At 55.7% G+C, this 227,098-nt stretch carries 217 protein-coding genes and 2 riboswitches (1 of these 219 cut by a window edge); of the genes, 57 read left to right on the top strand and 160 right to left on the bottom strand.

Features of this window, described 5'->3' with window-relative positions:
- On the top strand, positions 1–1,086 hold the 3' portion of the coding sequence (locus QZX60_RS01090; protein WP_295360444.1) for an OPT family oligopeptide transporter. 852 nt of this gene lie to the left of the window's left edge; 1,086 of the gene's 1,938 nt are visible here — the last part of the coding sequence; its start codon lies off the left edge, out of view; the stop codon is at positions 1,084–1,086.
- Positions 1,087–1,089: 3 nt separating this feature from the next.
- Complete coding sequence (locus QZX60_RS01085; protein WP_295360442.1) at positions 1,090–1,473, top strand: PqqD family protein; 384 nt, start codon at positions 1,090–1,092, stop codon at positions 1,471–1,473.
- A gap of 55 nt (positions 1,474–1,528) precedes the next feature.
- On the opposite strand, the gene QZX60_RS01080 is transcribed toward QZX60_RS01085, so the two are convergent.
- The 6 genes from QZX60_RS01080 to QZX60_RS01055 form a co-directional block, all read right to left on the bottom strand.
- Positions 1,529–2,332, bottom strand: a complete 804-nt coding sequence (locus QZX60_RS01080; RefSeq protein WP_295360440.1) for a class II glutamine amidotransferase — start codon at positions 2,330–2,332, stop codon at positions 1,529–1,531.
- A gap of 130 nt (positions 2,333–2,462) precedes the next feature.
- Positions 2,463–3,185 (bottom strand): glutamate synthase, encoded by a 723-nt coding sequence (locus QZX60_RS01075; RefSeq protein ID WP_295360439.1) that lies wholly within the window; start codon positions 3,183–3,185, stop codon positions 2,463–2,465.
- 15 nt (positions 3,186–3,200) lie between these two features.
- A complete protein-coding gene (locus QZX60_RS01070) occupies positions 3,201–4,436 on the bottom strand; it encodes an NAD(P)/FAD-dependent oxidoreductase (protein WP_295360437.1) in 1,236 nt (411 codons plus the stop codon).
- Between the two features lie 4 nt (positions 4,437–4,440).
- Positions 4,441–4,887, bottom strand: a complete 447-nt coding sequence (locus tag QZX60_RS01065; protein WP_295360435.1) for a 4Fe-4S dicluster domain-containing protein — start codon at positions 4,885–4,887, stop codon at positions 4,441–4,443.
- Between the two features lie 16 nt (positions 4,888–4,903).
- Positions 4,904–6,409, bottom strand: coding sequence for a glutamate synthase-related protein (locus QZX60_RS01060; protein WP_295360432.1), 1,506 nt, complete (start codon positions 6,407–6,409; stop codon positions 4,904–4,906).
- The gene (locus QZX60_RS01055; protein WP_295360431.1) at positions 6,409–7,512 is read right to left on the bottom strand and encodes a glutamine amidotransferase family protein; all 1,104 of its coding nucleotides are present in this window, start codon (positions 7,510–7,512) and stop codon (positions 6,409–6,411) included. The genes QZX60_RS01060 and QZX60_RS01055 overlap by 1 nt, the downstream gene beginning before the upstream one ends.
- 490 nt (positions 7,513–8,002) lie before the next feature.
- Here QZX60_RS01055 and QZX60_RS01050 point away from each other — a divergent pair, with 490 nt between their 5' ends.
- On the top strand, positions 8,003–10,126 hold the full coding sequence (locus QZX60_RS01050) for a glutamine synthetase III (protein ID WP_295360429.1): 2,124 nt from the start codon (positions 8,003–8,005) through the stop codon (positions 10,124–10,126).
- A 212-nt stretch (positions 10,127–10,338) separates the two neighbouring features.
- On the opposite strand, the gene QZX60_RS01045 is transcribed toward QZX60_RS01050, so the two are convergent.
- The 17 genes from QZX60_RS01045 to QZX60_RS00965 all read right to left on the bottom strand — a co-directional run bounded on the left by QZX60_RS01045 (position 10,339) and on the right by QZX60_RS00965 (position 26,804).
- A complete protein-coding gene (locus QZX60_RS01045; RefSeq protein ID WP_295360427.1) occupies positions 10,339–10,764 on the bottom strand; it encodes a M67 family metallopeptidase in 426 nt (141 codons plus the stop codon).
- Between the two features lie 24 nt (positions 10,765–10,788).
- Entirely contained in the window at positions 10,789–11,610 is an 822-nt protein-coding gene (locus QZX60_RS01040) for a HesA/MoeB/ThiF family protein (protein ID WP_295360425.1), read from the bottom strand.
- Complete coding sequence (gene thiS, locus QZX60_RS01035) at positions 11,610–11,816, bottom strand: sulfur carrier protein ThiS (RefSeq protein WP_295360423.1); 207 nt, start codon at positions 11,814–11,816, stop codon at positions 11,610–11,612. The genes QZX60_RS01040 and thiS overlap by 1 nt, the downstream gene beginning before the upstream one ends.
- A gap of 18 nt (positions 11,817–11,834) precedes the next feature.
- Positions 11,835–12,095, bottom strand: a complete 261-nt coding sequence (locus QZX60_RS01030; RefSeq protein ID WP_295360421.1) for a sulfurtransferase TusA family protein — start codon at positions 12,093–12,095, stop codon at positions 11,835–11,837.
- A 21-nt stretch (positions 12,096–12,116) separates the two neighbouring features.
- A complete protein-coding gene (locus tag QZX60_RS01025; protein WP_295360418.1) occupies positions 12,117–12,986 on the bottom strand; it encodes a 4Fe-4S binding protein in 870 nt (289 codons plus the stop codon).
- 88 nt (positions 12,987–13,074) lie between these two features.
- Positions 13,075–14,325, bottom strand: coding sequence for an O-acetylhomoserine aminocarboxypropyltransferase/cysteine synthase family protein (locus QZX60_RS01020; protein ID WP_295360416.1), 1,251 nt, complete (start codon positions 14,323–14,325; stop codon positions 13,075–13,077).
- A 235-nt stretch (positions 14,326–14,560) separates the two neighbouring features.
- On the bottom strand, positions 14,561–15,580 hold the full coding sequence (ilvC, locus tag QZX60_RS01015) for a ketol-acid reductoisomerase (RefSeq protein WP_295360414.1): 1,020 nt from the start codon (positions 15,578–15,580) through the stop codon (positions 14,561–14,563).
- Between the two features lie 209 nt (positions 15,581–15,789).
- On the bottom strand, positions 15,790–17,154 hold the full coding sequence (locus tag QZX60_RS01010) for an NCS2 family permease (protein WP_295360411.1): 1,365 nt from the start codon (positions 17,152–17,154) through the stop codon (positions 15,790–15,792).
- An 88-nt stretch (positions 17,155–17,242) separates the two neighbouring features.
- The gene (locus QZX60_RS01005) at positions 17,243–18,811 is read right to left on the bottom strand and encodes a sodium:alanine symporter family protein (protein ID WP_295360408.1); all 1,569 of its coding nucleotides are present in this window, start codon (positions 18,809–18,811) and stop codon (positions 17,243–17,245) included.
- Between the two features lie 272 nt (positions 18,812–19,083).
- Positions 19,084–19,551 (bottom strand): IS200/IS605 family transposase, encoded by a 468-nt coding sequence (gene tnpA, locus QZX60_RS01000; RefSeq protein ID WP_295360406.1) that lies wholly within the window; start codon positions 19,549–19,551, stop codon positions 19,084–19,086.
- Between the two features lie 230 nt (positions 19,552–19,781).
- Entirely contained in the window at positions 19,782–20,615 is an 834-nt protein-coding gene (locus tag QZX60_RS00995; protein WP_295360403.1) for an ABC transporter permease, read from the bottom strand.
- Between the two features lie 23 nt (positions 20,616–20,638).
- The gene (locus tag QZX60_RS00990) at positions 20,639–21,520 is read right to left on the bottom strand and encodes an ABC transporter permease (RefSeq protein ID WP_295360400.1); all 882 of its coding nucleotides are present in this window, start codon (positions 21,518–21,520) and stop codon (positions 20,639–20,641) included.
- Positions 21,495–22,643, bottom strand: a complete 1,149-nt coding sequence (locus QZX60_RS00985) for an ABC transporter ATP-binding protein (protein WP_295360398.1) — start codon at positions 22,641–22,643, stop codon at positions 21,495–21,497. Before QZX60_RS00985 ends, QZX60_RS00990 begins: the two co-directional genes overlap by 26 nt.
- A 13-nt stretch (positions 22,644–22,656) precedes the next feature.
- Positions 22,657–22,998 (bottom strand): P-II family nitrogen regulator, encoded by a 342-nt coding sequence (locus QZX60_RS00980; RefSeq protein ID WP_295360397.1) that lies wholly within the window; start codon positions 22,996–22,998, stop codon positions 22,657–22,659.
- Between the two features lie 29 nt (positions 22,999–23,027).
- Positions 23,028–24,113, bottom strand: coding sequence for a PotD/PotF family extracellular solute-binding protein (locus QZX60_RS00975; RefSeq protein ID WP_295360395.1), 1,086 nt, complete (start codon positions 24,111–24,113; stop codon positions 23,028–23,030).
- Positions 24,110–25,618: a Na+/H+ antiporter NhaC family protein gene (locus tag QZX60_RS00970; protein WP_295360392.1), complete on the bottom strand. Its 1,509-nt coding sequence runs from the start codon at positions 25,616–25,618 to the stop codon at positions 24,110–24,112. Before QZX60_RS00970 ends, QZX60_RS00975 begins: the two co-directional genes overlap by 4 nt.
- Before the next feature lie 31 nt (positions 25,619–25,649).
- Positions 25,650–26,804 carry an iron-containing alcohol dehydrogenase gene (locus QZX60_RS00965; RefSeq protein WP_295360390.1) on the bottom strand — a complete coding sequence of 385 codons (1,155 nt, stop codon included), beginning with the start codon at positions 26,802–26,804 and terminating at the stop codon, positions 25,650–25,652.
- Between the two features lie 175 nt (positions 26,805–26,979).
- On the opposite strand from QZX60_RS00965, the gene QZX60_RS00960 reads away from it, so the two are divergent.
- A complete protein-coding gene (locus tag QZX60_RS00960) occupies positions 26,980–27,795 on the top strand; it encodes a MerR family transcriptional regulator (RefSeq protein ID WP_295360387.1) in 816 nt (271 codons plus the stop codon).
- Between the two features lie 21 nt (positions 27,796–27,816).
- Here the strand turns inward: QZX60_RS00960 and QZX60_RS00955 are convergent, their stop codons facing one another.
- The 8 genes from QZX60_RS00955 to QZX60_RS00920 form a co-directional block, all read right to left on the bottom strand.
- A complete protein-coding gene (locus QZX60_RS00955) occupies positions 27,817–28,953 on the bottom strand; it encodes an FAD-binding oxidoreductase (RefSeq protein WP_295360384.1) in 1,137 nt (378 codons plus the stop codon).
- Entirely contained in the window at positions 28,950–29,279 is a 330-nt protein-coding gene (locus QZX60_RS00950; RefSeq protein ID WP_295360381.1) for a (2Fe-2S)-binding protein, read from the bottom strand. Before QZX60_RS00950 ends, QZX60_RS00955 begins: the two co-directional genes overlap by 4 nt.
- 12 nt (positions 29,280–29,291) lie before the next feature.
- Entirely contained in the window at positions 29,292–30,866 is a 1,575-nt protein-coding gene (locus QZX60_RS00945; protein ID WP_295360502.1) for an FAD-dependent oxidoreductase, read from the bottom strand.
- A 7-nt stretch (positions 30,867–30,873) separates the two neighbouring features.
- Positions 30,874–31,191: a (2Fe-2S)-binding protein gene (locus tag QZX60_RS00940; RefSeq protein ID WP_295360378.1), complete on the bottom strand. Its 318-nt coding sequence runs from the start codon at positions 31,189–31,191 to the stop codon at positions 30,874–30,876.
- Positions 31,192–31,214: 23 nt separating this feature from the next.
- Positions 31,215–32,372: a tyramine oxidase subunit B gene (locus tag QZX60_RS00935; protein ID WP_295360375.1), complete on the bottom strand. Its 1,158-nt coding sequence runs from the start codon at positions 32,370–32,372 to the stop codon at positions 31,215–31,217.
- A gap of 225 nt (positions 32,373–32,597) precedes the next feature.
- Positions 32,598–33,443: a 3-hydroxyacyl-CoA dehydrogenase family protein gene (locus QZX60_RS00930; protein ID WP_295360372.1), complete on the bottom strand. Its 846-nt coding sequence runs from the start codon at positions 33,441–33,443 to the stop codon at positions 32,598–32,600.
- Between the two features lie 83 nt (positions 33,444–33,526).
- Positions 33,527–34,303: an enoyl-CoA hydratase-related protein gene (locus QZX60_RS00925; RefSeq protein WP_295360371.1), complete on the bottom strand. Its 777-nt coding sequence runs from the start codon at positions 34,301–34,303 to the stop codon at positions 33,527–33,529.
- A gap of 39 nt (positions 34,304–34,342) precedes the next feature.
- The gene (locus QZX60_RS00920) at positions 34,343–35,527 is read right to left on the bottom strand and encodes an acetyl-CoA C-acetyltransferase (protein ID WP_295360369.1); all 1,185 of its coding nucleotides are present in this window, start codon (positions 35,525–35,527) and stop codon (positions 34,343–34,345) included.
- Between the two features lie 454 nt (positions 35,528–35,981).
- Here QZX60_RS00920 and accB point away from each other — a divergent pair, with 454 nt between their 5' ends.
- The 12 genes from accB (at position 35,982) to QZX60_RS00860 (ending at position 46,370) form a co-directional block, all read left to right on the top strand.
- Positions 35,982–36,461, top strand: a complete 480-nt coding sequence (gene accB / locus QZX60_RS00915; protein ID WP_295360366.1) for an acetyl-CoA carboxylase biotin carboxyl carrier protein — start codon at positions 35,982–35,984, stop codon at positions 36,459–36,461.
- Positions 36,462–36,465: 4 nt separating this feature from the next.
- The gene (gene accC, locus QZX60_RS00910) at positions 36,466–37,893 is read left to right on the top strand and encodes an acetyl-CoA carboxylase biotin carboxylase subunit (protein WP_295360363.1); all 1,428 of its coding nucleotides are present in this window, start codon (positions 36,466–36,468) and stop codon (positions 37,891–37,893) included.
- Entirely contained in the window at positions 37,890–38,762 is an 873-nt protein-coding gene (gene accD / locus QZX60_RS00905) for an acetyl-CoA carboxylase, carboxyltransferase subunit beta (RefSeq protein ID WP_295360360.1), read from the top strand. Before accC ends, accD begins: the two co-directional genes overlap by 4 nt.
- A gap of 36 nt (positions 38,763–38,798) precedes the next feature.
- Positions 38,799–39,770 (top strand): acetyl-CoA carboxylase carboxyltransferase subunit alpha, encoded by a 972-nt coding sequence (locus QZX60_RS00900; protein WP_295360357.1) that lies wholly within the window; start codon positions 38,799–38,801, stop codon positions 39,768–39,770.
- 29 nt (positions 39,771–39,799) lie between these two features.
- The gene (locus QZX60_RS00895; RefSeq protein WP_295360354.1) at positions 39,800–40,759 is read left to right on the top strand and encodes a beta-ketoacyl-ACP synthase III; all 960 of its coding nucleotides are present in this window, start codon (positions 39,800–39,802) and stop codon (positions 40,757–40,759) included.
- A 16-nt stretch (positions 40,760–40,775) separates the two neighbouring features.
- A complete protein-coding gene (locus tag QZX60_RS00890; RefSeq protein ID WP_295360352.1) occupies positions 40,776–41,714 on the top strand; it encodes a nitronate monooxygenase in 939 nt (312 codons plus the stop codon).
- Between the two features lie 15 nt (positions 41,715–41,729).
- On the top strand, positions 41,730–42,656 hold the full coding sequence (gene fabD / locus QZX60_RS00885) for an ACP S-malonyltransferase (protein ID WP_295360349.1): 927 nt from the start codon (positions 41,730–41,732) through the stop codon (positions 42,654–42,656).
- Between the two features lie 9 nt (positions 42,657–42,665).
- Positions 42,666–43,424 carry a 3-oxoacyl-[acyl-carrier-protein] reductase gene (gene fabG / locus QZX60_RS00880; protein WP_295360347.1) on the top strand — a complete coding sequence of 253 codons (759 nt, stop codon included), beginning with the start codon at positions 42,666–42,668 and terminating at the stop codon, positions 43,422–43,424.
- 18 nt (positions 43,425–43,442) lie between these two features.
- The gene (fabF, locus tag QZX60_RS00875) at positions 43,443–44,690 is read left to right on the top strand and encodes a beta-ketoacyl-ACP synthase II (RefSeq protein ID WP_295360346.1); all 1,248 of its coding nucleotides are present in this window, start codon (positions 43,443–43,445) and stop codon (positions 44,688–44,690) included.
- Position 44,691: 1 nt separating this feature from the next.
- Positions 44,692–45,159, top strand: a complete 468-nt coding sequence (gene fabZ / locus QZX60_RS00870; RefSeq protein WP_295360344.1) for a 3-hydroxyacyl-ACP dehydratase FabZ — start codon at positions 44,692–44,694, stop codon at positions 45,157–45,159.
- Positions 45,160–45,171: 12 nt separating this feature from the next.
- Entirely contained in the window at positions 45,172–45,603 is a 432-nt protein-coding gene (locus QZX60_RS00865) for a MarR family winged helix-turn-helix transcriptional regulator (protein ID WP_295360342.1), read from the top strand.
- 200 nt (positions 45,604–45,803) lie between these two features.
- Positions 45,804–46,370, top strand: a complete 567-nt coding sequence (locus QZX60_RS00860; protein ID WP_295360339.1) for a hypothetical protein — start codon at positions 45,804–45,806, stop codon at positions 46,368–46,370.
- A gap of 69 nt (positions 46,371–46,439) precedes the next feature.
- On the opposite strand, the gene deoC is transcribed toward QZX60_RS00860, so the two are convergent.
- Genes deoC through QZX60_RS00820 form a run of 8 tightly spaced genes read right to left on the bottom strand, consistent with a single transcriptional unit; the run spans position 46,440 to position 55,136 of the window.
- Entirely contained in the window at positions 46,440–47,087 is a 648-nt protein-coding gene (gene deoC, locus QZX60_RS00855) for a deoxyribose-phosphate aldolase (RefSeq protein ID WP_295360336.1), read from the bottom strand.
- A gap of 42 nt (positions 47,088–47,129) precedes the next feature.
- Positions 47,130–48,698 (bottom strand): FGGY-family carbohydrate kinase, encoded by a 1,569-nt coding sequence (locus QZX60_RS00850; protein ID WP_295360333.1) that lies wholly within the window; start codon positions 48,696–48,698, stop codon positions 47,130–47,132.
- Between the two features lie 21 nt (positions 48,699–48,719).
- Positions 48,720–49,088: a DUF1667 domain-containing protein gene (locus QZX60_RS00845; RefSeq protein ID WP_295360500.1), complete on the bottom strand. Its 369-nt coding sequence runs from the start codon at positions 49,086–49,088 to the stop codon at positions 48,720–48,722.
- Positions 49,088–50,350: an NAD(P)/FAD-dependent oxidoreductase gene (locus tag QZX60_RS00840; protein WP_295360498.1), complete on the bottom strand. Its 1,263-nt coding sequence runs from the start codon at positions 50,348–50,350 to the stop codon at positions 49,088–49,090. The genes QZX60_RS00845 and QZX60_RS00840 overlap by 1 nt, the downstream gene beginning before the upstream one ends.
- The gene (locus QZX60_RS00835; RefSeq protein ID WP_295360331.1) at positions 50,350–51,810 is read right to left on the bottom strand and encodes an NAD(P)/FAD-dependent oxidoreductase; all 1,461 of its coding nucleotides are present in this window, start codon (positions 51,808–51,810) and stop codon (positions 50,350–50,352) included. Before QZX60_RS00835 ends, QZX60_RS00840 begins: the two co-directional genes overlap by 1 nt.
- Before the next feature lie 27 nt (positions 51,811–51,837).
- Positions 51,838–53,031: a hypothetical protein gene (locus QZX60_RS00830; protein WP_295360328.1), complete on the bottom strand. Its 1,194-nt coding sequence runs from the start codon at positions 53,029–53,031 to the stop codon at positions 51,838–51,840.
- 9 nt (positions 53,032–53,040) lie between these two features.
- On the bottom strand, positions 53,041–54,084 hold the full coding sequence (locus QZX60_RS00825) for an alcohol dehydrogenase catalytic domain-containing protein (RefSeq protein ID WP_295360325.1): 1,044 nt from the start codon (positions 54,082–54,084) through the stop codon (positions 53,041–53,043).
- On the bottom strand, positions 54,081–55,136 hold the full coding sequence (locus tag QZX60_RS00820; RefSeq protein WP_295360322.1) for a galactitol-1-phosphate 5-dehydrogenase: 1,056 nt from the start codon (positions 55,134–55,136) through the stop codon (positions 54,081–54,083). Before QZX60_RS00820 ends, QZX60_RS00825 begins: the two co-directional genes overlap by 4 nt.
- Before the next feature lie 191 nt (positions 55,137–55,327).
- Between QZX60_RS00820 and QZX60_RS00815 the strand changes: the two genes are divergently transcribed.
- Positions 55,328–56,173, top strand: a complete 846-nt coding sequence (locus QZX60_RS00815; protein ID WP_295360319.1) for a MurR/RpiR family transcriptional regulator — start codon at positions 55,328–55,330, stop codon at positions 56,171–56,173.
- Positions 56,174–56,292: 119 nt separating this feature from the next.
- On the opposite strand, the gene QZX60_RS00810 is transcribed toward QZX60_RS00815, so the two are convergent.
- The 11 genes from QZX60_RS00810 to dnaX form a co-directional block, all read right to left on the bottom strand.
- Complete coding sequence (locus tag QZX60_RS00810; protein ID WP_295360317.1) at positions 56,293–57,126, bottom strand: HAD family hydrolase; 834 nt, start codon at positions 57,124–57,126, stop codon at positions 56,293–56,295.
- The gene (ppx, locus tag QZX60_RS00805) at positions 57,123–58,661 is read right to left on the bottom strand and encodes an exopolyphosphatase (protein WP_295360314.1); all 1,539 of its coding nucleotides are present in this window, start codon (positions 58,659–58,661) and stop codon (positions 57,123–57,125) included. The genes QZX60_RS00810 and ppx overlap by 4 nt, the downstream gene beginning before the upstream one ends.
- Positions 58,662–58,679: 18 nt before the next feature.
- The gene (locus QZX60_RS00800) at positions 58,680–59,591 is read right to left on the bottom strand and encodes a CPBP family intramembrane glutamic endopeptidase (protein ID WP_295360310.1); all 912 of its coding nucleotides are present in this window, start codon (positions 59,589–59,591) and stop codon (positions 58,680–58,682) included.
- 55 nt (positions 59,592–59,646) lie between these two features.
- Positions 59,647–61,776, bottom strand: a complete 2,130-nt coding sequence (gene fusA, locus QZX60_RS00795) for an elongation factor G (protein WP_295360307.1) — start codon at positions 61,774–61,776, stop codon at positions 59,647–59,649.
- 191 nt (positions 61,777–61,967) lie between these two features.
- A complete protein-coding gene (locus QZX60_RS00790) occupies positions 61,968–62,306 on the bottom strand; it encodes a DUF948 domain-containing protein (protein ID WP_295360304.1) in 339 nt (112 codons plus the stop codon).
- Positions 62,303–62,689 (bottom strand): YtxH domain-containing protein, encoded by a 387-nt coding sequence (locus tag QZX60_RS00785; RefSeq protein ID WP_295360302.1) that lies wholly within the window; start codon positions 62,687–62,689, stop codon positions 62,303–62,305. Before QZX60_RS00785 ends, QZX60_RS00790 begins: the two co-directional genes overlap by 4 nt.
- Positions 62,690–62,776: 87 nt before the next feature.
- Positions 62,777–63,046 carry an HPr family phosphocarrier protein gene (locus tag QZX60_RS00780; protein WP_295360299.1) on the bottom strand — a complete coding sequence of 90 codons (270 nt, stop codon included), beginning with the start codon at positions 63,044–63,046 and terminating at the stop codon, positions 62,777–62,779.
- A gap of 29 nt (positions 63,047–63,075) precedes the next feature.
- Positions 63,076–64,812 (bottom strand): phosphoenolpyruvate--protein phosphotransferase, encoded by a 1,737-nt coding sequence (gene ptsP, locus QZX60_RS00775; protein WP_295360297.1) that lies wholly within the window; start codon positions 64,810–64,812, stop codon positions 63,076–63,078.
- 33 nt (positions 64,813–64,845) lie between these two features.
- Entirely contained in the window at positions 64,846–65,445 is a 600-nt protein-coding gene (gene recR / locus QZX60_RS00770) for a recombination mediator RecR (RefSeq protein WP_295360294.1), read from the bottom strand.
- The gene (locus tag QZX60_RS00765; protein ID WP_295360496.1) at positions 65,446–65,787 is read right to left on the bottom strand and encodes a YbaB/EbfC family nucleoid-associated protein; all 342 of its coding nucleotides are present in this window, start codon (positions 65,785–65,787) and stop codon (positions 65,446–65,448) included.
- A gap of 85 nt (positions 65,788–65,872) precedes the next feature.
- Positions 65,873–67,537, bottom strand: coding sequence for a DNA polymerase III subunit gamma/tau (dnaX, locus tag QZX60_RS00760; RefSeq protein ID WP_295360291.1), 1,665 nt, complete (start codon positions 67,535–67,537; stop codon positions 65,873–65,875).
- 163 nt (positions 67,538–67,700) lie between these two features.
- On the opposite strand from dnaX, the gene QZX60_RS00755 reads away from it, so the two are divergent.
- A complete protein-coding gene (locus QZX60_RS00755; RefSeq protein WP_295360288.1) occupies positions 67,701–68,597 on the top strand; it encodes a DMT family transporter in 897 nt (298 codons plus the stop codon).
- Positions 68,598–68,615: 18 nt separating this feature from the next.
- On the opposite strand, the gene QZX60_RS00750 is transcribed toward QZX60_RS00755, so the two are convergent.
- On the bottom strand, positions 68,616–69,161 hold the full coding sequence (locus QZX60_RS00750) for a flavin reductase family protein (protein ID WP_295360286.1): 546 nt from the start codon (positions 69,159–69,161) through the stop codon (positions 68,616–68,618).
- Between the two features lie 190 nt (positions 69,162–69,351).
- Between QZX60_RS00750 and QZX60_RS00745 the strand changes: the two genes are divergently transcribed.
- From QZX60_RS00745 to QZX60_RS00730, 4 genes are read left to right on the top strand one after another with little or no spacing between them, the layout of a single operon-like run.
- Complete coding sequence (locus QZX60_RS00745) at positions 69,352–69,774, top strand: helix-turn-helix transcriptional regulator (RefSeq protein WP_295360284.1); 423 nt, start codon at positions 69,352–69,354, stop codon at positions 69,772–69,774.
- Entirely contained in the window at positions 69,767–70,294 is a 528-nt protein-coding gene (locus QZX60_RS00740; RefSeq protein ID WP_295360281.1) for an ImmA/IrrE family metallo-endopeptidase, read from the top strand. The genes QZX60_RS00745 and QZX60_RS00740 overlap by 8 nt, the downstream gene beginning before the upstream one ends.
- A 38-nt stretch (positions 70,295–70,332) precedes the next feature.
- On the top strand, positions 70,333–71,706 hold the full coding sequence (locus QZX60_RS00735; protein ID WP_295360279.1) for a DNA methylase: 1,374 nt from the start codon (positions 70,333–70,335) through the stop codon (positions 71,704–71,706).
- The gene (locus QZX60_RS00730) at positions 71,703–72,143 is read left to right on the top strand and encodes a hypothetical protein (protein WP_295360277.1); all 441 of its coding nucleotides are present in this window, start codon (positions 71,703–71,705) and stop codon (positions 72,141–72,143) included. Before QZX60_RS00735 ends, QZX60_RS00730 begins: the two co-directional genes overlap by 4 nt.
- A gap of 9 nt (positions 72,144–72,152) precedes the next feature.
- On the opposite strand, the gene QZX60_RS00725 is transcribed toward QZX60_RS00730, so the two are convergent.
- Positions 72,153–72,545: a zinc ribbon domain-containing protein gene (locus QZX60_RS00725; protein ID WP_295360274.1), complete on the bottom strand. Its 393-nt coding sequence runs from the start codon at positions 72,543–72,545 to the stop codon at positions 72,153–72,155.
- Between the two features lie 158 nt (positions 72,546–72,703).
- On the opposite strand from QZX60_RS00725, the gene gpmA reads away from it, so the two are divergent.
- Positions 72,704–73,450, top strand: coding sequence for a 2,3-diphosphoglycerate-dependent phosphoglycerate mutase (gene gpmA / locus QZX60_RS00720; protein WP_363174698.1), 747 nt, complete (start codon positions 72,704–72,706; stop codon positions 73,448–73,450).
- A gap of 49 nt (positions 73,451–73,499) precedes the next feature.
- On the opposite strand, the gene QZX60_RS00715 is transcribed toward gpmA, so the two are convergent.
- From QZX60_RS00715 to QZX60_RS00695, 5 genes are all read right to left on the bottom strand, one after another.
- Positions 73,500–74,846 (bottom strand): Na+/H+ antiporter NhaC family protein, encoded by a 1,347-nt coding sequence (locus QZX60_RS00715; protein WP_295360269.1) that lies wholly within the window; start codon positions 74,844–74,846, stop codon positions 73,500–73,502.
- Complete coding sequence (locus QZX60_RS00710) at positions 74,843–75,931, bottom strand: FAD:protein FMN transferase (protein WP_295360266.1); 1,089 nt, start codon at positions 75,929–75,931, stop codon at positions 74,843–74,845. Before QZX60_RS00710 ends, QZX60_RS00715 begins: the two co-directional genes overlap by 4 nt.
- A gap of 109 nt (positions 75,932–76,040) precedes the next feature.
- On the bottom strand, positions 76,041–76,520 hold the full coding sequence (locus tag QZX60_RS00705; RefSeq protein ID WP_295360263.1) for a DUF1810 domain-containing protein: 480 nt from the start codon (positions 76,518–76,520) through the stop codon (positions 76,041–76,043).
- Between the two features lie 28 nt (positions 76,521–76,548).
- Complete coding sequence (locus QZX60_RS00700) at positions 76,549–77,970, bottom strand: Cna B-type domain-containing protein (protein WP_295360260.1); 1,422 nt, start codon at positions 77,968–77,970, stop codon at positions 76,549–76,551.
- A gap of 111 nt (positions 77,971–78,081) precedes the next feature.
- Complete coding sequence (locus QZX60_RS00695; protein WP_295360257.1) at positions 78,082–78,657, bottom strand: DJ-1 family glyoxalase III; 576 nt, start codon at positions 78,655–78,657, stop codon at positions 78,082–78,084.
- A gap of 142 nt (positions 78,658–78,799) precedes the next feature.
- Between QZX60_RS00695 and QZX60_RS00690 the strand changes: the two genes are divergently transcribed.
- Positions 78,800–79,285 carry a ferritin gene (locus QZX60_RS00690; protein ID WP_295360254.1) on the top strand — a complete coding sequence of 162 codons (486 nt, stop codon included), beginning with the start codon at positions 78,800–78,802 and terminating at the stop codon, positions 79,283–79,285.
- Between the two features lie 259 nt (positions 79,286–79,544).
- Positions 79,545–80,135, top strand: a complete 591-nt coding sequence (locus QZX60_RS00685) for a TetR/AcrR family transcriptional regulator (protein WP_295360251.1) — start codon at positions 79,545–79,547, stop codon at positions 80,133–80,135.
- Positions 80,136–80,213: 78 nt separating this feature from the next.
- Here the strand turns inward: QZX60_RS00685 and QZX60_RS00680 are convergent, their stop codons facing one another.
- Together QZX60_RS00680 and glgB are read right to left on the bottom strand one after the other, a co-directional pair.
- A complete protein-coding gene (locus QZX60_RS00680) occupies positions 80,214–83,855 on the bottom strand; it encodes a Spy0128 family protein (RefSeq protein WP_295360249.1) in 3,642 nt (1,213 codons plus the stop codon).
- A gap of 235 nt (positions 83,856–84,090) precedes the next feature.
- Positions 84,091–85,881, bottom strand: a complete 1,791-nt coding sequence (gene glgB, locus QZX60_RS00675; RefSeq protein ID WP_295360246.1) for a 1,4-alpha-glucan branching protein GlgB — start codon at positions 85,879–85,881, stop codon at positions 84,091–84,093.
- A 201-nt stretch (positions 85,882–86,082) separates the two neighbouring features.
- Between glgB and amrA the strand changes: the two genes are divergently transcribed.
- The gene (gene amrA / locus QZX60_RS00670) at positions 86,083–87,402 is read left to right on the top strand and encodes an AmmeMemoRadiSam system protein A (RefSeq protein ID WP_295360243.1); all 1,320 of its coding nucleotides are present in this window, start codon (positions 86,083–86,085) and stop codon (positions 87,400–87,402) included.
- Positions 87,399–88,229, top strand: a complete 831-nt coding sequence (amrS, locus tag QZX60_RS00665; protein WP_295360240.1) for an AmmeMemoRadiSam system radical SAM enzyme — start codon at positions 87,399–87,401, stop codon at positions 88,227–88,229. The genes amrA and amrS overlap by 4 nt, the downstream gene beginning before the upstream one ends.
- Before the next feature lie 65 nt (positions 88,230–88,294).
- Here amrS and QZX60_RS00660 read toward each other — a convergent pair whose 3' ends face one another.
- The 4 genes from QZX60_RS00660 to QZX60_RS00645 all read right to left on the bottom strand — a co-directional run bounded on the left by QZX60_RS00660 (position 88,295) and on the right by QZX60_RS00645 (position 90,704).
- Positions 88,295–88,948 carry a CBS domain-containing protein gene (locus QZX60_RS00660; RefSeq protein WP_295360237.1) on the bottom strand — a complete coding sequence of 218 codons (654 nt, stop codon included), beginning with the start codon at positions 88,946–88,948 and terminating at the stop codon, positions 88,295–88,297.
- Positions 88,949–89,160: 212 nt separating this feature from the next.
- Complete coding sequence (locus tag QZX60_RS00655) at positions 89,161–89,796, bottom strand: MBL fold metallo-hydrolase (RefSeq protein WP_295360234.1); 636 nt, start codon at positions 89,794–89,796, stop codon at positions 89,161–89,163.
- A gap of 3 nt (positions 89,797–89,799) precedes the next feature.
- Positions 89,800–90,054 (bottom strand): TIGR03905 family TSCPD domain-containing protein, encoded by a 255-nt coding sequence (locus QZX60_RS00650; RefSeq protein ID WP_295360231.1) that lies wholly within the window; start codon positions 90,052–90,054, stop codon positions 89,800–89,802.
- A 71-nt stretch (positions 90,055–90,125) separates the two neighbouring features.
- Complete coding sequence (locus QZX60_RS00645; RefSeq protein ID WP_295360229.1) at positions 90,126–90,704, bottom strand: TetR/AcrR family transcriptional regulator; 579 nt, start codon at positions 90,702–90,704, stop codon at positions 90,126–90,128.
- A gap of 155 nt (positions 90,705–90,859) precedes the next feature.
- On the opposite strand from QZX60_RS00645, the gene QZX60_RS00640 reads away from it, so the two are divergent.
- Positions 90,860–92,725, top strand: a complete 1,866-nt coding sequence (locus QZX60_RS00640; RefSeq protein WP_295360226.1) for a cation-translocating P-type ATPase — start codon at positions 90,860–90,862, stop codon at positions 92,723–92,725.
- 72 nt (positions 92,726–92,797) lie between these two features.
- Here QZX60_RS00640 and QZX60_RS00635 read toward each other — a convergent pair whose 3' ends face one another.
- The 40 genes from QZX60_RS00635 to QZX60_RS00435 all read right to left on the bottom strand — a co-directional run bounded on the left by QZX60_RS00635 (position 92,798) and on the right by QZX60_RS00435 (position 128,802).
- A complete protein-coding gene (locus tag QZX60_RS00635; RefSeq protein WP_295360224.1) occupies positions 92,798–93,151 on the bottom strand; it encodes a DUF1858 domain-containing protein in 354 nt (117 codons plus the stop codon).
- Between the two features lie 27 nt (positions 93,152–93,178).
- Entirely contained in the window at positions 93,179–94,135 is a 957-nt protein-coding gene (locus QZX60_RS00630) for a diacylglycerol kinase family protein (protein WP_295360222.1), read from the bottom strand.
- A gap of 109 nt (positions 94,136–94,244) precedes the next feature.
- Positions 94,245–95,456 (bottom strand): iron-containing alcohol dehydrogenase, encoded by a 1,212-nt coding sequence (locus QZX60_RS00625; RefSeq protein WP_295360220.1) that lies wholly within the window; start codon positions 95,454–95,456, stop codon positions 94,245–94,247.
- Between the two features lie 39 nt (positions 95,457–95,495).
- Positions 95,496–96,518 (bottom strand): Spx/MgsR family RNA polymerase-binding regulatory protein, encoded by a 1,023-nt coding sequence (locus QZX60_RS09285; RefSeq protein ID WP_363174661.1) that lies wholly within the window; start codon positions 96,516–96,518, stop codon positions 95,496–95,498.
- Between the two features lie 146 nt (positions 96,519–96,664).
- The gene (locus QZX60_RS00610; RefSeq protein WP_295360217.1) at positions 96,665–98,077 is read right to left on the bottom strand and encodes an FAD-binding oxidoreductase; all 1,413 of its coding nucleotides are present in this window, start codon (positions 98,075–98,077) and stop codon (positions 96,665–96,667) included.
- Positions 98,078–98,251: 174 nt separating this feature from the next.
- Positions 98,252–98,848: a bifunctional adenosylcobinamide kinase/adenosylcobinamide-phosphate guanylyltransferase gene (gene cobU / locus QZX60_RS00605; protein ID WP_295360214.1), complete on the bottom strand. Its 597-nt coding sequence runs from the start codon at positions 98,846–98,848 to the stop codon at positions 98,252–98,254.
- A 10-nt stretch (positions 98,849–98,858) separates the two neighbouring features.
- Positions 98,859–99,920 (bottom strand): threonine-phosphate decarboxylase CobD, encoded by a 1,062-nt coding sequence (gene cobD / locus QZX60_RS00600; RefSeq protein WP_295360211.1) that lies wholly within the window; start codon positions 99,918–99,920, stop codon positions 98,859–98,861.
- A 32-nt stretch (positions 99,921–99,952) separates the two neighbouring features.
- Positions 99,953–100,975, bottom strand: a complete 1,023-nt coding sequence (gene cbiB / locus QZX60_RS00595; RefSeq protein WP_295360208.1) for an adenosylcobinamide-phosphate synthase CbiB — start codon at positions 100,973–100,975, stop codon at positions 99,953–99,955.
- Positions 100,975–102,465 (bottom strand): cobyric acid synthase, encoded by a 1,491-nt coding sequence (locus tag QZX60_RS00590; RefSeq protein WP_295360205.1) that lies wholly within the window; start codon positions 102,463–102,465, stop codon positions 100,975–100,977. The genes cbiB and QZX60_RS00590 overlap by 1 nt, the downstream gene beginning before the upstream one ends.
- Before the next feature lie 56 nt (positions 102,466–102,521).
- On the bottom strand, positions 102,522–103,268 hold the full coding sequence (cobK, locus tag QZX60_RS00585; protein WP_295360202.1) for a precorrin-6A reductase: 747 nt from the start codon (positions 103,266–103,268) through the stop codon (positions 102,522–102,524).
- Positions 103,265–104,014, bottom strand: a complete 750-nt coding sequence (cobJ, locus tag QZX60_RS00580) for a precorrin-3B C(17)-methyltransferase (protein WP_295360200.1) — start codon at positions 104,012–104,014, stop codon at positions 103,265–103,267. The genes cobK and cobJ overlap by 4 nt, the downstream gene beginning before the upstream one ends.
- Before the next feature lie 13 nt (positions 104,015–104,027).
- The gene (locus QZX60_RS00575) at positions 104,028–105,083 is read right to left on the bottom strand and encodes a cobalt-precorrin 5A hydrolase (RefSeq protein WP_295360197.1); all 1,056 of its coding nucleotides are present in this window, start codon (positions 105,081–105,083) and stop codon (positions 104,028–104,030) included.
- Positions 105,084–105,089: 6 nt separating this feature from the next.
- Complete coding sequence (gene cobM, locus QZX60_RS00570; protein ID WP_295360195.1) at positions 105,090–105,854, bottom strand: precorrin-4 C(11)-methyltransferase; 765 nt, start codon at positions 105,852–105,854, stop codon at positions 105,090–105,092.
- A complete protein-coding gene (locus QZX60_RS00565; protein WP_295360192.1) occupies positions 105,851–106,645 on the bottom strand; it encodes a sirohydrochlorin cobaltochelatase in 795 nt (264 codons plus the stop codon). Before QZX60_RS00565 ends, cobM begins: the two co-directional genes overlap by 4 nt.
- 12 nt (positions 106,646–106,657) lie before the next feature.
- Positions 106,658–107,956 (bottom strand): glutamate-1-semialdehyde 2,1-aminomutase, encoded by a 1,299-nt coding sequence (gene hemL, locus QZX60_RS00560; RefSeq protein ID WP_295360189.1) that lies wholly within the window; start codon positions 107,954–107,956, stop codon positions 106,658–106,660.
- A gap of 13 nt (positions 107,957–107,969) precedes the next feature.
- On the bottom strand, positions 107,970–108,944 hold the full coding sequence (gene hemB / locus QZX60_RS00555; protein WP_295360186.1) for a porphobilinogen synthase: 975 nt from the start codon (positions 108,942–108,944) through the stop codon (positions 107,970–107,972).
- Between the two features lie 58 nt (positions 108,945–109,002).
- Positions 109,003–110,532 carry a uroporphyrinogen-III C-methyltransferase gene (cobA, locus tag QZX60_RS00550; RefSeq protein WP_295360183.1) on the bottom strand — a complete coding sequence of 510 codons (1,530 nt, stop codon included), beginning with the start codon at positions 110,530–110,532 and terminating at the stop codon, positions 109,003–109,005.
- On the bottom strand, positions 110,529–111,446 hold the full coding sequence (hemC, locus tag QZX60_RS00545) for a hydroxymethylbilane synthase (protein WP_295360180.1): 918 nt from the start codon (positions 111,444–111,446) through the stop codon (positions 110,529–110,531). The genes cobA and hemC overlap by 4 nt, the downstream gene beginning before the upstream one ends.
- Position 111,447: 1 nt before the next feature.
- Complete coding sequence (locus tag QZX60_RS00540) at positions 111,448–112,029, bottom strand: bifunctional precorrin-2 dehydrogenase/sirohydrochlorin ferrochelatase (protein WP_295360177.1); 582 nt, start codon at positions 112,027–112,029, stop codon at positions 111,448–111,450.
- 11 nt (positions 112,030–112,040) lie between these two features.
- Positions 112,041–113,288: a glutamyl-tRNA reductase gene (hemA, locus tag QZX60_RS00535; RefSeq protein ID WP_295360174.1), complete on the bottom strand. Its 1,248-nt coding sequence runs from the start codon at positions 113,286–113,288 to the stop codon at positions 112,041–112,043.
- A gap of 9 nt (positions 113,289–113,297) precedes the next feature.
- Positions 113,298–114,056 carry a 1-acyl-sn-glycerol-3-phosphate acyltransferase gene (locus tag QZX60_RS00530; protein ID WP_295360171.1) on the bottom strand — a complete coding sequence of 253 codons (759 nt, stop codon included), beginning with the start codon at positions 114,054–114,056 and terminating at the stop codon, positions 113,298–113,300.
- A 40-nt stretch (positions 114,057–114,096) separates the two neighbouring features.
- A complete protein-coding gene (gene cbiT / locus QZX60_RS00525) occupies positions 114,097–114,678 on the bottom strand; it encodes a precorrin-6Y C5,15-methyltransferase (decarboxylating) subunit CbiT (protein ID WP_295360169.1) in 582 nt (193 codons plus the stop codon).
- On the bottom strand, positions 114,671–115,318 hold the full coding sequence (gene cbiE, locus QZX60_RS00520; RefSeq protein ID WP_295360166.1) for a precorrin-6y C5,15-methyltransferase (decarboxylating) subunit CbiE: 648 nt from the start codon (positions 115,316–115,318) through the stop codon (positions 114,671–114,673). The genes cbiT and cbiE overlap by 8 nt, the downstream gene beginning before the upstream one ends.
- The gene (cbiD, locus tag QZX60_RS00515) at positions 115,315–116,463 is read right to left on the bottom strand and encodes a cobalt-precorrin-5B (C(1))-methyltransferase CbiD (protein WP_295360163.1); all 1,149 of its coding nucleotides are present in this window, start codon (positions 116,461–116,463) and stop codon (positions 115,315–115,317) included. Before cbiD ends, cbiE begins: the two co-directional genes overlap by 4 nt.
- Positions 116,460–117,179 carry a precorrin-2 C(20)-methyltransferase gene (gene cobI, locus QZX60_RS00510; RefSeq protein WP_295360161.1) on the bottom strand — a complete coding sequence of 240 codons (720 nt, stop codon included), beginning with the start codon at positions 117,177–117,179 and terminating at the stop codon, positions 116,460–116,462. The genes cbiD and cobI overlap by 4 nt, the downstream gene beginning before the upstream one ends.
- Before the next feature lie 5 nt (positions 117,180–117,184).
- Positions 117,185–117,826, bottom strand: coding sequence for a precorrin-8X methylmutase (locus QZX60_RS00505; RefSeq protein WP_295360158.1), 642 nt, complete (start codon positions 117,824–117,826; stop codon positions 117,185–117,187).
- A gap of 50 nt (positions 117,827–117,876) precedes the next feature.
- Entirely contained in the window at positions 117,877–118,758 is an 882-nt protein-coding gene (locus tag QZX60_RS00500) for a GHMP kinase (protein WP_295360155.1), read from the bottom strand.
- Positions 118,755–120,134: a cobyrinate a,c-diamide synthase gene (locus tag QZX60_RS00495; RefSeq protein ID WP_295360153.1), complete on the bottom strand. Its 1,380-nt coding sequence runs from the start codon at positions 120,132–120,134 to the stop codon at positions 118,755–118,757. Before QZX60_RS00495 ends, QZX60_RS00500 begins: the two co-directional genes overlap by 4 nt.
- Positions 120,135–120,320: 186 nt before the next feature.
- Positions 120,321–121,172, bottom strand: coding sequence for an energy-coupling factor ABC transporter ATP-binding protein (locus QZX60_RS00490; RefSeq protein WP_295360150.1), 852 nt, complete (start codon positions 121,170–121,172; stop codon positions 120,321–120,323).
- Positions 121,165–122,103 (bottom strand): cobalt ECF transporter T component CbiQ, encoded by a 939-nt coding sequence (cbiQ, locus tag QZX60_RS00485; protein ID WP_295360147.1) that lies wholly within the window; start codon positions 122,101–122,103, stop codon positions 121,165–121,167. Before cbiQ ends, QZX60_RS00490 begins: the two co-directional genes overlap by 8 nt.
- An 87-nt stretch (positions 122,104–122,190) precedes the next feature.
- Positions 122,191–122,517, bottom strand: coding sequence for an energy-coupling factor ABC transporter substrate-binding protein (locus tag QZX60_RS00480; protein ID WP_295360144.1), 327 nt, complete (start codon positions 122,515–122,517; stop codon positions 122,191–122,193).
- Between the two features lie 17 nt (positions 122,518–122,534).
- Complete coding sequence (locus tag QZX60_RS00475; RefSeq protein WP_363174651.1) at positions 122,535–123,287, bottom strand: energy-coupling factor ABC transporter permease; 753 nt, start codon at positions 123,285–123,287, stop codon at positions 122,535–122,537.
- A 464-nt stretch (positions 123,288–123,751) separates the two neighbouring features.
- Complete coding sequence (locus tag QZX60_RS00470) at positions 123,752–124,633, bottom strand: GH25 family lysozyme (RefSeq protein WP_295360142.1); 882 nt, start codon at positions 124,631–124,633, stop codon at positions 123,752–123,754.
- Between the two features lie 148 nt (positions 124,634–124,781).
- A complete protein-coding gene (locus tag QZX60_RS00465) occupies positions 124,782–125,027 on the bottom strand; it encodes a holin (protein WP_295360140.1) in 246 nt (81 codons plus the stop codon).
- Positions 125,008–125,427 carry a hypothetical protein gene (locus tag QZX60_RS00460; RefSeq protein ID WP_295360137.1) on the bottom strand — a complete coding sequence of 140 codons (420 nt, stop codon included), beginning with the start codon at positions 125,425–125,427 and terminating at the stop codon, positions 125,008–125,010. Before QZX60_RS00460 ends, QZX60_RS00465 begins: the two co-directional genes overlap by 20 nt.
- A 4-nt stretch (positions 125,428–125,431) precedes the next feature.
- The gene (locus QZX60_RS00455; RefSeq protein WP_295360134.1) at positions 125,432–125,656 is read right to left on the bottom strand and encodes a DUF2922 family protein; all 225 of its coding nucleotides are present in this window, start codon (positions 125,654–125,656) and stop codon (positions 125,432–125,434) included.
- Positions 125,657–125,725: 69 nt separating this feature from the next.
- Positions 125,726–125,947, bottom strand: coding sequence for a hypothetical protein (locus QZX60_RS00450; RefSeq protein WP_295360131.1), 222 nt, complete (start codon positions 125,945–125,947; stop codon positions 125,726–125,728).
- A 157-nt stretch (positions 125,948–126,104) separates the two neighbouring features.
- Complete coding sequence (locus QZX60_RS00445; RefSeq protein WP_295360129.1) at positions 126,105–126,725, bottom strand: sigma-70 family RNA polymerase sigma factor; 621 nt, start codon at positions 126,723–126,725, stop codon at positions 126,105–126,107.
- 18 nt (positions 126,726–126,743) lie between these two features.
- Positions 126,744–127,619, bottom strand: coding sequence for a DUF4373 domain-containing protein (locus QZX60_RS00440; protein WP_295360126.1), 876 nt, complete (start codon positions 127,617–127,619; stop codon positions 126,744–126,746).
- Positions 127,620–127,866: 247 nt separating this feature from the next.
- Positions 127,867–128,802, bottom strand: coding sequence for an SDR family oxidoreductase (locus QZX60_RS00435; RefSeq protein ID WP_295360123.1), 936 nt, complete (start codon positions 128,800–128,802; stop codon positions 127,867–127,869).
- Between the two features lie 385 nt (positions 128,803–129,187).
- Here QZX60_RS00435 and QZX60_RS00430 point away from each other — a divergent pair, with 385 nt between their 5' ends.
- Complete coding sequence (locus tag QZX60_RS00430) at positions 129,188–130,072, top strand: arsenic efflux protein (protein WP_295360121.1); 885 nt, start codon at positions 129,188–129,190, stop codon at positions 130,070–130,072.
- An 807-nt stretch (positions 130,073–130,879) separates the two neighbouring features.
- On the opposite strand, the gene QZX60_RS00425 is transcribed toward QZX60_RS00430, so the two are convergent.
- Positions 130,880–131,863, bottom strand: coding sequence for an IS30 family transposase (locus QZX60_RS00425; protein WP_295360118.1), 984 nt, complete (start codon positions 131,861–131,863; stop codon positions 130,880–130,882).
- Positions 131,864–132,017: 154 nt separating this feature from the next.
- Positions 132,018–133,790, bottom strand: a complete 1,773-nt coding sequence (thrS, locus tag QZX60_RS00420) for a threonine--tRNA ligase (RefSeq protein WP_295360115.1) — start codon at positions 133,788–133,790, stop codon at positions 132,018–132,020.
- Between the two features lie 520 nt (positions 133,791–134,310).
- Between thrS and QZX60_RS00415 the strand changes: the two genes are divergently transcribed.
- Complete coding sequence (locus QZX60_RS00415) at positions 134,311–135,516, top strand: glycoside hydrolase family 3 protein (protein ID WP_295360112.1); 1,206 nt, start codon at positions 134,311–134,313, stop codon at positions 135,514–135,516.
- Positions 135,517–135,601: 85 nt separating this feature from the next.
- On the opposite strand, the gene QZX60_RS00410 is transcribed toward QZX60_RS00415, so the two are convergent.
- The 9 genes from QZX60_RS00410 to allB (QZX60_RS00370) all read right to left on the bottom strand — a co-directional run bounded on the left by QZX60_RS00410 (position 135,602) and on the right by allB (QZX60_RS00370) (position 144,595).
- Positions 135,602–136,285 carry a tol-pal system YbgF family protein gene (locus tag QZX60_RS00410; RefSeq protein WP_295360107.1) on the bottom strand — a complete coding sequence of 228 codons (684 nt, stop codon included), beginning with the start codon at positions 136,283–136,285 and terminating at the stop codon, positions 135,602–135,604.
- A 19-nt stretch (positions 136,286–136,304) separates the two neighbouring features.
- Entirely contained in the window at positions 136,305–137,069 is a 765-nt protein-coding gene (locus QZX60_RS00405) for a tol-pal system YbgF family protein (protein WP_295360105.1), read from the bottom strand.
- Between the two features lie 212 nt (positions 137,070–137,281).
- On the bottom strand, positions 137,282–137,446 hold the full coding sequence (locus QZX60_RS00400; RefSeq protein WP_295360102.1) for a hypothetical protein: 165 nt from the start codon (positions 137,444–137,446) through the stop codon (positions 137,282–137,284).
- Positions 137,447–137,473: 27 nt separating this feature from the next.
- A complete protein-coding gene (locus QZX60_RS00395; RefSeq protein WP_295360101.1) occupies positions 137,474–137,617 on the bottom strand; it encodes a hypothetical protein in 144 nt (47 codons plus the stop codon).
- A 120-nt stretch (positions 137,618–137,737) separates the two neighbouring features.
- On the bottom strand, positions 137,738–138,703 hold the full coding sequence (locus QZX60_RS00390; RefSeq protein WP_295360099.1) for a Fic family protein: 966 nt from the start codon (positions 138,701–138,703) through the stop codon (positions 137,738–137,740).
- A 219-nt stretch (positions 138,704–138,922) separates the two neighbouring features.
- The gene (locus QZX60_RS00385) at positions 138,923–140,308 is read right to left on the bottom strand and encodes an NCS1 family transporter (protein ID WP_295360097.1); all 1,386 of its coding nucleotides are present in this window, start codon (positions 140,306–140,308) and stop codon (positions 138,923–138,925) included.
- Between the two features lie 24 nt (positions 140,309–140,332).
- Positions 140,333–141,736, bottom strand: coding sequence for an allantoinase AllB (gene allB / locus QZX60_RS00380; protein ID WP_295360095.1), 1,404 nt, complete (start codon positions 141,734–141,736; stop codon positions 140,333–140,335).
- 40 nt (positions 141,737–141,776) lie between these two features.
- A complete protein-coding gene (locus tag QZX60_RS00375; RefSeq protein WP_295360092.1) occupies positions 141,777–143,177 on the bottom strand; it encodes an NCS1 family transporter in 1,401 nt (466 codons plus the stop codon).
- Between the two features lie 44 nt (positions 143,178–143,221).
- Positions 143,222–144,595 (bottom strand): allantoinase AllB, encoded by a 1,374-nt coding sequence (allB, locus tag QZX60_RS00370; protein WP_295360089.1) that lies wholly within the window; start codon positions 144,593–144,595, stop codon positions 143,222–143,224.
- A 424-nt stretch (positions 144,596–145,019) separates the two neighbouring features.
- On the opposite strand from allB (QZX60_RS00370), the gene QZX60_RS00365 reads away from it, so the two are divergent.
- Entirely contained in the window at positions 145,020–145,931 is a 912-nt protein-coding gene (locus tag QZX60_RS00365; RefSeq protein WP_295360087.1) for a DUF2877 domain-containing protein, read from the top strand.
- A gap of 70 nt (positions 145,932–146,001) precedes the next feature.
- Positions 146,002–146,532 (top strand): nitroreductase family protein, encoded by a 531-nt coding sequence (locus QZX60_RS00360; RefSeq protein WP_295360084.1) that lies wholly within the window; start codon positions 146,002–146,004, stop codon positions 146,530–146,532.
- 29 nt (positions 146,533–146,561) lie between these two features.
- Here QZX60_RS00360 and QZX60_RS00355 read toward each other — a convergent pair whose 3' ends face one another.
- The 9 genes from QZX60_RS00355 to nrdD form a co-directional block, all read right to left on the bottom strand.
- The gene (locus QZX60_RS00355) at positions 146,562–146,996 is read right to left on the bottom strand and encodes a DUF2442 domain-containing protein (RefSeq protein ID WP_295360082.1); all 435 of its coding nucleotides are present in this window, start codon (positions 146,994–146,996) and stop codon (positions 146,562–146,564) included.
- A 9-nt stretch (positions 146,997–147,005) separates the two neighbouring features.
- On the bottom strand, positions 147,006–147,263 hold the full coding sequence (locus tag QZX60_RS00350) for a DUF4160 domain-containing protein (RefSeq protein ID WP_295360079.1): 258 nt from the start codon (positions 147,261–147,263) through the stop codon (positions 147,006–147,008).
- A gap of 125 nt (positions 147,264–147,388) precedes the next feature.
- Positions 147,389–148,336: an electron transfer flavoprotein subunit alpha/FixB family protein gene (locus QZX60_RS00345; RefSeq protein ID WP_295360077.1), complete on the bottom strand. Its 948-nt coding sequence runs from the start codon at positions 148,334–148,336 to the stop codon at positions 147,389–147,391.
- Entirely contained in the window at positions 148,329–149,129 is an 801-nt protein-coding gene (locus QZX60_RS00340) for an electron transfer flavoprotein subunit beta/FixA family protein (RefSeq protein WP_295360074.1), read from the bottom strand. The genes QZX60_RS00345 and QZX60_RS00340 overlap by 8 nt, the downstream gene beginning before the upstream one ends.
- Position 149,130: 1 nt before the next feature.
- Entirely contained in the window at positions 149,131–150,306 is a 1,176-nt protein-coding gene (locus QZX60_RS00335) for an FAD-binding oxidoreductase (protein ID WP_295360071.1), read from the bottom strand.
- A gap of 27 nt (positions 150,307–150,333) precedes the next feature.
- On the bottom strand, positions 150,334–151,581 hold the full coding sequence (locus tag QZX60_RS00330) for a M20 family metallo-hydrolase (RefSeq protein ID WP_295360069.1): 1,248 nt from the start codon (positions 151,579–151,581) through the stop codon (positions 150,334–150,336).
- A gap of 223 nt (positions 151,582–151,804) precedes the next feature.
- Positions 151,805–152,755 (bottom strand): 2-hydroxyacid dehydrogenase, encoded by a 951-nt coding sequence (locus QZX60_RS00325; RefSeq protein WP_295360066.1) that lies wholly within the window; start codon positions 152,753–152,755, stop codon positions 151,805–151,807.
- Between the two features lie 134 nt (positions 152,756–152,889).
- Entirely contained in the window at positions 152,890–153,423 is a 534-nt protein-coding gene (gene nrdG / locus QZX60_RS00320) for an anaerobic ribonucleoside-triphosphate reductase activating protein (RefSeq protein WP_363174640.1), read from the bottom strand.
- Complete coding sequence (nrdD, locus tag QZX60_RS00315; RefSeq protein WP_363174696.1) at positions 153,423–155,597, bottom strand: anaerobic ribonucleoside-triphosphate reductase; 2,175 nt, start codon at positions 155,595–155,597, stop codon at positions 153,423–153,425. The genes nrdG and nrdD overlap by 1 nt, the downstream gene beginning before the upstream one ends.
- 392 nt (positions 155,598–155,989) lie before the next feature.
- Between nrdD and QZX60_RS00310 the strand changes: the two genes are divergently transcribed.
- Positions 155,990–157,348 carry a PocR ligand-binding domain-containing protein gene (locus QZX60_RS00310; RefSeq protein WP_295360060.1) on the top strand — a complete coding sequence of 453 codons (1,359 nt, stop codon included), beginning with the start codon at positions 155,990–155,992 and terminating at the stop codon, positions 157,346–157,348.
- Between the two features lie 28 nt (positions 157,349–157,376).
- Entirely contained in the window at positions 157,377–158,441 is a 1,065-nt protein-coding gene (locus QZX60_RS00305; protein WP_295360058.1) for a response regulator, read from the top strand.
- 52 nt (positions 158,442–158,493) lie between these two features.
- On the opposite strand, the gene QZX60_RS00300 is transcribed toward QZX60_RS00305, so the two are convergent.
- Genes QZX60_RS00300 through QZX60_RS00290 form a run of 3 tightly spaced genes read right to left on the bottom strand, consistent with a single transcriptional unit; the run spans position 158,494 to position 161,500 of the window.
- Entirely contained in the window at positions 158,494–159,471 is a 978-nt protein-coding gene (locus QZX60_RS00300) for an acyl-CoA dehydratase activase (protein ID WP_295360055.1), read from the bottom strand.
- Positions 159,468–160,553 carry a 2-hydroxyacyl-CoA dehydratase gene (locus QZX60_RS00295; protein ID WP_295360052.1) on the bottom strand — a complete coding sequence of 362 codons (1,086 nt, stop codon included), beginning with the start codon at positions 160,551–160,553 and terminating at the stop codon, positions 159,468–159,470. The genes QZX60_RS00300 and QZX60_RS00295 overlap by 4 nt, the downstream gene beginning before the upstream one ends.
- Complete coding sequence (locus QZX60_RS00290; RefSeq protein ID WP_295360050.1) at positions 160,550–161,500, bottom strand: acyl-CoA dehydratase activase-related protein; 951 nt, start codon at positions 161,498–161,500, stop codon at positions 160,550–160,552. Before QZX60_RS00290 ends, QZX60_RS00295 begins: the two co-directional genes overlap by 4 nt.
- A gap of 366 nt (positions 161,501–161,866) precedes the next feature.
- Positions 161,867–161,966: riboswitch (THF riboswitch) on the top strand.
- Between the two features lie 53 nt (positions 161,967–162,019).
- Here QZX60_RS00290 and QZX60_RS00285 point away from each other — a divergent pair.
- Positions 162,020–162,535, top strand: a complete 516-nt coding sequence (locus QZX60_RS00285) for a folate family ECF transporter S component (protein WP_295360047.1) — start codon at positions 162,020–162,022, stop codon at positions 162,533–162,535.
- A gap of 68 nt (positions 162,536–162,603) precedes the next feature.
- Positions 162,604–163,191, top strand: a complete 588-nt coding sequence (locus tag QZX60_RS00280) for an NUDIX hydrolase (protein WP_295360045.1) — start codon at positions 162,604–162,606, stop codon at positions 163,189–163,191.
- A 71-nt stretch (positions 163,192–163,262) separates the two neighbouring features.
- On the opposite strand, the gene ileS is transcribed toward QZX60_RS00280, so the two are convergent.
- Entirely contained in the window at positions 163,263–166,391 is a 3,129-nt protein-coding gene (gene ileS / locus QZX60_RS00275) for an isoleucine--tRNA ligase (RefSeq protein ID WP_295360042.1), read from the bottom strand.
- A gap of 321 nt (positions 166,392–166,712) precedes the next feature.
- Complete coding sequence (locus QZX60_RS00270; protein ID WP_295360039.1) at positions 166,713–168,113, bottom strand: MATE family efflux transporter; 1,401 nt, start codon at positions 168,111–168,113, stop codon at positions 166,713–166,715.
- Positions 168,114–168,197: 84 nt separating this feature from the next.
- Between QZX60_RS00270 and trmB the strand changes: the two genes are divergently transcribed.
- Positions 168,198–168,890 carry a tRNA (guanosine(46)-N7)-methyltransferase TrmB gene (gene trmB, locus QZX60_RS00265; protein WP_295360036.1) on the top strand — a complete coding sequence of 231 codons (693 nt, stop codon included), beginning with the start codon at positions 168,198–168,200 and terminating at the stop codon, positions 168,888–168,890.
- Here the strand turns inward: trmB and alr are convergent.
- Genes alr through ispF form a run of 3 tightly spaced genes read right to left on the bottom strand, consistent with a single transcriptional unit; the run spans position 168,887 to position 171,401 of the window.
- Positions 168,887–170,155, bottom strand: a complete 1,269-nt coding sequence (alr, locus tag QZX60_RS00260; RefSeq protein ID WP_295360033.1) for an alanine racemase — start codon at positions 170,153–170,155, stop codon at positions 168,887–168,889. The genes trmB and alr overlap by 4 nt on opposite strands.
- A gap of 20 nt (positions 170,156–170,175) precedes the next feature.
- Positions 170,176–170,901 carry a 5'-methylthioadenosine/adenosylhomocysteine nucleosidase gene (locus QZX60_RS00255; RefSeq protein WP_295360031.1) on the bottom strand — a complete coding sequence of 242 codons (726 nt, stop codon included), beginning with the start codon at positions 170,899–170,901 and terminating at the stop codon, positions 170,176–170,178.
- A complete protein-coding gene (gene ispF, locus QZX60_RS00250) occupies positions 170,898–171,401 on the bottom strand; it encodes a 2-C-methyl-D-erythritol 2,4-cyclodiphosphate synthase (RefSeq protein ID WP_295360029.1) in 504 nt (167 codons plus the stop codon). The genes QZX60_RS00255 and ispF overlap by 4 nt, the downstream gene beginning before the upstream one ends.
- Positions 171,402–171,732: 331 nt before the next feature.
- Here ispF and QZX60_RS00245 point away from each other — a divergent pair, with 331 nt between their 5' ends.
- Both QZX60_RS00245 and QZX60_RS00240 read left to right on the top strand, forming a co-directional pair.
- On the top strand, positions 171,733–172,533 hold the full coding sequence (locus QZX60_RS00245) for an electron transfer flavoprotein subunit beta/FixA family protein (RefSeq protein ID WP_295360026.1): 801 nt from the start codon (positions 171,733–171,735) through the stop codon (positions 172,531–172,533).
- A gap of 20 nt (positions 172,534–172,553) precedes the next feature.
- Entirely contained in the window at positions 172,554–173,567 is a 1,014-nt protein-coding gene (locus QZX60_RS00240; protein WP_295360023.1) for an electron transfer flavoprotein subunit alpha/FixB family protein, read from the top strand.
- A 385-nt stretch (positions 173,568–173,952) separates the two neighbouring features.
- Here the strand turns inward: QZX60_RS00240 and QZX60_RS00235 are convergent, their stop codons facing one another.
- Positions 173,953–174,882, bottom strand: coding sequence for a prephenate dehydrogenase/arogenate dehydrogenase family protein (locus QZX60_RS00235; protein WP_295360020.1), 930 nt, complete (start codon positions 174,880–174,882; stop codon positions 173,953–173,955).
- Between the two features lie 59 nt (positions 174,883–174,941).
- Positions 174,942–176,231 carry a deoxyguanosinetriphosphate triphosphohydrolase family protein gene (locus QZX60_RS00230; RefSeq protein WP_295360018.1) on the bottom strand — a complete coding sequence of 430 codons (1,290 nt, stop codon included), beginning with the start codon at positions 176,229–176,231 and terminating at the stop codon, positions 174,942–174,944.
- Between the two features lie 194 nt (positions 176,232–176,425).
- On the opposite strand from QZX60_RS00230, the gene fba reads away from it, so the two are divergent.
- From fba to QZX60_RS00210, 4 genes are all read left to right on the top strand, one after another.
- Positions 176,426–177,289, top strand: a complete 864-nt coding sequence (gene fba, locus QZX60_RS00225; RefSeq protein WP_295360015.1) for a class II fructose-1,6-bisphosphate aldolase — start codon at positions 176,426–176,428, stop codon at positions 177,287–177,289.
- 118 nt (positions 177,290–177,407) lie between these two features.
- The gene (locus QZX60_RS00220; RefSeq protein ID WP_295360012.1) at positions 177,408–178,487 is read left to right on the top strand and encodes an efflux RND transporter periplasmic adaptor subunit; all 1,080 of its coding nucleotides are present in this window, start codon (positions 177,408–177,410) and stop codon (positions 178,485–178,487) included.
- A 9-nt stretch (positions 178,488–178,496) separates the two neighbouring features.
- Positions 178,497–179,234 carry an ABC transporter ATP-binding protein gene (locus tag QZX60_RS00215; protein WP_295360009.1) on the top strand — a complete coding sequence of 246 codons (738 nt, stop codon included), beginning with the start codon at positions 178,497–178,499 and terminating at the stop codon, positions 179,232–179,234.
- Positions 179,231–180,466, top strand: coding sequence for an ABC transporter permease (locus QZX60_RS00210; protein ID WP_295360006.1), 1,236 nt, complete (start codon positions 179,231–179,233; stop codon positions 180,464–180,466). The genes QZX60_RS00215 and QZX60_RS00210 overlap by 4 nt, the downstream gene beginning before the upstream one ends.
- Positions 180,467–180,559: 93 nt before the next feature.
- On the opposite strand, the gene QZX60_RS00205 is transcribed toward QZX60_RS00210, so the two are convergent.
- Entirely contained in the window at positions 180,560–183,082 is a 2,523-nt protein-coding gene (locus QZX60_RS00205; protein WP_295360003.1) for a hypothetical protein, read from the bottom strand.
- A 404-nt stretch (positions 183,083–183,486) separates the two neighbouring features.
- Between QZX60_RS00205 and QZX60_RS00200 the strand changes: the two genes are divergently transcribed.
- Positions 183,487–184,305: a tRNA1(Val) (adenine(37)-N6)-methyltransferase gene (locus QZX60_RS00200; RefSeq protein ID WP_295360000.1), complete on the top strand. Its 819-nt coding sequence runs from the start codon at positions 183,487–183,489 to the stop codon at positions 184,303–184,305.
- On the opposite strand, the gene QZX60_RS00195 is transcribed toward QZX60_RS00200, so the two are convergent.
- Both QZX60_RS00195 and QZX60_RS00190 read right to left on the bottom strand, forming a co-directional pair.
- On the bottom strand, positions 184,302–186,380 hold the full coding sequence (locus QZX60_RS00195) for a DEAD/DEAH box helicase (protein WP_295359998.1): 2,079 nt from the start codon (positions 186,378–186,380) through the stop codon (positions 184,302–184,304). The two genes, QZX60_RS00200 and QZX60_RS00195, sit on opposite strands and share 4 nt — an antisense overlap.
- Positions 186,381–186,464: 84 nt before the next feature.
- Positions 186,465–187,889 carry a radical SAM protein gene (locus QZX60_RS00190; protein ID WP_295359996.1) on the bottom strand — a complete coding sequence of 475 codons (1,425 nt, stop codon included), beginning with the start codon at positions 187,887–187,889 and terminating at the stop codon, positions 186,465–186,467.
- 435 nt (positions 187,890–188,324) lie between these two features.
- On the opposite strand from QZX60_RS00190, the gene QZX60_RS00185 reads away from it, so the two are divergent.
- On the top strand, positions 188,325–188,597 hold the full coding sequence (locus QZX60_RS00185; protein WP_295359994.1) for a barstar family protein: 273 nt from the start codon (positions 188,325–188,327) through the stop codon (positions 188,595–188,597).
- Positions 188,598–188,793: 196 nt separating this feature from the next.
- Here QZX60_RS00185 and htpG read toward each other — a convergent pair whose 3' ends face one another.
- Positions 188,794–190,743: a molecular chaperone HtpG gene (htpG, locus tag QZX60_RS00180; protein ID WP_295359992.1), complete on the bottom strand. Its 1,950-nt coding sequence runs from the start codon at positions 190,741–190,743 to the stop codon at positions 188,794–188,796.
- Between the two features lie 265 nt (positions 190,744–191,008).
- Between htpG and QZX60_RS00175 the strand changes: the two genes are divergently transcribed.
- Entirely contained in the window at positions 191,009–191,302 is a 294-nt protein-coding gene (locus QZX60_RS00175; protein WP_295359989.1) for a type II toxin-antitoxin system RelB/DinJ family antitoxin, read from the top strand.
- 66 nt (positions 191,303–191,368) lie between these two features.
- Here the strand turns inward: QZX60_RS00175 and QZX60_RS00170 are convergent, their stop codons facing one another.
- The 8 genes from QZX60_RS00170 to allE all read right to left on the bottom strand — a co-directional run bounded on the left by QZX60_RS00170 (position 191,369) and on the right by allE (position 201,663).
- Positions 191,369–192,367 carry a FadR/GntR family transcriptional regulator gene (locus QZX60_RS00170; RefSeq protein WP_295359986.1) on the bottom strand — a complete coding sequence of 333 codons (999 nt, stop codon included), beginning with the start codon at positions 192,365–192,367 and terminating at the stop codon, positions 191,369–191,371.
- An 83-nt stretch (positions 192,368–192,450) separates the two neighbouring features.
- On the bottom strand, positions 192,451–193,701 hold the full coding sequence (locus QZX60_RS00165) for a M20 family metallo-hydrolase (RefSeq protein ID WP_295359984.1): 1,251 nt from the start codon (positions 193,699–193,701) through the stop codon (positions 192,451–192,453).
- Positions 193,702–193,704: 3 nt separating this feature from the next.
- Entirely contained in the window at positions 193,705–193,944 is a 240-nt protein-coding gene (locus QZX60_RS00160; RefSeq protein ID WP_295359982.1) for a hypothetical protein, read from the bottom strand.
- A gap of 12 nt (positions 193,945–193,956) precedes the next feature.
- Positions 193,957–195,567, bottom strand: coding sequence for an L-lactate permease (locus QZX60_RS00155; RefSeq protein ID WP_295359980.1), 1,611 nt, complete (start codon positions 195,565–195,567; stop codon positions 193,957–193,959).
- Positions 195,568–195,646: 79 nt separating this feature from the next.
- Positions 195,647–196,576 (bottom strand): carbamate kinase, encoded by a 930-nt coding sequence (gene arcC / locus QZX60_RS00150; RefSeq protein ID WP_295359978.1) that lies wholly within the window; start codon positions 196,574–196,576, stop codon positions 195,647–195,649.
- 87 nt (positions 196,577–196,663) lie between these two features.
- Positions 196,664–199,678, bottom strand: coding sequence for a DUF1116 domain-containing protein (gene fdrA, locus QZX60_RS00145; protein ID WP_295359976.1), 3,015 nt, complete (start codon positions 199,676–199,678; stop codon positions 196,664–196,666).
- A gap of 34 nt (positions 199,679–199,712) precedes the next feature.
- On the bottom strand, positions 199,713–200,765 hold the full coding sequence (allD, locus tag QZX60_RS00140) for an ureidoglycolate dehydrogenase (RefSeq protein WP_295359973.1): 1,053 nt from the start codon (positions 200,763–200,765) through the stop codon (positions 199,713–199,715).
- Positions 200,766–200,874: 109 nt separating this feature from the next.
- Positions 200,875–201,663 carry a (S)-ureidoglycine aminohydrolase gene (gene allE / locus QZX60_RS00135; protein WP_295359972.1) on the bottom strand — a complete coding sequence of 263 codons (789 nt, stop codon included), beginning with the start codon at positions 201,661–201,663 and terminating at the stop codon, positions 200,875–200,877.
- Positions 201,664–201,993: 330 nt separating this feature from the next.
- On the opposite strand from allE, the gene QZX60_RS00130 reads away from it, so the two are divergent.
- The gene (locus tag QZX60_RS00130; protein ID WP_295359970.1) at positions 201,994–202,842 is read left to right on the top strand and encodes an alpha/beta hydrolase; all 849 of its coding nucleotides are present in this window, start codon (positions 201,994–201,996) and stop codon (positions 202,840–202,842) included.
- A 56-nt stretch (positions 202,843–202,898) separates the two neighbouring features.
- Here QZX60_RS00130 and QZX60_RS00125 read toward each other — a convergent pair whose 3' ends face one another.
- Positions 202,899–203,480 carry a TetR/AcrR family transcriptional regulator gene (locus tag QZX60_RS00125; protein WP_295359968.1) on the bottom strand — a complete coding sequence of 194 codons (582 nt, stop codon included), beginning with the start codon at positions 203,478–203,480 and terminating at the stop codon, positions 202,899–202,901.
- A 171-nt stretch (positions 203,481–203,651) separates the two neighbouring features.
- Between QZX60_RS00125 and QZX60_RS00120 the strand changes: the two genes are divergently transcribed.
- Both QZX60_RS00120 and QZX60_RS00115 read left to right on the top strand, forming a co-directional pair.
- Positions 203,652–205,409, top strand: coding sequence for an ABC transporter ATP-binding protein (locus QZX60_RS00120; protein WP_295359967.1), 1,758 nt, complete (start codon positions 203,652–203,654; stop codon positions 205,407–205,409).
- Positions 205,406–207,229, top strand: a complete 1,824-nt coding sequence (locus QZX60_RS00115; RefSeq protein WP_295359965.1) for an ABC transporter ATP-binding protein — start codon at positions 205,406–205,408, stop codon at positions 207,227–207,229. Before QZX60_RS00120 ends, QZX60_RS00115 begins: the two co-directional genes overlap by 4 nt.
- 99 nt (positions 207,230–207,328) lie before the next feature.
- Here the strand turns inward: QZX60_RS00115 and QZX60_RS00110 are convergent, their stop codons facing one another.
- From QZX60_RS00110 to QZX60_RS00100, 3 genes are all read right to left on the bottom strand, one after another.
- A complete protein-coding gene (locus QZX60_RS00110) occupies positions 207,329–207,946 on the bottom strand; it encodes a glycerol-3-phosphate acyltransferase (protein WP_295359963.1) in 618 nt (205 codons plus the stop codon).
- Positions 207,943–208,773, bottom strand: coding sequence for an ATP-dependent sacrificial sulfur transferase LarE (gene larE / locus QZX60_RS00105; RefSeq protein WP_295359961.1), 831 nt, complete (start codon positions 208,771–208,773; stop codon positions 207,943–207,945). Before larE ends, QZX60_RS00110 begins: the two co-directional genes overlap by 4 nt.
- Before the next feature lie 105 nt (positions 208,774–208,878).
- Positions 208,879–209,100, bottom strand: a complete 222-nt coding sequence (locus QZX60_RS00100) for a hypothetical protein (protein WP_295360508.1) — start codon at positions 209,098–209,100, stop codon at positions 208,879–208,881.
- On the opposite strand from QZX60_RS00100, the gene QZX60_RS00095 reads away from it, so the two are divergent.
- Entirely contained in the window at positions 209,006–209,734 is a 729-nt protein-coding gene (locus QZX60_RS00095; RefSeq protein ID WP_295360488.1) for a biotin--[acetyl-CoA-carboxylase] ligase, read from the top strand. The genes QZX60_RS00100 and QZX60_RS00095 overlap by 95 nt on opposite strands.
- On the opposite strand, the gene QZX60_RS00090 is transcribed toward QZX60_RS00095, so the two are convergent.
- Entirely contained in the window at positions 209,731–211,131 is a 1,401-nt protein-coding gene (locus QZX60_RS00090; protein ID WP_295359959.1) for a PLP-dependent aminotransferase family protein, read from the bottom strand. The genes QZX60_RS00095 and QZX60_RS00090 overlap by 4 nt on opposite strands.
- A gap of 127 nt (positions 211,132–211,258) precedes the next feature.
- Between QZX60_RS00090 and QZX60_RS00085 the strand changes: the two genes are divergently transcribed.
- Positions 211,259–212,107, top strand: a complete 849-nt coding sequence (locus QZX60_RS00085) for a pyridoxamine kinase (RefSeq protein ID WP_295359957.1) — start codon at positions 211,259–211,261, stop codon at positions 212,105–212,107.
- A 60-nt stretch (positions 212,108–212,167) separates the two neighbouring features.
- On the opposite strand, the gene cytX is transcribed toward QZX60_RS00085, so the two are convergent.
- Positions 212,168–213,346, bottom strand: coding sequence for a putative hydroxymethylpyrimidine transporter CytX (cytX, locus tag QZX60_RS00080; RefSeq protein ID WP_295359955.1), 1,179 nt, complete (start codon positions 213,344–213,346; stop codon positions 212,168–212,170).
- Positions 213,343–214,149 carry a bifunctional hydroxymethylpyrimidine kinase/phosphomethylpyrimidine kinase gene (gene thiD, locus QZX60_RS00075; RefSeq protein ID WP_295359953.1) on the bottom strand — a complete coding sequence of 269 codons (807 nt, stop codon included), beginning with the start codon at positions 214,147–214,149 and terminating at the stop codon, positions 213,343–213,345. The genes cytX and thiD overlap by 4 nt, the downstream gene beginning before the upstream one ends.
- Before the next feature lie 102 nt (positions 214,150–214,251).
- A riboswitch (TPP riboswitch) is annotated at positions 214,252–214,358 on the bottom strand.
- 105 nt (positions 214,359–214,463) lie between these two features.
- Here thiD and pgeF point away from each other — a divergent pair.
- Both pgeF and QZX60_RS00065 read left to right on the top strand, forming a co-directional pair.
- Entirely contained in the window at positions 214,464–215,342 is an 879-nt protein-coding gene (gene pgeF, locus QZX60_RS00070) for a peptidoglycan editing factor PgeF (RefSeq protein ID WP_295359951.1), read from the top strand.
- 108 nt (positions 215,343–215,450) lie between these two features.
- On the top strand, positions 215,451–216,191 hold the full coding sequence (locus QZX60_RS00065) for a DUF975 family protein (RefSeq protein WP_295359948.1): 741 nt from the start codon (positions 215,451–215,453) through the stop codon (positions 216,189–216,191).
- Positions 216,192–216,260: 69 nt separating this feature from the next.
- Here the strand turns inward: QZX60_RS00065 and QZX60_RS00060 are convergent, their stop codons facing one another.
- The 7 genes from QZX60_RS00060 to QZX60_RS00030 all read right to left on the bottom strand — a co-directional run bounded on the left by QZX60_RS00060 (position 216,261) and on the right by QZX60_RS00030 (position 223,326).
- Entirely contained in the window at positions 216,261–217,166 is a 906-nt protein-coding gene (locus QZX60_RS00060; RefSeq protein ID WP_295359946.1) for a putative ABC transporter permease, read from the bottom strand.
- Positions 217,167–217,174: 8 nt separating this feature from the next.
- Positions 217,175–218,389 (bottom strand): MalY/PatB family protein, encoded by a 1,215-nt coding sequence (locus QZX60_RS00055; RefSeq protein WP_295359944.1) that lies wholly within the window; start codon positions 218,387–218,389, stop codon positions 217,175–217,177.
- Positions 218,390–218,568: 179 nt separating this feature from the next.
- The gene (gene eno, locus QZX60_RS00050) at positions 218,569–219,867 is read right to left on the bottom strand and encodes a phosphopyruvate hydratase (protein WP_295359942.1); all 1,299 of its coding nucleotides are present in this window, start codon (positions 219,865–219,867) and stop codon (positions 218,569–218,571) included.
- 77 nt (positions 219,868–219,944) lie between these two features.
- A complete protein-coding gene (locus QZX60_RS00045; RefSeq protein ID WP_295359940.1) occupies positions 219,945–220,760 on the bottom strand; it encodes a DUF389 domain-containing protein in 816 nt (271 codons plus the stop codon).
- Between the two features lie 138 nt (positions 220,761–220,898).
- Complete coding sequence (locus tag QZX60_RS00040) at positions 220,899–222,242, bottom strand: MATE family efflux transporter (RefSeq protein ID WP_295359938.1); 1,344 nt, start codon at positions 222,240–222,242, stop codon at positions 220,899–220,901.
- 8 nt (positions 222,243–222,250) lie between these two features.
- Positions 222,251–222,676, bottom strand: a complete 426-nt coding sequence (locus QZX60_RS00035; RefSeq protein ID WP_295359936.1) for a MarR family winged helix-turn-helix transcriptional regulator — start codon at positions 222,674–222,676, stop codon at positions 222,251–222,253.
- A gap of 131 nt (positions 222,677–222,807) precedes the next feature.
- Entirely contained in the window at positions 222,808–223,326 is a 519-nt protein-coding gene (locus QZX60_RS00030; protein ID WP_295359934.1) for a nitroreductase family protein, read from the bottom strand.
- A gap of 132 nt (positions 223,327–223,458) precedes the next feature.
- On the opposite strand from QZX60_RS00030, the gene QZX60_RS00025 reads away from it, so the two are divergent.
- From QZX60_RS00025 to QZX60_RS00015, 3 genes are all read left to right on the top strand, one after another.
- Positions 223,459–223,935 (top strand): hypothetical protein, encoded by a 477-nt coding sequence (locus QZX60_RS00025; protein WP_295359933.1) that lies wholly within the window; start codon positions 223,459–223,461, stop codon positions 223,933–223,935.
- A gap of 150 nt (positions 223,936–224,085) precedes the next feature.
- The gene (locus QZX60_RS00020; protein ID WP_295359931.1) at positions 224,086–225,207 is read left to right on the top strand and encodes a CapA family protein; all 1,122 of its coding nucleotides are present in this window, start codon (positions 224,086–224,088) and stop codon (positions 225,205–225,207) included.
- Positions 225,208–225,756: 549 nt separating this feature from the next.
- Positions 225,757–226,116, top strand: a complete 360-nt coding sequence (locus QZX60_RS00015; protein ID WP_295359930.1) for a DUF1304 domain-containing protein — start codon at positions 225,757–225,759, stop codon at positions 226,114–226,116.
- A gap of 158 nt (positions 226,117–226,274) precedes the next feature.
- Here the strand turns inward: QZX60_RS00015 and QZX60_RS00010 are convergent, their stop codons facing one another.
- On the bottom strand, positions 226,275–226,535 hold the full coding sequence (locus QZX60_RS00010; protein ID WP_295359929.1) for a hypothetical protein: 261 nt from the start codon (positions 226,533–226,535) through the stop codon (positions 226,275–226,277).
- Between the two features lie 48 nt (positions 226,536–226,583).
- On the opposite strand from QZX60_RS00010, the gene QZX60_RS00005 reads away from it, so the two are divergent.
- On the top strand, positions 226,584–226,985 hold the full coding sequence (locus QZX60_RS00005) for a CapA family protein (RefSeq protein WP_363174693.1): 402 nt from the start codon (positions 226,584–226,586) through the stop codon (positions 226,983–226,985).
- Positions 226,986–227,098: the final 113 nt, after the last annotated feature.

Genomic DNA, 227,098 nt, shown 5'->3' with positions numbered 1-227,098 from the left:
ATCGGCGCCGGCGCCCTGGCTGCCGGCGGGGTCATCTCCCTGATTAAAGCCCTGCCGATGATCGTCACCACCTTCAGAGATTCGATGAAAGACCTCGCTCAGGGTCAGGGTTCCAGCATGCTGCGGACCAACCAGAACCTGAGCATGAAGACGGTTATCACCTGGATCATCATCCTCATCGTCCTGACCGCGGTGCTGCCCCAGATTCCCGTGAGCATCGGCGGCGCGGTCCTCATCGTCGTCTTCGGCTTCTTCTTCGCCGCCGTCTCTTCCCGCATGGTCGGGATCGTCGGCTCGTCCAACAACCCGGTTTCCGGGATGGCCATCGCGACCCTGTTGTTTTCAACCATTATCTTAAAAGCGACCGGCACCACCGGCGCAGCGGGCATGAAGGCGGCCATCGCCATCGGCACCGTCATCTGCGTCATCGCGGCCATCGCTGGAGATACTTCTCAGGATTTGAAGACCGGCTATCTCGTCGGCGCTACGCCGAAGAAACAGCAGATCGGCGAAATCATCGGTGTCATCGTCTCGGCCATCGCCATCGGCGGCGTCCTCTATCTGCTAAACGCGGCCTGGGGCTTCGGCACCAAAGAACTCGCGGCGCCGCAGGCCGTGCTCATGAAAATGATCATCGAAGGGGTCATGGGCGGCCAACTGCCTTGGGGTCTCGTGATCTCCGGCGCGGCCTTTGCGGTTGTCGTCGAAATTCTCGGCATTCCGGTGCTGCCTTTCGCTATCGGGATGTACCTGCCGGTGCAGCTCAACGCGTGCATCATGGTCGGCGGACTGGTGCGCCTCTTCTTCGACCGCAAAAAATACAAGGATGAAGAAGACAAGAAAACCACCATCAACCGCGGCATCCTGTACTGCTCTGGCATGATCGCTGGGGAAGGCATCGTGGGCATCCTCCTGGCCGTGCTCGCGGTTCTCGGCGTTGCCGACAAGATCGATTTGTCCGGGGTTCTGAACTTAAGTCCGGCGGCCGGCTTTGCCGGTTCCCTGATCTTCTTCGCAGCCATGATCGCGCTGACCGTGAAGTTCACCAAGGGCAAAAAAGATGCAGCGCCTGAAAGGGCAGAATAAAAATTGAAAAAACGACCAAAACAAAAGCTCAGCCGGGATGAAATCATTCGTACCTACAAAGTTTACATCCCGGTGGTCACAGAAAAAATTGTGAAAACAGAAATGGCTGACGACGGCAAAGTCACCCTCTTTGTCGAAAACAAAGGGGTGATGAACCGCATTTTTCAGAAAATTGCCCACAAGCCGAAATATTCGCAGATTCACCTCGACGAAATGGGCAGCTTCATATGGCCCTTGTGCGACGGCAAGACGAACATCAAGACCATCGCCAAGAAAGTCCGCGCCCGGTTCGGGAAAAAGGCCGAGCCTCTGTACGACCGGCTGCTGAAGTTTTTTGAAATCGTCGAAAGCTACGAATTCATGCGCTTTATGAAACCCGCAGACTAAAAAACAGGCTGATAGATTGAACTATCAGCCTGTTTTTTGATGATGAATATAAAAATTAAAGAAACGAAAAATCCATTTCCGGATGGGTCGGTTCCAGCATGATCCGGTAATAATCGCTGTGGAACATGATGTGATGATTGACCCCTTCCCGGGTAAATTTCCCGTCGTTAAAGGCCAAAAGCCGGGTCTTCGGCACTTCCTTCCAATCCCCTTCGAGATAAGGATTGGTCGCGAATAAAAGGGCTTCGTCGCCGGGGGTCGTGTCCTCGAGGTAGTACAGCATCGCCGGCGCGTTGTTGGCGTGGACGTAAAACTGTTCCCCGTCGTAGAGAAAAAGGTTCAGCTTGTTGCGGTCCGCCATCGAGGCGAGCATGCTTTGAATCACATCGAAGCGTTCGTCCTTGTTCAGCGGATGACCAACCCGGCGCGTCTTTTCGTCGATCAAATCCATTAAATAGAGCAGCAGCCGTTCAGAGTCCGTTTCCCCTTCCTGCTGCTTGTAGTAGCGGATTAACGCCGCGCTGTTAAAGACCGTGCCGTTGTGAATCAGCGTCCATTCCCGGCCGGTGCCGTCGTAGGCCACAAAGGGGTGGCAGTTGTTGACATTGATGCTGCCGACGGTGGCCAGACGGATATGTCCGAGGACGCGCTTGCGCGGAATGCCCTCACCGATTAAACGGGGCAGGACGATCGAATCGACCGCACGTTCAGGACCCTTGTGCATACACATCCGGCCCTCGTCGTCGTATTCAGCCAGACCCCAGCCGTTGGGCTGGTCGACGCTTCTGGCGTAAAAACGGGTCAATGCATCGGTTAAATCTTTGGGCTTTTTGGAAGAAAATGCAAACAATTCGCACATGCCCCATCACTCCTTTCTCAAAATTACTTATTGCTTTGGTATTGTTTTCTATTATAACCGAACTGCGCCGTGGGAAAAGCCTTTTATTAAAAAAATCCCGGAAATTCCGGGATTATAAATCACCGCCCCATCAATAGGACGTGTACAGGCTCTTGTACGGATTGTCCGCATTCGGGAAGATATGGTAATAGGGCTTATCCCGCAGGATATCTTCCTTGATGTCGAAATATTCGCAGAACTGGTCAATCAGCGGCTGAATGGCCGCCATGTCCTTGGAGTTGCAGAGCTCGATGGAGACCTGGGGCGGCAAGAATTCCGGCTTCACTGCGCTTCTGATGTACATGTTGCCGCCGTGCATCCCTGTGCCGCAGTAATTGCCGATCGGCGAGCTGTCCTGGCTGCCGATGCCCAGCACCAAAATGGTCCCACCAGCCTGGTATTCGCCGAGGAAGGAGCCGACGCACCCGCCGACGACAATGACCGGCTGTTTATCCTTGTAGGCCTTCATGTGAATGCCGACGCGATAGCCCGCATCACCTTTGACGTAAATACTGCCGCCGCGCATCGCGTAGCCCAGCGTGTCGCCGGCTTTACCGTGAATGACGATGTGGCCATCGTTCATCGTGTCGCCAACCGCGTCCTGGGCGTTGCCAAAGACTTCGATGTCGATGTTGTCGAGGTACGCGCCCATCGCGTTGCCCGGCGTGCCGTACACCGTCATCTTTTTGTCCTTGACGCCGGTGCCGATATAGCGCTGCCCGAGCACGTTCTTCACCGTGACGTCGTGGGCCTGGGTGTGCTTGATTTCCTCATTCAGCTGTTTGTAGTATTTGTTCGTTGCATCTATGATCATCGTTAACCTCGCTTATCAGTGTGCCTGAGCCAAATCCGCTTTTCTCACGGACACATCAAAGGCCGCGAGCTTCGGCGCTTTAGCGAGGCTGTCCCAATCAACTGTCGACAGTCTGGTCTGCTGTCGAATCAAGTCGGTGTAAATCCCCGCGCGCTGGCATTCGCCTAAAATCATGTAGCCCTTGAGGGTATCCCCCGCAATATAAAACTTGCGGATGCCGTCCGGCGTCTTGACAATCTGGGGCTGGCCTTCGGTACTGCCCGCTGTGAGCATGTAAAAGCCCTTGACGCCCATCGAGTTAATCGGGAAGGCCTTGTCAAAGACCGCTTCGCCTCCGGCCATATTGATGCCGGCGGTTTCGCCCTGCATGAACGCGTTGGGCAGAATCGCGATGTTGCGGTTCACGTCGGCGCTGATGTCGTGGCTCTGGGTGCAGTCGCCGGCCGCGTAAATGTCGGCGGCGGATGTCAGCTGGCTTGTATTGGTCAGAATACCTCGTTCGCATGCGATGCCGGCCGCTTCAGCCAGCGCCTGATTCGGGCGGGTCCCGACGGCAAAGATCAAGATGTCGTAGGGCAGCTTCGCGCCGTCGCTCAGCGTGACGCTCATGCTGTTAACGCTCTTGATGCTGGTTTCAAGCCGCAGTTCCATGCCGAGATCGGTCAGATGCTGCTGCATAACCTGGGCGACCTCCGCGTCGAGCACCGACGGCATGACCCGGTCAGCCAGGTCGACGATGGTCAGGCTCGCGACCTGATCGATTAACGCTTCGGCAGCCTTCAGCCCGATGAGCCCGCCGCCCATGATGACGACTTTGGCGTCCGGCTTCAGGGCCTTCTTCACGCCCTGGGCATCGTCAAAGGTTGTAAAGGTAAAGGCGTTCTTGGCCTTTTCTTTGCCTTCGATCGGCGGCACAAAGGGATTGGAACCGGTCGCGATCAAAAGCTGTTCGTAGGTGATGGTTTTGCCGTCGTCCGTCGTCACCGAGTGCGCCGTCGGATCGATGACCGTCACCTTGGTGCCGAGCATTGTGTCGACGCCGTATTGTCTGTAGAAATCGGGATTGCGGTAAACCATGTGTTCCCGATCCACCCGGCCTTCAAGCCAGTAGGAAATCAACGGTCTCGAATAGGTTGAGTAGGGTTCGTCGGCCACCAGGACAATTTTGCTCCGCTTATCGACCTTGCGGATTCCCTGGACGCCGCCGATCGCCGCGGCGGAATTCCCGATAATCAAGTATTTCGTCTTCATGTTCTCAGCCCCTTTCTTCGTAAACAATGGCTCTGTTCGGGCAGCCGGCAACGCAGGCCGGTTCGCCGCAGCTATTTTCCAGACACAATTCGCATTTCAGCATCGTGTGGTTGTGAGACAGCACCAGACAGCCGTAGGGGCACATCGCGATACAGGTCCGGCAGCCGATGCACTGGTCCTGATCGATTTTGACGACACCGTCTTCGACAGACAGGGCGCCGGTAATGCAGCCCTTGACGCAGTAGGGTTCTTCGCAGTGACGGCAGTTCACCGCGAAATGGATGGGTTCGCCGTTCAGCTCGCCGTCTTCTACGCGGATGCGGGACAGCGGTTTCTGTTCCCGATGATAGGCTTTGATCATGCTCGATTCGCCGGAGTTGGCGAAGCCGCAGTTGAATTCACACAAATGGCAGCCGAGGCACCATTCTTCATTGACATAAACTCGTTTCAATGTTGCTCCCCCTTTTTTATTCTCCAGCGTGCTTGATGCCGAGGATTTCCAATTCTTTTTCCGTCATGCCGACGCCGCGGAGCATCAGGCGGTTGCCTCTCAGGGCTTCGATGGAGTTGATCCCCATGCCGCCCATCATTTCTTTAATTTCGTTGTTCCAGGCTGTGAGCAGGTTGATCAGGTGTTCGGTCCCGATATCCGGGTTCAAGCGGCGGCAGAGGTCTTCTCTCTGTGTCGCGATGCCCCAGTTGCACAGACCTCTTGAGCACTGTCTGCACAGGTGGCAGCCCAGCGCGATCAGCGCAGCTGTCCCGATGTAGCAGGCGTCGGCGCCGAGGGCGATGGCCTTGACCACGTCAGCGGACGAGCGGATACTCCCGCCGACGACAATCGAAATGTCGTTTCTGATTTTTTCGTCGCGCAGCCGCTGGTCGACTGATGCCAGAGCCAGCTCGATTGGAATCCCGACGTTGTCGCGGATGCGGGTCGGCGCAGCGCCAGTCCCGCCGCGGAAGCCGTCAATCGCGATGATGTCTGCGCCGGAGCGGGCGATCCCGGAGGCGATGGCCGCCACGTTGTGGACCGCGGCGATCTTGACGATGACTGGTTTTTCGTAATTCGTCGCTTCCTTGAGCGAGTAGACCAGCTGACGCAGGTCTTCAATTGAATAAATATCGTGGTGCGGTGCCGGTGAAATCGCGTCAGAGCCTTCCGGAATCATTCGGGTTTCCGCAACCTTCGGCCCAATTTTGCGTCCCGGCAGGTGGCCGCCGATCCCCGGCTTGGCCCCCTGGCCCATTTTAATTTCGATGGCGCAGCCGGCCTTCAGGTAATCTTCGTGGACACCGAAACGGCCAGACGCGACCTGAACGATCGTGTTCGGTCCGTAGGGGTACAAAGATTTGTTGAGCCCGCCTTCACCGGTGTTGTAGCAGGTGCCGCAGGCTGTGGCTGCCCGGGCCAATGATTTGTGCGCGTTTTCGGAAATGGCTCCGAAGGACATGGCCGAGAACATGACCGGCACTTCCAGCTCGATTTGCGGCGGCAGCTTGGAAATCAGCTCGCCGTGGGAATCGAACTCGAGATCGTGAGGTTTCTTGCCGAGGAAAACCTTCGTTTCCATCGGTTCGCGCAGCGGGTCGATGGACGGGTTCGTAACCTGGCTGGCGTTGAGAAGAATCCGGTCCCAATAGGACGGGTAATCCTTCGGATTGCCCATACTCGACAGCAGGGCGCCGCCGGTGGTCGCCTGACGGTAAATTTCTTCGATGGTATTCTGATGCCAATTTTCGTTCGGGCGGAAAGTGTTTTCCGTTTTTACAATTTTGAGAGCACGCGTCGGACACATGGTGACGCAGCGCTGGCAGTCGACACATTTGGATTCGTCCGCCCGCATGATGTCGTCTTCTTCGTCGTAAAAGTGCACCTGTTCTGAGCACTGTCGTTCGCAGACGCGGCATTTGATGCACCGATCGAAATTGCGGTGCACTTCAAATTCCGGATATAAGTATTGAATTCCCATTACATTGCCTCCTTGCTCGCGTGAACAATGATCGGTTCGCCGCCCCGCGGCGCCCAAATGCCGTCGATATCCGGGCAGATGCGGCGGATTGCCGCTTCTTCACTGGCGATATAAACGATGTCGTCCTTTTCTCCAGCCACCATTGAACGCAGCTTCAGGCGGTCATTGAGGGCCATCAGGCCGTGATCGAATCCGCAGATGATCGAGAACGGCCCGGTAATCAAAAGACTCGAGTAAGTGTTTCTGAGCAGCTTCATTTTCCGCGCTTCTTTTTCGCTCATATGATCGATTTCTTCCCAGAACGGTGCGGCAATGATTTTCGCGATGTCTTCGTAATCAAATCCTTTCTTCCGCTTCAGGTAGTCGATGATGTAGGTGATGACTTCCGTATCGGTGAGCAGGTTGCATTTGTAGTCGAACATTTCGATGTAGCGGCGGTTCGCGTCGTAGGACGAAATTTCCCCGTTGTGAACGATGGAGTGATCGAGCAGCGCAAAGGGATGGCAGCCGCCCCACCAGCCCGGGGTGTTCGTCGGATAACGGCCGTGAGCCGTCCAGCAGTAGCCGTCGTAATCTTCCAGCTTGTAGAAATCCCCGATGTCTTCCGGGAAGCCGACGCCCTTGAAAATGCCCATGTTCTTCCCGGAAGAGAAGATGTACGCGCCGTCAATGTACGTGTTGACGTAGAAGACGGTTTCGACGATGAATTTCTTTTCGTCGATTTCCCCTTCATCCTCCTGAATCCGGTTGAACAGCGGATTGACAAAGTAGCGCCAGATGAGCGGTGCGTCGACGACGTTGCGGTTCGGGCGGACCGGGATTCGGCTCATGTTGACCACGTCGAAGTAGCGGTCGAGATAACGTTCTGTTTCCTGACGCGCCTTCAAATCGTCGTAAAAGACGTGAAACGCGTAGGAATCCGCGTAATCCGGATAGATGCCGTAGCCGGCAAATCCGCCGCCCAATCCATTGGACCGATCGTGCATAACGGCAATGGAATCAACGATCGTCTGGCCGTTGATGCTCTGGCGGCCTGTCCGGTCAATGATACCGGAAATCGCACAACCCGACGGGATTCGTATTTCTCCTTCTTTCTTTAACATCCTATTCTCCTTCTTAATCGTCACATAAAAAGGGCGTCCACGAACAAGCCATCTCAATGGGGAAAACCCATTGAAAATGACCTGTGTAGAACGCCCTTGCTCTCATGTATACAATATTATAGTATCCCTATTAAATCACATTCCACTTTAAAATACAAGGCGTTTTTATAAATTTAACAAGAAAGGCAGTGGGTTGTCACGTTTTATCGGTTCTCTTCTATAATATATACCTCAATATCAAGCCGCTATACACCCCCCGTCCCGCGCAGGGCTGCGTGTCTGCCGATCTGTCTCCGTTGTTTGACGGCTTTTCCACTCGTTTCCCTTTGTAATTTTATTAAAAATCACATTGACAAAAAATAGGGATTCGTGTATCATGTATATATAAAATTTATAACAAACACAGACAAGGGCGTCTGAAAATAGCGATGCTATTTTCGATGCCCCTTTTTTGTATCTGGTTGTTTAGTTGTTTAATAAGGAGGATATCATGTCTGAAATGTTAGAAAAGAAAGATCAGAAAGACAGCGTCGTCGATCTGTTCGGTTCCAAGGTTTTTAACGTCGCAGTCATGCGCAAGCGCTTGCCGAAGCATATCTACAAAAGCGTCATGCGGACGATTAAATACGACGAACCCCTCGGCCGTGAAGATGCCGAAGTCGTCGCCAACGCGATGAAAGACTGGGCTATGGAACTGGGTGCCACCCACTTCACCCACTGGTTCCAGCCGATGACCGGTGCAACCGCTGAAAAACACGACGCTTTTATCAGCCCGACCGGCGAAGGCAGCGTCATCATGGAATTTTCCGGCAAGGAACTCGTCAAGGGCGAACCTGACGCCTCATCCTTCCCGTCCGGCGGTCTGCGCGCAACCTTTGAAGCCCGCGGCTACACTGCATGGGACCCGACTTCATTCGCTTTCGTCAAGGGCACAACCCTTTACATCCCGACATCCTTCATCTCCTATTCCGGAGAAATTCTGGACAAAAAGACCCCACTGCTGAGATCCATGAAAGTCCTGTCCACCGAAGCCATCCGTGTGCTGAAGCTCTTCGGCACAGCCGATGACGTGCACAAGGTCACCTCTTCTGTCGGGGCAGAACAGGAATATTTCCTGGTCGACAAAGACATGTATGCCAAGAGAAAGGACTTGATCCTGACTGGCCGTACCCTGTTCGGTGCGATGGCACCTAAAGGGCAGGAAATGGAAGATCATTACTTTGGACGCATCCGCGGCCGTGTCCGCCACTTCATGCGCGACGTCGACAAAGAATTGTGGTCACTGGGTGTGCCAAGCAAGACCCGCCACAACGAAGTCGCCCCGTGCCAGCACGAATTAGCGCCGGTGTTCTCATCCGCGAACCAGGCAACCGATAACAACCACCTGATCATGGAAACATTAAGACGCATCGCCCCCAAATACGATCTCCACTGCCTCATCCATGAAAAACCGTTTGAAGGCATCAACGGTTCTGGTAAACACGATAACTGGTCCATCGCCACCGATACCGGCGTCAACCTCCTCGACCCGGGCGACGATCCAGCCAACAACCTCCAGTTCCTGACCTTCCTCATTGCCGTCATCGAAGCGGTCGACCGTTATCCGGAACTGCTGAGATCCACTGTCGCTTCTGCCGGCAACGACCACCGTTTAGGTGCCAACGAAGCGCCGCCAGCAATCATCTCCATCTTTGTCGGCGACCAGCTGGCCGATGTGCTCAACGAACTCCTCACTGGCAAATCCAGCGGACAGGCGAAGGAACGCACGATGGACCTCGGTATCAACGCGACACCGACCTTCACCACAGACGCGACCGACCGCAACCGTACCTCTCCATTTGCTTTCACCGGCAACAAGTTCGAATTCCGTATGCTGGGCTCCAACCAGTCCATCGCCGGCCCGAACATCGCGCTGAACACCATCGTCGCAGAAGTGCTGCGTGAATACGCTGACGCCCTCGAAGGCAGCGACAACTTCGAAGCGGACTGCCGCGAATTCCTGAAAGGCCGTCTGGAAGCGCACAAACGCGTCATCTTCAACGGCAACAACTACACAGATGAATGGGTCGAAGAAGCCGAAAAACGCGGCCTCCCGAACCTGAGAACGACACCGGAAGCCTTTGCAGAATACTGCATGCCGAAGAATGTCGAAGTCATGTCCAAGAACAACATCTACACCGACGAAGAAATGAAAGCCCGTCAGGAAATCCACTTGGAAGAATACTCCAAGACGATCAATATCGAAGCGAAAACCATGCTCTCCATGGCCCGCCACGAAATCCTGCCGGCTGTCATGGACTGCGAAAAGGATTTGACCACCGTGCTTTCACAGAAAGCCGCTGTTGGTATTGAAACCAAAGATTCCGTCGAAGCGGTCATGGTCGAAAAGATTGCCGCTCTGGCTAAAGACCTCCTCGCTGAAACCGACGCGCTCGACGTCGTCACAGAAAAGGCTGCGGCCATCGAAGACGCTCAGGAACAGGCCAACAGCTACTGCGCAGACGTCATCGGCGCGATGAACACCCTGCGCGCCACCGCAGACGAACTCGAAACGATCGTCGGCAAGGAATACTGGCCGTATCCGATCTACGAAGATCTGCTGTTCTACGTCTAAAGCACACGTCATTTAACTAACCCCAACAAAACAGTCTATTTTATCCATTCTCCTATTTAACCTATAAGTCATAGACAACGTACAAAAGACCGGCGAACGCTGCCGGTCTTTTTTATTGTTTTGTATGTTTTTGCGTGAATAGATCGCAAAATAAAAAAGCCCTGATCGTAATCAGAGCTTAATTGCTTTATTATTTATATGAACACACGTCTTTATTCGACGATCAGCGTCTCTCTATCGGCCTGGTCGCCTTCGACGTGAAAGCTGTGCAGCACCGGCTGATCGGCGTCCATCAATGAGAGAATCAGGTAGCTGGCCTTGGAGTCGTAGGCCAGACGCTTGTCCTCGTCTGAAGGACGAGACGGCGTTTCCGGATGAGAATGCCAGTTGCCGAGGGGCACTTCCCCTGCCGCGCGCATCTGCTTGACTGCCGCCAGCTGATCCTTTGGGGCCATCGAAAAATGCTCGTTGGTGTGGTCGATGTTTTCGACGTTGTAGACGTGCGTGACGGTCTTCACTTTGCCGTCGATGGTGCCGCCCAAAAGGCCGCAGGCTTCTTCGGGCAGACAAGCCTTTGCGTGAGCGGTCATCGCTTCAAACTGCGCTTTCGTGAGCTTGATCGTGTATTGTTCAGCCATATCGTCATCTCCCTCTATACGCCGTTAATTCAGCGGATTCTTCGGGTCGAAATCGCAGGCCGCCTGTTCGTAATCGATGGGCTTTGTGATCGTCGGATGATCGGAGCACACCGCACAGTCCGGATCCCGCGGCAGCTTAACCTTTCTGAATTTATTCGTCAACGCGTCGTAGGTGAGCAGAGAGCCTGTGAGCAGTTCGCCCGCCCCGGTTAAGTACTTCACCGCTTCCATCGCCTGAAGGCTGCCGATGACGCCGACCATTGCGCCGATGACGCCGGCTTCGCGGCAGGTTGGCACTGCGCCCTTTGGTGGCGGATCTTTGAAGACACAGCGGTAACACGGCCCTTCCCCGGGCACGTAGGTCATCAGCTGGCCCTGGAAACGGATAACCCCGGCGTGGCAGAAGGCCGTCTTCGTCAGCACGCAGGCGTCGTTGATCAAAAATTTCGCCGGGAAATTGTCCGTTCCGTCGATGACGAAATCGTAATCCTTCACGATGTCCATCACGTTGCCGGAGTACAGATATTCGTGATAGGTTTTGACTTCAACGTCCGGGTTAATGGCCCGCATCGTTTCCGCGGCGGATTCAACCTTGGGCTTGCCGACGTCGGCTGTGGTGTGGATGATCTGGCGCTGCAGATTAGACAAATCGACGTTGTCCGCGTCGACGATGCCAATTTTGCCGACCCCTGCCGCCGCCAGGTACACGGCAACCGGTGAGCCGAGACCGCCGGCGCCGACGATGAGCACGGAGCCGTTCATCAGCCGCTTCTGGCCCTTGACACCGATCTCCTTCAAAATAATGTGGCGCGAATAGCGCTCAAGCTGATCGTTTGTAAATGCCATTAACGTCCGCCTCCCATAAAGTACAGAAATTCGACGTTGTCCCCGTCAGCGAGGGTCTTTTCGGCGAAATCGCCGGAATTGATGAAATCGTCGTTGACCGTCACGGTGACGTACTGGGGATTTTCGACGTCCCGTTCTTCGATGAGTTCGGCGACTGTGATGCCGTCCTTAACCGTTGCTGCTTCGCCTGATACTGTGATTTTCATGTTGTTTCTCCTTTTGTCTTACGCGTCGTCTTCACCGCGGCGCACGATCAAATCGTAGGTGCCGTCTTCATTGTCGATGAGCTTTAATATCTGATGGCCTTCTTCTTTAATGCTTCTCGGCACGTTCTGAACCGGTTCGCCGTCGTTCATGTGAATGGCGATGAGTTCCCCGGGATCCAGCTCTTCGAGAGCCACCTTAGCTTTTACAAAAGTCACCGGACAAACTACGTCGGTGATGTCCGCGCGGTTTTCAATCTGATTGATATCGATGTCTGCCATGTCTGCCTCCAAATCTTGTGCTTAAGCTTCTGCGCCGGCGACCGCGTCTGCCAGAATCTGCTGGAGTTCGTCGGTACCGAGGCGTTCGAGGGTTCTGCCGAAGCGTTCGCCCTTGTTCGAATGGGTGTCAAAATAATCGATGGTCGCGTCCGCTACCCGCATCAGCGTCGCTTCGTCCTTAATTAACGGCGTCAGCTCTTTGCCGCTGATGATGTGGTTGCCAAAAGTCCCGCCGATAAAGACGCGGAACGCGCTCTTGCCTTCCCAGGCGCCGGTCGGGCAGGACTTGACGCATCGGCCGCAGTGGCTGCATTTGTCCGCGTCGAAAATCAACTTGCCGTCTTCAAAGGTAATGGCCTCTTCTCGGCAGACCTTCGCACAGACGCCGCAGTCGATACATTGGTTTTCGTCGTAGCTGACGTCGTAGGCGCCCTTGACGCCGAAGTCATTTTCTTCCATCTTCAGGCAGTTGTTAATACAGCCCGTAACGCCGAACTTGAATTTACACGGCAGTTCTCTGCCGAAATAACGGGCGTCGAGCTTCTGGGCGATGTCCAGCGCGTCGATACAGCCGGAGGGGCAGCAGCGCCCGCCCTGGCAGGCGGTCACCGTGCGCACGCGGGGGCCGCATACCCCAGGTTCGACACCGCCTTCAGCCAAAGCTGCCTTGACCGCGTCGATGTCTTCAAGCTTGATAAACGGGATTTCAATCCCCTGGCGGGCCGTCAAATGCACGTACCCGTGTCCGTATTGATCCGCAACCTTTTTGATCGCGACCAGCTGTTCCGTCGTAATCGTTCCGCCGACACAGCGAAGTCTCAGCGAAAAGGTGCTTTTCTGTTTCTGCCGCATAAATCCACCGGCCTTCAAGGCCGCATAATCTACTGCCATTTTATTCTCCTTCTTTGTGTGCTGATGATACAAAATTACCATTATCACAATGATAGTGCTTTTTGTCTCATCCGTCTTTTCCAAAACGTTATTTTAACGTGTCCAGTGCCTGTTTAAAATCCTCGATGATGTCGTCAGCCTCTTCTAAGCCGACGGACACGCGGACCGTATCCTCGAAAACGCCCGCCGCCTCTTGGGTGGCTGTGTCAGAGTGGATGAAAATCGTCGAGGCCGGATGCAGGACCAAGGTCTTCGTATCGCCGATATTCGGCAGATTGAGGGCCAGTTTCAGGTGATCGATCAAATCGAAGGCCCGCGCTTTAGAGCCAACGCGGATCGTCAGGATGCCTCCCGCCTGACCGCCTGCAAATTGGGCGGTTCGGCTGTGCCACGGGCTTGACGCAAGTCCCGGATAATTGACTGCCTGCACCGCTTCGCTGGTTTCGAGAAAAGCCGCCAGCGCCTTAGCATTGCTGCAGATCTGCTTCATCCTGAGAGGCAGCGTTTCAAGGCCGCTTAAATTCAGCCAAGCGTGCACCGGGGCGAGACAAGCACCGATATTCTGCCAGGTGCTGTTTCTCAGCTTCGCGGTGAAAGCCGCGGGGCCGAACCTTTTACAGGGCAGCACCTCGTCGAATTTCCCCGATTTTCTCCAGGGGAACCGGCCGCCGTCGACAATGACGCCGGAAATGGCGGTGCCGTTGCCGTTGATGTATTTCGACGACGAATGGATCACGATGTCCGCCCCGAAGGCGATGGGCCGCATCAGCGAAGGTGTCACCGCCGTCGCGTCGACGATCAGCGGAATGTCTGCCTCGTGGGCCGTTTCCGCCAGCGCCGCGACGTCTACGACCTCGAGCTTCGGATTGGAGATGATTTCCGTAAAGACGAATCGCGTGGTGGCGTCGATCGCCGCCGCGACGTTCTCCGCCGAAAAATCCTCGACGAGCCGCGTCGTAATTCCAAAGGCTTCCAGCTCTTTCAGCCAGTTCAGTGTGCCGCCGTAAAGCCCGGCCGGCGCGACAATGCTGTCGCCGCTTTTCAGCAAGGTCAAAAAACAGCAGGCGATGGCTGCAGAGCCAGACGCGCAGGCTGTGGCCGACAAACCGCCTTCCAGTCTGGCTATTTGGTTTTCAAAGGCGTTGACTGTTGGGTTGCCCACGCGGCTGTAGGCGTAGCCGGGCTTTTGATTTTTGAAGATCTGTTCCAGCTCTGCCGCCGTCGAATGGGAAAACGCGGAGGTTTGGTAAACCGGCATCATGGACGCGCCCATCATATCTGTCTGGTTTCTCGGGTGCACATACGCCGTCAACGATGGGGTTGTTTGTTCATTTTTCATACCGGCCACTCCTTTTCTGATCAAAATCATTTATTACTTATTTAATTACTATTTTTAATATGTATTGATTGTAAGCTTTTCTGCGGTTTCTGTCAATTCTAGCGGTTCTAGTATTTCTTAATGTGTCATTATAAAAAAAATTTATAACCAGCCTCACCGCAAATCCGCGCAATAAAAAACCTCTGCCGATTGAAAAATTCAAATCGACAGAGGTGATTTCGACTGAAAGGATCAATTAGTTGTTGATCAGTTTGTCGTCGTCGCTCCAGCTGTAGAGTTTGCGGATTTCTTCGCCAACCTTTTCTGAAGGATGATTCAATGCTTTCTTACGCATTGCCTGGAAGTGAACCTGGTTGCCAGCGCTCATTTCAAGCAGGAAGTCTTTCGCGAAGGTGCCGTCCTGGATGTCTTTCAGGATGTCGCGCATCGCCTGTCTGGTCTGTTCGGTGACGATCTTCGGACCAGAAATGTAGTCGCCGTATTCAGCGGTGTTGGAAATGGAGTAGCGCATGCCCTTGAAGCCTGACTGATAGATCAAGTCGACGATCAGTTTCATTTCGTGAATGGCTTCGAAGTAAGCATTTCTCGGGTCGTAGCCAGCTTCGCAGAGGGTATCGAAACCTGCCTGCATCAAAGCGACAACGCCGCCGCAGAGAACAGCCTGTTCGCCGAAGAGGTCAGTTTCTGTTTCAGTCTTGAAGGTCGTTTCGAGGATCCCAGCTCTTGCAGCGCCGAGGCCAGCACCATAAGCCAGTGCCAGATCCAGAGCTTTGCCGGTTGCGTCCTGTTCAACAGCGACCAGGCACGGTGTACCTTTGCCAGCGACAAATTCGCTTCTAACAGTATGGCCAGGAGCCTTCGGTGCGATCATGGTGACGTCGACATCTTCCGGCGGAACGATCGTGCCAAAGTGAATGTTGAAGCCATGGGCAAACATCAGCATGTTCCCTGCTTCCAGGTTCGGTGCAATGCTTTCTTTGTAAAGATCAGCTTGCTTTTCATCGTTGATCAGGATCATGATGATATCAGCCTGTTTTGCTGCTTCTGCAGAGGTGAATACTTCGAAGCCTTCATCTTCTGCTTTTTTCCAGGATTTGCTGCCTTCGTACAAACCAACGATGACATCGCAGCCTGAATCTTTCAGGTTCTTTGCATGGGCATGGCCCTGTGAACCGTAACCGATAACTGCGATCTTTTTGCCTTTGAGCAGTGACAGATCACAATCTTGTTCATAAAACATTCTTGCTTCAGCCATTTTATGATTCTCCTTTAAATCTAATTTGCATATTGTATACGATTTTTGTTTCGCACTCAATACACTGATTGAAAACACTTATCATTCTAATGACAATGGTTCCCCTTGTCAAGGGCTTTTGTATTGTTTTATTTTTGTATACAATTACAAATTTTCACTGCTATTGCACAAAAAAGAGCCGGCTAACCAACCGGCCCTTTTGTACACATTTAGATAAAAATGTATTTAAGGATAAAGAGAATCGAAACGATGATCATCGTAATCGAAACCTTATCTCTCTTGCCAACCAAGAGGTTGATCACAGTGTAGGAAATAAAACCGATGCCGATCCCTTCGGAGATGCTGTAGGTCAGCGGCATGAAGGCCAGGCAGAGGAATGCCGGGATGCCTTCGGTCGGATCGAAGAAGTCAATCTGGACGACGTTCTGGATCATCAAGAAACCGACGATGATCAAAGCCGGCGCCGTCGCGAAGGACGGAATCGCCAGGAAGATCGGCGAGAAGAACAACGCGACTAAAAATAATAGGGCGACAATGATGCCCGGCAGACCAGAGCGGCCGCCTTCGGAAATTCCGAGGGAGCTTTCGACGAAAGTCGTCACCGTCGAAGTCCCGAAGCAGGCCCCGATCGTGGTGCCGATGGCGTCAGCGAGAAGCGCTCCCTGGATGCGCGGCAATTTTCCGTTTTCGTCGATATAGCCAGCCTTGACCGCACAGCCGGTCAGCGTTCCCAGCGTGTCGAACAAATCGACGAACAGGAAAGCGAAGATGACGGTGAGGAAGTCAAAGGAGAAGGTCTTCGGCAGCTGCATTTTCATAAACGTCGGCGCCATCGATGCGACGCTGATGCCGTGTGAGAAATCCGGGATCAGTGAGTACAGCCCGAGCTTCGGTGCCGGTACGTAGAACCCCAGCAGCTCACAGATAATACCGGCGATCCAAGTTCCAAGAATGCCGAGCAGTACGCTGCCGCGCACCCCTTTGATCAGCAAAATGCCCGTGAAGATCGTTCCAATCAGCGCCAGCGCAACCGTCAGACCGAGGGTCGCGTTCGTCGCGGTGCTCCACTTGAACATGGTGACCAGCGTCGAGTCATCGTTGACAACGATGTTGGCGCCCTTCAACCCGACCAATGCGACAAAAAGCCCGATCCCAGCAGAAATCGAAAGTCTCAGACTCTTGGGGATCGAATTGAATATCGCTTCGCGGACGTTGGTCAAGCTCAGCACGATGAAGATGATCCCTTCGACGAAGACCGCGGCCAGGGCGACCTGCCAGCTATAGCCCATTTTGATGCAGACCGTGTAGGCGAAATACGCGTTGAGCCCCATGCCCGGTGCCAGGGCGAAGGGGTAATTGGTCAACAGCGCCATGATCAGCGTCGCGACCGCAGAGGAAATAGCCGTCGCCGTGAAAACCGCGCCCTTGTCCATCCCTGTTGCGGCCAACAGTGACGGGTTCACCGCGAGGATATAAGCCATACCCATAAACGTCGTGAACCCTGCCGTGACTTCAGTCCTCAAGTTCGTGCCGTACTCGTCGAAATGAAACCATTTTGCCAGTTTTTCTTTCATTGATGATTCCTTTCCACAGATTGCTCTGTTGTACATAAATATAAAACCATTAAGACAGTATTAAGGTTATCAGAACAATCTGGAAAATTCAAGCCTTATTGAAGATTTCTCTCTGACGATAAAGGGGCACGGCTTCGCGGTGTTTTTTTTCAGCCGGCTTTTTGATTTTAAGATGGCTGTGATACTCCGGATAGGCCTGATCTCCCGGCATCGGCGGCGTGTCGTAAAAGGGCGCGAAGCCCGCTTCGATCTGGCCGATCCCCATATACCGGGCCTTGAAATCCTTCAAAAGCGTCCAAAAATCGCGGCGCAGCAAGAAGATCGAAAGCAGATTGGCGAAAACTGGAATCGCCAGCGTGATGTCCACAATAGCCCAGAACAGATCGGGGCCGTTGCCCGTCAGCACAATCGACGAGACGATCACAATATTGGGCAGCGGGAACAAAAAGCGGAAGACACTGATGACCCGATCCCGCGCCTTAGGCCAGCGCCGCATAAAGTGCTGAATAATCGACAGATAGTACGAAAACCAGCCAGAAGTCGTGGTCAGCCCGAAGAAAAACATCATGACGCCGATAAAGACGACACCGATTTGGCCGTAGCTCTGTCTAAATGCGGCAATCGCCAGACTCGCGCCCATCGCTCCCGAATTCCAGACCCCTGAGCAGAGCACCGAAAGGGCGGTCACGGTACAGATGATCATCGTGTCGACGAAAACCTCTGCCGACCCCCAGATCCCCTGCGCGACCGGATGAGGCGTATCGGCCGAGCCGTGGATCAGCGGCGAGGACCCCTGCCCCGCTTCGTTGGAATTGATGGAGCGCGCCAGGCCCGTCCGGACGGTAATCGCGACCGACGCGCCGACAAATCCGCCGCTCGCGGCAGTCGGTGTAAAAGCCGACTTGAAAATCAACGCAAAAACCGCAGGCACTCGGCCGATGTTCAGCGCGATGATGCCGACGCCGCCCAGCAGATAGGCGACGCACATAAAGGGAACCGCCCGGGAAGCAAATTTCGCGATGCGCGGCACCCCTCTATAAATGATATAAAAGAGCAGCGCCGAATAGATTAACGTGAAGACGATCATGTTCATCCCGAAGCAGGTGTTCAAGGATTCGGCGATGGAATAGGCTTGAGAGCCGCCTAAAAACTGCAGGATAAAGCCGATTCCGAATAAAAAGGCCAGAATCCAGCCGGAACGATGTCCCCGCTTTTTCACCAGCCCTTTTTCGAGGAAATACGTCGTGCCGCCGTAAAATTCGCCTTTATCGTTTCGACTCCGATAATAGCAGCTGAGGGAGGTTTCGACGCATTTGACGATCATGCCGAAAAAAGCCCAGACCCAGATCCAAAACACCGCGCCCGGACCGCCGGTTGCAATCGCGGTGGCCACGCCGGCAATGTTGCCGTTGCCGACCGTCCCGCCGATGGCGATGCAGGCCGCCTCAAAGGACGAAATGTGCCGGCCACTGCCTTCATCCTGCCCTTTTTTCCGAATCGAACGGCCCAGGGTGTTTTTCAAAATATAAGGCAGATGGGCGATCGTGAAGCCTTTGCTTCGAACGAAGAAATACCCGCCAATGGCGATAATAAAAATCATAAAAGGCAAGCCCCAAAGCAGACTGTCGAGGGCTTGAACTTGTTTGAGGTAGTGCAAACTTCCGCTCCTTCTTCTTGTGATTTTACTAAAATAGCGGATTGATCCCTTTTTGAACAGAATCAATTTGACGCATTTGTGCGTTTCCGAACATTAGCAGCCATTTGTTCGATTTTTCGATATTTTTGATAATCATAACCACCGGCTCAGCCGGTGGTTTGTGTTAGCCCTATAAGGGCCTGTTACCGACCAACATCTTAAGATGTTCGAAATAGTTCGCTTTCCGCTCCACTTCTTTCTTCTGTAACTCTTTTCCGACTAACCCTAAAGGGTTACTTTATTTTCTTCCCACTAAATGGATCTATATATTCTTTTATATTTATTTGATCCTCTGCTATATCCTCTTCCAATTGTGTCCGTATATACTCTGCTATTTTCTTTGTATTCTTTCCAACTGTATCCACATAGTATCCGCGACACCAGAAATGCCTATTTCCATATTTATATTTCAGATTCGCATATTTATCAAAGATCATCAACGCACTTTTCCCTTTTAAATATCCGACTATCTGCGATACTGAATATTTTGGTGGTATGTGAACTAACATATGGATGTGATCTGGACAACATTCTGCTTCTATTATTTCTATTCCTTTTCTTTGGCATAACAGCCTGAGAATCTTTCCTATATCTCTTTTTATTTTTCCATAGATTACTCTTCGTCTATATTTCGGTGCAAACACTATATGATACTTACAATTCCATTTTGTATGTGCTAAACTATCTTTATCATTTTTCATAATGATTTAACCTCCTTTATGAAATGTTGCGGTTGGCGAACCGGCATCATTTTAGCATAGGAGGTTTTTTGCTTGAAGCTGAAGCTTTAGTAAACTCACCGGCCTAGCCGGTGGTTCTTTGATTCTCCTCGTTTCTCTCGTCGAATCCTTCGCTAAAGCTAAACAATAAAAAAACAGCGAAGCGGATTCCTTCCCGTTTCGCTGTCTATCAAACTAAAAACTTTTTAACTTTAATCGACGTTCAGTGCCTTTTCTCTCGCCTCGCGTTCCCTTTTCTCTTTGATGCCGCCGACGATCAGCCAAGCCGCCACGCAGCCCAGACAGACGAAAAGAATGATCGTCGAGAGGGCGTTAATTTCCGGCGTCACGCCCTTTTTGACCATCGAGTAGACCTTAATCGGCAGTGTCGTAATCCGAGCGCTGGCCAGAAAACTGGTCACGATAAGCTCGTCGAGCACCAACGAGAATGACATGAACGCGCCGGAAAGCACCCCGGGCATAATGGCCGGCAGAATCACGTGGAAAAAGGTATAGCCGCGGTCGGCTCCCAAATCGTAGGATGCCTCCTCGATGGACGGGTCCATCCCCACCAGTCTGGCGTTGACCGTAATGTAGACGTAGGGCAGAATCAAGGTCGCGTTCCCGATGATGATCGTCGGCATGCCGAGGGCGATGCCCATCCGGTCGAAGAATAACAAGAGCGCAACCCCCAAGACGATTTCCGGAATGACGATCGGGAAATACATCGAGTAGTGAATCAGCTCCTTGCCAAAAAACTGGTGTTTTCTGAATCCAACGGCACCGAGGGTGCCGACAACCGTGCCGATGGCGGTGGCAATCGCCGCGATGATCAAGGTCGTGCCGAAAATCGACCAGAGGTATTGATCTTGGAACAGCTGCTTGTAATACTGCGTCGTAAAGCCCAGCCAAATCATGTTTGCCCGGCTGTTGTTGAAAGAATACACCACCATCACCGCGACTGGCGCGTATACGAAAATCATCACGACTGCGACGACAATTTTCAAGAACACGTCGCTGGCCCGCCGGCTTTCCCGTTTCTTCACATTTTTCTCCTTCCTTAATCCGCTCATCCGAAATCGTCAAGGTCGCCGCCGAGTTTGGTGTAGATGGCGACCATGGCGAAGATCACGACCGCGAGGACCATCGACAGCGCTGCCCCGAAAGGCCAGTTGCGCGCAATGGTGAATTGCCTGTTGATGAGGTTCCCGATCAGCATGCTTGTGCCGCCGCCGAGCATGTCGGTGACCATGTAGTACCCGACACAGGGGATAAAAGTCAGAATCACCGCGGCAAAAATCCCCGGCGAGGTCAGCGGCAGCGTCACCTTGAAAAAGGTGCGCACCGGGCTCGCACCCAGATCCTGGGACGCCTCGACGAGATTGTAATCCAGCTTTTCAATCGACGAGTACATCGGCAGCACCGCGAAGGGCAGAAACATGTACAGCATCCCGCAGATGACTGAGAAATTGGTGTACAGCATCGATTTTGGCGTGTGGATGAGGCCGAGGTGCATGAGCATCGTGTTGATGATTCCCGAATGATTGAGGAGGATGACGAAGCTGTAAATGATGACCAATCCGCTGACCCACATCGGAATCATCAAAAGGACCATCATAACCCCCGATGTCCGGGCACGCATCCGCGCCATGGCCGTCGCAAAGGGGTAGCCCAGCAATATAGTCAGCCCGGTGGTCCAGCCCGCGATAATCAGCGACTGCACAATCACGTTGAGATAAACCTTATCGCCGAGGGCTTTGTAGTTGGCAAGCGTAAACTTCGGCACAATCACGCCGAGGGCGCCCTTGGTCATAAAGCTCATAACGGCGAGGATCACAATGGGCACCACGATAAACAAAAGGGACCACGCCGTCATCGGTCCACAGAGTACGATCGCCGACAGGCGGTCCTTCAGCGATTTTTTCTCAGAAGTGTGTGGCGTTGGCTTCATCGACTGCCTCCTGTAAATCCACAACCGAATTGGTTTTAAACCAGGATTTGTTGCGGAAAGTCCGGGATTTTCCCGGTTCCCAGTACAAATTAATGACCTGTCCGACCGGCGCCAGTTCATCTTCTCCAAATCGGTTAATGCGAACCGTGGAGCCGTCGTTGAGCTTCACGATCATTTTGATCATATGGCCCATAAAAATATGGTCGCTGACCACCCCTTTGATTGAAAAATGATCGACTGGTTCCAGCGAAAACTGCATATTCTGCGGACGCACTGCGACCGAAACCGCGTCGCCAGTCTGGATATTCGAATCCGCCATCAAACTGATGGCCTGCCCGTTTTCGGTGCCAACTTTGAGGAAATCGCCGTCCTCTCCCATCGCGACCGCGTCGATGATATTGGACTCGCCGATGAAATCCGCGACGAAGCGGGTGGCCGGTTCATCGTATATTTTCTGCGGCGTGTCCAGCTGCTGAATTTCTCCCTCGTTGATGACGGCGATGCGGTCGCTCATCGTCAGGGCTTCTTCCTGATCGTGAGTCACGAAGACGAAGGTGATGCCCAGTTTTTTCTGGAGCTGCTTGAGCTCGATCTGCATCTGCTTGCGCAGCTTGCGGTCCAAAGCGCCCAGCGGCTCGTCGAGGAGCAGGACCTTCGGCTCATTGATTAAGGCCCGAGCGATGGCCACGCGCTGTTTCTGACCGCCGGACATCTGCGCGATTTTCCGCTTTTCGAAGCCCTCCAGCTGAACCAGCTTGAGCATTTCCGTCACCCGCTTTTTGATTTCACTTTTCGGGCGTTTCCGCACCTTTAAGCCGTAGGCCACGTTGTCGGCCACATTCATATTCGGGAACAGCGCGTAATTCTGAAACACGGTATTGACGTTGCGTTTAAACGGCGGGATCTGGTCGACGTTCTGTCCGCCCAGGCGCACTTCCCCGTAGGTCGGCTTTTCAAACCCCGAAATCATGCGCAGCGTCGTGGTTTTGCCGCAGCCCGACGGCCCAAGCAGGGTGAGAAATTCTCCCGGCATGATATCCAGGTTGCAGTTTTTCACAACGTGATTGTCGCCGTAGAATTTTTGAACGTCGACCAATTGCACGATTGGCTGTTTTTCATTCATCGTCTGGCCTCCATTACTTGATGGCGTCCTCCCCGCGTTCGTTGGTTCTGATCCGCATCGCATCGACCACATCGGTCACAAAAACCTTGCCGTCCCCGTTGGTGCCGGTACCGATGGCCGTCTGAATGTCTGCGAGAATTTCTTCAACCAGCTCGTCTTCGGTGACGACAAACACTTCGATTTTCGGCAAAAGATTAATATCGTCCCCGACAAAATTCATTTCCGGCAGATAGCCCCGCTGTCTGCCGCAGCCCATCACTGAGCTGACCGTCATGCCCTGGCAGTTGTGGGTCATGAAGATTTTCTTCAAAGCAACGAGTTTTTCAGGCCGTGTGATTACATCAATTTTTTTCATGGTTTCATTCCTTTTTTAATTTTTCTGGACTACTTTTCGCCCATCAGCTTCGTGTAATAGCTGTCCATCAACGCGATTTGTTTTTCGTCGACGGAAACGTTCCACGAATTGTGAAGCAGCCGCTGGGAGCTCTTGATCGACGGATTCTTGTAATAATTTTTTGGCAGATTCTTCGCGATGGCCGACTTCTTTTCAAGGGGCACCGCATAGTATTCCTTGTAGCATTTGGCCAATTCCTTCGGTCTGAGAATAAAATTGATCAGCTGCTGCGCTTCTTTCTTATGGGTCGAAGCCTTCGGAACCGCCCAGTACTGCATGCAGTATTCGTTGCCGCCCTTCAGCGGAATTTCCTCGAACTTATCCCAGTTGGTGTCGCTGTCCCCGCAAAGGGTCGGATAGTCCCAGCAGAAGGCCACCGAACACTCGCCGCTTTCGAGCTGTGACACGGCGCTCTCGCCGACAAAGGCCTTGACGTTTTTCTTGATCTTTCTGAGCAGCGCATTCGCCTCGGCAATCTGAGACTCGTCTGTCGAAGCCGCGGAATACCCCAGATCCTGAAGGGCCGCCCCGTAAAGGGAGTTGGTCGCGTTAACCATAGCCAGCTGATCTTTTAACTTCGGATTGGCTAAATCGCTGAACCGAGTGATTTTAATCGGACAGGTTTTCTTATTGACAATCACAGAGGTGTAGCTCGGCGCCATATCTGGCACGGTATATTCGAGATTCTTGTCCCCAATCGGGCCAGTTTTCTTATAATCGTCCACAATGTACTTGGTGTTCGTGATCTTGCTCTGATCGATCTTCGCCAACAGGTCGTGCTGAACGAAGGGCTTGACGTAAGCCCCTTCCAAATCGATCAAATCGTAATCGGCGTTGCCTTGGATCAGCTTGGACATCAGCGTATCGGTGTTGTCGACGTAGCTGATGTTCACCGTGATGCCCGTTTCCTTTTCAAAATCCTGGAACATTTCTTCGGACCAGGTCCCGTCCCAGACAATGATATTGAGTTCCTTGTTTGATTTTTTCGACTGTCCGCAGCCGGACAGACACATCAAAGCTAAAGCCGCTGCTGTCAAAATCGCAGCGGCTCTGGCTAAATTTCTTTTTAAAATCATAGGACAAATCCTGCGATCAAGTAGAGCACGGCCGAAATCGCATCGGCGATAAGGAAATAGGGCAGTGACGTTTCGTACTGTTCGTAAATCTTGACGCGGCAGGCTCTCGCGGAAATGACGCCGAGGTCAGAGACGACACAGGCGTTGGCGCCGAAAAGACCGGCGGAGATCAAAGCGCCCAGGCACAGCGGCACGTTGGCGCCGATTTTCGTGAGCACGACCATCAACACCGGGATGGCAATTTGATACAGCGTGTAGTTCAGGCTGTAGAGGTATTCCGTCAGTGAGAAGAACACGAACAGGATAAACGGAATCAGATTGACGACCGGAATGCCGCCGAGCACGGAATGCACGAAGGCTTCCATCCCCATGCTGTACATGACGTTCTGCATGATGTAGCCGATCATCAGGATAATGACCATGTCGCACATATCGATGAAGCCGTCGACGATGCATTGGACGTATTCCTGAATCGTGAACAGGCCCTGGCAGACGTAGAGAATACCGGTGAACACCGTCGCGACCATGAACGCGACAAAGCAGTCGAGGCCGCTGGCGATCAGCGCGACGACGATGCAGACGATCGGCAGGACCAAATTGAGGACTGAGCAGTGCTTGGTCCGCGGATTGTCCGGATCGTAGTCTTCTTCTTCCGCTTCGGAGCCGTCGGTCAGCGCGCCCATTTGGACGCCGTCTTCTTCGAGCATGCGGTAGGCTTCCTTCATTTTGCCGATTTTCGGCACGATGCCCACTGCGAAGAGCATGGCGATGACGCAGGCGACGATCGCGTAGAACATGTACGGAATGGTCTGAATGAAAATATGCGTCGCAGCCGCGCGGTTGGGCACGTTTTTCGCCGCCGCAATCTGGTAGACGACGAAATACCCCCACGCCCCGACGGGCAGCAGCTCGGACACGTTAATGCTCAACGTTCGGATGACGTAGGCCAGCGCAAGCCGCGGCTTTTGAATCGCGTCGATGAGCGGCGAGAAGGCCGCACCGGCGGTCAGCGCCGAGACGTAGTCGTCAATCGAGGTGGCCCCAGCGTAAATCCCGGAAGTTGCGAGAATCGCCTTTTCGTTCTTGCCGAAATGGCCGGTAATAAACTTCGTAAAGGCGTTGGTCGCGCCGCTGCGCTTCATCGCAATGATGATGCCGCCGCAGAGGAAGAACGACATGTACATTTCGATGTTTTCCTGATCGGCGAGACTGGTCAGCGTGTCTTTCATAAAGCCGTTTAAAAATCCGCCTTTGTACCACAGAATGTACATCGACAGCGTCCCCATCAGCAGAGAGCTCATGACGTCCTTCGTCGTCAGCGCGTAAACGAACAGCCCGGCCAGCGGCACGAAAATCAGAATCGATCCCTTGGTCACCGACTGCGGGATCAGCCACAGCACGACGTTGAGGATGATCCAGAACGTCCAGAGCTTGACCATCTTTTTATCGATGTGTTTCGGGTTCATGTAATACCCGATGCGCTTGAAGATATTGGCAGTCTCCATAATTTTATCCTTTCTAATCAAACAAACGCTTTTACAAGCGGCCCTCGTAGACGGCCGTCATCACGTTTACAAAATCCGTTTCGTTCATCATCACCGGATTGTCCGCCGTTTCGTCGGCGTGAGCCGCCGTCTTGGCGAGTCTCTGGAAATCCTTCGGGTCGACCTGTTCGATGTCGGCGAATTTGGGAATGTGCAATTTTTCAGCGAGAGCTGCCATTTTGTCGATGCCGGCGATGGCAAGGTCCTCTGCGCTGTCCCGGCTGTCCCCTGCGCCCATGGCGCGGGCCACGTCGGCGTAACGGTCAACCGCGCCCTTCACGCTGTAGCGGGACACCGGCGCGAGGAACATCGCGTTGGCCACGCCGTGGGGAATGTCGTAAAAGCCGCCGAGGGCTTCCGAAATCGAGTGAACCGAGGCCACGTCCGAATTGCCGAAGGCCATGCCCGCCATCGTGCTCGCCGCCATCATCGCATCGAGGGCTCCTGAGTCATGGGTTTCGGCGGCTTTAACGATGTTGTTCGAAATCAGGCGGATCGCCGACAAAGCGATGCCGTCGGTCAAGGGGTTGGCCGCCTTGCAGACATAGGCCTCTACGGCGTGGGTCAGGGCGTCCATCCCGGTGGACCCGAGAATCGCTCCCGGCAGATGATCGATGACCGTCGAATCGATGATCGCCGTCGTGACTGAATTTTCCGGCCCCCAGATGCAGTCCTTTTCCAAAGTTGTGGTATTGTTGATAATCGATTCGTGGGTCACTTCGCTGCCGGTGCCGCAGGTGGTCGGCACACAGATCAGCGGTGCGATCGGATGTTCGAGGTTGCCGTCGGTCCAGTCGGCGCAGACGCCGCCGTTGGTCATCAGGGCGCCGATGGCCTTGGCTGTATCCATCGACGAACCGCCGCCAATGGCGATCAGGTAGTCAATGGCGTGGGCTTTCGCGTATTCGGCGCCCCGTTCGATGTCGACGTCTCTCGGGTTCGGGACGATATCGGTCCAGACCTCAAAATTGAGCTGCTTCGCCTTTAACGCATTGATAATTGGATCGACGAGACCAGTCGCCATCAGCCCTTTGTCCGTGACCACCAGGCCCTTGTCTCCAAGCTTCTCTGCTTCGTCAGCAATCTGATTCAGACTGCCCCGTCCAAAAATAATGTGTGTCGGTGTAAAAAATTCAAATGCGTTCATGCATATCCTCCTTCCCCGGATTGCGCTCCAATAAAAAAAAGCAAAGATGCACCTGAATCCAGTTGCGTCTTTGCTTAGTCATTCGGATCAATAAAACTTTATTAATTTGTACTTTTATTATAAAGCTTGGTGTTATACTAAGGTCAAATCTTTTTTTACATTGCAAGGGGAACCCATGAAAAATAAAAAAACCTTTCGCATCGGCGAATTGTCCAAATTGTTCGGCGTCAGCACCGACGCCATCCGCTACTACGAAAAGGTCGGCATCCTGAGCCCCAGGCGCAATGCGGAGAACAATTACCGGTATTACACGCTGGACGACGTCCGAAAGATTCTGACGATTCGAGAGCTGCTCAGCCTCGACTTCTCCACCGATCAGATCCGGGATTTTCAACAAAACCGCAGCATCGCCAAAACCCAGGAAATGCTGAAGGAGGAGTTGGCCGTCGTCAATTCGGAAATCGTCGCCCTCTTCGAGAAAAAGCACAGCATCGAAACCCGCATCACCTCTATTGACGACAGTCTGTCTCTCACGGCCGATGAAATGGTGCGCTGTCTGAATCTCGAGGATCGGGCGTGTCTAATGATCAGCCAGACCAATCTGCCCGACGACTACGTCGATTATTTCGTCACCCGCTACATTCACACCCACAGCAACCGCATCGACACCATCGGCGCCTGTGACTGCTACACGCTGGATCTGGCCGGCAGCAACCCGGAATCCCAATACTACCGCACCGAAAATATTTTCTTCTACTCGACCAACCAGTTCTATCAGACGAATTACGTGCTACCGGCGGGGAAATACCTGTCTCTGGTCTACCAGGGCCACCTGTCCAAAACAAAAAAGCTGATGCCGAAACTCTTCGACTACGCCAAAATCCACCATTTAAAAATTGCCGGCGACCCGATCGAGATGTGTCACCTCGACGAGTACGAAACCGACAATCACAATGAATTCATTACGGAGCTGCAGCTCCCGGTTCATTAATATTTAATTTTAGTTGCGTCATTACTGATACGGGTTGAAACGGTCGTAGCGCAGGGCGCTCATATCGACCGCAGTTTCTTCGCCCATGGCCATCTGTGCCAGAATCAGGCCGACCGCCGGCGCGGAGCCGAAGCCGTGACCGGTGAAGCCGCAGGCCAGAATCAATCCAGGCACCACGTCGACCGGCGAAATAACCGGCACACCGTCGATGCACATGTCGAGCCAGCCGCCCCAAGAGCGGACGATTTTCGCGTCCTTCAGCGCCGGGATATAGCCTTCGATGGCCCGGCAGCTGGACGGCAGCGTCATCGAAATGGTTTTGAGCTCGTTCAGCGGCATATCGATGCCGTCTTCCAAGCCGCAGTCCGACCCGAAAACGAAGGAGCCGTGCTTGGTCTGATGGCCGTAGAAATTGGCGTCGGCCGTCCCGAGCATCTGTGGGAACATTTCCGGCTGCATTTCCGTGACCAGCGCCTGATCGAAATAGCGGGTCATCGGCACGTCGATACCGACGGTCTGCACGATGTAGCGGCTTTCGTAGCCCGCCGCCACGATGACGGTATCGCCTTCAAAGACGGTGCCGTCTTTGAGGATGACCTGGCGCAGGCGGCCCTTGACCTTTTTCAAGGACTGCACTTCCGCGCCGGTGTAATACCGGACCCCCATCGACAGGGATTTTTTGTAATAGCCCAATGTGGCCATCAGCGGGTTGGCATGGCCGTCGGTCGGGCACCAGCTGGCGCCGATGATATCGTCGGACAGGTACGGGTTGATTTCCCGCACTTCGTCGCCGTCGATCATCCGCACGTCGAGGCCGACCTTCTGCGCGTTGCTCGCCAAAGTCTGGAGCTTTTCAAGGTGTTTTTCCGTTTTGCCCAGGCGCAGGTTCCCTTTTTGGGTGTATTCCACGTCGACGCCCAGTTCATCGGAAAGCTCCGGCCACAAATTTTGAATCCCGTACATGACGTAGGGCAGTTCTCTGACGTCCCGGCCGCTCTGGCGGACGCCGCCGCCGTTTCGGCTGGAACCACCGTGTCCGATGCTGTCCGAGGCTTCAAGCACGATCACGTCCTTGACGCCCTTTTTCGCTAAATAGTACGCTGCGGCGCAGCCATTGATGCCGCCGCCGATGATGATGACATCTGCTGTTTGATTCATGCTTGTTCACCTCCGTCTCTTCCGGCAATTTCCATTTCAGTCGGGCGCATCGGCGCACGGCTGGTCGCCGGCGTTACTTCCGTTGGGGCGACGCCCAATTCTCTGGCGACGATCCCCTTGACGAGCTTCCCGCAGGTCTGCCCTTGGCAGAGTCCCATGCCGCAGCGCAGGTACCGGCGCAGCTCTTCAATCGTAAACATGCCTTCGTGAACGGCCTTTCTGATTTCACCCTTGGTGACTTCTTCACACCGGCAGACCAGCAGGTGGTCGTCGTCAGCCGGTACGTAGGGGCCGATTTTCTTCAATACTTCTTGAATATCTGTCATCTCAGTTCTCCTTTAATCCCGGCTTTTGAAAAAACGGGCCTGCATCAATTTATCGTTCGGTACTTTGATCGTCAAAAGGTTGGTGTGGTCAAAGGCTTTGGCGCTGCGGATCTTCGTGACCTCCGCATCGCAGACTGCCTTGCCGTCGCGGCCGAGGGCCACGCCCTTGTCGCCCTTTTCAGGCAATGGCAAAAATTCGTAAGGCATCGTGACTTCGCCGTAGCCCGGTTCCACGTCTTCTTCGACGAGGAAGATGGCCTGCCCTGAGCAGGACGCGACGCACATGCCGCAGCCGGTGCACTGACTGCCTTCCGTCACAACCGGAAGGGAGGTGATGTTGTCGCCGATGGAGATGCACCCGAATTTGCAGGCATCCTGGCACGGATTGCACGGGATGTTCTGAGTACATTCGATCACAGGGTGGATGCCCTTCTTGTGGGTCACGCCCGGATAGCGTTCGATTTCGTCGTCAGCCACAAATCCTTTTTCCAATAAGTTTTCTGAAACAGCGATGCCTTCTTCGGTTTCGGTGATTTTCTTGCCGCGGTTCTGCGGTGCGAACATCCCCTGGCGCAGCGCGTCGAGGGCTTTTTCCTGATCGTTCACGCGTTTGGCCTTTTCGTCGTCGTCGAGATAGCCGAGGTAATTGGCCACGGCGAGACCGGCGATGCGCCCTTCGATCATCGCGGAGCTGGCTTCTTCGATACCGGTGACGTCCCCTGCGGAAAAGACACCGTCGATCGAGGTCATGCCGTCTTCATCGATCACCGGGACGTAGCCGCCCTTGGTGTCGTCCATTTGACAGCCGGCCATGCTGAGCAGCTGCGCCATCGGTGAGAGGCCGACAGCCAGGCAGATCGTATCTACGTCGAAATGCTTTTCGCTGCCCGGTTTGATTTTCCAATCCGGTCCGACTTCGCCAATGACGACGCCGGTAACGTGATCGTCGCCTTCCGCGCGCATAATCGTGTGGGACAGGTAGAATGGCACGCCGCAGCGGGCAACCTTCGAGGCGTGGACGCCGTACCCGCCGACTCTCGGTGCCGCGTCGACCAGCGCGACGACTTCACAGCCCGCCTGCATCAGCTGATAGCTGACGACGAGGCCGACGTTGCCGGTCCCGAGCATCAAAATCCGTTCGCCCGGCTTGACGTGGTGCAGGTTCATCATCGTCTGAGCTGCGCCCGCGCCGATGACCCCCGGCAGGGTCCAGCCGTCGAAATTGACCATGTTTTCGCTGGCGCCGGTGGCAACCAAGATGCTGTCGCCCTGGACGTGCTTGATTTCGTCGCCGATGCGCACCGTTACTTCCTTGCCGTCAAAGAGGCCGGTGACTGTCGCACCGAGCACGACCTTGACGCCGACGGATTCCGCTTCTTCGAGCAATTGCTTGCCGATGTTGAAGCCGCGCATTTTGGCCTTGTGTTCCTTGGAGCCGAAAAATTTATGAATCTGTTTAAACAGCTGGCCGCCTGGTCTGGCATTTTCATCGAAGACGACGGGCTTGATGCCGCATTTTGCCGCTTCAATGGCTGCGGAAAGCCCTGCCGGTCCGGCGCCGATGACAATCATATCGTAGCGTTCTATTTTCATCTTACACGTTCCTTTCTGCTGATACCCCGTATTGGGTGCGGACATCTGTGCCTTCTTCGAGAGGCGTGATGCAGGTTCTGATATTGGGCTTGCCGTTGACCACCATGACGCAGTCGGTGCAGCGGCCAATGGCGCAGAAGATGCCGCGCGGTTCGTGGCGTTTCGCGGTGTAGCGGTGAACCATGACGCCGGCCGCCTTGAGGGCTGCCGCGATGGGTTCGCCTTCGTAACCGGTCATATCTTTGCCGTCAAAGGTGAAGTGAACGAGCTTGCGTTCCGGTGTTTCACCTAAAATCGGATGATTTGCGATGCGTTTCATATTGATCTCCTTTTATCTCTGTCTCAAAGGGCCTTCGGCTGATCCCACAGCTTCAGCTTCGTGCCGATGCCCTTCTTCAATGCGTTTTCGTAGCATTCCGTTCCCCAGGCCACATCTTCGATTGGGATCCCTTCGATGGATACCAAAATCATTTCGTCATCGGATTTCCGTCCCGGCTTCTTGCCGCGGACGATGTCGCCGAGCTGATCGATGGTGTCCAAATCGAGGAGGCCGTCTCTTGACATGTAGACGAAATCTTCGCCCATGCAGCCGGTGTGTTCGCGGTCGCCGTTTTCGTCGTAGCCTTCTTCGTCTTCGTCCGCGTAGTTGACGAACATCCCGAGGTTGTCGACGACCTTGCGCATGTCGACAATGGAGCGGTAATTCATATTGAAGGCGTTGGTGCAGATGAAGGTGACACCAGGCTTGAACCATTCGGCCTTGTATTCCGGCCATTCCCCTTCCTTGCAGGAGATGGCTTCGACCACAATGTCCGCCGGGCGAATCGCTTCTTCCATCGTCGCGCAGACTTTAATGTTCTTGACCTGCGGCGCGTGTTCTTTCACGAAATCGACGAAAGCGTGGGCGGTTTTAGACTGCGGCGTGCTGCCCTTAATCAGGACGGTGTCGATGTTTTTCATCTGCGACATGACCGCCAGGAAGTTGGCCTTGCCGATGACCCCAGGTCCGAGAATCGACAGCACCTTGGAATCCGGACGGGCCAGCTTTCTGACCGCGAGTCCCGGCATGGCGCCGGTGCGCATCGCGCTGAGCAGGTTGGCTGACATGTACGCGAGGGGCATCCCGGTTTCGACATCGTTGAGCATAAACATAAGGATGGAACGGGGCAGCCCGCGGCTGCGGTTGCGGCCGTTGGAGCCGTACCATTTCACCCCGGCTTTGTGAAAACGTCCGCCTAAATACGCGGGCATCGCGATGAATCGACGGTCCGCCGAATCGTTAAGCGGAAATCCCGGAATCGGCGATTCTTTCGGGAAAAACAACATCAATCCGTGAGCATCGTGATTGGGGCCGCCCATCAGGCAGTCACCATCTGACAGCAATCCCATGGTTTCTTCCATCACATCGACACAGTGTCCGGCATCCAGAACACCAGCTTCGATCATTTGATCCTCATCTAAATATAAGATATCCGCTTCACGGTTCTTCTTTTCGTCCATCCTTATCTGTCCTCCTTCACAAATAAAAAGAGGTACTGCCGCACCCACACTGTGCGGATCAGTACTTCTTTGTACGACGTGTTATTTTTGTTGTTAACCTCATGTTAAACGCTAGCACGATACAAAGGTCAAGGGGTCCCGTTAAATTTTTTTGATTTTTTCTAGATTCTGCACAAAAAAAATCCATCCGCAATAATATTGCGAATGGATTATTTTTAAACTCGATTATTTTGTGTAATCGTAGAAGCCGTGGCCAGTCTTGATGCCGAGTGCGCCGCCGCGAACCATCTTTCTCAGAAGTGGTGCTGGAGCGTATTTGTCGGAACCCGTTTCAGCCTGGAGAACTTCCATAACAGCCAGAACGATGTCCAAACCAACCAAATCGCCGAGAGCCAGAGGTCCCATCGGGTGGTTTGCGCCGAGTTTCATAGCGGTATCAATATCTTCAGCTGAAGCAGTGCCTGCAGCGTAGATTTCGATTGCTTCGTTGATCATCGGAACGAGGATTCTGTTGACGACGAAGCCAGCAGCTTCCTTAACCTGTACAGGAGTTTTGCCGATCGCAACAGCGATGTCTTTGATCTTCTGAACAGTTTCTTCAGATGTATTGTAGCCAGCGATGACTTCGATGAGCTTCATAACCGGTGCTGGGTTGAAGAAGTGCATACCGATGACGTCACGGTTCACACCCTGAGCGATTTCAGTGATGGAAAGTGAAGATGTGTTGGATGCGAAGATGCATTCCGGTTTGCAGATCTTGTCGAGGTTCTGGAACATTTCATGTTTGAGTTCCATCTTTTCGAGGATTGCTTCGACGATCAGGTCGCAATCGCCAACAGTGTCTTTTTCAACCAAACCTGTTGTGATTTTGCCTAAGATTGCGTCTTTCTTCGCTTCATCCATTCTGCCCTTGGATACGCTTCTTGCTAAATTCTTTTCGATTTTAGCTTTGCCGCCATCTGCAAATTCCTGTTTGATATCGCAGAGAACAACTTCATAACCATCTGTCTGAGCAAATGCCTGAGCAATGCCAGATCCCATTGTACCAGCGCCAATTACGCCAACTTTCATATTATTACCTCTCAAATATTTAAATCAATACACAAACACCGAGGGAAGATGGTCATCCTCCCTCGAAAATCGTTGAAAATTAATTATTTGTTCTGGAACGGTTCGTGTTTCCGTTTTTCCATGAATGCTTTCATGCCTTCCTTCTGGTCGGCTGTTTCGAAGCAGTCAGAGAAATGTTTCACTTCAACCTGAATCGCGTCATCCATCGGCACGTCGATGCCTTCGTTCATCGCAGCCTTTGCAGCGCGGACTGCAATCGGTGCCTGAACCGCAATGCGGTTAGCGAGCTTTTCAGCTGCCGGCATCAATTCATCCTGCGGATAAACAGCATTGACAAGACCCCATTTCAAAGCTTCTTCGGCTTTGATGTTGATGCTGGCGTAGATCATTTCCTTCGCCTTGCCAACAGGGATTCTTCTCATCAATCTCTGGGTGCCGCCGAAACCTGGTGTGATGCCCAGGCCGACTTCTGGCTGACCAAATACAGCGTTGTCAGCAGCGATGCGGATGTCGCAGGCCATTGACAGTTCGCAGCCGCCGCCCAGTGCAAAACCGTTGACCGCTGCGATTACAGGAATCGGCAGGGTTTCGATTTTTCTGAATACACGGTTGCCGTGTTCGCAGAATTCTTTGCCTTCTGCTTTGGTGTCTTCAGCCATTTCACCGATATCAGCACCGGCAACAAATGATTTTTTGCCGGCACCGGTGATGATTAAGCAACGGATCGTGTCGTAATCAACCGCATCAATCACTTCTTCGAGGTCGTTCAGGACCTGAGTGTTTAAAGCGTTGAGTGCTTTTTCACGGTTGATCGTGACGATTCCGATTAAATCTTTAGCTTCGTATGTAACAAAACTCATATTGCCACTCGACTTTCGTAAGTAGTTTCTAAAGCGAGCTTACTGCAGGTTTTCCCAAGCAGAAGCAACACCCATACCACCGCCGACGCAGAGTGATGCGAGACCTTTCTTAGATCCTCTCTTCGCCATTTCGTACATCAGGGAAACAACGATTCTTGCACCGGAGCAGCCTACCGGGTGGCCAAGAGCGATACCGGAGCCGTTGACGTTGCATTTATCCATGTCGATGTGCAGGTCGCGGATGCAAGCGATAGCCTGAGCAGAGAATGCTTCGTTGAGTTCGATCAGATCGAAATCATCGATGGTTAAGCCTGTGCGGTCGAACAGTTTACGGCAAGCGTGGATCGGACCTAAGCCCATGACTTCTGGTTCGCAGCCAGCTGATGTACCGTTGATCCATCTCATTAACGGTTTGCAGCCGAGTTCTTTAGCTTTTTCAGCAGACATCATAACGAGAGCAGCAGCCCCATCGTTGATACCGGAAGCGTTAGCAGCAGTGATGACGCCGTCTTTCTTGAATGCCGGACGCAGTTTGCTGATGCTTTCCATTGTAACGCCTTTACGCGGATGTTCGTCTGTATCGAAAACAAATTCTTTCTTGCGCTGTTTTACAGTGATTGGCACGATTTCATCTTTGAAGCGGCCAGATTCGATAGCTGCGTTAGCTCTTTCTTGAGACATAACAGCGATCTTGTCGCATTCTTCACGAGTGATGCCGTATCTTTCAGCGATGTTTTCAGCGGTAACGCCCATGTGATAGTGATTGAAGGTATCTTCCAGACCATCAGAGATCATCGTATCGAGGAATTCGCCAGCGCCCATTCTGTAACCATAACGGCCGCCTGGAACGACGTACGGAGCTCTTGTCATGTTTTCCATACCACCAACGACAACGACATCTGCGTCGCCAGCTGTGATCATGTCAGCACCGAGGTTGATGCACTTCATACCAGAACCGCAGAGGTTGTTTAATGTTAAAGCTGGTTTTTCAACAGGAATGCCTGCGTAAACAGCAGCCTGACGAGCAACTGACTGGCCCTGTGCAGCCTGAAGGACACAGCCCATTAAAACTTCGTCAACGTCATCTGGCTTGATGCCTGCACGGTTGACCGCTTCTTTGATAACTGTTGAACCCAACTGGACAACAGGTACATCTTTCAAAGAACCTCCCATTGAACCGATAGCCGTACGGCAACCGCTGACAACTACAATTTCCTTAGCCATAAATTTCCCTCCATAAATTAATTTACAAAACTAAAATGTGAGTGTTCACATTGTTATGGTGACCCTAGCGGGTCTCTGTTAAAACTATAACAATCATATCATACTTTATGAATTTGTCAATAAGATTTCATTATTTTGCAAATTATTACTCTTTTTATTTTACCGTTTTTAAGAAAGATTCAATTCAAATAAAAGGGTTGCAGTCTTTCTACATATTATATAAAAATTTTCGGCCTTCTGCATCAAGTTCAATTTAAATTTTCTAAAAATTAAAAATTTTCTTTGATATGCGCTTATCTTATTTTTTTCTGCGCATGATCTGTATTTCATGCTATAATGTTGACGAATATCTAAAAATTTTTAAGCAATCCAGGTGGAAAGCAAATTTTCATCTTTTATTTACAAATCAATTCTGGAATCAATTCTTATTGAAAAGATTTTACACGGAGGCAGTATGGAGTTTAACGAAATTCTCGAATTAATCGATCGTTTTGATCAAAGCGACGCCGTTTCATTAAAATGGACCCACGAGGGCGACGCGCTCGTTCTGAAAAAAGCCGGCGCTTATCCGGCAAAAGCGGTGGCAGCCGCCGCTGCACCAGCCGTTGTGCCGGCCGCTGCGCCCGCTGCACCGGCGCCAGCGCCTGCAGTCGATGCACCGGAAACAAGGGACACACCGGAAGCTGAAAGCGCCGGCGACACGATCAACGCGCCGTTGGTCGGCACCTTCTATCAAGCGCCGTCACCAGATGACCCGCCTTACGTCAAGTCCGGCGACACCGTACATCAGGGTGACACGGTCGGCCTCATCGAAGCGATGAAAATGATGAGCGAAATCCCGGCGCCCTTTGACTGCGAAATTCTCGAAGTGCTCAAAGAAAACGCCACGATGGCCGAATTCGACGAACCGCTGATGCGCGTCAGAAAGCTGTAAAGCCATGTTCCGTCGAATACTCATTGCCAACCGCGGCGAAATCGCGGTCCGCGTGATCCGCGCCTGCACTGAAATGGGCATCGAATCCGTGGCCGTCTATTCCACTGCCGACAAAGACTCGCTTCACGTGCAGCTGGCCACCCGCGCGGTCTGTATCGGTCCGCCGCCAGCTAAGGACAGCTACCTCAACGAAAACGCGATCCTTCAGGTCGCCAAATCGACCCGGTGCGAAGCCATCCACCCCGGATATGGCTTTTTGTCTGAAAATGCCGACTTCGCCGACCGCTGTGCCGAAGAGGGCCTCGTCTTTATCGGGCCCTCCGGTGACGCCATCAGAAAAATGGGCGACAAGGCCGCGGCCCGCGAGCTGATGCAGGCAAACGGCGTCCCAGTCGTGCCCGGCAGCGACGGCAGCGTATCCCTCGAAGAAGGGCAGAAGATCGCTGACGAAATTGGCTACCCGGTTCTGATCAAGGCCGCAGCCGGCGGCGGCGGACGCGGCATGCGCAACGTCGACCGTCCCGAGGATTTCGCCGCAAAATTTGCAGAAGCCCAGTCCGAAACCGTCGCCAATTTCGGTGACGACCACATGTACGTCGAAAAGTTAATTCAAAATCCCCACCACATCGAATTCCAGGTGATGGCCGATACCAAGGGCCACGTCGTGCACTTCGGCGAACGGGAATGCTCTATCCAGCGCAAACACCAGAAACTCATCGAAGAGAGCCCGTCCCATCTGCTGACGCCGGAGGTGCGCGAGGAAATGGGCGCAGCCGCGGTGAAGGCAGCCAAGGCCGCCAATTACGCGGGCGCCGGCACCATCGAATTCGTGATGGACGACGATCTGCACTATTACTTCATCGAAATGAACACCCGGATCCAGGTGGAACACCCGGTGACCGAACAGGTGTGCGGCGTCGACCTCGTCCGCGAACAGATCCGCGTCGCCGCCGGTCTGCCGCTGTCCTACGAACAGAAGGACATCCACCAAAAAGGCTGGGCCATCGAATGCCGCATCAACGCGGAGGACCCGATGAACGATTTCCGTCCTTCTCCAGGCAAAACGAATTTCGTCCACTTCCCCGGCGGGCCAGGCTGCCGCATCGACTCCCTGCTCTACAACGGCTACACGATGAACCCGTTTTACGACAGCCTCGTCGTGAAAATCATCGCGTCCGGCAATTCTAGACTTGAAGCGATCCAGCGGATGCGCCGCATGCTCGAGGAACTGGTCATCGACGGCTACCCGACGACCGCAGAGCTGTGCTACCTGATCATGCACCACACCGCCTTTGTCCACGGCAATTACAACACCGGCTTCATCGAAAGCGAGTACGACACCCTGCTCAAGTGGAACCGGGTCGGCGCCGGGCTGGACCCCATCGACATCGGCGATACCCAATTATCTAAAGATGAAGGAGATCGATCATGAGCAGCAACCCATTTCAAAAGCGCCGTGAAGAAATCTTCAACCTCAAGGCCCTTCGGGAACGGCGCAGCATCACGACGATGCCCGACGCGATCCCGATTCAGCAACGCACGACGATTTGTCCCAAGTGCGGTCACGCGCTGACCCTGGACGAGCTCGAAGCCAATCTGCACGTCTGCCGCTGCGGCTACCACTTTCCGATCGGCTCTCACTACCGCCTCCAGCTCACGATGGACCCAGGCACGATTCGGGAAATCGCCAAGGGTGTCAAGCCCTTCGACTGGCTCCATTTCCCAGGCTACCCGGAAAAGCTCAAGGCACAGCGGAAGAAATCCGGCTCCACCGAAGGCGTCTCCGCCGTGCGCGGGAAAATCGGCGGCTACCCTGTAGTCGTCGCCGCGATGGACACCCGCTTCTTCATGGGCTCGATGGGCTCCGCCGTCGGCGAACGCATCACCCAAGCTATCGAATTGGCTGAACGCAAAAAATGGCCGCTGATCTTATTCTGTGCCAGCGGCGGCGCGCGGATGCAGGAAGGCATCATCAGCCTGATGCAGATGGCCAAGACCAGCGCCGCGATGGAACGGCTCTCCCGTAAGGGTGTGCTGTCAGTCATCGTGCTGACCCACCCGACCACCGGCGGTGTCACAGCCAGCTTCGCGATGCTCGGCGACATCACCCTCGCCGAACCCGGCGCGCTGATCGGCTTCGCCGGCCCCCGCGTCATCGAACAGACCATCGGCGAAAAGCTGCCGGAAGGTTTTCAGCGCGCGGAATTCCAGCAGGAACACGGTTTTGTCGATCAAATCGTCCCCCGGCGGGACATGCGCAAGACGTTGATTCAGATCCTGCGCCTGCACGACCGCTCCTGAAAAATCCATTAAGATTTAGATAAGAGAAAGGAAAAGATGACGAATCAAGACAATTCGAATCTTTCGGTCCGCGAGCTTGAAACGCGGATCGACCGCCTGGACAAACGTATCCAGGACATCGGCGATCCCATCACGCCGGCCGACGTCGTCCAGCTTCAGCAGCTTCAGCGCGACCGCGACGAGCTGCTGCACCTGTGCGCCAACCCGACACCGGTGGACCGCGTCTACCTGGCGCGCCACCCCGGCCGCCCCGGCGTGGTCGACTACGTCGCCCATTTATTCACCGATTTCTTTGAACAGCGCGGCGACCGCCTTTACCGGGAAGACCCGAGTATTTACGGCGGCATCGCGATGTTCGACAACCACCCGGTGACCGTCATCGGCACCCGCAAGGGCAAAACCCTTCAGGAAAACCTCGCCTGCCATTTCGGCATGCCCTGCCCGGAAGGTTACCGCAAGGCCAGACGGCTGATGCACCAGGCTGAAAAATTCAAACGGCCAATCATCACCTTCGTCGACACCGCCGGCGCTTACCCTGGCAAGGAAGCTGAGGAAAACGGCCAGGGCGAAGCCATCGCCCGCAATCTGGCTGAAATGAGTCAGCTGCGCGTGCCGATCATCGCCGTGTTCACCGGCGAAGGCGGCAGCGGCGGCGCTTTAGCTCTCGGCGTGGCCAACCATTTGATCATGCTGGAAAACGCGATTTACTCGATTTTAAGCCCTGAGGGCTTTGCCAGTATTCTCTGGAAGGACCCCAGCCGCAGCGACGAGGCCTGCTCGGTCATGAAGCTCACCGCTCAGGATCTCTACGACCTGAAGGTCGCGGACGAAATCGTCAAAGAACCCCTTGGCGGTGCGCACCGCGACCCCGACGCCGTGTACCACGCGCTGCGCGGCGCGATCCGCAAAAACCTGCGCAGCCTTTCGCGCCTGAGCGGCAGCGAGCTGGTCAACCGCCGCATCGCCAAATTCAGGGCGTACGGCATTGTCGATACGAGAAATTCGTAACCCCCATTGAAAGTTGAGGCTTTAATTTTATGAATGGCATCAAAATTATCGGATCGGGATCGGCCGTCCCGGATAAGGTCGTCACCAACGACGATCTCGCGCAAATTGTCGATACCAGCGACGCCTGGATCTCTGAGCGCACCGGCATCCGCACCCGACACTTCATCGAAAAGGACGAGACCGCGTCGGACCTGGCGATTCTCGCGGCCAAACGTGCCCTCGCCGCCTCCGGCATCGCACCGGAACAGATCGGCGCCGTCGTCGTGGCTACCATTACCGGCGACACGACCTCCCCGAGCACGGCCAACCGCGTCGCGCTGGCGCTGGGCGTCCAGCCCAACACGCCGAGCTTTGACATCTCCGCGGCCTGCTCCGGCTTCGTTTACGCACTAAAGGTCGCCCAAGGCATGATCGCCGACGAAAGCGACCGCCCTTACGCGGTGGTGGTCGGCGTCGAAGCGCTGAGCCGCGATCTGGACTTCACCGACCGCAGCACCTGCATTCTTTTCGGTGACGGCGCCGGCGCGGTTGTCGTCAAAAGCGACCCGTCCGCGCCCTTCGACGCAGTGCTCGGTGCTGAAAGCGACCCGGCCATCGGCGTCCCCGGCGACATTAACAAAACCGAATTCATCACAATGGACGGCCGGAAGGTTTTCCGCTTTGCCGTCCGCATCATCCCGAAGGTCATCAAGGATTATCTCGCCAAGACCGGCGAAACCCTCGACGACTACGATCAGGTCATTTTTCATCAGGCCAATTCGCGGATCATCGAACACGCCGCGAAAAAGCTCAAGCTGGCTCCTGAAAAGGCGTATCAAAATCTCGACCGCCTCGGCAACACCAGCGGGGCTTCCATTCCGCTGGCCCTGGATGAAATGGTCCAACACAACATCATTCGGCCCGGCTGCCGCATTCTGTGCGTCGGCTTTGGCGCCGGCCTGACCTGGGGCGCCGCCGGCATCACCTACGCCGCATCTCCCCGCGTTTGATTGGAAAGGAGTTCTTATGAAACTGATTAGTGAATTGCTGCACACCCAATATCCCTTCGTTCAGGGCGGCATGGCCAACATCGCCACCGGCGCCTTTGCCGCAGCCTGCTCCAACGCTGGCGGGCTTGGGCTCATCGCCTCCGGCGGATGGGACGCCGAAAAGCTCAGAGCCGAAGTCAAAACCTGCAAATCCCTGACGGACAAGCCCTTCGGCCTGAACCTGATGTTGATGAACCCCGATGCGGACAACATCGCCAAAATGGCCGTTGAAGAAAAAATCCCGGTGATCACCACCGGCGCCGGCAACCCCGGCAAATACATGGAAGCCTGGAAGGCCGCCGGCATTCTCGTGATTCCAGTCGTCGCGTCAGTCGCGCTGGCCAGACGCCTCAGCGGCGAAGGCGCCGACGCCGTCGTCGCCGAAGGCTCTGAAAGCGGCGGCCACATTGGGGACGTCACGACGATGGCCCTCGTGCCTCAGGTCGTCGACGCGGTGGACGTGCCGGTTATCGCTGCCGGCGGCATCGCGGACGGACGGGGCGTCGCCGCGGCGCTGGCTCTCGGCGCTGCCGGCTGTCAAATCGGGACGGTGCTCCTCGCCTCCGAAGAATGCCCGATCCACGAAAACTATAAAAAAGCCGTCCTCAAGGCGAAGGACCGCAGCACGGTTGTCACCGGCCGATCCTCTGGCGCGCCGGTCCGCGTCCTGCGCAACCAGATGACAAAGGCCTACCTCAAGGAAGAACAGGCCGGCGCCGATTTGGCCACACTGGAAAAATTCACCCTCGGCAGCCTGCGCAAGGCTGTTCTCGACGGCGACACCAAAAACGGCAGCCTGATGTCCGGGCAGATCGCCGGCCTCGTGGACGAAATCCGTCCGGTGGCCGACATCTTCAAAGACCTCTACACCGGCGCCCAGTCGGTCATCTCCGGCCTTCAGGATGTATTCGAATAAGCAAAGGAGAACGCAATGACACTCGCATTTTTATACGCCGGTCAAGGCGCTCAGCACGTCGGGATGGGCCAGGACCTTTACGAAAAATACCCGGCTTTCGCCGACGTCTTCGATCGGGCTGACCTGCCTTTCGATTTGAAAAAGCTCTGCTTTGAAGGGCCGGAAGATCAGCTGAATCAAACCCAATACACCCAGCCGGCCATGGTCGCTTTCGCCATCGGCGTCACCAATGTGCTGAGAGAAGCCGGCATCGTGCCGGATATGGCCTGCGGCCTTTCCCTCGGGGAATATTCTGCGCTTTACGCCGCCGGCGTCTGGGACGCCGCCACGACCCTCGACCTGATCGCCTTCCGCGGCCGGGCCATGGCTGAAGCGTCCAAAGGACTCGACGTCGGCATGGACGCCGTTCTCGGCTTAGACGCCGAAAAGCTCGGCGCCATCTGCGGTGAAGCCTCGGCGGCCGGCAAAGTCGAAATGGCTAACTTCAACTGTCCGGGACAGATCGTCATTTCCGGTGACGCCAAAGGCGTCGAACAGGCCTCTGCCCTCGCCAAGGACGCCGGCGCCAAGCGAGTGATCCCGCTCAAGGTTTCCGGTCCCTTCCACACCAGCTACATGAAACCGGCCGGCGACGCCCTCGCCGATAAATTCAAGACCATTACCTTCAACGAACCCCAGTTCCCGGTGCTGTTCAACGCCATCGGCGACGTCAAACCCGACGACGTGACGATTCCGGAGCTGCTCGAAAAACAGGTTCAGCAATCGGTCTATCTCGAACAGAGCATTAAAAAGATGGCCGACATGGGCGCGGATACCTTCGTCGAAATCGGACCGGGCAAGGCCCTTTCCGGCTTTGTGCGCAAGACGATCCGCGGCACCAAGCCGATGAAAATCGACACAGCGGACGATCTCGCCGCTGTTATCTCAGCATTATCGAAATAAAGAGGAACCATGAAAAAAGAAACCAACGCCAATCCAATCGTCCTCGTCACCGGCGGAAGCCGAGGCATCGGCCGCGCGACCTGCCTCGCCTTTGCCAAGGCCGGCTACGACGTCGCCGTGAATTACGCCGGCAACCAGGCCGCCGCTGAGGATACCGCTCAGGCCTGCCGCGAGCTCAATCCCGAAGGGAAGGTCGCCGTGTACGCCGCAAACGTCGCCGACGCTGATGCCGTCGACGCGATGTTTAAGGCCGTTAAGGCCGACTTCGGCGCCCTCGACGTGCTGGTCAACAACGCCGGCATCACCCGAGACAATCTGATCGCGCTGACCAAGCCTGAAGATTTCGACGCGGTGGTCGCGACCGATCTCCGCGGCGTCTTCCTGTGCATGAAGGCCGCCTCCCGGATCATGATGCGCCAGCGCCACGGCCGCATCATCAACGTCAGCTCAGTGGTCGGCCTCCGCGGCAACGCCGGACAGGTATCCTATTCCGCTGCCAAGGCCGGTGTCGTCGGCATGACCAAATCCCTCGCAAAGGAATTGGGCCGCCGCAACATCACTGTCAATGCGGTCGCGCCGGGCTTCATTCAAACCGACATGACCGGCGCCCTCGACGACAAGCAGAAGGCCGCCGCGACCCAGAACATCCCGCTGAACCGTCTGGGGACCCCTGAAGACATTGCCGGCGTCATCGCCTTCCTGGCCAGCGACGCCGCCGCTTACATTACCGGACAAGTGCTGCCTGTAGACGGCGGCATGGCCATTTAACAAAGGAGAAATACGAATATGAATAAAGAAAACCGCGTCGTCATCACCGGCATGGGCACCGTCAACCCCCTTGGCAACAGCGTAGCCGAAAGCTGGGCTGCCGCCAAGGCCGGCCAAAACGGCATCGCCGAAATCACGCTGTTCGATTCGTCAGAACAGAAGGTGCACCTGGCCGGAGAAGTCAAAAATCTCGACATCAGCCCGGTGATCAATCGCAAGGACGCCCGCCACATGGACCGCTTCACTCAGTTCGCGCTGGTCGCGGCAGACGAAGCGATGAAACAGTCGGGCCTCGACATTTCCAAAGAAGCGGACCCCTACCGCTGCGGCGTCATCATGTCCAGCGGCATCGGCGGCATCTCCACCATTGAAGACAATCAGAACCGCGGCATGAAGCGTGGATTCGACCGCGTCTCCCCGTTCTTCATCCCGTCCGCGATCCCGAATATGGCCGCCGGGCGCATCGCCATCGCCCACGGCTTCAAGGGCTACTCCACCTGTATCGTCACGGCCTGCGCGTCGTCCAACAACGCCATCGGCGACGCCTTCCGCCAGATCCGCGACGGCTACGCCGACGTCATGCTCGCCGGCGGCGCAGAAGCCTGCGTCACACCGCTGTGCATCGGCGGGTTCACCGTCATGCAGGCCCTGTCCACTAATCCAGACCCGGAAACGGCCTCCTGCCCCTTTGACGCGGAACGCTCGGGCTTCGTGATGGGCGAAGGCGCCGGCGCGCTGATCCTCGAATCGCTGGACCACGCTCAGGCCAGAGGCGCCAAAATCCTAGGCGAAGTCGTCGGCTACGGCACTTCGACCGATGCCTACCACATCACGGCCCCATCTCCCGACGGCGAAGGCGCGGCAGCCGCGATGACCGCTGCTTTGAAGGACGCCGGCATTACGCCGGAAGCGGTCGGCTACATCAACGCTCACGGCACTTCGACGCCTCTCAACGACCAGATCGAAACCAAGGCCATCAAGACCGCCTTCGGCGATCACGCGAAGGACATGATGGTCAGCTCGACGAAGAGCATGACAGGCCACCTGCTCGGCGGCACCGGCGCGGTCGAAGCGATTTTCACGGCGATGGCCCTCCACGATCAATTCGTGCCGCCGACCATCCACTACCAAAATCCCGACCCGGACTGCGACCTCGACATCGTCCCGAACGAAGGGCGCGAAGCCGATCTCGACTACGCGCTGTCCAACGGGCTGGGCTTCGGCGGCCACAACGCCGTCGTGATCATGAAACGCTGGGAGGCTTAAGATGAGCGAAACGACCCGCGAACCTCACGAATTGTCCGCCGCGCAGATTCAGGAAATCCTGCCCCACCGCTACCCCTTCCTGCTCGTCGACCGCATCCTCGACTACGTCCCCGGAGAAATGGCCATCGGGCGCAAATGCGTCTCCAACAACGAGATGCAGTTCCTCGGCCATTTTCCGGGCTATCCGGTGATGCCGGGCGTGCTTTTGATCGAAGCCATGGCTCAGGTCGGTGCGGTCGCGATGCTTTCCCTTCCGGAAAACAAGGGCAAGCTCGCCTTCTTCGGCGGCATCAAAAACGCCCGGTTTAAGCGTCAGGTCGTCCCCGGCGACGTGGTGGAAATCACGACGGAAATCACGAACACCCGCGGCCCCCTCGGGACTGGAAAGGGCACCTGCAAGGTGGACGGCAAAGTCGTCGCCCGGGCGGAAATCACCTTCGCCCTGTCGGACCCCACTGCAGAAGCGTAGACAGGAGCGGCGATGTTTACTGAACCTTTAGCCGAGATTTACAGAAAACTGCGCCTCTACTTTTACCGCGAAGTGGCCCTGCAGAGCAGCCAGAACTCGCTGACCTTTTCCGAATCCTTCTGTCTCGAAGCGATTTATTCGCTGGGCGAGCCGACGATCAACGCTTTCGCCCAGTTCATGAACATCTCGTCGCCCAACGCGACGTACAAGGTCAATTCTCTGGTGCAGAAAGGGTACCTGAAGAAGGTCCGCTCCGACGAAGACCGCCGGGAATACCACTTGGTGGTGACGGACAAATTCTTAAAATTTCACGAAATCAATACCCGCGGCTACGAGAAGACCATGGACCGCATTTACCAGACGTTCACCGCGGAAGAGCTGTCGACGCTCGACCAATTCATGAACCGCATCAACGACGAGCTGGTCGAATCGCCGCCGGTTTAAAGCCGTGATGTATCGCCGCTTTCGCCCCGGTATCCTGCCGGTGTGAAGGCGGTTTTTTCGTGTCCATTTTTTCTTTCAGATTTCGAATATTAAAGTTGACGATGGCGGAGCTTACGGATATAATAGTGGCATTTAAAAAGCGTATACACAAAATATGAATAGAATTGCGTAAAAATTGCGCGAAAAGAAAGGAACCCGAAATGATGACTGAAGCTCAAAATACAGAAAGTACACCGTTTCCACAAGCGATGCCTACGCCTGAAGATTACGGCGCGCCTATTAATTCCGACGACGTCAATGATTTTATCCATATGGTCGAACAGGCCTTTTCTCCCATTGAAGCCTGGTACCGCGGCGAAACGGAAGTCGACGACGTGGTCGCCCTCGTTCAGGATCAGTTTGACGCCTACGAAAAGGCGGCAGCGCCTTACCGCGACCTGCTGAAGCGCACCTACGTCTGGAAGGACGAAATGGACGCGGCGGCCCGCCGCACCCGCGTAAGCGGCGATCCGAAGAACGACACGGCCGACAAGACCTTCGACCGCATCGCCTACTCTCAGATCCAGTTTGCGGTCTTCCGCGCCAACTACTGCGTCCAGCAGATCATCTCCTCCGCGCACAAGGCCACCCAAGCCTTTGAAGGCCTGCTCAAACATTTGCCCCAACTCATTGAACAAGGCGAAGATTTAAGAAGCATCCCGTGGGTCGAATTGACGCTGCTCAAAAAACACCGCCGCGGCGTCGGACCGTTTCGGTATCAAAAATAATCTTATATATGCAAATAACTCCCAGCTGTGAACGACAGCTAGGAGTTATTTTTATATTATGGCTTATGTTTACTTATCTTTTAATAATCCGATCGCTCTACTTGTACCAATACGTGCACAGCCAGCCTTGACAAAAGCTTCTAAATCTTCGACAGTGCTGATACCGCCGGCTGCTTTCATTTTGACATTAGGACCAATATGCTTTTTGAAAAGCTCAATATCTACAATTTTTGCGCCTTCCGGGCCAAAGCCAGTCGAGGTCTTAATAAAATCAGCGCCTGCTTCTGTGACCAGTTCACATACTTTTATTTTTTCCGCTTCATCCAGATAGCAGGTTTCAACAATAACTTTCAGAATTTTACCTTCTGTCGCTTTTCTAAGCGCTTTGATTTCATCAAGAACGTAATCGTAGTTACCAGCTTTCATTTCACCGATATTGATCACCATATCGATTTCCGACGCGCCGTCCGCAATTGCTTGAATCGCTTCCGCAACTTTAACTTCTGTCGTGTTGTAACCATTGGGAAAGCCGATTACAGTACAGACATTCAGGTCCGGATAATTCTTATGGGCCGGCTTCACGTAGCAAGGTGGAATGCAGACAGATGCTGTATGATATTTCAGCGCATCTTCGCAAATTGGAATCATGTCTTTCCATGTAGAAAATGGTTTTAGAAGGGTATGGTCGCATCTACTGATAATTTCTTGTTTGTCCATAATTTATTCTCCTTTGTTTATATCGCCAATTATTCGATAATATTAATCTCTGTATTCATCTTGGAATTCGACCACTTTGTCGAAAGCCCCTGTTGCCAATGACTTATAAATCTGTTGCCAAGTTCTAAATGCTTTTTCATATCGTTCAACTTTATCTTCTCTTGGATGATAAACTTTACGGATTTTAACCATCTTGTCTGCCGCTTCCTTAAAGTCTTTATATATTCCAGCACCAACAGCTGCATTCATCGCACAACCTAAGGCAGTAGCTTCTTCTTCCGCAACAACTTCACAATCACGATTTAAAATATCGCACATAATTTGGCACCAAAGTTCTGATCTAAAAATACCGCCTGTTAAACGGACTTTTTCAAATGGCGGAGCGCCACCAGCAACCATTGCATCCAACATGTCTCTTAAATCGAAACATACACCTTCCATTGTTGATCTAATAAAATCAGCTTTTGTATGACCGACTGTCATGCCGAGATAACTTCCTCTTGCATTTGGATTTTGATTTGGCGTAACAGCACCTGCGAAATATGGTAGGAAGAACAGGCCATTTGCACCTTCATTAGACTTTGAGGCCATTGATGTTAAGAATTGATAAACAGAAATTTCCAGCTGCTCTGCTGCGAGATTTTCAATATCGCAGAACTCTTCTTTAAACCATTTAAACGCGGAACCAGATGCATTTGCAACGCCTTCCATAACGTACGCACCATCTGGCGTTCCTAAAACGTAGCACCGTCTTGAAGGGTCTCTAAGAAGATTAAATGATTTTCCTGCAACAATACCTGCTGTTCCTCCACAAGCATACCCAACAGTATCATCAATACATCCGCATCCTAAACAACCGGATTGCTGGTCACCAGTTCCCATAATGATCGGTGTTCCTTCCGCCAAACCTGTACGGTTTGCAACCTCTTCCGTCACATGCCCAATAACTTCTCCTGGTGTACGTAATGGCGCAAGCTTATTAATATCTATGCCAAGAGCATTACACAGCTCTAGATCGTATTGGAAATCTGGTCCGTTTAATTGAAGCCACGGTGTATCCGTGTAATCATCATAATAATCGTCTGCACCATATGCCTTGGTAACTAATCCCATCATTGTATGGATCGTTGTTGCTTTCTCATATGCTTCCGGCATATTTTTCAAAATCCATTGCAAATTTGACTGAGGGTTCACACCACCTAAAGGCATTCCGCATCGGTCGTAAAGATCTTCTTTTGTCAACCCTGCTTTAGCAAGCTTTTCTTCAATCACAGGAAACATCTCGGCGCTTCGCATATCCTGCCAAATAATAATTGGCATTGTGAAACCACCATCTTTATCTCTTAACGCAATAGTACATCGGAAAACGTCAACCGAGATAGATGCAACTTCTTCAGGATCAATTTTACTATTGTCCATCGCGAGTCGTGTTGTATTATATAAAACATTAATCAATTCTTCCCCATCACATTCCTGACGTCCTGGTGCAGGATAGGTAAGTGGATTCATCAATTGACCTGAGCCAATTTGTTTTCCTTCTAAATCAAATACAATGGTTCTGGCACTGGTTGTCCCCAAATCAATACCAATAACATATTTTTTTTCTTTCATAATAATCCTCTCCCAAATTAATTATTTGATTTTATTAATATTTTTCGTCGCAATGATATCGACATTCGTTCCACAGACGTTTTTAATTAGTACATCTCCTATCGAGATTGGGGCTTTCGCCTCGATTGTATTTATTGCATTCATGCAGTCAAATATTTTTTCTTTTGGTATATCCGATGCTGTCTTAACAGATACCATGGCTACATCTCCATCCAATACAGGAATGATTGATGTGACAATTCTCGTCGGACTGGTCACTTCTTTTTCTGCGTATGTCCTCCCTCGTTCGCAGGAGTTACCAGTTATTGACTTAATTGTTCCATTTTCCAATTCAACCTTAACAGAGCACCCTAATGGACAATTGATACATGTTAGCATTCTTTCTTCCATCATTGTGCCTCCTCAATTTGAACTGTAAATGATGAACCATTTTGGCAATCATCGAAAATCTCCTTATTAATTACCACCTGTTGCATTTCACCTGGCGCAAAAATACGTTTTTTCTGATGCTTAATCTCTTTGTCATTCAGATATGCACCGATTTGGCTATTCTGATAGATCCCTTTTACACGGAAGCGGATAATAATATTTTCTTCATTACTATCAGCATCGATGGTTGTCGGAACTGTATAACTCACGCCATCTCCAGCAATAACCTTAATTTTTTTATTTTCTTTCTTTTCTCCATTTTTCACGTATTCAGTTGCAGCTTCTCCAGCATGCGCAGCTTCTTCGGAAACGTAATCAACCAGATCATGAACATGTAGCACATTTCCACAGGCAAAAATACCTGGCACAGAAGTTTCCAGATTATCACGAACGATCGGTCCGTTTGTCCTGCCTAAAGCGACTCCAGCTGCTGTTGATAATTCATTTTCTGGGATCAGACCAACTGACAATAAGAGCGTGTCACATTCATATTCAACTTCTGTTCCTGGAATAGGTTGAAGCTCATCGTCAACTTCTGCGACTGTGACACTTTCTACGCGTTCTTTTCCTTTAATGTCCACAACTGTATGGCTTAACTGAAGAGGAATATTATAATCATCCAAACATTGGACAATATTACGCTTAAGCCCTGCTGAGTACGGCATAATTTCTGCGACCAGCTTTACTTCAGCGCCTTCCAGTGTCATTCGCCTTGCCATAATCAGTCCAATATCCCCAGAGCCTAGGATAACCACCTTTCTACCTGGCATATATCCATAAATATTGACAAGTTTCTGTGCTGTACCCGCGGTATAAATCCCTGCTGGTCTTGTCCCTGGAATAGTTAGGGCTCCTCTCGGTCTTTCTCTGCATCCCATAGCTAGAATAATTGCCTCAGCTTTCACTTGAACAACGCCTTCTTTGCTATTGACATAAGTAATCACTTTGTTTGGAGAAATATCCAAAACCATTGTGTTCAGCTTATATGGAATTTGATTTTCAATAATCTGATCAGTATAACGCTGTGCATATTCTGGCCCTGTCAACTCTTCTTTAAATGTATGCAGACCAAAACCATTATGAATACATTGATTCAAAATTCCGCCAAGTTTATTTTCACGTTCCAATATTAACAGATCAGAACATCCTGATTTTTTTGCTGAAACAGCTGCTGAAAGTCCAGCTGGGCCTCCACCAATAATCACAATATTATATTGTTTCATTATTCTGCCCATGCCTTTCTATCTTTAACTTGACCAACTAACATTTTAGATTTTCCGCCTTTTTTAGTGACGTCCATCATATCGATTCCCAATTCTCTGGCGATTATTTCAATTTGTCTCGGTGTGCAAAATCCAGCTTGACATCGACCCATTCCTGCGCGAGTACGGCGTTTTACAGCGTCCATCGATCTTGCCCCAATAGGTCGTTTTATTGCGTCAACAATTTCCGCTTCAGTAATTTTTTCACATCTACATACAATTTTTCCATACCGCGGGTTTCGTTTGATGAGTTCATTCTGTTCTTCTTTGTTAAGCTTGTTAAAATGTACGATACCTTTTCTTTCTGCAATAAAGTTTTCCTTTAATTCAAGATGCATACTTTCTGCGATGATCTGCGAAAGCATTCGCCCGATAGCGGGAGAACTTGTCAATCCCGGTGATTCGATCCCCGCAGCATCAAAGAACCATTTGGAATCAGGAAGTTCTTTAACAATAAATTCATGATGATCTTCGTGAGGTCTTGCGCCACTAAAGGTTGTAATAATTTTATTAAGCGGTAATGGGAAATTCACGAGTGAATTATTACCTTCGGCGATGTCTTTTAATTGATCAATAATTGGTTTTGTTGTAGCAAAATCATCTTTATCATCTACATCATTAGCTGTTGGTCCGACAAAGAAATTACCGTCAATCGTAAACGAACTTGCGATACCCTTACCCATTTTTCCAGGAAGTGGTACAACAGTCGTATTGAAAATTGTTCCGATACTTTGATCAAAAAGAATATATTGTCCTTTGCGTGGTGTGATATGGATCTTTTCTTTACTCACCATATTGTGGAATACATCTGCGTACACACCAGCTGCATTAGCAATAGCTTTGGTGTCAATATCACCATTATTCGTTTTTATACGGTATCCCCATTCTTCTTTTGTGATTTTCTGAACTTCAGTCTGGAATCGAAATTCAACTCCATTTACAGCAGCGTTTTCACCCATAGCAATAGCTAAATTAAAAGGATCAATGATACCGCCCGTCGGTAGCCAAAGTGCTGCGACTGCATTATGTGTTAAATTCGGTTCTCTCTTTAGTAATTCATCACGTCCTAAAATTTCAAGACCTTGCACACCATTTCGGACACCTTGTTCATATTGCTGATGCAGTTTCCCCATATCTTCTTTATGGTTGCAGACAATTAATTTTCCTGTTTTTTTAACTGGAAAATCTAAAATTGGAGACAATTCGTATAACATTCGGTTTCCTTCGAGGCAAAGCTTTGCCATCAAAGATCCTGTGGCAGCTTCTTGACCTGTGTGGATAACACCTGTGTTTGCTTTGGAAGTTCCCATTGCTACGTCATCCCCCTTTTCAATGACGCAAGCATGGATTTTATATTTCGATAGTTCCCGTGCAATACACGTTCCCGTAACACCTGCTCCAATTACAGCAATATCGTACATTCGTTATTCCCCCTTCGCTGTAATTCGTTATTGAATTCTTTTTAGTATTTCGCTCAATCGCATTCCGTCTTCTGGAACAAATTGTTTCCAATATGCACTCGTTTCTTTTAACTTTCCAATAATTTCTCTTGGATGTTCTGAATTCGATGCGAAGATTTCAAATGCTAAATTGATTCTATCTGTTTTAGGTGGCATTCCTTCTGCATCCGGTTGTCTGTAAGCCTCTGTAATTGCTTCAAAAAAGGCTTTCCCTTTAATAATGCCATCTTTATTAGATTCTTCTGTAAATGCCGCATGGGATGAAGCTTTCCCATTGGTTTGCTGCATATGCATAATTGGAGAGTAGCATCCCAATTTTTTCAGCCACGCATATGGATTAATATCATTCTTGGTTTTTGAAAATAAATACTGATAATGATCCATATCATTTAATATCTTTAAAACAACAGCATCACTTGTATCTTTATTAGCAATCGCTTTATCCCAGATTTGATAAGTGTGATCTGCGCCAAGCCAAGGCTCTGCAATTTTTTCTCCAGAAATAGCTTGTGCTAATTTTTCAGAGATTTCATCTTCTGTTGGTTTAAAAAATCTACGTTGTCCAATCATATGTCCCAAATCGATTGTGATGTAAACTGGATCACCTCCAGTTTGATAAATTTTTTTCAATATTTCTTCACTGTCCTCGATTGTCCAGGGGATTGTACTTGGCGTATACATCGCTTCTGTGCAGATCAACATATCACTATTGGTATCTGCCCCTAATCTGCCGATCTTAGCCATATATCTAATAACTGTATCTTTTGCTTTTTGATAGGCTTCAGGTGTTTGAAGAACATTATCTGGAAATGAATTAAGCGCAAATCCTAAATCTAATCCCCGTTCACCTAATTCCTGAACAGCTGGTTTTAACCATCCGTCAAATAAATAATCTGCTATTCTAGGATTTGGATGTGATAGACCGGTCGTTCTATAAGTTTGATAGCCTGTAAAAAAGCTTCGAACTTTAATGCCCTCTTTTTTTTCTATCTTTTTTACACGATCAAACCAGTCGTCTCGATACCATTTCGGTGTATAAAAAAGATCCATTTCGTTGTCAAAACTGGCCTCAACCGAATCAAATCCAATATTCTTGATAACAGGACCCCAGGTTTCTGGTTCTACCCATCTTTTTATCGCAAAACAAGTATCTTGAAGTAAATATATCTTAGGGTCAATCATAATATCTCCTTAAGGATGAATGACAACCTTCATCACATTTTCATCTCTAATCGATGTAAAACCGTCAATAATTTCTTCTAACGGCAAAATTCTTTCGATGTATTTTTTTAAATCTAATTTTCCCTGCTCAACCATATTTAAAATTTGTTGCATATATTTAACGGTTGTTGCATGTACACCAAAAATTTGTAATTCTTTATAATGGATCAAATTAGAATCAATAAATCCTTTCCCATCTCCTGGTAGTCCACCGAATAACAAAATTCTACCTAGCTTAGCAGCAATTTCTTGTGCTTCTGTATGAAGTTTGGGTACCGATGCTGCAACAATAACAACATCTGCGCCATGCCCATCAGTACGTTTTTTAATTTCTTCTACTGCATCTATTTCTGCGTTATTAATGTAAACTGCATTTGGAACCATTTTTTGAGCAATTTTTCCTCGTTTTTCTACTGGTTCTAAAATAAAAACTTTATCTGCACCTTGTAAAAGTGCAAGTTCTGCGTGTATGCAGCCAATCAGTCCACTTCCGTAAACAACAACGTTGTCACTTGGCCCAATATTTAAAAAATGTTGTCCATTAAGCGCACAAGCTGCTGGTTCAACAAGTGTAGCGTTGTCAAAATCAACTTTATCCTCTAATTTAATTACATTATGCATGCGAATCGCTCTTTCGGGGATTTCAACATATGGAGCAAAGACGCCTTCATACTGGAAACCAATCGTTTTTAAGTCATCGCACATATTGGTATGTCCTGACTTACACGGTCGACAATGTCCACATCCTACAGCAGGCGCTACTGTTACACGATCACCCTTCTGATATCCATTTTCTTGTCCCAATTTCCCCGAATGAATAATTTCTCCGGCGCACTCATGACCTAAAATTCTAGGAACATCAATTTTATTATTTCCCTTTAAAAAAGTTCTCATATCTGTTCCGCATATCGATGCAGATTTAACACGAACAATGAGATTATTGTCTTTTTTCTGAGGTTCAGGCATCTCCTGTAACTCCATTTGCCTATCCTCATTAAGAATCAGAGCTTTCATTTTTCAACTCCCCATGGGAAAATCATGATCTTATTAAAGAAATAATGACCTTTATCGATGTTCTTGAAAATTTCCGGAACTTCATCTAACGTAATGCGATGGCTGATGATGTCTTTCGCGGTCATTCCCTTTTCATACATTTTTAGAGATTCCGTCCAATCTTCGCCTGGGAAGGGATCAGTAAATGAATTCCAAGACCCCGCAAGTTCAATCTGTCCCCGCATAAGCGTATCGACGGTTTCTGGTTTTAAATCTAACCCTTTATGAGAAATGCCGAGGAAGACAACTCGTCCCATTTTCGCTGTCATCATAATGGCCTGCTGTTGTGCAACCGGTGCCCCTGAAAAGTCAACCACAACATTGGCACCTTCTCCATCTGTCGCATCCATGACCGCTTTTACTGGATCATTTTCAAGTGAGTTGACCACAACATCCGCACCAACACTCTTAGCAATTTCGAGTTTTTTATCCCAAACATCGATTGCAATAATTTTCTTCGCACCTTTCATGTGCGCGATCTGAACTGCGAATAAACCAATTGGTCCTGCCCCGACGACTGCAACGGTGTCGCCTTCTTTAAAATGTCCGCGATTGACCAAACCATGCCAAGCATTTGCACACGGGTCAAGAGTCGCTGCATCTTCATAAGAAACACCATCAGGAACTTTCAACAAATTTGTCTTCTTAACTGAAACGTATTGCGCGTAAGCACCGTCTCGTCTTGATCCGTAATAGTCGTAATCTTCACACAAAGAGTAGATGCCTTTTTTACACCATTCACAATGTCCGCATGGAATTAACGGCGGAACCACAACACGGTCACCCACTTGGTACCCTTCAACCTGATCACCAACGGCTTCAATTTCCCCCGAAAATTCATGACCGCAGATGATCGGCGAAACGTGCGCACCATATGTTAAGATTCTTGGAATATCCGATCCACACACACCACAGGCATGTACCTTAACCATAACTTCATCTGGCTGCATTACTGGCTTTTCGACATCTTCTACTCGTAAATCCTTTGGTTTGTACATCCGTACTGCTTTCATAATATTCCTCCTACTTTTCGTTAATATTTTACTATCTAAATTTTATTTACGTAAATTATTATACATTCTTATTTTTACTATGTCAATCTATTTACGGTAAATATTTTACTATCGTAATTTTTTTTCTATTTTCTTTTTCTTAGTTACCTTTTATGTTATAATGCGGAATATAAAGAGGAGGTAAGCATCAAATGGACGAAATTCTGACAAATATTCGAACCAAATATAATACTTTATCTAAAACGCAAAAAGTAATCGCTGATTTTATTTTAAAAAATGCAACACGCATTCCGATGTTTTCAATTACGGAATTAGCCAAAGCCTGCAACACGAGTGAAACAACCGTGATGCGCTTTTTAAAAAAACTTAATTATAATTCATATCAGGTATTTCGCGTAAAAATTGCTCAAGCGACTACGGAAGAACCCAGTACATCCATTAACGATGATTTAAATCCTCATGATGATCCGGAGACTATTAAACAAAAAATTATTGGGCATACTTTATCTGCAATTAACGACATCAATGTTCTTCTACCTTCTTCTATTCTTGAACGAGCAATCACTATGATTCGATCTGCTAAACGTATTATGATTTATGGTGTTGGCGCATCTGGTGCAATCGCCTTAGATGCTTATCATAAATTTTCAAGTATTGGATTAGATGTTCGATCTTATCCAGATCCCCATCTTATGAATACTACATGTACTCAAGCTAATCCGAATGATTTAATGTTAGCTATTTCCCACACTGGTGAAAGTCTTGAAGTGAATCATGCTGTTCAAATAGCTAAGGAAAATGGCGCAAAAATAATTGGCTTAACAAGTTTTTCTAATTCAACTTTAGCAAAATTGTCCGATTTATACTTACTTAGTTCGACTAATGATAATAAATACCGTTCCGAAGCCATGGCTTCTAGAATAGTTCAATTGACCATTGTCGACATCCTATACACCGCGACATTTATGCAAGACGAAAAGCATTACTACAAAGCATTGAATGCTTCCCGTATCGCTGTTTCTAAAAACAAAACTTGATTTATTTTTTCTCAATCTAATCTTTTTGTAAATAAACGCATCAAAAAACGCCCAACTGTGATATGCTGAACGTATATCGGAGTTGGGCGTTTTTTCGCTCGTATTTGCCTAATTTCACGTTATTTTTCAAATGACCTTAACGCAGCCTCAGGATGATCAAAATCCTTTAATAAGGCGTCAAGCACCTTTAATTCGCCGTCGTCAGTATTGCGGTCGGTGACGTAGCGGCACACGTCCTTGACCGCCTGGCGCGCGTTGTCGACAGCCACGCTGTATTTCGCCTGGTTGAGCATGCTGATGTCGTTGCTGTTGTCGCCAAAGGCCAAAGTTTCGTCCATCGACACGCCGAAAAGCGCCTGAATCTTGGCCAGAGACGAGCCCTTTGACGCCGCCTTCGGCACCATATCCACTACACGCTCTCCGGCGCAGGCCACGTTCATGGTCTTCCGCCATTTCGGCGCAAACGCCTTTTCCGTGACCTCCTCGACGTGGTCGGCACGGTAGACCGAAAACTTGATGCACGGCGTGTCCAGCTCAAGGAGATCGTCGACCAGCTCACAGTCGAAGTGGTAGACGTCCCGCGTAAACTCGTAGGCCTCTTTATCCCGCTTTTCGAAATAGCACACCTCCCCGGTGTCGTACAGGGTCATGCAGCCGTCCAGCGCCCGGATATCGCGCACGATCGCCCGGGTGTCCGCCATCGGAATCGCTTCGCGGTAGACGATCTTATCCTGATAAGACGCCATCGCGCCGTTCTGGGTGATGTAAAAAATCTGATCCTGAATGGGCGCGAACACCCTTTTCAGGTTCGAGGCCGGCCGGCCGCTGCAGACGCCGAAAATCACGCCGTGGTCCATCAGGGTCTGCACCGTCTCGAAATAAGCCGCTGACAAATCCTGGCCGCAGTCCGGAAAGAGGGTGCCGTCCGCATCTGTTGCAATCAGTTTGATCATTTCACAATCTCATTCTCAAGATTTAAGGTGTGCTTGAACACCCGATTGAATTTCTTCCCGCATTCGTCCAGAATCATATCGGTAAAGACCGAATGTTCCTGAGACAGCACGTTGAGGGTCACCGCGTCGTCGGAAATCACGCAGTTGACGTCGCGGACGACCCCGTCCATATCCCGGTCTAAATATTCCGCGATCTGGAGAATTGAGCTGAACACGTCGATGATGTTGAGGTCCTGCTTGGTCAGCATCCGCGCGTATTCGGCGTCGACCTGCACCTTTTTGCCGGTGCGGTGATTCAGCGCGGAGAAGGCCGCGATCAGCATTTCTTCGTGGGTCAGGCCGTTAATCCCGGCGTTTAAAATCAAATAAAAGCTGTGCAGCTGGTGATTGGAGTATTGAATTTTGATGCCCGAATCGTGAAGCATCGCCGCCGTGCGCAGCGACTTGTCCAAGGTCCGGCTCAGCGGCAGGCCGTGAATCGGCGCCAGTTCGTTGAACAGCTTGCGGGAAATGCGGTAAACCTGATAGGCGTGGATGCAGTTCACATCCAGCTGGCGCGCCGTATTGACCAACGAGTACTCGAAGACCTCCGGTATCAGATCGCCTTCGCCGTAGCCGATGGATTCGTACAAAAGCCCGTCCCGAAGCCCTGCCTTCGAGATAATCAGTTGGTCGGAGTCGATAGCCCCCATGATTTCCATCACAGCTTGACTGGCACCGATGAAAATATCGGCCCGGGCCTTGGAGAGCCCTTTGATGTTTTTCCGTTCCTGATAATCCATCGCCGCCGTCTTTTCGCAGACCGTCTTGACGTCCTTCCGGCTCATTCTGTAATTCTGTGCGATTTCCAGCGGATAATCGATCATTCTGCGGTGGATGCGGCCCATATTGCGGATGGTGCCGCCGACACCGATCACCGGGTAGCCCTTGGCCTCTGCCAGCAGCGGATACTGCGAAAAGGCGCCTTCCAGGAAAACGTGCAGCTTTTCCAGATCGGATTTTTTCGGCTTGTCGGTCAGATTGAATTTTTCGGCCAGATCGACCGCGCCAAAGGGCAGGCTCACGCCCGCTTTTTTCTCGCGTTTTTGAATCAAGACCAGCTCTGTCGAGCCGCCGCCGATATCCATCAGAAGCCCGTCCTTGATATCGATGGTGTTCACCACGCCGAGATAATCGTACATCGCTTCCTGTTCGCCGGGGATAACGTTGATGTCGATGTCCGCCTCTTCCTTAACCCGGCGCACAAATTCATCGCCGTTTTCCGCCTTGCGCACCGCGGCTGTCGCGGTGGCAATGACCTGATCGAGCTGATATGCGTCGATCATCCGCCTGTAAATTTTCATCGTATTGACGCCCACGTCCATGCGCTCTGGATCCAGCCTGCCTGTCCGCGTCATGCCTTCGCCGAGACGCACGTTGACCTTCGCGTCGTCAATCACCGAAAAATAGCCGTTTTCTTCGTGATAAATGGCGACCACCAGGTGGACGCTGTTGGAACCGATATCGATGACCCCAATACGGTTATGTTCTTGCATTTTACTTTCCCTTCTGGTTTATTTCAATAAATTAGCTCCATTACCTATTTGATCATTATACCACAAAGATCTGGTCTGAATCCCACTGTACCGCGTCTTTTGCGGGCGCAGGTAAATCGCAGCCAGCCCGACGTCAAAGGCCATCAACGCCACAGAGGAGCTAAAGCCCGGCGCGACCGACGCGGCGGTGCCGGCAGTGGCAAGCACAATTAAAATATCCGTCAGGCTGTGGAGGATTACCGGAATGACCGCGTTGCCGCTTCGCCAGTAAACCGCCCCCCAAAGCACACCGGTGCCAAAGGCCTGAATAACCTGCATCGCCGTGACCGCCAAGGATTGACCAAAAGCATTCATCATATGCAGCGCGGCGAACAAGCCTGCGCCGATGAGCACCGTGCACCAGGCGCCGCGGCAGCTGTCGGCAAAGCGCACCCGCAGCTGAGCGACCAGCCCGACGCGGAAAAAGGTCTCTTCGAAAAGCCCGACCGACACGCCGAACAAAATCGTTACAGCCAGCTTCTGCGGTGTCAGCGCCGAGAGGTTTTGCGCCACGCCGCGCATCATCGGCGCGTATCCCGCAGAAGTGCCACTTTGCAGCAATTGATTCAAGGCTTCGGGATTCGCGAGCATCAGCAAAAGGGCTAGATACATCACAATTTTAAGCCATTCCGACCAGCTCAGTCGGATCGACGTCCCAATGCCCTTTGCGGAAAAGCCCAGGGCCTTCGGCGTCCAGCCGTAAATGACGTACAGAAAAATGAGAATCATTGCGGACAAAATGAGCCTGAAAATGATTTCCGTTCCAATCAATTGGGGCAGCAGCCGCCCGACACCGAAAAACAGCGCGCTGACGGCAACAAAATAGAGCACGGCGCCAGATAAGGGGCGCTCCCGCCAGAAACCTTGCAAAAATCGTTTCAAATCGTTCATCCTTATCTGCTTTCTAAAAAAGGACCTTCGACTATCGAAGGTCCTGTGTTCAAGCTTATTTTTTCTTTTTGTCTTTTTTGCCCTTTTCTTTCTTGGTGCCTTTTTCTTCAGCGGCACCGCCGTTGGCGTCGGCGATGACTTTTTCTGCAACGCTCGCCGGCGCTTCTTCGTAACGGGCAAAGCTCATTTCAAATTCGCCGCGGGCCTGGGTCATCGAGCGCAGCTCGGTCGCGTATTTTTCCAGTTCGGACAGCGGCGCTTCCGCAGTGATCACCTGCAGTCCGCCGACAGAGGGTTCCATCCCCATGATGCGGCCGCGCTTCTTGTTCAAATCGCCCATGACGTCGCCCATGTATTCTTCCGGCACGGTGATCTTCAGGCTGTAAATCGGTTCGAGAATGACCGGGTTCGCCTTCTTCATCCCTTCGCGGTACGCCAGCGCGGCGGCCATCTTGAAGGACATTTCGTCGGAATCCACCGGGTGATAGGAGCCGTCGTACAGCGTGGCCTGAACGCCGGTAACCGGATAGCCGGCCAGCACACCGTGCTGCATACATTCTTCGAGGCCCTTTTCAACCGCCGGAATAAAGTTGCGCGGTACGGCCCCGCCGACGACCTTGTCGACAAAACGGAAATCGTCGTTCGGGTCCGGCATTGGATCAAATTTGACAAAGACATGACCGTACTGGCCGCTGCCGCCAGACTGTTTCTTGTGCTTGCCTTCGGCGTCTGCGCTCTTCTTGATGGTTTCGCGGTACGGCACCTTCATCGGAGAGAGCTCGACGTCCACGTCGAATTTCTGTTTCAATTTATTGGAAATGATTTCCAGCTGCATTTCGCCGATGCCGGAAATGACGGTTTGTTTCGTTTCCTTGTTGCGGGTCACCGTGATGGTCGGATCTTCTTCGATCAGGCGGTGCAGCCCAGTAGAGAGCTTGTCGATGCTGCCCTTGTCCTTCGCGTCGATCGCCATCGAAATGACCGGTTTCGGGAAATCGATTGGCGGGTAGACGATCGGGTCAGCCGGATCACAAAGCGTATCGCCAGTCTTGACGTCGGTGAGCTTGCTGAAGGCGCCGATATCACCGGCGATCAAGCTGTCGACTTCGATCTGCTTGTTGCCGCGCAGCACGTAAATGTGGTTGGCCTTTGCCTTCACATCCTGATTGGCGTCGATGATTTCGGTGTCGCTGTTCAGCGTCCCGCCCATGACCTTAAAGATCGAGAGCTTGCCAACGAACGGGTCGACAACGGTTTTGAAGACACGGGCTGAGAACGGCGCTTCGCTCGAAATCTGACGTTCGATTTCCTTGGAATCCCGCGGGTCGATGCCATCGACATCGTTGCCTTCGTCTGGAGACGGCAGATAGTCGATGATCATATTTTCAATGGTTTCAACCCCAATATTCTGAACCGCCGACGCAGACATCACCGGAACCAAATCACCGGCGAGCACGCCCTGGCGCAGGCCGTGGTGAATTTCTTCGGTGGTCAGTTCTTCGCCGTCGAAGTATTTTTCCATCAGGTCTTCTGAAGTCTGGGCCACCGATTCCATGATCATTTCACGGTAGGGTTCCAGCACCTTGATCAGATCTGCCGGCACTTCAGCGTCAAAACAGCGGTTGTCCTTTCTTTCACGGCCCGTCATGTCGACGATATTGACAACGCCGCGCATTTCGCTGCCTTCGCCCCAAGGCTGGATAAACGGCACGATTTTGTTGCCGAAGGACGCCTTGAGTTCTTCGACGACCTTGCTGATTTTAGCGTTTTCACGGTCGATTTTATTGACGACGATAAACGCCGGCACGTCGACCTTTTTTAGCATGTCAATGGCCTTTTCGGTGCCGACCTGAACGCCGGCCAAGGCATCGACGACAATGATAATGGCATCGGCGACTTCGAGAGCCGCCGCCGATTCCCCTACGAAATCAAAGTAACCCGGCGTGTCGATAATATTGAGCTTATGCCCGCCGTATTCAATTGGAATCACCGAGGAAGAAATTGAAAACATTCTTCTCTTTTCTTCATCGTCAAAGTCAGAAAGCGTATTGCCTTCATCGATGCGGCCCATACGGTCGATTGCGCCGGCGTTAAAAGCCATCGCTTCGACGAGTGAGGTCTTCCCACTGCCACCATGACCGAGAAGCAAAATGTTGCGAATGTTTTTTGTCGGATAATTTTTCATAATCTTCCTCCTGAAAACTGTTTAATAAGTCTATTTATTTAATTTTAACCAATATTGAGATTGTTTTCAACCTGTAAAGCTTTCAAAAATGTAAAGGTTATGCAAAAGGCCATGATTTGCCGCATTTTATCAAATTTTCTCACAAAAAAAGCTGCGGGATTTCCGCAGCTCTGTTGTGCTGAAAGCTTAAATTATTTGGCACTTGTCTTTTTCTTCCGCTTGGGCAGACCGACACGGCGCTTTTTCTTACTCCGCCCGAAGACGCTCTGAAGCTTCGTCAGGGTGTCGCTGAGGGGCTCGATCACGCCTTCCTTGACCGTATCCACTGAGGTCTTGGCGTCGGTGACCATCGCGTCCGCGTTGTCAATAATATTCGTGATTTTTTCTGCATTGTCGTCCAGCAGGCTGTTGATTTTTTCCATCGTCCTGCGCGTTTCGACGATCAGCCCGATCAAATAAACGACCAGGAAGAGAATCGAAACGGCGATGATGATCCAAAAAACAGCCGACAGCGGTATCATCTGATTCATTCGGCCGCCTCTTCTTCGTCCGAATCTGCTTCCGCTTCGGAGGCGTCTTCGTCGTCCTGAAGTACATCGTTGAATTCTTCTTCGAAATCGTCAAATTCGTCATCGACATCCTGTTCGATATCGTTGATTTTATCTTCGATTTCGCTGCGGTATTGATTGACGCGGTCGGTCAATGTGTCAGTCGCGTCCTGAATCTGGTTTTTCAGGCTGTGGCCGTATTCCTTCACCTGATCGTGCAGGTCGTCCCATCTTTCCTTCGCGCCGCTCGCGATACTGGTCCGCAAATCATCACCCGTCGATGGGGCGAAAAGCAGCGCTGCCGCCGCGCCGATCACAGCACCCGCGAATATACCACCGATGAAATAAGATTCTTTGTTAGCCATTGCAATTCTCCTTGAAGTATAGTCTTTAAAAAATTTTAGAATGCCAATCTTAATTGCCGCTTTAGGCCAGTCGAGCATTCAAAGGAATTATTCTTCTTCTTCGAAGCCGCTTTCGACCAGTTCCACCAGCGTGTCAACCGCTTCGTCTTCGTCGTCGCCGTTGGCTTCGATCGTAATCGTCGTCCCCTGGCCGATGCCGCCGGACATGAGCCCCATAATGCTCTTCGCGTTGAGCCGGGTGTCGCCGTAAATGACGTCGATATCGGATTCAAACTGTCCCGCTTCCGAGACAAAGATCGACGCCGCTCTCGCGTGAAGCCCTGCCTTATTGGTCACTGTTACTTGTTTTCTTTTCATGCGCTTTTCCCCTTTCGTGATGCTTCACATTACATGGTCTGGATGCCAAGTTCCTTCAGCGTATCCTGAACGTACTGGCGGATTTCCGCGCCAGTCTGCATCGTCATCGCCTTGTCAGCGACGGCCTTTGCCTGTTCGAAGCTGACAGAACGGATAATCTTCTTCACCTGCGGAATGGACGACGCGCTCATCGAGAATTCGTCGAGTCCAAGCCCGAGCAGAATCAGCGCCGCCACCGGATCGCCAGCCATTTCGCCGCACATCCCGGTGAATTTCCCCGGCTTGTTGTGAGACTGGGTGATGACATTTTTCACCAGCCGCAGGATTGCCGGGTGCAGCGGATCGTACAGGTAAGAGACGTTCTGGTTCATGCGGTCCACCGCCAGGGTGTACTGGCACAAATCGTTGGTCCCGATGGAGAAGAAGTCGACTTCGTCGGCGATGATATCCGCGGTAATCGCCGCAGACGGAATTTCCACCATGATCCCCGTTTCGAGGTTGTGATCGTAATCGACGCCTTCTGCGTCCAGCTCCTGCATGCATTCCTTGAGAATGGCCTTGGCCTGGCGCACTTCGCCGACGTTGCCGATCATCGGGAACATGACGCGGGTCTTGCCAAAGGCTGAGGCTCTCAGAATCGCCCTAAGCTGCGTCTTGAACATGTCCGGCTTGGAGAGGCACAGACGGATAGCTCTGAGCCCCAGGAACGGGTTCATTTCTTCTTCTAACGGCAGGTACGGCAGTTTTTTGTCGCCGCCGATATCCAGGGTTCTAATGATGACGCCTTCGCCGTCCTTGAATTGTTCGATGACGGTTTTGTACGCGGCGAACTGCTTGTCTTCCGTCGGCATGTCGTCGGAATTCATATATAAGAATTCACTGCGGTACAGGCCGACGCCCTTGCCGCCGTTGCGGACGACCCCTTCGACATCCTTTGGGCTGCCGATGTTGGCCACGACTTTGACCTTGTGGCCATCTGTGGTTTCCGCGTCCTGATCCTTGAGTTCAGCCAATTCGGCCATGTAGGCTTCGAAGGCCTTTTGTTTTTCTTTGTATTCGGCCAGTTCTTCGTCGGTCGGGTCGACGATCGCTTCACCGGTGCTGCCGTCGACGATGATGATTTCACCGGTCTTCGCCGTCTTGGTAATGTCCTGAAGGCCGAGGATCGCCGGGATTTCCAAGCTTCTGGCCATGATCGCGGTATGGGAGGTGCGGCTGCCGATGTCGGTCGCAAAGCCCTTGACGTGGACCTTGTCCATCGTCGCCGTGTCAGACGGTGCCAGGTCTTCCGCGACGATGACGGCGTCTTCGTCCAGATGGGAAATATCCATAATTTCGATGCCCATCAGATTGCGCAGCAGCCGGTCGCCGACATCCTGGATGTCCGCGGCACGCCCTTTAAAATACGGGTCGTCCATCGCGTCAAACATCGCGTAGAACTGATCGACGACGGCTTTCGTCGCCGCTTCCGCGTTGATTTTGTCGTTTTCGACCGCCTGGGTGATCGCACCGACAAATTCAGGGTCTTCGAGGAACATGCTGTGGGCGTCGAAAATCGCCGCTTCTTCCTCGCTCATTTCGCTGGCGGTTTTTTCCTTCAGCGTATTGAGCTGATCCTTGCTCTTTGCCACTGCGGCGTTAAAGCGGTCCAGTTCCGCCTGAACGTCGTCAATCGACTGCTGAACCACCGTCAGTTCCTGCTTGACGTAAACGATCGCCCGGGCGATGGCAATCCCCGGCGACGCGTTAATTCCTTTTTTCAACATCGTGTAAACCTCCCTCAATTGTTCAATTATTCGTTATATCTGTTTGCGGCCTTCAAAGGCCTTGATCAATGTCACTTCATCCGTGTATTCCACATCAGCGCCGATGGGAATGCCCTTTGCCAGCCGGGTCACCTGAATGCCCGCCGGCGTAATCAAATTGCTTAAATAAACCGCGGTGGCTTCGCCCTCCGGCGTCGGATTGGTCGCCATGATCACTTCCTTCACCGCTTGGTCGTTGAGCCGCTTGATCAGCTCCCGCGCCCGAATATCCTGAGGACCGACGCCCTCCAGCGGCGAAATGACGCCGTGCAGCACGTGATACAGGCCGTTGTACTCGCGGGTGCGCTCAATCGCGTAGACATCGCGGGTGTGCTCGACCACGCAGATCACTGAGCGGTCCCGGTTTGGATCAGAACAAATGTCGCAGGTGTCCTTATCCGTAATGGAAAAGCAGACCGGACACAGATGCACCTTGTCCTTGACTGCGACCAGGGCGTCCGCCAATGCGGTGATGTCGTCCTTCGGAGCGTCAATCAGGTGAAAGGCCAGCCGCTGTGCCGTCTTTTCGCCGATGCCCGGCAGCTTCGTCAGCTCGCCGACCAGCCGGTCGATCGATTCTGGATAAACACTCAATCAGGACAACCCCGGAATGTTGATGCCTTGGGTCAGTTGCCCCATCTGATCGCTGGTCAGGGCGTCGACCTGTGTGCCCGCTTCGTTGACCGCTGCGACGATCAGGTCTTCGAGCATTTCGATATCGTCTTCGTCGATGACGTCCGGATCGATGTGCACGGCTTTGACGCGCTTCGCGCCGTCCATTGTCACGGTCACGGCGCCGCCGCCGGCGGTTCCCTGAACTTCCTGTTCTTCAAGATTCGCCTGGGCCTGGGCCATTTCGCTCTGCATTTTCTGGAGCTGCTTCATCATATTTTTCTGATTCATCTTGCCGCCGCCCCGTGGCGCACGTCTTTTCATTTTTCCCATTGATTTCTCCTTTGATGTTCCTTTTCATTATACCATGTTTATGTTCAAGACTTCATCATTTTTTGTAAATATTCTTTTATTTGCGGACGATGGGCACATTGCCGACGATCGCCGCCGTCTTTTCAGCGAGGCTCATCTCACTAAAGTTTTTTTTTACACTTTTGATTGTCAGCTGAACCTTCCGGCCAACGATGTCGCCCGCCAGCTTTTCAAGCTTCGCCTGGGAGCGGGTGCACCGGTCACAGGCCATCCTGTCGCCGCTGTCCTCGAAAAAGCACAATTCGAAATGATCCGCGTCCTTTTGGATCAGCCGCCCCTTTTCGAACATCTTGCCGTCCAGCGGCGCCTTCTTTTTCAAGGCCGCGGTCATTTTTTTCTTGAGGGTCTGGGCGTCGGCGCCGCCTTGTTTCGGCGCGGCTGCCGGTTTTGCCTGTCGGGGTGCCGCCTGAGCCTTCGGAGCCGCGGCAGCATTTTGTTTTGGGCACGCTTCCGGGGCCGGCGCCGCTGTCTGAACAGCGGGCTTCTGCGGTGCGGCCGGCGTCACCTTCGGTTGAGGGCTCGGGGCCGGTTTTACCGCCGGCTGACGCGGCGGCGCAGTATCAACTGTCCTTTTAACCGCTGGCGCTGGATCCGCCGCGCGGCGTGTCTGCGCGGTACACAGCTTCAGCACCGTCATTTCCAACACGATTTCCGCCACGTCGTTGTACTTGAGCTTTTCTTTGGCGTCGATTAAAACGTCCATGATATCGAACAGCTGGCCGCCGCCCGTCAGCTGGGCCGTCGCCAGAAGCGTGTCGTAATCGCCCTGTCCGATGCCGAGAATGGCCATCGCGGTTTCGCCGGTGGTCTGGACGATAAGGGCTTGATGCACGGCGTCAATCATCTGGTCGAGAATCAACGCCGCGTCCCGCCCGCGCGCCTTCAGCGTCTTGAGCAGGGTCAGCGCCGACGCCGCGTCCTGCTCCGCAATGTGGGCGATGAGCTGGCGAATCGTCTGCTGGTCGGCCATGCCGAGGAAATCCAAAACCTGACTGTAAGTGATCGGCCGGCCGTCTTCCCGCAGGTCGATGACCTGGTCGAGGATGCTCAACGCGTCGCGCATCGAGTGATCTCCGCGGGCCGCGATAAACTGCAGCGCTTCCGGCTCGACCTGAACGTCGAGATCCTCTAAGATTTCGGCCATTCTGTCGACAATGGCTTCCTGGCTGATCGGCCGGATGTCGAAGCGCTGGCAGCGCGAGAGAATGGTCATCGGCAGCTTGTTGGGCTCGGTCGTCGCGAGAATGAAGACGACGTGTGCCGGCGGCTCTTCAAGGGTTTTGAGCAACGCGTTGAAGGCCTCCCGGGTCAGCATGTGGACTTCGTCGATGATGTAGACCTTGTAGCGCCCGAGGGTCGGCGGGTATTTGACCTTTTCCCGAATGTCCCGGATTTCGTCGACGCCGCGGTTGGAGGCCGCGTCGATTTCGATGATGTCCATGACGCCGGGCTGTTCGATTTCCCGGCAGGTTTCGCAGACGTTGCACGGATTGCCGTCCTGATTGTTCGGGCAGTTGATCGCCCGGGCAAAAATTTTGGCAATCGTCGTCTTGCCCGTCCCCCGGATGCCGGTGAGCAGGTAGGCGTGGCCAATTCGGCCGCTCGTAATCTGGTTCTTCAATATCCGAATGGCCACTTCCTGGCCGACCACTTCGTCGAATGATTTGGGCCGGTATTTCCGGTACAACGCCATGTACGCCATCGCTCGTCTCCTTCTTCTCTAAAATCACAATCTCGATGTGACCATTATAGCCTTTTTAGCCGCAGTTTTAAAGCCGTCATTTGCCTTTTGAAAACGAAAATCGTTGTGATATAATAACGACACTGCTCTAAATTTGTAACTTATTTTGGATTCTGGAGGTCTTATGTCAAAGCTCACTCAAAAGCACCCGCATCTGCTGCCGCAGCTGGCCCTTTTCGCCGCGGCCATCATCTGGGGCTCGTCCTTCTTTTTGATGAAACGCGTCGTCGCCGTCTTTCCCACCTTTTACCTATTGGCGCTGCGCTTCACCATCGCCACGGCGCTGTTGTCCCTCATCTTCCGCAAGCGGGTGGCCAAGCTCAAGCCTGCCGATTTAAAGGCGGGTTTCGTCATCGCCGCGACCTTCTGTCTGGCCTACGCCTTCCAGACGATCGGCCTGAAGGGCACGACGCCGGCCAAGAACTCCTTCCTGTCCGCCACCTACTGCGTCTTTGTTCCATTTTTGTCCTGGGCCATCGAAAAAATCCGCCCGGACCGCGCCAACATCGTCGCCGTTTTCCTGTGCATTCTCGGCGTCGGCCTCGTCAGCCTGACGCGCCAGTTCACGGTCAGCTGGGGCGACGGCCTGACTTTGGTCTGCGGGGTATTTTTCGCGCTGAACATCATCGCCTCCGCCCACTACAGCCAGACCATCGACGTCACCCTGATCACGATCATGCAGTTCGCCTTCGCGGCTATCTTCTGTTGGATCTGCGCCTTCTTCACCGAAACTTGGCCCGCCCACATTCCGGCGTCCTGCCTCGGCGAGCTGATTTACTTGGCGCTGTTCGCCTCCGGCTTGGCCTACCTCTGCCAGAATTTCGGCCTCAAGCACGAAAACACGACTTCGGCCTCGATCATTCTCTGTCTCGAGGCCGTGTTTGGCGTATTGTTCTCCGTCCTTTTCTACGGCGAACGCCTGACGCCGCGGCTGCTCACCGGCTTCGCCGTGATCTTCATCTCCGTCCTGATCTCCGAGCTCAAGCCCCAATGGCTGAACAAAAAAAGATCCGCTGAGTAAATTCAGCGGATTTTTTTATTAGTCTTCGATGATGTACGCGTCGACGATTTCGCCGTAATACGCGATGTGGGCGTCTTTGTTCGCGCCGCAGACCATGCTGTCCTTGTCCGGCGGGTAGAAGCCGTCGAATTGAGAATCGATGACGTCAAGTTCCTGGCGCTGTCTGAAGACGATCCGGCATTCCAGGGTCAGCGGTAGTTCCTTCACGGCCGGCGCGTCCACTTTTTCGCCGTCGACGAGAGTCAAGCCGGTGTCGGCAATTTTGTCGACGTCGCGCCCGGAGCAGGAGCCGCAGCGGCCGACGATCTTCCGGACATCGGCGGTGCGTGCCGTCGGAATGTTCACGGTAAAGACCGGGTTCTTGTCCAGCTGACCGCGGGTGAAACGGCCTTCGCGGATGTAGGCGGCAAACACCGGCTTGCCCCATTCGATCCCGAGGGTCCCCCAGCCAATCGTCATCGTGTCGACTTTGTCGGCCGTCTTCGTCGTCAGCAAAATGCCCTTGGGCAGCTCTTCCACGATTTTGCCGGCGATATCTTTAAGTTCAACAGGTTTTCTGTTCATGCTATCCTCCAAAAATTTTTCTTTATTTTTATAATCTAGGCGCATTATATGGAAACAAGCCCAAATTTTTCTTAAGACTTTTTTCGTCTACCCCCTTGACAGATGCGGTCCGATGCGTGTAGAATAAGTGCAACTAAATTGCATTATGCAATTCAATTGCACTACTATTTACACGAATTGAGGCGATGAAATGAAATTTGGAGAAAAACTGAAAAAAATGCGGCACCGCGCCGCCATGACCCAGGCCGAAGCGGCCGAAGGCGCCGGCATTTCCAGACGCACCTACATTGGCTACGAACAGGAAGGCCGCTACCCGAGAAACCGGGACATCTACCGCCGCCTGGCCAAAACCCTGAACTGTTCCCTGAACTACCTGCTGACCGAGGACGAGGTCTTCGTCGAGGAATCGGCCAGACGCTACGGCAGCCGGGGCAAGCGCCAGGCCGAAGAACTGGTTGCCGAGCTCTCCGGCTTGTTCGCCGGCGGCGAGCTTTCGGAACGGGACAAGGACGCGGTGATGATCGCGCTGCAGAAGGCCTATTTCGACTGCAAAGAAGACAATCGAAAATACGGCAGAAGGCGGCGGGGTCGGAAGGTAGAAGACGATGATTGATTCCTCCGGCATCTACCGGCGCGCCCAGCATTTTATCCGCCAGTACGGCAACCGCCGCCTGGAGCTGATCATTCAAAAGCTCGGCATCCGGCTCTACGAAGTGCCCGATCTCGACGAGCTCCTCGGCATGTACACCGTGCGCTGGCGCCACCGCATCATTTTGATCAACCCCTCCCTCTCGGAGGATCTGCGTCGGATGGTCCTCGCCCACGAGCTGGGCCACGACCAGCTCCACCGCGCTCTGGCTAAAGGAGAAGCCCTCAGCGAAAATTCCCTGTTTGACACAGTGGACCACACCGAGTACGAGGCCAATGCCTTCGCGGCGCACCTGCTTTTAGATCAGGATCAGGTCTACGAGCTCGCCCGGGACGGCCGGGACGTCGTCGAAATGGCCAAAATCATGCGCACCGACGTCAACCTCGTGCTGATCAAGCTTCAGGAAATGACCCGCCTGGGCTGGGACCTGCGGGTGCCGCTCGTGCCCAACGCCCGGTTTTTCGCGAATATGGACTGCTCCTGACAATATTCATTCATTGATATTCATTATGGAGGAAAAGGATGAAACCCGCCTATCTCTGCATCGATCTCAAATCCTTTTACGCGTCTGTGGAATGTGTGCAGCGGGGCCTCGACCCGCTGAAGGCCCGCCTTGTCGTCGCCGACGAGACCCGGACGGACAAGACCATCTGCCTCGCCGTCTCTCCAGCGCTGAAGGCCCTCGGCGTCAGCAGCCGGCCGCGGCTGTTTGAGGTCAAGCAGCAGATCGCCTATGTAGAGAAAAAGCTCGGCCGGAAAATTCCTTTTCTCATCGCGCCGCCGCAGATGCGCCGCTACGTCGAGGTGTCCTCGCAGATTTACGGCATCTACCTGAGGACCCTGTCGCCGACGGATATCCACGTCTACTCCATCGACGAGGTCTTCATCGACGCGGCCCCTTACTTAAAGACATTGGCGATGAACCCCCGGGAGCTGGCCGAGCATTTGATTCAAAACGTCTACGACGCAACGGGCATCACCGCCACCGCCGGCATCGGCACCAACCTGTACCTCGCCAAAATCGCGATGGACATTGTCGCCAAGCACCTCGCAGGCGACGCCAAGGGCATGCGCATCGCCGAGCTCGACGAGCGCGCCTACTGCCAGACCCTCTGGGACCACAAGCCCCTCACCGATTTCTGGCGCATCGGCCCGGGCATCTCGAAAAAGCTGGCCCGATACCGCATGACGACGATGGGCGATATCGCTGAGATGTCCAGAAACAACGAGGAGCTGCTCTACCAGCTGTTCGGCGTCGACGCCCAGATTTTGATCGACCACGCCTGGGGGATTGAGCCCTGCACGATGGCCGACATCAAGGCCTACTGCCCGCGGGACCACTCCCTGGGCTCCGGCCAGGTGCTGCCCAAGCCCTACCCTCACAAGGACGCGGCCTTGATCGTCCGGGAAATGGCCGACCAGCTGGCCCTCGCCCTCGTCGAAAAGAGGCTCGTGACCCCATCTGTCACGCTGCACGTCGGCTTCGACCACACCGCTCTCGACGGCGGCCATTACTGCGGCCTGATCCACATCGACCATTACGGCCGAAAGGTGCCCAAAAGCGCCCACGGCAGCGTCGACCTCGGCGGCCCGACAGCGCTGACCTCCAAAATCGTTCCGGGCGTTCTGCGTCTGTTCGAGCAGATTGCCGACCCCGACCTGCCGGTGCGCCGGATCACGCTAACCGCCAACCGCGTGATCCCGAAGGCGTCGGCTGTCGTGCAGTGCAATTTCTGGGACGACCCCGCCGGCGAAAAGCGGGAGCACGCACTGCAGCAGGCCTTTGTCGCGGTCCGGAAGCGCTACGGCAAAAACGCGCTGTTCCGCGGGATGGACCTGCTCGAAAACGCCAGAACCCTGACCCGCAACGAAGAGATTGGAGGCCACCGCGCATGAACCGAAAACAGCTGATGCGCCAGGGCGCGCCTCGGCACGAGGGCGACGCCTTCAGCCGCCGCCACCCGCCGATGTCCACGGCAAACCGCGCCAAAATTTTCGCGCCCTTCGCGGCGCTGACCACCTACGACGCAGCCCTGAGGACCCGCGAGGCCGTCCACGCGGCCGCCCCCTGTCCGGAGCTCTCCGACGACGCGGCCGAAGCCCTGGGCACCGCCCTCAAGACGCTTTTTGAGCGGCTGAGCGCCCATCCGTCAGACGGCGTCCCCGCCGCGCTGGCCTACTTCGAGCCCTTCGCCGGGGAGACCGGCTACGTCCGGCACCGCCGGGGCCGGATCCTTTCGGCCAACCTAAAAAAGCGCACCCTGACGTTGACCTGTCAGAATGCGCCGCAGCCAATCGCTTTCGCCCATTTGCTCGAGCTGCATTTCCTTTAATCTTCAAATTTAATCTTCAAACCGGCGGCCGCATTTTGGACAGTAGGCGAAGTCCTCGTCCGTTTCGTACCCGCAGAAGGCGCAGCGGTGCCGCGGCCCCCGGCGGAAGCCGCCGCCGTCTGATCCGACCATTTCATGAAGATCCTCAGGCCGAATGGTGACGTCCTCGCCCCGCGCGATGCGCCGGCCGACCTCCGGATCGAGGGCGTAAACCGCGCCGCAGCAGCGCATCCGGACGAAATACTGCCGGTGCCATTTGAAGCACGGAATGAAAAACAAAAGCAGCTGGGTGTAGGTCATCCACACCTCGTAGGCGGTGAACTGCCCGCACCGCGGACAGACGCCCGTCTGGTGGTAAGGCAGTGCCTTCTGCCCATCGGTGACGCCGATCATTAAAAACATAGGTCCTCCTTTTAAATGCTTACAATTTGAGGGGCAGCAGCGCTGAACCCGCTGTCGTTTCTTCTTGACGAAAACTTTCCCTTTGGCTACAATAACAACAAAAGATAGTTTAATCGCTGAATTTTATATTTTATGAATGAGAGGTAATATCCATGACGATGAAATTGGTTCTTCTGCGCCACGGCCAGAGCGAATACAACAAGGAAAACAAATTCTGCGGCTGGCACGATGCTGAACTGTCCGATCAGGGCCGCCAGGAAGCGGCAGACGCCGGCAAGGCACTCAAGGAAGCCGGATTTGATTTCGATGTCTGCTACACATCTTATCTGAAACGCGCCATCCACACTCTGGATCTCGCACTGACAAGCCTGGACCGCTGCTGGCTGCCGGTTTACAAAACCTGGCGCTTAAACGAACGCCACTACGGCGCACTGCAGGGCCTCAACAAGAGCGACACTGCCGCGAAATACGGTGAAGATCAGGTGAAGATCTGGCGCCGTTCCTTCGCTACCACCCCACCGCTTTTGAAGGAAGACGATCCGAGAAATCCAGCCCTTCAGGAACAGTACCGCAGCGTCCCAAAGGAAGACCTGCCGCTGGGCGAAAGCTTAAAGCTGACCATCGACCGCGTCATGCCTTACTACAACGAAACCATCCTGCCGCAGATGCTCGCCGGCAAACGCGTGCTGATCGCCGCACACGGCAACTCCCTGCGCGCCCTCGCGATGTCGCTTGAAGGCATGAGCGAAGACGAAATCCTCGGCTTCAACATCCCGACCGGTGTGCCGTTGGTTTACACCCTCGACGACGAAGGCAAATTCATTTCCAAGGAATACATCGGCGATCCTGACGTCATCGCTGCAAAAATCAACGCGGTCGCCAATCAGGGCAAAGCCAAAAAATAATCGCGTTAAAAAATCAATACGAAGATCCAAATCGGATCTTCGTATTTTTTTACGCCTGTTTGGCCGCTCGGCCCCTGCCGGTGAAGACGATCGAGAGCACGACGCAGACCATCAGGAAGAACGGGTAATACAGATACGGAATGATGGCGACGCTGGAAAGGCCGGAAAGGCCTGCCGCAATCAACAGCTGCGCCCCGTAGGGAATGATGCCCTGGAAAATACACGAGCAAGTATCGAGAAGGGACGCCGTCACCCGCGGATCGACGCCGTATTCCTCTGAGATGTGCTTCGCAATCGGCGCGGCGACGACGATGGCCACCGTGTTGTTGGCCGTCGCGATGTCCATCAGTCCGGTCAAAAGGGCGATGCCGAACATGCCGCCCCGCCGGCCGTTGAAATGATTGCGGATCCACTGCAGGATCGCCTCAAACCCGCCGTACTCGCGCATCAGCGCCGCAATGGACGCGACGAGAATCGTGACGATCATCGTCTCGAACATGCCGCTCGTCCCGGTGCCCATCGCCGAGAAAGCTTTGACGTAGGTCAGGGTGCCGCAGCAGGCGCCGGCGATGAGAAAGAGCACGATCCCCGCCCCGAGGACGACGAACACGTTGACGCCGAGCAGGGCCGCAACCAGCACCGCGAAATAGGGCAGCGCCAGCCCGACCCGGAAGGGATAATGGCCGAGGCTGCTCGGCGCGCCGCGGAAGGTCAGAAGCGCCGTAATGACCAGTGTCGCAATGGCCGCCGGCAGCGCAATTTTGAAGTTCACCTTGAATTTATCCTTCATCTCGACGCCTTGGGTCTGAGTCGCCGCGATCGTCGTGTCCGAAATGAAGGACAGGTTGTCGCCGAACATCGCGCCGCCGACCACGGTGCCGACGCAGACCGCCAAATCCAATCCCGCGGTGTGGGCCACCGACGCCGCGATGGGAACCAGCACGGTGATCGTCCCGACGCTTGTCCCCATGGCCATCGAAATCAGACAGGCGATGACGAAGAGCCCCGGCACAGCAAAACGCGCCGGCACAATGTTGAGCAGCATGTTCGCGGTGGACGTCACGCCGCCCGCCGCCTGCGCGATGCCGCTGAAGGCCCCCGCCAGCAGAAAGATGAACAGCATGATCGTGATGTTGTCGTCGCCGATGCCCTGGGCGCAGACGTGGATCTTTTCGCTGAAGGGCAGCTTCGGATTCTGAATGAAGGCGACAATCAGCGCGATGCCAAAGGCCACGACAACCGACATGATGTAAAAGCCCATCTTCCCCCTGATCGGGTGGATGTACTCAAAATAGATGCCGCTGCCCAAATACAAAACTAAGAAAACGAGAATCGGCAGCAGGGCCAACCCGTTGGCCTTCGGTTTTTCCCGTCCACTCTCCTCTAATAAACTCATGCTTTCCCCCTTTTGATGGTTTTCATCGTGTACCGCATGGATTCGACCTGCCCCTTGAGGCCCGAGGTCACCCACAGCGTGTTGTCGTCGTCCAGCAGAATCATCTCGAAATCTTTTGCGTGATTTTTCCAATAGGCGATGGCCTTCTTCTTGCCCAACACGAACATCGCCGTGGACAGGGCGTCGGCCGTCGTGCCGTCCTTGCAGACGATGGTCACTGATTTGATGCCGCCGTTTGCCGGGTACCCAGTCTTCGGATCGAGAATGTGGTGATATTTTTTCCCGTCCTTGCCGGTGATGTAGCGCTCGTAGCCGCCGGAGGTCACCACCGCGCGGCCCTCTGTCAGCGTGAGCACCCCCATGGTCCGGCTGGTCTTGTTCGGATCGGTCAGGCCGATGGTCCAGGGCGAGCCGTCCGGCTTTTTCCCGAAGACCTGGACGTTGCCGCCGAGCTCAATGTTGCCCGCCGTCACGCCGTCCTTTTTCATCAGATCGACGATGCGCTGAGAGGTGTAGCCCTTCGCGATACCACCGAAATCGATCTGCGTTCCCGCCGGCAGGCTCAGACGCTTCGTCTTCGCGTCGTAGCTGAGCTTGTCCGCGCCGACGTTGGCGAGGGTCTGGGTGATGGCCGACGACGTCGGAATGTCCCGCTTCTTGTCCTGGTCGAGCTCGCCGGACTCGCTGTACACCTCGGTGAATCCCCACAGCTTCATCAACGGGTAAACCGTAATGTCGAAGGCGCCGCCGGTGGAACGGTAAACCGAGAGGGATTTTTGGAGCAGCGTGTCGAGATCCGAGGAGACGGTGCCGCCTCCGGCGGTATTGAGCTTACTGACCTCGCTCGTGTCCGAGCCCACCGAGAGCAGCTTGTCCAGCCGATTGATTTCCTTTTCGCCGTCGTCGAGCCCCTTCTCGGCGTTTTTGCCGTAGGCCTTCAAATTCATGACGGTCGTCATCGCGATGACCTGGCGGCTGACCGGTTCGCTCGACGTGCCGAAGCTCGTGCCGCAGCCGGTCAGCGCCAAAAGCGCCGCCAACAGCACCGCCGTCATCCCTAATTGTTTGTGTCGTTTCTTTCTCATCGTTCCATCCGTTTTGATTGATTTTAATTTTGACCTTAAAAAAGCTTCCGGCCTCCCCCGCGCTGTACGCATCAGAAACCAGAAGCAGAACGCTTTGTGATCCGTTAAATTACACTTTATCCTTTTCTTCCTGAGCTTCCTCTGCCTCCTGTTCGGCTTCGAGCTCAGGGTCTTCGTCTTGCTTAATGCCTAAAATGTCAATGGTCTGCTGATCCATCTCGCCGCCGTAATATTTGTCGAGCACCTGTTGAAACACGCCGATGCTCGGTTCAGTCAGATGGAACAGCGTCATCGATGAACGCAGTTTCAAATCGTCAGGAAAGCCCATCACCTGTCTGGCGTCGTCGGTGTCGAGCTTCAACAGCGCCTCTGAAATTTCAATCAGATGGGCGCGCAGCACCGGCTGCTCCAGATAAGCCTTCGCCTCCGCCATGTCGGCGATGGCGTAAAACTGAGATTTGGCGCTGAAACCAAGCCCCGCGATCTGCGGAAAGATGTACCACATCCAATGGCTTTGCTTGCGCCCCGCCTGAATTTCCTTCAGCGCGGTCGGGTAATCCCGTTCCTGTGCCGTTAAAAAACGATTCATCGGCAATGCCATGTTGTTCACCTCTTATTTAAAACAAAGACTTCAGCCAGGACCATAGGGTTTGAAACGGGTGGCGCACCATCGCCTTTAAGAACGTGATGCTCTGCTGCTGACGCTTGGCTTCGTCCGCCATCTGCTGATCCTGCGCTTCGGTTTTCAAGCAATTGGAAATTTTCGTCCCGTCAATTTTTGTGCTGTAGCCCGTCAATTTGTTTTCGGTGACGGTGTATTGAATCTTTTCACCCTTTTCGTATTCGTCGACGGCTTCAAACATCGTCTTCCACTGTCCGGACGAATTGGCAATCACGATTTGGCTGTCGGCCGGTTCGCCGTTTTTGAGCAGGGTTACGACCACAGCGCTTGGGCGGTCGTCGTAGCGGTTTTTGTGATCGGTCCAGGTGATCCGCACCGGGATGTCAATCGTGTCCGGCGTGTGCTTGTGAATCAGAAGGAAGCCGCCTTCCATGCTGCCCATCTGCGACAAATCGTAATCCGTCACGCTCGCTTCTTTCACCGTGTAGCGGATCGCCTTGCCGTCCGCGCCGTATTTGCGGACGCTGAAAGCGGTGGTCCAGCCTTCACCGGCTGAAATGGACGTTTCGTCGACCGGGTCGCTGCTGCCTTCGGCGTAGAGCGCGAGCTTGATCGTCTTGGGGCGGACGCCATCCTGATCGTCGCTGTCGTCCCAGATCCGGTTGACCTTGATGTCGACCTTTTGAGGATCAGACGCGATAACTAACGTCTGCGTTTCGACCGATTTGATTGTGACGTCGGCCGTCTCGGATTTTTCATAACCCGCAGCCGCGGTCTGCGTTTCGACCGTGTAATCCCCGGCCTTGAGCTGATTCGCTTCGGCCTTGCCGCTGCCGTCTGTTTTCACCGTCGCAGCCACCGAGCCGTCGCTCTTGTTTTTGATGACAAGCTGCGCGCCTGACACGCCGAGACTGTCGTCGTCGGACGCGGTGTTCTGAATCGACAGCGTCCCGTAGGCCGTCCCCGAGAGGGTGCCTTCTGTGGACGGCGCGCCGCCCTGGGCGTTCTTGAAGGTGAGGCTCCCCGACAGATCGTAGTGGGATGCCGCGTAATCCGTCAGGGTGACTGTCACGGTTTTCCCTTGAACCTTGACCGACGCGGACTGGGTCTTGTCGTCCGCTGAGGGCGTCAGGCTCAAATTGTCCTGATTCTTAATCGTCAGCCCGTCCGGCAGCGTGACCGTAAAATAATCTCCTGCCTTCGCGGCGTCCGAATTGATTTTGAAGGTAACCTTGTAATCTGAATCGCCGTCCTTTTTCTGTTCGACGGTGACAGACTGGGTTAAATCTTGACTCGACTGGCTATCCGGCTCGGCGTGCACACGCATCAGGCAGAACAGGCTGACGAGCATGACCGTCATCAAGGCGATCACAATCGTGATCAGCCATTTTGTTTGGATACTCCGTTTTGTTTTCATAATCTCTCTTTCTTATCTGAATCTCTCTGTTAAAAATCTATAAAGATACAGCTTCATTATATATAAAAAGAGAGAATTGCTCAAGTGCTGAGCCCTAATCCTTCACAAATCTTAATGAATTTCGATGCGGCCGACACATTCCGGATGCTGGATCTTGGCCTTGACCTTGTCACTGACCGCCTGCCCCTCTAACAGCGCGACGAGCTTCAGCCCGAGGTCGACGCAATAGCCCAAACCGATCCCCGTGACAATGTGGCGGTCGACGCAGATTCCTTCGCCTGTGGCGTCCGCCCCTTTGAGCTGATCCTCAAATCCCGGATAACAGGTCACGTGATAGCCCTTTAATATCCCAAGTTTGCCAAGCACTGACGGCCCCGCACAAACCGCACCGAGATAGGTCTTTTCGAGATCCGCAGATTTTAAGAGCTTGCGCAGGCCCTTGTGGGCGTATAGATTTTGAACCCCGAGCCCGCCGCCCGGCAGAAACAAAAGATCCGCGTCTGAAAAATCGACCTTTTTAAATTTCTTGTCTGCCTTAATATCTACACCGTGAGATGAGTGCACGGTCTTGTCCTTCATCACGGACACCGTCGTAACGTCGACGCCGCCACGCCGCAGCAGATCCACAATGGTTAGGCATTCCGTTTCCTCCATCCCGTCGGCCATGAAAATATACGCGTGATGCATTGTACTGCTCCCCCTTTTTCTTTTAAATTTTACACAAATAATGTGTGTGCTTTACATTTGTATTATACGCCATCACATTGAAAAATGACAACGAATTTGGTATAATACGGTTAAATTTAAGACATAAAAGGGGGCCTTGATTTTGGATAAAAAAGTTTATACCATGCTGAATGACCAGATCACAAAAGAATATTATTCTGCATATTTGTATCTCCAAATCGCAGCGTATTTCGACGAACACGGTCTGGACGGGTATGCAGCCTGGTACGAAAAACAGGCGCAGGAAGAAGAAGAACACGCGATGAAATTCTACCGCTATCTTCACGAAAACGGCCAGACCGTCAAGCTGGGACAAATCGACGCGCCTGATGTCACTTTCAACGATTTTCTCGAACCGGTTAAAGCGGCACTGGGTCACGAACAATACATTACCGGCTGCATCAACGACATCATGACCGCTGCTCGGGACGTCCACGATTACCGGACGGTTGAATTCCTCCAGTGGTTCGTCCACGAACAGGGCGAAGAAGAAGTCAACGCCAACCGCATGGTTCAATTAATGGAAACCTTCGGCGGCAAAAAAATCGGCTTGTTCTTCTTGAATGAAAAAGTCAAAGAACGTCAGTAACGACAAAAACGAAAGGCTCAAATTATATTATGAGCCTTTTTATTTTTTTATTCATTTTATAAATAACTTCATGACGTGTTAAAAAAGTAGACCTTTATAATTTGTGGTGATAAAATTTAAATAAGTAAAAATAACATGAAAATCAAGGAAATACCTGGAAAATTTTCCGGATTAGGCGGCAAAAATCACTGTTCATAAACGTCTACTTTTATGAACAAAATGCTGCTGTATTCAAGACAATTTGAAAAGGAGAGAGATTTTGGCAAAGGATGTACGCACCCGCCTACTCGCTGCTTTTGACAAATTGATTCAAACCCATTCTTTAGATCACATGACGATTCATCAAATTTGTCAAATAGCTGGCGTGAGTCGGCAATCATTTTACTACTATTTCGACGATATCGTCGACTTCTTTTCCATCTATATCCACGAAGTACTGGACAAGCAAATTAATGATTGTACCGATCTCATCAATTGGTCTCAAGGATGGAATCATGTGCTCACATTCATTCAGAAAGAGCGCATTAAATTTAAGCACATTTACCATTCAAAATTTTTTTTTGATTTTAAAAAAGCTTTAGAAAATGCTGCCGCATTCATTTTGCGGCCTGCAGTTGAAACCTGCGCTCACCGCAACCGTGTGGTACTCTGCGAGGAAGACACCGCTCTCGTGACGCGCTATTACCAGTATATTTTTGTCGAGATCATTCTGCACTACATCGACGATGAATCTGGAACCTCACCGGAAGACATCGTCGCCAATTGTCAAAAACTCATGGACTGGTCGCTGGATAATATGATTGTGCATATCGCCAAATCTCATGTACCGAATCCTGCAAACCCAAGATAAGCTTTCACATTAAAAAGACGCTTCCGATTCAAACCGGAGGCGTCTTTCTATGATCAGGTATTTTATCACATGACGGGGTTATTTTTTGATTTCACGTTTTTTGTTTATCATCACCAATCCCACACTGGCGGCAAGGGCTAAGACCATCCATCCAATGATATTGGTCGTATCGCCCGTCTTGACGACTTTGCCAACCGTCGGAACGATCGGTGCCACATGAGTCGTCTTGTGCGTATTGTTAAACATCAGGCCGTCTTTTGGCATATCTGCGACAACGGTCTTGAGCGTTCCGTCGCCATTGTCCGTCACGGTGATTCTGACCCGTTTCGGCTGGAAATCTTTTTGATAACCCTGTGGCAGGTTCGTTTCATCCAGCAAGTAATCATAAGTGCCGACGTCATTGAGCTCGTATTGAATCGCATCAAAGACAAAGCTGCCGTCGGCCGCCGTGACCGCCTTCATCGGCTCACCGATGCCGACGCCTTGGGCGTTAATCGGCGTCAGTGTAAAGGTGAAGCCACTCAAATTCCCTGAGGCCTTGCCGTTGACGGTCTTCTGCCCTTTGACAATCGCTGCACCGGCCGCCTGATAAGTATTTTTAAACGTAGCTGCCTTGCCATTTCCGGTCACTTTCACCTGAAGCTGGCCGCTGCCGTCATCGGTGACTTCGGCGACGATGTTTTTAACACTGCTATCGTATGTCACGCCTTTGACCTGGCCTCCATTTTCTTTAATAGCGTAGGTGTAGGTGCCGGCTTGATCGAACGTGACCTTTCCAAAATCGATGGTACCGTCCGCTTTGTTGACAGCCGTGGTTTTATCTGGCATCGGGGTACCGGCTGCCGCGGAAATGGTAAAGCTGAATTCGCCGTCTTTTAATGTGCGGCCGGTCAAAACTTTATCTGCAAAGAAAGATGTCGCTATGGGCTTCGGCGCGTATATGTTTTTAAAGGTCGCGCTGCTGCCCGCACCGTCAACTGTCGCACTCAGCGTCCCGTCGCCGCGATCAGCCACGGTGACTTTGACCGTCTTGGTGCTGCCGTCGTAGGTCACGCCGCCGAGGCTGCCTTTTTCTTCCTGAATTGTGTAATTATAAGTGCCCGCTTTGTCGTAAGTAATGCTGCCGAAATCGACTGCTGCGCCGTTGTTTTTGACTGTGAGTTTGCCGTCTTTTGCATCTTTGGGCATCGGAGCGTGATTATCCCCGGTCAGCGTAAAGCTGAACTCATGAGGCTTAAGCGTTCGGCCTTCAAGTGATTTCACGGCTGTGATCGACGCGTTCACGGTGCCGGTCTGATAGGTATTTCTAAAGATCGCGTCTTTGCCGTCGCCGGAAACCGCCGCTTTCAGCTGACCCAAGCCGTCGTCGGTGACCGTAACCGTCACCGTTTTAATGCTGCCGTCATACCCTACGCCGCCGAGGCTGCCTTTTTCTTCCTGAATTGCATAAGTATAGGTGCCCGCTTTGTCGTAAGTGATGCTGCCGAAATCGACAGATGAACCGTTATTTTTAACCGTGAGTTTACCCTCTTTAGCACCTGACGGCATCGGCGCGTTATCATTCGCTGTTAAAGTAAAGCTGAATTCGCCACTCTTAAGCGAACGGCCGGTCAGTGTCTTCTGCGCTGTGATATCAGCTGTCGCAGGTCTAGCCTTATAAGTGTTGGAAAAAGTCGCCGCCGATCCTGCGCCATTGACAACAGCGTTCAAAGTACCCTTTTGCGTATCTTCGTTCACATTCACCGTAACGGTTCTTTCACTTGTATCGTAAGTAACGCCACCGAGGTCTCCGCTATTTTCTTTAATCGTATACGTGTAAGACCCGGCTTTATTGTAGATAATCTTTCCAAAATTGACAGCCGTCCCGTCGTTGGTGACGGTGAGTTTGCTATCCTTTGCACCTTCTGGCATCGGAGCCTTGTCCTGTGCTGTCAAGGTAAAGCTGAATTCGCCGTTCTTAAGCGCACGCCCGCTCAAGCTCTTGACAGCCGTGATCGACGCCGTCGCGGGTGCCAGCTCTTGACTATTGGCGAAAGTCATGCTCTCAACCGACTGACCTGGCTGATCTTTTTGTCCTTTTTTCACAATTGTCGTTGTGGTCGTAATCGGCTGCTCTTTTCCATCTTGAGCGACTTTTACACTCACCTGGTAAACCGACGAATCGTAAGTCGTTTTCGTGTCGGCACCTTGTTTTTCTCTAACTGTGTAATCGAAAGTCTTTCCGACATCACTGAGACCGTATTCTATTGGGTCGAAGGCGATTCTTCCGTCGGCACCGTTTATTTTGGTTTGCAGCACCTTGCCCCTGCTGTCGCACAATTCAAACTGATAGATGTTGTCTTTTCCAGGCGCCTTACCGTTGAGGGTCTTGGTGGCTGTTAATGCCACTTCAGCTTTTTTGGTGGTGTAGACCGTGTTGCCGCCGGCTGTGTTCATCACCGTGTAACCCGCCGGAACGCCGCTCATATTAACAAAAAAACGCGCGTAAAACGTTTTATCGGCGGGAAGATCCAGTTTGTTTGTGACGTGAATCACATGAGGATTTTGCGCATCCTGTGTAATCGAAAAATAATCGCTGCTCACAGCACCATCAAACCGCACATGGGAATCCAAAGTGTCACTAAAATTAATTTTTCTAGCTTCCGTGACCTTATTGTTCCAAAATTTAAACGAATACATCACCTGCTGATCTTGGTTCGCATTGGTGATTTCGGTCTTATTGACCTGTTTTTCACCATTAACTGCACTGTACTTCTTTCCTTGGAGCACATAACCCACGTGTTCGGAATAGGCCTTGCCATTTTCCGTGTAATCGATCGATGCGGAATTGGTGTACTTTGCATTTTTCGTGTCATCCACGCTGACCTTGTAACTGATCTGAATGCAGCGGCTCAATGCGCCAGGATAAGTAAACGTCAGCTTGTCACCGACGCATGTGAGCTGATACAAGCTCGGATCGACTGTCTCAGATGCGCTTCCACTTTCGTAATATTCGACAGTTGGCGTCTGATTCAAAAAATGCATTCCGCCAGGCAGCGTGTCACTGACCGTCACGTTAGCCATGTTTGTTTTTTTCTTGTTGACGAACAGACGGTATGTGTAGACACCATCTGTCGAGGAATTAATGATGCCGATTTGTTTCGCGTTGTTGCCCCTGCCGTCCGAATAATCGTATCCGCTGTAAGCTACATCCGTATCGTTGACATCCTTATCGATCGCACGCGTCTCTTCCCCTACTGTCCCGGATGAGGACGAGCTTGGATTGACCGTCAGCGTCTTAGCTGCGCCGCCGATCGAGATCGTTCCGGATTTCGACGTATCTGTATCGTTTTTCATCGTCAAATTCATTGCGAAAGAGCCGCTTAGCGATGATTGAGCACCCGCACCGAAAACGAGTTTATACTGACCATTTTTAAGGTCCACAACCTGACTGAAGTGCTGGGACGAAACCGCCCAATCCACATCCGAGACAATGTTTTGCGGGATCGAGACGATTACGTAATCCCCTTCACTCATAGATCCTTGATCAATCGTGTAATCGACCGAGTAGGTCGCCGTCACGCCATTGGACCACGTATCCGACTGAGACGTGATCACCGCGTGAAAATTGGACGTTTTATCCGCGCCGCCAGCCGCCGAAACGCGCGACGGCAGCGCGCCAATCACCAGCAATAGGCCTAAAAAAGCCGTTAAGACGAATAGTCTCCCCTGTTTTTCCATAGCAATCTTCCCCTCTCTTAAACAATTTTTTACTCTAACTGTTGTGTTATTTTTATTTTAATTTCAGCTTAAGAAAAGGAACATAGACAGATTGTGTCATTTGACTAAATGCGCCTGACAATTTTCACTTAATATTGAAAACGAATACGATTTAAATCATATTTATGGCTTTGCAAGAAAAAACATCCTTACTGTGAATGCAGTAAAGATGTTGATTGTTTGATCGATCAGGATTTTACTTATTCTTCTTCAAAAACAGAATGCCCGAAAACGGCGCCAGGGCGCAGACCACTTTGCCATTTTGAACGCTCAAGCAGTGTTTTGGATTTTCAACAGCGCCGCCGTATTTTTCGTCGTTGCTGTGAATCAACAGCTCGTAGTCCGCAAGCGTGCCGGGCAGCACTTCGCTGTGTCCCTTGTCGCTGAAGTTGAACAGCGCGAGGATCGTTTCGCCCCCTCCGCGGCGTTCAAATCCGTAGACCGTCCGGTCTTCGCCGTGAACCTGGGTCCATTCAAAGCCGTCCCGGTCGTAGTCCTTCGCGTGAAGCGCCGGATGATTTAAATACAAATGGTTGAGGTCGCAGATATAGTGGTAGAAGGCTTCGTGAATCGGGAATTCCAGCAGGTTCCAGTCCTGCTCCCGCTTTTCGTCCCATTCTCTGAAATGGCCGATCTCGTTGCCCATGAAATTCAATTTCTTCCCCGGATGGGCGATCATGTAGGCGTACATCGCCCGGGCCTGGGGGAATTTGCCGTCGTAGTCCCCGTTCATTTTCTGAAGGATCGTCGCCTTGCCGTGCACCACCTCGTCGTGGGAATAGGGCAGCAGGTAGTGCTCGTTGTAGTAGTACATCATCGAGAAGGTGAGCTTGTGGTACCGGCCGAGGCGCTGCTCCGGCGAGGATTGGAAAAACGAGAGGGTGTCGTGCATCCAGCCCAGATCCCATTTGTAGTCGAAGCCGAGACCGCCTTCATCCACCGGCGCGGTCACCTTTTCAAAATTCGTAGAGTCTTCCGCCATCAGCACGCAGCTGGGATGGCGCGCCTTGAGCCCTTTATTCATCGTCTTGATGAAATCCACCGCGTTGTAATTCACGCCGCGGGCTTCGTCGCCCTGCCAGTAAATGATACGCGAGATCGCGTCCATCCTGAGGCCGTCAAAATGGTAGGTTTCCAGCCAATAATTGGCCGCCGACTGAAGGAAGCTGCAGACCTCGCCGCGGGAATGGATGAAGTTTTTGCTCCCCCATTCGCTGTTCCCCACGTCCTGATTAGGGTATTCGTACAGCGGCGTCCCGTCGTAATTGGCCAGGCCGTAGTCGTCCACCGCGAAATGCACCGGCACGAAGTCCATGATCACGGCGATGTCGTGCTGGTGCAGCTCGTCCACCAGCGCCATCAGGCCCGCCGCTTCACCGTAGCGGCTCGTCGGCGCGAAGAAGCCCGTGTTCTGGTAGCCCCAGCTGACGTCTGCCGGGTGTTCCGACAGCGGCAGAAATTCCACCGCGTTGTAGCCGGACTGCACGAGATAAGCGATCAGCGGCCCGGCAATTTCTTCGTAGGTGTACCAGTCACCGTCGGGCGCGTCCCCCTTCTTGCGCCAAGAGCCCAGGTGCATTTCGTAAATGTTTTCCGGCTTGGACATACCGTCGTCTCGCCCGGCGATCCATTTTTGATCCTTAAAGGTGTAGGCGCCGAGATCCCGGATCACCGAGCGGTGTCCCGGCCGCAGCTCCATGCCGAAGCCGTAGGGATCACAGTGCTCGACGCAGCTGCCGTTGTGATAAATTTCGTAGGCGTAGTAGTCGCCAGGCGCCGCTCCGGCGACCTCGCATTCGTAAAAATTGCCGTCGTAAATTTCGTGCATCGGCACCGTTTTTTCGCCGTCTTCCTGCCACAGGCGCAGATCGATTTTATCTGCCGCCGGCGCAAAGGTCCGAAACACCGCGCCGTCTGCCGTCAAATGGGCACCCAAAAACTTGTGGGCGTCGAAACAATGTCCAGTATAAAATTGGTAAAAATCCATAACTTCCCCTCATGCTTGTCAGATTGTGCGCTCAAATGAGAACGCTTGCTGTCTTTTATTTTACCACGGCGCGCCGATAAAAGCCACGCGACACCGCACAAAAGCCGTGCCGCTTTTAATTAAATTTTATGTTTCGGCGATAAAATACAGTTGAACTCCAAAATAATAGCAGAAGTAAATTGAAAAAAGGGAGGTCTTATCATGTCGATCCTGGCGGGCTATATGCTGCCCCATCCGCCTGTTGCCGTGCCCGAAATCGGCAAGGGCGAAGAAAAAATCATTCAGAAAACCCTAGACGGCTACGACGCCGTCGCCCGAGACGTTGCGGCCCTCGCGCCGGAGACAATCATTTTGTCGTCGCCCCACGCGCCGATGTACCGGGATTATTTCCACATCGCGCCGGGGAGCGAAGCCTTTGGCGATTTCGGCCCCTTCGGCGCGCCGGACGTCACCTTTGACATCCATTACGACACCGCGCTTCGCGACGCGATCGTGGATTTGGCCGAAGGTGAAAATTTTCCGGCCGGCACGATGGGGGAACGCACGCCGTCGCTGACCCCGGACCACGGCACCCTCGTGCCCTTGTATTTCATCCGGCGGCGGTACCCCAACTTCAAGCTCGTGCGTCTGGGGCTCTCCGGCCTGTCCCTCAAGGATCACTGGCACCTCGGCGAGCTCATCGCGAAGGCCGTCCGCCAGACCGGACGGCGCTGCATCTACGTCGCCAGCGGCGATTTGTCCCACTGCCAAAAGGCTGACGGCCCTTACGGCTTCCATCCCCAGGGCCCGGAATACGATGCACGGCTGATCGACGTCATGAGCCGGGGCGATTTCGAGGCGCTGCTGCACTTCGATCCCGCCTTTTTAGACGCCGCCGAGGAATGCGGCCACCGTTCCTTCACGATCATGGCCGGCGCCCTGTCTGACCTATCCGTCACGCCCCAGGTGCTCTCCCATCAAAACACCTTCGGCGTCGGCTACGGCACCGGGATCTTCCGCGCCGAAGACCCTTACGTCGCCCTGGCCAGACAGACTGTCGAAGCCTACGTCAAGACAGGCACGCTCATCGCCGTGCCCAACGGGCTGCCCGACGCGATGACCCAGAACCGGGCTGGCGTGTTCGTCTCGATCCACGAAAAGGGCCAGCTTCGCGGCTGCATCGGCACCTTCATGCCGGTCTACCAGAATGTCGCCGACGAAATCATCCACAATGGCGCGGCCGCCGCGACGGAAGACCCGCGGTTTCGGCCCATCGCGCCCGCTGAACTGCCAGCCCTCGATATTTCCGTCGACGTGCTGACGACGCCGGAGCCGGTGCAGTCCGTCGACGCCCTCGACGCCAAACGCTACGGCGTCATCGTCACAAACGGCGCGCGGCGGGGCCTGCTGCTGCCCGATCTGGACGGCGTCGACACCCCGGCCGAACAAATCGCCATCTCGAAGCAAAAGGCGGGCATCCGCCAGGACGAACCGGTTTCGCTCATGCGCTTCGAGGTGGTGCGCCACGAGGCCTTAAAATGAGCGCGCCGACAATCTGCCCGGTCTGTCCCCATCACTGCCGGCTCGCGCCAGGAGAGACCGGAATCTGCCAAGCGCGGACGAACCGCAAGGGCTACATTGTCCCGTCCGGCTACGGAGTGCTTTCCTCGACGGCCCTGGACCCGATTGAAAAGAAACCCCTCGCGCGCTTCATGCCCGGTTCCAACATCCTGTCCATCGGCTTTTACGGCTGCAACATGCGCTGCCCCTTCTGCCAGAACTACACGATCTCCCAAAGGGCGCCCAAGCAGAACACCCGCCGCGTCTCGCCTCGGGAGGTCCTGGCCGACGCGGCTGAATTCAAGCGCACCCACGGCAATATCGGCGTCGCCTACACCTACAACGAACCGCTGACCAATTACGAATACGTTCGGGATACGGCGCATTTGATTCACGAGGCCGGCATGGTCAACGTGCTGGTCACCAACGGCCAGTGTACCGATGCGGTCCTGTCCGAGCTGCTGCCGGACCTCGACGCCGTCAACGTCGATTTGAAGGGCTTCCGCCCAGAGATCTACCGCGCCTGCGGCGGAGACCTGGAGACGACGAAGCACTTCATCGCCCGCACCGCGGCCCACTGCCACGTCGAGGTAACGACGCTGATCGTCCCGGGCTTAAACGACGATCCCGACGACATGGCAAAAGAGGCCGCGTGGCTCGCGGACATCAACCCGGACCTGACCCTGCATCTCACGCGCTACTTTCCGATGTACCGCGCGGTCAAACCGCCGACGCCGATCGCAACGCTCAACGCCCTCAAAGCTGTCGCTGAAGCGCATTTATCACACGTCCTGCTCGGCAATGTATAACCGCACACAAAAAAACGGCGCGTCCTCACAACGCGCCGTTTTGCTTTATTCAAATCACAATTCTATTATTCTGTTTTCTTTCTGTTCGCCGCCCGCTTTTCGCCCAGGGCGACGAAAATTTTCACGATATTGGTTTTCGAAAGCCGGCCGACGACCGAAAATCTTTCTTCTCCGTCGTCGGTGTGGACCGTGCCGATCGGCAGACAGTCGACCTCGTAATGCAGCAGCTTTTCCGCCGCCGAAAGCACCGTGTCCTCCGGACCGGCGTAGACGATTTTCGTCCGCGGCGTCATCACCATCGAAATCGGCATTTTCGACAAGTCGTCCCGCCCCATCGCGCTCTTGATCAAATCCTTCCGGGAAACCACACCGATGACGTCCTCCGGCGTCCCGACGAAGAGGGTGCCGATGTCCTCGGTGAACAGGCGGTAAATGGCCGAATCCACATCGGAATCGGCGCGCACGACGATAGGCTCGGACATGTAATCCCGAATGCACAGGCTGGCGAGCTTTTCCTGAACCGGATCCTCACCGCCGCCGACGTAATAGTAGCCGAGGTGGCGCCGCGCTGAAAGGATCTGCCCCGACAGCAACACCGCGAGATCCCCCCGAAGGGCGCTGCGGGTCACCTGCAGCTTGCGGGCAATTTTTTCTCCGGTAATCGGCTGTTCCTTTTTCACAATTTCCGCAATACGTTTTTGGCGTTCAGTGAGCTGCATCGGTTCCTCCTTTTTCGCGTTAATGGTCCATTATTTGATACCCATTTATCTTATCACAGTTATAAGTATATGCCAATACGATGAAATCCTTTTTAACTTAGTTTTAGCAAAGAGCGATAGATTTTTCGCAAGTTACGGCACAAAAAAACAAGCGCCTGAACAGAATTTAAAATCTATTCAAACGCCTGCTTTGGATTACCTATAAATTTGAATTACACGAACAGCTTGCGCACGACGGCGATGCGCTTGTTGACGAGATCTTCAAATAAATCGCCGTCCGTCGGATTGCCGACGATCGCGCCGTAATGCATCGGAATCGCGACTTTCGGGTTTAACGCATTGACAAAATCCGCCGCTTCTTTGGCGTCCATCGTGTACGTCCCGCCGACAGGCACAAGAGCGACGTCGGCGTCGATCGCCGTGTTTTCCTTCAAATTGTCCGTGTCCCCGGCGATGTAAATCGTCATGCCGTCCAGATCGAGCACGTAGCCGAGCCAAGCGTTCGCCTTCGGGTGAAAGGCCTTGGTTTTGTTGTAGGCCGGCACTGCCTGAATGCGGACGCCGTCGATCAAAACCTGCTGCCCGGGTGCGAGGCCGATGGCCTGGCGGTCGCCGGCGTAGGCCTGAACCTCGTCGATGCACGTCGCCGGCGCGACGAAGGCCGTGTCATCCTTGCAGACCTTGTCGAGGCTTTCCGGGTCGAAGTGGTCGTAATGATCGTGGGTGATCAGCACCAAATCGGCGTCGTGGGACGCGTCGGTCACCTGGAAGGGATCGCTGTAGACCACAGCGCTGCCCGCGAGCTTAACACTGGAGTGGCTGTTAATCGTGATGTTTGAGATGTCCATGGCTCACTCCGCTTCTCCAGCCTTCCATGCTGAAAGGGCCTTGGCCAGTTGATCCGGACAAGACGTGCCGCGGCCGCGGCAGTCGATGCCCTGCAGTTTGTCGATCACCGTGTCCACCGGCAGGCCTTCGACCAGCTTCGCCACACCCTTGGTGTTGCCGTCGCATCCGCCTTCAAAGGCGACGTGGGTGATCACGCCGTTGTTGTCAATGTCAAATTCGATCGCGCGGGAACAGGTTCCTTTGGTTTTGTAAATCATGTCAGCCTCCTTCATGCTGAAAATCTTTAGGCGATTCGGCTGAAACGCCGCGCCAAACACGTTTATATCCGTCAGCCGTCTCCGAGAATCGGCTCGATGGTTTTAAGATAATACTCGGCGATGATCTCCGGCGCGTCAGCCATGTCTCTGGAGATCCACCAGTCCAGGGCATCCACAAAGGCGCCGGTAATGTGACTCAAAAGGAAATCTTCTGGCAGGTCCACCTCCGCGATGGCTCCGCCCCAAATCGCCTGGAATGTCTCGGTCAGGCTGTGCTTAAAGTAGTGCAGAAACAGCGCCCGGGAGCTGCCTTTGAGCATCATGACCAGGTTGCGGTGATCGTCCCGCAAATGGTAAAAAATGTGGGTCACCACCGTCGCCGCGTCGGGCTTGACGCCGGAAAAATCGTGGGAGGATTCGGCGTGCTGATGGGGCGCGACCACGTGGGCGGAGATGTCCGCGCACAGCTCGGCGAGCAAGGTGTCCTTCGTCTCGAAATGAGCGTAAAAGGTGCTGCGGCCGACGTCAGCCAAATCGATAATCTCTTGAACCGTGATGTCCGAGTAGCGCTTCTGCGTCAAAAGCGTCCGGAAAGCGGAGAGAATCGCCTGACGGCTTTTCTGTTTCCTGCGGTCGGGCCGGTTTGCCATCGTCATCCTCCTCTCTGCTGCATCGGTTAAATCGTTAATGGTACAAATTCACCATTTTGTTCGGTAACGAATAGTTGCGCATTTTTGATTATTCTATCGGAATATCTTTTATTTTACAATAAATTTAAACGAAATAAAAGATTGGAGGCCCCTTCATGATTCAAAAATGGCTCAACAACGACACACGGCCGACCCTCGTCTGCGTGATCCTCTCAGGGATCGCGCTGGTCTTGAGTCTCGCCGCTCATTTTCATCCGATTCCGGCTTTTTCCGTATTTGACCCGGCCTGGGCGGCCGCCGTCCTCTGCGGCGTGCCCATCGTCTTCGGCGCCGCTCAGGCGATCGTCACCGAGCAAGACATCACGGCGGACCTGCTCGTCTCCCTGGCGCTGATCGCCTCGCTGATCACCCGGGAATGGTTCGCCGCCGGGGAAGTGGCGTTCATCATGCAGATTGGCTCGCTCCTCGAAGACTACACCTCCGAACGGGCGCGCCGAGGCATCGAAGCGCTGATCAACCTGACGCCGAAAACCGCCAGACGCGTGACGGACGGCGCGGAAACGGTCATCCCCGTCGAACAGATTCAAATCGGCGACACCCTGCGCGTCCTCGCCGGCGAAACGATTCCCGTCGACGGCACGATCGTGGCCGGCAGCTCCGCCGTCAATCAGGCGGCGATGACCGGCGAATCCATCCCGGTGGAAAAAGCTGCCGGCGACGCGGTGCTCAGCGGCACCGTCAACCAGCAGAGCCCCATCGACATCCGCGCCGAACGGGAAAGCGCCGACTCGACGCTCCAGCGCATGATCGACCTGGCCCGGGAGGCCGACGCGAACAAAGCGCCGATCGTCGGCCTGGCCGACAAATGGGCGGCGTGGATGGTCCTCGTGGCGCTGAGCTGCGCCGTGGTCGTCGGACTGCTGACCCACCAGTTCAGCCGCGCCGTCACCGTCCTCGTCGTGTTCTGCCCCTGCGCCTTCGTCCTCGCGACGCCGACCGCGGTGGCCGCCGCCATCGGCAACCTGACCCGCTACGGCGTCCTCGTCAAAAGCGGCGACGCCCTCGAACGCATTGCCGGCGTCGACACCATCACCTTTGACAAAACCGGCACCCTGACCGAAGGCACGCCGGCCGTCACAGCAGTCATCTCCTTAAAGGACGGGGTCAGCGAAAAGGCTGTGCTCGCCGGAGCCGCCGCCCTTGAACGCTACTCCGAACACCCCCTCGGGAAGGCCATTACCGCCCACTTCAAAGAAACGGAAGGCGGCGCTCTGCCCGACTGCGAAGACGTCGAAGTGCTCCAGGGCAAAGGCATCCAGGGAAAGGTCGACGGGAAAACCCTCTTTGTCGGTAAGGCCGCCCTGTTCGACGACGAGACAGTCTCTGCCGCGGCCGACCGCATCGCCGCGTCCGAGGCCACGCCCATCGCCGTCAGCGCGGATGGCGAAGTCGTCGGGCTGATCGCCCTGGCGGACCCGGTCCGGACGGACGCGAAGGACGCCGTCACCGCCCTCAAATCCTTAGGGCTTCACCCGGTTATGCTCACCGGGGACCGCGGCGCCATCGCCAAGGGCATCGCGGCTGAAGTCGGCATCGACGACGTCAAAAGCGACCTCCTGCCCGAGGACAAGTTAACCCATCTGAAGGCGCTGGAAAAGGCCGGTCACCGCGTGGCTATGACCGGTGACGGCATCAACGACGCCCTGGCCCTGTCCTCGGCCCACGCCGGCATCGCGATGGGCGGCATCGGCTCCGACATCGCCGTCGAATCGGCGGACGCTGTCCTAGTGAGCGACGACCTGAAGCGCCTGCCCCACCTGATCGACATGAGCCACCGGGCCATGAAAAAAATCAAGGTCAACATCATTGTCGCGATGATCCTGAACTTTACGGCCATCGTCCTTTCGGGTTTGGGGCTGCTCGTCCCGATCACCGGCGCCCTGTGGCACAACTGCGGCTCCGTCTTCGTCGTCATCAACGCGGCGCTGCTCCTGCGCGTGAAGGACCGCTTCCAAAAATAAGCCTATGCTGTCAAAATTGCATCAAAAAAAGAAGGCCTGACGCCTTCTTTTTTTTGTTGGCAAAAAACCGTATTATTCGAGCTCCTCGGCCTGGATCATCGCCGTGTCCTCGAGAAAATCGTTGAGAGCCTCACAGACGTCCTCGGGATCGAGCTCGTGGACCTGAGCTGCCTCCCGCAAAGTCTCGCTTTGAGAGGCCGGGCAAGAGATGCAGGCCATGTTCCAGTCCGCGACAAGGTAGTCCGCCGCCGACGGGTGCACCTCAATGATCTCCGCCACCGTCATGTCGAGAGTCACGGCGCCGCCTTCAGAGGGCGCCGTCTCCCGAGACGCCTGAGCGCGCATCATTTTGTCCCGGTTCGCCTCGAACCGCGCGCGGTCCTGCCGGGATTTGTCCATAATCGCTTTGATTTCGTTATCGTCCATTTAAGTCTCCTGCTTTTTTATCGCGGCTTATTCCGGGAAGATCGGCTGGTTGGCCGCGTCCATCTTTTCTTTCTGCCGCGGCGTCGGAAGCATGATTTCGATCGCCTGATGAGCCACGCCGATGTCGGCGCGCTTGTAGCTGCCGCCGAATTCGCCATCGACCGTCCACGCCGTCTCTTCTTCCATCTCGAAGGTGATGCCCCGGGTCTGGAACACCTCGATGTAGGGGCTGTCCGTGCTGCCCGACAGCAGCGTCGTCAGGATCTGGTTGATTTCAATCCACATTGGCGGCGCCTTGATCAGCATCACTTCAAAAATCCCGTCCGATAATTCGACGCGGTCGGAGAAGGGCATCTCGAAGCCGCCCATGCTCGTCGTGTTGGAGATACAGCCGAAAAGCACTTCCCGTTCCTCGGTCACCCCGTCGTGGATCATTTTGAACCGGCTGCGGTATTTGAAATTCTGGGGAATCGTCAAAATCGCCTTCATCATATAAGCCGCGTGCCCCAGGGCGTTCTTAAAGGTCTGGCTCGTGTCGTAGGACACCGAGGTGAAGGCGCCAAAGGCCGCGATGTAGTTGAAGTATCTGTCGTTGAGCCGGCCAATGTCGTAGCGTTCGGTGTGTTCGCCCGCGATCGTGTGGCATTGGTCGATCAGGCCCTCGGGAATGCCGATGCCCTTGGCGAAATCGTTGGTCGAGCCGCTGGGAATGTAGCCGAGAATCGGGCGGTGGGTCATGTGCATCATGCCGTTGATCGCGTGATTCAGCGTGCCGTCGCCGCCGCAGCAGACCACGACGTCGAAGCGGCCGTCGGTTTCAGCCAAAATGGACTCCGCCGTCAGCCCTTCCGACGGCAGAATCGGGTACACCGTCGATTCGCAGCCGTCCTTGGCAAATTCCGCGATGATATCTAAAGCGTGGGTGTTCGCCAGGCCGGTTCCCGCGACACCGTTCATCAAAATGAGTAATTTTTTTCTTTCCATTTGTCTTGTTGATCCTAAAATACAGATTTTAAAAATTATAACATAGAACCTTTGACTTTACATAAAAAATACCGAAGGTCACTTAACCTTCGGTAAAATTGTACGCTTTTTAAACGTCCAGATCGATCAGCCCGCTGATCACATCCTCTACGTCTGCTTTTTCCATCAGCTTCGGCACCGGATAGGCCGGACCCATTTCGCCGACGACCTGCGCGGCGAGATCCCGCACGTCGCCGGGGCGGATTGCTGCAAAGGCCGTCGACAGGCCGAGAGCAGCGTTCATCCGGCGGATGCGTTCGATCAGCACTTCGGCCAGTTCTTCGTCTTCGTCCCATTCCGTTCCGAGGCCCGCGTTGTAGGCCAGCTCCGCCAGCTTCCCGGCGCAGGCGTCCGCCGAAAAGGCCAGCACAGCCGGCAGAACCGCGGCCTTTAAAGACGCTTTTGGCAGATTGTAGGCTTCGCTCAGCACATTGGCGATCGCGTAGGTGTAGCCCGCCATCCCGCGGCTGAAAGCCTCGCCGGCCAGTACCGACGCCCTCTGGAGATTTTGGAGGGCGCGCCAATCGCTCAAATCCGCCGCGCGCTTTTCGAGATTGTCGAAGACGAGACGGCTCGCGTCGAGGGCCTCACTCCGGACGTCGTCAGCGTCAAACAAGCCGATGTAGGCCTCGACCGCCACCGACAGCACTTCCATGCCCATCGCCGCGGTCTGTTCGGCGTCCAGCGCCGACAACAGATCCGGATCGAGACAGACGGCCAGCGGGCAGAGCTTCGGGTCGACCACCGCGAGGCGGCGGCCCGTTTCTTCGTCGAAAACCTCAGCGGCGATCGACGATTCGCAGCCGGAGCCAAAGGTAGTCGGTACGGCGAACAGCGGCGGCAGACGGTGAAACACGCGCCCGATGCCGGCCATTTTCGGCACAGGCTTGACGTTGGTCACCCGCGCCGCAATCAGCTTCGCGCAGTTTAAAGCCGACTCGCCGCCGACCCCGAGAACGCCGTCACAGAGCTCAGACAGGTAGCGGTCCACCGCGCTGTACACGTCGTGAAGCTCCGGTGCCTCCGCTTCCTGCACGTAGCGTACCGATTCGATGTTCTGGTCGGCCAGATCACTTTGAAGATCCGCCATCAAGGGCTGCGCCGCGGCCGCCTCGTCACAGACGATCAGCAGGCGCCGCGCGTCCGTCATCGCAATGACCTCCGGAAAGCGCCGAACCATGCCGACGCCGGACAGTACCGGCGGTTTGGGCAGCTTAACCAGGGGCAGCACCGCCCGCGCTGTGTATTGAGGTATCCGCTCCGCGTATTTTCTGATTTTCATCGTCATTCCTCCGCTTCGTGGTATGGGTTTATTCTAAAATTACAGGTTTAAAAAGGCCCGCCATTTGTCTTCGTTAAATCCGAGGATCACGCGGTCGGGCAGAGCCAGAATCGGCCGCTTGACGAGCATGCCGTCTTCCGCGAGACAGGCCGCCGCTGCTTCCGGGCTCATTTGACCGACCTGATCCTTCAGGCCCCGTTCCCGGTACAATTTGCCGCTGGTGTTGAAAAATCGGCGTACCGGCAGCTCCGAGCGGCCCATCAGCGCCAGCAGCTCCGGCGCCTTCAGCCGATCGGCTACGATGTCCCGGCTCTGGTAGGCGACGCCGTTGTCGTCGAGAAATTTTTTAGCTTTCCGGCAGGTCGAGCATTTCGGGTAGTAAACGAACAGCGGCAGCGGCTTCGAAAGCTCGTCCCAGTCGTAATTCTGGCGGTATTCGTCGGTCAGGTGGTGGCTGTCGCCGATGTAATCCGTTGTCAATTTGTCGGTGTCTGGATCGTAGGTGAATTTGCTGACCGCCACGTTGTCGAGGATTCGGGAAATCATCTGATCCTCAGGATGACCCTCGGCGTAGTTCAAGAACGTGTCAATGGCGAACCCGTGGGACGCCATCGCGATCGTCTTCCCCGGATGGGCCCGCAGAATCTTCATGACCGCAGCCGTCACCCGGCGGTACACCTCCGGCCCGGATTCGCCCTCCGGCGGCGCAAACTGGCTCGGGGCCTCGCGCATCGCGTCGAGCAGGTTCGGGAAAAACACGTTGATTTCCGAAAAGCGCCGGCCCTCGGCGACTCCGCCGTAAATTTCGGTGATGTCCGGTTCGATCAGAATCGGTACCGTATCCTTCCGGTCCCCCAGAATGTAATCCAGGGTCTGGCGCGCCCGAGACAGTGGCCCAGTGACGCCAAGATCGATCGGAATGTCTTTAAAGTACGCTGTGAGTAATTTACCCTGCGCCTGGCCCAAATCGTTGAGCGGGATGTCGCTTCGTCCCTGAAGGCGCATTTCTTCGTTGTATTTTGTCGTGCCGTGACGCACGAGATAAAGGGTTGTTGGTTCCATAATGCTCCTAATTGTTTTTCTTCATACTGCTCTATTATACCACGAGACGCGCCATCTGCCAAAGGTCGCCCCGGAGTCTTAAACCCGCAGTGCGCATGAAAAAACGCCTCGGAATAATCCGAAGCGTTGTGATGACGATCTCTATTTTATTCCTGTTCCAAATCGAAGATTTTCCCAGGATTGAGAATGTCGTTGGGGTCGAGGGCCTTTTTGATGGCCTGCATCATTTTGAATTCGGCCGGGTCGGTGTATTTTTTGAAATCCGCGACCCGCTTGTAGCCGATGCCGTGTTCGCCGGACATCGAGCCGCCCACACTGTAGACCAGCGGGTAGACGTCGGCGTGGAAGGCGTCGACCTTTTCCTTCCATTCGTCGTCGTCAAAGCCGTAATTCATCAGCGCTGTGTGGATGTTGCCGTCGCCGATGTGGGCGCAGGTAATCGTCGGGATATCGTGCTTCTTTTCAAAGGTCGGGATGGCTTCCATCACGTCGATGATTTTATCCAGCGGCACGACGAAGTCTTCCTGATAGTATTTCGGGCTCGCTTCTCTCGCCGCTTCGCCGAAGTTCCGGCGCAGGTTCCAAATCGTCGATTTCGGTTCGATGATGCGCACGTCTTCCGCGCCCATTTCCCGGGCCACTTCGTCGATGGTCACCAGCTGTTCGTCCATGTAAGCTTCGTTGAAGGTTTCGATGGTCATGATCACGTAGACGCAGAATTCTTCAGCGAAGGGCGCCGTCACGTCCAGGTATTCGGCCACGGCGCCAATCGCCTTGTAGTCCAGATATTCCATACTGGTCGCCACAATGCCTTCCTTAGTCAGGCGGTTGGGCAGGCGCAGCGCCTTGGCGTTGTCGCGGAACACCGCCACCACATCCTGACGGTATTTTGGCAGGGGCAGAAGCTTGACGGTGATTTCCGTGATGATGCCCAGCGTCCCTTCCGAGCCGATCATCAGCTGTTCCAGCGCGTAGCCGCAGGCGTTTTTCTTCGTCCGCTTGCCGACGGTGACGATGTCGCCGGTCGGGGTGACGACCTTCATCGCGTAAATCTGATCCCGGGTGACGCCGTATTTGACGGCGCGGTCCCCGCCGGCATTGGTCGCGACGTTGCCGCCGATCATACAGCTGGTCGCCGAGCACGGGTCGCCCGCGTAAATCAAGCCCTTGGCCTTCGCCGCGTCCTGAAGATCCGAGGTGTAGACACCGGTTTCCACGACGGCGTACAAATTGTCCGCGTCCAATTTTAAAATATGATTCATTTTCGTCAGCACGAGGACGATGCCGTGGTACACCGGAATGGCCCCGCGGGAAACCGAGGTGCCGCCGCTTCTCGGTGTAATCGGCACCTTGTACTGGTTGGCCAGACGGACCACCTTCGCGACTTCTTCCGTCGATTCCGGGAAGACGACCAGCTCCGGCATGTGATGAAAACGGGGATCCCCTTCCTGATCGGTCTGGTAGGACTGGAGGATATCCGGGTCCTGTTTGACCTTGTGTTCGCCCAACGCGTCGATGAGGGCGTCGACCAATTCTTTTGTGACTGGATTAAAACTCATACCATCAGCCTTCTTTCGTTTCATGATGTTAAATTTGTCTAGAACTTATATTGTATACAATGTTACGACCTCTATCATAACACCTGATTACAATTTACATTATTTGTTTTTTTAAGAAAAATCAATTACATATTTATATTAAAAAAGCAGGCGCTCAGCCTGCCTTAAAAACACTCATATTTTCTCAAAGGGTTCGGCGCCCGTTTCCTTGATGACCATCGGAATCCCCGAGACGCAGAACACGACGCGGTCCGCCTCTGCAGCCACCATTTGGTTCACCCGCCCGGCGATATCCCGGAACAGATTGCCCATGCGGTACGCCGGGACGAGGCCCATCCCCACCTCGTTGGTCACGATGTAGCTTTCCTTCTTCGTCCGAAGGGCGTGGAGCAGATCCTGCACGTCGGCCAGAATGCGGTCCTCCACCTCGCCGGCCCGGGCCATCGAGATGTGGTCCCAGTCCTTTTCCAGTTCCATCATTTGATTGGTGATCATCACCGTCAGACAGTCGTACAGCACCGTCTCGGCCTCGGCAAAGGCCGGATCCTGCATCAGCGTACGGTAGTCCTTGTACTGCTCGATGGTGGCCCAGCGCGCCGGCCGTCTCGCCTGATGGTGGGCGATCCGGTCCTTCATCCCGTCGTCAAAGGGAATCGCCGTCGCGATGTAGGCCACCGGTGCCCGGCCGGCCGCCTCCGAAATGAATACCTGTTTTTCAGCGTAACGGCTCTTGCCGCTCCGCGCACCTCCTGTTACCAGTGTAATGGCCATGACTCCCCCTTTACTCGTCCTTGTACGCCTGGCTGGTCATGATGGCGGTCAGCGCCGCGATCAGCCGGTCGTTTTCGTCCTTTTTCTTGACGGCCGCCCGAAAATAAGCGTCGCCGAGACCGACAAAATCCTCGCAGGTCCGGATGTAGATTTTCTGCGTTTCCAGCAGCGCGTTGAGATCCGCCGCTGTGCCGTGGGCCAGCTTAAACAAATGGAAGTCCGCTCCGGACGGCAGGACTTCGAGCCCGGGAAGATCTGACAGCGCGGTGCGCACCCGGTGACGTTCCCGGCTGGTGTAGGATTTCGTGTCCTCGATGTATTTCTGATCCTCGAACACCGTGTCCAGCGCGGTCAGTGCCAGGGTGTTGACGCTCCACGGCATCTGGATCGCCGCCATTTCCGAGATGATCTGCGGATGTCCGACCGCGTAGCCGAGGCGCAGCCCCGGAATGCCGAAGAATTTCGTCATCGAGCGCAGCAGCACGATTTTCCGATTGCCGTCCACCAGCGAAAAGCAGGATTCCTTCGACGAAAAGCCCACGAAGGATTCGTCGACAAACCACTGCACGGTGCCGGGGCAGCGGTCGATCAGCGAGCGGATGTACATCGGCGAATAGGCGACGCCGGTGGGGTTGTTCGGATTGCAGAGGAAGACCGCGTCGGGCTTCGCCTGGCAGATGTAGGCGGCGAAGGCGTCGGTGTCCAGACGGAATTTAGACGCCCAGTCCGTCTGCCACAGGCTTATCTCCCAGCCGGCCGCCGTCAGGGCTTCGGCGTACTCGTTGAAAGTCGGCACGACGATGACAGCGCTTCCGCCGGAAAAGGCCATCGCGTACAAATAGATCAGCTCGATGCCGCCGTTGCCGAGAATCACCCAGTCATCCGCGACGCCCAGCCGTCTGGCCAGTCTCTTCTTGTGCCGTCTGCCGTCAGGCTCCGGGTAGCGCCCGAGGTCGCCGAGGGCGTCCTCCAGTGCGTACTTCAAATGGGGCGGCATGCCCAGCGGGTTGATGTTGACCGAAAAGTCAAGCATCCCCGAACGGTCGCCCTGATATCCTCCGTGACGATTCATATTGTCCTCCTCATCTCTCTCGTATCGCTATTCTATCTCAGCTGAAGAAATACGGCGGCGATGTACACCACCGCGCCCAGCGCCGCGAACACCATTTCCGAGCCGGTCATGATCTTCAAGCACTGATGGACGGTGTCCGCCGTCAGCGGCGCGTCCGCGTCGCCAATGGTCGGCTTTTCCACCACCTCGCCGAAATACACATTGGTGCCGCCGATCTGAACCCGCAGCAGCCCGGCGGCCGCCGATTCGGGATGCCCGGCGTTGGGGCTCTTGTGCATATTGTGGTCCCGCTTGTAAACGCGCACGCCGTTTTTAAAATCGAACCCGAGGGCCGCGCCGGCGATGAGCATCATCCACGAGCCGAGGCGCGCGATCGGGAAATTAAGGGCGTCGTCGAACTTCGCCGGGAAAAAGCCGTAATGGGTGTAGGGCTTCTGGATGTAGCCCGTCATCGAGTCCATCGTGTTCACCGCCTTGTAAACCATCGCCAGGGTCAGCGGCGAAAGGAACCAGACGAAGTGCTGCAGGATCAGGCCGACGAACATGTAAAACAGCGGCGCGAGAATCCCGTCGATGGTGTTTTCCGCCGTCGTTTCCACCGTCGCGCGAATCACGTCGTGTTCCGAAAGGGCGCTCGTGTCCCGGCCGCAGAGGTAGCCCACCTGCACCCGCGCCTCCTCGAGATCGCCGGCCCTCAGCGCCTTCACCACGCCCTCAACCGCCTGGCGCAGGCTCTTTTCCGCGAGGGTCGTCCCGAGGAACCACAGGGTCACGACGACGAACACCGCCGGGTGGATTTTCAGACACAGCCACTGCACGCCGGCAGTCACCGCGCCGGTCACCGCGATAACGACGACCCACATCAGAAGGCCCTTGGCTCGGGAGGCGTCTTTGATTTCTGGCGTGGTGTTCAGTTTTTTAGTCAGGGCGCCGATCAGTTTGCCGATCCAGACGATCGGGTGGGGAATCTTTATCGGATCGCCGACGAGCCAGTCCAGCGCCACCGCCCCGAGGATCAGCAGCATCCACCACAAATAGGGTACAGAACCGGCCATCAGTGCTGCTGGCTCCCGTCGAGAATGGCCATGATCTGATCCATGTCGACCGCTTCCCTCACCGTCTTGGCCAATAAATCGTACTGACTTTCCTTAAAGGCCTGGTAATCGTGGACGGTGCCGGCCGCGATGTGCTTCTTCGCCTTGATCTGATTCAGCAGGCTTTCCCGCAGCTCGTCGTTGTCGAAAATGCCGTGGAGGTAGGTTCCGACGACGGTCTTGTCCGGCGAAACCGCACCGTCGTAGCGCCCGTCGGCGAGCTTCGCGAAGGGCTTCGTCTCCGCGGTTCTCGGGCGGGACTGCCCCATGTGGATTTCGTAGCCGCGCACCTTTTTGTCGTCCGGGTCGATGTCGAGAAAGCCGTTAAGCATCGTGCCCGTTTCCTGGGTCGTCGTCTTCGTTTCCTCGAGCTCGGTGTCGATGTCGAGCAGGCCGAGGCCTTCGATGATGTCCGCTTGAGATTCGACGTGATGCGGATCGGAAATGGTCTTGCCGATGATCTGGTAGCCGCCGCAAATTCCCACCACCGGTACGCCTTCCGCATGCTTCTGAATGATCGCGTCGGCCATTTTTGACATTTTCAGGTGCTTGACGTCGTCAATGGTATTTTTGGATCCCGGAATGACCAACAGATCCGGCTCAGCCCGCTCGATTTCGCGTTCATTTTTGTAATACTCGACGGACACTTCGGGGTACATATCAAACACGGTCACATCAGTAAAATTCGAGACGTGGCGCAGTCTGACCACCCCTATTTTGATCTGGCCTTCGTGTTTGCCGTACCAGCGTTCGGTCACCGAGTCCTCGTCGTCGATCACCACGCGCGTGTACGGCACAACACCGAGGCAGGGCACGTGAAGCATCGGGTCCATCATATCGATGCCCGGCTTCAGCAGTTCGACGTCGCCTCGGAATTTGTTGATTAAATACCCGGCAAAGCGCGCCTGTTCGTCGGGCGGCAATAATTTGATCGTGCCGTAAATGGACGCGAAGACCCCACCGCGGTCGATGTCTCCGATGAGAACCACCGGCGCGTCGATCATTTCCGCCAGCCCCATATTGACGATGTCGTTGTCCCGGAGGTTAATTTCCGCCGGGCTGCCGGCGCCTTCGATCACGACGACGTCTGCCTCAGCCGCCAGCGTGTTGTAGGCGTCCATGACGACGTCGGTCAGCTGGCTCTTGTAGCGGTGGTATTCCGCCGCGTCCATGTTGAATTCGGCGACGCCGTTCAAAATCACCTGAGAGCCCACATCCGAATTGGGCTTGAGCAGAACGGGATTCATGCGGACGTCCGGTTCGACCCGGGCGCATTCCGCCTGGGTGACCTGCGCGCGGCCCATTTCCTTTCCGTCCTTGGTTATGAAAGAATTGAGCGCCATGTTCTGCGCCTTGAAGGGTCTGACGGTCATGCCCATGTCACTTAAAATCCGGCACATCGCCGCGCAGATCAGGCTTTTCCCCACCGACGAGCCGGTGCCCTGAAACATAATTTTTTTAGCTTGCTTTCCCATTCTATCTCCTCGATCCTATTTATCTGTTTTCTCTAAAGCCGGCTCAGCAGCTCGTCCACATTGGTGACGATCTCCGGATAATCCAGCGCGGGCCGGTCGACGCAGAGCACCTGCGCGCCGCTGTCCTTCGCCGCCGCGATCTTGTCCGCCACGCCGCCGACGTCGCCGGAGTCCTTCGTCGTCACGAAGCGGATGCCGAATTGGTCGATCATCATCGCGTTCATCGCCTTCGTAAAAGGCCCCTGCATCGCGACGATATGGCTCGGCTTGTAGCCGAGAGCCTCGCATTTGGCGAGCACGCCGGAGGTCGGCAGCACCCGGATGTAGAGCCGCTTTTTGTCCAGCGGCTGGTAATGGGCCAGCTCCCGGCTGCCCGTCGTCGTCAGCACGTTGCCCGGCGCTTTCTTTAAATAAGCGACCATCGCGTCGTAATCCGGAAAATGGCGGACGGCTTCCTGAAGTGCCGGCGCCATCGCGCCGATGCCCGGCCGCTCAAAGCGGATGTAGCGCAGCTTCGCCGCGGCACAGGCCGCCATCGCGTTCGCCGAGGCCGCCTTCGCGTAGGGGTGGGTGCCGTCGACGACCGCCGTCACCCCGCTTTCAGCGAGAAAGGCTTCGAGCTCGCCCGCGTCCATCGCGCCGATGTGCCACTTCAAATGGGCGTTGGGCTTCGGCGCGTTGTAATCGGATACAGACGAGTAGATCACGTCAAAGCCGCGGGCCGACAGCTGTTCCGCAGCCTCCCGGCCGTCGGCAGTGCCCCCTTCGACAAAAATCAAAGGGTGTACCCTCTGGGCGTGATCATCTTCTGGCCGTCGTCGGTGACGTAGGTCTTGGAATTGCCGATGATCACGAGGGAAAACATGTTGATTTCCTGATCGCACATCTGATCCAGCGTCGTGATGCATTTTTTCTGGCCATCGCGCATCGCGTTCTGCACGATGCCCACCGGGGTCTTCGGGTCCTTGACCTCGAGCAGGATTTCCTGACAGGTGTTGATATTGGTCGGGCGGCCCTTGCTCTTTGGATTGTACAGGGCGATGACGAAATCCCCTTCGCCGGCCAGGCGGATGCGCTTCTTGATCAATTCCCAGTCGGTCAGAAGATTGGACAGGGAAATCACCGCGTAGTCGTGCATCAGCGGCGCGCCGAGAATCGACGCCGCTGCGTTGACCGCCGAAATGCCCGGCACGATTTCCACCTCGACGTCGGCCTTCTGCTTTTCGACGAGCTCCAGCATGATGCCGGCCATGCCGTAGACCCCGGCGTCGCCGGAGCTGACCAGCGTCACCGTCTTGCCTTCCATCGCCAAATCCAGGCATTCCTGGCAGCGGTCGACTTCCTTGCGCATGCCCGAGGCCTTGAGGGCCTTGCCCTGCACGCAGTCCAAATCCTTGATCAAATCGATATAGGTTTTGTATCCGACAACAATATCGGCGTCGGCCATCGAGGCCAGCGCCGCACCGGTCATGTGATCCGCGTTGCCCGGACCGAGACCTGTTACATAAATTTTTTTCTGATTCATCTTTCTCTCTGCTTTATTTATTGATTGAATTGGCCCTGCGCCACAGGGACAGGGTGACGCCGTCACCCTTGACCACCGGCGCCACGCAGGTGCCGTAATGGGAGACCGTGTAGCCGGCCGGCTCGCTGACGCCGCGCAGCCCGGTCACCCGTTCGACAAAGTCGGAGCCGTCAAACCGGTCCTGCACCTTGCGGATCGCGTCGTCCGCCACGATTTCAACCGCCGCGCCGAACTGCTCGGCCGCCGCGATGAGCCCCTGCTCGTGCGCCTTCAAGCCGATGGTCGCAAAGACCGCCAGCGCCCTCGGGTGGATGTGGTGAGCTTTTAACAGCGCCGCGATTTTTCCCGAGATCAAATCCGCCGGCGTGTGCTTTCTGCAGCCGATGCCGAGGACGATGTCCCGGGGAATCAGCTGGACTTCACAGGCCGGGTCAAGCTTCCAGTCGTCCCGCTCTGAAATGACGATGCGGTATTTGGCGCCGTCGTTTTCAGAAAGGGTGAGGCACTCCGGCAGCGCCACGCCCGACAAATCACACCCCGCCTCGTTGACGACAACAGTCTTCTGTCTGTCGAGAATGGCCGCGGTGACGTTCTTGGCTGCAGTGAAATCCGTAAAGGTGCAGCCGATCTGCTCAGCCAAGGTGTCAACCGCGATGGCGCCGGCGACGTCGGTGCCCGTCGTGATCACCGGCGCCGCGCCGATGCGCCCAGCCAAAAGCCTGGCCGCGGCGTTAGCGCCGCCCAAATGCCCCGACAACAGGCTGATGACGTACTGCCCCTTGGCGTCCAGTACCAGCACCGCCGGGTCCACCGACTTGTGTTTCAGGTACGGCGCGACGCCCCGGACGACGATGCCCGCCGCCATCACGCAGACGAGGACGTCGTAACCGGCCATCGCCTGGGGCCAGAAGGCGCTGAGCTTGCCGCCTGGGAACGGCCGCGCCGGCGGCGCCGCGTATTTCTCCAGGGTAAAGACCGCCGCGTCGATCTCCGGCGTCACCGCCTTCGCGCAGCGCGCGGCCAGCGCCGCACCGTCTCGGCTGACGGCCAGAAAAGCCCAACGCTTCATCGCGGCTTATTCCTTAGCTTTTCTGAATTCATGGCTGAAGCTCGGGTCGTAGAGCTTCGACAGCTCGTAGCGGTCGCCGAGGAAATCGCCGACGAGGATCTGCGCGGTCTTGTGGATGTCCGCCGCCTTGACCTTTTCTTCGATATCGGCGAGGGTCCCCTGCACGATCTTCTGATCCGGCCAGGTCGCCCGCTGCACCACCGCCACCGGCGTCGTGTCCGGGTAGGCCGTCGTCAGCCGGCGCACCACTTCCCCGATGTTCTGAACCGACAGAAAAATGGCCATCGAAGCCCGGTGCTTCGCCAACGATTCCAGCTGTTCCCGTTCCGGCACCGGCGTGCGCCCTTCGAGACGGGTGCAGATCACGGTCTGGGAAACGTCCGGCAGCGTGAATTCCTTCTTGAGCACCGAGGCCGACGCCGTAAAGGACGACACCCCCGGCACCACTTCGTAGGCGATGCCCATCGCTTCGAGGCGGTCCATCTGTTCGCGGATCGCACCGTAAATCGACGGGTCGCCGGTGTGGACGCGGACGACGCGCTTGCCGGCTTCGACACCGGCCTGGATGACGTCGAGCACCTCGTCTAAGGTCATCGACGCCGAGTTGTGAATTTCAGCCCCCTCCTTGTGGCCTTCCAATACCTTGGGATTGACAAGGGAGCCGGCGTAAATGATCACGTCGGCGGCGTCGATCAGGCGCTTGCCCTTGAGGGTCATCAGCTCGGGATCCCCCGGCCCCGCGCCAATCAGATAAACTGTGTTTTTGTTCATTTTAACTCCTTTAAATCAACGGCGTTCTGCAGATGGGCCGCGAACAGCGCCCGCACTTCCGGCAGCTCCCCGAGCCCCTTGACCATGCAGTTCACGTCGAAGCCTTCGGCACTCAGCCGGTTCTTCCACGAATCGGGATCGTCGCCGGCCATGTCGTTGAGGGCGTGGTCCCCCGCGACGACCATAAAGGGCATCAGCGTCACCCGGCGGATGTGCTGGGCCTTCAAATGCGCAATGACGTCGTCCAGCGTCGGGTAGCCTTCGACGGTGGCCATGAAAATGCGGCCTCCGCCGAGGGCCTTCAGGTAGTAGTCCATCGCCGGATAAGCCGCGTTCGCGTGGTGTTCGGTGCCGTGGCCCATCAGAACCGCCGCGTCAACCGGCGACAGCTCTGGAATTTGGTTCAGCACGATATCGGTCACGGCTTCGAAATCCTCATGGCTGCTGAGAAGCGGCCGACCGATCTTGATCGACGGGATGCGGTCGAGATAAGGTCTCAGTTCGTGGAGCATGCCGTAAAATTCGTGGCCGTTGATGACGTGGGTCGTCTGACACAAAACCTCATCGCAGCCAGCCGCGACGATCGCTTCCATCGCCTCCGCCGGGGTCATCACCGAGATGCCGTCCCGCTTTTTCAGCTTTTTGATGATCATCTTCGACGTGTACGCCAGAAAGAATGCGCTGTCCGGAAAGGCCGTGCGCAGATCCTCGCAGATCGCTTCGATCGTTTTGTGATAGGTGTCGTGGTAAGAGGTCCCGAAGGAGATTACCAGTAATGCCTGTTTTCCCATTCTCTTCTCCTATTAACGGCCTTCCGCGATGGCTTCGAGGGCCTTGCGGTTGTCCGCGATGGTTTTGTCGATGTCCGCTTCCGTGTGGGCGAGGGAGACGAAAATCCCTTCGTACTGGGACGGCGGCAGCATGTTGCCCATGTCGAGCATTTTCTTGAAGTAATCGGCGTACACCGCGGTGTCGCTGGTCATGACGCCGTCGAAATTTTCCACCTTCTGATCGGTGAAGAACAGCGCGGACATGCCGGCGCAGCGGTTGACCACCGCCTTGACGCCCGTCGCCTTGATGTTGGCTTCAAAACCATCGGTCAGGCGTTTGGCCCGCGCGGTGACGATGTCGTAGGTTTCCGGATGGGCCTTCAGGTAGCGCAGGGTGTTGAGCCCCATGTGCATCGCGATCGGATTGCCCGACAGCGTGCCGGCCTGGTAGACCGGGCCGTCCGGCGCGAGCATCGACATGATTTCAGCCGGGCCGCCGAAAGCGCCCACCGGCATGCCGCCGCCGATGATTTTGCCGATGGTGGTCAGATCCGGCTTGATGCCGAAAAGTTCCTGGGCTCCGCCGTAGGCGACGCGGAAGCCGGTGATGACTTCGTCGAAGATGAGCAGCGCGCCTTCTTCGCGGGTGATTTCCCGCAGGCCTTCCAAAAAGCCCGGGTTCGGCGGCACGACGCCCATGTTCCCGGCCACCGGTTCGACGATGACGCAGGCGATTTCGCCTTTATTTTCGGCGAACAGCGCCTTCACCGATTCGAGGTCGTTGTAGGTGGCGACGAGGGTGTCCTTCGCGGTGCCCTTCGTCACGCCGGCGCTCGTCGGTTCGCCGAAGGTCAGCGTGCCCGACCCGGATTTCACGAGCAGGGAATCGGAGTGGCCATGGTAGCAGCCTTCGAATTTGATGAACTTTTCCCGGCCGGTGTAGCCGCGGGCCAAGCGGATCGCCGACATCGTCGCTTCTGTGCCGGAGTTGACCATCCGAAACTGATCGGCACTCGGAAAAGCGTCGACGAGGGTTTCGGCCATGTCCACTTCGATTTCCGTCGCCAGGCCAAAGGTCGTGCCCTTGGCCAGCGCCTTGTCCACATCCTGGTAGTAAATATCCGACGCGTGGCCGAAAATCAACGGCCCCCACGAGCAGATGTAATCGGTGTAGGTATTCTGGTCCGCGTCCGTGATCTGGGAGCCCTTGCCGTGGTCCGCGAACACCGGCGCGATGCCGACGTTTTTAAAGGCGCGCACCGGCGAGTTGACCCCGCCGGGAATGACCTTTTTCGCGCGCGCGTACAATTGTTCTGATCGTTCGTGATTCATCTTAAACTTATCCTCAGTCCTGGTATTTCGCGAGCAGTTCCTTGAGGATCGGCGCGAAATAGGTGATGATGATTTCGGCGCCGGCCCGCTTGATGCAGATCAGGCTTTCGAAGATCGCCCGTTCGTCGAGGAGGCCTTCGTCGACGGCGGTGCGGATCATCGCGTATTCGCCGGACACCTGGTAGGCGGCCATCGGCAGGAAGGACAAATCCTTCGCCTGGCTCAGCACGTCGAGGTAAGGCATGGCCGGCTTGACCATGACGATGTCGGCGCCTTCTTCGATGTCCAGTTCCACTTCCTTTAGGGCTTCCTTGCCGTTGGCCGGGTCCATCTGGTAAGCGCGGCGGTCGCCGAAGGCCGGCGCGGAATCCGCAGCGTCTCTGAACGGGCCGTAGAAGGTCGACGCGAATTTCGCCGAGTAGCCCATGATCGGAATGCTTTCAAAACCCGCTTCGTCCAGCGCGTGTCTCAGCGCCGCGATGTGGCCGTCCATCATGTCCGACGGGGCGACCATGTCGACGCCGGCTCTCGCCTGGCTGACTGCGACCTTGCACAGGGTGTCGAGGGATTTATCCCGCTTGATGTCGCCGTTGTCTTCGAAGAAGCAGCAATGGCCGTCGGCCTTGTATTCGCACAGGCAGACGTCGCCGATGATGTAGAGTTCCGGCGCGATGGCCTTGATCTTGCGGATCGCCTGCTGAACGATGCCGTCGTCGGCAAAGGCCGGCGTCGCTTCGCCGTCCTTCTTGGATTCGTCCGGGATGCCGAACAGGATGATGTATTCGATGCCCGCCGCCTTGAAGCTTTCGACCGCTTCGTCGAGGCGGTCGATGGAGTAGCGGTACTGGCCCTTCATCGACGGGATTTCTTCCTTGATGTTTTCCCCTTCAATCACAAATACCGGGTAAACGACGTCGTCCATCGACAAACGGGTTTCGCGGATCAGTTTGCGGATCTTTTCATTTTTTCTCAGTCTGGTTGGTAACATTTTGAGACCTTCTTTCATCAATGCTGTAAACACAAATCTTTATTAAATTATTATACCCTTAATGATTTTTTGTGCAATCTTCTTCAATGGCCGCCATCAGCCCGTCGATCGTGTAGGTGTCGGCCTGGATGTCCACCGGCAGGCCGAGGGCCTTCAGCTGTTCCGAGGTTTTCGGCCCGATCGAGGCGCATTTCGCGCCGGAATCCCGAACGACCGCCGCGCAGTCTTCCCCGATTTTTTCGGCGAAATATTTCGCCGTCGTCGAGGAGGTGAAGGTGATGTAATCGACCTGATGGGCCTTTAACATCGCCGCGACGTCCACGTCGGTCCGGTCTTCTCTCAAGGTTTCGTAGATCTTGATTTCGTCGACCGGGCAGATTTCAGAAAGCTTTTCGGCGACGTAGGCTCTGGCGTTTTTCGAGCGGGGCAGCAGAATGCGGTCCGCCGCCGTCAGCGTCGGCCCCAGCGCTTCGACGAGGGCTTCCCCTATAAACCGCGCTGGCACGATGTCCGGCACAATGCCGCGGGCCTTCAGCGCCGCCGCCGTCGCCTTGCCGATGGCGGTGACGGTCAGGCCGGCCAGGGCCCGGCTGTCCTTGCCCATGTCGCCGAGCTTCTGGAAGAATAAATCGACGCCGTTGGCGCTGGTCAGAATCAAATGGGTGTAGCCTCCGAGGTGGGCGATGGCCTTTTCGAGTCGCGCCATTTCCGACCCCACCGGCTGAATCCGAATCGTCGGGTACATGACCGCCTCACCGCCCTGATCCTGAATCTTTGCGACCAGCTTGGATGCCTGGGCTCTCGAGCGGGTCACGACGAAGCACTTGCCGAAAAGGGGGCGGCTGTCGAAGAAGCGCAGCTCGTCCCGCAGGCCCACGACCTTGCCGATGACGATCAGCGCCGGTGCGCCGAGTCCGGCGGCCTTCGCGGTTTCGGCGATGTTGGCGAGGGTGCCCGTCACCGTCTGCTGTCTCGGCGTGGTGGCCTCACGCACGACCGCCGCCGGCGTGTCCGGATCCATCCCGTTTTCGATGAGCTTCGCGGTGATAATGCCGATGTTTTTCATCCCCATCAAAAAGACGAGGGTGCCCTTCGTCGCCGCCAGCACCGGCCAATCCAAATGGGCCGCGTCGTTCTTCAAATGTCCGGTGACGACCTGGAAGGAGGACGCGCAGTCCCGGTGGGTGATCGGGATCCCGGCGTAGGCCAGGCCGCCGATGACCGAGGTGATGCCCGGCACTTCCTCAAAGGGGACGCCGGCCTCGTGGAGCCGCACCCCTTCTTCGCCGCCGCGCCCGAAGACGTAAGGGTCGCCGCCCTTGAGGCGGACGACGGTTTTGCCCTCGAGGCCGAGCTTGACGAGGAGCTCATTGGTTTCCTCCTGGGGCAGCGCGTGGTGTGCCGCCCGCTTGCCGACGTAAATCCGTTCGCAGTCCGCCGGCACGTACTCGAGCAGAGCGGGATTCACAAGGGCGTCGTACACAACGGTGTCGCACTGGGACAGCACCCGCCTGCCCTTGAGGGTCAACAGCTCGGGATCGCCGCAGCCGCCGCCAACCAAATACACTTTGCCTATTTTCTGACTCATCCCTCTACTTCCCCTTTCAGTTGTTCGGCCAGACGACGGCCGAGGGCTTCCGCCTCGCAGCAGCTGCCCATCACCGACGCCATCGCGAGCCGTTCGCCCGAGGCGTCGCCGTAGACGCCGTGGAGGGTCAGCCGGCCGTTGCGGCCGATGTCGCAGTAGGCGCCGATGGGCAGATGGCAGTCGCCGTTGAGGGCGACGAGGAAGGCGCGCTCCGCCTTCATCTGGAGCTCAGCCTGCTGATCCTTGACCGATTCGATCATCTGCCGCATTTTCAAATTGTCTTCGCGGACTTCCACCGCGAGAATGCCCTGGGCCGGCGCGCAGACGAAATCCGTTGGCTCCAGCGGCACGACGTTGTAGGCCGGGTTGTCGTAAACGCCGAGGCGCTTCATCCCAGCGGCCGCGAGAATGATGCCGTCCAGATGCTCGCTGTCCAGCTTGCGGATGCGGGTGTCGATGTTGCCCCGGATGTTCACGCACTGAATGTCCGGGCGGATCCGTGCGATCTGAAACATTCGGCGCTTGCTCCCGGTGCCGATGACGGCGCCCTCGGGCAGCTCCTCGATGCCCCAGACGTCTTCGTGGGTCACCAGCACGTCCGCCGGGTCCTCCCGAACCGGCGGCGCCGCCAAAATCAGCCCGTCAGGCAGGGCGGCCGGCATGTCCTTCATGCTGTGCACGGCCATCTGAATTTCGCCGGACAACAGCTCGTCCTCGATTTCCTTCGTGAACAGCCCTTTACCGCCGATCTCGTCCAGCGGCCGGTTCTGCACCGCGTCCCCTTTGGTCTTGATGATCTTGATTTCAAAATCGACGTCGGGATTGGCCTTGCTGAGCTGATCGATCATCCAGTTGGTCTGGGTGACGGCCAGCTTGCTCCCCCTGGACCCGACGTACACCTTTTCTCTTTCCATATTAGGCTCCCCTTTCTGCCTCCTCCTTCAGCCGTTCCAGCGGCCAGCCGGCGATCTCTTTCAAATCGCTGCGCTGCGCCGCCCTCGGTCGGCCGTCATTTAAAATGCGGGTTCTCAAAATTTTCAAATACTTTAGTTTTTCTCCGACAGATTCCGGATACTGCTCTCTGAGCGTTCTAGCGATCTCCCGGGTCATCGACGGGCTCGCGCCCTCGGTGCAGACCGAAAGGGTCAGATCCCCCCGGCGGATCACCGACGGAAAAAAGTAGTCCGACCGGTCCGGGTCGTCCGCCGCGTTGACGAGAATGCCCCGGGCCTTGCAGTCGTCGACGATTTTAGCGTTGAGGGCGTGGTCGTCCGTCGCCGCCGCGCAGATAAAAACGCCCTCGAGCATTGCGGCCGAGTAGGGCGCCGCGCTCACGGCACATCCGGCGACAGCCTTTTCGCCGCCGTCTGGCCGGGTAAGTACGGTGACCTCGCACCCGGCCTCGACGAAGGCCGCAGCCCGGCGGCTGCCGACCTTGCCGCCGCCGACCACCAGCGCTTTCAGCCCGTTCATTTCCAACAGAATCGGCAGTTTCATCGGCGCCTCCTCTAATTTTCTTCCGTTTCGATCAGCCAGTGGTAGGCCTTCTTGGCCTTTTTCACGCTGGCGTCGTCGTCGAGCTTTTTAAGCTTCTTAATCGTCGGCATCACCATTTTTCTGAACTCGGAGCGGACGATCTTTTCGAGATAGTCGTAGTCTTTGCCCTCGAAATGATAGCGCTTGTTCAAGATGTCGATGGTTTCGTCGGCACGGCCCTGAGCTTTGCGGTTCAGCCCAGCGACCATGCCGTCGACCTTGGCCTTCTGAAGCCAGGCCATCATGTCGTCGACCGCGTCCTCGACGGCGACAGCGATTTTCTGCGCCACCTTTTCTCTATAAGCCTTGGTCTCGTCGATGATGTGATTGAAATCGTCGATGGTCAACAGCGTGACGCCGTCGACCTGGGCGAGGGCCGGGTCGATGTCCCGGGGCAGGGCCAAATCGATGAGCAGCAGCGGCTTGTCCAGTGCCGGGAAGGCTTCGCTTTTTAACACCGTGTGGGGCGACGCCGTCGCGGAGATGATGACGTCCATGTCCGACACCACGCTGTAGCGGTCGGGATAGGGCACGACCTTGACTTCGCCGTGATAGGTATCCTGATAATCCAGCGGCGGGTGGTAGGTCCGGTTGGTCATCGTCACGTCGTTAAAGCCCTCGGCGTCCATGTACTGGAGGGCGAGGGTGCCCATTTTCCCGGAGCCGATGATCAAGACCTTTTTGTCCTGATAATCCTCTGGGAACAGGCGCTTGACGTGCTTGACCGCCGTCGACGAGAGAGACAGCGGTGTTTCGGAAATCTTGTACACGGTCTTGATCTTCTTCGAGAAAGTGATCGCTTCGCGGAAGGCCTTGGTCAGGAATTTGCCGGCGCCGTGGACTTTTTCGGCGTTGGCCAAGGCGTCCTTTGACTGCCCGAGAATCTGGTCTTCCCCGAGGATCATCGAGTCCAGCCCCGCCACGACCCGGAACAGATGCCACACCGCGTCCCGGCCGTCAAAGGTGTAGAGATACGGGGCGATTTCCGGGGTTTTGTAGTCGACGTAATATTCCTTTAGGGCCTCGACCGCCGCATCCGCGTGCTCCGCCGCCGCGTAGATTTCGCTGCGGTTGCAGGTCGAGAGCACCACGACCTCAGCGATGCCCCGCTTTTTCAACGTCTCGGTCACCTCTTCGAGAGAGCGCACGGTGAACGCCGCTTTTTCGCGGACCTCCATCGGCGCCTTTCGGTGATCCAGTCCCACTGCTACGATTTCCACAACTGCCTCCTATCTTTCTTCTTTTGCTTTGATGTTTTCCAGCTGCTTGGCCCGGTAATCGCTGACGATGCGCTGCGCGCGCTGGGGCAGCTCCCGCCATTCCTTTTTGCCGAAATCCGCGGTCGGTATCGCCGGCAGCACGGTCAGGGACACCTCCGCCGGATAAATCCAAATGGAACCGGGGCGCATCATCCGCTCGGTCCCCTCGATCACGCAGGGCACGACCGGTACCCGATCCGCCTTCGCGATGCGGAAGGCCCCGGATTTAAAGGTGTGCACCGCGCCGTCTTTGCTGCGCGTGCCTTCCGGGAAGATGACCATCGAATAGCCTTCGGAAAGCCAGTGCTCGCTTTCCTTCAGCGCCTTTACCGATTCCCGCGGGTGATCCCGGTCGACGAACACACAGTGGAGCTCCCGCATCCACGACGCGATGCCGGGAATTTTGGTGATCTGCTTTTTCGCCATCATCGGCTTGGTGTCGTCGCCCAAAAAGCCGATCATCAGCGGAATATCGAAATACCCCAGATGATTGGCCACGTAGACCGCCGGCCCGTCCACAAGGTTATTAAGCCCCTCGACGCGGACGTGTCCGCCGGCCATCGTGAACATGGTCCGCGCCCATCTGCCGACAATCCGGTGCAGCAGGGCGTCGTGCTCGGCAGTTTTCCCCTGACGGCCGAGGCGGCGGATCTTGAACAGCGCGGGGATCGCGATCAGCTGGTACAGCCAAAAGCGGATGAACCAGATCAATGTCCGAAAAAACGCCATGACTGCCTCCTTTTGTTTCACTTACACTTTTATTTTTAATTCAACCGCGCTGAACCGCCGTCATTAAATAGACCGGGTTCTGCGCCGTCATCATCGTCAGGCCCCCGACCATTCGGCCGCGGCTGACGCCGATTTCGACGACCTCGACGTCGTCGAAGCGTTCGCTCATCAATACTCGGGCCCGGGCCGCGTTTTCCAGCGTGATGAAGTTGGCGTTGATTTTGCCGCCCGGCGTCAGGTGCGCCTGGGCCCAGTCAAAGATGCCGGCCATCTCGCCGCCGGTGCCGCCGACGATGATTTTATTCACCGGCCCGGAAATGCGTTCGAGGACCTCCGGCGCCTGTCCGGCGATCAGCTCTACCGGTGCCGCGTCGAAATGATCCTTATTCTGAAGGATCAGCGCCTGGGCCGCTTCCTTGCCCTCAACCGCGTAGACCTTGCCGCGGTAGGCCGCGTGAGCCGCTTCCATCGTGATGCCGCCGGTGCCGGCGCCGATGTCGACGACCACGTCGTCCGGCTGAATGTCCAGAAAGGCGATGGTCAATATGCGGATTTCCCGCTTCGTCATCGGCGCCTTGCCGCGGACGTAGGCCTCGTCCTGATATCCTGCTATTTCACTCATCTGTTACAATCACGACTGACATGCCCCGTTCCGAGAACGTCAATCCCTCCTCTGTGGTTAATCTCGTAATCCGTTCCTCCGGATAGGATAAATCCTCTCCGACGTACAATATCTTGTCATCTAAGCCCTCAGCCTTCAGTGCGGCGGCGATGTACGCCGTGTTGTGGGTGCCGTCGGTGAGCACGCCGACGGTGCCGTGGCGCCTCACCCGGCCGATCAAGTCCTGGTCCCGGCCGTGCAGGCTGATCAGTGCCGCGTCCTGCCAGGGCCTGCCGATTTTCGCGAACAGGTAGGTCAGGGACGACACCCCCGGAATCGCCTGAACGTGGGCGGCGCCGATCACCTTCCGCGCGTAGCTCAGCAGGCTGTAAAAGCCGCAGTCGCCGGACACGACCAGCGCCGTCTTTTTGTAGGGGTACACCGCCTTGACCGCCGCCATAACCTCGGTGAGCTTGCCGCCGCCGGAGCCGACGATGTGAACTTCTTTGCCCGAGGCGTCAAAGCTCTCGAGATGGCGCTTGCCGCAGGCGACGACCTCCGCCTCGTCGATGGCCTTCAGGGCCGCCGGCAGGATGTAATCCGGCGCGCCGGGCCCCAGGCTGACCACCGTCAGCTTATCGTATTTGGATGCTGTTTTCATTTGAATAATGCCTCGAATGCTTCCGCGCCCTTCGTCTGGCCGAGCAGGCCGTATTTCCGGCTGAAGAGCACGACCTCGACTGCGATGTTCTGGTAAACCTTGCGCTCGCAGCGGATCTTGACCCGTTCGGCGAGGTGGTCGAAGTAATCCCGATCGAATCCGTGGGCGCGCAGGGTCTCGACCGCGTCGTCCGTCGTCGTACAGTGCATGATTTCGGAAACGCAGGCTTGATCCGCCCCGTCCAGCGCCGCGTAGGCCGCGAGGATTTCCATCCGCGCGTCGGAGTAGGACGAGTGGGTCTGGAAGATCCCGCCGGCGACCTTGACGAGCTTGCCCAGGTGGCCGACGAAGAGGATGCGCGCGATCCCCATGTTTTCCGCCTGCTCGAACATGTAGCCGACGAAATTGCTGATTTTGACCATCCGGTCGGATTTGAGTCCGAGTTCGGCCGCGAAATCCGCGCCGTAATTGCCCGGCACGAAGAGGATATCGCGGCAGCCCTTTTCTTTCAAAACCGAAAGCTCGAGGCGCATGGACGCCTTCAGGGATTCCTCGCTCATCGGTGTAACAATGCCGGTGGTGCCGAGGATGGACAGCCCGCCTTGGACGCCGAGCTTCGGGTTGAAGGTGCGCTTGGCCAGTTCCTCGCCCTCGGGCAGGGAGACCGTCACCTCAAATCCGCCGGTATAATCGTAGGCTTCCGCCACTTCCGCCAGGGCCTTGCGCATCATCGCCCGGGGCGTCGGGTTGATCGCCGGCTCGCCCACCGGGATCGACAGCCCCGGCAGGGTCACGACACCGAGGCCCTTCCCCCGCTTGAAGACGACGCCGGGTTCGTCCACCAGCCGCACCGCGGCGTAAACCCGGGTGCCCTTGGTGACGTCTGGGTCGTCGCCCGAATCCTTGACCACCGCGCAGGAGGCGGTGTCGCCGTCGACGCGGCAGTCGAACAAATCGATCACCAGATCCCAGCCCTTGGGTGTCGAGATTTCGACCGTGTCTTTCATCTCGCCGGTGAAGAGCATCAGGGCCGCGGCCTTGGAGGCCGCCGTCGCGCAGGAGCCGGTGGTGTAGCCGTAGCGCATCCGCTTGCCGCCCTTTTCGACGTATCGGTTCAGCGGGTGCTTCAGGACGTCGCCGCTCATTTCGCTTTTTTAATCAGCACGGTGGACAGGTACGGGACTTTCTTTTCTAAGTCCGCGATGTCCCGGGTGACCTTTTCGCTGTCCATGCCGATGTTGGAAATCATCACGAAGTGATCCTCGAGGTGGCGTTCCCGGAGGGCCTTGGCGAGGCCTTTCGCGTTGGCGGACACCTTCATGACGACGATGTTCTGGTGGGCGTCGAGCACCGCGTCCACTTCTTCCTCAGTCTGGGTCATGCCGACGACGCCGAGGGATTCTTCGCCCTGGGTCAGCGGCAGGTTCAAGTGGGCCGCCAGGCTGCAGAAGGACGGCACGCCGGAGATGGTTTCCACTTCCATGCCGCGGTCGATCAAAAATTCCATCACGTAGGAGTAGGTCGAGTAAACCATCGGATCGCCGAGGGTCAAAAACACCGCGTTTTGGCCCCAGTTCAGCATGCTCTGAATCTGGTCGGCGTTTTCGCCCCACTGCTTTTCGAGGGTTTCCCGTTCTTCTGATAAAGAAAGCATCGGGAAGTCCATGACGACGAGCTTCGTTTCCGGTTTGATGTAGGGCTTGGCGATTTGGAGGGCGATGCTCGGCTTGCCCATTTTCTTCGTCGGGCTGATGATCACGTCCGCCGCTTCGATGGCCTTGACCGCCTTGACGGTGAGCAGCTCCGGATCCCCGGGGCCGACACCGATGCCGTAGAGTTTGCCTTTTTTCTGCTGTTCCATTTCGCTTACCAATCCCTTCCCAATTTATAAAGCATGGCGTTTAGAATCGCGCCGACCACCGGGCTGCCGCCCTTTCTGCCGTTGATCCGGATGTACGGAATGTCGTAGGGGTCCAGCTCGTCCAGCGCGGCCTTCGATTCCGCCGCGCCGACAAAGCCGATGGGCGCGCCGACGATTAAATCCGGCTTGGGCGCGCCGTCCTTGATCAAGTCGATCAAGCGGTAGAGCGCGGTGGGCGCGTTGCCGATCGCGAAAATTGAGACGTCCTCGCGGTTGACGGCCTTTTCCATCGCGACGGTGGAGCGGGTGACGCCCCGCTTCTTCGCTTCGGCGACGACGTCGTCGTCGTGAACGAAGTTGAGCACGTCGATGTGCTGCATGGCCAGGGCGCGGCTGTTGACCGCCGCCTTGATCATGCCGGTGTCGGCGTAGATGTGCTTGCCGGCCTTCAGGGCGTTGAGCCCGCGGGCCACCGCGTTGTTCTTGAATTCGATCAGGCGCGCGTATTCAAAGTCGGCCGTGGTGTGGATCACCCGTTTGACGATGCTGTCCGTTTCTTCTGGAAATTTGATCCCGCCGAGCTCTCGGCCGATAATTTCAAAACTCTTTTTTTCGATTTCATGTGGTTCGTTGACGTAATCACGCATTATATTTTCCCTTTCTCCTTTGGGTTTAAAATTGGGGTTGCATTCTGGATTTAAAATTCGTTGCGCAGCAGCTGCACACCGCCGGGCACGATCCGCCGCTCGAAGGCGCTGTCGATCTCTTCCGCTGACACGTGCTTCAGCAGCTCGCGCATCAAGTCGTCCCGAGCGAGGCGCCCCGGCTCGTGGAGAATGCCGACCACCGTGCCGCTGTGACCGATGACGACACCCTCGCCGCCGTATCGGCTGCTCAAATCGATGAGCAGCGGCAGGTAGGGCTTCTCGAGGACTTTCTGATTGAGCAGCGCCGATTTTGTCGTCGCGTTGCCGACGGTCTGCAGGTTACGCCGGTCGACGCCCCGCTGGAAGGTGCCGACGATGCCGGCGAACACCGCCCGATCCCGGGCCGTGTAGATTTTGCGCTGGCCCTTGAAGCCGACGGTATCCACCGTCCCCTTGAAGTTGATGACGAGGATCGCGGCCTGCAGGTTGTGGCGGAAGGTCTTGATGACGCCGCCGTCGATAAAGTCGAACAGGTTGAGCCGCGGGAACATGATGTTGTCCGACGGCTCCACCGCGATGCACAGCCTGGCGATTTCCGACGCGTCCAGGTGCAGGTCGAAAAAGACGCTGAGGGCGCCGGCCAGCGCCGCCAGGTCGGCGGTGCTGCTGGCCATGCCCTTGCCCCTCGGAATTTCCGACGCGATCTCGATGTTCAAGTGGTGCATCACCTTTTCCGACAGGCCGTATCGCCACAGGAAATAGTCGACCAAGGCCGCGGCCTTTGGCGGCAGGTCGATGCGCTGGGGCTCGTCGGTGATCGTCGCCCTGGCGTAAAGGTCGATCGGGCAGGACACGAGGCAGGGCCGCCCGCGGTAGATCCCTTGAATCCACTCGCCGCAGGAGCCCGGCGCCCGGGTCGTCAGCCGCCTCACGGGCGCGCTCCTTTGAGCACTCTCGCGCGGTCTAACAGCGCGAGCAGAAAGTCGTCGGCGCCGTCGGCGTAGAAATGCAGGTGGGGGTAGCCCGCCAGCGTGTGCGCCTTGACGTAGCCGCCGCCCCAGGTCGTATCGCCCGAGGCCCTGCGCTTCGTCACGGTGTAGATTTCCGGCACCGGCTCAAAGGTTTCAACACGGCTGTGGTGAAATTCGTGAGCGCGGAAATGGTAGGTCCGGCCGCCGAAATCCGCCGCGACGCCGACGTAGCCGAAATGCTGGAGCCGTTCGGTCATGATCGTCGTCGCCGGCAGAAAGCCGATGCCGTCGTGGCGGGCACCGCCCTTGTTCTGCAGGGACTGGGTCAATACCATCAGCCCGCCGCATTCCGCGAAGCAGGGCATTCCGGCCTCGAGCTTCTCTTTCAAGTCCCGGCGCATTGCGGCGTTGGCCTCGAAGGCTTCGCCGAAGACTTCTGGGAAACCGCCGCCGATGTAGAGCCCGTCCAGGCCGTCGGGCACCTTGTCGTCGTCTAACGGGCTGAAGGGCACCAGGTTCACGCCCAGAGTTTTTAAGGCGGTGAAATTGTCGTGATAATAAAAATTAAAGGCGCGGTCCCAAGCCACGCCGACAGTCAGATCCGAGTAGGCGCCGGCGCGGGCCGCAAAGGGATCGGGGCGGCCGGTGCGCGGGGTGATTTCGGAAAGGGCGAGCATCCGGTCCAGGTCGACGTGGGCGGCGGTGAGTGCCCCGGCGCGGCGCACCGTCTCCTTGAGCTTCGGCAGCTCGTCTGCCGGGATCAGGCCGAGGTGGCGGGAGCCGACGGTCAGGTCCGGATCCTCAGGGATCCACCCGACGCAGGGCACGCCGGCCTTGGTCTCGATCGCGTTTTTGAGCAGCTCGAAATGGCTCTGGGATTTGATCCGGTTGACGATGACCCCGGCGATATGCACGTCCGGATCGTAGTTCACGTAGCCCATGACCAGTGCCGCGGCCGACGCCGCCATGCCCCGGCCGTCGATGATCAAAAAGACCGGAATGCCGAGGGTCTTCGCCAAAAAGGCGGAGGAGCCGATTTCGCTGCCAGACATGCTGCCGTCGTAGAGCCCCATAACCCCTTCGACGATGCCCAAATCGTCCGCCTTCAGCCGGCGGGCGTACAGGGTCTTGATCCGTTCCGGGTCGACGATCCAGGTGTCGAGATTGACCGACGGCTCGCCGGTGACGAATTCGTGAAACATCGGGTCGATGTAGTCCGGGCCGGTCTTGGCCGGCACGACGTGACATCCCCGCGCCTTAAAGGCGGCCATGATTCCCATGGTCGCTGTGGTCTTCCCGACGTTACTATTGGTTCCTGCTAGCATCAACCCGTGCATCTGATCCTCCCGCGCTTTTTGTATTTGACTTTTTGTCTGTGCCCGTAGGCATACCCCTAATTGTATTATTATACCTGATTTAAATCGATAATGAGAGATATTTTTTAGCAGTTAAAAGGCACATGCTTATTCTTTATTAATTCGTGATAATTCGCACTTTTTTCGATTTCTTTTCTTAATTTATAATTAGGACGCCTTGATTTTGTCGAGCCAGGCGTCAAAGGCTTCGACGTCCTGGGGGTAGGCGCCGTCGTCCGGCGCGACGCCGTGCTTGACCATGTCTTCGTAGACGCGCATCAGCATCGGCTTTCGCAGGTTGGCCTGTTCGCAGACTTCGCTGTTCTTCAGGACCTCCACTGGCGAGCCGGTGGCGATGATCTGGCCGTCGGAGAAGACCACCAGCTTCTGGGCCCAGCGGTAGGCGAAGTCCATGTCGTGGGTCGAGATCAGGAGGGTCTTATGCTGCGCTGCGAGGCGTTCCAGCGCTTCTTCGAGCATTTTCGCGTTCAGCGGGTCCAGCGCGGCCGTCGGTTCGTCGAAAATGATGACTTCCGAATGCATCGCGATGATGTCGGCGATGGTGATCCGCTTCTTTTCGCCGCCGCTGCAGTAGTGGGGCGCGCGGTGCTTGAATTCGGACAGGTTCATTTCAGCCAGGGCTTCGTCGACGCGCCTTTCGACCTCGTCGTCGGGCAGGTCGAGGTTGATCGGCCCGAAGGAGACTTCCCCCATGACCGTCGAGGCGATGATCTGGTTGTCAGCGTCCTGGAAGACGATGCCGACGCCGCGGCGCAGCTCGTTGAGGGATTCCTTTTTGTCGGTGATCTTTTCCCCTTTGAAGTAGATTTCGCCGGCGTCCGGATGGAGCACGCCGTTGATGTTTAAGAAGAACGTCGATTTGCCGGCGCCGTTGTTGCCGACGATGCAGATCCGTTCCCCGGGCATGACGTCGAGGTTGATGCCCTTGAGGGCCTGATGGTCGCCGCTGGAATAGGTATATTGTAAATCTCTGATTTTTAAAATGGGTTCGTTAGACATTGATATTCACTCCTTGGAAGGTCATGATCCAGACCAAAACAAAATAAGCCGTCGGCACAAGGACCCAGAACAGCTGCTTTTTCGTGACGGGTTTCTTTTCTTCGTAGAATCTCAGGTCACCGTTGTAGCAGCGGGCTTCCATCGCGTCGTAGAATTGATTCCCGCGCTTCATCGACACGAGAAAGAGGTTGCTGGCGGTGCTGCCGAAGGAATTGATCGAGCGCTTCAGCGTGGTGTAGCCCAGACGGGATTCTGCGGAGTTTTTCATGCGGCGCTGCGTATCCATCAGGATAAAGATAAAGCGGTACATCAAATTCATCAGCTCGATGATCAGCTTCGGGAAATGGGCGTCTCTGAGGACGCTGAAAATTTCGTTGGACATGGTGGAAAGCGACATCATGTACATCGCGGAAATGGCGCCGAAGGCCTTGCACCAGAGGTTGACCGTCGCCTTCGCGGTTTTCGGCGTAATGATCACGTAGCCCCAATGGGTCGGAATGTTGACGAGGGCGCTCGCGAAAGGCGTCTTCGAGAAATTAAATAAGATAAAGATGGACCCGGCGATCATGAAGGCCAGCGGGATGCCGAGGAGCCCGATGTAGTGGTCCATATCCAATTCGCCGAGGCAGACGGTCACGAAAAAGGTGTACAGGATGACGCCGAAGGAGACGTAGGGATCGTTGGAGATCAGGCAGATCAGCAGCAGCAGCATCCCGTAGCCGATTTTGAGTTTCGCGTTCCAGTCCCCGATTTTCGAGTGGTAGGCGTACATGTCGATGGACAGCGTGCCTTCGCCGTGCTTGTGGCCAAAGCCGTGGTGGTGATGGGCTTCGCCGCGGTGGATCCAGGCTTTGCGGATGCCGCCTGCGACGAGGAGGGCCAGTGGCGGCACCAGCCAAAGCAGATAAATAAGATGGTATTGATATTGCATGGACAATGCCTTTCAGTTTTTCATTATTTCAAAAAAATAGGCTGGGAGGTCATTCCCTCTCCAGCCTCTTTCATTATCATTTTATTGTTACAGCTCTTGGTCTTCTTTGCCCAGTTTTTTGCGTTCGACATAGCGGCCCAGGAAGAAGCAGAGAATCCCCACGCCGATCCCAGTCTGTACGCAGAACAGCAGAGATTCGATTTCGCCCGGCAGTTCGCCGCCGATGGCTTTTTCTAAGACTGGTTCTGCCCAAACTTTGTAGCTTGAGTCGTTCTTTTTGACCAGTTCGCCGCCGGCGTCGTCAGATCCGCCGAAGGTTGCGCCGTGGGATGAACCGTATGCAAACGGGACGACGGCGATCAAAATGCAGGCAATGATGCAGATCCAAATGGTTCTTTTATTCGATTTACTCATAATCTTTCACCTCTAACTTACGCTTCAATGAATCCGAGGGATTTCATTTCGTCCGTCGCGTAGTTTTCGAGCGCGATGATGATGACGACTGAAATCAGCCCTTCGATAATGGCCAGCGGCACCTGAGTCGCGGCGTAGATCGCCATGTTGGTGACCATCGCCTTGCCAAAGCCGACATTGCTGTGATGTGCCCATGCCATCTGGAATGAGGTGACGCAGTAGGTGAAAAGGTCGCCTAAAGTGCAAGCGATGAAGATGTTGACCTTTTTGTTCCAGTGCAGCTTTTCGCCCAGTTTATACAGGCCGTAGGAAAGGAACGGACCTGCAATGGCCATCGAGAAGCAGTTGGCGCCGAGGGTGGTTAAGCCGCCGTGAGCCAGCAGAATGGCCTGGAAAATCAGGACGATGATGCCGAGCACGGCAACAGCTGCCGGTCCGAAGAGCAGCGCGCCCAGGCCTGTCCCGGTCATGTGTGAGCAGGAACCGGTCACTGAAGGAATTTTCAGCGAAGAGATGACGAAAATAAACGCACCTGCCATAGCCAGAAGCGGCATGGTCCGGCGGTTATTGTCCGCAATCTTTCTGATTGAGAAAAATCCCCAAACGATAAACGGCACCGCGATGACGCCCCAGAAAATGCACAGACTCAGCGGCAGGTAGCCTTCCATGATGTGCATTGCGTTGGCAGCCGGCGCGACGCCAAAACAAATCGCTACAGCTAACGAAGCCGCAACGACCCACATTTCCTTCTTTGACAAACGAGTTGACATGAAGAAACCTCCCTTATAAAAATTTTTTTATGTTCAGTTCGCCGTCTCGTCTTGATCAAAAAAGATGAGTCCAATTTGTGGTTTGCTTGTATTTTCAAGACGGGCGTGTGACGGCTGACCTTGTTTGATAGGTCATATTTCTGAACCATCCATAAATTATAGATGCTATTATATTGATTCTAAACAAACCCGTCAATATCCTCATTTAAATTTACAATCTTAAGTTATCCGTACTTTTTAAGGTTTGGATTTTACCTTTTTAAAGACCCAAATTCAGGAGTTTTAAACTTTATTTAAGTATTTTTTTGGCGTGCAACTATCACTTTTTTGTTGATACCCTGAAGGTGTATATGGTTTCTGTCAAATATTTTCATAATTATAAAAGCAGCCCGCCTCCGATCTCGTGATCCAAAGGTCAGGCTGCGTTTTTCGATTCAGGACTTGGCCGCCCGCATCCCATTCCGCTAACGCTGGAGGGGAAGCAACGCCCGCCAGGTGTGCAGTCCGACGATGCCGTCGGCTGTGAGGCCGTGGGCGCGCTGAAATTTTTTCACCGCGGCCTCGGTCTCTGGGCCGAAGATGCCGTCCGCCCGGACCCCGAGCGCCTGCTGCACCAGTCGGGTTATTTGACCGCGGCTACTGCGTGTCAGCACCGGACACATCGCGCGCGTTTTTGGGCCGGCGATGCCGTCGACTTGAAGCCCCGCGCCGTACTGGGCGTTGAGCTCCTGCTGGAGGCTTTTGACCCAGGCGGCCCCGGCGGGCTTGGCCTGGGTGTGGGGCGCGGTGACGCGGCGCCCGGCGGCGTAGCGCATCCAGGCGTCCTCGCCGCCGTAGAACACGTTGCGGTCGAGGGTCGTCCCCGCGTACTGCCACATCGCGAGGGTCGGCCAGCCGACGTGGGCCGGCGCGTGGGTCGAGTACTTCGCGTCCCAGAGGCCGTAGTCGCGGGCCGCGAGCTTCGCGTAGCGCGCGGTCTGGGAGTCGGAGCAGTAGAACAGCGGGCGCACCCCGGTGAGGGCCGTCACCCGGTCGAGCCACTCGAGGGCCTTGTCCGGCCCGTAGCGCAGGGCCCGGCCCTCCCAGTCCAGGGCGAGCACCGCCCGCCCGACGTAGGGCTCGACGAGCTTCACGAACCAGTCCGCCTCGTCCCGCATCCGGTTGTTCTCCGGCCGCGCGTAGTGGTAAAAGCCGATGAGCTTGCCGGCGGCGAGGGCCCCCTTGGCGTGCCGCTCCCTGAGGGGGTCGGCGAAGGTGCGCCCTTCCGACGCCTTGATCACGAAAAAGGACTGCACGTAATAATTCACGCTGAGGTTGTAATTGGAAATATCGACGCCGTAGAGCATCTGCGCCCTCCTTTCTATTTGTTTAAATTATAAGATTTTCGTTTCATTCGTTGTGATTTCAAATGCGGCTGCATCATTGTTTAGGACTTCACATGCGGTGCATCGCATTGTTTATTTTTTGATCTGTAACATAATTGACGCCGCCGCCTCACCCGCGGGGCCTGCCGCCGTTTTTCACCTGATGCCGGTCGAGCTCCGGCAGCCCCGTAAGCGAGGTGAGCATCGAGATCAGCGCCGCCAGCGCCGCCGCCGAAAGGGCAGGCCGCCACGGGGCATCGGTGATCCCGGAGGCGGTCATCAGCGACGCCGCCAAGGTCTGGGCGAAGGTCCGCGCCGCCCGTCTACCCGCCGCAGCGAGCCACGCCCGGGTGCCGTCACGGCTGATTTTTTTCATCGGGGCCTCCCTCCTCCCCGCCGAGATCGCGCACCGGCAGGGTCAGCGCCCGGCGGTACAGGGCGGCCGCGGCGGAGTTGCCGCCCATCTTGTGGTACACGTCGAACAAATGGTGGAGGTTGGTGATCTCGCCGGTGGTGGTCCAGCCCCGGGCCAGGGCTGCGGTGCAGGCGTTGAAGAGCCGGTCGTGGAGCAGGGTCACACAGGCCAGCTCCGTCAGCCCCAGGCGCTCGGCGATATGGGACAAAGTCGTCTCTGCCCGGGCCGCCCGTTTTCTGCGCCTTTTAAGCCGCCCGAGGAGGAATCCCCGCACCGGCGGGACGGCGAGGGACAGCGCCGTCAGCACAAGGACCGCCGCCGAGAGGACCGCGGCGGCCCGTTCAATCCACGTCTGGGCCAAGGGGTCAGGCCAGGGCGACGTCGGTTTTGTCAGTGGTGATGCGCTGGGCGGAGGCGACGCTCACGGCTGCGTCGGCGCCGACCCCGAGGGCCCCTGCGGCGACCATGCTGTCGAGCTTGGCCTTGACTTCGCTGTCGAGGAGGCTCGATTTGAAGTCGCCGATGGTCAGGCCCATGACTTCGCCGGATGCCAGATTAAATTTCACGTTCAGTTCTTTGCTTACTGCCATTTTGTTTCTCCTTTTGTATATTTTCCTAATTGCTCTGCCAAATTCTTCGGATCGTTTTTGTCCCACGGCCTACGCGTTCACGAGCTCCTCCGTGGTGACGATGTAGGCGGATTCCATCGCGATTTCGGTCAGCCCGTCGTAGGCGTTGGCCACGTTCAGGATCTGCTCCGGCGTCGCCGCGGTCAGAATCTTGCTGACGTCGCGGTTCACGGTTTTGGTGGAGCCGTCGTCTAAATCCTTAATGTTGCGCATCCGCAGGGTCTGTCCGGTTAAATTCTTCGTAACTGCCATTTGTGTTCTCCTTTTTACTTTTCAATTTTTACTACATTGTTTGTGTTTTGACCTGATGATTTTCAGGTGCTTCGCTTCGGGGGCGCTCCCTTTTGTCTGAGACACCCATATAATGCACGGAAATCTAAAAAGGGGTGACAACAAATTCCAAATTTTTTTAAAAATGTTTCCGCAGCTTTCGCATCGCGCGGCGTTTGGCGGTTTTCACGGTGTTCAGGCTGATGCCCCGGCTTTTGGCGATGGCCTCCCGGGTCATCGACTGCTCGAAGGCGCAGGTGATGATCGCCCGCTCCAGCTCCGAGAGCTCCGGAATCGCGGCCGCGAGCCGGTCGATCTGGGCCTGGCGCTCCGCGGCGGCTTCGGCGTCGGCGATGTTGTCCGCGGCGCCGCCGTGCTTTTCCTCGAAAGGGACGTCGTCGGGCCGGAAGCGCCGCCACCGCGCCCGAAATTTGGCGGACAGGGTGCGCTTGACGTACACCGGGAAGTAGACGCCCCGGCCGGGATCGAAGGCGCGCACCGCCTCGATCAGCCACAGCGCGCCGTCGGCCTTGGCGTCCTCAAAATCGGGAAAGGGCGCCGCCAGCTTGACGATCAGCGGCTTGAAGGCGAGAATCAGGGTCTCCTCCGCGGCGCGCTCCCCGGCCGCGGCCCGAGCCGCCAGGGCGTCGATTTCGGCGTAGGACCGCCTGCCCGCCGCGTTCTGTTTGGCCGTATTTGCGGCATTTGCTTTATATGTTTCATTATTTTGATTTTGATTTGCGTTGTTTTCAGTTTTCATTTGCCTCTCCTTTGTGTGTTAAGCCTTGTCCTCCTCGGGGATCATGTCCCAGAGGGCCTTGGTGTCGGCGTCGGCGAGGGCGTCGATGAGCCCCTCGCGGCGCTTCGCGTCGTCTGTTTCCGGTTCTGCCGGGTCCACCGGGCGGGAGAGGGCCGCGTCGGCGATCCAGCTTTCGATAAAGGCGGGCATCTGCGCTGCCTTGCGGCGCCGCGCCGGGTTGTGGTTGAGCCAGTTCAGCATCCGGACGAGCTCGCCGGCCACGTCCGCCCTGGGGAACCGCTTGGCGAGGGCGTCGGCGTCGGCCTTGGTGACCGTGTAGCGGCCGCCGCCCCGAATGGGCAGCATCGCCGCGGGCGGCACCTCTGGATCTGTCTGGCTTTCAGTTGAAAGATTTTCAGTACGTATTTGTCCGGACGCGCCTTTTGGCGCGGGCCGGGAATCACTTTGCTTTGTTTTCTTTTGTTTTACTTTATTTTCTTTTGTGGGGTTTTGGTCCACCATAATTGGGCCGTTTTCGTTCCCAATCAAATCGTAGGCCGGATCGATCCGGGCCTTGCTGTGCCGCTTGCCGAAGGTGTAAACCTCCTGAATGTGGCGGCTGGTCAGGATGTGGGCGTCGGCGTAAAGCTCGGGATCGAAAATGCGCCGCGCCACGCACACATCCACCACCTGCTGAATGCGCTCGGGCTCGGTGCTGCTCGAGTACGCCATCACCAGGGCCATGTCGTCGCTCCACGGCAGGTAGTAGCCGTGGTCGCCGTAAATCTGCATCAACAGGTGAACGTAGATGCCGAAGCCCGCCGCGCCGCATTGGGCTTCCAGCAGTTGAAGGGCCGTGCTCTGGCGCGTATCGAACGGGAAATAGTCCAGGCCGGTCTTGACGGGTCGTGCCATATTTGGCCTCCTTCGCGTTAAATTTGTCTCAGCGGGGCGCCCGTCTATAAGCTTTTTCCAGTGTACGCCTTTTTAGTCTTGAAGGCAAGTAGAAGTTTTTGTCATCGGCGGTTTTTCCGCTGTCTAAATCGCTGAAAGCGTGGTTTTATGCGGATTTAAAACGCCTAAAAATAAAAAAATCCCTCGATTTTCGAGGGATGATGTGCAACTCAACCGTAATTTTTTGTCATTGTTTTTGCGTCTGATTCTACAGCCGTCTTAAAAGCTCCCAGAAGTAGAGCAGGACTTCCCGGGGGAGCAGCTTCGAGAAGAACCGGTGGATGGTACAAAAAAGTCCCGGGGTCGAGACGGCCATGCCCAGGCGGTTGGTCCGCAGGGAGCGGCGCGCCACCCGGTCCGCCGGGACGCCGAAGGCGAAGTTCTTGATCGCTGGCTTTTCGCCCTTAGCTTCCGCCGCCTTGGCGATCGGGATGAACTCGGTGTCCCGCATCCAATAGGGGCAGACCGCCGTCACCCGGATGTGCCGCGGGAGCAGCTCCATGCGCAGCGCCCGGGTGTAATGGTAGAGAAAGACCTTGGACGCCGCGTAGACGCCAAAGTGCTGGAGGGGCTGAAAGGCCGCCGTCGAACAGATTTCGAGGATGCGCCCGCCCGGGCCCATGAAGGGCAGGGCCGTGACCGTCACGTCCACCGCCGCCCGGTCGTTGACCTCAATCATATTGTCCGAGTCGGCCAGCGGCAGCTTTTCGTAGTTGCCGATTTTGCCCAGGCCCGCGCAGTTGATCAGCACCGCCACCTCCACGTCCGCCTCACGCAGCGCCGTCTTCAGCGCCGTCAGGCTCTCGGGCTTCGTCAGATCGAGTGGGAGCACGCGCGTCCCGCAGCTCAGCTCACCCGCCAGGGCGTTCAGCCGGTCGGCCCGCCGGGCCACGAGCCAGATTTCGTCGAGACCGCGTTCGGTGCGGTCCAGCCGCTTGGCGTACTCCCGGCCGAGGCCGCTGGAGGCGCCGGTGATCAGCGCGACGCGCTTCCTGTGTCCTGTCTTGGGCTTTTTCGCCGCCGCGTAGACGAGCATTTCGATGAGCACGAGGACGATGGCGATGACTGCGAAGAGCACGAAGACCCGCCCCGAAAAGCCGACGCACCAATCCACCACGCGATGCAGGGTTTCTAAAAATGACATAAGCCGCCTTCTTTCGATTTAAAATTCAATTTACAATATAATTTACAATCTGCGTACCATTTTGATTTATTGATCTTAACCTATGATACCACATTTTCTCATCATTTTAACCCGTCATCGCGCTGAAAATTTTGCAGGCCATATATGAAACTTTATTCATCTGTTTGCAAATTGATGTAAACCGTGTTACGATGAGGGACAGCCCACAAAACACAATGCAAAACCGTGACGCGGTAGTTCATGATATGAAAATTTATTCATCTTTTAGTCATTAATGCGGTGCTGAAACATCCAGACTGAAAACAGATCAGCCTTATCTATACACGTTATAGTCAGGCGGCGATCAATTCAAATTGTAATTAATCATTAATAGAAAGGAAACGCCATGCTTCACACTTTTTTAGACATCCTCAGCGACGCGGCGGTCGACACCGTCAAGCTCATCCCCTTCCTCTTCGTGACCTATTGGATCATGGAGTATTTCGAGGGCAAGGCCGCGAGCCACTCGACGCGCCTCCTGCTGCGGGTCGGGCCCTTCGGGCCGGCGGCCGGCGCGGCGGTCGGGGTCATCCCCCAGTGCGGCTTCTCCGCCGCGGCCGCGAGCCTCTACGCCGGCGGGCTCATCTCCACCGGGACACTGCTGTCGGTGTTCCTGTCGACGTCGGACGAAATGCTGCCGATCTTTCTGTCGGAGCACGTCGCCGCCGGGACCCTCGGCCGGGTGCTCCTCGCCAAGGCCGTCATCGGCGTGCTCACCGGGATGGCCGTCGACGGGGTGCTGCGGCTGCGCCGCTACGGCGACGACAAGCACATCCACGACCTGTGCGACAACGAGCACTGCGGCTGCGAGGACGAGGCCGAACCGGCGGGGCTGCGCGCCGTGACCCGCTCGGCGCTGGTCCACACGCTGAACATCACCGCCTTCGTCTTCGCGATTTCCCTTGTCCTCGGCGCGCTGATCGACTGGGCCGGGGTCGGCACCATCGAAAGCGTCCTGACCGACCGCCCCGTCGTCGGCGTCTGCCTGTCGGCGCTGATCGGCCTGATCCCCAACTGCGCCGCCTCGGTCACCATCACCCAGCTATACCTGTCGCGCATGCTGACCGCCGGGCAGATGATGGCCGGACTGCTCGTCGGCGCCGGCGTCGGGCTGCTCGTCCTCTTCCGCACCAGCCGCCACTGGAAGGAAAATTTGAAATTCACTGTGCTGCTCTACGTCAGCGGCGTCGCGTGGGGGTTGTTGTTTGAGCTGTTACATTTGTCTTTCTAAATAAAAAGAGCGGGGATTGCGCAAATCCCCGTTCGCCGCTGAATGATAAGATATAAACCGTGTGTTTGGCTTGAGTTCGTGATCCCCTCCCCGCGCGGCAGCGCGGCAGGCCCCGGCGTCAGCCGGGGAGAGAATCTCATCTCCTATGCTATGCTATCCTCTCTTCTCATATCCTATGCGAATTTCCTGTGAGAAAAATCGGTTTATCCTATATTTTGTTAAAAAAATAGAGACACACGCTTCTATTGAAACATGTGCCTCTCGGTCCGTACTTGGAAATAACATTTTTTAATGGTGTTTTTTATGGATAAGTTGCTGACGGACCTCATCAGATTACGCTACTATTATAGCGTATTTCCATCTCAAATAAAAGGCGTTTGGGGTATGATGCTGAAACGCCCATAATACGGGCCTTTCGCGCAAATCCCCGTTCGTTTCTACCTCAAAACCGCGCAAATCCCCGTTTGTTTACTCCCAATTTCTACGCAAATCCCCGTTCGCCGCTGAATGATAAGATATAAGCTGTGTGCTTGGCTTGAGCTCGTGATCCCCTCCCCGCGCGGCAGCGCGGCAGGCCCCGGCGCCAGCCGGGGAGAGAATCTCATCTCCTATGCTATCCTCTCTTCTCTTCTCATATCCTATGTGAATTTCTCGGCCGATTAATTGATTTTCCCGGCCGATTAATTGATTTTCCCAGCCGATTATTTCCTAAAACATATTAATTTTGTCATTTTTTGATTATGTGCAGGGTTCGTACACCCTCTAACTCCGATTATGCGCAGGTGCATATCTTTCTCACTTGAATTGTCAAACTAAATGCAACGAAGTTGAATAATAGACTTCATAAGGTGTCTTGTAACCAAGACATTTGCGTGGACGTTTATTGAGTTCATCAACCTTTGCTTGGATATATGCATCAGGAACATCCGAGATATCCTTTCCATGCGGAAAGTACTCGCGAAGTAGACCGTTGGTGTTTTCGTTTGTACCTCGTTGCCAAGGATGATGCGGCAGTGGAAAATAAAATTTGACCCCCTCCAATGCCTCACTCACTTCTGCATGACGGGCAAACTCCTTGCCTCGATCTGGTGTAATTGAACACAGCGGTTCACCTTTTAAGCGTTCGATCATCACCTGACCGACATTGACGGCATTCTTTCTGTCAGCTTTAGCGCAGATGAGGAAGCGGCTTTTCCGATCAGCTAGCGTAACTAAGCAGGCACAATCACGTTTGCAGACAACTGTGTCTGCCTCCCAATCACCAAGACGCTGACGCTTGTCAGCAGCTTTTGGACGTTCAGATATAGGATTGCTGATCTTAATCTTGCCTCGTCTTTCCACATAATTCTTAGTATGACGTGATTTGCCATGATGCCTGAGCTTACGGACAGCACCGCGATTACCATGTGATTTATGCGGATCATCAAAGGTTCCTGCGTAAATTTCGCGATAGATTGTATTATAACTGACTGTTCGCTTGTGCTCATACTTTAAACGTCCGGCAATCTCTTCAGGGGACCATTGATGTACTAAGAATAAATCGCGTACAAGTGCATAAAGTTTTGGGTCTTCAAGCTTTCGGTAGGGTTTACAGGCTTTTCGCCGCTGCTGATATTTTGCTTCAGCTTCAGCTGGCAAATATTCTTGACTAGAGTTTCTCTTTAACTCTCTTGAAATCGTAGACTTATTTCTGCCAAGCTTTTCAGCGATTTGCGTAATTTTGTACCCCTTGGCTTTAAAAAACATTATGCATTCGCGTTCAAATAGTGTAAGATGTTTATAAGGACTCATGATTTCTCCTTTATGATATTGTCTTTGCAAACATCATTGTAACAGGAGTTTATGAGTCCTTTATTTATTTGTTGCACTTAGATTATAAATTCATCCATTAAAAAAACGCCCGACTTTTCAGTCAGGCGTCATTTATTTATTTATATCGTGAAACTCAGTCCTTGGTTTCGATGAGTTCCAGGCTGTGTTCGTCGATCATCTTCTGGCACATGGCCACGAAGTGATCCAGCGGGATGTCGTTGAGCTGTTTGTTGCCGCGGATGTTGATCGAGACGGTGCCGTCGGCCGCTTCCTTATCGCCGAGGATCAGGATGTAGGGATCCTTGTACTGCTTGAAGCCCTTGATCTTCGTCTTCATGTTGTCGTCGGAGTAATCGGCTTCGACGCGGACACCGGCCCGCTTGAGCACATCGGCGACGTGTTTCGCGTAGGCGTTGTGGGATTCGCGGATCGGCACAATGCCCACCTGGTACGGGCAGAGCCAGAACGGGAAATCCCCCTTGAAGTTTTCGGTGATGATCCCGATGAACCGTTCGAAGGAGCCGAGAATCGCGCGGTGAATGAGGACCGGGCGCTTTTCGGTATCGTCGCCGGCGGCGTACTTCATATTGAAGTTCAGCGGCAGCTGGAAGTCGAGCTGGATCGTCCCCATCTGCCATTCGCGGCCGAGGGCGTCGCGCATCTTCAGGTCGATCTTCGGGCCGTAGAAAGCGCCGTCCCCTTCGTTGATTTCGAAATTCCCTTCGCCGTATTTCTTGACCAGAATGGCCTTGAGGTCGGCTTCCGCCTTGTTCCAGACTTCGATGTCGCCCATGTAGTCGTCGGGGCGGGTCGAGAGCTCTGCCTTGTAGGTCAGGCCCAGCGGGGTGTAGATTTCGCTGGCCACGTCCATGATGTCGAAGATTTCGTCGGCGATCTGGTCTTCGGTGACGAAGATGTGGGCGTCATCCTGGCGGAACATCTGCACCCGGAACAGGCCGTTGAGTTCGCCGGATTTTTCCTTGCGGTGGATGGTGTCGACCTGGGCGTAGCGCAGGGGCAGATCTTTGTAAGAACGTTTCTTCGTCTGATAGACCTTGATGGTGTTCGGGCAGTTCATCGGCTTGAGGGCGTAGGTGTTGGGGTCTTCTTCATCCTTGCCCGGGATGACGAACATGCCGTCCATGTAGTGGTCCCAATGGCCCGAGGTTTCCCAGAGCTTCTTTTTCGAGAGCACCGGCCCGGAGATTTCCTGGTAGCCGTGGGCTTCGTGGACACTGCGCCAGAAATCGAGCAGCGCGTTGAACAGCTTCCAGCCGCGGGGCAGCCAGTAGGGCATGCCCGGCGCCGTTTCGTCGAACATGAAGAGATCCAGCTGGGCGCCGATCTTCTTGTGATCCCGTTCCTTCGCTTCGCGGATCAAGGCCTTGTGCGCCTTGAGGGCCTTCTTGTCCGGGAAGGCGTAGGCGTAGATCCGGGTCAGGTTGTCGCGGTTTTCGTCGCCGCGCCAATAGGCGCCCGATGCGCTTCGGATTTCGAAGGCCGCGCTGAGCAGTTCCTGAGAATTGTCGACGTGAGGCCCGCGGCAGAGATCGACATAATCGTCGCCGGTGTAATACACGGTGATCACTTCGTCGTCGGGCAGGTCTTCGATCAATTCGGTCTTGAATTTCTGATCCTTAAAGATATCGAGGGCTTCGGCCTTGGAGACTTCCTTGCGGGTCCAGGCTTCCTTGCGCTTCAAGATGTCGCGCATCTTGTCTTCGATGGTCTTGAAATCGGCTTCGGTGACGGTCTTTCCTTCCGGCAAGAGGAAATCGTAATAAAAGCCGTCGTCGATCTGGGGCCCGATGGCGTACTGGGTTTCAGGGCCGTAGAGCTCGATCACAGCCTTGGCCATCACGTGAGCCAGGGAATGGCGGTAACAACTTAACACTTTTTCATCCATTTTTGTTTCTCCTTTATTTCGGGCATCGCCGGCGCATAAAAAAATCCCCGACAGATACCAAAGGTATTGTCAGGGACGCTATTTCGCGCGGTTCCACCCTGCTTGTCCGCTCATGCGGACCGCTTCATCACGATGGTAACGGCATCACCGGGCCGGATTAGGGCCTCTCGGAGGTGGTCTTCGGACGGCCTCTGCAGCCGGCTCTCACCGCCCCGGCCTCGCTTTCGCTTCCGCGCGTCTTACTCGTCTCGTCATTGAATTGACTTGATTTTAATCGATTGGCCGGGATTTGTAAAGGGGGCGGATGATTTTTTTTGAGATGAAAACTTTTGCCTTAAATTTTCCGTTAGCGCGGCGGCGAATTTGGTATTTCAATACGCCTGCAGGATTGCCCGCAAGCTGTTAAAGGTGTCCGAAACCGGACCGACCCGGCCGTTCCTGACGTCATCTCCTGCACACAAAACCCCCGGCCTATGCTAAAATAAAAAGAAACGAATTCAAATCAATAAAGGAAAAACCCATGCAAAACAACACCAAACCCCGAAGTCCCCGGCTTCTCGTCCTGATTCTTTTCGCCGCGGCCATCGCGGCCGCCGCCCTTGGGGCTTTTCTCTTCGCCTTCTGCCATTTAACCGAAAAGGCGCCGGTGACATCCCCCAAAAAGGCCGACCTCATCGCCGTCCAGGTGAAACACATGACCACCGAGGAAAAAGTCGGCCAGCTCTTCATCGTCACCCCCGACCAGCTCACCGGCAGCCACGTCACCGCCGCTGACGCCGCCACCCGCGAGGCCATCGCAAAAACCCAGCCCGGCGGCCTGATCTATTTCGACGACAACCTGAAAAACCCGGCCCAGACCCAGGCTTTGCTGAAAGACACCCGGCAAATTTACAACGACCTCGGCCTGCCGGTGCCCTTTCTCGCCGTCGACGAAGAAGGGGGCGAGGTGGCCCGCGTCGCCCATAACCGCGCCTTCGGCGTCCAGAACGTCGGCGATATGCGCGACGTCGGCGCCACTGGCGACCCGGCCAAGGCCACAGCCGTCGGCGACACCCTCGGCACCTATTTGAGCGGCCTCGGCTTCAATCTCGACTTCGCCCCCGACGCCGACGTGCTCACCAACCCGGCCAACAAAATCGTCGCCCGCCGGTCCTTCGGCTCCGACGCCAGCCTCGTGAAACAGATGAGCGCGGCGGAGGCCCGCGCCCTGAGCGCCCACGGCGTGATCCCCTGCCTCAAGCACTTCCCGGGCCACGGCGCCACCACCGGCGACACCCACGCCGGCACCGCTGCCACGGACAAGACCCTCGACCAGCTGATGCAGGCCGAGCTCGTCCCCTTTAATGACGTGAATGCCTACGCGCCGATGATCATGGCCGGCCACATCGCCACGCCGAGCATCACCGGCGACGACACCCCGGCCTGCCTCTCGAAAAAAATGGTCACCGACGTCCTGCGGGGCAGGCTGAACTACAAGGGCGTCGTCACCACCGACTCGCTGCAGATGGGCGCCGTCACCCAGACCACCGACTCCGGACAGGCCGCCGTGGCTGCCCTCCAAGCCGGCTGCGACCTGCTCCTGATGCCCAAGGACTTCCCCGCCGCCCGCTCCGCCGTGCTCACCGCCGTCCAGAACGGCACCCTCAGCGAAAAACGGCTCAACGCCTCGGTCACCCGGATTTTGAAATGCAAGGCCAAACTGAACAAAACCGCCGGACTGAAATGAATCAGTCTGGCGGTTTTTGCGTTTGGACTTGGTCGATTGAAATAAACGGAATAACATTAGGCATGACAGAGTTTATCATTTGTCTTTATTTTTTGCCCTTTACGAAATACGACACCACGACATTATCTGAATCGTCTCTCCCCCAATAAACTTTAAACTCTTTATTACTGTACTTGCCTTTCTCGGTTAATACCATCTTATTATGTAAATCTGGCAGGCCAAGGTACTTATTAACCTTATCTATAGTTTCCCATGGTTCAGGAGCATCTTCCTCATAGACAAAGGAGTCTTCGCTTATTATTAAAAAAGAATAATCCTCATCGACGGCTCCATATCCTTTACAGAAATGTTCATTAGCATATTTTAATTTATATTGAGGTGAATTTAAATATAAGTGTCTTCCGATAATTCCAATCGATATCAACACTATTATTGTCCAAAACCACCATTGTTTATAAATGGGTTTTTTCTTATTATTCCTCGAATGATGTTTATTATTAACGTCTATTTTACTTTTTTTCTTTTCTTTCTGCTGATTAGTATCTAAATCTGGCTGTTTATTAACTTGATCATCAATCACACTACTTTCAGAAAATTTAAAATTATCAATCGGCATATTTAATTGATTGATACAATTTTGTGCATATTGAGCATATTTTGTATCTGGTATACGGTCAACAATCGCTTGATAAAATTTAATTGCTTTATCGAACTGACCGGACTCTTCAAGTTCTCTTGCTTTAATTAAAACATCTTTTACTGTATGCATTGGACCTTCTCTTAGTAACCTACCCTATATATGTATAAGTGACAACTAATGTGCCTGAATAATAAAACCATTCAACTTGAAAATAATTATTATTAAGAGTACGATCGCCATCTAATTCAGTCGTTTCTCCCATTTCATCTCCTACACTGTCGCTAAAACCGAGAAATTTATTAATTTCTAAAACAGTATTAAATTTCTCTTCAAGTGAGCTTCCATTTACATATATCCTAAGTTCTGTGTTATCTTCAGACAACTCTGCCCAATATTCTCCATTGCAATAATCATTGTATGCATACATTAATCCATCAGATGGATCAACAATTTCTGTGTCTTCGTCATCATCCAATTCATCTTCTGAATCATCATATTCACTTTCACTGTATGAAGATGATGTATTCGTTTTTTTAGGAGGATTTTTAACATAAAGGAAAGCAAAAACTGCAAATATTATTAATATAAATATCACCCAAAACCACCATTTACTTGTTATGGTGGTGGACTGTTTTTTCTTTTTTGGCTTTTCTACTAAATCACTACCCTTATCATTATCCTTTTCTTTATCATTATTATTAATTTTTTTACTTTTATCTGTATCTTCAATATCTTCATCTAGATCTAAATCAATTGAGATATTTAATTGATCGATACAATTTTGTGCATATTTTGCATATTTTGTATTTGGCATGCGATCAACAACAGCCTGATAAAATTTGATTGCTTTATCAAACTGACCGGACTGTTCATATTCTTTCGCCCTAATTAATACATCTTTTACCGTATGCATTGAACCCTCTCTTAACAATATTTTATATATTTAGTATACTATAATTAAGAAAAGTATTCAATAATATTACAAATAAAGTAATTACTTAAATGTTATTAATTAACTTTAATAAAACCGCCAAACTGAAGTAAATCAGTCTGGCGGTTTTGGTGTTTAAACTTGATCGCAGCTTGGTCGCTAACTTGATCGGTCAAAAGCGACTAAGTTAATTTTTATTTTTTCGAAACAGGTTTTGAAGGTGCTTTTAATGACGCATCGCCGAGTACCTCGTTCATCAAATCATCAAAAGAACGGTAGCGTTGATAGCGCTCTGGATGCTTTTTCATCGCCACATATTCGGCCAGCGCCGCGCGCGTTACAGCGTTTGGTTTATTCATGCGCTTCACTCCTCTATCACTTTACATTTAAAGCATTTCTCGCAACGCGTCAAAGGTCTCAGATACAGGCTTGACGCAGCCATTCTTCACGTCATTTTCCGCTTCTGTCAGGATTTCCAGTAATTCGGTAAGCGCTTCTCTATTTTCTTTATCTAGCTTATTCACCTGCATCACCTGCTTTCCACGCTTTTTTTAAGTATTGTCATTATACCACGAAATCATCATCCTTTAAACTTGGTCGCAGCTTGATCGCAGCTTGGTCGCTAACTTAGTCGGTCAAAGCGACTAAGCTTAAGATTTGCGATATTTTTGTTTCGGACTGCGGGGCTTGTCTGGAATCGTCATCTCGATATACCCGCCCGACAAAGCCGGCTGAATGTAATGCTTCCGGAAGGTCGGCCGGTGGGACAAACCGAGTCTTGCCATCAGCTCTGCCGCCGACAAGGTGTCGCCGTTCAAGGCCTCAAGCAGCTTGGCCACGTTTGGCGGAACCTGCTGCCCGCTGTCAGCGGCTGCGCTGCCCACAACCTCCGTCTCAGCCAACGTATCGAGGATGATCTCGAGCATCAGCTCGACGAAGGGGCTGCTATCCCCCTTTTTGTCGGATGCCCCGAGGGCGTCGTAATACGCCTCTTGACGCGAGCGGATCAGCTCCTCTATCGGCAGCCAGTAAAACAACTCGTGCCACGCGCCGAGGAGCATACTGTGCCACATGCGGCCGATCCGGCCGTTGCCGTCGGCAAAGGGGTGGATGAATTCGAACTCATAATGAAAAATCGCACTTTTAATCAGCGGGTGCATTTCGGAGCGCTGAACCCAGTCGAACAAATCCTGAATTTCCCCCGGCATCAGGTACGCCGGTGGGGCCATATGCACCACCACATCCCCGTCAAAAATGCCGACACCTCCGGAGCGGAACCGGCCATTTTCCGGGATCAGCCCCTGCATCATCAGGCGGTGCGCCTTCAGCAGATCCTCAACCGAATACGGATTGAAAGTGCGCATCATGTCGTAGGTTTGATAGGCGTTCTGCACTTCCTTGATTTCGTTGGGATTGCCGAGAATCCGCTTGCCGTCGATGATCGCGGTCACCTGCTCAATTGACAGAGAATTGTGTTCAATCGCCAGAGACGAATGAATGGTTCGGATTCGGTTTTCTTTCCGTAAATGTGGGTTCAGATTCCCCTGAGAAAGCACCTTGATCCGTCCGATCTGCTCACTGATCGCGGCGACCAGATTGGTAATTTTGTCTGTCATCTGAAACGGCGGCTTGTACACCTGCATCACCTGCTTTCCACGCTTTATTTTTTAGGTATTGCTTGTCATTATACCACGAAATCATTATCCTTTGAACTTGATCGCAGCTTGGTCGCTAACTTGGTCGGTCAAAGCGACTAAGCTTTAAAAAAACGCCCGGCATCTGCCGAGCGTTTCGCAATCAATGGTTTTAATTTATCCTTAGGTAATGGCTTATGATTATTCGGTGTCGACCCGTTCGAGGCTCGTCCCTTTGCGGAAGGCCTTGCACGACGGCATCTTCTTCATGCAGAAGTAGTAGATCAGGCCCGTGGGCACCGTCGCCGTCAGGAAGGACAGGTTGACGTTGAGCAAGCCGATGACCGCGCCGACGGCCGTGGCGATGATCGCCGCCCAGTTGATGCCGGCGCGGCTGCTGTTTTCTGCGTAGAGATCACTGAGCTGATCGTCGGTGAAGTGGCGCTTGTGCAGGATGTAGTAATCCACGATCAAAACCGCGAAAATCGGGCTGAAGAACGCCGTGTAAATCTTGACGAAGACGTCGAGCCCGGCGGCCGAAGCGTCGTTGGTCAGAATCCACGGGCAGGTGCACACCGCGAGGATCCCGACGAGGATGACGGCGGTCTTGTGCTTCATGTGGAAGGCGTCCATGAAGGCGTAGGCCGGCGGCACCACGTTGGAGGCCAGGTTGGTCGTCATCTGCGCGAAGAGGATGAAAGCCAGGACCACCACCTTGATGAACACGTTGTCCACCATCGTCCCGAAGGCGTTGATCGGGTTGGCGATGCCCGTCGCGGTGGAGGCCATCGCACCGATGATCCCGAGGAGGACCGTCGCCGGCACCATCGCGATCAGGTAGGACGCGCCGCGCTTCGGCGCCGAATACCCGCGTCTGAGCTCCCTGGAATAGTCCCCGGCGTTGAGCATGACCGTCGTGGAATTGCCGAAGAAGGCGATGCACGCCGCGATGAACGGAATGCCCCAAGTCGGCTTGAGGGTGCCGAGGTTGTTGTGAATCACCCCGCCGTACTTGGACACGCAGATGTAGAGCAGGTAGAACATCGCCGCGACGATGACGACGCCGCCGACGTTTTCGACCCATTTAATCCCCTGGAAGCCCTTGATCGACAATAAGATCTGGATCGCCTGGAAGACGAAGAAGAACAGCCAGACGTTGTTGTAGTGGAACAGCGCGATGGAAATCTGGTTGATCGCGCTGCCGCCGAGCCAGGTCTGAAAGCCGTACCAGACGATGGCGGGCAGGCCCCGGATCATGACCGGGATGACGCTGCCCTTGGTGCCGTAGGCGCTCTTGAGCTGCACCGCGTAGGGGGCGCCGGTCTTGTAGCTGAAGGTGTCATTTAGGCAGATGCCGACGATGAGCACCAGCGAGCCGATCAGCACTGCGAGGAAAATCTGCATCAGGTTCAAACCCTTGTCCAGCTGGGCCGAGCCCATGGTGAGGGTCCCGATGGAGATGCAGCCGCCGAGCCAGAGCATCGTGTACGAGCCCCAGCCCATGCTGCGCTCTTCGTCCTTTAAGGGTTTGAGCGAGGCGTTTTCCTTAACTTCCGCCTCGGCGTTTGGTGTGTTGTCTTTTGCCATTTGTGAAATACTCCTTTACACTGCTTATTTCAGGGGTTTGATAAATTCGCCGCTGCCTTTGGCGTCTTCAATATAGCGGCCGTCTTCGGCGACGAGGTTCCCGCGGATGAAGGTCTTCACCGGGGCGCCCTTGCCGCTTAAGCCGTCGAAGCAGGAGACGTGGCCCTTGGTGTAGAGCTTGTCCTGTTCGCAGGTCCACGGTTTTTCCGGGTCGAGGATGACGATGTCCGCGTCGAAGCCGATTTCGAAGCCGCCCTTGCGTCCCCAGAAGCTGAAGATCTTCGCCGGGTTATAATCCATGACTTTCGCGATGAGGGTCGGCGAGAGCTTCTTCTGGTGCACCGTCATGTCGAACATCATCGGCAGGAAATACTGGATCGAATTGAGCCCGCCCCAGGCCTGCCAGATGTCCTTGGTGGCGTTGTCCTTTTCTTCGTCCGCGGCCGGCGAGTGGTCGCTGCCGACGCAGGAGAGGGTCCCGTCGAGGACGTAATCCCAGAGGCCGTCCACCGCGTCCTGGGTGCGCAGCGGCGGGGTGCATTTGGCCGGGCCGCCCTTTTCGAAGACGAAATCTTCGGTGAAGCCGAGGTAGTGGGGGCAGGTTTCCGCCGTGACCTTTAGACCTTCGTGCTGGGCGTCCTTGACCACCTGGGCCACCATCGGGTGGGACACGTGGCAGATGTGGACGCGGGCGCCGGTAGCCCGGGCCATGTCGATGACGTTCTTCGTCGCGACGTATTCGGTCCAGACGTCGTGGGCGTCGAGGAAGTCGCGGATCTTCTGTTCGCGGGTCTGATTCGTCTTGGCCTTGGCTTCCTTTTCCCGTTCCAGCACCTGGCCGTATTCTTCGCAGTGGAAGCCGCAGAGGGCGCCGGTGGGCTTTAAGATTTCCAGAGCTTTTCTGATGTTGCCGAGGTTGACCGTCGGGAAGAGCGGGCCGTTGGGGCAGGTGAACCCCTTGAAGGCCGCGACGCCGCAGGCTTCGAGATCGAGGAGGTCGGCCATGTTGTTCTTCACCGAGTCGGGCTTGTCGTCGAAATCCCCGACCAGGCCCCCCCAAAGGCCGTAGTCCACGTAGGAATGGCGGGAAATCTTGCTCATCTTCAGATCGAAAATTTCCTTGTTCATCAAGGACGGGTCGTTGTTCAGCGGCATGTCGATGAGGGTGGTGCACCCTGCGGCGACTGCGGCTCTGGAGCCGGTTTCGAAATCTTCCCGGTATTCGAAGCCCGGTTCGTTCAAGTGGGCGTGGCAGTCGATGATCCCCGGATAGACGAGGTTGCCTTTGGCATCGACCGTTTCTTTCGCTTCGACGTCCGTTCCCGGGGCGAAGAAGCCTGCGAATTTGCCGTCCTTGACCGCGATGACCGCGTCGAAGATCCGGTCCGGCGTGACGAGCTTGCCGTTTGTAATCAATAAATCGTACATGTTACACTCCTTACTCTCCAAGTGATTTTCCGTTAATATTTTATGCCGCTTCTTCGGCGGAAGCGGCGTCTTCTGCCGTGTCGAAAATGGTGCCTTTGCGGAAGCGGTCGATCCCGGCGAAATGCCCGTAGCGCATCAAGAGGTAGTAGACGACGCCAGTGGGAACCAGCGAAATGTACCAGGACAAATCCATCACCAGGCAGGACACCGCCGAGCCGACGATGATGGCGATGACCGCCGCCCAGTTGATCCCCTTAAAGGGCGAGTGCTTTTTGTCGTAGAGGTCGTTGACGTCCAGGCGCTGCTTGCGCAGGATGTAGTAATCCACCACCATGACCGCGAAAATCGGCCCGAGGAAGGCGGAGTAGAACCGGGTGAACAGCGACAGCCCCGCGGCGGACTGGGCCGTGACCAGGCGCCACGGCATGACGACCACTGACAGCGCGCCGACGATGATCGTCGCCCACGACCATTTCATATTGAAGGATTCCACGAGGACGTAGGCCGGCGGGACAATGTTGTTGAGGACGTTGGTCGTCACCTGAGCGAAGGCGATGAAGGCGAGGGTCAAAATGGTGAGGACCTTGGAATTCATCGTCGTCGAGAAGACCACCACCGGGTCGGAGTTGCCCGTCGCAGCGGTGACCAACAGGCCGATTAACCCCATGAACAGCGTCACCGGCAAAATCGCCACGGCGTAAATGCTGCCCGTCGCGGCCGCGCCCGTCTTTTTCTTCAGGTTGCGGCTGTAGTCCGAGGCGTTGACGATCATCGTCGCGTAAATCCCGAGGAAGGAAGTCGTCGCCGCCCAGAAGGGCATGCCCCAGGTGCCTTTGATGCCGCTGAAGGCGTTGCCGATCTGCCCCGCGAACTTGGTATTCACGACGTAAAGCATGTAAATCAAAATCCCGATAATAAACACACAAGACACGTTTTCGAGCCATTTGATTTCCTTGAAGCCCTTGATAGCCAGGGCGACCTGAAGGATGGTGAACAGCGCGAAAACGATCGGCATGTTGCTGAAGCCGAAGAGGATCTTCAGGCAGGAATTGATGGCCCCGGCGCCGACCCAGCTCTGGAAACCGAACCAGACGATGGCCGGAATCCCACGCATGAAACCCGGAATCTTAAGCCCGGCGAAGCCGAAGCTCGACCGCGCCTGAACCGTGAACGGCACGCCGTACTTGTGGCCGCAGTTGCCGATTAAAACCAGCGCGACGGCGATGACCGCGCAGCCGATGCACATGGCGATGATGGCCTGGGCGATGGTCAGCGCGCCGATGAGGCTCGCCCCCATGGAAAACGTCCCGATAGAGACGCAGCCGCCCATGAAGCTCGCCCCGTAGGACAGCGGGTCCATGATCCGCTCGTCGGTCGGCAGCAGATCGGCGTTGACGCTTTTCGCCAGCTCTGGATTCAAAGTCTTGTTTTCTTTCAGCATGATGAATGATTCCCTTTCTATTCGGATGCTTATAAATTAAATGCCTATTTAATGCGCTTGATGAGCTCGCCGGCGCCTTGTTCGCCGACAACCTTGCCGTCTTCCGCCATGACCATGCCGCGCACCACGGTGCACACCGGCAGGCCCTTGCCCTTCATGCCCACAAAGGCCGAAATCTTGTTGACGTAGAGCAGATCTTCCGCCTTGACTTCCCATTCCTTATCCGGATCGATGATCACGAAATCGGCGTCGAAGCCCGGACGGATGTCGCCCTTTCTGCCGTAGATGCCGAAGGCCTTGGCCGGATTCTTCGCCATCGCCGTCGCGAGGACGCTCGGCGAGATGCCCCGCTTGACAACCCCTTCGGAGAACGCCGCCTGGACACAGCTCTGGATGCCGCTGATGCCGCCCCAGACGTCAAAGACGTTTTCGATCTTCTGGCCGAGGATTTCCTTGTACTTTTCGTCTGGCGCGCAGGGCGAGTGGTCCGAGGCGATGCCGGAGAAGGTGCCGTCGACGACGTAGCCCCAGAGGCGTTCCACCTCTTCCCGGCTTCTCAGCGGCGGCGCGCATTTGAACAGCTCGCCGTTGTCGATGGTGTCCTGGCCGGTGAAGCTCAAATAATGGGCGCAGGTTTCCGCCGTGATGTCGTAGCCGGCCTGCTGCGCTTCCTTGATCTTCTGGGCGACGTCAGGGCTGGACACGTGGCAGATGTGGGCCTTGCAGCCCGTCGCCTTCGCGATTTCGATGACCGCGTCCGTCGCGACCATTTCCGCGGCGACAGTTCTGGAATCGAGGAAGCCCTGCCAATCGAGGCGGCCTTCCCGTTTCATCTTCGCTTCCCCTTCTTTGATCATCGAGAAATCTTCGCAGTGGAAGCCGGCGCGGCCGCCGAATTTTTTGATGATGTTCATCGCTTCGTAAACCTGCCCGTAGTTGAGAGGCTTGTAGTCCGGCGACACCGGCCCGATGAAAGATTTGAAGGCGACGCAGCCCTTGTCGTCCAGATCGGCCAAGTCGCCGAAATTGTCAGGGATCAGCCCGCCCCAGAAGCAGTAATCTGAATAAGCTTCCTGGGAAACCTTCGCTTCTTTAATGTCGAAGAGTTCGCCGGTGGTCATCGCCGGTTCGTTCTGCAGAGGCATGTCGATAACCGTCGTGTACCCGCCGAGCACCGCCGCGGCCGTCCCGTGGGCGTAATCTTCGCGCCATTCGTAGCCCGGGTCGTTCAAATGGGCGTGGGTGTCGATGGCCCCCGGGAAAACGTATTTGCCGCCGGCGTCGATGACTTTTTCCGCTTCGACGTCGACCCCCGGCGCCAGCACTGCCGCGATCTTGCCGTCCTTCACGGCGATGCCGCCGTCCTGCACCATTTCCGGTGTGACTAGTTTGCCGTTTTTAATAAATAAATCGTACATTGTGCTCCTCCTGATTTTAAACTCCCTGTACGTTTAGCCTGATTAACCGCTTTTCACTTGATAATTTCTAAAATGTATTTCTTTTCAATTATCCGTTTAAAAAAGGGCGCCAAAAGTAAAACCTTCTGACGCCCTTGCCTTTTCAGTATTCCATATTGTATACACACACTATAACGGACATTGGGCAGCTTGTCAATAACTGCCGGCCAGAATCTTTTGAAATTAAAATATTTTTGAAGTTTCTGAAAAGTATTCAACCATTTTTTAATTTTCTAAATCTATTGTAAACGCATACCCGTAGAAATGCAAGAATTTTTTCTTAAAACTGCATAAATTATGCTAAAATCTAAAGAATCAGGTTATAACACCCTTTTCATGATATGATAAAAAAAAAAGCCTATAAAAATAATCAAACGAGGATGCCATGAAATACAAATTGTTATCCACCACCGACTACACCGAGCCCTGGCTCAACGCCAAGCACCCGCAGACCGGCACCGTCCACTCCGTGTATGACGGCGCGATCAACCTGATGGTTCACGGGCAGCTCATTGCGCTGCAGCCTGCGGACTCGCCCGTCTCGCCGCTGACTGTCCGCTGCGATTTTCCCCTCTCGGACCTCGCAGCCGCTCAAGGGGACGCCGTCACCGTCGGCCGCGGCGCGATCCAACTTAAAAACGCCGTCCTCGCTGTGACAGGCGACACCGCGGTTGAACAGACCCGTCTGATGACGGAGGCCGACACCGACCGGGACGCCTACCGGATAAAGGGCATGAAAATGGGGCTAGGACTCGCCAAGACCTACGCCGACCGCGCCGACGCGATTCTCGATCATTGCGGTGATATCACCGCGGGCTTTCGTCCGCTCTTTTCCGACGCGCCGAAAAGTGACGGCGATCTCTTTACTGCCGCTGTGAACGAAACGCTTGCAAAAGCCAAGGCGGCCTTTCTCGCCTTAGACGGCGCGGGCTTTGCCGCTGCCCTTTGTCAGCTTGCCGGTCTTGGGCCGGGGCTGACCCCCAGCGGCGACGATTTCCTCTGCGGGGTATTTGCCGCTTTCCGCGCCGTCGGCGCCTGGTATCACCCGGTGGTGCCCTACCTGTTGAGCGAGCTGACTCACCTGGAGGAGCGAACCCATCCGCTGTCCGCCGCCTTTATCAACTGCGCCGCCGAAGGGTACGTCTCGAAAATTATTTTAAATTTTTTCGCCAGCGATCAATCTGTTTTTAACGCCGCCGAAATGGCCGAAAAATTCAAGGAAATTGGGCATTCCTCCGGGATCGACTCCTTGTGTGGCATAACATTCGTATTAAAATTCTTGTGTCAGCCATCTTGAAAATCGAAAACAAATGGCCTAAACTTAAAATAACAACGGAAAATATTAAAAAGCGAAAGGAATGAACAGTATGAACGATTTACTCAAATGCATGAGCGCCCGCCGTTCGATGCGCACCTACGCGGACCGCGACATCGCTGACGCCGATCTCGACGCGATTCTCAAGGCCGGCCGCCTCGGCCCGTCCGGCAAGGGCATCTACCCCTACGATTTCATCGTCATCCGCGACCCGGAAACCATTCAGAAGCTCGTCGGCTGCCGCAAGGGCGGCGCAAAGATGCTGACCACCGCGAAGGCCGCCATCGCCGTCCTCGGCGACGAAAACCGCTCGGACACCTGGATCGAAGACGACGCCGTCGCAATGACCCAGATGCACCTGATGGCCTCTTACCTCGGCCTCGGCTCCTGCTGGCTGCAGATCCGCCTGCGCCCGTCGGACGTGGAAGGCAAGTCCGCTGAAGACTACGCCCGCGACGTCCTCGGCTTTCCGGTGAATAACCGCCTCGAAGCGATCCTCGCCCTCGGCCCGATCGACGAAGCGCCGGAAGGCCACGATCCCGACGCCCTGGACGACGGGGTGATCCATTCTGAAAAATGGTAAAGAAAAAAGCATCTGCTTTGAGCAGATGCTTATTTTTTTGGCGCGCCGTATTCACGCGTCATCGCTTTTCGCGAGATGACCCATTGCTTGCCAAATTTGCAGGCGTCGACGCCGTTAATCAACTTACCGTAGGAGATCGCTTTGCGCAGGGTGCTTTCGTTGAGGCCCCAAAGCTGCGTCGCGTCGGTAAACGCGATCAGATTATCAAAGGGGGTTTCAATCCTTTTGCCGTTTTCGAACAATTCATCACAGGAGAGATCCAGCGCGTCGTTCCAAATCACGCCGTATCCGCCGACATCGACTTTCACCTGGCTGAATAGCGGCTTCGATTTCTTGAGCGCTTCAAAGGCCGGCCATTTGTCAAACAACGGCTTGACATCGTAAATTTTCGTCACGCCCTCAGCAAACTGAACGCTCAGTTCGTAATCCGCCAGCGCATTCACAGCTTTAATTTTGTGAAACATATACTCACCTCACTTCTTAAGTGGTGCAATTTTCTTAAATTCCTGCGTTTCCCAGACGGCGAGCAGCTCGTCTTGATGCAGATGAACCCATTCCCTCACCAGTGCTAATGCCTTTTTCGGCAAATTGCCGTCTAGTACTTCTCCCGTTTTAATTTCGATTTCTGCCGACATATCGCCAATCTGCGCGTGCACGTGCGGCGGATTGTGCTCCGACTGCTGATAATACATGCGCATGGTAATGCCGTAAAATCTCGCTAACGTTGGCATGGTCAACTCCTTATCGTTTGCTGTATTTTATCACGTTTTCGTGATAATTTCAAGTTGTTTCGCCACGCCCCCATAAAAAAACGCTGAGCCATCTGGCCCAGCATTTTTTATTTGCCTGAAATATTTTAATCCTGCGCGTTCATCGCGATGAGCAGCTCGCCCATATCCGCGCAGATGAACACATCGGCAAAGCCGCGGATCGGCGCGTTGGGGTCGTTGTTGACAGCGATGATTTTGCCGTCACCCTTGATCCCTTCGGTGAACTGGATCGCTCCGGACACCCCGAAAATGATGCACAGCTTCGGCTGGATGACGGTGCCGGATTCGCCGATCTGGTCGTCGAAGGGGATGAAGCCCTGGTCGGCCACCGGGCGGCTCCCGGCCAGTGCCGCGCCGATTTTGTCGGCGTAGGCCTTGACGGCTTCGAACTGGCCGCTTTCAATCGCGCCCTTGCCGGCGACGACCACCACGTCCGCCCCGGTGAGGTGGCTGCTTTCGGGCAGGGGTTCGGTGCCTGTGCAGGTGATCGCCGACGCACCGTCATAAGTGCGCAGTTCCGGCGTTAAGACCGCGCCGTCCGGCGGGACCGGCGCCGTGCCGTTGTTTTTCATCGTCATGTAGGCCGGAGTGCCTTTCACTTCGCAGGCCACCATAACCTGAGCCCCAAAGGACGGCTTGATCTGGCGGATGCTGCCGCCTTCAAAGCGCAATTGGGTGCAGTCGGAGGTCATGCCGCCCCCGGTGATCACCGCTGCCCGGGACAAAATCGCCTGGCCCGCCGGTTCCGCTTCAGCGACCACGACGTCAATGCCGTCCGCCTGAACGGCTTCCGCCGCCGCCTGGCCCAAGGCGTCCGTCTGATAGAAGGCGAGGCCCGGGGTGTTCACGATGACGAGCTTGTCCACGCCGGTAAAGGCCACGTCCTTCGCCAGACCTGCGTCTGCGCCGTCGCCGAACACGTACAGGGATACCGGCTGTTCTGCCGCCGCTTGCACGCCGTCATTTACGAGCTGGGCGATCCGGTCTGAAAGCTTCCCGTCTTTCAGCCAAGTGAATACCGCTGTCTTAGGCATGTTTGCCACCTCCTATTGCTTGTTGGATTTCATCGACCGTATCGGCAAAGTCTCTGGCCTTTTCGTCGACACTGCCGATGAATTCGAGACCCTGTTTCTGTGCCGTCACATTCACCGTATCGGTCACGATGGATTTCGCGCCGGCCTGACCGAGGGTATCCGGATCGAGGCCGAGATCCGCCGCGCTTACGGTGTCGAATTCCCGCTGATTCGCCGCGACCTGATGGCGCAGGGTCGGCAGTTCCGGCGTGTTCGCGCCGAAAGGCACAGAGGCCAGCGCCGGCAGCGCCGTTTTTAAGGTGTACAAAGTATTGCCGTCTTTTTTCTTGAGGACCACTGTTTTCCCGTCTGTTTCGGCTTCCACAGCATTTGTGACGTCGGGCACGCCGAGCATTTGAGCGAGCATCGGGCCGACCTGTCCGGTGGCGCCGTCGTTAGAGGCGCTGCCCATCAGGACGACGTCGTAGGGGCCGTACTGAGTCAGGGCCGCCGCCAGCACCTTCGCCGTGCCGAGGGTGTCGCTGCCGGCAAAGGCCTTGTCATTTAAGAGGTAGGCGTGATCCGCGCCCAGGGCGAGCACGACCTTCAGCGCGCGGACCGCGTCCGCCGGTCCCATCGTGAACACGTCGAGGGTGTCGCCGTCTTTCTTCAGGCGCCGGGCCATTTCCACGGCGTATCGGTCGCTCGGATTGATTTCGCCGGCGCCGCTGCCCCGGAGCAGCGCGTGAATCGCCGGGTCAACCTGGACTTTGCTGTCCACCGGCACGTATTTGACACAAATCGCTATTTTCATATCATTCCCCTTTGTCTTTCAGTAATCTGGAGAACGCCCACTCTTCGAGCAGCAGCGTCGATTCTCCCCGCATGATGTACTTCGCCAGGTCGCGGCTCACCGCCGGCGCTTCGATGACGCCGTTGCCGCCGTAGCCCGTCGCGAGCAGGTAATTTTTCACCGGCGTATCCCCGACGATCGGCAGGAAATCCCGGGTTTCCGCCCGGTAGGACAGCCACGAGGAGTTCAGCCCCGCGTCGGTCAGCCCCGGCACGTTCTTTTCGAACTGGTGGAACAGGAAATCGATGAAATAATCGTCGGTGCCTTCCCGTTCAGGCAGCCGGTCCGGATCCCACTGGCCCGCGTGCATCGGGTCGTCGAGGTTCATCGACAGGTGGGATTTGCAGATGAAGATGTTGTTGCCGGCGCGCAGCGCGTAAAAGGCCGGGAATTTCAAAATCGGGAAAACGTAGTCCAGATGCTTTTCCGGCGGCACGACGAAGAAGGCTTCGGCCTTGGTGTGCCAGATCGGCACGTCGAGCCCGGCCATTTCCCCGGTGAAGCGGCTCCACGGTCCGGTGCAGTCGACGACGACGTCGAAGTCGTAGCGGTCGCCGTCAGCGGTCTTGACGCCCTTGGCGGTGCCGTTTTCGATGACGATTTCCGTGACATCCGCCCCGCGGAGGATGGTCGCGCCGTTCGCTTCCATCTTCTGGGCAAAGGTGTTGGAGATCATCGTCCCGTCGAAATAGCCGTCGTCCGCGGTGTAGCCCGCCCCGAGGATCGTGTCCGTGTTGAGCATCGGCAGAATCTGTTTGATCCGGGCCTTGTCAGTGATGTATTCCCCGGTGTAGCCGGCGGATTCGGCCAGGGCGATCCCGGCCTTGATCCGGGCCACTTCCTTTTCAGAGGTCGCGCAGACGAGGGTGCCGGTCTTGTCGAAGCCGGCCGAGCCCTTGCGTTCCCGTTCCATTTCCAAATAGGTTTCGAAGCCGTAGAGACGGACGTCCCAGTAGCGGTTGTTCAGGGAATCGTCGAACAGGCAGACCGTCCCGGCGGATTTCGCCGTGGTGCCGCAGCCGATACGCCCCTTTTCAAACAGCGTCACGTCCGCATCGTCGTAAAGGCTCAGGTTGAAGCCCAGGGCCGTTCCCGAAATCCCCCCTCCGATAATGCCAATGCGTTTTTTCTTGCTCATCGCTATACTCCTGGTTTTGGTAAGAATTTATTCATCCGCGATCTTGGCCAGAGCCTCGGCGAGCACCGCCGTCCCCTTGACCAGATCGTCGTCGTCAATGTTTTCCGCGCGGTCGTGGCTGATCCCTTTTTCACACGGGATGAAAACCATCGCCGCCGGCGCCAGATCCCCGAGCATCAGGCTGTCGTGATAGGGCCCGCTGATCAAATCCATGTGGGGAATGTCGAGGGCGTCGGCCTGATCCCGAAGCACCGCGCTCAAATGGGCATCGCAGCGCAGCGGCGCGTCGTTGTTCAGCGGCGTCAGCGTCCCGTCCACGCCCCGCCGTTCGGCGATCGCGCGCATGCCGGCCCGCAGATTTTCGACGAGCTCGTCCTTGTCCTCGGCGCTGACCGAGCGGATATCGACGGTAAACTCGGCCTTCCCCGGGATGACGTTGGCCGCCCCCGGCATCAGCGTGATTTCGCCGATAGTCCCGGTGATGTAGTCACTGGTCGAGGTGTTGGCCAGCTCTTCGAGGAGGAGCGCCATTTCCGCCGCCGCCATGTAGGCGTCCCGGCGGTCGGTCATGCTTGTGCCCCCAGCGTGGGACTGGACGCCGTCGACCTCGCAGATCATATTGGTCGGCGCGCAGATGCCGGTGACGATCCCGACCGGCACCCCGGCTTGTTCCAGCTTGTCGTTCTGCTCGATGTGCAGCTCGAGACTCGCGTGAATCGGCGCCTTGTGGGGGAAGGTCTGATCGAAATCCTCCGGCGCGTAGCCTAAACTTTTAAGGGCGTCGTATAGGCTTGTCCCCGACGGGTCCGCGTGATTTTTCAGATCCGCGAGGGAGAGGCGGCCCGAAAGCCCGCGGCTGCCGATACAGCACACGCCGAACCGGCTCATTTCCTCGCCGGCGTAGACGTTGACCGAGATCGTCCGCTTCGGGCGCACCCCGGCGCGGCGCATCGCCGCGACCGCCTCGAGTCCGGCGAACACCCCGGCCAGCCCGTCGTACTTGCCGCCGTTAGGCACCGTGTCGATGTGAGAGCCCGTCCACACCGGCGCCGCGTTCGGGTCCGTCCCCGGGTATTCCCCGAAGATGTTGCCGAGACAGTCCTCCCGGACCGTCAGCCCGAGCTTTTGCATCTCGCCGATCACGTAGCGGCGCGCGTCCTCAAATTCGGGGGTGTACACCCCGCGGGTGATCCCTTCGCCGGGCGTCGCGTTGAACGCGGCAATGCCGTCGAGCCAGTCTCTCAGCTCGTCCCGGCGTATCTGTTCCGCTGTCATTCTGCCACCTCCTGCGTAAATTTTTAATTATAAAATTGGTAATGTTATCAGTCTACATTAAATTTTAAGTGAAGTCTAGCCTAAAATGCGATGTACTCCGCAAAATACACGCTTTATACGTTTTCTAAAAAATAAAAATCCGGTCATTTGCTCGACAAAACAAAAAAAGCAGCGCGGCTGTTCTGCTGCGCTGCAGTGCTCAATATGAAATTGAATTGAAAACTTAGAGCATCACGCGGATCGGATTGCCGTCGATCCAAGCGGTGATGTTTTCGAAGACCATGTCCGCGCGGCGGTCGATGGATTCCTTCGTGTCGAAGCCGACGTGAGGCGTGCAGACCAGGTTCGGGCAGCCGAGCAGCGGGTGGTCTGCCGGCAATGGCGGATCCTTTTCGTACACATCGATACCGGCGTAGATCTTCTTCGCCTTCAGCGCTTCGGCCAGCGCATCGGTGTCGACGACCGGGCCTCTAGCGGTGTTGATCAAAATCGCGCCGGGCTTCATTTCGCCGATCTGCTTGGCGCCGATCAGTCCCTTGGTGTCCGGGGTCAGCGGGGTGTGCACCGAGACGATGTCCGCTTCGGCCATGACGTCGTCCAAGGATTTGTATTCGAGGCCGAGGGCCTTCGCGGCGTCGCGTTCGCTGCGGCTGTAGCCGATCAGATTGCAGTGGAAGGCCTTGAAGATTTCGGCGGTGCGGATGCCGATGGCGCCGGTGCCGACGATGCCGACGGTGCGGCCCGCCAGTTCAAAGCCCTGGAGACCAGCCTTGCCTTTGCCCGCCTGAACGGCCACGTTGCACGCGGTGATGTTGCGCAGGCAGTCGAGGGTCAGGCCGACCGCCAATTCGGCGACGGCGTCGTTGCAGTAGCCGCCGGTGTTGGAAATGCGGATGCCGCGGCGCTTGCAGGCTTCGACGTCCACGTGGTCGATGCCGACAAAGGCGACGGAAATCATCTTCAGATTCGGGTCGGAATCGATGACCGCGCCCGGCAGCGGGTGATTCGCGATGATCACGACGTCCGCGCCGTCGATGCGTTCGATCTGTTCCGCTTCGTCCTTAGCCAAAGTGTCGTAGCTGACAAATTCGTGGCCCTGGGCCGTCATGGAATCGCCGAGTGCTTTCAGCTTATCGGCGCTGATACCCAAGGGTTCAAGCAATACAATTTTCATACCAGATATACCTCCTCGTTTGGAAACAGACTGGCTATTTCCCAATATCAATTTCCATTATAGCACAATCCCCGCGATTTCCATTGAGATGACAAAAATCTCACCCAAATTTTTACGAGGCCTCTAAAAAGCCGCTAATGCGAGAGGCGCGACATCGACACGGTGCCCGGGTCCCAGAGGACAATTTTGCCGGCGGCCCGAGTCTTGTTCAAATCGATGAGCCGCTGGTTGGCGGACCCGCGGTAGAGCAGCGTCACGTCCTTCTGATCCTGCACGAACTCCCCGTCGACGAGGACGTCGAGCAATGCGAGCATTTCAGACGCGTCCTGTTCGAGCGCCTCGTAGGTGTAGCCCGAGTAGCACCAGATCGACAGCTTCGGGTAGCGGGCGCGGATCTGCTTCACGAAGGGCAGGAGCGCCGCCCGGTTGGCCGGCTCCATCGGCTCCCCGCCGAGGAGGGTCACCCCCGAGTAATAGGGCGCGGCGATCTGATCCAGCAGCCGGTTCTGCACATCTTCAGAAAAGACTTTGCCGTAATCGAAATCCTGGGCGACCTCGTTGAAGCACCCCGGGCAGTGGTGGGTGCAGCCCGAGACGAAGAGCGAGAGGCGCACACCCGGCCCGTTGGCGATGTCGTGGGCGTGGACGTCGGCGTAATGCATGACCATCAGAGGTGGAGCACCCGTTCGGCGATTTCCTGGGTGCGGCCCTGGTTAAAGCCCGTGGCGCCGCCGAGGTAGCCGCAGACCCGGCGCACCACCGACATCTTGTCTAAATCGCGGTTGCCGCAGTTCGGGCATTCCCAGACGAGCTTGCCGGCGTCGTCCTCGACCACCTTGATTTCGCCGTCGTAGCCGCAGACCTCGCAGTAATCGCTCTTGGTGTTCAGCTCCGCGTACATGATGTGGTCGTAAATGTGGCGCATCACGGCCAGCACCGCCGGGATATTTTCCTGCATATTGGGCACCTCGACGTAGGAGATCGCGCCCCCCGGCGAAAGCTTCTGGAAGTCTGATTCAAAGCTCAGCTTCGTGAAGGCGTCGATGGGCTCGGTGACGTGGACGTGGTAGGAATTCGTGATGTAATTCTTGTCCGTCACGCCGGGGATGATCCCGAAGCGCTTCTGCAGGCATTTCGCGAATTTATAGGTCGTGGATTCCATCGGCGTCCCGTAGACCGAGTAGGCGATGTTTTCCGCCGCCCGCCATTCGGCACACTTGTCGTTGAGCCGCTGCATCACGGCCAGCGCGAAGGGCTCTGCTTCCGGATCGGTGTGGGATTTGCCCGTCATGTACTGGCACATTTCGTAAAGCCCCGCGTAACCGAGGGAGATGGTGCTGTAGCCGCCGAAGAGCAGCTTGTCGATGGTTTCGCCGGGCTTCAGTCTGGCCAGCGCCCCGTGCTGCCAGAGAATCGGCGCCACGTCCGAGGGCGTGCCGAGGAGGCGTTCGTGACGGCAGCGCAGCGCCCGGTGGCAGAGCTCGAGGCGTTCGTCGAGGATCTGCCAGAACTTGTCTTCGTCCCCGCCGGAGGAGCAGGCCACGTCGACGAGGTTGATCGTCACGACGCCCTGGTTGAACCGGCCGTAGAACTTGTGGCTGCCGTCGGGATTGGTGATCGTCGGTTCGTCGGTCAAGAAGGAGCGGCACCCCATGCAGGTGTAGACGTTGCCGTTTTTAAGCTGTTTCATCACCTTGGCCGAGATGTAGTCCGGCACCATGCGCTTCGCGGTGCACCGCGCCGACAGATCGGTCAAATAGTAGTAGGGCGTGCCCGGTTCGATGTTGTCTTCGTCGAGGACGTAGATCAGCTTCGGGAAGGTGGTGGTCACCCAGACGCCCTGGGCGTTCTTCGTGCCCTGGATGCGCTGGTTGAGCACCTCTTCGATGCACAGCGCCAAGTCGTCCCGGGGCTGGCCTTCCGGCGCTTCGTCCAAATACATGAACATCGTCACAAAAGGCGCCTGACCGTTGCAGGTCATCAGCGTGATCAGCTGGTACTGAATCGTCTGGATCCCGCTTTTGATTTCCTTCTTGAGGCGGCGTTCCGCAATCTGGTTGACCTGCTCGTCGCTGGCGGCGATGCCCGCCGATTCGAGGTCGGCCCGGGTGCGGGCTCTCAGGCTCTGGCGGCTGACGTCGACGAATTTCGACACGTGATAGAGCGAAAAGCTCTGGCCGCCGTACTGATTCGAGGCGACCTGGGCGACGATCTGGGTCGTGATGTTGCAGGCCGTGTAAAAGCTGTGGGGCTTGTCGATCTTCGTGCCGGAAATGACGGTCCCGTTCTGGAGCATGTCGTCCAGGTTGATCAAATCGCAGTTGTGCTCGCGCATCGCGAAATAATCGGCGTCGTGGAAGTGGATGATCCCTTCCTCGTGGGCCTTCACGATGTCCTCCGGCAAAAAGAGGCGGCGCGTCAGGTCGCGGCTGACTTCCCCGGCGATGTAGTCCCGCTGGGTCGAGTTAATCGTCGGGTTCTTGTTGGCGTTTTCCTGCTTGACCAGCTCGTTGTTCCGGTTGATCAGCGAGAGGATTTTGCGGTCCGTCGTGTTGGAGCGGCGCAGAGCCGTGCGCTTGTCGCGGTAGTGCATGTAGGCCTGGGCCACCTCGTAGCCGCGCATTTCCATGATGCCGGTTTCGACGAGGTCCTGAATGTCCTCAACGTTGGCGGCGTGGGTGTACTGACGCAGCTGCTTTTCCACGTTGTCGGCCACCGCCTCGATCTGGCTCGGGTTGAGCCGGCGGATCGGGTCCACCTCGACGTTCGCCTTGGACACGGCGTTCACGATTTTGCTCCTGTCGTAGCGCACCTCTTCGCCGCTGCGCTTGATGATGTTCATCACCTGCATCTCTTCACCCATATTGCCCTCCTTATGTGATCTCTCATGCTTGTGTAATCATTTATTTTTAAATTAGTATTCAGGGTTCAAAAACTCCAGAGCTATTATAATGCGGCCGGCCTTCAAAATCAAGTTATTGTTGTGTGCAAATTTAAATACCACAATATCTGGTTGTATTGTAAACGAGTAACGGCGCGCCATCGCACAGATTCAGCCGTATTTTTTTTAATTTTTTTAACAAGCAAGTAAGATTTTGCCAAAAAATGTCTAAAAATTATCCCATTTGGCCGAACTATGTTATAATGAGAGTGTGACATCATTGATAACGCATACACAAATAGACTAAACAAAAAACACACACAAATACACACATCAATTTGAGGATAGTAGCCATGCTGAAATCATTGAATTTGAAGCCGGACATGCCGGACAACACAGACGATACAATAGAAGACGACCAGCCGCTGAAACGGCTGAAAACTTTGACAAGCGACGAGGCGGATGCCGCGCCCCTCGAGATTCAGGACGTCTTCGATATGGAGCTGCTCCAGCGCATTCAGGACGCCTTTTCAGAAGCGACCGGCGTCGCGGCGATCTTCGTCGACCGCAACGGCGACCCGGTACTGAAATACAGCAACTTCACGCCCTTCTGCACCGCGATCCGCACGATCCCGGAATTTTACAAGCACTGCACCAATTCCGACGACATGGGCGGCCGCAACGCCAACCGCGTCCAGCGGCCGAAAATCTACACCTGTCACGGCGGCCTCGTCGATATGGCCGTGCCGATTCAGGTGCGCGGCGAATACCTCGGTGCGATTCTCGCCGGCCAGGTCCGCATTCCCCCAGAAGAAGCGGCGCAGCTGCCGATGGGCGTGCCGGGCTGTCTGACGGATTTCTCCGACTACCCGGAATTTCTCGAGCTTCGCAAACACGTGCCCCACTCGACCCTGGGGCGGGTCAAGGCCGCCGCTGAGTTGATGTACACCATCGCCAATTACCTCGCGGAGCTGTCCGCTTCCCGAATGACCCAGGAAAAGCTCAGAAAAGCCAACGAACAGCTGATGATGGAAATCCACCGAAGAAGTGAGGCGGAATCGGCTCTCAGAGACGCCGACCTGCGCGCCTTGAAGGCCCAGATCAACCCGCACTTCTTTTTCAACGTGCTCAACACCATCGGCCGCCTGGCCATGATCGAGGGCGCGACCCAGACTCAGGAAATGGTCTACCATTTCTCCGACCTGCTGCGCTACACGCTGCAGACCGGCGAGAACGACTTCGTCCGCCTCGAGGACGAGCTGAACAACGCGCGCAACTTCCTGCACATCCAGAAGGTGCGCCAGGGCGACCACCTGAACTACGTGTTCGACTGTGACGAATCGCTCAACGAAGCCTTCTGCCCGTTCATGGTCGTCCAGCCCTTCATCGAAAACAGCATCAAATACGTCGTCGAGGCGCGCAAGGTGCCGTCGACGATCACCGTCAAAACCGAATCCGACGGCCACGATCTGCTGATCCACATCATCGACGACGGCGACGGCATCCCTGACGAAAAAATCGACGCCCTGCTCAACGAAGAGTTCCGCACCGACGAAAGCAAAAAGGGCATGGGCATCGGCGTGCAGAACGTCAACAAGCGCCTGCGCTACTACTACGGCAGGGGTTACGGCATCACCTACGTCAAGGGGCTCGCCCAGGGCACCCACGTGATCATCCGGATTCCCAACAAAACCCTGCCGGGATCCATGTAAGTTAACGGAAAAGAGAAAGAGGGAAAGTATGTATAAAGTATATATTGTAGAAGACGAACACTTAGAAAGAAGAGCCCTGCAGATGATCATCAACGGTCAGGCGCCCAACGTGAAAATCGTCGGCACCGCCGCGTCGGGCAAGGACGCCCTGAAGGGCATCGAGGAAACCGACCCCCAGATCATCCTGATGGACATCAACATCCCGGAAATCAACGGCATCGAAGTGCTGCGCCGGGTCAAAAAGGCCGACCCTGAAAAAAAGGTCATCCTGATCACCGCCTTCAACGAATTCGACTTCGCCCACCAGGCGATCAAGGCCAAGGTCGACGACCTGCTGCTCAAGCCGATCCGGCCGGAACAGCTCATCGCCGCGATCAATCAGGCGATCGAAGGGCTGCAGGCCAACACCCGCAGCAACATCGACGAAAAGATGAGCGAAATTATCTACGCGGTGGTGCACAAGAAATACGCCCAGTGCCGCAAGGCGGTGCAGACCTATCTGGACCTGCTCTACGACCACTACGGTTTCGACCTGATCTCGATTCAGAAAGAAGTGCAGATCCTGATGAAGGAACTGCAGACCGTCGCCGACGACAACGGCGGCTACGAAATCGTCTCGCCGCTGAAAAGCACCAGCGGCCACAAACATTTCGCCCGCCAGTTCCAAAACCGCTACAACCTGCGGGTCGAAATCATGAAAGTCATCGGCAAGATCTTCGATCACATGAAGACCAACCCGGACCGGAAGAGCTCCATCGAGGACATCCTCAACTACATTGACCGCAACGCCGCCAACGACATTTCCCTGGAACAGGTCGGCGAGTACGCCAACATGAGCTCCTACTACCTCTCGAAAATCTTTAAGAAGGAAACGGGCATGAATTTCGTGACTTACCTGACTCAGCAGAAGATTCAGATCGCCAAGGACATGCTGATCAACACGGACACGCCGATCATCAACATCGCCCTTGACCTGTCCTACCACGAACCCAATTATTTCAGCAAGGTCTTCAAGAAAAACGTCGGCATCACACCGACGGCCTTCCGCCGCAAATACCGCAACACCAGTGTCGCAGTGGAAACGGCTGAATAAATCCCACGCAAAAAGCCGACGGACCAAAAGTCCGCCGGCTTTTTTTGGTGCCCTAAGCCTGGCTCCCCTGTGCCTGACGCACCGTGATTTCGCCGTTTTCGCAGCGGTTGCCCCAGCTGTCGATGAGCTTGCCGTCGCGGTAGACGCAGATGATTTCGCAGCGGTTCGGGCAGCGGCCGCAGATGACCTCCCGGGTCACGAAGGCGATGTCCTCGATGTCGAAGTCGAAGTCCGCCCGGGCTTCGCCGCCCCGGGCGAGAATCGCCGCGCCGATGGCGCCCATCAAATGGCCGTTTTCATCGACGATGACCGGCTCCCCGAGGGCCTTTTCAAAGGCCTTGACGACGCCGATGTTCTTCGACACGCCGCCCTGGAAGACGATGGGCTCGCGGATGCGCTTGCCCTTGCCGACGTTGTTCAAATAATTGCCGACGACGGCCTGGCAGAGCCCGGCGACGATGTCCTCCTTCGTGTGGCCGACCTGAATCTTGTGGACCAGGTCGGATTCGGCGAAGACGGTACATCGCGCCGCGATGTGGGTCGGGTGGGCCGACTTCAGCGCCACCTCGCCCATATCCTCTACCGGAATGCCGAGACGGCGCGACTGGGATGACAGAAAAGCGCCGGTCCCCGCCGCACACAGCGTGTTCATCGCGTAGTCGATGGCGATGCCGTTTTCTAACAGGATGATTTTCGAATCCTGTCCGCCGATCTCGAGGATCGTGCGCACGTCCGGGTGGAACGTCGTCGTGCCCACGGCGTGGGCCGTGATTTCGTTCTTGACGACCGTCGCGCCGAGCACCGCACCGACGAGCTTGCGGGCCGAGCCCGTGGTGCCCGTCGCCCGAATCTGGAAACGGTCGTGGTCGAACTGGCCGTCGAGTTCGGCGATCAGCCGCTTGACCGCGCCGATCGGGTCGCCCTCGGTCCAGATGTAGGCCGAGGCCAGAATGTGGTTGTCCCCGTCGATGACGACGCCCTTCGTGGAAATGGAGCCGACGTCAACGCCGAGATACGCTTCTTGTCTCATTGTATCACCTTCTTTCGCATGGCTATCATATCGTAAAAGGCCTCGAGCCGGGTCATCAGCCCCGCCGTGGCCGTCTGGGTATCGTAGGTCAAAAACAGCACTGGGATTTTGTAGTCCTCGGAAATGTTGCGGATCACCGGCATGATCTCGATTTCCGGCGTGCAGCCGGCGGACTTGACGTGGATGATCCCGTCGAAGCCGTCTTCGGCGTATTTCTTTGCCTTCCAGATGTTGGCCGTCGAGGTCGGCCCCATTTCGTACTGGCAGTATTCCTTGATGCGCACGTGGAGGTTCTTTTCTCCGGGGTAATCGAGGTTGCGGTGGGAGACGTTCATCCACCGGTGCACCTCGACGCCCATGTCCGCGAGGACCTGTTCAAGGTCCAGATTGGAGAAGGCGTCCATCACCGTGAAGTACTCGCCGATGAGCCCGACCTTCAGCGCGTTCGGGCCCTTGTCGATCGGCAGGCGTTCAAAGGTCTGCAGGCAGTTTTCGTAGCCCGCCTCGATGTCCCTGCGGGTTTTTGCGGTGCGCATGTCGCGGTAGAAACGCTTCAGCGCGGCCTTGAAGCTGCCGGGCTCGGTCTCAAAGCCGCAGTTCATGTAGTACTGACACTCCACCTCGTCGATGTATTTGACCATATCGAGGGCGGCACGCAGCGCCCCCATCGCCTTGGCCGGGCGCACGTGGGGGCAGATCGCCTTGACGGCCTTCAGGTAATCCTTCGGCCGGCCCGTCGTGTACTCGGCGAAATTGACGTAGTCGAAATCGTAGCCCTGCTCCCTGAGAATCGATTCGGCCAGCTCGCCGTAATAGCCGAGGCGGCAGTAACCCATCGTCATGATCAGCACCTCGGCGCCGGCCTCTAAGGCCTCGATCATCGAGCCGAGAATCGTCTTGAACGGCGTACAGACCATATCCGGCGAGAGCTTTTCGCCGAGGGCCATCGTCCGCCTGGTCATAGCCGGCTGCATGATGTAGGTCTGGCCCAGCCCCTGCTCGATGAAATACCGCACCGCGTCGTTGTAGTGGGCGATCATTGGGAACGCGATCTTGTGCTTGTCCTTTTTGTCCGCTTTCATCCTTTCGCCGCCTTTCCAGTCCGCCGCATCGAGAGAATGTCGATAAAGGATTCCAGCCGGGTTTCAAGCCCGGCGGTGCCGCTCTGGGCGTCCATCGTCAGGTTCACAATGGGCACGCCGCTGTCCCTGAATTTGCGCACCAGCATGTCGTTGACCATCGAATCCAGCGCACAGGGGTAGACACTCATCAGGATGATCCCGTCGACGTCGTCTAGGTGCATCGCCAGCGACCCGGCGATTTCTCGGGACACCTCCCATTTCATCGTCGGGCTCAGACGCTTGGTCACCTTCCGCGCCTCCCGGCGGTCCACCGCGTAGGCCGGAATGGCCGTCACGCCCATTTCGCTCAAATAATCGAGCACGGGCCTGCCGTAATAATCGTCGTCCATCACGTAGGGGTGGGCGCCGACCGCGATCTTCAGGCCGTCACTTTTGTACAATTGATCCGCCGCGGCGGCCGCGGCCTCGTCGGCGGCGCGCTGGGCCGCGAGGGCCCGCTTGTAGGCCCGCTTCGCTTCCTTTTTCGAATAGCCCAGTGATCTGCCCATCTGCACCATGCCGTCCCGTTCGTCGATGCCGCCCTGGACGGAAATGTTGCAGGACAAGATATCGATGTGCCGGTCTCTGAAAATATTGGCCGCGATGTCGGGCAGCCCCTCAAAGGTCGTGCACATGACCCGGCGGATGCCGAAATCGACGATCCGCGGGATGAAAATCCGGTCGCAGCGGCCGATCAGCGTCTCGACGTGCCCGAGGTACACCTTCAGCGACAGACACATTTCATCTGACGCAGCGGCGAGGCCCTTTTCGGCGACGGCGCGGTTGGTCTCGCCCGACACGACGGTGTCGATGCCCAGGGCGTCGAAATAGGTCCGCCACAGCACCGCGTATCGGTGGTAAAGCAGCGCCCGCGGCAAACCGACGGTCAATTTCGATCGTGTTGCCATCCGTTCACTTCCTCTCTTTTTTTGATCGTATTTTTAATCGTAATCCAAATCGTTAAGCTTTCTAAAAAAACCACCGATGATTTTATCACAATTCAGGCATAAAAAAAAGATACGGTCTGGCCGTATCTTTGTTCCCCCTCTGCGGTACACCGATTGTCTTTCGATGTACACGCTTGTCCGGCGCTCAATCCTCTCCTAATTGATTTACGCGTCACGGACTACAATCTATCTCCAATTGTGGTTATATTATAACATATCATTTTCCATTAGACTACACTTTTTCACAATTTTAACGGATTTTTAAAATTTTGTGGCCGCCCCTTGCCATCGCCGCCCGGGACCGATATAATAGAAAAAAATTGATGAAGCAGAGTAGGATCGGACGCGTCAAGTGCCGGCTGAACGGGGAGTTGTCAGCTGGACGAAAAGCGATAAGCTTACGGTGTCCCTTCCGCATCCCGTTGCTACTTCCGAGATGATCTCCTTTGTAGCGAAGGACCTGCTGCAAAGGAGGTTTTTATGTCATCAATGCACACGAGGCGGATCGTCGCGTCGGCGCTTTTTGTCGCCCTCGCCACCATCCTGTCCTTCTTTTCGATCACGGTCACCAATACCCTCGAGATCCGGTTTAACAGCATGGCCATCGCGGCCGCCGGCATCCTACTCGGGCCAGGACTTGGGATGGCCGTCGGCGCCCTGTCCGATATTCTCGGCTACATGGTCCACCCGGCCGGCGCGTTCTTCCCGGGATTCACGGTCAGCTACGCCCTCGTCGGCCTGATTTTCGGGCTGATCGTGCACAAGCGGCCGTCGACGGTCAAGGTGCTCATCGCCCAGGCGGTCGTCACCGTCGCCATCGACATGCTGCTCAACACCTTCTGGCTCGCGATGCTGTACGGCAACGCCTTCATGGCGATTTTCACTGCCCGGCTCGTCAAAAACATCGTGCTCTACCCACTGTACGCGGTGCTGCTCTGCGTCATCGCCGGACCGGTGCGCCAGCGCTCCGCCCAGTTTTTGACCAAATTAAACTAATTGCAAATTGAATTTAAACGAACCATTTGCCGCCTCAACCGGGCGGCTTTTGTTTTAAAAGGAGAATCATGAGTCACAATAAACCCAATACCCAGCCCAATTTGAAATGGGAGTTACTGAAGACCGAACACCTCGTTCAGGACGAGTGGATCGACTTCCGCCGCCTGACCTACCGCATGCCCGACGGCAGCGTTTTTACGCCCTACTACAATTACAGTCGGCGCAACTACGTCGTCATCGTCGCCTCAGACGAGGCCGGGCGCTTCCTCTGCGTCCGCCAGTACCGCCAGGGCATCGGTGAAGTCACCACTGAATTCCCGGCCGGCGGCATCGAAAAGGCCAAGGACGCCGACGACGTCTCCGAGGACGCGGCCCTCACCGCGGCCAAGCGGGAGCTCCAGGAGGAGACGGGTTACACCTCGGACGACTGGCACCACCTGCTGACCATCCCGTCGGACGCGACGATTTCCGACAATTACGCCCACATCTACCGGGCCAAAAACTGCCGGCGCGTCTCGGGGCAGGACCTCGACGAGACCGAGTTTTTAAACGCCGCGCTATTGTCCAAGGACGAAATCGAAAACTTGATTCAAACCGGCGGCTTCCAGCAGGCCGTCCACGTCATGGCCTGGCTTCTCGCCGAACGGCAGGCTTAAAGACACGCATCAAAAAATCCCTGAGCTTTAAAAACTCAGGGATTTTTTGCGTTTGATTGATTTTATTAAGCTTATACCCGTTCGACAGTGAGCTTCACGGCGTGGCCGTTGAGATCCTGTTCTTCTTCGGCAGCGCCGGCCTTCAGGTCTTCAGCCAGAGTTTCCTTCTTGATGAAGTCCGCGTTGGCTTCGATGGCCTGAGCCGCTTCAGCGTCGGCTTCGTAGGTGATGACGATGTGGTCGGTCACTTCGAAATCGTGGTTCTTGCGCATCTGCTGCACCTTAGAGACGCATTCCCGGGCGATCCCTTCGGCGATCAATGTGTCGGTCAGGGTCATGTCGAGAATGACGAAGTGTTCGCCGTCGGTCTGGACGTCGAAGCCGTCCTTCGCGGCGATGCGCACGTCGACCATTTCCGGCGTTACGTCGATGGTTTCCCCTTCGACTTCGACCGGATAAGCCTTGCCGGCGGAGGTGGCGGCGACGAGGGCCGCGGCGTCGACGGTGGCCATGGCCTTGCCGAGGAGCTTGACCTTTGATCCGAGGATCGGGCCGGCGACCTTGAAGTTCGGCTTGACGGTAAAGTTCAGGAAGGACTGGAGGTCGTCTTCAAAATCGACGAGCTTGACGTTGAGCTCTTCCTTCAAAAGTTCGGTCAGATCGCCGAGGACGGTCTTGTATTCGCCGTCGATGATGACCTTGGTCAGCGGCTGGCGGACCTTGATCTTCGCGTCTTCTCTGGCGGAGCGGCCGAGGGAGACCAGATCGCGCACCAAATCCATCGGCTTTTCGACGTCGTCAGAAATCAGGCTTTCGTCCGCCACTGGATAAGCGGCCAGGTGGACGGAGTCGGCGCCGGTCAGATCGCCGTACATTTCTTCGCTGATAAACGGGGCGAACGGCGCGCACAGGCGGCACAACCCTTCGAGGACTTCATAGGTGGTGCGGTAGACGGCCTTCTTGTCGTCGTCCATGCCCGATTTCCAGAAGCGGCGGCGGTTGCGGCGGATGTACCAGTTGGACAGGTCGTCATTGACGAAATTCTGAATCAGGTGGACCACCGTGTTGTGGTTGTACTGATCCATCGCTTCGGTGACGTTTTTAACCAATCGGTTGTATTTGCTTAAGATCCAGCGGTCGATGACCGGACGGTCCGCCGGGGCGATGTCGAATTCGCTCGTGGCGATGGCGTCGGCGTCGATGCCGTCGGTGTTGGCGTACAGCGCGAAGAAGGCGTAGGTGTTCTTCAGCGTGTTGAAGAATTTGTTGCGCACTTCCTGCAGCCCCGATTCGTCGAAGCGGGTCGGCGTCCAGGCCGGGCTGACGTACATCAGATACCAGCGCAGCGCGTCGGCGCCGTATTTGTCGAACAATTCAAAGGGGTTGACAGTGTTGCCGCGGCTCTTGGACATCTTCTGACCGTTGGCGTCGAGAACCAGGTCGTTGACCAGCACGTTCTTGTACGGCGACTTGCCGGTGAGGAAGGTCGAAATGGCCAGCAGCGAGTAGAACCAGCCGCGGGTCTGGTCGATCCCTTCGCAAATGAAGTCCGCCGGGAACTGATCTTCCCATTTTTCTTTGTTTTCGAAAGGATAATGCTGCTGCGCGAAGGGCATGGAGCCGGAATCGAACCAGACGTCGATGACGTCGGGCACGCGGGACATACGGCCGCCGCATTTCGGACAGGTCAGGTGCACGTCGTCGACGTAGGGGCGGTGCAGCTCGATGGTGTCATCGATGTCTTCGATGGCCCGTTCCGCCAATTCCTTCCGGCTGCCGACGGAGGTGGTGCAGCCGCAGTCCGGGTCGTCGCAGCGCCAGATGTTCAGCGGGGTCCCCCAATAACGGCTTCTGGACAGCGCCCAGTCGTTTAAGTTTTCGAGCCAGTTGCCGAAGCGCTTTTCGCCGACAAAGGGCGGGAACCATTTGACACCGTTGTTGTTGTCGATGAGCTGATCCTTCAGCTTGGTGATTTCGATGTACCAGCTCGGCTTCGCGTAATAGACCAGCGGAGTCTTGCAGCGCCAGCAGTGCGGGTAGTTGTGGGTGACCTTTTCTTTCTTGAACAGGACGTCGTGTTCCTTGAGCCATTTGATGATTTCGATGTCGAGGCCTTCTTCCATGACGAAATGGCCCTTCCACGGCGTCGCCGTGTATTTGCCGTCGAGGCCGACCGGCTGGAGCACCGGCAGGTTGTAGCGGCGGCCGACCTGGTAGTCGTCTTCACCGAAGGCCGGCGCGATGTGAACGACCCCGGTCCCATCGTCGGTGGTGACGTAATCGGCGCAGGTGACGAAATAGCCCTTGCCTCTGGCCGGACGGACGAAGGGCATGATCGGTTCGTATTCGACGTATTCGAGGTCCTTGCCCTTCATGCGTTCGAGAACTTCGTAATCGTCGCCGAGGAGCTTGTCCGCGAGGACTTCCGCGCAGATGAACACGGTGCCGCGGCTCTTGGCCTTGATGTAATCCGCTTCCGGATTGACGCAGAGGGCGATGTTCGCGGCGAGGGTCCACGGCGTCGTCGTCCAGACGAGGAAGTATTCGTCCGCGTCCTTGCGCTTGAAGGCGACGGTGACGGTGTTGGTCTTGATTTCCTGATAGCCCTGGGCGACTTCGTGGGACGCCAGGCCGGTGCCGCAGCGCGGGCAGTAAGGCAGAATCTTGTGACCTTCGTAGATCAGGCCCTTTTTGTAAAACTGGTCGAGAATCCACCATTCGGTTTCGATATAATTGTTATCGAGGGTGATGTACGGGTGATCCAGATCGATGAAATAGCCCATGCGCTTGGTCAGTTCGCGCCACTGCGCTTCGTAGGTGAAGACGGATTCGCGGCATTTCTTGTTGAACTTCGCGATACCGTAGTCTTCGATTTCGGGCTTGTTGTGGATGCCCAGCTGTTTTTCCACTTCGATTTCGACAGGCAGGCCGTGGGTGTCCCAGCCGGCCTTGCGCAGCACGCGGTGGCCCTTCATCGTCTGGTACTTGCAGACGGAATCCTTCAGAGTCCGGGCGAGGACGTGGTGAATCCCCGGCTTGCCGTTGGCCGTTGGCGGCCCTTCAAAGAATACAAAATTGCTGTCGTCAGCGTGTGCTTCAATCGTTTTGTTTAAGATGTCTTCTTCTTCCCATTTGGAAGCGATTTGGGTTTCGACTTCCTTCACAGGAGCCTTGGACAATTCAGAAAACTTTCGCGCCATATTTCCTCCTCAAATGCAATACAAATATAAAAAAGTCCCTTTTTGATTTTTCAAAAAGGGACGATAATCCATGATTACCGCGGAACCACCCGCATTGGCCGCGCTGCGGCCCGCTTCATTTTAAGGTTAACGGCTTCCCGGGCCGCCCTACTCCGTTCAGGCTGCCAGCTCCGAAGTGATCCGCGTTCTGATGTGCCGGCGGCTTTTCAGCTCAAGGAGCCGCCTCTCTGGTTGACACAGGGTTCAAAACACCGTCTTCATCAACGCCTTTGACTATGATTTTGTATTGTATCATTTTTTTATAAAATTGCAAGGGCGAATTTACACGGTTTTCCCGGATTCGGCCGCCATTTGGTCGAGCTCCCTGAAATTTTCCCGCATCAGGATCACCGAAAGGCCAAAGGCCAGCGCGTCGGCGATCGGCCCGGCGAAGAGCACGCCGTCGATACCGAAGAGCCTGGGCAGAAAGACGAGCAGCGGCATCAGGAAGAAACCCTGTCTGGCGACGGACAAGGTGATGCCCTTGGAGACGCTGCCGATGTTCGCAAAATAGTTCACCGTCATCGGCTGCACCCCGTAGACGAAAATCATGAACATGTAGATACGCAGGTATTTTTCGGCGAATTCGAAATACGCGGCGCTGCCGGAGCTGAACAGGCCCGCGATCTGCCGCGGGAAGAGCTGGAAGGCCGCAAAGGCGATGCAGCTGACAATCACCGCGGCGCGCACCGCCGTCATGTAGGCCGCCTTAACCCGCGGGTAGTTCTTTGCCCCCATGTTGAAGCTGACCACCGGCTGACAGCCCTGGGCCAGCCCGACGGCGAAGGCCGCGAGAATGACGTTGAGCTTGGAGACCACGCCGGCCACCGCCAGCGGAATGTCGCTGCCGTAGGGCGAAAGGGCGCCGTAGCGGGTCAGCTGGTTGTTGAGCACGATGTTGACCAGCACCATGATCATGTGATTGATGAAGTTCGCGGTGCCGAGCTTGGTGATCTGCGCCGCGGTATCGGTCCGGTACTGCACCGACGACAGATTGAATTTGATGCATTTAAACCGCGGGTAATAGCTCACGCAGAGCAGAAAGGACACGGCCTGCCCGATGACTGTGGCCAGCGCTGCCCCGCGGATGCCGAGGTGCAGCACAAACATGAAAATGTAATCGAGGAGTACGTTGAGCAGTGCCCCGCTCACCGAAGCGACCATCGCCGCGTTGGGACTGCCGTCGGCACGCATGATGCTGGCGCCGGCATTGGCGAACATCATCATCGGCAGGCCGAAGGCCGTGTACTTCAGGTAGACGCTGGCGTAGGGCATGACGGTTTTCGTCGTGCCGCAGAGGATCAATATCGGCTGCTTGAGCCCGACGATCGTCGTGAAGATGAGCGCCCCGGCGAGGATCAGCATGAAGGTGCCCGTCCCGACGACGCGCGCCGCCTCGTCGCGCTTGTCCGCGCCGACGGCCATCGTGTAAGCCGCGGCACTGCCGTTGCCGATGAGCAGGGCGAAGGCCGTCGTCAGTGTCACCACTGGAAAGGAGGCGCTGGTCGCGGCGTTGCCGACGAGGCCGACGACGTGGCCAATGAAGGCCTGGTCCGTGATGTTGTAGGCCGCCGACACGAGCATGCTGATGATCGACGGCACGGCGTATTTCGCAATCAGCGGCATCAGCGGCGCGCTGTACAGCGGATTGCCTGTAATTTCCGAATCGTGAACCCCTTTCATCTCTCTTCCCCCTTGCTCTAAATCCCGTCTTCCATTAAAATACATTCAAATCAAAATCAACCAAATAAAAAAGGAGAGGCCCTTATGCATATACGACCCCGTCCGTGGGCGCGGCCCGAGCTGGAAGCCAGCCCGTTTTTCGCCGCCGAGCCCTGGACTTTGAAAAATCACTGGCGGACACGCTTCGCCGCCCCCGCGCACCCGCTGTATCTGGAGCTGGGATGCGGCAAGGGGCATTTCATCGCGAAAATGTCCGCCGCCCATCCCGAAAACAATTACCTCGCGGTCGACATGATCGACACGATGCTCGGCATCACGCGGCGCAACGTCGTCGCTGAACGCGATGGCGCCGACCCGGAAAATCTGATGCTCACCGCCTGGGACATCGAGCGCATCGAAAAGATTCTCGGCCCAGAGGACCGCGTTGGCGGGCTTTTCATCAATTTCTGCAACCCGTGGCCTAAGCGCAAAAAGCACAAAAAGCGGCTGACCCACACCCGCCAGCTGGAAAAATACAAGGCCTTTCTCGCGCCCGGGGCGTGGCTGCGCTTCAAAACCGACGACGACGATTTGTTCGAGGCGACCCTCGGCTACCTCGAGGAGGCCGGCTTCGAGGTCCTGGCGCTCAGCCGAGACCTTCACCAAGATCCGCGCTACTCGTCTCTCGAGGACTACCCGACCGAGCACGAGGCAATGTTCTCAGAAAAAGGCATCCCGATCAAATACCTGCGCGCCCGGCTGAAAACTCCGCCAGAATCTCTGTCCGACTCTGATTAGAACGAGCCGTAAAAGCCGTCGTTGAGGATTTCGACCTCGAGGTGTTCGTCACCTAAGAATTTGTAGAGCCGGGGCACCCGCTTGTTGACCATGCAGACCAGCTCGTAATTGATGGTCCCGAGCTTTTCAGCCAATTCTTCTACCGGAATGTGCGGCCCAAAGAGCTCGACCTCGTCGCCGACCTTCACGCCCGGCACGTCGGTCACGTCGACGGTGCACTGGTCCATGCAGATGTTGCCGACCACCGGCGCGCGGTGCCCGTCCAAATAGACTTCTGTCCCCTTGCCCGAGAGCATCCGGGTGTAGCCGTCGGCGTAGCCCACAGCCAGCGTCGCGATTTTCCGGTCGCTGTCGGCGATGAACTTCCGGCCGTAGCCGCAGGAATCCCCGGCGTGGATCGTCTTCAGGTGCATGACCGTCGATTTGAAGGTCATGACCGGGCGCAGCTTCAGGTTTTCCTTCTTGACTTCGTCTGACGGGTAGAGCCCGTAGAGAATGATGCCTGGGCGCACGGCGTTGAATACCGACTTGCTGAAGTCGATGATTGCCGCGGAATTTTCCACGTGCTTCAGCGGAATTTCGACGCCCTTGGCCTTGAGGCCGCGGACGACGTCGAGGTAGCGCTTCATCTGCAGCTCGGTAAAGGATTTGTCCGCTTCGTCGGCCGTCGCAAAGTGGGTGAACATCCCGTAAAGCTCGATACCCGGCATTTCTGAGATTTCTGCGATGGCGTCCACCGCTTCGTCCCACCGGAAGCCAATGCGGCCCATCCCGGTGTCCACCTTCGCGTGGATGCGGGTCACCGTGCCGTTTTTCACGTTGTATTCCGAAAGGGCCCGCGCAAATTCGAGGGAATCGACCGCCGGCTGAATGTCCCATTCGACCAGATCCGGAATCTGATTTTTGGGAGTCAGGCCGAGAATCATAATGTCGCAGCGGTCGATGCCCTTCTGGCGCAGCGCGATGGCTTCGTCCAGAAAGGCAACGGCCATCATGTCCACGCCCTCGTCCTGAATCGTCTGGGTGAATTCGATGCCGTGGCCGTAGGCGTCGGCCTTGACCACCGCGATGATCTTCGGGCCCGGGCCCACCCGCTTTTTGATTTCCTGCAAATTGAGCACGGCGTTGTCCAGGCTGATTTCCGCCCAGGTCGGCCGGTGGGCCGGCACCGGCACCTTGATGCCCAATTCGTCAAATTCCCGTTCGTCGTCTCCGACCAGCGCCGAGCCCGACGCCGTCGATTTCATTTCGCTGTTATCTTTCATATTTGCCTCTAATTTTCTTTCTATATATTGTAACGATTTTTTGCGCAGCCCGTCTGCGCGTCCTGAACCAGACACACGGCCACCGCGGTGGCCGCGGCCGCCTCGATGGCTTTTCCGTAATGATTGTCGTAGGTGCCCTGCATGTTTTCGTCTGCCAAATCGGAGATCCCGCGGAGGATCAGCCAGGACACGCCGTTGGCCTGAGCCGTCTGGGCGACGGCCGCGCCTTCCATCTCGACGCATTCGGCTTTGAAATGCTGCCGCAGCGCCGCCTTGAGCTTAGAATCCGCCAGCACCCGGTCGTCGGTGAGCACCCGGCCTTTGCGGTATTTAAGCTTTAGCTTTTCAGCCGCCTGCACCGCGTCCGCGACGAGCTTCGGATACGCCGAGTAGACCGTCCCATTCATAAAGGGGACGTCCACGGGCTTGAGCCCGCCCTTGTCCAGCTCGAAGCCGTAGGCCGCCGCGTCGGTGCTGACGATGAGCTCGCCGAAAGCGAGGCCCTCGCCGATGCCGCCGGCCACGCCGAAGCTGATGACCGGGTCGGCGCCGTAGCAGTCGATCAGGATCTGAGTGCACATCGCGGCGTTGACCTTGCCGAGACCCGACGCCACAAGCGTGACGTCATTGCCGCCGATTTTTCCGGTGACAAAATCCACGCCGGCCTTCGTGAAGCTGCTGGTGTCCTGCATCCAGCGCGCGAAGGCGTCGGCTTCTTCCTGCATGGCCGCAACAATTCCGATCATTTTTTAATCAGGCACGCGACAGCCTTGGCCGCGATGCCTTCCTCCCTTCCGGTAAATCCCAAATGTTCCTCCGTCGTCGCCTTCACACTGATCTGCGAGACGTCCGCCCGCAGGCAGGCCGCGATGTTGGCCCGCATTGCCGGGATGTGGGGCGCCATTTTCGGCGCCTGGGCGACGACGATGGCGTCGACGTTGCCGATTTTATAGCCGGCCTCGTCGATCAGCTGCCAGACCTGATCGGTCAGCGCCATGCTGTCCGCTCCGGCGTACTTTTCGTCGGTGTCCGGGAAATGGGCACCGATGTCGCCGAGGGCCAGCGCTCCGAGGAGACTGTCCATCACCGCGTGCAGCAGCACGTCGGCGTCCGAGTGGCCCGCCAGTCCGGCGTGGCCGGGAATGTGCACCCCGCCGAGGATCAGCGGCCGGCCGTCTTCAAAAGCGTGCACGTCGTAGCCGATGCCGACGCGGATCGGCTGCGCGGTTATCTGATTGGTTGTCATTTTAAATTAAACCCCGCTATCTCTCAAAACTATGCCGATTGACACAGCCTGATTGTCTTAGATTGTTTCATTTATTATACGCTTATTCCCTTCTCCCCTTCAACCTGATTTTTGGTCAATCCCCGATTCGCATTTGACATAGCCTATAAACGGTTACTTTTTCTTCAAGTGTGCAAAATATTGGTAATTTTTTGCATTAAATTTGCATTAATTCGCCATTAAAACCCTTTACGGGCGCCTTGTCTTTATGTTACAATATTCACAAATTATTTGGACACGTTCCTGTCCAGATGATACACATTGATTATTCTTAAGGAGGCAACGTAATATCATGAATTTTCTCGTGTGTGTTAAACAAGTGCCTGACACAACCGAAATCCGTATCGACCCGGAAACGAATACTCTGATTCGTAAAGGTGTGCCGAGCATTGTCAATCCTTTCGATGGGTACGCGCTGGAAATGGCCGCACGCATTAAGGATGCAAGAGATGACGTCAAAATCGTCGTCGTATCAATGGGGCCAGATCAGGCTAAGGAAGCGCTGAAGAACTGCTTGGCAGTCGGCGGCGACGAAGCTTATTTGGTTTCCGGCCGTAAATTCGGCGGATCCGATACCCTCGCAACCAGCTACGTTTTAGCTTGCGCAATCAAAAAGATCGAAGAAATCGAAGGCAAATTCGATGTGATCTTCTGCGGCAAACAGGCTATCGACGGCGATACCGCTCAGGTTGGTCCGGAATTGGCTGAACACCTCGGCATTCCGCAAATCACCTACGGCTTAACCGCTGAAATGACCGACGATGAAATCCAGGTTACCCGTGAAACAGAAGACGGCCAGGAAATCCTCGGCGCCAGCTTCCCGTGCCTGGTTACTGCAACCAAACCTTCATTTGATCCGCGTCTGCCGAAGATCAAAGACAAACTGGCTGCTCGTAAAAAAGAAATTCACGTTCTCGGCGAAGAAGATTTCGATATCGACTTCACAAAATGCGGCCTGAAGGGCTCACCGACAAACGTCAAGAAGACATTCGTACCACCTGTAAAGACTGGCGGCGAAATGATCACCGGCGAAACACCAGAAGAAGTCGCTGCAAACCTGGCAGCTGCCCTCGATAAAGAAGGCTTACTATAATATAAGAGAGGAGATCAGAAATGGAACCGAAAACAAAGGATCTTTGGGTATTTATTGAAACTTATCCTGATGGCTCCGCTCAGAGTGTGGGTCTGGAACTGTTAAACCCTGGCCGTGAACTGGCTGAAAAACAGGGCGGCAAACTGGTCGGTCTGGTTATCGGCCACAACACCGACGCAGCTGTTAAGGCTGTTCAGGAACACGGCGCAGATCAGGTTATCGTGATCGACGGCGAAGAATACGAACACTTCACCACAGACGCTTATGTCAACGCACTGTACGAAGTCATCACCAAATACGCACCGACTGCAATGCTCATCGGCGCAACCAACAATGGCCGCGATGTCGGACCTCGTCTGTCATCCCGTCTGCAGACCGGCTTGACCGCTGACTGTACAAAACTCGGCTACGACGACGAAACCGGCAATATCGCTTGGACTCGTCCGGCATTCGGCGGCAACCTGATGGCCACCATCCTCTGCCCGAATCACCGTCCAGAACTCGGTACTGTCCGTCCTGGCGTGTTCAAAGCGACAGAAGCTGAAGAAGGCCGCACCTGCGAAGTCATCAAAGAAGACATCCACGTTGCTCCTGAAGATATTAGAACCCGCTTAATCAAAGAAATGAAAGAAGACGCTTCCGAAATGGTCGACTTGGTCGGCGCGGACGTCATCGTTTCTGGCGGCCGTGGTGTCGGCGGACCAGAAGGCTACGAACCGTTACAGGAATTAGCTGACGTTTTAGGCGGCGTTGTTGGTGCATCTCGTGCAGCTGTCGATGCTGGCTGGATCGCTCACTCCCATCAGGTTGGCCAGACTGGTAAAACCGTCGGCCCGAAACTCTACATCGCCTGCGGGATCTCCGGTGCAATTCAGCACGTTGCTGGGATGAGCAGCTCTGACTGCATCGTCGCCATCAACAAAGATGAAGAAGCGCCAATCTTCGACATCGCAGATTACGGTGTTGTCGGCGACCTCTTCGCTGTTGTCCCTGCTCTGACTGCAGAAGTCAAGAAAATCAAAGGGATTGCATAATTTATCTCACACACAAAAACCTGTCTGAATCTTTTCAGACAGGTTTTTTATTGCGCTTTTTTATTTTTTGTATTTTAATAATTTGAATAGGCTGCTTGACGATCGTGAAAAATTAGCAAAAAAAGAAGGGCTCCGAACCAATATAGGGGGAGGAGTTCGAAGTCCTTTGGAGAGAGGGGGGTAATATTATGATTCCTTGCTGAATTCTCGCATATTCAGCAAGTTCTGAACATCAAATACATCCAACCGGGTGTGTGCTTCAATCGAATGTATTTCCTTGATGTGACTATAGTATAGCGCGTTATGAAAAATACGTCAAGTGTTGTAAGAATGTAAATTGAAATAATCCTAATGTAAACTGTTACATTGAGATTCCTTTAAGAATTTATTCAGATTCTTTGTGTTTAAACTGATTTTCAATGGCCAAAGTCCTATTTTTGCGGTCTATTTCCATCGTTACGCGCTTTTTACGGACCGAATACATCAAATCCGACAGGCCATTTTCATCAGAATTTTCAATCATCCCCCGCATGATTTTCATACTATTTTCAAAATCGTCGATCTGAGACAACAGCGCGTCGCGGTTGCTGACGAACAGCTCCGCCCACATCGGCGCGTTGATCATCGCGATCCGGGTCAAATCCATGAAGCTGCCGCCTTCAAAATCCGAGAGGTGACGTTCCTCTTTACAATCGATCAGGGCGCAGGCGATGACGTGACAGAGCTGGGACGTGAAGCCAATCTTCTTGTCGTGGCCCTCGGGGGTCGTCTCGACGATGTTGGTGAAGCCCATGTTGTAGATCACGCGCTTGAGCCACTTGATGTGGTCGGGGTCGTTCTGGGGCATCGGCACGAGGATGTAGTTGCGCCCGAGGAAAATCCCCTCGTCGGCGCCGCCGAAGCCTTCCTTTTCGCTGCCGGCCATCGGGTGACCCATGATGAAGTCGACGTCGTCTCTGAGAATCGGCAGCACCTCGTCGACGAGAATCTGCTTGACCCCGGTGATGTCGGTGATCACCGCGCCGGGCTTGAAGTTGCCCATGTGGGTTTTGAAGAAATTCACCGCGGTGCGTGGGTACAGGCAGAAATAAACGAAGTCCGCCTGGGCAAGCAGGCGCGCGGCGCCGGCCTCGTCGTTTTCCCCTTGGTCGATGACGCCGCGGTCGAGAGCTTCCTCGAGGACTTCGCTGTCGGTATCGATGGCGCCGATCCAGTCCGGCCCTTCCTTTCTGAGGGCCATGGCCAGCGCCCCGCCCATGAGCCCGAGTCCGATGATGACGACGTTCTTATTTTGAAGTACTTGTTCGATTTCCATTGTACACCTCTATTTTCTATACGCTTTCAATTTCTATTATTTTCATTTATTTGCAGCAGCTACAGCGACACGTAGGGCGTGCGCTGGCTCTTGAACACCACCTGCTCCCGGTAGAGCAGCTCGATGAACCGATCGGTCATGCCGGAGATGTAGTCCACCGCGGCCCGTTTCATCTCCGCCGCGCCGGCCTCCCCTTTTTGATACGTGTAGACCCAGTGGCAGGCCACGGTGTCCGCCCGCTTTTCGTCGTGAAAACCTTTCATGTAGTCGATGAGCCATTTCTCGAAGCCGACGGTCAGCGACGGGAACTGCTCTCTGAAATAATCTCGGCGGTCGGGTTCCTCGGTGTAGCGGCAGAGGGCCGCGTAAATCGTCTCGATGACCTGACGGCCGTAATCCTTGTAGGCCTTGAGCCGATCGTTGAAGTAAATCAGCTCCCGGTTGAGCCGCGTAACCTCGCCGATCGCCGTCCGCGCCGGCTCGGAAAAGCCCATGCCCCGCTCCGGCGTCGAGTTCAGACACAAATCCGTCACCATCAGGTGAATGACGTTGGCGTTGTTCACGTCGATGGACGAAACGCCGGCCGCGCGGGCGTACCGGTCGACGACCTCGGCGTAGACCCGGCGGTCCTCCGGCTTCATCAGCCCGAGGAGCACCGCGTCGTCGATATCCCGCCCCAAATAAGAGATGTTGTCGGCGATTTTGATGATGCACCCTTCCCAGGTAAAGGGGTTGAACTGCCCCGGCCGCGTGAATTCTTTCAAATCGATGGCCGCCTCCCGCGGGAAAAGGGGCGCGTTCACCGGGCCGCTGTGGCCGACGATCCCGTCCCGGACGGCGTAGGTCAAATCGAGGTTGTACTGCCTGCCGTCTGGGCCGGAGAGCAGCTCGAAATCGTCGACGAAGCGCAGGCCGTTAGCCGCGTGCCAAAAGGCCGGCGCGAGCCCGTCCCGCCGGACGATAGCCGAGAGGGCCGCCTCGCCGTCGTGGCCGAAGGGCGTGTGCCCGAGGTCGTGGCCGATAGCGATGGCCTCGGTGAGCTCGCCGTTGAGCCCAAGAAAGTCGGCGATGAGCCGGCCGATGGACGCGACGTAGTGCACGTGGTCGATCCGGGTGCTGACGTGATCGTTGCGCGGCCGAAAAAACACCTGGGTCTTGTACTTGAGCCTGCGGTAGGCCGACGAGTGCAGAATCCGGGTGTAATCCCGGCCGAAGGGCGTGCGGATGTCTTCGTCGCGCTGGTAGAGCGCGTCTCTTCTCGCCGTGGCCGCCGCCCACTTCTCGGCGCCGGGGACCACTGCCTGAGACTTGAAACAGCCCCGCTGGGACCGGTACGGATCTTTTTTCATCACAGCCTCCCGATTGCTTTAATTACTGCTTTTCATTATAACACAGTCTGCGTGTCGTTCTCATTTTTGATAAATCTTGATTAATTTTGAATGTTTTCGCTGATTTTTACATAATTTTGCTTTAATTCTATTGTTATTGGCGCCGCTGTCCGTTATAATAAGGATAACACATTTACTTGATATGGAGGTATCACATGTTAGTTTCAGCAAAGGATATGTTGGTTAAGGCGAGAGCCGGACATTACGGCGTCGGCGCTTTCAATATTAACAACCTCGAATGGACGAAGGCTATTCTCGAAACCGCGCAGGAAAACAACTCACCGGTTATTTTGGCTGTCTCCGAAGGGGCTGGCAAATACATGACTGGCTTCAAAACCGTCGCGGCTATGGTCAAAGCGATGATCGAATCCCTGAACATCACCGTTCCAGTTGCGCTGCACCTCGACCACGGCTCCTACGAAGGCGCAAAGGCCTGCATCAACGCTGGTTTCTCCTCAATCATGTTCGACGGCTCTCATCTGCCTTTTGAAGAAAACGTCGAAAAGACGAAGGAACTCGTCGCTGCGGCTCACATCTTAGGCCTGTCCATCGAAGCTGAAGTCGGCACCATCGGCGGTGAAGAAGACGGCGTCATCGGCGCTGGCGAATTCGCAGATCCGAAGGAATGCAAGCAGATCGCAGACCTCGGCATCGACTTCCTCGCAGCCGGCATCGGCAACATCCACGGCGTTTATCCGGAAAACTGGCCGGGACTGAACTTCGACGTGCTCGCCAACATCCAGAAGGAAATCGGCGATCTGCCAATGGTGCTTCACGGCGGCACAGGCATCCCAGACGAAATGGTTCAGCACGCGATTAAGCTCGGCGTCTCCAAGATCAACGTCAACACCGAATGCCAGCTCGTCTTCGCAGAAGCGACCCGCAAATACATCGAAGAAGGCAAAGACAAAGTCGGCAAGGGCTTTGACCCGAGAAAACTGCTCCTGCCTGGGACAGAAGCCATCAAGGCCAAGGTCAAAGAAAAAATGGAAGTCTTCGGTTCCATCGACAAAGCGTGAAACTAATCATCATTCGATAAATTATCAAATCAGAGCTGCCTTAAGGCGGCTCTTTTTTTAATTGACAAGCCCAATCGCTTATTGTATTATTGAATTAATACAATCAAAGGAGGATGCGATGCACAATCCCTTTAAACGAAAATCCCTGCCGGACGACACGAACACGCCAGTTTTTGAAAACAGCGAAGCCCTGACGCCCGACCCGATGACGGCGGCTGAGGGACCTAAAAACCGCCGCAAACGCGTGGTCGCCGTGGTCTTAATCGCGGCCGCGGCTTTGATTGCCGCCGTGGCGATCTACCAAAACAGCCGGCCGAAGCTCAAGTCGATCACCACCGGGAAAATCAACTACGGCAATTTGACGAAGACCATCTCAGCCGACGGCACTGTCGAAAGCAAAAACGTCAGTGTCGTCGCCGATTCAACCGGCAGCGTCATCCAGAGCGTCGATGTGGCGCTGAACAACACGGTGAACAAGGGGACACGGCTCTGCACCCTCGTCGACGCCCAAACCGGGCAAGTCCGCGCCGTCACCGCGCCGATTTCCGGCACCATCACCCACGTCGCCGCGGTCAAGGGCAATCCCACCTCCGGCGAGCTCTTCACGATTCAAAACACCGGCAATCTGCAGATCAGGATGCAGATCGACCAGAGTGACATCAGTTCGGTCTCCACCGGGCAGGCGGTGACCATCACCGCCGACGGCACGAACGGCCGCCGCTACACCGGCGTCGTCTCGAGCGTCGCACCGACGAGTGCCGACAGCGCAGCCGGCAGCACGGATACCAGCGCGGCCGCGCTGAGCACGGACACCGCCTCGTCATTGGCCAGCGCGGGCACCGGCAGCGTCAGCTCAGGTTCCGGCTCCGCCGCCACCTTTGAGGCTACCGTCGACATCGCTCAGCCCACCGACGGCCTGAAAATCGGAATGAAGACCAGTCAGGAAATCACGGTGGAAACCCGCCAGAACGTCACTACCGTGCCGATCGACGCGGTGACCAAGGACGCAAAGGGTCAATACGAAATCTTTGTCGTCAAGCACCACAAGGACGCGCCGGACACCGTCAAGGCCGTCACCGTCGAGACCGGCCTCCAAAACGACACCGTCATCCAAATCACGGGCGAAAACCTGACAGCCGGCGACAAGGTCGCGCTGAACCCGGCATCCCTGCACGACGGCCAGCAGGTTAAAGAATAAGGAGGCGCCATGGCACTCATCCAATTGGCACACATCACCAAGCGCTACTTCATCGGCACGCCCAACGAACTCACCGTGCTCGACGACATGAATCTGTCCATCGACGAGGGCGAATTCACCGCCATCGTCGGCCCGTCGGGCTCGGGCAAGTCGACGCTGATGAACATCATCGGCGTGCTGGACCGGCCGACAGAGGGGCGCTACGTCCTCGACGGCCTGCCCATCGATCAGGTGCCCGACCAGCGCCTATCGATGATCCGCAACCAGAAAATCGGTTTCGTCTTCCAGTCCTTCAACTTGATCCCTCGGACCTCGGCGCTGTCCAACGTCGAGCTGCCGATGCTCTACGCCCGGGTCGGTCAGCGGGAACGCCGCCGCCGGGCCGCCCAGCTGCTGAGGACCGTCCACATGGACGCCTGGGCTGCCCACATGCCCAACGAGCTCTCCGGCGGACAGTGCCAGCGCGTCGCCATCGCCCGGGCTATGGCCAACGACCCGCCGATCATCCTCGCCGACGAACCCACCGGCGCCCTGGACACCCACACCGGACGGATGGTCATGGACATTTTCCACGAACTGCACGAAAAACAGCACAAAACCATCGTGCTGATCACCCACAACGACGACTTAGCTGAAGAAGCCGAGCGCATCATCACGATCGAGGACGGACGGATCACCGGCGAACGCGCCGGACGAGCCGCACGGCCAGCCGCCGACGCCACAAAGGTGGTGGAGGTGGTGCGATGAATTTACGGGAAAACATTCTCCTCGCCATCACCAGCCTGAAGAGCAACAAAATGCGCTCTCTGCTGACGATGCTCGGCATCATCATCGGCATCGGCTCGGTCATCGCGATTTCCTCCATCGGTTCGGCGGTGAGCCGCTCGATCAGCAGCGCCCTCAACTCGATGGCGTCCAAAAGCGTCGACGTTTACGTCACGCCAAGAGACAGCGACAACGGCAGCCTCGCCGCCAAGGACATGATCACCCAGGATATGATCGCCGCCTTCAGCAAGCACTTTGCCGGCAAAATCGACGACGTAGCTTACTCGACCTCGCCGATCTCCGGCACCGTCGACGATCTGAAACAGACCAAGGTCGCCCTGACCGGCGCCAACGGCGGCTACCTCGACTACATGCAGCTCAACGTGGTGTCAGGCCACCGCTTTACAGATGTCGAGTCGGCCAGTACCCGGCCGGTAGCCGTCATTTCGAAGAAACTGGCACAGAAGGTCTTCGGCCATCAGAATCCGATTGGCCAGCCCATGACCGTGCGCACCGATGCGGGGAGTCTCACCTGCACGGTGGTCGGCGTGTATCAAACCGGCAGCAAGGACATCGTGTCCGCGATGTCCGGCGTTTCCTCCGAGACGGTCTACATTCCGCCGGCCGCGGCCAACGCGCTGATGCGCACCGAAGACACCGGCTATTCCGAAATCATCGTCACCCTGAACCAAAACGCCGACACAGAAGCCCTGAGCCGCCAAATTAAAACCTGGTTCAACCGACATTACTATGCGGCCAATTCCGACGCAAAAATCACGACGATGAACATCGAAAAACAGGCCAACGAGATCAACAGCCAAATGGCCAAGCTGTCTCTGGGCATCGCGCTGATCGCCGGGATTTCGCTGCTCGTCGGCGGCATCGGCGTCATGAACATCATGCTCGTCTCCGTCACCGAACGCACCCGGGAAATCGGCATCCGCAAGGCGCTGGGCGCGAGCAACCGGGACATCGGCCTCCAGTTTTTCGTCGAGTCAATCATCATCTGCCTGATCGGCGGTCTGATCGGGATCGGCGTCGGCGCCGCCATTGGCGCTGCAGGCGGCCATTTCGTCCATATCACGGTTTATCCGACGTTGTCGTCCATTCTTGTGGCTGTCCTCTTTTCGATGGCCATAGGGGTGTTTTTTGGGGCTTATCCGGCCAACAAGGCCGCCAAGCTCAACCCGATCGACGCCCTGCGTTACGAATAAAACCGATCCATTCGATCCATTAAAAAAGCACTCGTCTGAAATTCTCAGACAAGTGCTTATTTTTATGCTTTCGCGTTTTGATTAGTGGGTTTTTTACCGATTCCGGCGGAACAGGCCCCGTCTGCGCTTCTTGTCGGCGTGGCTGTCGTCTTCATTGCCGTTGTCGTCGCCGAAAGGATCCTGATCCCCTTCGTCGAAGAGATCGTCAAAATCGTCGTGATAGGGCTTCGGGCTGCCGTCGTCGCCTGCGTCGAGCTTTTCTTCGATTTCAGACGGGCTGACAATCTGAGTGACGTCGTCGCCTTCTTCTACAGTCGTTTCTTCTTCGAAGAGATCGTCACCGCTGTCGTCGGTCGACGGGTTGTCGAACAATGACGGCACGTCGTCGTCCTTTTCGGCCATTTCGAAGAAATCGTTGATGGCGCCGGTGTCGAGCACCTGGGTGTCGCCGAGTCTGGCGATGTCCTTGTCGATTTCCGCGTTCTTCGCCGCGATGCGCGCCTTTTCTTCGATTTCGTCCTGGGTCAGTTCCGGTTCGGCTTCAGGTTCCGCCGGCGCGGTTTCCGATTTTGGTTCAGCTTCGGCTTCCGGTTCCGATTCTGCCTGGACCGCTTGTGCGGGTTCGGCAGGTTCTTCTTCAAATTGGGCGTCTTCAACCGGTTCGTCTTCTTCAAACAAATCGTCTGCACCGTCGTCAGCGAATAGGCTGTCGAAGTCTTCGAGCTGCGCTTCCGCCGAGGCCGGTTCTGCCGGGGCGGCTTCTTCCGCTGCTTCTGCCGGTTCAGCTTCGGCATTTTCACCCGGTGCTTCTTCTTCAAAGAGATCGGTTGCGTCTTCTTCGAACAGGCTGCCGAAATCGTCATCGGCTTCTGGTTCAGCTGTTTCTGCTACCGGCGCTTCCGGTTCGGCTGCTTCCTGCTGGAGATCGCTCCAGCCCTTGGAGTTTCCAAAGACGTCGCCCTGGTCGCCGTCGTCCAAATTCGTCACATCGTCGAAAATGCTGCTGCTCTGATCTTCAGCCGGCTGATCTTCCGTCTGATCGTAGGTTTCGACGTCTTCAAAGAGGCCGCCTTCGTCGTCGTTCAGCGGTTCTTCGGTTTCGAACAATTCGGCTTCGTCGGTTTCTTCCGCCGTTTCCCGACCGACCTGTTCGAAGAACTGCGCTTCATCTTCCGTCAACGCGCTGATGTCGAGGTTTTCGACCGCGTCTTCAGCCTGAACATCCTGAACGGCGTCCGCCGCTTCGGTCTGCGGCGCTTCTTCAGGTTCGGCACCTGCGTTTCTCAATACGTCGAGGACGTCGTGTTCTTCTTCAGCTTGTCGGCTGCCGGCCGGCTTGGCCTTGGATTCCGCGCTGCGGGCCGCTTCTGCCGCTTGAGCTTCGCGAGCCGCGGCCTGCTGCATCAGTTCCGCTCTCGCCTTGCGGCGCTTCTTCATTTCTTCTGCGGTGTTCGGCGAGACCCAAGGAATGTCTTCGCTCAGTTCCACGTCTTCTTTCGGATTCGTGCGGTAGGCTGCGTGGCTGACCACGAAGCTTTCAGCCGATTCCTCTGCTTCTTCAGTTTCTTCGGCTTCAGCTGCTTCGGCGCCGTCGTCGACCGCTTCTTCCGATTCGAACAAGCCGTCGTCTTCGGCCGGTTCTTCCGATTCAAAGAGATCGTCTTCGTCCCCTTCGTCCCAAATCGATGTGGCCTGTGCGTCATTGTCGTCTGCCGCTTCGCCGCCATCCATCGCAAAGAAAGCCTTGATGTCGTCGTCCGTCGGGGCTGGTTCGGTTTCGTTTTCTGTCGCAATCTTTTCGGCTTCCGGCTGTGCTGTCAAGCCGGCATCCGTGGTGGAATCCGATGCCGGTTCAGCCTGAGCCGCTTCAACCTGCTTCTGGTAATCGCTCAGCTGCTGCTTCGCGCCGTCGGCCGCTTTCAGGGCGTCGTCCCGTTCAGCGGTAATATCGGCCATTTTGGTGTCGCGTTCGGCGATGGCCCGTCTGAGCTGTGTGAGCTCGTCGTCGTAATCCGCCGCGTTCTGGCGGGCTTCTTCGATCTGGCTGCGCAGCGCTTCCTTTTCCGTTTTCTGAGCTTCGACCTGCGCCGCAATTTCCGCTTTTTCCCGTTTTGCGTCGGCGATGACGTTATCCTTCTGGGCGAGCTGCGCCTTGAAGTCTTCAGCAGCCGCTTCCGCCTGGGCCTTCTGGTCTTCGAGCGCCGATTCCGCGTCAGCCTGTGCGCGCTTCGCGTCGGCGACCTTCGCGTCGGCTTCGGCGCGGATCTGCGCTTCAAAAGCCTGCTTTTCGTCCGCGAGGGTCTGACGCGCCGCCTGGACCTTGGCTTCGACGGCTTCGTCGATCAGCTGACCGACGGACTTTTTGCTGTCCGCGATGGCGCTTTCAAACTGCGCATCGATGGCGCTCCGCTTTTCCGCCACCGTGCGTGTGTGCTGGAAAGGCATGTGCGCCGCCTTGAGATCGGGGTTGCCGACTGGCGCTTCTGGCGTCTTTTCTTCAGATTCGGCCGGCGCTTCCGCCTCGCCGTTTTTCTGCTTGGCGAGCATCGTTTTGAGATTCTCAGCCTTTTCTACGATTTTCGACATTTCATTGTCGCGATTGTTTTGATCATCCATGGTTCCACCCACTTTCTTTTCCGGTTATTTCATGACAGAAAACGATAAATAGCTTATAAACCGTGCTATTTGCATTATATCAGAAAGCGCTTATTTTAAAAAGGAAAATGCCGAAAAAAGTTGCGTTCTCGGCCTTTTGATATGATAAGATGTATAAAAATTCCAGAATGCCACTTTCCTGTGGAAAAGTCTGTTTACGGCTGTGGCTTTTTGTGGATAAATCTGTCTATTTGTCCCCATCCACCGTCAGATTTTCCACAGGCTGTCGAAAAATTGTCAACAAACTGCCGCCGAATTTTTGGCGGTGACAGGCCAATCCCCAGAATTTTCCACAGAATTGTGGACAACTTCTGGAAAACTGCCGAAATCCTATCACAGTTTATCAACAGGTTAAACATTTGCAAATGCACAGAAGGAGACCCAACATGACGACTGATTTTGCGCGCCCTTATCAAAAGCCGGGCGAGCGTCTCGAGGACCTGGGCCTGGACGGCCTTTACATCCTTCAGGACCCGGACGCCTTCCGCTTCAATATCGATTCGGTGCTGCTCGCGTGGTACGCCGCGCCGGCGGTCCACCGCAAGACCCGCACCCTCGACATCGGCACGGGCACCGGCGTGCTGCCGCTGCTGCTCTACGGCCGCACCCACACCCAATCCATCGACGCCATTGAAATCCAGCCGGCGATGGCCGACATGGCGTCGCGCTCCGTCGCGATGAATCACCTCGAGGAGGTGATCCGCATCCACGAGGGGGACATCCGAAACGAGCCGGGCACCGCCCTTGTTCGCGGAGCCTACGACGTGGTCGTGACCAATCCACCCTACATGCCCAAGGGCAGGGGCGGGGTGAACCCCGACCGCGCCCTGGCCCTCGCCCGCCACGAAATCACCTGCACGCTGGACGACGTGGCCGCCGCGGCTCAGGCCCTGCTCAAGGACCGGGGGCGGCTGTTCATGGTGCACCGGGCTGAGCGCCTCGTCGACCTCTGCGCGGTGCTGCGGGCTCACCAGCTCGAGGTCAAGCGCGTCCGCGGGGTGCAGCCCTTCCCCGACAAGCCGGCCAACCAGATCCTGCTGCAGGCCGTCAAGCGGGGCCACCCCGGCGCCATCGTCGAACCGCCCCTGTCGATCTATCAGTCACCCGGCGTTTATTCCGCCGAAATCAACGCCATTTACGGCACAGACGGGCCGACGTCCAAAAACACTGATTCATTCATCTAATGCCGTACGCCGGCCTTTCCTGCTTGATAACACGCGTCACAGACCGAATAGGGATCGTTCCACGGCAGCTTCGCACCGCAGATGCGGCATCTGCGGTACACGCGCTTGGCCTTTTTCAGCCGGCGGATAATCGCGTCGGCCACCTCGGCCTTGCAGCCCAAAATGTCGCGCTTTTCCTCGTCGGCGTAGGTCTCGTTTTCCCCGAGGCTGCGCTGGAGGTAATACATCAAATCGAGGGTCCGGTACTTTTTCTCGAGACGGTCGAGGCCGTCGCCGGGCTGGTAGGCGACGCGCTCAAAGCCGTCTAAAATCGGGCGCCCCTTGTCGTAATTTTTCATCGCGTGGCGCCACAGCGCCCACATGCCCAAGTCGTTTTCGTCGAAGGGAATGGTCACCGCGCGCAGCATGTCGGTCTTCGTGAGCTCGCAGTTCACCTCGAGCCACACGCACAGGTGGAAGGCGCGGGTCATGTCGGTCTTGAGGTAGAGCCCGTCGTCCGGCAGGCCCTGCCAGTCCTGGATCGTCTGGGAAAGACGGCTGTCCATGTTCACGAGGAAACGCGGCATCGACACCCTGGCCTTTTCAAGAGGTTCGACCCCGGCAGCCAGCCCCTCCGCGATCAGGCTGCGGTTGAAGCTCGACGTGACGAGCCCCTTTTCGGCAAAGCCCCGGCGCCCGGCGCGTCCGGCGATCTGCTTGATTTCCGCCGGAGTCAAATCCCGGTGGCGCATGCCGTCAAATTTGTCGGTCTCGAGGAAAACGATGCGCTGAATCGGCAGGTTCATGCCCATGCCGATGGCGTCGGTCGCGACGACGACATCGGTTTCCCCCGAGAGGAATTTCATCGTCTCGGCCCGGCGCGCGTCGTAAGGGAGGGCGCCGTAAATCACCGAGACGCGCCGCCCCTCATCCTCGAGAATCGACGCGGCCTGCAGCACCGATTTTCTCGAAAAGACCACCAGCGCGTCTCCGGCGCGCACGTCTCGCGGGAAGACGAAGCCGCCGCCCTCCATTTCGAGGGGCGTCGCCCGGTGATGGGTGACCACCTCCCAGGTGTCGCCGCATTCCTCGATCAGCGCGGTAACCAGTGCCTGGGCCTCCGGCGCCATGCAGACGTGGACGGTCTTCGCCGCGATGCCGAGCACGGCCTGGGTCCAGGCCCAGCCGCGGTCCCGGTCGGCGATCATCTGGCACTCGTCGATGACGGCGACGTCGTAGAGCCGTTCTTCCGACATCATTTCGATCGTCGAGGCCATGTGCATCGCGCCGGGGATCAGCCGTTCCTCCTCGCCGGTGACCATGCTGCACGGGACGCCGTCGCGGTTCATGCGCTCGGCCTCCTCCATCGCCAGCAGGCGCAGCGGCGCGAGGTAGACCCCGGTTTCGGCCTGTTCGCAGTCGGTGATCGCCTCGTGGGTCTTGCCGGAATTGGTCGGGCCGACGTGGAGCACGAAGTGCCGCTCGACACTGCGCGCCACCGGGAAGAGCTCGGCGATGTGCTCGGGGATCTGCTTCTTGATCAGCTCCCGCTCCCGGGAGCGGTTCTTGATGAATGGGTAGTGGCCGTTGTGTTCGAGCAGATCGATGGTCTCGCTCAGCGAAATCTGCGACGCCGCGAGCCGCTCGCCCCGATCGAGGGTTTTGTGCAGCCGCTTTTCGACGTGCTCGGGAATGTTGACCCAATTCCCCCGCTGGGAGACGTAGCGGGTCAGACCGTCGAGCTCGGGATTGGCCTGGGCGAAGCGCTGGCGCAGCTTCTTCATCGGCAGCGTGTTGTGCTTGAAATGAAAGTAATCGTAGGGCGCCTTCCCGCTTTCAGCCCAGGTCCGCAGGTCAAATTCGATCTGCGGCGTGATTTCCTGGTCGCGGTGGCGCTTTTTCGTGTATAGCCGCTGGCTGACGAGCTTCTTTCTGAACACGTCCGCGGCGATATGCGCGGCGTCCTCATCCGTCGGCCAGACCGCGTCCCGCATCAGCTGCTGCCGTCTTAAATTCTCTTCCGATTTTGCAAATTTTTTCCGTTGCGCTTTGCGCTGGTCCGATCGGCTCCGGCGCCTTTTCCTGCGTTTTTGCACCTGTTTTCCCCTTTATGTATTGCGTTTAAAAAAGCAAAAAAGCCGCACTGTTTTGGCAGTGCGGCTGTTTGTCGAATGCTTAAATTATGCAGTTTCCTGATCTTCCGCCAATTCCTTCTGGCGTTTTTCGGAAGCCTTGCGCAGACGATCGCGTTTGGCGATGTAGCGGGCTTCTTCAGGGCTGCCGTCCCACATGTCGTGTGCGACAGGTGCCCAGTTCTTTGCGTATTCCTTGGTCTTGGCGACGAGATCGTCAACCGGTTCCGGGCATTCCAGGTCAGTGGAGTGTGCGCCAGTCTTCTTGACCATTTCCGGCAGGATTTCCGGATTTTCCAGCATCGGGCACGGTCTAAGCATGTTTTCGTTGAACGGCTGGCCATCGTGATAAGCCATGAACAGCGGTGAGCGCAGCGCATCCAGCAATGATTTTTCGCGGATGTTGGAATCTGAATAGTGGATGAAGACGCACGGGTCGACGTCGCCGTTGGCGTTGATGTGCAGGTAGCGGCGGCCGCCGGCAATACATCCACCGACGTATTCCGCGTCGTTCTGGAAGTCCATTGCGAACAGGGCCTTGCGGTTTCTGTAGTCGCGGATTCTTCTGTGCATTTCAACACGCTGTTCCGGGGTAACCATCAGTTCTGGCACCGCGTTCACGCCGGTCGGCATGAAGTGGAAGTACCATACGAAGAGCGCGCCGAGTTCGATCATCTTGTCGTAATATTTTTCGGAGGTGATGGATTCGAAGTTCTGTCTGGTGTAGCAGCAGGAGAAGCCGAAAGGCAGGTTGCGTTCCTTCAGAAGTTCAGTTGCGGCGATAACCTTGTCGTAAACGCCGTTCCCGCGGCGGGCGTCTGTCGCTTCTTCAAACCCTTCGAGGGAGATCGCCGGGATGAAGTTGCCGACGCGTTTGATTTCGTCAGCGAAGTGCGCGTCGAGCAGGGTGCCGTTGGTGAAGGACAGGAACATGCAGTCGTTGTGTTTTTCGCAAAGCTTGATTAAGTCATCCTTGCGGACCAGCGGTTCGCCGCCGGTGTAGATGTACATGTAAACGCCGATTTCCTTACCCTGTCTGATGATATCGTCGATTTCGTCGAAGGACAGGTTCAGCTTGTTGCCGTATTCAGCAGCCCAGCAGCCGGTGCAGTGCAGGTTGCAGGCCGATGTCGGGTCGAGCAGGATAGCCCAAGGTGCGTTGCAGCCGTATTTGTTGCGGACCTGTTCCTGTTTGTCCCAGCCCACGAGGTTGGCGTTCATGAAGAAGTTGACGAAAGCTTTCTTCAGGACGTTGGGATCCATGTGGACAACTCTCTGTACAACCGGATGATACGGGTGGTTTTCGTCGTTGATGGCTGCGCGGATCGCATTTCTCTGACCGACGAATTCACCGTGTGCAAATTTATCAACCCAGTTCATAACACGGGGCAGGTTCTTTTCCGGATTCTTGGTTAACCAGCCCACAACACGTTCGATACCAAATTTTTCGAGATTATATTTAAATGATGCCATTTGTTTTACTCACTTCTTTCAATTATTTGTAGATTTTAAAAATAAGTCCAAACTGTTGATCCGATATTGATCCTTGATCCACCCTGCGTTTTCGACGCGAACCTCCTTTCTCTTTCAATTGGGAGATCAATGTTACTTCTATATAATATGTAGATTGTTTTCTTATTTAAATTGTTATAACTTTATGTTATAGTTAATGTGTGAGATGAGCCCCTGTATTAGGGAAATAGGTTAGTAAACTACATCTCAAAATCATTATCACATTCTATCACGAAGGTATGCCCTTTTCAAGATCAAATTGTAAATAATCCTATTATTTTCATTAGATTTTCAATAAAATTATGCGGTATAGCCATTGAAAACGGTCATATCTTGACTTTAATCTGTATTTTTTTTATAATGAAACCACGAATAAGGCAAACAGGAGGTGCCGTGATGCGTGAGATTAACATTGAAGGTCGGAAGATGGTTACAAAGGAGCGCGCCCAGCTTCACATTCAGCATCGAATGGACTGGCCGGACTCGTACGGCAAAAACCTTGACGCCCTGTGGGACGGACTCGTCGGCATCCGCAAGACCACCGCGATTCATTTCTTCGATCCCGATGTGCTCACCGACAATCTGGGCCAGTACGGTGTCGAGATCGTCAAAACCTTCGAGGACGCCGCGAAGGCCAACTCGAAAATCGTGCTCGATATGGACGCCTAAGGGCTGTTTTTTCCGCAATGTCTAATCTGGACCTTGTGACTCTATATTAAATATGAAAAAGGGATTCGTGTCAAGCGAATCCCTTTTTTTATTTAATCTTTTCTCAAAAACATTGCCTTAATTTCAGTGATTTACAATTGAAAGGCAATACTTTTGCTTTTGTTCATCTACGCTGATTTGCAATTTATTTCATCCATTATTTCATCAGGCGGCAGACCCGATTGGAGAAGTCGACCGGATCGTCGATGGGCATGCCTTCGATGAGCATGGCCTGATCGTAAAGGAGTTCGGCGTAATCCTTCAACGTGTCCTTGTCGTCGGCTTCGTAGACCCGGCGCATCGCGGCAAATACCGGATGATCCCCGTTGATTTCGAGCACTTTCTTGGCCTTCATGTCTTCAGTCGGCGTCTGACCCACGGCTTTAGACTGTTCGGCCAGCACCTTTTCCATTTCAATGGAGATGCCTTCGCCGGCGGAGAAGCAGACCGGGTGGCTCTTCAGACGGGTCGACAGCTTGACGTCGGCGACCTTGCCGCCCAGGGCGTCCTTGATGCTGTTCAGCAGCCCTTCAGAGGCCTTGCTCTGTTTTTCGCGGATCGCCTTTTCTTCGTCGGACATTTCGATGCCGAGGTCGTCTTCCGCAGTGGATTTAAAGGGCTTGTCGTTGTAGGAATTCAGCACCTTCAGCGCAAATTCGTCCACTTCTTCGGTGCAGAACAGGACTTCGTAGCCCTTGTCCATCAGCATTTCGTTCTGTGGCATCCGTTTGATCTTGTCGATGGAGTCGCCGGTGGCGTAGTAAATGTATTTCTGATCTTCCTTCATGCGGTCGACGTATTCCTGGAAGGTGACCAGCTTGTCTTCGGTGGAGCTGTAGAACATGACGAGGTCTTTCAGCTTGTCCTTGTTGGCGCCGAAATTGTCGTAAATGCCGAATTTCAGACGCAGCCCGAAGTTATTGAAGAATTTTTCGTAGCCTTCACGGTCCTTGGCCATCATATCCTTGAGTTCGGAGATGATCTTCTTTTCGAGGCGGTTGGCAATGGCCTTAACCTGGCGGTCCTGCTGGAGCATTTCCCGGGAAATATTCAGTGAAATATCCTGAGAGTCGACGAGGCCGCGGACAAAGCCGAAGTAATCTGGCAGCAGGTCTTCGCATTTATCCATGATCAAAACACCGGAGGAGTACAGCTGCAGGCCGCGCTTGTAGTCCTTGGAGTAGAAGTTGTAGGGCACCCGCGACGGGATGAACAGCAGCGCGTTGTAAGAAAGCAGCCCTTCGACGTTGGTCGAAATGATCTTCTGCGGGTCTTCCCAATCGACGAATTTGTCTTTGTAGAATTCGTTGTACTCTTCGGTGGTGACTTCGGATTTATTGCGCTTCCAAATCGGTACCATCGAGTTGATGGTTTCGTCTTCGTGAACGGTTTTGAATTCCGGCTTCTTGCCGTTTTCGTCGGCTTCGGCCGCTTCTTTTTCTTCCTTAGATAAAGGTTCCTGCTTCGTGACGTTCATGATGATCGGGTAGCGGATGTAGTCCGAATATTTCTTGATCAGGTCACGCAGCTTCCATTCCTTCAGGTAGTCGCTGTATTTGTCGTCGTCGGTGTCGTCGCGCAGGTACAGGGTGATCGTCGTCCCGACGTCGTCCCGTTCTGCCGGTTCGATGGTGTAGCCGTCAGCGCCTTCAGATTCCCAGGCGTAGGCTTTGTCGCTGCCTTCAGCCTTGGAGACGACGCGGATCTTCTTCGCGACCATGAAGGCCGAGTAGAAGCCGACCCCGAACTGGCCGATGATGTCGAGGGCATCGGTGCCGTCTTCCTTCGCGTTTTCAGTTTTGAAATCGAGACTGCCGGACTGGGCGATGGTCCCGAGGTTGTTTTCCATTTCGGTGTCGGTCATGCCGATCCCGCAGTCGGTAATCGTCAGGGTGCGGGCGTCTTCATCCCGGGCGACGTAAATCGGGTAATCGTTTCTGGAAAGCCCGGTCTGCCCTTCCTGGCTCGCCTTGAAATAGCGCTTGTCAATGGCGTCGCTGGCGTTGGAAATGAGCTCTCTTAAGAAGATTTCCTTATTTGTGTAAATCGAATTGACCATCAGGTCCAGCAGCCGTTTGGATTCGGCTTTAAATTCCTTTTTTGCCAATTGTAACCCCTCGCTTTCTGAAAATGGTGTATCTTGGTTTTGTTTTCGTGATTTATTAGCAATCCATTTGATTGAGTGCTAAATGTATTTTAGAATACTTCCCACCAAATTGCAACGCTTTTTCAGAAATTTTCATTTCTTTATTATTCACTTAAGTTTTCTAAACGCATCTTCGTTTATTGCGTTTTTGCCGTAAAATATTTCTTGCAAATGCTTGCAATTGCAAGCAGAAGCGCCTATAATGAAACAAAAAGGAGGCGATACTATGGCCAATACCTCTGCTGTTTACGCGAGAATTGATACAAATCTCAAGCACAATGCTGAAGACATTCTCGCTCAGCTCGGCATTACGCCGTCCAGTGCCATTCAGATGCTTTACAGCCAGATCGTACTGCAAAAGGGCATGCCCTTCGATTTGCGTCTTCCCGCTTCAAAGCCGCAAGCTGCCGGCGCGATGACCCGAGAACAGCTCGATGCAGCACTCCAAAAGGGCGTCGATGCCATTAAAGACGGAAAAGTCTATTCTGCCGATGAAGTCGATGCGGCGCTTAAAAATTAAGGGCGTGTGAAAATCAAATTTTTCACACGCCCTTTTTTTGTGGCTATGTATAGTTTTTTACAAATGTTACTGATAATTGTAACGGTCGAGGGAATGTTCGAGGTGGCGGCGCATCGCTTCGCCGGCGGCGTCGGGATCCTTGGACATGATCGCGCCAAAAATCTCCTTGTGTTCGGTGTAAATCGCCGTCATCTGCTCATCTGTAACCATCCCAGTCTGGCTCACCCGCTTCAGCAGGTTGCGGATCGTCTCGATCATCGAAAAGATCACTGTGTTGCCTGAGCACGCCGCGACGCTCGTGTGAAAGGCCACGTCGGCCTCGAGGAAGCGCTTATGGTCACCTGCATCGTAGGCGTTATAAATCTCGTAGGACAGCGCGTAGAGCTTCGAGAGGGCCTCTTCGTCGTGAGAGGTTGCGGCCAGACGCGCGGCCCCCACTTCGATGAGGTTGCGCACCTGGAGAATGTCCTCCACCTGGGGCCGGCTCAAAAACAACGACCAGCTCAGCGGCACCGTGAAAAAGTTCGACTCCTTCTGAGAAATAAAGGTGCCCTGACCCGGGCGGATGTCGATCATCCCCAATACGCTCAAGACCTTCAAGGCCTCGCGCACGGCCGAGCGCCCGACGCCCATTTTTCGGGCGAGCTCCCGGTCCGATTCGATGCGGCTGCCTTTCTTGAGTTTTCCGGAAATGATGTCGTCCGCGAAATAGACCGTCAGCCGATTGACCAGCTCGGTGATGTCACCGGTGCTGCCGTCGACGACCGCCTGTTTTTCCGGCGAGGAGGCGATCATCTGATCGACCTGCTCGCTGAACTGTCCCGGGTCCATTGAAAAGACCATCGGGTCGAGATTCAGCTGCCGGCTGATCTTCGAAATCACCTCGTTGAGCCGTTTGCCGCCCTTGCGCTCCAGATTGGAGTAAGTGGCGATGCTCATCGCCGACTTGCCGGACGGCCCGGACAGAAACTGCTCCATGAACTGCTGCTGCGTCATGCGCAGCGCGCGCCTGAGCAGCCTCAGATTCCGCGATTTCGCGTCTGGATTCATTTCCGATATGACCAAATTATGCCCCCTCCTCTTTTTATCCCTGCGGATGTAAATGAATACTTTTATATTTTACCATAATCCGCCGGATGATTGGCGGTTTATTCGTCCAAAAGCTTGCCGATCAGCGTCGTCATCAGCGCGGCGGCCTTGGCGAAATCGCTGTAGCGGCTGAATTCCACCGGGCAGTGGCTGCGGCCGTCTTTGCTCGGCACGAAGAGCATGACCGTCGGCAGCACCTGGCCGATTTCGAGAGAATCGTGGCCGGCGCCGCTGGGCAGACGCTTGTAGGAGTAGCCCCGTGCCTTGCAGTCGTCTTCCAGTACGCCCAACATGTCTTCGTCGAGATCGACCGGTTCGATGACCAGCTTCGTGTCCATGTCGTAGGTCGCGCCGATGGCCTTGGTTTCGCGGTCGAGGGCGGCGCGGATCCGACGGGTGATGTCGTTGATGTTGTCGTTGTTCATCGAGCGGATATCGACGGAGAATTCGCAGCTTTCCGGCACGATGTTCATGCCGCAGGGTTCGACGTGAACGACGCCGCAGGTCGCGACCGTGCCGTCAGCTTTTTCACGCGCCCAATCTGGAATCTTGGAAATGACCTTGGAGGCCGCTTCCACCGCGTCGATCCGCATGTCCATCGGTGTGGTGCCGGCGTGGTCGGCGCGGCCGTGAATGGTGATGACGTAGCGCTGGATACCGACGATCCCGGTAACCAGGCCGATTTCGATGTTTTCAGCGTCGAGAACCGGGCCCTGTTCGATGTGGGCTTCGATCATGTGGCCGATGCTGCCTTCCGGCCAAGCCGCCGCACCGATCTTTTCCGGGTCGAGGCCGTAGCCGCGCATCGCTTCGGCGATGGAGATGCCGTCCGCATCCTTGAAGTTGTCGCAGTAAGCCGGGTTACGGTGGCCGAGCATCGCGCCGGAGCCGAAATACCCGGTACCGAAGCGCATCCCTTCTTCGTCGCAGAACCCGGCAACCACGTAATCGCGCTTGAAGGTTTTGCCGCTTTCTTTCAAAAGGCGCGCAACTTCAATCGAGGTGATGACCCCGCCGATGCCGTCATAATCGCCGCCGTTGACCACAGAGTCGTAGTGAGAGCCGCTCATGACGCAGGGCAGAGACGAATCCGAGCCCGCCAGACGGCCGAAGACATTGCCCGCAGCGTCTTCCCAGACTTCGAGTCCAGCATCTTCCATGACCCCTTTCAGGTAGTCGACGGCGTCTCTGGCTTCTTTGGTGAAGGGCAAACGGGTACAGCCGTTGCCCGACGTCGCCGTAAAGGTTTTGAGGGTTTCAAGATTTTCCGCAATGCGGCCCGTGGATTTTTCGATTTGATTGTTTTCCATGATTTACTCCTTATTGTTTTTGGGATGGGAATTGGATGGCGCCGACTGCTTGTCGGCAATCGGCTTGATGACGTAGGTTCTGAAGGGCACCGCGCACAGTGCGACGAGCACCGCCGCGGCACCGACGCCGAGGAGCGCCACCGCGCCCGAAGCCAGACCGGCGCGGATGATAATGGCGCCGATGACAATGACGATAAAGGCCAGAGTCAGATGTCCGGCCTCCGTTTTAAAAAATGATGACATAACGACCTCTTTCTACAGCAGCACACCGATAAGGGACAGCACCCCGACGACCACCGCCGCCGGAATCGCGACCGGCATCACCTTTTTGAGCACTTCCCCTTCTTTGCCGAGGATGCCCGCCGTCGTTGTCCCGAGGATGATCTTCGACGGACTGATCGCCGCGCCGATCGACGCGCCGGCGGTCTGCGCCGCGAGCACGAGAGCCGGGCTGACGTGGAGCAGCTTGGCCGAAGCCATTTGGAAATTGCCGAACAGAATATTCGAACTCATGTTCGAAGCCGTCATAAAGGTGCCGAGGAGCCCGACAAAAGGTGCCAAAGCGACGTATGCCGTGCCAAGCACACCGGATATCCCTTCGGCGAGCACGATGGTCTGCCCGGTGCCGCCCATGATTTTCGACATGATAACCAGACCGACCACGGCGATCCCCGAGGGCATCGTCATGGCGATACTGCCCGAAAAGACCCTGCCCGTGCCGCCGGCGTGAATCCAGCCCTTGCGCTTGTAATACACCAGGCCGACCACCGCCGACAAAAACAGGAAAAAGCTCGCGTGAGACAGCGGTGCAAAGGCCGAATAAGACGCAACCGCCGCCGTCGTGTAGCCGTAGCCGGTGACTTCCTTCGGGAAGGACAGCCCGATCGTGAAGGCCGAGGCGGCCTTGTGAATCGGCGGCACCAGCAGCACGATCAGCGTCACCGCCGACAGAAATACGTAGGGGATGAAGGCGTGCACCAATGTCATCCCTTCGGGCAGCGCCGCGTTTTCTGTTTTCGCGGCTTTCCTGTTCATGATCGGCGAGTCGTCGATGCGCCACGGATCGCGGTAATCCTTCATCCGGCCGAGCAGGAAAATCGCCGCCAACGCGATGAGCGACGGGAAGAAGCAGCACAATGTCGTATTCACCTGAGACAGGAGAAATTCGCCGCCGCCCTGAATCGTCGAGAGAATCAGCACGGCTTTGAAACCCTTGCGCACCGCTTTGCCCTTGCCGTAGAACCAGCAGATGATAAACCCGGTCGCAATGTCCCAGAGCCAAAGAAAGAGCGACGCCCAGAAGGCCGCCTTCCAGTACATCGCGGAGCCGACCGTCAGCCCGCCAAAATTGGCCAGGGCGTCCCAGGCTGCCGCCAAGGTGCCGAAGGTGTTGCCCCAAGCCTGGCAAATCAGCGGCATGATCACCGCCCAAATCGGGCCGACTCCGATGCCGATCAGCAGCGGCGCTCCGACGGCCACCGGCACGCCAAAGCCGGTGATGCCTTGAAGGAAGCTTTCAAAAATCCAGGCCATCGCCAAAATCTGGAGCAATTCATTGGGCAGAAGCCGCTGCATCCCATCGCGGATGACGCCGTAGGCGCCAGCCTCATCGCCAACGTGGTAGAGCAGAATGGCCGCCCAGATAATCAGCAGAATGATTACCGCGTCCCACACGCCCTTGGCCATCTCCGAGGCCACCAGGCCGATGTTCGCCCGGTAAAAGACGAATCCGGTGATCACGGTGATCACCACGCCCACCGCCGAGGCCTCGGCTGCGCCCCAATGGCACTTCACCATCAGGATAATCAGCACGACGATCGGCAGAAAGGCCATAGCCCACGTCAGAAAATTTACTGGAATATGCATGTTTGCTCCTTTATGTCCTCTTCTATTATACTATTACTGCCGCTGCTTTGATACATTAAAGTTTAAAACAGCTGTCGACTTACCCGGCGATCACGGTGCCGGTCTTGCCGGCGAGTCCGTCCTCCGCTTTGTCGAGCAGGGTGATCAAAGATTTGCGCCCCGGTCCGCTTTCGGCGAAGTGCACCGCGGCTTCGACCTTCGGCAGCATCGAGCCGGGCGCGAATTCCCCGGCGGCCATGTACGTCCTGGCCTCGTCTGTACTTAAGGTGTCGAGCCATTTTTGATCGGGCTTTCCAAATCGAATCGCTACTTTTTCCACCGCCGTCAGAATGACCAGCTCGTCGGCGTCGAGTTTTTCAGCCAGCAGGGCGCTGACACCGTCCTTGTCGATCACGGCGTTGACGCCTTCGAGGCGCCCGTCTTTGCAGATCACCGGGATGCCCCCGCCTCCGCAGGTGATGACGATGTGACCGGCTGCGAGCAGGGTCTTGATTGTCAAGAGCTCGCGGATGCGCTTCGGTTTCGGAGATGCCACGACCTCGCGCCAGCCCCGGCCGGCGTCTTCGACGACGTCGATGCCCTGAGCCGCCTTCGCTTTGGCCTGAGCCTCGGTCATGAATTTGCCGATGGGCTTGGACGGATGGGCAAAGGCCGGATCATTTGGATCGACCTCCACCTGGGATAAAATCGTCGACACCTTTTTATCCATCCCCCGATGGAGCAGTTCGTCTTTGATCGCGTTCTGCAGGTCGATGCCAATGTAGCCCTGGCTCATCGCGACGCTGTAAGGCAGCGGCACCTGTCCGTCTCCGTTGGCCGCCGCGGCGTCCATCGCGTCTTGAATCATGCCCACCTGGGGCCCATTGCCGTGGGTGATGACGAGGGCGTAGCCGTCGGCTGCGAGGTCGACGATGACCTTGGCCGTTCCCGCCACGGCCGCCTTCTGCTCGGCGACGTTATTGCCGAGGGCGTTGCCTCCGAGGGCGATGACGACTGTTTGTTGTTCCATTTCCTCTCTCCTTCGATACCGTTTTGTAAATGGTTGAACCGTAAAAAGGGAGACGGCGGCATGCGCCGCCGCACCTTTTGTGATTGATTATCCTTCGTATCCTAATTTCTTTGCGTACGCTAAAATGGCTTTCTTGAAGCATTCGATCGGCGGATGGACTGTGCCGGCGCCGATTTGGCCGTAGCCCGGAATCTTGTGGGCAATCCCGGTGTTGATGACCGGCGTGATGTCCTTTTCGACGACCAGTCTCGCGTCGAGGCCGAGGCAGGCGCCCTTGAAGTTCCAGGTCGGAATGATGTAATTCGGGTTGTGGGCGATCGTGATTTCTGCCATCGTGTTGCTCGTACGCAGGGCGTCTTCGTAGCCGCCCGCACCGACGAATCGGGTAACCGCCGGCGCCGCGATCATCGCCATCCCGCCGACACCGACAGTTTCGGTGATGGCCGAGTCGCCAATATCCGGGCAGGCGTCTTCACCGTCGTAGCCGGTGAAGTACAGCCCCTGAGGCGTGTTGACCGGTCCGGTGAACCAGGTGTCGCCCATGCCGGCGATGCGGATGCCGAAGTCGACGCCATTGCGGCACATGGCCGTGACGACGGTGCCTTCCTGCACCTTGCGGGCGCCGTCCATAATGGCCTTGCCCGTCGCCATCATGATGTTTAAGAAGAACTGGTCGGTATCCGACAGGAACTGGATGACGTCGACCTTATCCTTTTGATCCATATCGAGGGCGGTAATCGCCGGCGCCACTTCCTTCAGGAAGACCAGAGACGCCGCGATGTTGCGCTGATGGAATTCGTCGCCCATCGCGATGGCCTTGGCAATCATCGGATTTACGGCCAGGCCGTTTTCCTTCGTCTTCAGGGCGCGGCTCAGAGTCGGTCCGAGGACGTCGCGCATCCAGCGCAGGCGGTCGATGACTTCCTGAGAGTAGGCACCGAAGCGGAGCACCTTACCGATGCCTTCGTTCATCGTGCAGTAAGCGCGGTTGCCGTCGGCTTCGTTTTCGACGACCCACACCGGCATGTGCGCGGTGGTGATGCCGCCCATCGGCCCGACTGCGTTCACGTGGTGACAAGGGATGAACCGGATTTCACCGGATTCGAGCAGCTTTTTCGCGTCGTCTTCGTTGTCGGCCCATTCTTCGAAGAGCACGCCCCCGATGCAGGAGCCCTGCACGGTCGGCGGCATCTTGTCGTAGGTGATTGGCGGTCCGGCGTGGAGGATCGTCTTCTGATCGGTGTTCAGTTCCGGGATGACCGTCATCGCCGGCACGTTGTCCTTCAAAACTGGCTGGGCCGCGACGACTTTGGTGATGACCTTCTGGTTCATGTCGTCGACGGTTTCGCCGCCTTCTGTATAGCTTCTCAGGAAATTGAGCACCGAGATCATTTCGAGGTCGCCGCCTGCTGGCGGTGCCCAGTCGAACTGGACGGTTTCGCAGCCAAAGTCCGCGCAGACGTCGGCAAAGCTCTTGAGCCCGATGTTGATGACCTTCGGTTTGCTCTTCAGCATCGCGGTCAGCTTGTCGGACGGGGTGCCGGCCTTGGCGTCTGACTGACGTCTCGGCACCGTCGGCTTAGCCGGTTCGTCAAAGTCGAGACCGATGGCGTGGATGGCCGCCTGGCAGGCCAGCTTGTTGGTTTCGCAGACGACGACGCCGGCGTCCTTGAGCTTCTTGACGGTGTCGTCGTAATCCTGGAAATCTCTGCGGGTCCCGCACACGGTCGAGACGAACACGATTTTGCGGCCTGCGGCTTCCGCATTCGCCTGTAAATTCTTGATCGTCGGGATCAACGCGCCGGCCATATCGGCGTGGGAGCCATAGCCCAGCATCACGTCGAAGAGGATGACGCCGGTGGTCGGATCGTCGAGAGCTTCTTCCATACATTCGATGCGCTTAGCCGGGTCGATCATCGGGTGCGGATGGCCTTGGGTGTAGACGTCGTCACCGAGGTCGACGACCACGTGGCCGTCGTGCTGGAGCATAAAGCCTTCGGCCTTTTCCGGCGGAATCTTCAGATCCAGGGCGTCCTTGATGAGCATCGCCGCTTCGTTGGCCAGGGTGCCACCGGAGTAATAGGCTTTGATCGTCTTGTGATCCGCTGCGTCAAATACATCGCCGACAGCGATCGGCACACTGCCGTCCGCGACGTCTTCGCCGCGCACCAGGGCGACGGCCAGGCGGGCCGCTTCGTCCAGCGTGTAGCAGTGGTAGAAGTTTTCTTCGTTCTGTTCAGGTTTTTCACCGAGGAACAGCGTGATCACCGGCTTCTTGCAGACGCTCAAGCGGTTTTCGATCTTTTCGCGGACGGCTTTTGCCGGCGGCTTGGAGAGCACGATCATAACTTTGACCGCGTCATCCTGTTCCATCGCGTCGATCATATCCATGACGGTGATGCCGCCGACCGCTTCCGACAGGTCGCGCCCGCCGGTGCCGATGGCGTTGGTGACCCCTTCGCCGAGGCGGTCAATGATACAGGTCAATTCCTGAATCCCGGTGCCCGACGCGCCGATGATGCCGATGGCGCCCTTGGCGACACTGTTCGTGAAGGCGATCGGCACGCCGTCGATGATGCCGGTGCCGCAGTCCGGTCCCATTACGCAGAGGCCTTTGGCGTGGGCCTTCTGCTTCAGCGCCGTTTCCTGTTCGAGGGTGACGTTATCCGAGAACATGAAGACGTTGAGGCCTTCGTCCATCGCGCGGTCCCCTTCGAGGGCGGCGTAGGCCCCAGGAATCGAGATCACCGCGAGATTGGCGTCCGGCAGCTTCTGCATCGCGCCTTCCCAGGAGTGGACGCTCTGGTCTTCGGCCTTGCCGCTGTCGGTGGACTGATCTTCGAAAAAGGCTTCAGCCAGGGTTTTCATCTGATCGAGCAGGGCGTCGTCTTCGATGTCCGCGACGATAACCATATCGTTAGCCGTCGCGTCGTCGAGTTCAGCGGTCTGGAGGCCGGCCCGGGCGAAGATGTCCTTGTTGGCCGGGGTGGCCATCATGACCTGAACCTTTTTAACGCCGTCAAGTTTTGACAATTCATTGGTCAAGAGCATCAGCATGACCGAGTCGTGATAGCTGCCCTTTTCCACAAGTGTTTTCAGCATAAATTTCTCCTTTTGAATTGGCTCGGAACCGATCTTATTCAGCGAAGCGGTTCTTGTGATCGTAGCGGTTGTAGTGGATGTCGTCGCTCTTTAAGTATTTGACGATATCGTCGACGATTTCGATGCCGCCCTGCGCGTAAGCCTTTTCCTTGCGGATGTTGGCCCGTTCGCCTGGGTAGTACACCTGATCGTAGCCCGGCGCGGTCGGAATGGCGTGGAGTTCGTCGAGGGACTGGCTCACAGCCTTCAGGAAGGCGTCCTTCCCGCAGAAGCGGTCCGGATCGATGACGATGTGCAGCTGACCGAGGTCGCGTCCTTTGGACAAATCGTGGTACATTGAGCTGACGTGGCCGCCGAAGGGCACGCCGGTCAGAATGCCGGAGAAAATATCGACCATCATCATCAGGCCGTAGCCCTTGGCGCCGGCGATTGGCAGCAGCGCGTTGACCTTGTTCGGGTCTGTTACAGGAATGCCCTTTTCGTCGACAGCCCAGTTGTCAGGGATGGATTCGCCGCGGGAGCGCTTGTCGAGGATTTTGCCCCAGGCCTGAACGGTTGTGGCCATGTCGAAGACAACGATGCGCCCGTCGGCTGACGGTGCCGCGAAGGAAATCGGGTTCGTGCCGTAATAGGGTTCGGTGCCGCCCACCGGCACGGCCATCGGGTCGGACTGGCACATCGAGATCGCAGCTAAACCCTGTTCCGCGGCCATTTCGGTGTAGTAGCCGATGGAACCGCTGTGGGAGAGGCGGCGCATCCCGACGATGGCGACGCCGTTTTCTTTAGCTAATTCAATCGCGTGTGCCATGCCGCGTTTCGCGACGACGTAGCCGATGCCGTTGTCGCCGTCCAGCATGCCGCTGCAAGGGCCGGTCTGTTTCCAGGTCATCTTCGGATCGACGGTGATGCCGCCCTTGGCGATACGTTCGCTGTAATATTCAACGCGGACTGAGCCGTGGGAGTGGTAACCCCGTTCGTCCGACCAAGTTAAAATTTCGGCAGTGGTGTCGGCGTCGTCTTCGTGAAGGCCCGCCGCCATCAATTTGTTTTTCATCAATGATTTCAGTTCATCTCTCGATAAGCGCATGATCAATCTCCTCGTATTAAATCGTATTAAAAGTTGTGTTAATCGTTTAAATATGAATCCAATTTAAAGCTCCGAAATGATTGATTTCGGAGCTTCGTCAAAAGTCCGTTTATAGCTGTACGTCGCGGTTGCAGTCTTTGGAGTAGATGTAGACGTAGTCTTCTGTGCCGACACCGTAGCAGCCCTGCGGGACGTAGGAATCCATGAAGACGTAGTCGCCAGCCTGCAGCGGCATCCAGTCGCCGTCGATGTTGTACATGCCCTTGCCCTGGAGGAAGTACATCGAGTGCTGCTGAATGTGGGTTTCCAGGTAGCCGTGGGATGCGCCCGGTGCAAATCTTAAGAAGTGCATGTTGATGTCAAAGCCCAGATCTTCGCCGGCCGGCAGCAGATCCTTGCTCTGCGCGTTGGTCATGCCTTCGTAATCCATGTATTCAATGTCGTTGGCGTTGCCGACAACGGTGTGTGCGCTGTGGCCTTCCAACGGGATGTAGCGTCTGCGGTAAACGTAGAGCTTTGCGTCTTCGCTGCCCTTGTTTTCGAAAGTCATTGGCTTGTCAGCCGGGCTGTAGATGTAGCCGCCTTCAGTCAGATCTGCGGATTCATCTGCGTTCTTGACGCTCACTGCGCCGGAGATGACGTATAAGAAGGATTCGATGCCGTCGCCGCCGATGCCTGCTGCGTTTTTGCCGCCTTCGTGAGCGGTGACCAGGTAATCCGCAAAAGTCGCGCCCATTTCAGGACAGCCGAGGATGGTGGTGTCGCAGTTTTCATAACCTGGAATCACGTTCTTGACCAGTCCGTCTGGTTCGAGCACAACGTAATTGTTTTTCTTAACGATGGAACGATTGTCCAGAAGCGATTCGCGGTAACCCGTCTGATTGTTTAAATAACCCATAAAAGATTCCTCACTTTCTCGGGATCGAAAACGATCTCTTTCAACCTTTTTTAATTTTGAACTAAATCTGTAACTTCAATTCTTTTGATAGCTCTATCATGCCACGTTCTGAGAAAAAATGCAAGCAAATTTTAATAAAAATTTTAAAAAATCTATTATTTTTCAACCGGATTTTAATTTTTTGTTCAGACGGTTGCATTTTAAACAAATCAGATATAAGATGACTATTAAATTCTGCGGCCCTTTGCGCCGCCATCTTACTCACACCACACGTCAAACTTAAAATTAAAGAATCAATAAAGAAATTTAAAAACGAAAGGAGTGCGCGCCATGCAACGCGTCATCGATCTTAACCACCCCGACTACACCAAAAAAGCCACAGTTTACTTGAATCCTGAAAAGCCGGTCCGGGCGGCCGTCCTGTATTTCCACGGCGGCGGCCTGCTCTACGGCGAACGGGAGGACCTGCCCGAAGCCCACATCGAAGCCTTCACCGGCGCCGGCCTCGCCGTCATCGCCTTCGACTACCCGCTGGCGCCGGCCGCCGACCTCGACACCATCCTGTCCGACGTCCGCGCCTCTGCGAAATGCTACATCACGCATCCGGAAATCTTTGGCTTGGACAGCCTACCCTATTTCCTCTGGGGGCGTTCCGCCGGCGCCTACCTCGCGCTGATGATCGCCGCCTCCGAGGATCTCCCCACCCCGCCGGCCGGCATCCTCTCCTATTACGGCTATGGCTTTCTGACCGACCGCTGGGACACCACCCCGTCGCCCTATTACGCCGGGCTGCCCCAGGTGTCCAAGGACGCCTTCGACGCCGTCCCCCAGACCGTCCACGCAGACGGCCCGATGGCCACCCACTACAGCCTCTACGTCTACGCGAGACAAACCGGCGCCTGGCGCCGCCTGATCTACAAGGGGCGGGACAAATTCTTTTATTTGAACGACTCGCTGCGCAATGTGGCGTCGCTGCCCGCGCCGCTCTTTGCCGCCCACGCCATCGCCGACCCAGACGTCCCCTTCGCCGAGTTCACCGCGCTGTGCAATCAATTCAATCCCGAACGCTTCGTCGCCGCCGGGAACGTCCACGATTTCGACCGGGAAACCGACACCCTCCCTGCCAAACAAGTGATCGCGGAAAGCCTGGCCTTTGTCGATCACTGCCTGAATCTTTAAAAACAAAAAGCCGCACCGGGTTGAATCATTTGGATGATTCAACCCGGTGCGGCGCTTTAATGTCCGCGAAGCCGTTTGTAAATATCGGCGCTGATTTCGGCCATTTCTTCTGGCGTCTCCTTCATTCCGCGGACGAACCAGCTCCGGATGATAATCGCCAGCATCGTGTTGGCCGCCACCTGCGCGTAATAGGCCGTTGGATCGGTATCGTCTACCCCTTTGCACAGGCCGAAATCCGGCCGGACTGGCAGCCTTTGGTGAATGTTCATGAACAGCTTTACCTCTTCTTCATCCGATTTCAGCTGTTCGTACAGTTTTCTAAAAGCGGGCTCCGGTTCCGCGCCGGCCTGCACCGCTTTCAGCACATCGATCACCGCGCTGGTGTGGGTATTGTGAATATCCTGAATTACGTCGAGCTTCGAGTGGTAGTTCCGATAAAATCCCGCTCGGGAGACGCCGGACTTCTTGATGATCTCAGTCGTCGTGATGTCCTCGTAGCGCTTCTCCCCGAGCAAGATCAAAAGCGCCGTCTGGATACACGAGCGGGTCAGCGCTTTGGATTCGGCGTTGGACAGGCGCAGTGCCTCTTTTTTCTTAAGCTCCGATTGCGGATTCTGATGCTTTTCTTTCGTGTTCATTTTGGTTTTTCCTATTTTTTCCTTTTTTGATGAGACATTTCATCCATTTCTGTTCACTCGGTGCAAAACCGCATTGACCTTTTCGGCCTTTGGTGATACATTTGTCACACCTAAACACTTGTCTTCACTATACCAAAGGACAAATGATCTGTCAATTTAAGGAGGAACAACATGCTACGGATCTTTAAAAATATCCGGCGCCGAGACTGGGCGCTTTTCGTCGGCGCCGTCGCGCTGATCGTCGTCCAGGTCTTTCTCGACCTCAGACTGCCGGATTACATGACCGACATCACCAAACTCATTGAAACCCCGGGCAGCGAACTCCACGAGGTGTTGAAATCCGGCGGCAAAATGCTGGCCTGTGCCCTCGGAAGCCTGCTCTCCGGCGGGGTCACCGCCGTCATCGCGGCCAAAATCGCCGCGGATTTCTCTGCTGCTACCCGCAAAAAGCTTTACAACGCCGTTCAGAACTTTTCGATGGCGGAGATCCATCATTTTTCGACGTCGAGCCTGATCACCCGAATGACCAACGACGTCAACCAAGTACAGCTGCTGATTACGATGGGCATGGTCGCCATCGTCAAGGCGCCGATCATGGCGGTTTGGGCGATTACGAAAATCGCGGGCAAAAATGCGACCTGGACCATGGCCACCGGCGTCGCCGTCGTCCTGCTCTTTGTGCTCATCGGCATTGTCCTCTCGATGTGCGTGCCGCGATTCAGACGCATTCAGAGCCTGACCGACGACGTCAACCGGGTCACCCGGGAAGATTTGACGGGCCTGAAAGTCATCCGGGCGTACAACAACGCGGCGTATCAGACGTCCAAATTTGAAACTGTCAACGACAATCTGACGAACAACAACCTTTACACCGGGCATCGGATGGCGCTGATGATGCCGGGCATCCAGGCCGTGCTCAACGGACTGACCCTCGCCATCTACGCCCTCGGCGCGGTGATGATCAACAACGCGGCCATGACCGACAAGATCACGTTGTTTTCAAACATGGTGGTCTTCTCGTCTTACGCGATGCAAGTCATCATGGCCTTCATGCTCCTCGTCATGATTTACATGATTTACCCGAGGGCTTCCGTCGCGGCCCAGCGCATTCTCGAAGTCACCGATACCAAGCCGTCTGTCGTCTCCGGCAGCCGAACCGAGGGCGAACCGGGGCAGCGGGGGGAAATTGCCTTCCGTCACGTGAATTTCCGCTATCCGGACGAAAGCCGCGACGTGATTCACGACATCGACTTCACGGCTCACCGCGGAGAAACCGTCGCTCTCATCGGCGCAACCGGCTGCGGCAAGAGCACGATCATCAACCTGATCCCCCGTTTCTACGACACGACAGGAGGCCAAGTCCTCATTGATGGCGTTGACGTTCGGGATTACAGCGAGGCTTCCCTCAACGACAAAATCGGCTACGTCGCCCAGAGCCCCGAACTTTTCCAGGGGACCATCGCCTCCAACATCGCCTTCGGCGAAACCGCGGAAGGCACCCCGGACAGCGATGCCGTGCACCGCGCTGCCCAGACCGCTGAGGCGGCCTCTTTCATCGCCGAAAATGAAAAGGGCTACGACCGCTTCGTCGCCCAGAGCGGCGCGAACCTCTCCGGCGGACAGCGCCAGCGCGTCTCCATCGCCCGGGCCGTCGCCCGGGATCCTGAAATTCTGATCTTCGACGACGCCTTTTCGGCACTGGATTACAAAACCGACCGTCAGGTTCGGGAGAATTTAAAAACCGCCTGTGCCGGCGCGACCAAAATCATCGTCGCCCAGCGCATCGGCACCATCCGCGACGCTGACCGCATCCTCGTCATCAAAGACGGCGCCATCGTCGGAAACGGCACCCATCATGAACTCATGGCGAATTGCGAAGAATATCAGCAAATCGCCTTGTCACAGCTTTCAAAGGAGGAACTCGCATGAACAACAATCAACCGCAGCCCCGCCGCCGCGGTCCCCACGGTCCGGGCCCGCAGCTCGGGGTTCCGACAGAAAAAATCGATTTGCGCGCCAGCTGGGGCCGCATCCTCGGCTTCAATAAAAAATTCATCCCGATGATTATCGTCGCCGTCATTGCTGCCGCTTTCGGCTCAGTGCTGATGATCCTCGGACCGGACCGGCTTAAAGAAATCACGAACCTCATCGCCGAAGGCTTCATGACCGGCATCGACATGGACCGCATCTGGGATATCGTCCGGCTGCTGATCGCCATGTACGCCGGCAGTTTTGCCCTGTCTTTCCTGCAGCACTGGCTGCTCGCGACCGTCAACCAGCGGATTTCCCAATCCCTGCGCTCGGCGATCCAGACGAAGATCCACCAGCTCCCGATGGCGTATTTCAATCAGGTCAGCACCGGGGATGTGCTCTCGCGGATGACCAACGACATCGACACTATCGGCCAGTCCTTTAACCAGGCGATCGGCATGCTGTTCACCTCGGTGGCCATGTTCGTCGGCGCCCTGGTCATGATGCTGAAGACCAATCTGACGATGACGGCCGCCGCTGCGATCGCCTCGCTGATCGGCTTCCTCTTGATGCAATTCATCATGACCCATTCCCAGCATTATTTCACCGATCAGCAGAGCGATCTCGGCGCCATCAACGGCCACGTCGAAGAAATCTTCACGAATCACACCACTGTCAAGGTCTACAACGAAGCGGCAAATGAAGCGGCCGCCTTCGACAAAATGAACGAACACCTGAGACAAAGCGCTTTCCGCGCCCAGGGGATGTCCGGCCTGATGATGCCATTGATGCAGTTCATCGGGAATTTCGGTTACGTCGCCGTATGCGTCACCGGCGCCTGGCTTGCCATTGACGGTCAAATTAAAGTCGGCGTCATCGTCGCGTTCATGCTCTATGTCCGGTATTTCACGCAGCCGCTGTCTCAGATTGCCCAGGCCTTCCAGTCGCTGCAGCTCGCCGGCGCCGCCGGCAACCGGGTATTCGATTTTCTCAGCGCCGACAACATGCCCGACGAATCGGATAAACAAAAATCCCTTCCGGAAATTAAGGGCACGGTCACCTTCGACCACGTTAAATTCGGCTACAACCCGGACAAAATCATCATTCACGACTTTTCGGCTACGGCCAGACCCGGCCAAAAAATTGCCATCGTCGGCCCAACCGGCGCCGGCAAGACGACGCTTATCAATCTGCTGATGCGCTTTTACGAAGTCGACGGCGGCCGCATCACCATCGACGGCATCGATACCCGGGACATGACCCGGGAACAGGTACACGACCAGTTCTGCATGGTGCTCCAGGAAACCTGGCTTTTTGAAGGCACCCTCCGCGAAAACTTAACCTTCGGCACCGACGGCATCACAGACCGCCAGCTCGATCAGGCGTGCCGCGCCGTCGGCCTCGACCATTTCATCGCGACGCTCCCTGACGGCTACGACACCATGCTTGACGACAAAACCGAACTCAGCCAGGGGCAGCGCCAGCAACTGACCATCGCCCGGGCCATGCTCGAAAATAAACCGATGTTGATCCTCGACGAAGCGACCTCATCGGTCGACACCCGCACCGAACAGCAGATTCAGCGCGCCATGGACGAGCTCATGACCGGTCGGACCTCCTTTGTCATCGCCCACCGGCTCTCGACAATCCGCGACGCCGATCTGATTCTCGTCCTCCGGGACGGCGACGTCGTCGAAAGCGGCACCCACGAGGAACTGCTCGCACAAAACGGCTTCTACGCCGACCTCTACATGAGCCAGTTCGACACCGCCGCGTAAAGTATTTTTCTAAAAAAATAAGCGCGTATGAAATCATACTTCACACGCGCTTTTATTGTGCCACATATTAATTCACTCTGGTTCTCTATCTTCCACGCCTTATTTTTGCTTGATCTTCTCCCGGATCAGCCCGATCACATCGACTTCCGGCTCGGTGCCCTTGCGCATTTTCACCAAGCTTTTCCAATTGGACACCACCGCGAGCGCCGTCATCGTGGCGGCAATCCACCCTGCCGCAGGGCCCGCTGTGAGTGCCGCCGGGGCGATGAACACGGCCGGTATAACAACGGCCCCGACACAAAGATAACGGGTCAAGATTACAGCCGCCGCACCGGCGATCAGCGCTGCAAAGCCCCATCCCGGCAGCATCAGCACCACACCGGAGCAAGTCACTGCGACACCTTTGCCGCCTTTGAACCGGTGCCAAAACGGAAAATTGTGCCCGAGGACCGCTCCGATGGCGGTGACCCCGGCGACAGCCGCCGTGCGCCCGAAGAGCAGTGCCGTCACCAGCCACGCCGCGACCGTCTTCAGAATATCCCCGGCCAGGACTGCCATGCCTGTGCCAAACCCGAAGCAGCGCATGGCGTTGGCCATTCCCGGATTGCCTGAGCCCATTTGAAAAATCGAGACCCCTCGGCGGCGTCCCGCAAAAGCGGCACTCAAAAAGCAGCCGCAGCCGTAGCCGACCGCCAGGCAGATCAGTACGCGTTTCATGCCCGTTTCAGGGTTTCATTCATGCTCCCGACCCGGTAGCCCTGAAGGTCCATCGTCACGTAACGGAAACCCATCGCTTTAAAGGCCGGGACGATTTTGTCGCGCTGGGCGATCAGCTCAGCGAAATGTTCCGGCGCCACCTCGATCCGCGCAATCGGGTCCTCGTCGCCGTGGATGCGCACCCGCATCGATTTAAAGCCGAGATCGATCAAAAACTGTTCGGCCCGGTCCACCCGGCCAAGCCCGTCTGCCGTGATCGGATGCCCGTAGGGGAAACGGGAAGCCAGGCAGGCGTAAGACGGCTTGTCCCAGGTCGGCAGACCCTTTGCCTTGGAAATTTCGCGAATCTCCGCCTTGGTCAGCCCCGCGCCCCGGAGCGGACTTTCAATCTTGAGCTCCGACACCGCCTTGAGCCCCGGTCTATAATCGCCGAGGTCGTCCACGTTGGAGCCTTCGGCAACTTCAGAGAGCCCCAGCTCTTTCGCCACTTCCTGAATCTTCGAAAAATTCGTGTGTTTGCACCAATAGCACCGGTCCGGCGGATTGACGCGCACCTGTTCCACTTCCAGCGCGTCCACCGGGCAGAGGATGTGCCGGATGCCACGGCTTTCGCAAAAGGCCTTGGCTTCGTCCAATTCCCGCGGCGGCACCAGATTGGACGCGATCGTCACGCCGACGGCCTGGTCCCCGAGCACCTCGTGGGCCACGGCCAGGAGCAGTGTCGAATCCACACCGCCCGAAAAAGCCACGGCCACCGATCCGATGGCGCTCAGCTCTTCTTTAAGCTTATCGTATTTCCGCTGTGTCGTCTCCTTCAACGCCTGCATATTGTTCTCTCTTTCTATGTTTATCTATATTTCCGTTCTTATTTGATGTCAATCACATATTACATTGATCTGTAAATGATATTATACCATGATTTTCCCGCTATGCTATACTAAAAACAAATTCACTGACAAGGAGTGCACAATGACTGATATCCAATGGCGCGACACGGCGCCGCTGATCCCACACCTAAGCCGTCCGGCCGTTCTGAGCCGCGTCCGCTGGGCAAAAGTCCTGGGTTCCACTAACGACGTCCTCAAGGCGGCGCCGAATCTGCCCCACGGCGCCATCGTCGCGGCCGACGCCCAGCGCGCCGGGCGGGGCCGCATGGGCCGGCCTTTTTTCTCTCCGAAAGACTCCGGTCTTTATCTCTCGGTCCGCTACCGGCCGGCCGACAATCCCGCCCTTGCCGATTTCGTGACCATGGGTGCCTGCGCCGCCTCGGTTGTCGCCATCGAAAAAGCTGCCGGCGCTGTACCGGCCATCAAATGGGTCAACGACCTGATGATCGGACCGAAAAAAATCGCCGGCATTCTCACTGAGGGCCGGGCCGATCCCGCCCTTGAAAAGCAATGGATCGTCGTCGGCATCGGTCTCAATCTCTTTGACCCAAGCGGCGGCTTTCCCGATGACATCGCCGCAAGAGCCGGCAGCATCACCGGCATGACCGCAACCGCCTACGCCGAAAACGGCGGCGACCCCGACGACCTGCGCACGCGCCTGCTCGCCGCGATGATTGACGGCCTGACCGACCTCGGGCAAGCCGAAAGCCCCGCATCCTACGCCGACATCTACCGCAGACATTCCAACCTGATCGGCCGCGCCGTCACCCTCACCGGCGCAGGCGAACCGATTGTCGGCACCGTAACCGGATTCGACGATTTCGGCCACCTCAAACTTCAAATGCCGGACGGTACCTCGAAATTAATCCGCTCGGGCGAGCTGACGCTGCGCCCCCTTTAATCCAGCACCGCCGCGCTGAGCCGCTGCACGGCCTCGGGAATGACTGATTCCGGGATCGACGAGTAATTGATCAGGAACCGGTGAGCGCCGGCGTCCTCAAGGGGCGCCACCCGGATCCCGCGCTTGGCCGCGTCGCGCACGATATCGGCGTCGCGCTTCTTCGTCTTCAAGGTGAGGACGAAATGCAGACCGGCGTTTTCCTCGCTGATCGATGCGATTTTCGCCATCGGGCTCTCGGCCACCGCGCGCATCAGCGCGTCCCGGCGCCTACGGTAAGTCTGCCGCATCCGGTTGATGTGCTTTTCGTAATGCCCCTCAGAGATGAACCGGCTCAGGGCCGCCTGCTCGAAGGTCGAGACGGTGCAGGCGTAAAACCGGAGCTTGCGATAAAAGGCTGCAGTCAGCGCCGGCGGCAGCACCATGTAAGACACCCGAATCGTCGAGGCCAAACTTTTGGTGAAGGTGTTCATGTAAATGACCCGGCCGGTCATATCGATGGCGGCCAACGGCGGCACCGGCCGCCCCGTCATCCGGAATTCACTGTCGTAATCGTCCTCGATGATGATCCGCTCCGGCGAGCGGTTCGCCCAGCCGAGCATATCGTAGCGCCTGGCGATGGGCATGGTGATTCCGGTCGGGAAATGATGGCTCGGCGTGATGTGCACGACCGACGCACCGGAGGCCTCGAGCAGGTCGGGCCGAAGCCCCTGGTGATCCAGCGTGATCTTTGCGGTCCTGAGCCTGTGGGCCTGATACACCTGCAGGATTTTCCGGTACCCCGGCGATTCCACCGCGTAGATCCGATCGAAGCCGAGCAGCTGGATCAGCAGCGTGTAGAGGTACTCGGTGCCGGCACCGACGATGATCTGCTCCGGCGCGACGACGAGGCCGCGAAAATCCCGAAGGTGGTCGGCAATGGCCGTGCGCAGCGCCATCGTGCCGCCGGCCGGCGGGTTGGTCATCAGCGCCAGCTGGTCGTCACTCAGCGCCTCCCGGGTCAGCTTCGCCCAGAGTGTGAACGGGAAGGACGCCGGATCTGTCTGGTTGCTTTGAAAATCGGCAAACCAATGCCGCTGGCTCAGCGCCGTGTGCAGCGACGCCAGCACCGGGTCAGGTTCGCGGCTGGCCGGCACGGTCTCCGGCGTTTTCGGCAGGGTCTTGACCTCAGCGACGTAAAACCCACGCCGGGGCATAGACGTAATGTACCCTTCTGCCATAAGCTGCCCGTAGGCGTTTTCGATTGTGGAAACGGACACGCCGAGCTGTTTGGCAAAGGGCCGCTTGCCCGGCAGCGCTTCACCCGGCGCAAGGTTGCCGGAGAGAATGTCGCTTTTAATGTCCTGATAAAGCTGGATGTACAGCGGGTCGCCCCCGCTCTTGAAATGATAGGTAAGCATCGCATCTGACCTTTCTGATTATTCCCAAACTGACTCTTTTATTCGGTTCAATATCGATTATAATAAATGCCAGCGGGATTGACAAGCGTTCCCATTTTACGACATTCACACACTCAGGAGGCAAACCATGAAACGTGTCCTTTCTATCCAAGATATTTCCTGCTTCGGCAAATGCTCGACGACAATTGCCCTGCCCGTTATTTCGGCCATGGGCGTCGAAACGGCGATTCTGCCGACGGCAGTGCTCTCAACCCACACGATGTTCAAAAATTTCACCTGTGCCGATTTAAGCGATCAAATCGCGCCGATCACCAAGCACTGGCGGGACGAAGGCATCACCTTCGACGGGATCTACACCGGCTATCTCGGCTCCTTCGAACAGATCGAAATGGTCGAAAAAATCTTCGACGATTTCGCACCGGACGACAAGACGCTGAAATTCGTCGACCCGGTTATGGCCGACAACGGCGCCCTCTACCCGGCCTTCGACCTCGACTACGCGAAGCGCAACGCCGAATTCTGCGGCCACGCGGACATCATCGTCCCAAATATCACCGAAGCCTGCTTCATGACCGACACGCCCTACAAGGCCGACATGAACGAAGCTGAAGTCAAGGCGCTGCTCGAAAAGCTCGGCAAGCTCGGCGCGAGAATCGCGGTACTGACCGGCGTCTCGCTGTCCGACGGCATGACCGGCTTCATGGGCCTCGACACCCAAACCGGCGAATTCCTGTCTCACCAAAATCCGCGGATCGACGCGTCCTATCACGGCACCGGCGACCTGTTCGCGAGCGCCTGCGTCGGCGGCATCTTAAACGGCCTGCCCTGGGATCAGGCCATGGCCATCGCGTCCGACTACACCGCTGAAACCATCGCTGTGACCCTGAAGGATCCGAAGAAGCCCTGGTACGGCGTCAATTTCGAAACGACGCTGCCGAGCCTCATCGCCAAACTCACCGTCGCGAAAAATATCTAACTTTCAAATTGCAGCCAACAAAAAAAGGAAATCCAAAGCAAATCGGATTTCCTTTTTTATTTACGCCTGCGCTTTCTTTTTCGGCGACGCGATGAGCAGGATCACCATCGTGATTGCCATATCCGGCAGGGTGGATCCCACCGGCAGATCGACCTGCATCAAAAGCCGATACAGGACAAAGCCGATGACCCAGACCACCAGGTTGCGCACGTTCCAGTCACGGTCTGCACTGTCCGCCTTTTTTAGGATGAAATAATCGGCGATCTGCACCGCGATCATCGGCGCAAAGACCGACCCGATCAGGTAGAGGAATTGGGTGATGTCGTCCATCGGGAAGAGCATCGCCAGCACGATGCCGATCACGGTCGCGATCATCGCGACGTTTTTGCCCGACAGCTTTGACCACAGCGATTCCGTCGAAATCCCAGCCGACCACGCGTCGAGGAACGTCGTCGTGACCGTCGACAGAATCAGAATGATCAGCGCCGCAATACCGAGGCCCGCCTTGACCATGATCACCGCGATGTTGCCGCCGCCGGTGAGCAGCGCCGCGCCCATGCCGATGATGTACATCCAGGTGGAGACGCCGCCGTAGACGAGGGTCGACGCCATCGTCGCCGCGAAGGGCTTTTCCGCCTCACGGGTGTAGTCCGAGATCAGCGGCAGCCAGGACAGCGGCATCGCCACCGCCAGTTCAATTGCCGCCCCAAAGCTCAGGCCCGAGGTCGGCGCCACCGACCACACCGAGCCCTTCGCGAAAATGACCCGGCACATGACGATCGTCAGGATGAACAGCGCCGCCATCGCGATTTGGTTGACCGGCCCCAGATTTGTAATGCCGATGGCGATCCACAGCAGAATCAGTGCGCCGATGACCAGGCACCAGACCCAGGCGTGTCCCGGGAAGATGCCGTCGATGGCCGCGGCCCCGTCGTAAATCATGATCGCCGTCCAGCCCACGAGCTGGAGGACGTTGAGAGCCGCAAAAATCAATCCGCCCTTGCCGCCGAAGGAGAGCTTGACGCTTTCCATCGCGCTCTTCCGGGTCCGCCCGCCGATGAGCCCCGAGAAGAAGAACATCGCACAGCCGATAACGTGGCCGATCAGAATCGCGGCCAGGCCCTTCGCGAAGCCCAGCGGTGCGAAATACGTCCCGGTCAGGATTTCCGCGATGGACACCCCGGCACCGAACCAGATCAAGCCGTTCTGAAAACTCGTCGTGCGTTTTTCGCCGCTCATTCACGCACCGCCTTGTACGCGTCCTTGATGTCAAAGGCGTGATTCATCGGGCCAGATCCCTTGCCGAGATCGAGGCCGTCCGCCAGCGCGCCGGAGAGGAAGGCCTTCGCCTGAGCCACCGCGTCGTTCAGCGCGTAGCCCTTAGCCAGGTTGGCCGCGATCGCCGACGACAGGGTGCAGCCGGTGCCGTGGGTGTTCGGATTGTCGATGCGCTTACCGGTGAACCACTGTCCGCCGTCCGGCTGCCAGAGGTAGTCGTTGGCGTCGTTGACCTGGTGACCGCCCTTGACGAGGACCGCACAGCCGAGGTTTTCGCCGATGGCCTGTCCGGCCTTTTCCATGTCGGCTTCAGTTACGATGTCGAGCCCCGAGAGAATTTCCGCTTCGGGGATGTTCGGCGTGATGATTTCCGCCAGCGGCATCAGCGCGCGCTTCAGCGTGTCCGCCGCGTCATCGCGCAGAAGCTTCGCGCCGGAGGTGGCGACCATCACCGGGTCGAGGACGATGTGCGCCGCCTGGTAGTGGGCGAGGCGTTCGGCGATGACCTCGATCAGCGCGGCCGAGCTGACCATCCCGATTTTCACCGCATCAGGGAAAATATCGGTAAAGACCGCGTCCAGTTCTTCCCCTAAAAACTTCGGGGTAACTTCCATAATGTCCGTGACGCCGGTGGTGTTCTGAGCCGTCAGAGCCGTAACCGCGCTCATAGCGAAAACGCCGTTTACGGTCATGGTTTTCAAATCGGCCTGAATGCCGGCGCCTCCGCTGGTATCGCTGCCAGCGATCGTCAATGCTGTTCTCATTGGTTGCTCCTTTTCACTTCGCATTTCCGTTTTCTAAGGCGATTCAAGGTGGTGCCCCCGATGAACCGCGCACAAAAAAAGCAGGCGGACCCGCCTGCAAAGCTCATCGTTCCCGGTGCTCCCTGCGTTGGCATGATCCAAATCAGGTTTAAGGGTCTAGGCCATTTGGTCTACTCTCAGCCTGCGTACAGACTCCCCTGCCTTTTTTACAACGCCCCTAGTATAGCGCACCACCTTGCATTTTGCAAGGGCCGTGGTACAATGAACGCAAACTCAAAAAGTACAATATCATTTAATAAAAGGAGCGCCATGATATGCAACTCATTCGAAAAGATCCGAACCGTCCGGTTCTCCTAGACCGAACTGAAACGATCGGCGGCCTGCCGCTGCGCACGCTGTCCTTCCCAATGCTCGAACAGACCGGCTGCGTCGATCACGTCTTCACGACGCGGGAGGGCGGCGTCAGCTCCGGCGACTGCGCGGCCATGAATTTCAACTACGACCGGGAGGACGATCCAATGGTCGTCGACGCCAATTACCAGCGCATCGCCGACGCCTTCGGCGGCGGCCGCAGCCTGCGCCACTTCGTCTGCGCCCATCAGGGCCACACCGGCAACGTCCGAGTTGTCGACAAACGAGACGGCGGCGAGGGGACGCTGTTCCGCCGCTGGGGCAGGGACGTCGACGGCATGGTCACCAATACGCCGGGACTGATCCTCGGTGTCTTCACTGCCGACTGTACACCAGTCTACCTGGTCGACCCGGTGCATCGGGCGGTCGGCCTCGTGCATTCCGGCTGGCGGGGCACGGCTGCCGGCATCGCGGCGGGCGCCATCAATCTGATGCGCACCCATTTCGGCACTGATCCGGCGGATCTCATCTGTGCCGTCGGGCCGTCCATCTGCCGAGACTGCTACGAAATCTCCGAAGACGTGGCCAAAGTGTTCCAAGACCGTTTCGGCGCCCAGGCCGATCAAATTCTCTGCAATCCCCACACCCGTGACGGCGCCCTGCACTGTCAGCTCGATCTCTGGCAGGCCAACCGCCTCGTCCTCGAAAACGCCGGCGTCAAGCCCGAGCACATTCAGGTCACCGACGTCTGCACCCGGTGCAACGCGAAGCTGTTGTTCTCCCACCGCGCCGCCGGAGAGCACCGGGGCAACTGCGCCGCTTTCTTAAGTCTTAAGCCTTAAAATATCTATACAAATTCCTTGATTTCGTAAAATATTTATTGTATTATTGCCTTAGCAAAGTGAATTGCCAAGGCAATTTTTATTTTTAAAGAAGAGAGTGTAAAAACTATGATTAATCGCAAATTATTAAAACAAGACGCCAAAAACGTCTTTCATGCCCACTACTGGGCCCTCGTCGGCGGCTATTTGATTTTCACCCTCATTTCCGGCTTCCTGGGCAGCGGCGTCTCCTACATTTTCTCCGGTGGGGGCACTTTCTCCCATCTCGATGAAATCTTCCAATTCAATTCCTTCATCGCGAGGCCGGCCATCGTGACCACCCTGCTCGGCATTTTCGTCGGTCTACCCCTGGAAATCGGACAATATCATTACGCCTTGGAAAATCGGAAAGGCCACGTGGATTTCGGTCAGGCCCTTTCCTACGGCTTTACTCACAATTACGGCAATGTCATCCTCGTGCTCTTCCTGCGCAACTTATTCATCTTCCTCTGGTCTCTGTTGCTCGTCGTTCCCGGCATTGTCAAGGCTTATCAGTACCGGCTGGTCGGCTACCTGGTTGCAGAAGATCCCAATTTGACGTACGAAGCCGCCCTCGAACGCTCAAAGACGATGATGGACGGCCACAAAATGGACGCCTTTGTGCTCGATCTGTCCTTTATCGGATGGTTCCTGCTGTCCGGCCTCACCTGCGGCCTCGTCGGCATTTTCTGGGTGATGCCCTACTACCAGCAGACCGACGCCGAATTTTACGCCGCAATTATCGCGCAGCAGCCTGACGACACCCAATCGTCCGACGCCACTACCGAACCCCTCGATGACCCCGCTTCGACAGACGGCACTGTGCAGTAAAGGGTAAAATCCCGTTGCAGACATAAATATAACCCGTTTGGATTTGTATCAATCCAAGCGGGTTGTTTTTTATTTCTTTTCACCGTTCATTTCATCCCGCAGCCAATCGAGTACTTCTCCGAAATCCCGATGCCGCATCGACGGAAAGGCCCGCATCAGCCGGCGTCCGCCGAAAACCTTCGGCGCCATAATGCGTGCCCGCAGGCGCTGAGCCTTGGCTCTTAAGGCCTGGCTGCGCTGGCGCACCGCGGCTTGTGCCGCTGCCTTCTTGGCTTCAGCCCGTTCGCTCATTTCAGCCCGGGCCAGAGCCGCCTGCACCTGCCCCTCCTGAACGCGCTGGGTCGCTTCCATCGCGCCGCCGCCGATGTCCTCGGTCAGCTTGTCGCTGACGGTGCGCAGCGAGGTCCGGATTTCGTCCAGCTCGGCCAGCCGTCGGTTGAAGCCGTTGATGATCATGACCGTCACGATCAAATCGGCCAGGTACACGCTGTACAGCACCGCCAGCACAATCCAGCCGTAATCCGGCGGAATCAGGTCGGTGGCCGTGTGGCGCACCATCGGCTGGACGTACTGCACGACGAGCATGATCGCCAGCCCCCAAATGATCGAGTACTCCGGACAGATGTAGCCGCCGACGTTCAGCGGCTTGTCGCTGTAGTCCCACCACCGGGTGTGAAACAGCCGATCCAGCGCCCAGCCGGCGACCAGCTCGATCAGCGTCGCGAAGATCATGCCGACGAGGAAAATCGTCCACGCCGGCAGACGTTCCGGCGCCGTCCGGCCGATTCCCCAGGCGACGGCAAAGACGGCCAGCACGCCGAAGCCGTACACCGGGCAGACCGGGCCGTTCAAAAAGCCCCGGTTGACGATCTTCCCCTGATGCACTGCGTGAAACACCACCTCGACGACCCAGCCGAGGAAGGAGTAAATGAGAAAGTACCAGGCGATCTGGTAATAGGTCATCCCTACAATCATGGCGATCCTCAGGCGTTGAACACGTAGCGGTCCATCCGATGAAAGGCTTCCGCGATTCGGTGGGTCGGTGAGGCCAGATTGAGGCGGATCGACGTCGGCGCCTCGAACAGATGGCCGTCTTGCCAGCCGACACCGACGTCCCAGCCCTTTTGAAGCAGTGCTTTCTGGGTGATGCCGTGGTTTTTGAGCCAGTCCGTGCAGTCCAGCAGCAGCATGTACGTCCCTTCAGAGCGGAAGGCCGTGACGCCGTCGAAATGGGCGTCTACGTAGTTGCAGGCAAAGTTCACGTTGTTGGACAGCACCGGCAGCAGCTGGCTGAGCCAGTCCGCACCCTCGTCACTGTAGGCGCCGATCAGTGCGTGCTCGGACAAGACGTTCATCGCGTTGTAAACCGTTTTTTGGCCGATCGCCCGAACCCGCTGCCGCACCGTCTTGTTGTAAATGACGCTGTAAGAGCCGATCAGGCCGGCCAAGTTGAAGGTCTTGCTCGGCGCATAAAAGGCCGCCGTGTGAGTCTTCGCCCAGGCATTCACCGACTGAACCGGTGTGTAGCGGTGGCCATTGATCAATAAATCCGACCAGATTTCGTCGGCGATCACGAAAACGTCGTTGGCCTCACACACCGCCAGCGCCGCCTCGAGCTCTTCCCGGCTCCAGACCCGGCCGCAGGGGTTGAAGGGGTTGCAGAAAATCGCAACGTGAATGTCGTACTTCTTGATTTTCGCGTCCATATCCTCGGGGTCCATCCGCCAAACGCCGGCTTCGTCCCGCTTCAGCGGACTGTGAACGATGTGGAAGCCGTTGCTCCGGACGCAGTTGGTGAAGCCCATGTAGGTCGGGCTGTGGAGCAGCACCGCGTCCCCCGGCGCTGCGAACACCTTCAGCGTCGAGACGATGCCGCCGAGGACGCCGTTTTCGTAGGTGATGACGTCCTTGGTCAAATCGTCGACGCCCTTGCGCTTGTGCCAATCGATAATGGCCTGATAGTAGGCGTCGCTGGGCGCGAAATAGCCGAAGGCCGGGTGCTTCGCCCGCGCGATGATCGCGTCTTGAATGGAGCGGGCTGTCGGGAAGTTCATGTCCGCCACCCACATCGGGATTACGTCGAAGCCCGGCTTCGGCGCGCTCGGGCTAAAGCCCTTCAGGGCCTTTGACCCCACCGCGTCCACCGCCATCGCGTCCTTTCCCCGCCGGTCCAGCACGGTTTCAAAATCGTATTGCATAGTCGTCTCCCTTCTGATCTTTTTGATTATTTGATTGTTGTTGTTCAGCTTTGTCTTTTTATCATATCACGGTTTCGCGGTCCGCGCCTTTAAAATCGTCACGCCATAAACAAAAAACCGCCCGGCGAAAAATCAATTTTGCTAGACGGTTTGACGTTAAAAAGAATGAAGATGTTGTTTTATTTTCTGAACCCGAAGGCACCCTTTCCGAGGTACATCGCGCCGGCGCCGAGATCTGCTTCGATGCGCAGCAACTGGTTGTACTTGGCGACCCGTTCCGTCCGGGACGGTGCGCCGGTTTTGATCTGACCGGCGTTGACGGCGACCGCCAGGTCGGCGATGGTCGTGTCTTCGGTTTCGCCGGAGCGGTGGGAAATCACCGCGCGATAGCCGGCACGACCCGCCATGCGGATGGCTTCCAGGGTTTCAGACACGGTGCCGATCTGGTTGAGCTTGATCAGGATCGCGTTGCCGGCGCCGAGATCGATCCCCTTGGCGAGGCGTTCGGTGTTGGTGACGAACAAGTCGTCCCCGACCAGCTGCACCTTGCCGCCGAGGGCCGCCGTCATGCGCTGCCAGCCCGCCCAGTCTTCTTCGTCGAGGCCGTCTTCAATGGAGACGATGGGGTATTTCCCAAGGAGATCTTCCCAATGGGCGATCAATTCATCTGAGGTAAAATCCTTCCCCGATTTCGGCTGGTGGTAGAAGCCCAGGCCCTTGTCGCTTTTCCATTCCGAGGACGCGGCGTCCATCGCGAGGACAAAATCTCCGCCCGGCGTGTAGCCCGCGTTTTCCACGGCCTGAAGGATGTGCTGAATCGCGTCTTCATCCGAGGCCAGGTTCGGCGCGAAGCCGCCTTCGTCACCGACCGCTGTGGTCTGTCCTTCGCTCTTCAAAAGCTGCTGGAGGGCGTGGAACACTTCGGTGCTCTGGCGCAGCCCTTCGCTGAAGCTCGGCGCGCCCACCGGCATGATCATGAATTCCTGGGTGTCCACCGAATTGGAGGCGTGGGCGCCGCCATTTAAAATGTTCATCATCGGCACCGGCAGCACGGTCCCATTGGCCCCACCGAGGTAGCGGTACAGCGGGACGCCTTCCGCCTTGGCCGCCGCCTGAGCCGCCGCGATAGACACCGCCAGAATGGCGTTGGCGCCGAGAGCGGATTTATCCGGCGTGCCATCCAGATCGAGCATCGCCTTGTCGATACCGGCCTGATCTGAAGCGTCCATCCCCGCCAGAGCCGGCGCGATCTTGTCGTTGACGTTGGCGACGGCCTTTGAGACGCCTTTGCCGCCAAATTTAGACGGATCCTGATCCCGAAGTTCCAGCGCTTCGAATTCGCCGGTGGATGCGCCCGACGGCGACGCGCCGCGGCCAACCGTGCCGTCCGCGAGACGGACTTCCGCCTCGACGGTCGGATTGCCGCGGGAATCGATGATGGTCCGCCCTTTTACAGATTCAATCTTTAATGGATTCATGTTGATGACTCCTTTCGTTGTTCGCTTTATCTAATTTTTGGATTCATCATAACCGCAAAACCTTATATTTTCCTTTATTATCTCAGACCAACCGAAAAGGCGAGCACGATACACGGCAGCAGCACGATAATGGTATTGCGCACCATCTTCATCCTGCCTCTGTGCCATTCCGCCGGCGTCAGCTCCCGCACCTTCGGAATTTCGAGGAGACTCAAAAACAGACAGGCCGACGCGTAAATGAAGTAGGCGTTGATCAAAAACAGGTAGGCCGCACCGCCGAGCATCCGCAGGTTCATGTTGGCGATCGCGTAGCCGCAGGTGCACAGCGGCGGCATCAGCGCCGTCGCGATGGCCACCCCGGGCACGATGTTGTTGGCCTTTTCCTTGTTCGTCTGGCCGACGATGCCGGCGATGCCCCCGGCAGAGGCGATGATGACGTCGAAAAAGGACGGCGACGTCCGCGCCAAAAGCTCATGGGTCGGCGCCTTGACCGGGCTCAAGATGAAATAGATCGTCGAGGCGATCAGACTGAAAATGATTTGAAAGGCAAAGCCGACCGAATGAAGCCGCGTCAGATCCGGATCGGCGGACACGGTGCCGTAGGCGATCGCGAGGATGCTGCCCATCAGCGGCGAGACCAGCATCGCCCCGATAATGACTGGAATGGAATTGGTGTTCAGTCCGACGGACGCGATCAAAATAGCGCAGACCATGACGACCATATTCGTCCCGGTCACCCGGCCGCCGGACAGCAAACGGTCCTTGATTTCCTCGTTGGACGCCGTTTCGGCCTTGATCTGCAGCATCCGCGACGTCATACGGTTGAATTTGCTGCTGTTGTTTTCCTGGACTTCTTGATTGTTTTGGTTTTTCTGATTCTCCTGATTTTTCATACATTTTCCTTCTTTTCGTTTAATGTTCTTGGCGCGCATAAACTTTCAAGTTCGGAACAGGTTAACACATTTTCTTTCGATCTTAAAGCTTAAAGTTTGATTTTCAGGTGATGAAAAATCGCCTTCCTCCTCTGGCCGTCAATAGCCGTACCGTGCACGGTTTTTCCGCAGAAAAGTGCCTGTGACGACGAGAGCCAGCACCTCCGCGACGATGATCGCGAACCAGATGCCCGTCAGCCCGAAAAATGCCGGCAGCAGCCACACGCAGCCCGTTTCAAAGACGAGGGTGCGCAGGAAGGAAATCGCGGCGGAGACGAACCCGTTGTTCAGCGCCGTGAAGAAGGACGAGCCGTAGATGTTAAACCCTGCAAGCAGGTAGGACAGGCTGTAGAGTCGAAAACCGCGGACCGTCATCGCGAGCAGATGGGCGTCGTAGCTGACGAAAATCATCGACAGCGGCCGAGCCAGGATTTCAGCCGCCGCCGTCAGCACAACGCCGGTCACGGCGATCAGCGACAGGCTCCGCTTCAGAATGCCGTGGAGTTCGTCCTTGTGGCCCGCACCGAAATGAAAGCCGACGATCGGCGCCGTCCCGGTCGAATAGCCGATGAACACCGCGAGGAAGATGAAGTTCACGTACATGATCACCCCGTAGGCGGCGACGCCGTCCTGACCGGCAAAGCGGATCAGCTGCATGTTGTAGCAGATGCTGACGATGGACAGAGAAACCGTCGTCATGAATTCCGATGCGCCGTTGGCTGCCGCCTTCTTGATCTTGCTGAAACGAAAGCGGGGCCGTCCGAGGTGGAGCGCTGCCGTATTGGGACGCGCGAAATAAACGATCGGCACCGCGCCGCCGATGAGCTGCGCGAGGGCCGTCGCCAAGGCCGCACCCCGAATGCCCCAGTGAAAGACGGCCATGAACAGCCAGTCGAGGAACATGTTCGTCAGCCCAGCGATTACTGTGAGCGCAAAGCCCAGCTTCGGCTTTTCAGCCGTGATGAAAAACGCCTGAAACATATACTGCAGCATGAAAATGATCATCGCCGGCATCAAAATAGTACCGTAGGCCATGGCCTCTTCCAGCATGGCGCCTCTCGCGCCAATCGCCCTCAGAATTGGGCGCAGCAGCGGCGTGCCGACTACCGCGACGAAAACACCCACCGCGATCGTCGTGCACACCATCAGCGAAAAGGTTTCGCTCGCCTCCTCCCGCCTGCCTTCGCCCAGCTCCTTCGAGACCAGGGCACTGCCGCCGGTGCCGAACACGTAGCCGAGGGCCCCGAGAATCTCGAGCACCGGCAGAATCAGGTTGACTGCCGCAAAGGACGTCTTGCCGACAATGTTGGACACGAAAAAACCGTCGACGACGCTGTACACCGAAGTGAAAATCATCATCCCGATGGATGGCAGCGCGTAGCGCAGGAGCCGGTCCGTTGTGAAATGATCTGACAGATGAATGACCGTTTTATTTTTTGACATGCAGCCTCCTATAATTTTTCAATTTCCTTCTTTAATTGCGCCTCAAAGGCGCGGTTCAGCCGAATGAGGATCTTCGCCTCTTCCTCTGTGAATGTGCCGAAGATGTGCTTTTCGATCTCAACGATCCGGCCGACGGTCTGTGCAACTGCCGCCTCGCCTTCCTCAGTCAGCATCACCCGGGTGTTGCGGCCCTCCCCGGGCACGAGGTAAAGCCAGCCCCTGCCCTCCATTTTGCGGATCGCCGAATTCACGGTCGAGCGAGCAATGCCGGATTTCTTGTACAGCACGCTCTGATTGGTGCCGCTGCCTTCGACGCAGAGGGTGTAGAGAATACCGAATTCACTGTCCGACAGGCCGAGACGCACCGCCGCGTTGTGATAATCCACGTCCATTTCGCAGATAATCTGATTGTAGGTTTCGAATAAATTGTCCATTGTATCTCCATTTCGACGTATGTTTGTATTTTTGTACGTTTTCGGACATTATAGTACGAATTCGGACATAAGTCAATCAAAAAAAGACACCCGCCTCAGCGGATGCCTTTATCAATCCTATTAAAAATCAGTTAGAGTTCCTTCACCAGTTCGTCGCGGGAGCGGTTTTCATTGTGCAGGTGCGCCGCGTGGACGCCATCCTGCGCGTAGCCCATCGGCATCAGCAGCACGACCCGTTCGTTGTCTGGAATGTTAAAGGCTTCTTCGGTCTTCGTGTTCGGGAAGTAGTTGACCCAGCAGGAACCGATGCCCAGTTCCCAGGCTTCGAGCATCATGTGGGTGGCGACGATGCTGACGTCTTCCTGACCGGCGGCAACGCCTTCCTCCAGCGGATTTTTCCACTGTTCGTCTTTGTTGTAGGTGAACATCAGTACGACCGGCGCGTGAAAAGCGCAGCTCGTCAGACTGTTGATCTTTTCCAACGCTTCCGGGCTTTTGAGTACGTAGCACCGCCAGGGCTGTTCGTTGCGGGCCGTCGGCGCGATGATGCCGGCTTCGATGATTTTGTCGAGTTTATCGTCTTCAATCGGCGTGTCCTTGTATTTGCGCACCGAATACCGCGCTTTGGCTAAATCTAAAAATTTGTCCATGGTTTGCCTCCAATTCGTTTCAGTCTGGTCTTAGTTTAATCCTTTTTCTTTAATTGGGCTTTAAGCCTTTTTTTCGATTCGCCTGCTACACTTACTGGAAAACCCATAAAACACAAACGAAGGGAGTAAGAAATGGCAAACGATCGATGGAAAAAATTGCTGGAAAAGGGCAGTGACCTCGCCTCCAAGGGCGGTCAATTTGTCAAAGAAGGCATCGACTCCGGCAAGGAAGAGCTGCATCACCGCTTTAACGACGAAGGCTACCAGCAGGGCCTCGTAGAAGGCAAGGAACAAGGTCTCAAGGAAGGGCTGTCGCGGGCCATCCAGTGCCTGCTCGAAGTGGACGCCGCCGACGCCGACATGATCCGGGTGCTCGGACAGTTCTGGGATTTGAATGACGCCGACGCCAAGGGCTACCTCGCCCAGGAAAAATCCAACGCGGCCATCCGCGCCCTCTCCCATTACCTGAAGGCCGAAATGGCCTGGCCCAACGCCGAAATCGAGGACTTCCTCGCGGCGCACCACGTCCGGGACCAGCTGGAAGACAACCCGAAGCTCTGGAAATACGAAAAGAACCCGGCCAAGCTCTACAAAATGCTGCAGGGCTGAGACGCCGACTCGGCTCTCTAAAGGATGATCGCCTCAGATCATCCTTTTTATTTTGCGCTGAAGGGCTGTTTAACGATTGCATCTTTTTAAGATAAATGATACCATTTAAAGTTATTAAAGGATATCATTTATTTGAAAAGGAGTACCCCCATGCACCACCGATTGATTCGTCGTATCTTACCTGTGATTCTCTTATCCTGTGTCCTCTGCGCCGCCGCGTTGGGCGGGTGCAGCTTCGGCCGGAAGGCGCCGTCGAAGTCCTCGTCCAAAGCGACCAAAACGTCTAAAACATCAGACAAAAAGCCCGCTGTCGATGTGAACTTTTCCGCCGCTGGTGACTGCACCCTCGGCGTCGACTCCCGGTACAGCACCAACTTCAACAGCGTCTATCAGCGCCGCGGCGCTGCCTACTTTCTGAAAAACGTCCGCGATGTATTCAGCGCCGACGACCTGACCGTCGTCAACCTCGAAGGTACCTTGACCACCTCCACCGACCGCGCGGTCAAAACCTTCACCTTTAAGGGGCCTGCCGATTACATCAAAATTTTAAAGGACGGCAGCGTCGAGGCCGTGACTGTCGCGAATAACCACTCCCACGATTTCGGCAGCGCCGGCTTTTACGACACGCAGCATGCCCTGGACCGCGCCGGCATCACCTATTTTGGCTACAACACCATCGCTTATCAGCACGTCCATGGCGAAAAGTTCGCGATGATCGGCATTAACGGCTTGGATGACCCCAGCAAAACCACGCTTGTCAAACTCATCGCGCGCGCTAAAAAGCGGAAGCCCGACGCCATCGTCGTCTACTACCACTGGGGCATTGAACGCAATGCCCAGCCGGAGGCTTACGAAACGGCGCTCGCCAAAACCGCGATCGATCACGGCGCTGATCTCGTCCTCGGCTCCCATCCCCATGTGGTTCAGGGGATCGAACGATACAAGGGGCGCTACATCGTCTACAGTCTCGGCAATTTCTGTTTTGGCGGCAACACCAATCCGTCTGACAAGGATTCGATGATCTTTAAACTGACTTTCCACTTTAAAGACGGCAAGCTGACCGCGACGAACGGCGCCAAGGTCCTGCCCTGTTCCATCTCCGGCCATACCGGCACCAACGACTTCCAGCCTCGGGTGCTGACGGGAAGTGAAGGCACCCGAGTGTTAAACAAAATCAGCACACGAAGCCGTACCTGGGGCGTCTCGGTCGATTCGGACGGCACAGTACAGACTTCTGATCACACCACGGCTCAAACTTCTGCAGCGCAATAAATTAATCTCAAAAGGATGATCCACCCCGGTCATCCTTTTTATTTTTTCACAAAAAAAGAATCCGAGACCTTCATCTGGATTCAGGAATAAGGAAAGGATATATTTTGAGATACTGATGTGCCTAAACGTGAGCGAACAGCCGCCGCGGAATTTTTGGCGTACGGGGCACAGGCTCCCGTCACCGATTCCGCTTCCATTCGGCCCGTTGGTTCACTTTGACTGCAGACCGGATTCCCCGTCAGAGACACAATACGGTTTGATTGAGGAACAGACTGTCTCTGAACTTGGAGAAATTTCCCGATCCGCTATGGTCACCGCGCCAGGTCCGCCCCTAAAAGGTATCGGCCTGTCACCGGAATTTTGACGGTTGGTGTCTCTCTTTTATGGTTCTACTTTACCACGATCCCGCGGCCCGATAAACCAAGGCTCTCTTAAATCTGTGTAAAGCTTTGATAAAGTGGCCCACACTTGCCGAATTGCCTTGACTTTTTGCGTCTTTTCCTCTAAATTAAAAACCAATTCATTTTACCGAAAAAAGGAGACGCTTTTATGTTTTTACCGATCAAAATTTTGTCCGTTCTGGTGGCCCTCGAATTTTTCTACATTCTCTACCTCGAAACCTTCGCGACCACCTCGGCCACCACGGCCCGGGTTTTCGGCATGGACCAAGAAGAACTTGCCCGCCCATCTGTCCAGACCTTATTTAAAAACCAAGGGATTTACAACGGCTTAATCGGCGTGCTGGTCCTGCTGGCCGCGCTGGTCTTCGTGAGCAAAATCGCGGTCATGCTGCTCATGGGCACGATCATTCTGGTCGCCCTCTACGGCAGCTTAACCAGCAGCCCGTCGATTCTCATTAAGCAGGGCGGGCTGGCTATCGTCACGCTGATTCTGTGCGCGATTTTTTAAAATACCTCAAGGTGAAACACAAAAATAAGCTGCGGCCGAGCCGCAGCTTTTATTTTTGCGCCGATTTACAAAATCGTCTCTTATGAATCGATAAGTCTTTTTCCGCCTTCCCCATTCAAACTGCCCCTTTGGTTTCGCCCGTGATTGGCTTCTTCTCGTCATTGAAGGGTGGCGAGGAACGCCGGATCCTGCATCAGCGGCCGGGCAAAGCCGAAGAACTGAATGCCCCGCCGGCCGCTTTCCACCAGGTCTGCTTTACTTCTCAGGCCGCCGGTCAAAATCACCGGCACCGCGATTTCGGCCTGGAGATCAGCCGCGGCGTCCAGATAGTAATGCCGTTCGGTGCGGCCGTGGGCGTACCACTTCTCACCGCTGACTTCAATCGCATCGATGCCGGCTTTGGCCAGCTGCTGCCCCATCCAAAGGAATTCGTCAGCGGTTAAGCCGCCCGGCGTTTCGTCAGACGAATTGATTTTGATTCAAACCAGGTAATCGGCGCCGATCTCGTCCTCGGCTCCCATCCCCACGTGGTGCAGGGCATCAAAAAATACAAGGGGCGCTACATCGTCTACAGCCTCGGCAATTTCTGCTTCGGCGGCAACTCCAATCCGTCTGACAAGGATTCGATGATCTTCCAGCTGACCTTCCACTTTAAAGGCGACAAGCTCACCGCCACGGACGGCGCCAAGGTACTGCCCTGTTCCATTTCCGGCAGTTCCACCTCCAACGATTTTCAGCCCCGGGTGCTGACTGGAAGCGAAGGCGCGCGGGTGCTCAATAAGATCAGTACCCGCAGCCGCTCTTGGTGCGTCTCGATCGGTGCCGACGGCAGCGTGCAGGCGGAAAGCAGCAAAGGCGCGGCAGAGTAGAACCGACTATCTGAATAAAAAAAGGCATCGCCTCCGTATTTTCATACGGTTGCGATGCCTCAGACTGTCGACAAAGTCTAGGGCAAACGCTCTAGGCTTTGTTTTTTTATAGC

The sequence above is a fragment of the uncultured Pseudoramibacter sp. genome (assembly GCF_903789625.1).
Taxonomy (GTDB): Bacteria; Bacillota; Clostridia; order Eubacteriales; family Eubacteriaceae; genus Pseudoramibacter; species Pseudoramibacter fermentans.
The sequence above is the reverse complement of the archived record's forward strand: the minus strand, read 5'-3'. Positions and strand labels throughout refer to the sequence as shown.

Excerpts from the sequence above, each read along its gene's own strand:
- QZX60_RS01080 (WP_295360440.1), bottom strand. The coding sequence starts at position 2,332 with ATGTGCGAATTGTTTGCATTTTCTTCCAAAAAGCCCAAAGATTTAACC.
- QZX60_RS01075 (WP_295360439.1), bottom strand. The coding sequence starts at position 3,185 with ATGATCATAGATGCAACGAACAAATACTACAAACAGCTGAATGAGGAA.
- QZX60_RS01070 (WP_295360437.1), bottom strand. The coding sequence starts at position 4,436 with ATGAAGACGAAATACTTGATTATCGGGAATTCCGCCGCGGCGATCGGC.
- QZX60_RS01060 (WP_295360432.1), bottom strand. The coding sequence starts at position 6,409 with ATGGGAATTCAATACTTATATCCGGAATTTGAAGTGCACCGCAATTTC.
- QZX60_RS01055 (WP_295360431.1), bottom strand. The coding sequence starts at position 7,512 with ATGTTAAAGAAAGAAGGAGAAATACGAATCCCGTCGGGTTGTGCGATT.
- QZX60_RS01050 (WP_295360429.1), top strand. The coding sequence starts at position 8,003 with ATGTCTGAAATGTTAGAAAAGAAAGATCAGAAAGACAGCGTCGTCGAT.
- QZX60_RS01045 (WP_295360427.1), bottom strand. The coding sequence starts at position 10,764 with ATGGCTGAACAATACACGATCAAGCTCACGAAAGCGCAGTTTGAAGCG.
- QZX60_RS01040 (WP_295360425.1), bottom strand. The coding sequence starts at position 11,610 with ATGGCATTTACAAACGATCAGCTTGAGCGCTATTCGCGCCACATTATT.
- thiS (WP_295360423.1), bottom strand. The coding sequence starts at position 11,816 with ATGAAAATCACAGTATCAGGCGAAGCAGCAACGGTTAAGGACGGCATC.
- QZX60_RS01030 (WP_295360421.1), bottom strand. The coding sequence starts at position 12,095 with ATGGCAGACATCGATATCAATCAGATTGAAAACCGCGCGGACATCACC.
- QZX60_RS01025 (WP_295360418.1), bottom strand. The coding sequence starts at position 12,986 with ATGGCAGTAGATTATGCGGCCTTGAAGGCCGGTGGATTTATGCGGCAG.
- QZX60_RS01020 (WP_295360416.1), bottom strand. The coding sequence starts at position 14,325 with ATGAAAAATGAACAAACAACCCCATCGTTGACGGCGTATGTGCACCCG.
- ilvC (WP_295360414.1), bottom strand. The coding sequence starts at position 15,580 with ATGGCTGAAGCAAGAATGTTTTATGAACAAGATTGTGATCTGTCACTG.
- QZX60_RS01010 (WP_295360411.1), bottom strand. The coding sequence starts at position 17,154 with ATGAAAGAAAAACTGGCAAAATGGTTTCATTTCGACGAGTACGGCACG.
- tnpA (WP_295360406.1), bottom strand. The coding sequence starts at position 19,551 with ATGAAAAATGATAAAGATAGTTTAGCACATACAAAATGGAATTGTAAG.
- QZX60_RS00990 (WP_295360400.1), bottom strand. The coding sequence starts at position 21,520 with ATGAAGCCAACGCCACACACTTCTGAGAAAAAATCGCTGAAGGACCGC.
- QZX60_RS00985 (WP_295360398.1), bottom strand. The coding sequence starts at position 22,643 with ATGAATGAAAAACAGCCAATCGTGCAATTGGTCGACGTTCAAAAATTC.
- QZX60_RS00980 (WP_295360397.1), bottom strand. The coding sequence starts at position 22,998 with ATGAAAAAAATTGATGTAATCACACGGCCTGAAAAACTCGTTGCTTTG.
- QZX60_RS00975 (WP_295360395.1), bottom strand. The coding sequence starts at position 24,113 with ATGATTTTAAAAAGAAATTTAGCCAGAGCCGCTGCGATTTTGACAGCA.
- QZX60_RS00970 (WP_295360392.1), bottom strand. The coding sequence starts at position 25,618 with ATGGAGACTGCCAATATCTTCAAGCGCATCGGGTATTACATGAACCCG.
- QZX60_RS00965 (WP_295360390.1), bottom strand. The coding sequence starts at position 26,804 with ATGAACGCATTTGAATTTTTTACACCGACACACATTATTTTTGGACGG.
- QZX60_RS00960 (WP_295360387.1), top strand. The coding sequence starts at position 26,980 with ATGAAAAATAAAAAAACCTTTCGCATCGGCGAATTGTCCAAATTGTTC.
- QZX60_RS00955 (WP_295360384.1), bottom strand. The coding sequence starts at position 28,953 with ATGAATCAAACAGCAGATGTCATCATCATCGGCGGCGGCATCAATGGC.
- QZX60_RS00950 (WP_295360381.1), bottom strand. The coding sequence starts at position 29,279 with ATGACAGATATTCAAGAAGTATTGAAGAAAATCGGCCCCTACGTACCG.
- QZX60_RS00940 (WP_295360378.1), bottom strand. The coding sequence starts at position 31,191 with ATGAAACGCATCGCAAATCATCCGATTTTAGGTGAAACACCGGAACGC.
- QZX60_RS00935 (WP_295360375.1), bottom strand. The coding sequence starts at position 32,372 with ATGGACGAAAAGAAGAACCGTGAAGCGGATATCTTATATTTAGATGAG.
- QZX60_RS00930 (WP_295360372.1), bottom strand. The coding sequence starts at position 33,443 with ATGAAAGTTGGCGTAATTGGCGCTGGTACAATGGGATCTGGCATTGCT.
- QZX60_RS00925 (WP_295360371.1), bottom strand. The coding sequence starts at position 34,303 with ATGAGTTTTGTTACATACGAAGCTAAAGATTTAATCGGAATCGTCACG.
- QZX60_RS00920 (WP_295360369.1), bottom strand. The coding sequence starts at position 35,527 with ATGGCTAAGGAAATTGTAGTTGTCAGCGGTTGCCGTACGGCTATCGGT.
- accB (WP_295360366.1), top strand. The coding sequence starts at position 35,982 with ATGGAGTTTAACGAAATTCTCGAATTAATCGATCGTTTTGATCAAAGC.
- accC (WP_295360363.1), top strand. The coding sequence starts at position 36,466 with ATGTTCCGTCGAATACTCATTGCCAACCGCGGCGAAATCGCGGTCCGC.
- accD (WP_295360360.1), top strand. The coding sequence starts at position 37,890 with ATGAGCAGCAACCCATTTCAAAAGCGCCGTGAAGAAATCTTCAACCTC.
- QZX60_RS00900 (WP_295360357.1), top strand. The coding sequence starts at position 38,799 with ATGACGAATCAAGACAATTCGAATCTTTCGGTCCGCGAGCTTGAAACG.
- QZX60_RS00895 (WP_295360354.1), top strand. The coding sequence starts at position 39,800 with ATGAATGGCATCAAAATTATCGGATCGGGATCGGCCGTCCCGGATAAG.
- QZX60_RS00890 (WP_295360352.1), top strand. The coding sequence starts at position 40,776 with ATGAAACTGATTAGTGAATTGCTGCACACCCAATATCCCTTCGTTCAG.
- fabD (WP_295360349.1), top strand. The coding sequence starts at position 41,730 with ATGACACTCGCATTTTTATACGCCGGTCAAGGCGCTCAGCACGTCGGG.
- fabG (WP_295360347.1), top strand. The coding sequence starts at position 42,666 with ATGAAAAAAGAAACCAACGCCAATCCAATCGTCCTCGTCACCGGCGGA.
- fabF (WP_295360346.1), top strand. The coding sequence starts at position 43,443 with ATGAATAAAGAAAACCGCGTCGTCATCACCGGCATGGGCACCGTCAAC.
- fabZ (WP_295360344.1), top strand. The coding sequence starts at position 44,692 with ATGAGCGAAACGACCCGCGAACCTCACGAATTGTCCGCCGCGCAGATT.
- QZX60_RS00865 (WP_295360342.1), top strand. The coding sequence starts at position 45,172 with ATGTTTACTGAACCTTTAGCCGAGATTTACAGAAAACTGCGCCTCTAC.
- QZX60_RS00860 (WP_295360339.1), top strand. The coding sequence starts at position 45,804 with ATGATGACTGAAGCTCAAAATACAGAAAGTACACCGTTTCCACAAGCG.
- deoC (WP_295360336.1), bottom strand. The coding sequence starts at position 47,087 with ATGGACAAACAAGAAATTATCAGTAGATGCGACCATACCCTTCTAAAA.
- QZX60_RS00850 (WP_295360333.1), bottom strand. The coding sequence starts at position 48,698 with ATGAAAGAAAAAAAATATGTTATTGGTATTGATTTGGGGACAACCAGT.
- QZX60_RS00845 (WP_295360500.1), bottom strand. The coding sequence starts at position 49,088 with ATGGAAGAAAGAATGCTAACATGTATCAATTGTCCATTAGGGTGCTCT.
- QZX60_RS00840 (WP_295360498.1), bottom strand. The coding sequence starts at position 50,350 with ATGAAACAATATAATATTGTGATTATTGGTGGAGGCCCAGCTGGACTT.
- QZX60_RS00835 (WP_295360331.1), bottom strand. The coding sequence starts at position 51,810 with ATGTACGATATTGCTGTAATTGGAGCAGGTGTTACGGGAACGTGTATT.
- QZX60_RS00830 (WP_295360328.1), bottom strand. The coding sequence starts at position 53,031 with ATGATTGACCCTAAGATATATTTACTTCAAGATACTTGTTTTGCGATA.
- QZX60_RS00825 (WP_295360325.1), bottom strand. The coding sequence starts at position 54,084 with ATGAAAGCTCTGATTCTTAATGAGGATAGGCAAATGGAGTTACAGGAG.
- QZX60_RS00820 (WP_295360322.1), bottom strand. The coding sequence starts at position 55,136 with ATGAAAGCAGTACGGATGTACAAACCAAAGGATTTACGAGTAGAAGAT.
- QZX60_RS00815 (WP_295360319.1), top strand. The coding sequence starts at position 55,328 with ATGGACGAAATTCTGACAAATATTCGAACCAAATATAATACTTTATCT.
- QZX60_RS00810 (WP_295360317.1), bottom strand. The coding sequence starts at position 57,126 with ATGATCAAACTGATTGCAACAGATGCGGACGGCACCCTCTTTCCGGAC.
- ppx (WP_295360314.1), bottom strand. The coding sequence starts at position 58,661 with ATGCAAGAACATAACCGTATTGGGGTCATCGATATCGGTTCCAACAGC.
- QZX60_RS00800 (WP_295360310.1), bottom strand. The coding sequence starts at position 59,591 with ATGAACGATTTGAAACGATTTTTGCAAGGTTTCTGGCGGGAGCGCCCC.
- fusA (WP_295360307.1), bottom strand. The coding sequence starts at position 61,776 with ATGAAAAATTATCCGACAAAAAACATTCGCAACATTTTGCTTCTCGGT.
- QZX60_RS00790 (WP_295360304.1), bottom strand. The coding sequence starts at position 62,306 with ATGAATCAGATGATACCGCTGTCGGCTGTTTTTTGGATCATCATCGCC.
- QZX60_RS00785 (WP_295360302.1), bottom strand. The coding sequence starts at position 62,689 with ATGGCTAACAAAGAATCTTATTTCATCGGTGGTATATTCGCGGGTGCT.
- QZX60_RS00780 (WP_295360299.1), bottom strand. The coding sequence starts at position 63,046 with ATGAAAAGAAAACAAGTAACAGTGACCAATAAGGCAGGGCTTCACGCG.
- ptsP (WP_295360297.1), bottom strand. The coding sequence starts at position 64,812 with ATGTTGAAAAAAGGAATTAACGCGTCGCCGGGGATTGCCATCGCCCGG.
- QZX60_RS00765 (WP_295360496.1), bottom strand. The coding sequence starts at position 65,787 with ATGAAAAGACGTGCGCCACGGGGCGGCGGCAAGATGAATCAGAAAAAT.
- dnaX (WP_295360291.1), bottom strand. The coding sequence starts at position 67,537 with ATGGCGTACATGGCGTTGTACCGGAAATACCGGCCCAAATCATTCGAC.
- QZX60_RS00755 (WP_295360288.1), top strand. The coding sequence starts at position 67,701 with ATGTCAAAGCTCACTCAAAAGCACCCGCATCTGCTGCCGCAGCTGGCC.
- QZX60_RS00750 (WP_295360286.1), bottom strand. The coding sequence starts at position 69,161 with ATGAACAGAAAACCTGTTGAACTTAAAGATATCGCCGGCAAAATCGTG.
- QZX60_RS00745 (WP_295360284.1), top strand. The coding sequence starts at position 69,352 with ATGAAATTTGGAGAAAAACTGAAAAAAATGCGGCACCGCGCCGCCATG.
- QZX60_RS00740 (WP_295360281.1), top strand. The coding sequence starts at position 69,767 with ATGATTGATTCCTCCGGCATCTACCGGCGCGCCCAGCATTTTATCCGC.
- QZX60_RS00735 (WP_295360279.1), top strand. The coding sequence starts at position 70,333 with ATGAAACCCGCCTATCTCTGCATCGATCTCAAATCCTTTTACGCGTCT.
- QZX60_RS00730 (WP_295360277.1), top strand. The coding sequence starts at position 71,703 with ATGAACCGAAAACAGCTGATGCGCCAGGGCGCGCCTCGGCACGAGGGC.
- QZX60_RS00725 (WP_295360274.1), bottom strand. The coding sequence starts at position 72,545 with ATGTTTTTAATGATCGGCGTCACCGATGGGCAGAAGGCACTGCCTTAC.
- gpmA (WP_363174698.1), top strand. The coding sequence starts at position 72,704 with ATGAAATTGGTTCTTCTGCGCCACGGCCAGAGCGAATACAACAAGGAA.
- QZX60_RS00715 (WP_295360269.1), bottom strand. The coding sequence starts at position 74,846 with ATGAGTTTATTAGAGGAGAGTGGACGGGAAAAACCGAAGGCCAACGGG.
- QZX60_RS00710 (WP_295360266.1), bottom strand. The coding sequence starts at position 75,931 with ATGAGAAAGAAACGACACAAACAATTAGGGATGACGGCGGTGCTGTTG.
- QZX60_RS00705 (WP_295360263.1), bottom strand. The coding sequence starts at position 76,520 with ATGAATCGTTTTTTAACGGCACAGGAACGGGATTACCCGACCGCGCTG.
- QZX60_RS00700 (WP_295360260.1), bottom strand. The coding sequence starts at position 77,970 with ATGAAAACAAAACGGAGTATCCAAACAAAATGGCTGATCACGATTGTG.
- QZX60_RS00695 (WP_295360257.1), bottom strand. The coding sequence starts at position 78,657 with ATGCATCACGCGTATATTTTCATGGCCGACGGGATGGAGGAAACGGAA.
- QZX60_RS00680 (WP_295360249.1), bottom strand. The coding sequence starts at position 83,855 with ATGGAAAAACAGGGGAGACTATTCGTCTTAACGGCTTTTTTAGGCCTA.
- glgB (WP_295360246.1), bottom strand. The coding sequence starts at position 85,881 with ATGGATTTTTACCAATTTTATACTGGACATTGTTTCGACGCCCACAAG.
- amrA (WP_295360243.1), top strand. The coding sequence starts at position 86,083 with ATGTCGATCCTGGCGGGCTATATGCTGCCCCATCCGCCTGTTGCCGTG.
- amrS (WP_295360240.1), top strand. The coding sequence starts at position 87,399 with ATGAGCGCGCCGACAATCTGCCCGGTCTGTCCCCATCACTGCCGGCTC.
- QZX60_RS00660 (WP_295360237.1), bottom strand. The coding sequence starts at position 88,948 with ATGCAGCTCACTGAACGCCAAAAACGTATTGCGGAAATTGTGAAAAAG.
- QZX60_RS00655 (WP_295360234.1), bottom strand. The coding sequence starts at position 89,796 with ATGGACATCTCAAACATCACGATTAACAGCCACTCCAGTGTTAAGCTC.
- QZX60_RS00650 (WP_295360231.1), bottom strand. The coding sequence starts at position 90,054 with ATGATTTACAAAACCAAAGGAACCTGTTCCCGCGCGATCGAATTTGAC.
- QZX60_RS00645 (WP_295360229.1), bottom strand. The coding sequence starts at position 90,704 with ATGGCAAACCGGCCCGACCGCAGGAAACAGAAAAGCCGTCAGGCGATT.
- QZX60_RS00640 (WP_295360226.1), top strand. The coding sequence starts at position 90,860 with ATGATTCAAAAATGGCTCAACAACGACACACGGCCGACCCTCGTCTGC.
- QZX60_RS00635 (WP_295360224.1), bottom strand. The coding sequence starts at position 93,151 with ATGGACGATAACGAAATCAAAGCGATTATGGACAAATCCCGGCAGGAC.
- QZX60_RS00630 (WP_295360222.1), bottom strand. The coding sequence starts at position 94,135 with ATGGAAAGAAAAAAATTACTCATTTTGATGAACGGTGTCGCGGGAACC.
- QZX60_RS00625 (WP_295360220.1), bottom strand. The coding sequence starts at position 95,456 with ATGAAAATCAGAAAATACGCGGAGCGGATACCTCAATACACAGCGCGG.
- QZX60_RS09285 (WP_363174661.1), bottom strand. The coding sequence starts at position 96,518 with ATGGAACCAACAACCCTTTATCTCGTGCGTCACGGCACGACAAAATAC.
- QZX60_RS00610 (WP_295360217.1), bottom strand. The coding sequence starts at position 98,077 with ATGAGTTTTAATCCAGTCACAAAAGAATTGGTCGACGCCCTCATCGAC.
- cobU (WP_295360214.1), bottom strand. The coding sequence starts at position 98,848 with ATGGCCATTACACTGGTAACAGGAGGTGCGCGGAGCGGCAAGAGCCGT.
- cobD (WP_295360211.1), bottom strand. The coding sequence starts at position 99,920 with ATGAATCGTCACGGAGGATATCAGGGCGACCGTTCGGGGATGCTTGAC.
- cbiB (WP_295360208.1), bottom strand. The coding sequence starts at position 100,975 with ATGGCCGGTTCTGTACCCTATTTGTGGTGGATGCTGCTGATCCTCGGG.
- QZX60_RS00590 (WP_295360205.1), bottom strand. The coding sequence starts at position 102,465 with ATGTTTCAGGGCACCGGCTCGTCGGTGGGGAAAAGCCTGATCTGCGCG.
- cobJ (WP_295360200.1), bottom strand. The coding sequence starts at position 104,014 with ATGAATCAGAAAAAAATTTATGTAACAGGTCTCGGTCCGGGCAACGCG.
- QZX60_RS00575 (WP_295360197.1), bottom strand. The coding sequence starts at position 105,083 with ATGAAGCGTTGGGCTTTTCTGGCCGTCAGCCGAGACGGTGCGGCGCTG.
- cobM (WP_295360195.1), bottom strand. The coding sequence starts at position 105,854 with ATGAACAAAAACACAGTTTATCTGATTGGCGCGGGGCCGGGGGATCCC.
- QZX60_RS00565 (WP_295360192.1), bottom strand. The coding sequence starts at position 106,645 with ATGGGAAAACAGGCATTACTGGTAATCTCCTTCGGGACCTCTTACCAC.
- hemL (WP_295360189.1), bottom strand. The coding sequence starts at position 107,956 with ATGAATCACGAACGATCAGAACAATTGTACGCGCGCGCGAAAAAGGTC.
- hemB (WP_295360186.1), bottom strand. The coding sequence starts at position 108,944 with ATGTTACCAACCAGACTGAGAAAAAATGAAAAGATCCGCAAACTGATC.
- cobA (WP_295360183.1), bottom strand. The coding sequence starts at position 110,532 with ATGAGTCAGAAAATAGGCAAAGTGTATTTGGTTGGCGGCGGCTGCGGC.
- hemC (WP_295360180.1), bottom strand. The coding sequence starts at position 111,446 with ATGGAAAGAGAAAAGGTGTACGTCGGGTCCAGGGGGAGCAAGCTGGCC.
- QZX60_RS00540 (WP_295360177.1), bottom strand. The coding sequence starts at position 112,029 with ATGAAACTGCCGATTCTGTTGGAAATGAACGGGCTGAAAGCGCTGGTG.
- QZX60_RS00530 (WP_295360171.1), bottom strand. The coding sequence starts at position 114,056 with ATGGCGTTTTTTCGGACATTGATCTGGTTCATCCGCTTTTGGCTGTAC.
- cbiT (WP_295360169.1), bottom strand. The coding sequence starts at position 114,678 with ATGAGTGAAATAGCAGGATATCAGGACGAGGCCTACGTCCGCGGCAAG.
- cbiE (WP_295360166.1), bottom strand. The coding sequence starts at position 115,318 with ATGAAAACAGCATCCAAATACGATAAGCTGACGGTGGTCAGCCTGGGG.
- cbiD (WP_295360163.1), bottom strand. The coding sequence starts at position 116,463 with ATGAGCGGCGACGTCCTGAAGCACCCGCTGAACCGATACGTCGAAAAG.
- cobI (WP_295360161.1), bottom strand. The coding sequence starts at position 117,179 with ATGGAACAGCAGAAAAAAGGCAAACTCTACGGCATCGGTGTCGGCCCC.
- QZX60_RS00505 (WP_295360158.1), bottom strand. The coding sequence starts at position 117,826 with ATGCGTGATTACGTCAACGAACCACATGAAATCGAAAAAAAGAGTTTT.
- QZX60_RS00495 (WP_295360153.1), bottom strand. The coding sequence starts at position 120,134 with ATGCACGGGTTGATGCTAGCAGGAACCAATAGTAACGTCGGGAAGACC.
- QZX60_RS00490 (WP_295360150.1), bottom strand. The coding sequence starts at position 121,172 with ATGTCTAACGAACCCATTTTAAAAATCAGAGATTTACAATATACCTAT.
- cbiQ (WP_295360147.1), bottom strand. The coding sequence starts at position 122,103 with ATGCAATATCAATACCATCTTATTTATCTGCTTTGGCTGGTGCCGCCA.
- QZX60_RS00480 (WP_295360144.1), bottom strand. The coding sequence starts at position 122,517 with ATGAGTAAATCGAATAAAAGAACCATTTGGATCTGCATCATTGCCTGC.
- QZX60_RS00475 (WP_363174651.1), bottom strand. The coding sequence starts at position 123,287 with ATGTCAACTCGTTTGTCAAAGAAGGAAATGTGGGTCGTTGCGGCTTCG.
- QZX60_RS00470 (WP_295360142.1), bottom strand. The coding sequence starts at position 124,633 with ATGCTCTACGGCGTCGATATTTCCAATTACAACCTCAGCGTGAATTAT.
- QZX60_RS00465 (WP_295360140.1), bottom strand. The coding sequence starts at position 125,027 with ATGAAAAAAATCAGCCGTGACGGCACCCGGGCGTGGCTCGCTGCGGCG.
- QZX60_RS00455 (WP_295360134.1), bottom strand. The coding sequence starts at position 125,656 with ATGGCAGTAAGCAAAGAACTGAACGTGAAATTTAATCTGGCATCCGGC.
- QZX60_RS00450 (WP_295360131.1), bottom strand. The coding sequence starts at position 125,947 with ATGGCAGTTACGAAGAATTTAACCGGACAGACCCTGCGGATGCGCAAC.
- QZX60_RS00445 (WP_295360129.1), bottom strand. The coding sequence starts at position 126,725 with ATGAAAACTGAAAACAACGCAAATCAAAATCAAAATAATGAAACATAT.
- QZX60_RS00440 (WP_295360126.1), bottom strand. The coding sequence starts at position 127,619 with ATGGCACGACCCGTCAAGACCGGCCTGGACTATTTCCCGTTCGATACG.
- QZX60_RS00435 (WP_295360123.1), bottom strand. The coding sequence starts at position 128,802 with ATGTCATTTTTAGAAACCCTGCATCGCGTGGTGGATTGGTGCGTCGGC.
- QZX60_RS00430 (WP_295360121.1), top strand. The coding sequence starts at position 129,188 with ATGCTTCACACTTTTTTAGACATCCTCAGCGACGCGGCGGTCGACACC.
- QZX60_RS00425 (WP_295360118.1), bottom strand. The coding sequence starts at position 131,863 with ATGAGTCCTTATAAACATCTTACACTATTTGAACGCGAATGCATAATG.
- thrS (WP_295360115.1), bottom strand. The coding sequence starts at position 133,790 with ATGGATGAAAAAGTGTTAAGTTGTTACCGCCATTCCCTGGCTCACGTG.
- QZX60_RS00415 (WP_295360112.1), top strand. The coding sequence starts at position 134,311 with ATGCAAAACAACACCAAACCCCGAAGTCCCCGGCTTCTCGTCCTGATT.
- QZX60_RS00410 (WP_295360107.1), bottom strand. The coding sequence starts at position 136,285 with ATGCATACAGTAAAAGATGTTTTAATTAAAGCAAGAGAACTTGAAGAG.
- QZX60_RS00405 (WP_295360105.1), bottom strand. The coding sequence starts at position 137,069 with ATGCATACGGTAAAAGATGTATTAATTAGGGCGAAAGAATATGAACAG.
- QZX60_RS00400 (WP_295360102.1), bottom strand. The coding sequence starts at position 137,446 with ATGAATAAACCAAACGCTGTAACGCGCGCGGCGCTGGCCGAATATGTG.
- QZX60_RS00395 (WP_295360101.1), bottom strand. The coding sequence starts at position 137,617 with ATGCAGGTGAATAAGCTAGATAAAGAAAATAGAGAAGCGCTTACCGAA.
- QZX60_RS00390 (WP_295360099.1), bottom strand. The coding sequence starts at position 138,703 with ATGACAGACAAAATTACCAATCTGGTCGCCGCGATCAGTGAGCAGATC.
- QZX60_RS00385 (WP_295360097.1), bottom strand. The coding sequence starts at position 140,308 with ATGGCAAAAGACAACACACCAAACGCCGAGGCGGAAGTTAAGGAAAAC.
- allB (WP_295360095.1), bottom strand. The coding sequence starts at position 141,736 with ATGTACGATTTATTGATTACAAACGGCAAGCTCGTCACGCCGGACCGG.
- QZX60_RS00375 (WP_295360092.1), bottom strand. The coding sequence starts at position 143,177 with ATGCTGAAAGAAAACAAGACTTTGAATCCAGAGCTGGCGAAAAGCGTC.
- allB (WP_295360089.1), bottom strand. The coding sequence starts at position 144,595 with ATGTACGATTTATTTATTAAAAACGGCAAACTAGTCACACCGGAAATG.
- QZX60_RS00365 (WP_295360087.1), top strand. The coding sequence starts at position 145,020 with ATGAAATACAAATTGTTATCCACCACCGACTACACCGAGCCCTGGCTC.
- QZX60_RS00360 (WP_295360084.1), top strand. The coding sequence starts at position 146,002 with ATGAACGATTTACTCAAATGCATGAGCGCCCGCCGTTCGATGCGCACC.
- QZX60_RS00355 (WP_295360082.1), bottom strand. The coding sequence starts at position 146,996 with ATGTTTCACAAAATTAAAGCTGTGAATGCGCTGGCGGATTACGAACTG.
- QZX60_RS00350 (WP_295360079.1), bottom strand. The coding sequence starts at position 147,263 with ATGCCAACGTTAGCGAGATTTTACGGCATTACCATGCGCATGTATTAT.
- QZX60_RS00345 (WP_295360077.1), bottom strand. The coding sequence starts at position 148,336 with ATGCCTAAGACAGCGGTATTCACTTGGCTGAAAGACGGGAAGCTTTCA.
- QZX60_RS00340 (WP_295360074.1), bottom strand. The coding sequence starts at position 149,129 with ATGAAAATAGCGATTTGTGTCAAATACGTGCCGGTGGACAGCAAAGTC.
- QZX60_RS00335 (WP_295360071.1), bottom strand. The coding sequence starts at position 150,306 with ATGAGCAAGAAAAAACGCATTGGCATTATCGGAGGGGGGATTTCGGGA.
- QZX60_RS00330 (WP_295360069.1), bottom strand. The coding sequence starts at position 151,581 with ATGACAGCGGAACAGATACGCCGGGACGAGCTGAGAGACTGGCTCGAC.
- QZX60_RS00325 (WP_295360066.1), bottom strand. The coding sequence starts at position 152,755 with ATGAAAATTGTATTGCTTGAACCCTTGGGTATCAGCGCCGATAAGCTG.
- nrdG (WP_363174640.1), bottom strand. The coding sequence starts at position 153,423 with ATGGTCATGCATTACGCCGACGTCCACGCCCACGACATCGCCAACGGG.
- nrdD (WP_363174696.1), bottom strand. The coding sequence starts at position 155,597 with ATGAACATCATCAAGCGCAGCGGCGAAGAGGTGCGCTACGACAGGAGC.
- QZX60_RS00310 (WP_295360060.1), top strand. The coding sequence starts at position 155,990 with ATGCTGAAATCATTGAATTTGAAGCCGGACATGCCGGACAACACAGAC.
- QZX60_RS00305 (WP_295360058.1), top strand. The coding sequence starts at position 157,377 with ATGTATAAAGTATATATTGTAGAAGACGAACACTTAGAAAGAAGAGCC.
- QZX60_RS00300 (WP_295360055.1), bottom strand. The coding sequence starts at position 159,471 with ATGAGACAAGAAGCGTATCTCGGCGTTGACGTCGGCTCCATTTCCACG.
- QZX60_RS00295 (WP_295360052.1), bottom strand. The coding sequence starts at position 160,553 with ATGAAAGCGGACAAAAAGGACAAGCACAAGATCGCGTTCCCAATGATC.
- QZX60_RS00290 (WP_295360050.1), bottom strand. The coding sequence starts at position 161,500 with ATGGCAACACGATCGAAATTGACCGTCGGTTTGCCGCGGGCGCTGCTT.
- QZX60_RS00285 (WP_295360047.1), top strand. The coding sequence starts at position 162,020 with ATGTCATCAATGCACACGAGGCGGATCGTCGCGTCGGCGCTTTTTGTC.
- QZX60_RS00280 (WP_295360045.1), top strand. The coding sequence starts at position 162,604 with ATGAGTCACAATAAACCCAATACCCAGCCCAATTTGAAATGGGAGTTA.
- ileS (WP_295360042.1), bottom strand. The coding sequence starts at position 166,391 with ATGGCGCGAAAGTTTTCTGAATTGTCCAAGGCTCCTGTGAAGGAAGTC.
- QZX60_RS00270 (WP_295360039.1), bottom strand. The coding sequence starts at position 168,113 with ATGAAAGGGGTTCACGATTCGGAAATTACAGGCAATCCGCTGTACAGC.
- trmB (WP_295360036.1), top strand. The coding sequence starts at position 168,198 with ATGCATATACGACCCCGTCCGTGGGCGCGGCCCGAGCTGGAAGCCAGC.
- alr (WP_295360033.1), bottom strand. The coding sequence starts at position 170,155 with ATGAAAGATAACAGCGAAATGAAATCGACGGCGTCGGGCTCGGCGCTG.
- QZX60_RS00255 (WP_295360031.1), bottom strand. The coding sequence starts at position 170,901 with ATGATCGGAATTGTTGCGGCCATGCAGGAAGAAGCCGACGCCTTCGCG.
- ispF (WP_295360029.1), bottom strand. The coding sequence starts at position 171,401 with ATGACAACCAATCAGATAACCGCGCAGCCGATCCGCGTCGGCATCGGC.
- QZX60_RS00245 (WP_295360026.1), top strand. The coding sequence starts at position 171,733 with ATGAATTTTCTCGTGTGTGTTAAACAAGTGCCTGACACAACCGAAATC.
- QZX60_RS00240 (WP_295360023.1), top strand. The coding sequence starts at position 172,554 with ATGGAACCGAAAACAAAGGATCTTTGGGTATTTATTGAAACTTATCCT.
- QZX60_RS00235 (WP_295360020.1), bottom strand. The coding sequence starts at position 174,882 with ATGGAAATCGAACAAGTACTTCAAAATAAGAACGTCGTCATCATCGGA.
- QZX60_RS00230 (WP_295360018.1), bottom strand. The coding sequence starts at position 176,231 with ATGAAAAAAGATCCGTACCGGTCCCAGCGGGGCTGTTTCAAGTCTCAG.
- fba (WP_295360015.1), top strand. The coding sequence starts at position 176,426 with ATGTTAGTTTCAGCAAAGGATATGTTGGTTAAGGCGAGAGCCGGACAT.
- QZX60_RS00220 (WP_295360012.1), top strand. The coding sequence starts at position 177,408 with ATGCACAATCCCTTTAAACGAAAATCCCTGCCGGACGACACGAACACG.
- QZX60_RS00215 (WP_295360009.1), top strand. The coding sequence starts at position 178,497 with ATGGCACTCATCCAATTGGCACACATCACCAAGCGCTACTTCATCGGC.
- QZX60_RS00210 (WP_295360006.1), top strand. The coding sequence starts at position 179,231 with ATGAATTTACGGGAAAACATTCTCCTCGCCATCACCAGCCTGAAGAGC.
- QZX60_RS00205 (WP_295360003.1), bottom strand. The coding sequence starts at position 183,082 with ATGGATGATCAAAACAATCGCGACAATGAAATGTCGAAAATCGTAGAA.
- QZX60_RS00200 (WP_295360000.1), top strand. The coding sequence starts at position 183,487 with ATGCACAGAAGGAGACCCAACATGACGACTGATTTTGCGCGCCCTTAT.
- QZX60_RS00190 (WP_295359996.1), bottom strand. The coding sequence starts at position 187,889 with ATGGCATCATTTAAATATAATCTCGAAAAATTTGGTATCGAACGTGTT.
- QZX60_RS00185 (WP_295359994.1), top strand. The coding sequence starts at position 188,325 with ATGCGTGAGATTAACATTGAAGGTCGGAAGATGGTTACAAAGGAGCGC.
- QZX60_RS00175 (WP_295359989.1), top strand. The coding sequence starts at position 191,009 with ATGGCCAATACCTCTGCTGTTTACGCGAGAATTGATACAAATCTCAAG.
- QZX60_RS00165 (WP_295359984.1), bottom strand. The coding sequence starts at position 193,701 with ATGGAAAACAATCAAATCGAAAAATCCACGGGCCGCATTGCGGAAAAT.
- QZX60_RS00160 (WP_295359982.1), bottom strand. The coding sequence starts at position 193,944 with ATGTCATCATTTTTTAAAACGGAGGCCGGACATCTGACTCTGGCCTTT.
- QZX60_RS00155 (WP_295359980.1), bottom strand. The coding sequence starts at position 195,567 with ATGCATATTCCAGTAAATTTTCTGACGTGGGCTATGGCCTTTCTGCCG.
- arcC (WP_295359978.1), bottom strand. The coding sequence starts at position 196,576 with ATGGAACAACAAACAGTCGTCATCGCCCTCGGAGGCAACGCCCTCGGC.
- fdrA (WP_295359976.1), bottom strand. The coding sequence starts at position 199,678 with ATGCTGAAAACACTTGTGGAAAAGGGCAGCTATCACGACTCGGTCATG.
- allD (WP_295359973.1), bottom strand. The coding sequence starts at position 200,765 with ATGCGCTTATCGAGAGATGAACTGAAATCATTGATGAAAAACAAATTG.
- allE (WP_295359972.1), bottom strand. The coding sequence starts at position 201,663 with ATGGGTTATTTAAACAATCAGACGGGTTACCGCGAATCGCTTCTGGAC.
- QZX60_RS00130 (WP_295359970.1), top strand. The coding sequence starts at position 201,994 with ATGCAACGCGTCATCGATCTTAACCACCCCGACTACACCAAAAAAGCC.
- QZX60_RS00125 (WP_295359968.1), bottom strand. The coding sequence starts at position 203,480 with ATGAACACGAAAGAAAAGCATCAGAATCCGCAATCGGAGCTTAAGAAA.
- QZX60_RS00120 (WP_295359967.1), top strand. The coding sequence starts at position 203,652 with ATGCTACGGATCTTTAAAAATATCCGGCGCCGAGACTGGGCGCTTTTC.
- QZX60_RS00115 (WP_295359965.1), top strand. The coding sequence starts at position 205,406 with ATGAACAACAATCAACCGCAGCCCCGCCGCCGCGGTCCCCACGGTCCG.
- QZX60_RS00110 (WP_295359963.1), bottom strand. The coding sequence starts at position 207,946 with ATGAAACGCGTACTGATCTGCCTGGCGGTCGGCTACGGCTGCGGCTGC.
- larE (WP_295359961.1), bottom strand. The coding sequence starts at position 208,773 with ATGCAGGCGTTGAAGGAGACGACACAGCGGAAATACGATAAGCTTAAA.
- QZX60_RS00100 (WP_295360508.1), bottom strand. The coding sequence starts at position 209,100 with ATGCGGCCCCGCCCGGCGCGCTGGGCGTCGGCCGCGACGATGGCGCCG.
- QZX60_RS00090 (WP_295359959.1), bottom strand. The coding sequence starts at position 211,131 with ATGCTTACCTATCATTTCAAGAGCGGGGGCGACCCGCTGTACATCCAG.
- QZX60_RS00085 (WP_295359957.1), top strand. The coding sequence starts at position 211,259 with ATGAAACGTGTCCTTTCTATCCAAGATATTTCCTGCTTCGGCAAATGC.
- cytX (WP_295359955.1), bottom strand. The coding sequence starts at position 213,346 with ATGAGCGGCGAAAAACGCACGACGAGTTTTCAGAACGGCTTGATCTGG.
- thiD (WP_295359953.1), bottom strand. The coding sequence starts at position 214,149 with ATGAGAACAGCATTGACGATCGCTGGCAGCGATACCAGCGGAGGCGCC.
- pgeF (WP_295359951.1), top strand. The coding sequence starts at position 214,464 with ATGCAACTCATTCGAAAAGATCCGAACCGTCCGGTTCTCCTAGACCGA.
- QZX60_RS00065 (WP_295359948.1), top strand. The coding sequence starts at position 215,451 with ATGATTAATCGCAAATTATTAAAACAAGACGCCAAAAACGTCTTTCAT.
- QZX60_RS00060 (WP_295359946.1), bottom strand. The coding sequence starts at position 217,166 with ATGATTGTAGGGATGACCTATTACCAGATCGCCTGGTACTTTCTCATT.
- QZX60_RS00055 (WP_295359944.1), bottom strand. The coding sequence starts at position 218,389 with ATGCAATACGATTTTGAAACCGTGCTGGACCGGCGGGGAAAGGACGCG.
- eno (WP_295359942.1), bottom strand. The coding sequence starts at position 219,867 with ATGAATCCATTAAAGATTGAATCTGTAAAAGGGCGGACCATCATCGAT.
- QZX60_RS00045 (WP_295359940.1), bottom strand. The coding sequence starts at position 220,760 with ATGAAAAATCAGGAGAATCAGAAAAACCAAAACAATCAAGAAGTCCAG.
- QZX60_RS00040 (WP_295359938.1), bottom strand. The coding sequence starts at position 222,242 with ATGTCAAAAAATAAAACGGTCATTCATCTGTCAGATCATTTCACAACG.
- QZX60_RS00035 (WP_295359936.1), bottom strand. The coding sequence starts at position 222,676 with ATGGACAATTTATTCGAAACCTACAATCAGATTATCTGCGAAATGGAC.
- QZX60_RS00030 (WP_295359934.1), bottom strand. The coding sequence starts at position 223,326 with ATGGACAAATTTTTAGATTTAGCCAAAGCGCGGTATTCGGTGCGCAAA.
- QZX60_RS00025 (WP_295359933.1), top strand. The coding sequence starts at position 223,459 with ATGGCAAACGATCGATGGAAAAAATTGCTGGAAAAGGGCAGTGACCTC.
- QZX60_RS00020 (WP_295359931.1), top strand. The coding sequence starts at position 224,086 with ATGCACCACCGATTGATTCGTCGTATCTTACCTGTGATTCTCTTATCC.
- QZX60_RS00015 (WP_295359930.1), top strand. The coding sequence starts at position 225,757 with ATGTTTTTACCGATCAAAATTTTGTCCGTTCTGGTGGCCCTCGAATTT.
- QZX60_RS00010 (WP_295359929.1), bottom strand. The coding sequence starts at position 226,535 with ATGGGGCAGCAGCTGGCCAAAGCCGGCATCGATGCGATTGAAGTCAGC.